The following is a 230,686-nucleotide window of genomic DNA, read 5'->3' as shown; positions in this document are numbered from 1 at the left end:
ATTACGCAGTGGATCTTGCTCTCGAAAAAGGATATTCACTCCATCTTTACCACAATTATACTTCAGCTTCTGCAGTATTTGAAGAGGAAAATGGCCGTAATGAGGCTAATTCTTCAACATTCAAAGCTGATATCCTGATCAAAAATCTGGCAGAATCAATAAAATTAAAGCATCCTTCGGTTGAACTAACAACGCAATGTGAGCGCGGTATGATTACAGAAACGCTGCCGGAACTCGCCACTCCTAATCGGTTTGATTTTGTCATCATGGGTACTAAGGGCATCACCAATGACGATAGCCAGCTAATCGGCAGCACAACCTATGTCATCAGCAAAAAAGCCAAGATACCTGTCTTGGCCATTCCAACTGAAGCTTCCTTTACACCTATTGACAAAGTTGGTTTACTGTCTAATTTTAAAGAAGAAGAGGTACAGACCGTACAGGATTTTGTTAACATTATCGGCAAAGACTTTGAATTAAAATTGATGCATGTTCACTACGATCATTCATCAGAAAACAGAATCGAAGACAAGCTTGAAGTATGGAAATATAAGATCAAAAAATATATCGGTGTGACCAACATTGCTATCGAGGTCGATTCAATACAGGGTGATATTGAAGACCTCGATACAGTTCCGGAAGTCATTAATGAGATGATCCATGAGGAAAAGATCAAAATATTATTGGTGACACGATCGAGAAAATCGTTCTTTGAACGTGTCTTTACGCGTTCAGTTGCAAAAGCACTATTTAGTCATCCCTTAGTTCCAATATTTTTCACTAAAGCATAACCTTATAGCCATGTCTAAACTATTAATACCCGTAGATTATTCCGAAAACGCACGAATTGCCGCGTTTTATGCAGCTCAAATCGCAGCGACAACACATGATGAGATTACACTCTTTCATTCGTTCACTTCACATATCAACAAATTTGCAAATGCGAAGCATTTAGTGGACCCCACCGAGGGAGAAGCCCGCCATCAGATGGAAAAACTTGTAGCCGAACTTCTACAGGAATATCCTTCGCTTAAAATTTCTACCCTATTTGCCAATGGTATTTTGGCCGAAACATTGGAAAAACAAGAGATAAAAGAGAACTATCAAACCGTGGTTATGGGTACAAAAGGAGTTACCGGACTCGAATCTGTTTTGATCGGAAGCAATACTTATGATGTCATTAAAGAGTCGAAGATCCCCGTTTTAGCCATCCCGAAAAATGCGATAAAATTCAAAAATGACAACATTGCTTTATTGACAAATTTCAAACCCGGAGAACTTGAAGTCCTCAAACAAGCGATACCATTGTACGGAAAAAACTTTCATTTGCAGCTTATTCACATCAATAAAAACAAACTGGAAATCAACACATTAGGAGATAAACTTGAAAATTGGATTGAAGAGATCATTGCTGAAACCGGTATCGAGGACATTTCCTATATCATCAAATCGCCAAGTTATTTTGCAGGTTCCCGAGAGAATATTGCAAACGGTATTCATACCATTATCCGGGATGAAGATGTTGATGTTATTTTGATTACAAAAAGTAGGAAAACTTTTTTCCAAAACATTTTTACAGAAAATATTGTTAAGCATCTGGCTTTTGAAATTGAGGTGCCAAACTTTTTTGGACGTGTAGAGTAACCAAATAATTTTTGGCAAATTTATTGCAAGAGTGTTCAGTGAGTTAATTTAACAACAGTATTATAGTAGATAATTTTACAAACACGCATTATGAAAATTAGCCTTAAAAAATCAGGATTACTTGTTGCGGCAGGAATTCTATCCACCGCATCCTTTGCACAAAGCACAAAAGAAGCATCAATCGAAGGCACAACTCCGTTAGGCTCGGCAACACAATATAGAACTTGGTCTATCGGTGTAGGAGCCGGTGTTACCAGCTTGCAGAATATCGCCAAATTTAACAATGGTGGCTATGATAAACTGGATTGGAATTTAGGATATAGTGCTTATATCAAGAAACAAATCTCACCATCTTTCGGACTGAAAGCAACTTATTTCGGAGGAAAGACAGCTGGATATGATAATAGTGACAAGCAAACTGGCTTTGAAACCAAAACACCATGGTCTGTTGCGCTATCGGGTGAGTTCTTGGCAGCTAATACCAACTGGAGATTTTTCAATAGTTTTATCAAACCTTATGCATCGATTGGTGTCGGGGTCATGAATGCTGAAACTGCTGCAATTGCAGGTGGAAACAGAGGCGAATATGGGGATTCCTATTCTAAGATCTTTGTACCCGCAGATTTCGGTTTGAAATTCGCTGTCGCAAAAGGGATCAACTTTGAGTTAGGATACCAATTGAATTGGGCGAATCAACGATTTGACAATCGTTATAATACGAACCCACCCCAACAATACAAAAATGACCTATTCACCTATGCACATGCCGGGCTAGAATTTGCATTGGGCAGCAGCAGCAAGCCTGCATTGAATAATTCAAATCCTGTAGCAACCCTCGTGAATGATTACACGGTTAAATACGATGATTTGAAAGCTCAAAACGATGCATTGAATGCTAAAAATCAAGCTTTGCAAGGTCAACTAGATGGCTTAAACAATGATCTAAAAGATGATGACGGCGACGGTGTTGCCAACAAATATGACAAATGTCCGGGCACGCCTTCAGGTGTTCAGGTTGACGGATCGGGTTGTCCAATTGTTGTGAAAAACGAAACTAAAGTCGTGGAGAAAGTCGTGGTTACTGAGGCAGACAGAAAAGTTGTTGCTGATGCCATTAAAAACCTGGAATTCGATTTGGGCAAAGCAACGATTCGCTCCACTTCGTATGCCACATTGAATAAAGTTGCTGCATTATTAATCGAAAAGAATTTCAGTTTAAAACTCGCAGGTCACACTGATAATACAGGTTCACGTGAATTAAATATGCGCTTATCAAAAGAGCGTGCAGAATCTGTAAAAGCATATTTAGTATCTCAAGGTGCCAATGCGTCGCGTATCGAAGCGACTGGATATGGTCCGGACCAACCAATTGCATCCAATAAAAATGCAGCGGGTCGTCAACAAAACCGCCGCGTTGAGTTCACACTTTATTAATAACTAATAAATTACACTAGCAAAAAGGTGTTTTTAAATTAAAACACCTTTTTGTTTACCAATTGTCATATATCAACTACAAATCGATTGCTAACTTAATTTTTAATCCATTACTTTTGCATCGGTTTTTTACAAATACAAATTCTATGAAACTAAAATTACAATTAGCACTTGCTTTAGCATCTGCAGGCTTATTTGCCAATACTGCAATTGCTCAAAGTACAAAGGTATCATCTATTGAAGGGACAACCCCATTTGGTCCTGCTACGCAATACAGAACATGGTCTATCGGTATCGGCGCGGGGGTGACAAATCAGACTAACATTGCTGGATTCAATCGTGAAGGATACGACGATCTAGCTTGGAACTTGGGTTACAGTGCCTATATCAAGAAACAAATCTCTCCTTCTTTTGGCATTAAAGCGAGCTACTTTGGTGGTAAAACAGGTGGTGCATTTAAAGATGGTACACAATCTTTTGAAGCGAAAACGCCTTGGTCTGCTGCTTTGTCTGGAGAGTTCCAAGCGGCGAATACCAATTGGAGATTCTTCAACAGTTTTATCAAACCTTATGCGTCAATTGGTGTTGGTGTCATGAATAGCAAAACAACGTTGACGACAGGTTCTACTTCTCAAGAAGCCGATGGTATTTCTAAGATATATGTACCATTGGATATGGGACTTAAATTTGCTGTTGCCAAAGGAATCAACTTTGAGCTTGGATACCAATTAAACTGGGTTAATCAAAACTTCGATGGTATTCGAGGCGGCCAATATAAAAACGATCTATTTACTTACATTCACGGTGGCTTAGAGTTTGCATTGGGCAGCAGCAGCAAACCTGCATTGAACAATTCAAACCCCGTCGCTACTTTAGTGAACGACTACACGGTAAAATATGATGATCTTAAGGCGCAAAATGACGCTTTAAATGCTAAAAACCAAGCGCTACAAAATCAATTGGATGGCCTAAACAGTGACTTGAAAGATGATGATGGCGATGGTGTAGCTAATAAGTATGATAAATGTCCAGGCACACCTTCAGGTGTACAGGTAGACGGCGCAGGTTGTCCAATCGTTGTGAAAAACGAAACTAGAGTGGTTGAAAAGGTTGTTGTGACGGAGGCTGACCGAAAAGTCGTTGCAGATGCCATTAAGAACTTAGAATTCGATTTAGGAAAAGCGACAATACGTCCTACGTCATACGCGACATTGAATAAAGTAGCCGAACTGTTAATCGAGAAAAATTTCAGCTTAAAACTAGCTGGTCACACCGATAATACAGGTTCTCGTGAATTGAACATGCGTTTATCAAAAGAACGTGCTGAATCAGTAAAAGCATACCTTGTATCACAGGGTGCTAATGCATCACGTATTGAAGCTACAGGATATGGTCCTGACCAACCTATCGCATCAAATAAAACTGCGGATGGTCGTCAACAAAACCGCCGCGTAGAGTTTACGCTTTACTAATCGATATTCTTCGATTTATAACAAACCAAAGGCATCACTTCACCGTGATGCCTTTTTTTAATCCCCCCTATAGAACTCTCATTTTGACAGGGTAAAAGCTACATTAGCCCACCCTATTTAAAGCAATTAAACATTTGAACAACAAAAAGATAACACAAGTATCACCAACATAATACGTATTTTTATTTCAGCAAAATTTTAAAAAATGCGTAAATCAAAAATTATTGTTTTAGCTTTTTTTTCATCGTTTCTATTCTCATGCGAGAAAGATACTCCACTTAACGAGCCAGGGTCAAATGCAACCATTAACCGATGGGCATTAGACCAGATGAAACAGTACTACTACTGGAACGATAAAATTGAATCAACCGAAGATTACCAACAAAGGCCGGATTTGTTTTTCAAAGGCATCCTATATCCTGAAGATCATTTTTCAACCATCTTACAAACCCTAAACAGTGACACCTATGGAAATACGCTAACAAATACTTTTGGCTTCGATATGGTTCAATTACACAATCAGTCGGGACCTATTCAATTAGTGACCCAAGTAATTCCTTTTAGTGAGGCAGACTTGGCAGGACTTCAAAGGGGAGACAGTCTAACCCATATAAATTCGATATTAATGGATCAGATGAACTTCCAATCACTATTAAACAAATCACTACGTTTACCGGCAATCCAAGTAAAACGGCTTGACGGCAAAATATTCAACCTTCCATCGTCCTATATCTCACAGCCAGTTGTCTATACGTCAAAAGTCATCTCATCTTCGCCCAACGTCGGTTATATTTTTATAAGCCAATTTGATTTCGGCGGAGCCTATTCCTTATTAGAAGTAATAAAAGATTTCAAATCAAAACATATAACGGAATTGATTGTCGATCTCCGATATAATCCAGGCGGTCAAGTCGCCTTCGCCTCATTCTGCGCACTATTAATGGCAGATGTTAAAGAAAATGATATTTTTGCCAGATATCGCGGAAACAAAAATCTTAAATCCATTGAAGACACGTTTGAAGCAACGCTAAAGAGACAACCAGACGGCTATTCCTTTGTCGCTACCGAGATACTAAAACAAGGTTTACAACTAAAGAGAATCTTTATCCTGACCGGCCCGAATACGGCTTCCGCATCCGAAATGATGATTAATGGATTAAGTCCATATATCCAAATTGTTCAGGTTGGCGCCAGGACCTATGGTAAAGATATGGCTTCAACAACCATTTCCACCCCCGAAGAGATCCACGGTACTGAGCGCTCCTGGCATTTGATCCCCATGGTCTATAAAATCTACAATAATATTGGGCAAGGAGATTATGGCAATGGAATTACTCCGCAGAAAGTGACGGATGAGTTTGCCTATTTACCTTTGGTTCCAATAGGTGACAATAAAGATCCACTAATACAGGAAGCCTTGAAAATAATCAATACTAAAAACACACGTGCTAAAAGGGCTGTTCTTACGTCTGAAAAAATGAGTGTCTTAAGTCCCAAATATATAGGCAGCAGCTATCAGACAAGACCTATTGATGTAAGCATACAGGATAAGTCAAAAAAATAGTTTAATCAATGCGCACAGGAGTTTAACGAATTAATCACCATCCGAAGGCTAGATCCTGTTTGTCCATTTTTGGCTAATTTACGAAGAGGGCGAGACAGGATTTCAGAACGAATGCAGCGTTCTTTCGTTTCGTAGTCCCGCACGACTCCCTCCAATTGTTGCAATAGTTGCCTATATTGACTATATAGCTCATTAAGATTCGCAAATTCTCCACGCAGTTTAGCAAGCACTTCTACATCCATAACATCGACTACTTCTCCTTGAATTTTAATAGAAATAGCCAATAGTTTTCGATGTTTTAAATCACTGATGCCTCTCATAATCATTGTTTAGTTTTAACCTAATTATCGACAGCACATTTTTTCTACCAAAGTTATTTATTTCTGCAACCAGATATTATCGAGGCTATAGCCAATACCGCCAATTTCTGAGACTGCGTCCACATCTAAAGGAGCATCAGATTCTTTTTGCGGGAGATACACAACAGCTACGCCTACTGAAAAGTAAAAAAACAAATACACTTTTTGCCCATCGATAAGAATGGGTTTAGAATCCTTATCCAATACTTGCGCCTTTGCAGCAAAAATGGGGTCTACGGGTATCTTGATAAATTTATCGGGGATTTTATCCGATATCAGGTCAGTGGTTAAAATTGGAGTTTCATCATATTTCACCAGATCCATACCCCAACTTTCGTCAAAAACAGGCTTACCTTGATAAACTGCCAATCGAATGGGTTCACCCTTGGGCGAGATCGTCTTATTAAAATTCAATATTTTAACCTGCATCACACCACGAATAGGCTGCACATCATCACCCAAAGGGTTTTCGCCCACCACGAGTGAAGGATCGATAGGACTTTTGCTATGCACGCCAAAGGTATTTAGTCCGGATTTGATGGATAAGCGTTGCTCCAGCGTTTTCTGCCCCTTGCTATCAAAAGCAACGACCAATGAAGAGTCAGCATCTTTATTTCGTATAAAAATAAAATTGGTATTTTCGTTGTTCGCAACTTTCCCATCTACGGTTACTCTCTTTATATCTACTGATGCGGAGCTATAAGATTTAAAAGTAATGCGGGCCAGGTCCTCTTCACCTTGAACTAACTCACCTTTCTGACAGGAGTACAGCCCCCATCCGGTCCAAAGGACAATAAAATAGAAAAATATATTTTTTATCATATACAAAGCATTAAAAAGTGAGCCATTAAAATGGCCCACTCAACAAATGGTAATTAATAATTTTTTGGATCAAATTGAGTCCAAGTTGCCGTCCAAGGAGCAGTTGTTGGATGAAATGCACCACTATACGTTGTCGTTCCATTACCATACGCTGGTGATGTAGAAAGAGGTCTTAGGAATGCAGGATTAAACAAAGACGCCGTTGGATAAAAAATATTGACACCACCCGCTAGCTTTAAGTAAGCAGCAGCATCAGCTGAGACATTAGTTTGGTTCCCAGTCGGCGTAGCACCGCTAAACGCGGCAGTATAAGCATGCACAACATTACCAGAGAATGTACCTGTCGCGCCATCCTGAAATGCTGCACCTGTTGCATAACCAGCAATAATTGAGTTTTGGATATCATATTCCGTAGCTCTTCTCCAACGGTTACCGAATTTCAATTTAGAACTCGCCACTGTCACATCCTTAATACCTAGGAATGTAAAGTTCTTTAATACCGGACGAGTCTTAGGTGTAGCAGCATATGGAGCTGTACCTTCATTATCCGATTCCAAGCCATTTGAATCAGAGCTACCGCCCGAAGTACTGTTGGTCGAATTTGGATCTTTTAGTGATAATGCATATTGAATTGTACCAGTATACCCGTGGTCAAAATCAAAATCATCATCGTCATTTGATAAGGCAACTAAGTATTTTGCATTTACGGTACCACCAAAGAATTCAAATCCATCATCTTTACCCCAAGACACCTGGATGTTTTCCAAAGTAGTACTCGTACCAACACCACCTAAAGTCAATCCATTAATTTCATTATCCGCAGTTAAATTATAACCGGCAAATTCAATACGTACGTATTTCAATGAACCGGAATTATCGGCAGCATTTGTACCGCCATAAGTTACATCTACTCCAACAGGTTGCGGAATACCTTCAATTCTTTTTGTAGACGCTTGGTTTGTTGTTGCATTCCCCAATAACACCACACCTCCAAAATCACCAGGATTACGAGATCCTCCCGCATTTGGAGAAGTAAAAACGATCGGCGCAGCAGCGGTACCGTTAGCGATCAATTTAGCTGTTTTAGGCACGACTAAAACACCTTTGATATTTTGTGTCAACCCAGTGATTTGATCATTATACGCTTTAGTTACTCCAGAAGTAATATATGTACCAGCTTGAATAGTTAATGTAGCACCTGGTTTTACAAAAGCCACACCGTCAATCTTCCATACGGTATCAGCAGAAAGCGTTGTTTTAGTAATAATACCGGCAGCGTCTGTTGGAATTGTTGCTTGAGGTTTGTTTGGCAAACCAGCATTCAAATCTGAATTAGGTCCTACATTGTCTTTGTTACAAGAAGCTAATGCGATTGCGCATACGCTTGCTACTGTTAAGATTTTTTTCATTTTGCGTTAAATAATTACTAGTTTTGCCATCACAAGATCATTTTTTAGACTATGCACCCTATGGGATAGCATTTCATAAGGTTGCATAGTTGTTTTCAATCACCCGTTTTTTTGTTTCTGTTTTTATTTTCCTGTTGTGCTAGTTGGACAATCCCGGAACTCATGTACATTATTAAGGAGTGATGTGAAACTGCCTCGCGCAGTCATTTATTTTAAAAGCTATAAGTCACCGAAAAATTAAATCTCCGCCCATCCTTTTTACGATAGGTTATAATATCGTCATCTGCTCTATTATATCTATTATCCCCTCTAACGAGCTTAAAGATTTTCTCTCCATCGTTGCCGATGGATTCACTGTAAGCAGATTGGTTCTGATAAAACCTTGTCCATTCATCTAAGAGGTTGGCAGCATTGAATTTTACTTCCAGTTGTTGGTTTAAAAAACGTTTATAGACTTGAAGATCGAGCTGTTTTGGCGCAAGCTCATACTCCACTCTATTGGGATTAACAGAAGCTGTGTTGGTGCGGTACCCCCTATGGTTGTAACTTGCTGTTATTCCAAAATCATCCCCCCAATACCCCATCCCCACATTCAACAGCCAAGGAGATTGCCCCATTAGTGGGCGATCTTGATTCGGCGCCCTATTTTTTTGCCTTTCTGCCAATGTTACATTATCAACCAGCTTATGCCTCCATTGGCTCAATGCATTTACTTCGGATTTCAACAATGTTCCATTGGCGTTTATAAAAGCTTTAGACAACCAATCAGCCGCTCCAAGAAAACTTAGGCTTTTACGGATTTCAAATTCTAACCCCATATTCTTAGCAGACTCCATATTATTGAAAACATAAGCACTTCCAGGACTGACATCCTCATTTTCAATTAATTCAATCGGTTTATCCAAATACTTATAAAATCCTGTTAAGGAAATAATCTCTCCTGGACTCGGATACCATTCAAAGCGCATATCAACATTGTCGATAAAAGTTGACTCTACATTATCCCCTGAAACGATCGCATCTAACTCAAAATCATAAAACCCAAAGAAGCCTGTTTCCCTAAAATCTGGGCGAATCGCTGTTTTTGAGTAACTTCCGCGTAGATTAAAGGTATTACTAACACTGTAGGTGGCATTTATGGATGGTAATAGTTTCCAGTTTTTTTCGCGGATCATCAGTTTATATAAGAGGAGTTTATTATTATCCTCATTGGGATCTCCATTCTGTTTCCTAAACATTTCATCCTGCCGATTTTGTAAATTATAATACTCGGCACGAATCCCATACACCACCCTTAACTTATTCCAAAACTTCTGATCGAACATTAAATATCCCGCATGCGAACTCATCGTTCCATCGTAAACATTTCCCCCAATGGGTTCTGGATAATAGTAAGCCTGACCGACACCATTCCCAATATTGGCTGCAGAAAACAAAACATCGTAAGGTATTTCTATTGGTGGAGCTGCTTTGGAGGGGTCGTTAGGCATATAAGACCTGGTAAAAGGCAAAAGCCTAAAAACAGACAGATCACGATTTTTCTGCCAGCCTTGATAACCAATTTTTACCAATGTACTGACTGGTTTTCCTGCTCCGAACATACGCGAAAATGCCATCGCCCAATTAAAATCATGTTCATTAATCTCAGTCCACATGCGAGAATCGAATCCTATTTCCGAATGATTGGACCAATTGGAAAGACTCAATAAATTGGGACTCTGAAAGATATATTTATCATCCAATATTGTTGTCAATCCATACCGCAATTTACGCTCATCCAAAATCTGCTGCTTGATTCTGTTATAGGCCAACATACCCTCAGCCTTTACATTCCAAGGCAATTGATACTCACCGCTTAACTGATGTTGTTGTAAGGACATTGCCTCAGGCAATTGATATTGATTTTTAGTTGGAGGATTACTCAAATTTGTAAAGATCGACCGAATGTTTTCACTATAGTTATTATTGAACGTACGGGCATACATGTTTTTAAATGCAAGTTTGAAATCCTGCCCCTTCAATCCAAAATTCGCTACCAGTCCACTGCTACTACTAAAACGATAGGAAGTCCCAGCCCCATTTTGACCGATGGTGTCACTCTCAATCATATGCTGCTTTTCTCCGTATAAATTGATGATATTAGATCCCCTAACATTATTGAAAGGGATGATATTCTGTTCATTCCGAATATTTGCAGAAGCAGAGAACCCAAATAATAATCCATTTGAAAAACCATATCGTCGCCCCAATGCAATCCGTAAATTTTGATTTGGGCTGGCTCTATAACGATATAATTTCATCCCATCTGTATTAACAAGTTTTGATTGTGCTATGGCGTCAATCTGATTATACTTCACATTCGAACCGGGCATCAGAAACTCCTCATTTAACTTTGAATCATCCAAAATATACCCCGGGGAGGCATCTAAACGCCTCGCTTCACCGTTCCAAAACCAGGGCAGGACGCTTTCAGGTCGTTTGGATGATGCGTGAATAAATCCAAAAAATTCCGATGATCTACGCTCCCCGAAACGATAAAAGTCTTTCCCAGTCGTACGGGAGTTTCCACCAATTCCATATTGTATTGTCGTAAAATTCTTCTCCGGAATGTCTAATGTATTCACCGAAACCTGTCCACCGGAGAATTCGGCCGACACATCCGGTGTTGCAGTTTTATTGACAACAACAGAACTTACCATCTCCGTCGGAATAATATCAAAGGAAAAATCACGTCTATTCTGCGATGTGCTCGGGATCACAACACCATCGAGCATCGCCTGATTATAACGATCGGACATGCCCCTCACAATTACATTTCTGTTGTTTACAGTTGTTAGTCCTGTCACACGTTTTAACACCTGGCCCATATCATTATCAGGTGTGCGGCTGATTTGTTCAGCAGAGATTCCATCGGTCACTGAAGCCGCATTTTTTTGTGCTGCATAGAGCCCTGCAACAGATGCTTTTTTGAATGGAATAGTAACAACTGCAGTTTCCAATGCATTTATCTGCGCTTTCATGGCAATATTTAGTGAAATACGCTGTCCTGATTCCACTTTCACGCCCTCAATACGTTGTGTGCGGTAGGACAAGTAGCTCACTTCCAACACATACATACCTGGTTCTGTGACAATAACATAACTACCATCTACACTCGTCTGTACAGCTTTATTGAGACCAATCAATCTAATACTTGCGTTTGCAAGCGGCTGTCCACGATCATCAAAGACTTTTCCGGAGATACGTCCGTTTTGTTGTACGCTTTTTTCAACCAACGTAATATATACCCCATTGTCATGCGCTATCAAACTTGTCTCCTGGAGAAGATAACGCATGACATCTTTGACATTACTATTTTTAAAAATCTTGGCACTAACTTTTTTACGCGATAGATTATATTTTGAGGCATCAAAAGCAATATGTATATCCTGAGATTCCAGGCGCTCAAAAGCCTTCGGAATAGTAGATTCGTTAAAGGAAATGGAAATTTCTCGATTCAACAGCTGTCCGTGTACGACAGAGGCCAAGAGTATTTCGACAGAAACTATCGATAGAAGTAATCCGACCAGCGATGTCTTTATCATAAACTTAATATCGTTTTGCGTAACGTATTGGTTAAATTTCATAAATTTGTTTACGTATATAATATCTCAACAGGTTTTGTATATGTTTTAATCATCCGCTGTCCAGTGGATGTATCAATCGGAGCTGACGATGGCGGTCGTCGGCTCTTTTTTTGTTTTTATTTAGTAGATCAGCACTTTATTCCCCTCCTTTCTGGACTTATTGTGATGAATAGCCTTTATACTTTCTAAAGTAGCCGGCCATGATAACTGCCTAGATAAAGGCATGCTATAAAGTTGTTGAGAAATAGGGGTATTTGCGGCTTTAAGATCCACATCATAGATATTTCTAACAGCCACAGCCAACTCTGCGAACGTGCTTTGCTTGAGGTATACCCGCCCCTCAATCCAGCTATTACGCGTCATGAGATCAAAATTCTCCTGTCTGCTTGCATTACTATTTTTGAAATAACGAATCTGATCCCCTCTTTCCAAGATTCCTATGCGACCGCCATTTCCTGAGATCTGTACTTTACCCGTAAATACCGACACCGAAATGTCATCGAGTTCTGTGTAATTCTTCACCGTAAAGGAAGTTCCTAAAACAGTAGTTTCTAGTTGTTGAGCTTTGACAATAAAAGCTTTCGTAGAATCTTTCTTAACATCAAAAAAAGCTTCTCCAATGAGGAGCTCCACTACACGATCCTTTCGACCGAAAGAAACCGTATCCACTTTTAACTTCGATCGTGCGTTTAAAATCACCGTTGAACCGTCGGCAAGCTGAACTTTTTTACGTTGCGCAACGCCTGTTTCAAAAATCCGATATTCTGTCTGAAGGAAGGCTTCTTTGCGAGCAACTTCATGACTAGCTGTTTTCCAAAATAACACACTCAAACAGAGTAATAAACATGCCGCCACCGCACCAGCCCAATACAGCATCTTTTGAATGGGCACTCGCCTAGTGGACGTATTTCCAATTTGTCGTTGAATTCTTTCCCATAACTGGTTTTCGTCAACTTTATCATCAGGTACTTTTTCACTGTCCAGTCCAGCATACCAATGATCAATCAGTCTACGTTCACTTATACTCGCCTTATTCTGGCGGTACCTATCTATTAGCAATTCAAAAATTCTTCTTTTCACTTTTTATGCCTGCTGTTTATATACAAGTCCGCAAAAAAGCCCCAAAGTACTTCAAGAAATAGTTAATGTTGCATGAAAGAATTGTTAAATGATCAAAGTTGAGGGAATAGGAATGTGGGACGGTGGGCAAACTACTTAGTTAGCTCGTCTATAATAAAAACCAAGAGAAGGGTAAAACTACCGTTTTGAACATGTTGGTAGCCCAAGATAGCTTTCCGCAAGCGTTTGGACGCTTCCGTAAGATTGTTTTTGACCGTTTGCTCAGATAGGTTCATACGCGTGGCAATCTCCCGAATGGATAAATGTTCCCATCTCAATAAAAGCGCCTGTTTCATATTATGGGGCATAATTTCCAGTTCTTCATCCAACAATTTCTCTAAAGCCACATATGTCTTGAGATCCTCTGGATGTTCCTGTACATAGTCAAAAATATGCTTGCTCCAATGATCCAACAATTTATCTTTGGCTTTATTGGAATTAAAAAAATCGATAATTTTATATTTGAGCATCCCTTTCAAATAGGCCTGGAGGTTCATCTGTATATCGATAGTATGACGTCGTTCCCAAAATTGAACAAACAGCTCCTGAAGAATGTCCTCCACATCCTGTCGGTCTAGGATCCGACGAGCAGCATGCTGATAAAGATCTTTCCAGCAATATCGGTATAGTTCTTCATATGCAACCGTATCGTTATTCTCTTTAATAGCTTGCAGCCAACGCTGATGTACAACTGGTCCTTGATTCATGCTGGTACCAAATTTAAGGTTGAAATATTAAGTTTCCATTAATAAATGAATAAACAAACTTTAGATTATAAAATAGTTTCACATTCGAAATAAATCTTTTCAAAGTGAGCTAAATCTATGTAACACGACTCAATTTATTATCACCTGGCACAAAAGAATCCGATCATCTTAAAAATCAATTATTTAAATTATTTGTTTATTCCAATATTATTCTTACCTTTGCAACGCCTTAGGCAATAGTGCCTATTGTATAAAATATTTCATGAACCCATTTTTAGAACTGGGAATCCGTCATGAGGTTGTTAATGCCATCTCTGAGTTAGGTTTCGAAAAACCTTCTCCTATTCAGGAAAAAGCCATTCCTGTATTACTGACTGGTAACGACGATTTTGTCGGATTAGCCCAAACTGGCACAGGAAAGACCGCGGCATTTGGTCTTCCATTATTAGAACAATTAGACTTTTCTCAAAAACACCCACAAGCGTTGGTACTATGTCCAACTCGTGAGCTGTGTTTACAAATTGCCAAAGATTTACAAAATTTTGCGAAGTATATTGACAACGTGCACGTTGTTGCTGTATACGGTGGTGCAAACATCTCTGACCAATTGCGTCAGATCCGTCGTGGTGTTCAAATTGTTGTTGCGACTCCGGGTCGTATGTTAGACATCATTGGACGTAATGCAATTGATTTCTCAGGCGTTAAATACGTGGTATTGGACGAAGCTGACGAAATGTTGAACATGGGTTTCCAAGAAGATATCAACAATATCTTATCTGAAACTCCTGAGGAGAAAAAAACGTGGTTGTTCTCTGCCACTATGCCAAAAGAGGTCCGTCGTATTGCTCAAAAATACATGACTGATCCTTTTGAGCTTACTGTAGGAACAAAAAATACAGGTAATGCAAATATCGAGCATCATTACTATTTGATCAAAGCAAAAGATAAATATGCTGCGTTCAAACGTATTGTAGATTCAAATCCTGATATTTTCGGCATTGTGTTTTGTCGTACAAAAATTGAAACACAAGATATCGCTGAGGCGTTGATTAAAGACGGTTATAATGCAGATTCATTGCATGGAGACTTATCTCAACAACAACGTGATAAAGTAATGAAACGTTACCGTGACCGCAGCTTGCAGCTCCTGATCGCAACAGACGTAGCTGCACGTGGTATTGACGTGAATGATGTAACTCACGTTATCAACTTCTCTTTACCTGATGAAGTGGAAAACTATACACACCGTTCGGGACGCACAGCCCGCGCTGGTAAAACTGGTATTTCGCTTTCATTAGTAAATGTGAAAGAATTGAGCAAAATTCGTCATATCGAAAAAATAATTGGTAAACCTTTCGAAAAGAAACAAGTACCTCAAGGTGCTGAAGTTTGCGAAAAACAGTTATTTTCTATCGTTAAAAAGATTGAAAATGTTGAAGTAAACGACGAACAGATCAGCCCATTCTTGCCTGCAATTATGGAAAATTTGGAGTCACTTTCAAAAGAAGATATCATCAAAAGATTCGCTTCTCTTGAGTTCAACCGTTTCTTGGATTATTACAAAAATGCACCTGATTTAAATATCGAAGCGCGTGACGGTGGTCGTGAAGACCGCGGTGATAGACGTGATGGTCGTTCACGTGAAGGTTCAAAAGGCTACACGCGTTTATTTATGAACTTAGGTTCTGTAGATGAATTCTCTCGTGGAGACATGCTGGGCTTTATCTGTAACAATGCAAATATTTCAGGAAAATCAATCGGTAAAATTGATTTGAAAGGTGTGTTCACATTCTTCGAAGTTCAAGATGCAGAAGTAGAAAAAGTATTCCAAGGATTCCAAGGTGTAGATTACAACGGTCGTCAAGTACGTATCGAAGTATCTGGTGAAGCAAGAGGTGAAGGTCGTAGCGACCGTGGCGGAAGAAGCCGTGGTGGTGATCGTGGCGGAAGACGCGAAGGTGGATACCGTGGTGGTGATCGCGGCGGAAGACGTGAAGGTGGATTTGGAGGCGGTGAACGTGGCGGAAGACGCGAAGGCGGATTCAGTAGCGAGCGCCGTGATCGTGGTGAGCGTAGCAGCAATGGCGGTGGCTTCCGTGATTTCTCCGGAAAACGTAAAGAATCAAAAAGCAAATACTAATCATTCGTATTTAGCATAAGAGTTAAAGACTCTGGCACAAAAGCGATCAGCTTGCGATGCCAGAGTCTTTTCTTTTATATCCCCCCCGTACGGCTATCGTAATCTCGCCCGTTAATACAATAGTATCTATAAAAAACCGTAAATTAGCGGTATTACACGAACTGGATTTCCAACATGCCAACAGCAACGAGATTATTTGATTTAGCAAGCTTGCAATATGCTATTGCGCCAGATTTCCCTATGTTTTCTTTCAAAAAAGACAACGAGTGGGTAAAAGTAAGTAATACCGAATTTATTGAACGGGTCAATAAAACATCAAAAGGTTTGATCGCCCTAGGTGTTCAACCGGGAGAGAAAGTGGCATTGATAAGTGAGAATCGTATCGAGTGGAATGTTTTGGATTTTGCAATCCAGCAAATCGGTGCTGTCGTCGTCGCCATCTACCCCAATATTTCGACTTCAGATTATACGTATATTTTCAATCATGCGGAAATCAGAAATTGTATTGTTAGTTCAAAGAAACTATACACAAAAATATCAGCGATACAAGGTGATTGCCCGCAACTGCGCGCTATTTACAGTCTCGACAAGGAGAATGACCTCAATCACTGGGAGGACTTTGTTGCGAAGGGCGTAATCATTCCGGATGAAACACTAGACCAACTGCGTGGTGGTATCCAAACAGATACATTAGCATCGATCATTTACACCTCTGGCACCACAGGCAACCCTAAGGGTGTGATGTTGTCCCATCGAAATTTATTGGCAGATACATTGAGTAGTGAATATTCCTTTCCGGTAGAACGTGGTGATCGTGCCCTTTCCTTTCTTCCTGTATGTCATGCATACGAACGCGTGTTCCAATATGTTTATATGTACAAAGGGTTGACCATCTTCTTTGCCCAATCTATGGATACCATAGGTGAAGATTTTAAATCTGTAAAACCTCATATTTTTTCGGCTGTACCCCGTGTATTGGAGAAAGTTTATGAAAAGATATTGGCTAAAGGAGAGCAGTTGACAGGGCTTAAACGCAAACTTTTCTTCTGGTCCTTAAGTCTCGGCGAACAATACAAACTGGCGGGGCGTTCTTGGTGGTATGATTTTCAGCTTAGTATTGCACGCAAATTAGTTTTTTCAAAATGGCGCGACGCATTGGGTGGCGATATCAAGGGGATTGCTTCTGGAAGTGCCGCCCTACAGGAGAAATTAATCCGTCTGTATATGGCAGCAGGAATTCCAATATATGAAGGATATGGTCTCACGGAGGCAGGTCCATGCATAGCCGTAAACTGCTACAAACGGGGTATGAAAATCGGAACAGTAGGTTTACCGTTAATTCATATTGAAGTTAAGCTCGCGGCCGATGGAGAAATATTAACCAAAGGTGAAAATAACATGATTGGGTACTATAAAAATCCGGAGGCAACAGCTGAAGTGATCAAAGATGGTTGGCTTTACACTGGAGACATCGGTCAATGGGTAGACGGTAAATTTCTCAAAATTATAGACCGCAAGAAAGAGATGTTCAAGACTTCTGGAGGAAAATATATTGTTCCTCAGCAGATCGAATCTAAGCTGGTAGAATCCTCATTTATCGAGCAGGCCATGGTAATTGGGGAAGCCCGTAAATTTCCCGCTGCTTTGATTGTTCCCAACTATAATAAGCTACTAGAATGGTCAAAAGGTACTTTTCCCACCCTTACTAATCTTTCTAAACAAGATTTTCTAAATAGCCCAGAGCTGAAGCAGAAAATCGAATCGGAACTCAAACGCATTAATCAAAATTTTGGCGCCTGGGAGCAGATCAAAAAGTTCGCTATTGTCCCCAACGAAATGACTGTGGAAACGGGTGACTTGACACCGACTTTAAAAATGAAAAGAAAAGTTATCTTACAAAAATACGAATTGGAGATTGAAGAAATTTATAAAATCTAGCCTACACAAAAAAGCCTTTGTCAAAAACAAAGGCTTTTCTATAATCAACTATATTATATTCTTTATTTTTTAACAATCCGTTGACGAATCGCTTCATAGATCACTACTGCGGCCGATACAGACACATTTAACGAACCTATTTCACCGTACATTGGTATCTTGGCCAGATGGTCGGCAATGCGGATTAGGTCATTGGAAACACCAACGTCCTCCGCACCCATAATGACACAAGTTGGAGCCGTATAATCTACGTCGTAGATACTCGAGGTTGTTTTTTCTGTACTGGCAACTAACTGCACACCTGAATCAATCAAAAATTTACCAACTTTTGAGAGGCTATCATGGCGACAGACTGGGATTTTATAGAGTGCGCCAGCAGATGTCTTGATCGCATCAGGATTGACCTCAGCCGAGCCTTTTTTAGGGACAATGATCGCATGCACGCCAGAACATTCAGCAGTCCGAGCAATAGCCCCCAAATTACGCACATCAGTCACTCCATCCAGCATCAAAAGCAAAGGAGTTTCACCTTTTTCATAAATCTGAGGGAGAAGTTCCTCAATGTCATGATAAGTAATTGGAGAAATAACAGCAATTACTCCCTGATGGTTTTTACGTGTTATCCGGTTTAATTTTTCAATTGGCACCTGTTGAGAAGCGATATTATGTTCTTTTAACAAGGCTTTCAATTCTAGAATCAAACTACCGCTCAAACCACGTTGTATAAATAATGACTCGATCTCTTTACCACTATCGATTGCTTCGATGACAGCACGAATACCAAATACCATCTGATTCACTTCACGTCTTTCGCCGTGGTCGCGATCACGTCTCTGAAAATTTCCTTGCATAATAAATACTAAATATCTGCCTCTTCATAGAAGAGTTTGCAAATGTACAAAAATAAAAAATAACTATTGTGTTTGAATTAGCTTAGCCCCAAGTTAAACTCCTTCCGCAAAGTATCTAAGAGCGGATTTTTGTTGACCATAGCTTGATATTTCTCCTGTGAAGTATAGGGTTTGCGTGAAATAGTATGTTCCATCATCACCCCCTGCAAATCCAGCGAAAAATTCTGAAGTTTCACACGCAGGTAATTCAGCACATCAACCTTTGCGCTTTGCAATACATCCATCTGAACACCATTTTCGACATCAATTTCAATCAATACTCCATTTAAACGGGGTTGCATAGCAGTCATCATGGTATACAAGTTAATCTTGTTTTCTGCTTTCAGCTGCTCAGCATAACTATTCCAAACAGCAATAAATTGGCCGAATGAAACATCACGCTGTTCGCTTCCACGTATTAATTCAGGTTCATCACCTTCCTTGGCTACCGCATTGTTATCGTATATGGTATTCAAATCCGGCAAAGACGGAATAATCGCTGTAGTAGATGCACCCCAGCCCCCTTTTTTTACTTTAGGAGGCTCATTGGAAATAGTATCTTTTTTCACCTCTTCCTTTGTCTCGGAAGCCTGATAATTTACGGGGTTAGCCTGCTGACGCGGTGTCACCTGGTTTTCAACGACAGGAGCATTCGCTAGAGAAGTCGCTTGCGGACTAAGAGCTACGGAGCTTTGTTGTGGTTGTCCCGCTACTGGCTCAGGAAGTTTTTTTTTTAAACCCTCGGCTGCCGAAGGAATCTGTATGGACCCTAGCTGGCTCAGCTTAATTGCACTTGCAATATGACATGTCTTGAGGAGTGAAAGTTCAACTTGTAAGCGTTGATTTTTACTTGTCTTATAGTTGATTTCACATTGATTGGAAATATTCAATGCAGACAACAAAAATCCTGGAGAGGCTTTTTGGGATTGCTGTAGGTACTTTTGACGAATACTATCACTGACTTCCAATAATTTAAGCGTAGTTGGCTCTTTAGCCACCAGTAAATTTCTGAAATGCGCTGACAGACCAGCTATAAAATGACTGCCATCAAATCCATGATTTAAAATCTCATTGAAAATCAATAAAGTTTGTGCCGCATCTTCCCTTAAAATAGCATCTGTTAGCTTAAAATAATAATCGTAATCCAAGATATTCAAATTATCGATTACCGCTTGATACGTGACATTTTTATTGGAAAAACTGACGATCTGATCGAACATCGACAAGGCATCCCGAAGACCACCATCTGCCTTTTGGGCAATGATATGCAAACCGTCCTGATCATAAGCAATGCCTTCCCTATCAGCGATACGAGCTAAATGACTGGCCATATCTTCCACTTTGATCCGATTAAAATCGAAAATCTGACAACGCGAAAGAATAGTAGGTAAAATCTTATGTTTTTCTGTAGTCGCCAGAATAAAGATGGCATAGGAAGGTGGTTCCTCTAAAGTCTTCAAAAAAGCATTAAAGGCCGCTTGAGAAAGCATATGCACCTCATCTATGATATAGATTTTATATTTTCCAGCCTGCGGCGGTATACGCACTTGATCAATCAAGTTACGGATATCGTCTACGGAATTATTGGATGCAGCATCCAGTTCATGAATACTGAAAGAATTTCCATTTTGGAAAGACTTACAGCTATCACATGCGCCACAAGGTTCGGTGCCTGCTAAAATATTTTCACAATTAATTGTTTTCGCTAAAATACGTGCACAGGTCGTTTTACCAACACCTCGGGGACCACAAAACAAAAATGCCTGCGCCAACTGGTTGTTGTGTATCGCATTCTTTAAGGTACCAGTAATGTGTTGCTGACCTACAACCGAATCAAAGGTAATCGGGCGGTATTTACGTGCAGAAACAATAAAATTATCCATTGCACGAAGATACGGATTTTAAAAATGAAAAAGGAGCATCTAAAACCTAAAAATAGATTGTAATTTTTTAATAATAATTCCTTCAATGCACAAAAAAAGCAAATTTTATCGTTAATTTTATATTACTACAATGTTATCAAATTGTTAAGAATTGAAATTAAGGGAAATACATCGGATGTTTTTGACCATGCTAATTTGGTTAACCTGTGCTTCACAACAGCTTTGGGCGCAACATCATGATTTCGATTTTTATGATGGGAAGGTATCCATTGATGTTCCACCCGCCTTTAATATTCCATTCAAAGACAGCTTAACGATAGCTCATGTGCAAAAATTCTATCAAATCGCTGATCAAACCGATTACATACAACTTGTAAACAGTTTACTCGAATACAAAGATGAACATCATTTGAATGATTGGGTCTATTATCAGCTGATTCGTCGCACCGCACAACAAATTGCCCCGAAAGCTGAAAATTATACACGCTATACTTTATATAAATGGTTTTTAATGTGCAAATCGGGTTATGATGCCCGCTTGGCTGTGGGGAATAATCAGATTATATTTTTCATTCAAAATAAAGAAGACATTTCTGATATTCCTTTTTTTGAAATTGACGGAAAGAAGTATACCTGTTTAAATTTTCATGATTATGGGAAACTCTTTCAACGCGCAGACACCTATATCCCCGTTAAGATTAAAGTACCAGAAGCTATTGAAGATTTTAGTTATAAAATCACAAAATTACCTGATTTTGTACCAGCTAATTATAAAGAGAAGCAAATTGAGTTCAATTATGGACATAAAGCATACCATTTTAACGTCAAGTTGAATGAAGATATCAGTGACCTTTTTAAAAACTATCCTGGTGTAGATTTCGAAACTTATTTCAATATTCCACTCAGCAAAGAGACTTATCAATCGCTGATTCCTGCACTCAAGGAAAATTTAAAAGGAAAAAATCAACAAGAAGGTGTCGATTATTTAATGCGGTTCACCCGCTATGCATTCTTGTATGAAAATGACGAAGAGAATTTCGGAACCGAGAAACGCCTTTCTGCAGAACAAACGCTATTGAATAAATACAGTGACTGTGATGACCGTGTTGCCTTGTTTTTTTATCTGGTAAAGGAAATCTACAATCTACCGATGATCACCCTGCTCTATCCCACCCATGTAACCATGGCCGTTCAATTTGAACATCCCATCGGTGATGCTATTTTGTACAATGGAAAATATTATTCAGTCTGTGAGCCTACTCCTCAAGCACAGAGTTTGGATATTGGACAGCTCTCCGAACAACTTAAAAATCAGTCCTATCAAATTGTCTATCATTATGAGCCCCGATAAACCTTCTTTTGGCGTAAACAAACTATCAGCAAAAAATAGCTTCATTAAATTAGATGCAAGTAAAGATCTACTTGCACCTAAATGTATCTCATTCGCTTATACACCTATTTTCTAGGTAACATAGAAAAAATGCATAAGTCAATGCTAATTTCCAGAGAGCTAGTCTTGGTAATAGTCAAACTTTTTTAAACCATCCTTGAAAATAAGCTGCTATTGTTCATTGTACACCGCGAAAAATAGGTCAAAAAAAATCCTGCCAAGGCAGGATTTTCCATCTATTTTACTAAACTATAATTATCTATTTCTTAGAAAGAAGCACCAGTAGCAGCTACTGATCCTGATTTCAGGATAAAGTTTGGCGCCGTTAAACTATATGGATTAACCAAAAGATTTTTAGCCGCTGCATCATCCAAGAACGTATTATTATTTGTTGTCAAATACGTTTTCAATAAATCAACAGTGGCAAATGATGGCACATTACCATCCGCTACTATTGCTTTATCAGCAGTAAAAGATTGATAAATGTTGTTCTTAATCAAAGAAGTCTTATCTGTCAAAGCATCACCAGTTTCTTTATCACGTATATCGATACCATAACGCATGTTGATAAAGATAGAATTAGCAAGGATCATCTTGCTTCCTCTTCTCCACAAATTTGCATACTCATGTTTTGGATCCACATCTGTATTACCAGGACCAACCAAAGTCATATTTGATATAACAGGACGTGTTCTTGGAGAAGAATCAAATACTTTTTCCGAATTATCAGATTCAATACCATTTGATTGACCAGCTTGATCCGCTAATTTCGGATCTCTAAGACCTACTAAGAATTGAAGTTTTCCGGAGTAACCATTATCGAAATCGAAAATATCATCGATGTTTGCAGTAGAGACAAGGTGCTTAGCATTTACTGTACCACCAAACCACTCAAAAGAATCATCACCAGAATAAGCAACTTGAACGTATTCAACAGTTGTCTTAGAACCAACTGATCCAAATGTGACACCGTTAATTTCGTTATTTGTTGTATAGGCAATACCTGGAAACTCAACACGTACATATTTAAGAACTCCTGAGTTATCATCAGCGATCGTTCCACCATGATTTCCGTATGGAGCTGTTAAACCGCCTTCGATAAGACCCGTTCCACCAGGGATATTATTAGGTGCCTTACCTAAGATAATAATTCCACCCCAATCACCTGGAGCTCTTGTACCGGCAGGTTGGTTTGAAGTAAATACAATCGGTTTAGCAGCAGTACCTTCTGCGTTGATTTTACCACCCATTGTAACAACCAATGTTGCTTTGGTATTTTTATCTCCTCTAATTACTGTTCCAGCTGGAATCGTTAATGTAACACCACTTTTAATATACACAAAACCTTTCAACAAGTATGTTTTGGATGCATCTAATGTTCTATCTGCAGTTATTTCACCTGAAAGCTCCTCGGTAGCAGTAGAATATGCAGTCTTATTTGGCTCGTAATTAACCCATCCCGATGTCCAGTCAGTTGAACCAAATGCACCTTTGTAAGCTACTTTCTCAAAAAAAGAATCAGCAAGCGATTCATTGGAATCACCTGGTTTAACAGGAGGTTCTATCACCGAAGGATCACTCTTACTACAGCTTGCAAATGCAGTTAAACCTGCCGCTAAAACAGCTAAAAGATTTAAGTTTAAATTCGTTTTCATTTTCATGTTTTATTTATACAAAAAGAATAATTTAATTTAACGATACAATTAACGCTATGTTAAGTATTTATGAATTAACACTATACTACCAAAATTTATAGGAGAGCGTAAGAGACACAGTAGACCCATATTTTTCAGCTCTATTGATATTATCTGTATTTTTATTAAATGCTGCATTCGGATCTGAACCTTTTGGTTTTTGATAGAAATAAGCTTTATTATTTAAAATATCACTATAATTCAATTTTACTTCGGCTCTGGAGTTTGCAAATTTTTGCGCTAATTGTAGATCAAGAATGTTTCTAGAATATTCGTAAATATCTGGATCTTCAGCGTTACCAATTGCCCATATTCTCGGTCCAACTCTATTATATAAGAGTGTAATCGCTGTCGTATTTGGATTTTTGGTCGTATACGATAATCCCGCATTTATTAAATAAGGCGATTGTCCTTGCAATTTTCGTTTACCTGTCGAGTTTACAGTAGTTGGAACAATAACTTTCGAATAAATGTATGATCCATTCGCATTGATGACAAAATTATCCAATCGCTCATCAATGAATTTTAGATTTTTTCTTACTTCTGCTTCAACTCCAAACACATCTGCAGACTTTGAATTGGTATAATTAAATGAACGGCCTGAGTTTCCTAACTGTAAAGCTTGTTCGATCGGATTTTCAAAATATTTATAAAATGCTCCCACCGATAAAACTTCACCAGCTGTTGGATAATACGCATATCCCAAATCAAAATTTGATGTTTTTGATTGTTTTAAATTAGGATTTCCGCGAACGTTCATGTTTTTATTGAAGTCATAAAATGGAAAAGGTGCCATTTCCCTGAACTCCTGTCTTCCTACCGTTTGTGAAGCTGCAAAGCGAAAACTCTGCTTGCTATCCAAATTATAGATTAAATTCAACGAAGGTAGTAGAGATATTGTCGTTGTGTCAACACCTACTGGATTACCATTATCTTCACTATTCAATTTTAAATTATATGACTCAAGACGCGCTCCAGCAATTACCCTTAATTTCTCCATCACAAGTCCATCATACATCAAATAGCCTGCGTTTAAAAATGCTTTCGCATCATAATGATCACCACCGTTGGTTATTTCATTGAGTATAAAGCCGTTTGGACGAATATTGGCTTGATCAAAAATTTTGTCTTGCGGTAGTTTCAACAAACTCGCATCAAAGTTTCCATTTCGAATAAATCCTATCACCCTTGCATTAAAATTTCTATCACGTAACTGATTGAAATAACCTGCTTTTAATTTGTCATTTTCCGAGAATAAACGGATCGGTAATGTCAAATTTAAAGCTCCGCCATACGAATTCTCAGTCATTGTTGAGTTGAAATTACCTGCTCTGTCTGCGGTGGATGAACTGGTCGCAGAAATCGATGCAATACCATCTTTTGAATATTCCATCCGCTTATAACCGGGCTCATCTCTATCTGTACGACCATAATTCAAGGACCAATCCAATTTTAATTTACTTTTATCTGAAAGGATATGTTCACCAGACAATTGATTTGTTAAAATAGACCGCTGTAATAGATAGTCTCCAGTGCGATAAAATTCACTACCCGAATCATCTTTTCCTTCACGGAGCGTAAATTGATTCTCTAAAATTCGATTGTATAAGTTTTTAAAAGAGATTTTATTTGACTTCCAAGAATACGCGAAGTTTGCAAGGGCTCCTAAATTTGTATTGAAACTATATTGATCGTCATGGAATACCTCTGGCAATGACTGGCCTACGTATGCCTTTTGGTCTGCCTCTCGCTTCCTTTGGTCGTAACGATAAGTCAAAGAGAAAATGGCTCCAAATTTAGAATCATCTTTAAAATTTTTAGTGGAACCGTAATTCAGCTGAAAATTCGGGGTTAATGTCGACTTTTTCGTATCATAACCCCAATTGTTTTTAAATAATTTAGAATATTCAAAAATTTCATTTGAATTATTTTGTAAAGATTGAAAATCCTTTGTGGAAGGAAAACCTTTAGGAATTTCACGGTCACTTCCTGCAAAACCAAACACTTCACCACCAGCCCTTTTTGCTGAGGTAAAATCTTTAAATGTAGACTGTGTATTATAAGATGTACCTATGGATGCATCAAAGAAATTTTTCTCTGGAAAATCCTTTGTATTTACTTGAACTACACCTCCAGAAAAATCAGCAGGGATATCTGGCGTCGCAGTTTTATTAATTACGATTGATTCAATTAAATTTGAAGGAATGATATCAAAAGAAAATGCACGTTTATCTACTTCTGTATTGGGTAAAATCGCGTTATTCAACATCGCTGAATTGTAACGATCACTTAGTCCCCTTACAATAACATATTTATTATCTTGAATACTAGCACCACTTACTCGCTTAATTGCCTCAGACGTATTTCTATCTGGACTTCTCTTAATCTGTTCGGTCGAAATACCACTAGAAATTCTAGCACTATTTTTTTGCTGGGAGTATAAAGCGCTGATCGACTCCTTTTTGAAAGTTCCCGTAACAACAACCTGATCCAATACAGTTCCCCCAGTATTATCAAGTACTACATCGAGCGTTGTAACATCCTTGTCCTTTATCTCTACATCAGTAATTTGCTTAGTAGCGAAGCCTACATAACTAAACTCCAATGTATACTTCCCCGCAGGTACCGCAGGAATATTATAATTACCAGTCACATCCGAACTCCCCACTCTTGCCGTACCGATCACCTTAATTGTCACACCCGTGATTGTTTCACCTGTTTTGACATTTGTTACTTTACCCGCCACCTTTCCACTGCCTTGTGCATAAACTGTTGTTGACGCAGCTACTGCTAGCGTTACGACTGCAGCGATTCTTCTAAGTTGTAATTGTGGTTCCAATTTATTTGTTTTTTGTTTCTGCAAAGCTATTAGCAGAATATTAGATTAACATTAACAACAAATTACCATTACATCAATCAGCTGTTAATTTAATGTTACCTATAGCCAGTTTTCCTCGACTTTCAGTAAAAAAGAGTATTTATGACCAATTTGCGTAGTATTTGGGCAGTCTCCAGAGAGATTATATTAAAGAAGTGTAATAAAATTATTAAGCACTTAATTTATTAACACAATAGGTTATTTTTCTAATTTATACCTTAATGAATGCCATGTAATGGGTTTACATAGCGACCTGGTACTTCTGGTTAAAAGAGAACGATCATCTTCCATTACAGCTGTTAACTCACCGCAGTAAATTGCTTTTTATATGCAATATAATTGCAATTATATTGCATATAAAAAGCAATTTATCTAAGTTTGAATATATTTTCAATTTCTGATCCGCATGAGCACTCCAATCGTATCGACAACACAGTTATCATTTCAGTATCCCAATTCAAGGCCAATTGAATTTCCAGATATCCATATCGAGAAAGGTCAGCATACGCTGTTATTGGGGGATTCAGGTTCCGGAAAAACAACACTGCTGAATATATTAGGCGGATTGTCACGACCAGAAACTGGTCAGGTCAAGATAAATAGCCAAGATTTAGCATTGTTATCAAACAGCAAATTGGATCAGTTTCGTGCCCAATATATCGGGTTTATATTCCAAGAAGCACACCTGCTGAGAAATCTAACGCTTTTGGAAAACATCAAGTTGGCGCAGTCTTTAGCAGGAAAAACAATAGATCCTAGTGCAATACATTTCATACTAACGCAACTACAATTAGATCAAAAAAGTAATGCCTATCCGAACGAATTGAGCCGCGGCCAGTTACAACGGGCCGCTATCGCACGTAGTATCATCAATAAGCCAGCCCTGTTAATCGCTGACGAACCTACCGCCGCTTTGGACGACAACAATACCTACAGGGTATTAGAACTTCTCCTATCGATAGCTGATACTGCAGGATCAACTTTACTGATAACAACACACGACAAGAGAATAAAAGATCAGTTCTCCAAAATGTACCTTTTAAAATAATTGTTTTACTTTATTTAGGCATCAACCTTAATTTTTAAAATTTGTTATGAACACGATACAATTGGTTTGGAAAAATATAAGTAGACAGTTTGGATCGGTCTTTCTCAGCATACTGTTAACGGCCTTTGGAATTTCCATCCTTGCCGTGCTTTCAATTACCGGAGAAACTTTTGAAAAGCAACTTGACAATAACAGTAAAAATATAGATTTAGTTGTCGGGGCCAAGGGAAGTCCACTTCAGTTAATCTTATCCAGTGTTTATCATATCGACAATCCAACCGGTAATATCCCACTAGACGAACTGGAGCCACTACGCCAAAATCCACTTGTTCGGCTTGCAGTCCCCTTATCTTTAGGCGACAATTTTAAAGGTCACCGCATTGTTGGAACAGACTCATCATTCTTAGCTATTTACGAAACCGCTGTAGCCGAGGGGCGTATTTGGCAAAATAATTTTGAAGTAGTCATTGGTGATCAAGTTGCCAAAAAACAACAGCTAAAAATTGGCGATCAGATCCATAGTTCACATGGCTTGAGCAAAGATGGTCACCATCATGATGAACATCCTTTTACCATTGTCGGTATTTTAAAACACAATAATAACGTTACCGACAATTTAATACTGACGAACTTGGAAAGTGTTTGGGATGTACATGGTATTGCACATCAGCATGAGCATCATGAAACAGCAGCAGAGAAAGAGCAGCGCGAACGTCAGGAAGACCGGGAAGAAACCGTCAACGCGCACCTCCACCACCACGGCGAAGATATAGCAGAAAATCCATCTTCTCCTGTCGAAATGGATGAAAAAGGACAGCACGACCAGGAAGACCATCATGAACAGGAGGAAGAAGGTATGTTTGTGAAGTCTATTGGCGCTGATATGGTCAAGCAAAATGGGTTGGAAATAACCGCCATCCTACTCAAATATCAATCTCCTGCGGCGATCGGAATTTTACCAAAATTGATCGATCAACAAACCGATATGCAGGCCGCATCCCCTGCGATGGAAAGTACACGTCTATTCTCTTTATTAGGTGTAGGGATAGATTCCTTATCCATACTAGCTTATGTAATTATGTTTATTGCAGGTTTAAGTGTCTTTATTAACCTATATAATGCATTAAAGCAACGTAAATACGATCTTGCCATCATGCGTACGCTTGGAGCCTCCAAAGGAAAACTCTTTGCAATTGTGCTCCTTGAAGGACTTACAATTACCATTATTGGTGGGTTAATTGGGCTTATAATGGCGCATTTGGCACTTTACTATATCAGTAACCAGACGAGTCAAAGCGCTGATTTTATTGAGGCCTTTAAACTCCATCCCAAAGAATTGGTATTTTTGTTTGTTGCTTGTATAATCGGTATCTTCGCAGCAATCATTCCAGCAATCAAAGCTTACAGGACAAGTATTTCTGGAACGCTATCAAGTAAATAAGTTTAACTAAGATCAATACACTACAAAAAAGATCGCAACAAGAAGAGCAGTTTGACCTCTAGGCAGGATAACGTAAAATATAGACGAACAGCTTCTTGATACAAAACAATAGCATAACACATGAAAAAAACACTGACAGTATTCTTATTTATAATATTTTGTACCATACAAGCACAGGCTCAAATAGGCAGTAATCCAGATGTTCCGGACCATACGCCCATGATGAACAAAACATGGGAAGCGATTGATAAGATGGCTTATAAAGTAACTTACAATGGAGCAAAGAAAGTATATACTCCATTCTATCCCAAAGAACTTAAAGCCCTGGAAAATAAAATAGTTGAATTACCGGGTTACATGGTTCCTCTTCACAGTGGTCGTAACCATAAAAACTTTATGATGTCTGTGTTACCCGTGATGCAATGCCAATTCTGTGGATCCAACGGAATACCACCCATGGTTGAAGTAACGTTAAAAGGTAGTGCGATAAAATTTTCCGAAGATCCGATTAAACTAAGAGGGAAAATGATCTTTACCAAAGACCCACTTAAGGGAAATGCCGAGATTCAAATTGTAGACGCGGAACCAGTAAAATAAACTAACGCCCATTTGAACGATCAAATGGGTTTTGCAAACTCATTCCTCAAAGCCAATTTGCTAAACCAAATCAGCGGCTTATTTTATCTATTCAACAGCGAAACTTCCATACATGCGGCTAAAGCGGCCGTTTCGGTCCTTAAGCGGGCTTCTCCCAAAGAAATTGGATGAAATCCCATTTGTAGTGCCAAATCAATTTCCTCCTCAGAGAAATCTCCTTCTGGACCAATGAGGATAATATAATGTTGCGAAGGCTCCAAAACCTGGTTTAAATACTTTTTTTCAGCATCAACACAGTGTGCAATTGCTTTTTGAACACCTTCTGTTGGAATATCTCTCAAAAACTGCTTAAACGATACTGCTGGATTAAGTTTGGGAAGATAGGCTTTCAATGATTGTTTCATGGCTGCAACAACCACCTTGTTCAGACGATCTAATTTTACCTCTTTTCGCTCAGAATGCTCACAGATAACTGGAGTTATTTCCTGAATGCCAACCTCAGTTGCCTTCTCTAAAAACCATTCTATACGATCAATATTCTTCGTTGGAGCAACAGCGATATGTAGATGATACCTCGGCTGCTGAAAGTCTTCCTTAACATTTAAAATAGTAAGAACGGTACGTTTGGGATGAGGGTCAATAATTTGAGCTTCGTATAAACCACCACGACCATCGATGAGATGTAAATGATCGCCAGTATTCATACGAAGCACGCGAATAGCATGTTTACTTTCTTCCTCACTAAGGATAAAATTTTCTAACGAAGGATTTAAATCCGGTGTAAAAAATAACTGCATTTATTAGCGCTATTATGTTATTCTTCTGTATCATCATCGGCCGATTCGACCAATTCCAATTTGACAAACTCAATATTCTGTTGGGCTTTCCGGATAATAGTGAATACGTAGCCATATTCTTCCTTCCGCTCGCCTACTTCAGGAATTTTATCAAAAATCTCACTCACCAAACCCGACATCGTATCGTAATCTTGACTCTCCGGCAATTCTATAGGGAGAAACTCATTCACATCATGAATACTAGCTCCCGCATCGACCATATATTCCGTTTCAGAAATTCGTTCAACAACTGGAGTTTCCTCATCATATTCGTCCTGAATCTCACCTACCAGCTCCTCAACAATGTCCTCCAAGGTAACCATACCTGCTGTCCCCCCAAATTCATCCAGTACAATCGCCAACTGTAGACGCTTTTGCTGAAATTCAGCCATTAAATCATTAATCTTCTTCGTTTCAGGAATGAAATAGGGCTTGCGCATGATATTTTTCATGACAACTTCCTTTCCCTTGGCTAAGAGGGGAAGAATATCCTTTGTATGTACAATACCAACGATTTGATCAATGTTATCTTCATAAATTGGAAGACGAGAATACCCCTCTTCAGTCATAGTTTCAATTAGCTCTGAGGCATCAGCGGTAACTTCAACAGCCACAATTTTGGTACGGGGTACCATAATATTCTTAACGATACGTTCGTTAAAATCAAATACATTTTTAATCAACTCGTGCTCGGAGATATCCAAAGCACCAGATTCTTTACCTTTATCCAAAAGGTATTGCAACTCTTCAGAAGAGTGCGCAGATTCACCTTTAGTGACTTCAAATCCCAAAATCTTCAATAGGAAATTAGCGAAACCATTTAGAATCCAAATAAATGGTCTAAAAATAAAGTAGAAAAATTGCAGTGGAACTGCAATTTTCATCGTTGTCGCAACGGGTTTTTGAATCGCAATTGATTTAGGAGCAAGCTCTCCAAATACAATGTGTAACACAGTAATAATTGTAAAAGCCAATACATGCCCTGCATTTGTCGCGATTGTACCTGTCAATTCAACACCGAAAAAACCTAGAACCCCCTGCACAATTTGGGTCATTACAGCCTCTCCTACCCAACCCAAGGCGAGCGAAGAAAGTGTAATACCCAATTGTGTAGCGGCCAAATAACCATCCAAATGCTCCGTTATACTTTTGGCTATTGTAGCAACTTTGCTACCTGTTTTTGCCTGAACTTCAATTTGGGAGACTCGGACCTTGACAATAGCAAACTCTGCCGCGACAAAAAAGCCGTTCGCCAATACTAAAAACAATGTCCAAAATATATCGAGCGCCATGCTTGGGGTTATTTGTTAACAAATTCTTTTTTGTACAATTCGATAGCCTCGATCAAGATTCTTTGTGCTTCTTCACGTCCTTTTACACCCTCAACAATGACATGTTTCTTTTCAAGCGCTTTGTAACTCTCAAAGAATTGTACAATTTCCTTCATCGTATGCGGAGGTAACTGATCAATATCTTTAATGTAATTAAAAACGGGATCATTTTTAGCTACCGCAATAATTTTATCATCTTGTTCTCCACCATCAACCATATTCATCACACCAATAACCTGTGCTTCAACCAATGTCAATGGTAAAATATCCACTGAACAAATGACTAAAATATCCAACGGATCTTTGTCGTCGCAATAAGTCTGTGGGATAAAACCATAGTTAGCAGGATAAACGACAGATGAACTCATTACTCTGTCCAAAAGCAGCAAACCAGTTTCTTTGTCTAATTCATACTTTCCTTTGGATCCGTTTGTAATCTCAATGATAGCATTTACGGCATGTGGAACGTTCTCACCTGGAGAAACCATGTGCCAAGGGTTTTGTTTACTCATTTTTTAATTTACTGTATATTTTGTTTGTTTCTTTTATCTTTTATACGCTTTTTTAACAACGTTATTGCAATTGGCAAAAAGGCAATTACAATCATTCCAACGACAACATATTCTACATAATGTATAATCCAAGGGAACTCAATACCGAGGAAATATCCCGAAAGGGTCAACACTAGTACCCAAATGGCAGCCCCTGCAACATTATATAGAACAAATTTTTTAAAATCTAATTTTACGACACCGGCAAAGATAGGTGCAAAAGTACGAACTATTGGAACAAATCTCCCTATAATTAAAGCTGTTCCACCATATTTATGGTAAAACTCTTCGGCCATAACCACATATTTTCGCTTAAAGATGAAACTATCTTTTCGCTTAAATAACATTGGCCCCGCTCGATAACCAAACCAATACCCTGTAAAATTCCCTAAAACTCCCGCAACAAACAAGCCCAAACAAAGCGTATAAATGTTAACATCAATTTTATTTAGCGCACAAAACAATCCTGCAAGAAATAATAAATAATCACCAGGTAGAAAAAATCCAAAAAATAGACCCGTCTCAGCAAATACAATTAAGATAACCAGATAAAATCCACCAGAGCTCAATAACTCCTCGGGATTTAATAATTGTTGAAATGACAACAAAAGTTCATGCATAACCTTTAGTAAAAATCAATATTGCGTTCCTTTTTTAGAACAAATCCTACGCTTATCCTTGTACAAATTTGAAACAACAAAGTACAAATATAGCATTCTTCTAAAAAACGAACGTAAATCAAGTGTAATATAATCTTTTCTAATTATTGATTTTGAGCAGTTATACCGACGATAGACTCACGAATAGTGGTCGCAATTTCGTGAAGTTCGTCATTAGACAAGCTCAGCTTAGGTCCAGCAAAATTTAAATCGCTAATTTTATTAATTGGTACCAGATGTATATGTGCATGAGCCACCTCCAAGCCAACTACTGCTACACCGACCTTTACACAAGGAATTACCTTTTTAATACCTTGAGCAACAATCTTGGCAAAGACCCAAAGTGCCATATATTCATCATCCGCTATATCAAAAATGTAATCTGTTTCTTTCTTAGGGATCACCAAAACGTGCCCCTTCGCTAATGGGCTGATATCCAAAAAAGCCAGAAAATCATTACTTTCTGCAACTTTGTAAGCTGGAATCTCCCCAGCAACGATTTTTGAAAAAATTGTCGACATATTATTCTAATCTTGGAATAAATCTTTTAAACAATAATTAGCAAACAACAGACTTTAAAATGCAAAGCCTTTGGTATGTTAGCAATTAAAAATTTAACTGCAGATTTATCACACCCTGTTCTTCTACTGCCAACAAATATAAACAAAAAAGGTCGCGATTACTACATCACGACCTTCTTAATATAAAGTTAATTTGTGGATGTACGGTTATGGCATACCGCACATAACCGACATATATTATCTTGAAATCTCTACGATTTCGAATTCAATTTTACCTGCTGGCACTTCAATAACAGCTGTATCACCTTTTGATTTACCCAACAAACCTTGAGCGATAGGAGACTTAACAGAAATCTTACCAGACTTCAAATCCGCTTCTGACTCCGCAACCAATTGATAAGTCATTTCAGCACCATTCTTCTTGTTCTTAATCTTAACAATAGATAAAGCCAAAACTTTGGATGTATCCAATTTGGACTCATCAATTAAACGAGCTGTAGCCAAGGTATTCTCCAAATTGGCAATTTTAGCCTCATGAAGCCCCTGAGCCTCTTTAGCAGCATCATATTCTGCATTTTCTGACAAATCCCCCTTGTCTCTTGCCTCTGCAATAGCATTGGCAATTTTAGATCTTCCTTCCGTCTTCAGATAAGCCAATTCCTCTTTAAGCTTACGCAATCCTTCTTCCGTAAAATAAGTTACTTCTGCCATAATTTTATCTTTTTTCTTATTTTCTACATTTTAAAAAAGAAACAAGACCATATTACCCTCGTCGGGAAACATGGTCTTGCTTCGAATCTATACGAAGATAATAATTGTTTTCAACAAAACAAATTCTTACCTGTTAAATATAATTAAATCTCTTCCTCATCAACAAATTTATATCCCAGCCCCCGTACGGTCTGTAGATAATGTGGCTTATCTGGATTGGTTTCGATCTTTTTTCTTAAACGAACCACATGCATATCCAAGGTACGTGTGTTGACGTTTGAACTATATCCCCAGACAACTTCCATTAACTCTTCACGCGTAATTTCCCGACCTAAGTTTTGCAGAAAATGAAGTAAAATACGGTTCTCCAAGATGGTCAACTCCACTTTCCTTCCGTCACGTATCAAGGAATGGATGTTAGGGTGATGCTCCGTCTGACCAAATTTATATACTTCGGGACTGTTTTTAGGTAAGAAAAATTTCACCTTATTATCAATCATAGCAATAAGCACATCCATATTGAAGGGCTTGCTAATGTAATCAGTCACACCAAAGCTATAGGCTTCAATTTTGTCCACATCCTGAGATTTAGCTGTCATCATGATAATGATATTCTCAAAGCCGGCTTTACGGACATCTTCACAGATCTCGTTGCCCTCTTTTCCTGGAAGCATCCAATCCAACAAAACCACATCTGGTCTCTTCTCCAAAATCAAACTCTCCGCTTCATTCCCATTTCCACTTTGAATGACCTGATAGCCTTCAGATTCCAATCGATGTTTTACCAAGAAACGTAAGTTCTCATCATCTTCAATAACAGCAACTGTGATGTCTTTATTCATATTTAAATTTATTTTTAAACCGGAAATACCAAGGTAAAGGTGGTCCCTTGTCCCAATTGGCTTTTTACTGTAATATCACCGCCTATAAATTCAGTAATCTCCTTACAGAAAGCCAACCCCAAACCGATACTTCCTTGCTGATTATATTGACTTTTTATTCTATAAAACTTTTTGAAGATATTGTTAAACTCAGCCTTCTCAATACCTATTCCTTCATCTTTAAAAGTGATAACAAAATTCTTCTTGTTTTGTTGTATCGCAATATCCAAGATTTTATGCCCCGCTTTCGAATATTTATAGGCATTATCGATCATATTTTGAAACACACTGCTCAATAGCACCGGATCCGCAAGCATCGATGTCCTTACATCAATTTTTGTGCTAATCTTGAAATCCGAATATTTTATTCTTGATGAAGCTACTAGATTTTCGGTAAACTCCTCCAAATCAACTTCTTCTTTATTTAATTTTATGGTTTTATTTTCGATCTGACTAAACGACAATAGCTTATTCATCAGGTTATTTAATCGGTCTGCCTCCTGATCTAATATATTTCCATACATTTTCCGCTCTTCATCAGAGAGCACCTGAGCACTCTTAATATTATTTCCAGCAATCTTAATAACGCTCACAGGCGTCTTAAACTCATGCGTAAGATTATTGATGAAATCGTACTGCAATTTAAAAAGTCTTCCGTTAATTTCTAAATTTCTATAAATTAAATATAAGATTGCAATTAAAATAATATAAATCAGGGATACACCGCCCAATACGGGCCAAAAACTGCGGTTTATCTCTTTTGACAGAAAACTTTTACTCGATCTAAAAAGGAGTTTATAGTCAGCTAAGGCTCCAGGTAAAGGCATCTCCGTTGAAATCTCGTCATTTTCCGGCGTGATCGGAGCGCCAACCAACGGAACTATTTCAACTTTCTCATAAAGATTTGAATAGCTATTTTTTACTTCCAGATACATTGGATCGATCTGAAAATTAAACATGTCCTGTTCATAGCCCACAGTATGATCCAAATTACCTTCCATAATGGACTTATAGACAATTAAGTCATTAACCCTTGGGATATTCAGATAGGTAATCTGTCCGGGTCTTATGGTATAAAAAACCTTCAGAATATCCTTATCAGAAAGCTTGGCATTCGGTTGCAATTTATCAATATAAGTTGCCAACTTGACACCTATATTATTAATTTCCTCAGAATGCAAGCCCATCTGCCCACGGTCTCGAATCGTATTCTTATTCAGCCCGGAGCGGGAAACGGTAAAAAAGGTTATGGTTTTCGGCTGAATTCTAAGATTATTAACAATAAAACCATAGTTCAGATTGTGATCATTATTAAATTGCAAATCAAAAAAACCGATTTCTCGAACAAATGGGTACGAGCTTAATATACTATACGCATATTTCCCAGCCTGAACTGAATCCAAAAAGCCCTGATAGAAAGAAACTTCAGGAATTCTATTCTGAAAAAAATCATTGAAAGGGATTAAAGTCTGATCAAATATTTCTGATTTACGATTCGTGAATTCATTTTTAATATGCGATTCTGTATAATTGCGGGATAGAAAAAGCGCAAATATATACAACCCGCTTATCACGATGAAAAACATCAATAATAGGCCGTAGTTTTTTCGATAGCTATATTTCTCTGCTTTCATAATCTCCCGCCTTTAGTCAACAAGATATTTCGCTAAAAATCGCTCCAGCTCATTATAGTAACCAAAGACATTCTCATCCCGTTTAAAAGTTCGATCTTCATCCTCTTTCAGGATGTATTGCACAGGAACATTGTTATTCTTTAATTTCTGCACAAATTGATTTGCATCCGTAACCGAACTAAAACGATCTTTCCCCCCTTGGACCAATAATACCGGTATCTTTACTTTATCCGAATGAAATACAGGTGAAATATTTTTGAATAGTTCTGCCTCCCGAATCGGATTTCCAACGATTTGATACATCTTCTGCACATAAGATTTAAAGTATGGTGGAATATCTCTAAAGTAAGTGAATAAATTGGTATAACCTGAATAAGACACGGCACATTTATATAGATCAGAGTTAAAACAGGCTGCATGTAGCGCCGAATAGCCACCAAAACCTTTCCCTACAATGGCAACACGCTCCCGATCAGCAATCCCCTCTTTGATCAACCATTTCACGCCATCGGTAATATCATCCTGAATCTTTCCTCCCCATTCTTTAAATCCCGCCGTCCAGAATTTCTTGCCGAAACCTGTTGATCCTCTATAGTTCATCTGAAAGACCAAATACCCCCGATTGGCTAAAAATTGAGCTTCATTGTCAAACCCCCATACTTCCCGCCCATTGGGCCCGTCATGAGGCAATACCACCATGGGTAGATCTTTGCGATTGGAATGTATAGGATAAGTCAAATAACCCGAAATCTGAACTCCATCTCTCGCCGTATAGGTAATATACTCGTTAGGTGAGAGCTCTTTGTCTTTTAGATCGGAATTATTATCTGTTAGCTTCGTTAATTTTTGCGTCGAAAAGTCATAAAAATAAATACCTCCGGGATTTACATCCGTATACGTTTTGATAATTACCTTATCGCCAGAAATGTCGGTATTTAGCACCTGAAATTCAAAACCATCGATCTGTCTGGACAACTGATCATATTTCTTTTTGGTGGCTTCGTCAAAAAAGTGCCTATTTTGTCGGGACGTACTGTAATTTACAAACAGTAGCTTGTTTTGTTCCGTAAAATATCCTCCTGGACTCACGTCAACATCTTTATGGCTATAAAGTTCCCCTAATTCCTTCTGGTTTTCCAAATCATAGCTAACCAATGCCAGTTTATCCCGGTCTATATTGGATAAGGCATAAATGATCGCATTAGAACTATCTTTATAACCCAAAGGTGTAAAACTACTTTCTACATCACAGCGTATAATCTCTTTAAATGGTTCTGTCTCGGAACTTCGATAGAGCACAGACTGCTGTACGGAATCATTGGCTACCGCTAATCTTACCTGCCCATCATTTGACACCACCCAGGAGCTCATATTTCCGGGATTCTGTAAAACCAATTCCCGTGGCCTTCCATCTAAATAGATACGATAAAGGTCAAAAAAAGAAGAGTCTCGATCGTTGATTCCCGCAATAAAACTATCGCTTCCTGTCACTAGGGCATGAACCCAGCGAAATCGTCCCCGAACCGGTTTAATTAATGGCCAGATCTTCTCTGTATTGATATCCACAGCATATAAACGTAAACTGTCCTGTGTGGATTGCTCTGTCAAAAAAGATATTTTTGAATTATTGTTCCAAGCGAAGGATTTTACATTAATATCATTTTGATACGTAAGTTGTTTGGAACTATCCTGATGGATCAAATCTATCAAATAGATATTTTTGCAATGGTTGTCCAGGCCAATGTAAGCTATAAATCGACCATTTGGAGAAATCTTAAAATTTGATTTTTCAGGTGTAGAAAAAAATTGATTTATTGGAATAAGATCAACGCTATGTCGTTGACACCCCAACATGATCATGGCAGAAAAAAACAAACCTATCCAAAATTTCATCCTCATAATCCCAGTTACATCCTTATCATTTATTCCAAATATTGCAATTAAATACGAAATTGCATGAAATGCAACCTTATTTTTACAAGATATAGTAATTAAATGTAATATTCAAACTTATCTCCCTTCTGGCCCTGAGATTCTTTTTTATCGCAGAAAAATAGCGTATTTTTGTGTATGTTTTTATACAATGTCTCCGTTATTGCAGAAGAAACGATCCATCAAGAAATCGTTTCATGGATTCAGGATAATATCGTGCAATCCCAAAAATTTCAAGTGCATTTTCTGGAAATGCTCCAGTCGCCGCATGAAGGTATGACCTATTGCATTCAAGTCATACTTCCTACAGAAGAGCTTGTCGCAGATTTTCAACAAGTGCATCTCATTCCATTACAACAACTCATTTCAGAAGTATATAAAGACAAGGTTTTCCTTTTCGACAGTACCATGAAGTATCTAAAAAAATAAAAGAGCTCTTTAGAGCTCTTTTATTTTTTCACTTCATTAATACCGTTACTATCTTCGGTAAGGTTCCTATTATACTTTTCACCTATCTCTGCTGCCAATTCATAACGCGGATCATAACTGATTTTTGGCGTTAAAAAATGAAGTAAAATCAAACGGGCATACCTAAAATTAAAAGGTGCGAAGACCAAAATGGTTACAGCTAGACCAATCAGATAAGACCAGGGCGATTCACTTCCTGTCAAAATTGCGATAGCAACTGACACAGTAACAATCTCAGCGACTGACAAAGCATAACTCACATACATCGCGGCGTAGAAGTAACCTGGCTCAACCTCGTACTTGACGCCACAATATGGGCAAGTATCATTCATATGCTGCTTGTGTAAACTGTAGACCTTTCCTACAAATACATTACCAATATGACACTTCGGGCATTTGGAGTGTATCATTGCATGGAATTTGGATGTGGGCATTAAGAATCTATTTTATTTCGTTTATAAATTTCTTTGTTACAGGGCTCTTCTTACGGTACTTCTTATACCATAAATAACCAAGGCCTGCCGCGGCAAGATAAGGTATTACCAACAGAAACAAGATACCGTCATTCAGACCTCTTCCTTGCATATTCCCTTCCTTCGTAGAATTCTCCGCGTTCAATGTACACATCGCACACTGTCCGTAAGAAACAGATACAGCCGAGCAGCTTAAGGTAAATATTAGGAGTAAATATTTAAACCATTTCATAACACAAAGGTACTGAAATTTTAACGATTAGCGTGCCAAAGATTCAAATTTATCCCAAAAGCCGTCTTTCGGCAATGAAGCAATCAATTCCATCTTCTCCTTTTTAATTGGATGTGTAAAGGCCAATGAACGCGAATGCAAACAGATACTGCCCAAAGAACTACCTCTTGGGTATCCATACTTATTATCGCCAACAATAGGACAGCCCATCGCTGCAAGTTGCGCACGAATTTGATGTGTACGACCTGTTAAAGGTTCTATTCGCAGCAAATAGAATCCGTTCAACTCACCCACCACCATATAATCCAACTCAGCATAACTTCCACCTTTCACCTCCCGTGGAAAAGCCTTTGTTACGCGCGTTTGTCTATTTCTAACCAACCAGTTGATCAGTTTCCCTTCCGTTTTTCGCGGACGCTGTCTGACTATTGCCAAATAGGTCTTTTTCACATGTCTATCCTGAAAAAATTTATTCATTCGCTCTAGCGCCTTGCTTGTTTTCGCGAACAAAATCATACCACTAACAGGTCTATCTAATCGATGAATAACACCAACAAAAGCATCATTTGGCTTATCATATTTCTTTTTCAAATATACTTTAACCATATCCTCTAAAGATAGGTCTCCTGTTTCATCCACCTGCACAATATCTCCGGCTTTCTTATTTATAGCGATGAGATGATTGTCTTCGTAGATGACGTCTTTATCTGTAATTTCAGTATGATTCATTTTTTTCAAATTAAAAGGGGGTATCCAAATGCTATACAGGGTTAAATGCCCGTTGAATTGGAGCCCATATTGACGCTATTATTTATTAAAAAAGGCTCTACGCAAGCGTACAGCCTTTCATTATGTCCTTTTTAATCCACTTATTTCGTCGTGTCCGCTTTAAGCAACTCAGCTTTTTTAGCATCCTCTTTCATCTTCTTTTTAAAGAAACCACGTAATAAGAAATTATGTTGCAACGCTTCCATATTTTCATCCAATTTCGCGGTACTCGAATTCAGGTTATTGATTGCCGATTTAATCTGATTTGCTGATGCTGGATCATTCAATAAAACGCCCACCGCATTATCTTTATCATTCAACCGGCCAGATGCATTATTCAAATTGTTTATCAATGCATTTGCTGTCTGGGAAACCCCTTGCAACTGCGCTGCAGACTGACGCAGATTAGAGAATATAGCGGTATCGGTCGTTAAATCATGAATCAAGCCCTTATTGCTATTTAAAGAGTTCGTCAAGGTGACCAAATTAGCAGAAGCTTTGTTTGCATTATTCATTGCAGCACTGATCGATAATAACGTCGCACGCAGTGTATTTACCATGGACGTATCGGTCAACATCGCGCCAACCATTCCTTTTCCATCCGCCAATCCACGTGATATTTCTACAAAGTCAGTGGTAATCTTTGCTAAGTTTTCATTATTTACCTGCAATGTTTCCATCATCGCTTCCATGTCTGCAGTCTTCGCCGAACGCAAGAAATCGCCTGTCTCAACTGTTGGCGCATTCTGCGACCCCCCAGAAATCACTACGATCTTATTACCGATCAAACCATCCGAACCCAATTTTGTTACGGCATCTTTACGAATATATTCAGCAGATTTCTCCTCAATGGTCAATACCACCTCAACATCCTGCACGCTTTTAAAATGTATATTCTTAATGATCCCTACCTTAACCCCAGAAAACCACACATTACTCCCTACCTTTAATCCGGCGACATCGGGAAATGAAGTCGTAATTTCGATATTTCTAGTAAATTTCTTTTGCTGGCTGCCCAAAATAAAAATACCCGCTAAAAGAATCAATACGCCTAAAAAAACAAAAATACCGACAATGATTGCTCTTTTATTTTCTGCCTTACTCATGTATATTATAGAATAAAATTATAATTATAAAACGCTCTTACTCGTGCGTCATCTGTATCAAAAATTTCTTCAAAAGACCCCTGTCTTTCAAACTTGCCATCCAACAACATCACAATCCGGTCTCCCACTTCTTTCGCACAAGCCAAATCGTGCGTGATAATAATTGATGCTGTTTTATACCTCTCCTGAACCTCGTTAATCAATCCATTAATCTCCAAACAAGTGATCGGATCGAGCCCTGCTGTTGGCTCATCGTACATCATGATTTCAGGTCTAAGAATCAGGGTACGCGCAATACCAATTCGCTTCCGCTGTCCACCCGACAACTCTGAAGGCATCTGATTAATAGCTTGCGAAAGTCCTACACCATCCAACACCTCTTCCACGGCCTGATTGATCTCCGAACGTGTTAGATTACGTTTATTTCGAACCAATGGAAATTCCAGATTTTCGCGCACAGTCATGCTGTCGTAGAGCGCACTATTCTGAAAAGAAAACCCTATTTTCAAGCGTAACTCACGCAGTTCGCGATCATTTAACTCAAGAACTGACTCTCCCAAAACATTGATGGTCCCTTCATCCGGTCTTAATAAGCCCGAAATTAATTTGATCAACACTGATTTTCCTGTCCCAGAACGCCCAAGCACAACGAGGTTTTCTTCTTTATATAAATCCAGATTTACACCACGTAGAACGTGATTATCACCGAAAGATTTACTAACATCCCTAATTTCAATGACCGGCTTCGAATGGTCGATGGTTGATTTAATCTTTTCCATAGCTCACTATCCAAAGAACGATAAAACTTGAACAATAATTATTTCCTCAATAAAGACAAGGAACATCGAAGCTACAACGGCCGCGTTCGCTGCCTTACCAACACCTTCAGTTCCCTTTGAAGAAAAATAACCGCAATAACAACTTACAGCTCCAATGGTAAAACCAAATATAACTGCCCGCAAAACCATAGCGCCTAAATCCTTAAATGCTATCGTTTCAAATACTTGCGTAAAAAAACTCAAAAAGCTTAAGTCATCTTTACTCATCATACTGAGGTAACCACCTAAAAGGCCTATACCTGCCACATAAAAACACAGTACTGGAATTCCAATAGTTGTAGCTAATATTCTACTTACAATAAGAAACTTATATGGATTAGTCCCCGAAACTTCCATCGCATCAATTTGCTCCGTGACATTCATCGAACTTAGTTCTGCCCCAATTTGCGAGCCCACTTTACCCGAAGCTATTAAAGCCGTCACCAATGGTGCTAATGCACGAACAATAGCGATCGAAATAAGCGAAGGCAACATCGAAGTCGCTCCAAATTCCTCCAAAGAAGGACGTGACTGTTTTGTAAAAACAAATCCAACAATAAATCCCGTTAAACTGATCAAAGGCAACGATTTATAGCCTATTTCATAGCACTGGCGGACAATCTCTTTAAATTCATAGGGTGGAGTTACCAATTCACGCCAAAACCGTAGCAAAAAACGGTGAATGTTTGCAAATTCTAGAAAAAAAGTCTGAAGTTTTTTAGCCATTTAAATGATGTCTATTTCAAATTAATGTGTTTTAAAACACGTCTTATGCTGAACAAACACGTAGCAATTCGAGCGGTAAAGGTAAATAAAAATATGTATCTAAAATTGTCGTTTATGTAAAAAGATCATCAATTTGACTTTTATATATAAAAAATCAGATTTCTAATGTACCGATTAAACCATTTTATACGTTATGCTGTCATAATAACAAAGACAATAGCATAGAGTTTGTCACACTTTTAAATATTACAGAAATGAAAAATTTAGGCAACATAAAATATTGGGTACTTGGTTTTATCGGTATCGCTTCTTTTTCAAGTTGTGCTACTTCAATGGCCCAACGGGGTGGATATAATAATGGTTATAACAATAATGGTTATAACAATTATAACAATGATGGAGTTTCGTTCCAGCTATTCTATGATCAGCTCTCACCTTATGGAGAGTGGGTTAATGACCCCAATTATGGTTTTGTTTGGATTCCGGACGTTGGCCCGAACTTCCAGCCTTATGCAACCAATGGTTATTGGACAATGACTGATTATGGTAATACTTGGGTATCCAACTATGACTGGGGCTGGGCTCCCTTCCACTATGGTCGCTGGAACTACAATGACCGTTATGGCTGGGGATGGGTCCCTGACTATGAATGGGGACCAGCATGGGTAAATTGGCGCCAAAGTAATGACTACTACGGTTGGGCTCCTCTGGGGCCAGGCATGAATATTAATGTATCCGTTAATATTCCAATGAACTTTTGGACATTTGTGGGAGTCAATCACTTTATGCGGCGGGACATGGATAGATATTATGTTAATCGAAGAAATTACAATAATATCTACAACAGAACCACCATCATCAATAATACCACGATAATTAACAACAACTATTATGTTGGCGGTCCGCGAAGATCCGATATTGAACGTTCGACAGGAAGAAGCGTAACAGTCAATAGAATCGCAAACGCCGATAGACCTGGGTCTGCACGCAGTAGCAGCAACCGCAGCAATGAAATCAGTATGTACCGTCCGAATGTAGACCGTAATACAAGATCCTCTGCCCGCCCGACTAATGTCGTGGATGCTTCTACCCGAACACGAAATAACAATAGTGAGATTTCAGATCGAACCAATCGTGTCATAACCAACAGAGATAACATCGACTCGAGATCAGGAAATCGTGAGTTATATATTGACAATAGTGGAAATGCTTCTGTAAGGTCTCGTAATGATGCCAACAGCGGTGGCTCAAGCCGTAGTTCAATTAATAATACTCGAACCGGAGACAATGGTACTATAAATAGAAATACGAATGGTACACAACCTAATTCGAATAACTATGATTTTAGAACGCGATCAAGTCGCCAGTCGGATGCTTCAAACAATAACAACCCTACATCTACCACTAGGGACAGGCAAAATCGCTCCGTTGACAATAATGGTGTAGCCAACGGCAGAAGTACAGACTACAATAGAAACACAGACTATAATTCACGCTCGCGGTCTAGTGCAAACGGTTCCGATCAGGCTGTACCGCCAAGAGTTGCGCAACCTACGACAACGCCGCAACGAAATGGAAATTATGATGGCACCAGGACACGTTCGAGCCAACCCGTGTCGCAACCTGTAGCACAACCAACTCAAAATCGGAGCTACGAAAATACAAGAAGTAGATCAAATACAGACAATTCATCGTCTGTATCTCGATCAAGGTCTTCAGAAAGCTCAGGCGAACGCAGCTCTGGACGTTCTTCACAAGGATCAGAAAGATCTAGAACAAGATAACGACAGGCGAATAAAATAATAATTCACATCTGGCGGGTAAAATGAAAAATTTTACCCGCCTTTTATATGCATGTCTTTTTATATTTATCATGAACAATCCATACATTTTCACGTTAATTAGTAAATTTACCGCTTCAAACAAAAAAACAGATCGATAAAGATGGCTTCATTTACCTCTATATTAGATAATGACTTTTACAAATTCACCATGCAGCATGCCGTGGTCAAGTTGTTTCCAAAGGCCAAAGCACGTTATCATTTTATTAATCGGGGACATCATAAATTTCCCGATGGTTTTGATGTACTCCTGAAGGAGGCCGTCAATGAAATGGCTAATTTGAAGTTAACAAAAGCAGAAAAGGCTTTTTTTGCCAGAACATGTCCTTACATAGACCCAACCTATTTTGACTTTCTTCAAGGTTATCGCTACGATCCCGAGGAAATCAAAATATTTCAGGATGGCCCCGACCTTGAAGTCATTATCGAAGGGTACTGGTACCGTACTATTCTTTGGGAAGTCCCATTGATGTCGCTCATCTGTGAACTTTTTTATGAATCCCATGGCCTACAACGTGCCTCGGATGCAGCTGTGATCGCCACCGCCAAAGATAAAATTGAAAAATATAAAAAACTCAATATCACAATTGCTGATTTTGGCACGCGCAGACGTCATTCTTATGAAGTCCACGATTTGGTCGTTCGCACACTGAAGCAATACGGCGAAAAAACATTTATAGGCACCAGCAATGTACATTTAGCAATGAAATATGAAACGAAACCAATCGGCACACATGCCCATGAATGGTTTATGTTCCACGCTGCCAAATACGGATATAAAATGGCGAATCTCCTTGGCCTTGAACATTGGTCTGATGTCTACCGGGGTGACCTCGGAATAGCACTATCGGACACCTATACGACGGAAGTCTTCTTTCAGCAGTTTGACAAAAAATTAACCAAATTATTTGATGGAGTCCGCCATGACAGCGGAGATCCTCTTGAATTTACAGACAAGGTCATCGCACACTATAAGAAAAATGGAATCGATCCCCTCTCCAAAACAATTATATTCTCAGATGGCCTAGACTATGAGAAAGTCGAAAGAATCGCGAGCTACTGTGAGGGAAAAATTTTACATTCCTTTGGCGTCGGTACCAATTTCACCAATGATGTCGGTCTCAAACCCATGAATATCGTCATTAAGATGACCGACGCTTTGCCAGAAGATGATCAATGGACCCCGGTCATCAAGCTATCTGACGAACCCATGAAACATACGGGAGATGAAGACTCCATATATATAGCAAAAAAAGTACTAATGATTGATGATGACAATGCATAGAGACGTATACGGTGAAGCTTTAGATGATTATTTCGTACATCAAGAAGAAAAATTTCCTTTAGTACTCCACACGAGTTATGGCGACCGAGACGAAATGCCGGTCGAGATTTTCTTTCGTGAACCTGATGATTTCCCTGAACTGGAATTTATTGGTCTATCCTTATGCGATGGACGTGTACTGGATGTTGGAGCTGGAGTTGGCAGCCATAGCCTTTATCTACAAGAAAAAGGTTTTGAAGTAGATGCACTGGAACTCTCGCAGACCGCCTGCCATATTATGCAACAACGCGGGGTACAACATATTATCTGCGAAGATTTCTATAAATTCGAAGGCCAAAAATACGATACACTTTTGCTTTTGATGAACGGAATAGGCCTTGCTGGCGACGTAGATGGCTTTCGAAAACTATTGCAGCATAGTAAAGAATTATTGACTGAAAATGGCCAACTGATTTTTGACTCTTCAGACATCAGTTATCTGTACAAAGATTATAACATCAAAAAGCCAGCGCATTATTTTGGGGAAATTCAATATCAATACGAATACAAAGGCAAAAAAGGGAACCTGTTCAAATGGCTCTACTTAGATCAGGATTTGTTGATTAAAATTTCGCACGAAATGGGCTGGGTTGTCCAAATTTTGTATGAAGATGAGAATGATCAATACCTCGTCCGCATGGAACTAAAAAAATAGCCTGTTATTCTAACAGGCTATTTTTTTTATTTCTGTGTTCTTATGTAAATATCTCCCATGGATGTTTTTAAGATAACATCCTGTCCACCACCATTCATTTTGCCTTTCACCGCATTTCCCATTGGCGTTGACTTCGGCTCTTCAGACTGTTTCTCAAACTGAAACTCGTCTGCTGCATAGATGTTCCCCATGGCTGATTTCACATCCACATTAGCACCAAAATTCTTTGGAAAGGCCACATCTACGGCCCCCATTGCTGCGACCAAAGAAATCGGTCCTTTAACAGGTTGAACAAATTTGGCCGTTACATCTCCCTGTGCAACCTTAACATTGATTGGGCCCGTCACGTTCAATAAATTTACATTCCCCATTGTACTAGCAACTTCGACCTCAGCCCGGATATCTTTCAATTCGATTGCTCCAGCATTAAACATCGCTCCACGACCGCCTTTGATCGTCACAGGCAGATCCATCGGTATCCTGATGCGAATAGAATCTTCTAAGGGCATTCCCACCATGCTTATTTCGGTCACCCCGCCCTCTGTTTTGATATTCATACCAAGCCCTGAATTATCCGATAATCCTGAACCATTGATCACACGTAGGCCTTTTGCACGGTCATTTTCTTCACTTTCCTCCACCTTGGCGGTAATCAGCACATCCTTCCCCTTATACCCCTCGATATAAACATTATCCAATTTTAATAGTAGCTTATTCCCCAAGTTGGGCACTTTAATTTCTTTCCAGCTTTTCGGTCCATTAGAACGGCCAAATCCAGTAGCACTGTATGTGAAATTATTACTATTATTTACAACAACCCCCGAAACCGCTCTCGCCTTTTTAGGAGGATTAGGAGGTTTTGGTGCAGCAACTCCTTCAACAGTTTCATTTACCTGGGCCTGCAATGCGCTTGCAAAGATCAGTGCGACCCCAATCATCATTATCCTTATCTTTTTCATTTCGTTTTAGTTTTTTTTCATTATTTGTCAAATAATGCATTTTAAGCTTTTTCATTGATTAACATACACAATCCGACTTCCACCTTAATATATATCCCATTATTGATTTAATAATACCGCATAGGCCTGCTCCTTCACAAATTTCAGGGTAAAGGGATCTTCGACAATTTCATTTAACTTTTCCTTTGTCGTCGCCTTCATCGTCGGATCCTCCTGTTGAGCCATCATTTGCATCAATTCCATTTGTAAAGTGGGATCATTTTGCTCCACAAAAAAGTCCTGAACCTTTTGTTGACGTTCTTCCGGACTAAGTCCATTTAATATCGTTTCAATTGCAGCCATGCGTACATTACTGCTTTGATCCGATACAGCAGTCTTTTCCAAAGCACCCATACTATTCCGATCTAAACTCCCTACATCTTTCATCGCCAAGACAGCACTTAACCGTGTACTTGCAGAACTCGAATCCTGAAGCATCTGAACATAATCCATCTTCTCTTCCGCTTCGCGATAAGCAGTTTCCGATACACTTACTTTTACTAGTTTTTTTCCTTTGCTTTCGACAACAGCTATTGCGTTAACCCGAGCTGAATTCTTTTGGCTATCAGAAACAATATCCATCAGGCCAGCATGATCCACATTTGTATCTCCAGTACTTTTCTGAACAGTAACCGGATGTACTGCAGCCACAGGTTTTTCTACCGCCAATTCATGCTGTTGGTCAAAAGCAATAAAGGTTGCTGTCCCAACTAACAATGCTGCTGCCGCAATACTTGCCCATTTCCATAAAGGCTTAATCTTTCTTTCCTGAACAGTGGGGACTACTTGTGGCCTAATTTTATTCCATAAGTCAGCCGAAGGTTCTCTCTGATCAAATGCCTCCCGATTAGCGTTCACAAAATCTTTTAAATTATCCCGCATAATTATACCTTTCCTTCAATTGTTCGTAAATTTTCTTTTTAGCACGGTGGTATTGGCTACGTACAGCAACTGCTGTCATCCCCAATGTTTCCGCAACTTCATCATGGCTCATATTTTCAAACAGATAAAGATTGACCACCATCTTAGGTACACCGGTCAGTTGATCGATCACATTTTCCAAATCTGTCAAACGACATTCACGCCACTCTTTTTCCAGCAATTCGTCTTCGCCATCATCCTGAATTTCCAGATCATCCACCGGCGTAAAATATTGCTTATTCTTCCGTAATAATGAGATTGCCTTATTCACCCCCATTCTTCTCAACCAGGCCTCCACACTGAGCACTAAATGCCATTTATCTGATCTTGCAAAAAAATCAACAAAGGTTTCCTGTAAAATATCTTCACTTTCTTCCTGATTCGACAAAACCCGATAAATAGAATTAAAAATCTTTTTTGCATACCGATGATAGAGCTGCGCAAAGCCAGACTCGTTGCCCGTTTGGCACATCGCTAATAATTCCTTATCGCTAAGCTGATTTTGCACGTTCTAAAATTAATACTGTTAATTCTTATGTTTCTACTATGTAGTCGGGCCCCTGCTGAAAATGTTGCAATATAATTTTATTTTTTTTCTAAAATAATGCTATTATCGCATAAAAGCCTTTTAAAGGGCCTCCCAGCAAACAAAAAAAACACTCAAGAATGACCTTGAGTGCCTGCATTAATAAAATAAACTTAAGAGGGATGTTAAAATTCCAGGTATAAGAATATTGATTATTTGACTTTTAAATAGGTTTCCACAATGGTATGTTTAACCCCCAATTCAGGTAAATTTTCCTCACCGGTTTGAATCAAGGTATCTCCTTTTAAAGTAAGTTTAAAATCAAACTTATTGCTTTCCCAATCCCGCATTGAACAATATTGTAGTCTTTCTTGATAGTTGACACCATCAAAAGAATAGGTACCACCACCGGCAACAAATAGCGGTTCTTTCCCTTTACCTTTTTCCTTATCATGGTTAAAGAAAGAAAAATGGTCCTCATTGAACATTTTAAACATCTCTGTTTTACTGGTATCGGTAAAAGCGGTCACCGTATCCTTACCTTTAATTGTCTTGCTTTCAATAAGCTTATAGGTACCGGACAAAGAAGTTGATTTTACCGCATCAACTTCTTTTTTTTCAGCATTATTTTTACATGAAAAAACAAGACAGGAAGTCGCGATCGCAAACAGCAATTGATTTTTTAGGTTTATCATATTTTATAAAAGGTTTAAAGAGGCCAAACTACGAAAGTTCAGCCTCAATCAAAAACAAACCATTGTAATTATTTATCCCACCAAACTCGACCAGACAACTTGTCTCCGCCAGGTACTGCGGCCGAAGCTGCTCTGTAGTTTTCGCCATTGATAGCCGCTTCCGTAGAAGGATAAGGGAATCTTCTTGGAATAGTGCCCGACGTCGCATTGCCTGGGTAATTCACTGGAATTAAAACTGGATAGCCACTTCTACGCCAGTTGCTCCAAGTTTCATAAAAATCCATCATCGTGATGGTATGTGCCCAATATTGAGTATTAATCTGTTTTAAGGCATCAGCAGCATTAAATGGATTTGCTGCCAAATAAGTCTCGGCATCTGCATCACTTATTGCCAAGGAACCATCATATTGATTCAGATAGGTAATACTTGCCTTCACCCCTTTTTTATAATGGTCGCTCGCGCTGCCACCGATGCCCCAACGTTGGGCAGCCTCTGCTAAAAGTAGCTCGGATTCACCGTAGGTCAAAATAAATGTCGCGCCAGTCCGCTTGATCATATTAGGATTGGGCGAAGAATATTCCGCAAAGGTCGTGTAACTTGGATCGCTACTGATGTTATACTGCGCATTTGAGCCCAAATCCTTTCCGTTAGGCATCCCCTTTTGTTTGGTTGGGTCTGTGATAAAACTCCCATTCTGTACTTTATCCTTTTCAGACAGATACAGTTTTGTGACAGCTACCTTTTGTAACCTCGGATCATTATTGCTTTTTAGATAATCAATAAATGTTTTAGACCATTTGACATAATAATTCTCTTGGCCTCCATCACCCAATAAAACTTGGCTATTTCTATTTTGCGTTACCCGAGATCCAGACTCATCATGTAAAATAAATGCATTGTCAGCATTACTGTCCATTGTCTTGCCCACAGCCTTCTGCACATACTCTTTCGCTTTAGCTTCGTCTACTTTAACCAAACGCATCGCTGTGCGAAGCAATAGAGAATTGCCAAATTTACGCCATTTGGCAATATCACCTTTATAAATAACATCACCAGTAACTTTATCACCATCATCCTTTAATGCAGCAGTAGCCGCTTCCAGTTCCTTCAGCAAATCAGCATAGATATCCTGCTGCTTGTCATACTTCGGTTTATAAACTTTGGTATAAAAACCCAGTCCCGCCTCCGAATAGGGAACATCGCCATACAAATCAGTTAAGCGTGCGAAAATTAAAGCTTTCCAAATACGGGCGACATTGTGGAGATTTGCATATTTTGGTTTGTCTTTTGTAAACTCAACCACATCCACAATATTACGAACCTGCTCAATATAGGCCCCAACTGTACCCGTCCCCCAATAAGCCGCGGTATAGCTTTCATTCAGCATATATTTATCCCCTGCCCAATAACTCACTACGGTCGATAAACCTTGCATCATTGTGGAAGAATAAATCAGATTTCCACGCCATGTATCGTATGCAAAATCAAAACTTCCGGTGTAAAACAACTGTGCTGAGCTCAAAGTATAATTTGGATCCCAATTTTCTTTTCCATAAGCAACTGGATCTGTATTTATCTTATCAAAATCTTTGGTACAGCTACTTTCCATAAATAATGTAGCCGCCATTAAACTAACAAATACCGGTTTAATATATCTTTTCATGATTGTTTGCAATTAGAATTTAACACTTAAATTAACACCGTAAGTACGCACTGCTGGAACACCGCCGAGTTCTAAACCCGGGAAAGTTGCATTATAGCTCGATTCTGGATCAATGTTATTTGTTTTCTTCATGATCGTCCAGAGATTGCGCGCTACAGCACTTACCGTAATTGACTTAACTTTGTTATTGAATAAGTTGGAAGGGAAAGTATACCCCATAACGACCTGTCTCAACTTTACAAAATCAGCGCTGTTTACAAATATCTTGGATACATTATTCGCTGTATTGGTATAATAAGTAGAGGCCGTTCTACCCAAGCTTTCACGATCTGCCACAGTTTCCTGATGCAATCCAAAAATGTAACCGTAGTAGTCTGTTCCTGAGAAAAGCTTTCCACCCCATTTTCCATCAATCAAGAAAGAGAAATTGAACCTTTTGTAGTTAAATTCATTGTTCCAACCTGCAAACCATTTATTCATAGCTGAACCATAAGACTTTAACTCACCCCGGTCAGGAGAACCGTCAGCCAATTTTACGATCTCGCCATTGCTATCATACTTATAATCGAAAGCCATGATCTGAAAAGCAGGCATACCAACTTTATTCATTAAGTAACCTACACCCGAACGGGACGTTGCTACCGTCTGTTCGTCCATTCCTTCAGCCAATGAAATCACTTTATTGTCGTTGTAAGAACCATTCAATGAAGACACCCATTTAAAATCTTCGGTTTTAACAACAGTAGCAGAAATCAACGCTTCAAATCCCTTATTTTGCATCTTTCCGGCATTGAGTACGGCACCGGCGTACCCGCTTGCTGAAGGGGTTGTAATAAAAGAAATCTCATCTTTCGACTTCTTGTTATACCAGGTTAGATCCAAGTTTACACGATCATTAAAAAGACGCAACTCCGTTCCAATTTCCAACTCTGTTGCTGTAGAAGCTTTCAAGGAAGAGTTCGGGATATTCACATTGTTAATAACCCCTAACGGTTGACCGTTGAGTACCTCGCTTCTAAAATTATAGGTTAGCAAGGTTTGATAAGGATCTGTTGCCTGCCCTACCTGAGCAAAACCTGCCCTCAACTTTCCAAAACTCAACCACGATGGCTTTAGATATTCTGAAAAGATAAATGATCCCGAAACTGCTGGATAAACCGAGTTCAATTTATTATCCACTCCCGGAGTTGCTAGCGTAGAAAACCAGTCAGAGCGCAAACTACCTGTCAGATAGGCGACATCTTTATAAGCAAATTCTAAGGTACCGTAAGTAGACTGTGTCTCCGATTCGCTTTCGAGATAAGCTACCGATTTATTTTTTGCATTCAAAATATTGTAAACACCGAATATCGCGAAGTCGGTACCCAAATTTGTCGTTTGTCTGATTTTAGTATTTCTGTAACTCGCTCCGAGATTAGGCGTCAGGGTATAATCTCCGAAAGTGAATGACTTACCAACCAAAACATCCGCATTAATATCCGCAAATTTGGTTTCTTGTTCAGCGATTTTACCATTTTCATAATAACCCGTACCAGAAGGCAATACATTTTTATAATGATCAGTATAGCCATCCCGTCCCGCTCTTCCTTGAACAAACAAACCGTTGCCCATCGTATATTTAGCCGTAACAGAGGCTATGGAGCGGTCACGATTGGTGTTATTGATAAACTCATTTGCAGCAAACCAAGGGTTGGTCGCATACACATTGCCTGAATTATAGAGTATCTCTTTTCCATTGCCATCCTTCCATGGCTTCAAATCATTGACATTAATGCTCGTTGGCAAAAACATAACGTTGTAATTGGCATTTCCTGCACCGTCAGAAACCATTGGACGATTTTTGACCTGCTCCAAAATCATGTTGTAACGCGCATCAATCGTCAAACCTTTGAGTGGTTCAAAAAGTCCGACCAAATTAAACGACTGTCTTTTCAGTCCCGAATTTGGAACAACAGATCTGTTATTGACATCTGTTCCCGACAGACGGATAGATCCGCCATCAAATGATTTATTTAATGCCAGCGTATTTGTCCATGTTGAACCCGTACGATAAAACCGATCTAAATTCCCTTTTTGTAATGAATATGGTCGTGATACACCGTCAAATTGGACTACCGGAGAACCGTCCAATTTAGCTCCCCAGCTCGATCCGCCCACTTGGGCCGCTCCTGCTTGGGTTGTTGGCTTCTCACCGTTCGCCCCCTGACCATACACTGTTTGCCAATTGGTGTTGTCAATGATCTGCTCGGCAACAAGGTTACTATTGAAATCGATCGAATTACCTTTACCTGATTTTGTCGTAATAAGGATAACACCGGCTTTCGCTCTTGAGCCATATAATGCTGATGCTGCCGCACCTTTTAGAACCGAAATACTTTCAATATCGTCTGGATTGATATTGCCGATCGCATCACCAAGATCGGGTGCATTATCCCATTGGCTTCCTGAGTTTCCCTTGGAATTAGCATTTCCAATTCCAACTGGTTTACTTTCCATGGGGATACCATTGATTACGTATAATGGCTGATTTGTCTGGTTCAAACTCGATACCCCACGGATGGTCACATTGGACGCCGCTCCAGCACCGCCGGAGGTAGAACTGATATCCAATCCGGCCACCTTTCCGACAAGTGAATTCATCACATTATTTTCACGGGCTGTGGTTAGTGATTCACCGGCAACCTGCGTAACAGAGTACCCCAACGAGCGTTTCTCTTTCTTCATACCCAATGCCGTCACAACAACCTCATTGAGCATCCGATTATCTTCCAATAAAACAATTTTCAGATCCCCCTCTTTGGTGACAGCGACTTCTTGCGAAGTATAACCTGCGAAAGAAATAATCAAGGTGTTTCCAGTTGCCGCATCGATCGTAAAACGTCCATTGATATCCGTTGCCCGCCCCACCGCGGTTCCCTTAACACGTACCGTGGCACCAGCTAAGGGATTGCCCTTATCGTCCGTGACGACACCTGCGACAGCTACCTGCTGTTGTTGACTGACAACCACAAGACCTTCCTTAGAAACGGAGTAAACCAATCCACTTTTATTGAAAAGCTTAGCCAATACATCCAATACCTTCGTATTATTCGCATTGACTGACACCTCTTTATTTAAATTTTCGTTCGTCGAATTATAGACAAAGTAATAATCACTTTGCTCTTCGATCATTTTAAGTACCTTGCTCAGTTTTGTTTTTTGGACATCCAAGGAGACTTTTTGTTGGGAAAATACATTTGCCGAAACATTCATAACAGCACACGTAGTCATAATTAAGGCTAGTTTCATCCGGATAATGAATCTAAAATGCACAATATATCCATTGCGCATTTGCAATAAGCAATTTTTAATCATATTTTAGTGTTGGTTAAAATTAATATTAAGCAGCACGCCCCAATGTTGCTGCTTTTGGTTAATCATTTTTTCAATGAAGGATGGTGTTGGTCCACCATCCTTTTTACTTTTCTGATATAGTTATTTTTTTCCCATATACATTAAATTTAAAAGGTTCAACGCTCTGTAAAGCACTCAGTACCTGAGTAATATTCTCCTTGCTAAAGGTTGCCGTAAAGCGATATTGTTTTAATTGATCATTTTGGATTTGTATATCCACATCATACCAGCGTTCCAGTGTTCTACGAAGTGATTCAAAATCTTGGTCCACGATTTCTAATCTATTTTCACGCCACGCAATGTCTGGTATTTCAGCTGTATTGGATTCTATTGTAGGGATATTCTCTATGGCAATTTCCTTAATCGGTAATTTGCTCGCGTTTGGTTTATTGGTTTTACGAGCGATTGCTACTTCAGTTTGATTCTTAAAGATCGTGATTTTTTGATTCGGTTTGATGACAACAGAATTTTCACGCTGCCCTTTGCTCGTCATCTCAATAGAACCTTCCACTAGCAATGCTTCTGCTGTAGGTTCATCAGAATAACTCTTTACATTGAATGTTGTCCCCAGTACCTTGATATCAAAATCAGCTGCCTGTACCACAAAAGGTTTCTCCTTATTCTTCGCCACCTGAAAATAGCCTTCACCAGCAAGCCGCACCACACGCAATTCCTGATTGAAATCTGCGGACAACTCTAATTTACTTGCAGAATTTAGCGTTACTGTACTTCCATCACTTAATTCGAAGGTCTTTTTCTCCCCATTTTTTGTTTGATACACTTGGCCGATTGCGCTTATTGGCAATGAGGAATCAACTTTACCGGGTTGAGCATAATACCAAACTCCGCCCGATACCAATGCAACAAGTACAGCGGCAATGGCTGCCCATTTGGGCCAGTTAAACCGATAGGATGCCTGATGCTCCACTGGAACATTCTGCAGATCTGTCTTCAATTTTTCCAATTGCTCATTCACAGGTCGACGATTGCCAACCAAGAGTTGATAGAGGCGTTTGGCTTTCAGAATCGTCTCCGCTTGTTCTGGATGGTTCAGGCTATATTGTTGCCAGTACAGAATACAGTTCTTATCTTCTCCCGAACAATACTTTTGAAAAGTATCATCAATCAAAAAATCTTCTAACTGTTTATAATCTTTTTGGCTCATTCTTTTGGGTATTTACTCTATAGTGCCCAAAAGGCGTTCTTTTGCCTAAAGAAAATTTAAAATATTTTACAAAAAGCTGAAATTCAGTTTTTTATTTTCAATAAAGAATACAGGAATAGCATTCTGTAATAGTTTTCAGCGCATGCTAAACGACTATTGTATCTTCAAAGGAACCACAACAGGTTAAACTTAAATATCTTTTAACTCTTCCCGTAGGATTTTCAAAGCATCGTAAAGCGTATTATAGGCTGTCTTTACAGACATTTGTGTAATTTCTGAGATTTTTTCATACGAATATCCCTCAAAGAACTTGAGATTCACCAGCTGTTTTTGACGAAATGATAACTTCTCCAGTGCTTCTTTCAAACGGATCTGTATGATTTCATTCGTCTGTACTTTGATGACAAACTCCTCATAGGGCATCTCCACCCAATCATCTTCAGCTTTTACATGTTGAAGGGCTGTATTTATTTTATGTTGTTTCTCCAGCAAACGCAGAATACGTCTTTTTAAAAAAGTAATGAGATAGGACTGTACATTTTCGACCCGGTCAAGCTGTTCTCGTTTTTCCCAAATTTTCACAAATACCTGATCGGTTGCTTCACTTGCCAAGTCACTGTCGCCACATGTACGTATTCCAAAATTGACAAGCTCTTGATAGAGTGCCGCATATAGGTCAAAGAAAGCCGTTTCGTCTCCAGTACGAATACGTTCCCACAATAAGCGGTACCCCATTTTATTTCTCATAATAAAGCATATAATCCGAAAAAAGGCTAATATAAGTCCTCCGTTCCAAAAGTATAAACTTAATCGGTAAAAGGAGAAAGAAACGAAAAATTACATTGAAGCGAAGAACAAAGTCAATCGTTTGAATTGAATAGTGTAATTTAGTTCCTAAATTAAGAATATAAAAAGTAAAAACTCAGCAGCAGTATACAGCCGTTGATTAGATTTAAACTCACATGAAAACTATTTTTGCCATTGTTGGTAGCGCCAGTGCACATTCATCCAATCATCATATTGTAAATCACCTCCAACAGGAGATCAATGCCGATATCCATTTCACCCTATTTGACCGTCTTAAAGAACTGCCTCATTTTGATCTAGAGGAGAGCCAATCTCATCCACCTATTGAAATTATTGCACTTCGCCAGGTAATCAATGATGCCGATTTAGTATTGATCAGCAGCCCTGAATATATTTTCAGTGTACCCAGTGGATTAAAAAATCTACTTGAATGGTGCGCCGCAACGACGGTTTTCACCGATAAGCCCGTTAGTATCATTACTGCTGCTGCGCAAGGCGAAACAGCGCATGTCGAACTACAGCGTATCCTGCAGGGATTAGGAGCTCAAATTGACGAAAAAAGAAATCTACTCATACAAGGCGTCAAAGGAAAGCTGGATGCTACGGGAGCAATTTGGGACGAACAGCTCAATTTAGACCTAGAAAAGCTGGCCACACAACTTAATGAATATTAATACACACTAAGTTCTTTCCAATTTTCATCCAAACCATAGAAATTAGCATAATCCATAATTTGAAGATTATTATCTTTACGACATGCAAGAACAAATTAATAATCCATTACACGGAAAAAGGCTCGACACCATCATTGAATATTTAGTGGAGTATTATGGCTGGGAAGAGTTGGGACAACGCATATCCATCCGGTGCTTCAATGAAAATCCAAGCGTCAAATCATCCCTAACTTTCTTAAGGAAAACACCTTGGGCAAGAGAGAAGGTCGAGCAACTCTATGTAAAAACCTTGTTGAAGAAATAAGTTTTTTCATATTTCATAGCGAATAATCTGATTATTAAGCATATCTTTGCCGCCATGAAAAAAATTGCCGACTACCGGAAGTTACTTAACGTAGAGAAATCTGTGGACCTTAAAACCCTAAAATCTACTTACCGGACAATCATGAAAGAATGTCATCCCGATAAATTTGTCAATGATGAAGAAGGTCGTTTGGCTGCAGAGCAAAAAAGTGTGGAAATGATTGAAGCCTACCATTTCCTGGTAAGCATCTGTCCAGAAACATTAGAACAACAGTTGCCGATCTACATGGAGACAATTACCAATTCGGGTATTCAGGATATTGACTGGAAAGCACAAATATTGACAGTCACTTTTCACGACGGCAGTCAATATGAATATTTTGGTGTTCAACGCAATGACTATATTAAATTTGTCAACGCAGATTCTTTAGGTCGATTTGCCCGCAGACACATCTTCCATTCTTACCCTTACCGTAATGTATTAAAGACTGCAACAGTCGCTTAAGCACTGTTCTTCCATCAGCTATACAAAGATAAACGCCCGCCATCGGATCGATAGTGGGCGTTTACGTAAAATGTTAAATGTTTAAAAGCTATCTATAAAACAACGTGATTAACAAATAGTTTTCAGTTTTATAATTTTAACATCAGACCTGCCATTCCACCGCCATAAAATGTATTTCGTGTACGGTCTCTTCGCCAAGCTTTCCACACCGTACTGCCACCATAAATTGAATTCTCATCTCTTTCTGCATAGTTAAGGCTGGGAGCGACAAATATAGACATGCGCTCACTTAGTTTAAAGGCCGGAATTACCCGCAGCGAGAATTGATGGTTATCCAGCATTTTAAATTTCTCGGTCAGAAGATTACGTGTCGTTATTTCGGTACGGAGACTAAATTTAGACCCATTGAGCACTGCAGCTCCTAACCCAGCTTCAAAGGCATATTTATCAGGTCGATTACCTTCAAGCGCCACATTGATCGCTAATAGGCTATAAAGTACACGACCACCTGAACGAAATTGTAATCCGAGGTAGCTATCTTCATTAATTGCTACTGAAAGACTTTTCTCGCCATTTTTAATAAAATTGAGCAGACCAATGGGATAATCGCTACTATCCGCGATATTAACGATACCGGCCAACTGAATTCCTTTTACTTTTTTTGCTTTATTGGCGAGGCCTGCAATTTGATTTCCAACAGTCGATTCGCTATGGTTAAGTATACTGGCAAGCTGTGTCGTTCCCGACGCTTCTTTCGCCAAATTTAAAACGCCTGCTATTTGTAGACCACGAACTGTATCTGCTTTGTTGAAAACACCCGCGATTTGTAGACCTTTTACTTGCCCGACAACATGGTTTCCCACACCAGCGATCTGTACCCCACTTACATTTCCACCTACGCCATTAAAAACACCTGCCATTTGCAAACCTTTCATTTCTCCGAAAACACGGTTTCCTACACCGGCGAGCTGCACCCCACGCACATTTCCGCCCACCGCATTGAACACCCCAGCCATCTGCATACCCTGCATATCATATTGATTCATATTAAATACGCCACCGAGCTCCATACCTTTTACGCCCGCCGTAGATCCACCAATGATATTGATGGAAAATTTATTCACAATTTGCGAGCGTATAAAACCATGCGTACTTAATCCCGGTGTCATCGAAATTTGGTAAGGACTATACAAAAACATTCCTCCTAAATTCATACTTTGGATCTTCTGGGCAGGCGAGAGAAACACCCGTCCCCAAAACGATCGATAAAGACCATGATCTTCTTCATAACCCTCAAAATAGCCATAATCACGCGTTTTCTTATCTCCAATTTTCGCTTCTATCGGAAAAATCACCATAACACTGGTATCCCGAAAAGCCTCCTTACTCACATTCACAGCAATGAGATTACTCCTTTTCTTTACATCTAGTTCAAAGTAGCCATTTTGATCCGTCAATGTAGACAGTAAAGCATTTCGATCAAAGATGCTCGCATTGGAAATCGGGCGGTTGGTTCGAATATTCTTGATATAACCTGTTATAACCACTTTATTCTTAGTGGGTGTTTGTACTTCAAAATCTACCGACATCCGTTGTGGTGTATATTGAATGATAATATGTCTGCCCAGTTCTTTAAAAGAATATTCCTTTCCCAAAATCCCATCTAGATAATCGTACAAATTTCCTTTAAAAGGCTTGGTATGAATAACACTGTCTGTCTGTAAAATATTTCCATTGAAAGAGAACAATACATCTTCCTTCTGTTTCAACAGCTGAAAGATTTCACCTACTGTGGTCTCCGCAAAAGCAGGCATCTGAATCTCCACCGCAAGCTTTTGCTGTGCTCGTCCCGAATGGAACGAACACAGCATTAAAATGAAGAGGTAAAGCTCTATCCTTTTTATAAAAAATAGTATCATGTTGTTTTTATATACAATTTTGTTCCGAAAATATATCTATTTGTTGGCTCATCTCGTCAGATGAATCTCCCTATCTTTCACATGGACTTTTAATCCAAATGTGCTAGAAATGACTTTCAAAATTTCAGTTAAACTATTTTGTTCGAATTTTGCTGTCAATAACAATTTCTGATCAGGAGAATGATCTATAATAATCGTATAATCATAAGCTTGATTGAGCACCTCTACAACACGTTTCAATGGGGTATTCTGAAAATCAAACACACGATCCACATAGTATTTATAAAACTGATCTTTGACAGGTTCCTTTCCTACTTTTATCGTATCCCTGTCCCGGATCGTAATCATTTGTTGTGGCCGCAAAAAGACTTCCTTATTTGCATAGCCTACTTTGACCAATCCTGTAGCAACAATAACTTCCGTCGCATCGGGTATCCGTCGCACATTAAAACTTGTGCCCAATACCGTGATTTTGGTTTTACCTGTTTCAATGACAAAGGGGTGCTTTTTATCCTTGTGAACCTGGAAAAACACTTCCCCTCTTTCCAGGGTCACGTTTCTATTTTTATTGGTCCAACGACTTGAATAAGCCAGCGATGTATTTTTATTTAGTGTAACAACCGAGCCATCAGGAAGGGAATCTTGGCGCACTTGATCCCTGCTCGAAAGAAACATTTCTTCACGATGCGACTGATCAAATACATAGAATCCTACTGCACAGAGTATCAAGATACTCGCGGCGAGCCACCAGCTCCATTGCTTCACAGGAGTCATTTTTTGGGGTAACGCCGCAGCTTCTGACGCTCTTTTATCTCGCACCACTTTGAAGTCAGCCCAAGCCTTATCCACATCCACATCAGGAACATCTAGGGGTTTCGGCAAACTATCCCACATTTTTTTCATTTTTATGTATTCCTCCTTATTGTTGGCATCTTCTTCCAACCAATTTTTTATCATGGTATTCTCTACCTCGTTGGTCTCACCAACGATATATTTTTCTAACAGTTCCTTATTCATAGCCTATAGATAAGAAAGCAAATAATCAATGTTAAATAATCCACAAGTTCAATGCGCAAATGTCGCAGCGCCTTACTCATATGTCCCTCAACAGTCTTTATCGACAGATCCAAGGTTACTGCGATATCCTTATACTTCATTTCCTGAAAACGGCTTAACTCAAAAACCGTCCGGCTCTTTTCGGGTAATTCCGCCAAGGCAATCTGCAGCCTTTCGTCCAAATCCCGTGTACTTTCATCAACTGCAGGCGCAAAATCCTGTCTATGCTGCTCATGTGATTGATATTTTAGCTTTCGTTGCTCCTTTTTTAGCACATTCATACTTTCATTATAAATAGCCCGATATAAATAAGCTTTTAATGAAGTATGTATCTGCTCCTCCCAATCGCGTTCCCAAAGCCGCAAAAACACCTGTTGCACAACCTCTTCCGCCACATCACTATCACCTAGATATCGATAGGCATAACGATGTAACTCCTTGTAATGTGTGCGAAAAAGCTGCTCAAAATTCTTTTCTTTATTTTCCGACATTGATCAATTCTATTGTTTAAATAATCCGCTCTATTAGTAAGACATCCTAATAGACTGTTACCCTTACAAATTTTTCATTTTTTTATCAGCTTCAATGACCTGAATCAGGTGATCGCAAATCCCTAAGTCGAACCTATTCTGAAATTTTTTCATATCAATACGACAACAAGGACAGTCCATTTCCCATCTGAAAAATGGGATTCACCCGAGAAGAAGTATAGAAAAGCTATTGTTATCACTAAAGGTAAGTCATCTATTTTATAAAATATTTTTTTTCTAAGGGTATACAGTTTTTCCGTTGTCATAAAGGAAAGAACAATATACAATTGATAACAAAAATAATTTGACAATGAAAACAACATTCAAAGTAGCCCTGCTGGGATTGACATTATTGGGATTAACAGGTACTACACAGGCACAGGACATCACGTATGGGCTGCAAGTCGGAAGCAATTATCATATGAGTTCCTTTGGCAATAAGTCTGTCAAAGATAATAACGGCAAAGTTGGCGTATCAGTTGCAGGATTTGCACGTATTGGAGATCGTGTATTCTTTCAGCCTGGAATCGGTGCCAGTCTTTTACGCAAAGCATATAACTTCGAAAACGGACAGAAAACGCCTAAATTTTATCAGATCAATCTTCCCCTTCAAGTCGGGTATAAATTTTTGGAAAATGGCGACTTCAACCTCCGGGGACTATTGGGCCCTCAGTTAAACTATGATGTTAAAACAGTCAAGTCGAGTGCAAATACCGATTATAAGAAATTTTCATTTGATGGTCGTGTGGGTATTGGTGTAGACATCAGTCACCTCACCTTAGATGCTTATTATAGCCACGGTTTTACGAGTGTAGACAAAACCTTAGATGCAAAAAATAAAACAATCGGCATTATGGTCGGTTATAAGTTCTAAGCAGCATCTCGTAGTACACAAAGCGCCATTCTAAAAATCGAATGGCGCTTTTTCGTAATTATATTTTATTTTTTGTCAATAATTATTATTTTAGCGCTACCAAAAATTATTCTTAATCATGGTCCTATTCATAGCGACCGTTCCATCAGAATAAACGGGATGTAGCGTAGCCCGGTATCGCGCCAGCATGGGGTGCTGGAGGTCGTCGGTTCAAATCCGGCCATCCCGACTTTTTACTTTTATGACAACTCGTCCATCTCATTCCCCTTACAATAATCAGAACAACCGTTGATCTTGTTCAAAATAGATTTTCCGGATCAATATAGGCCAATAGCCTGCAAGGTCGCCCTCCTTAATCTGACTTATAAGGTCATGATCCGACGGACTCATTCCTTTTAAATCATCCCGCTTCACAGCAGCTTCCTCCCCGTTCGACAGCTTTAACTGCTCTTCTGCACGTTGACGAAGCATCAGCTCATACCTGTTTTTTGATGGTTTACTGTGGACAATTTTTTTCAGAAGATCACTATTCCCTTGCTTATCTTTTTGCTGCACCTGCTGCTCCAGCCAGTCAGCCAACAGTTCATTTTTTTCCTCGGCATAAGGTTCACCAACGCCCAAATTTATCGGCCATAACCTCGATTCTGCAATCTTCAACTTTGCCTTTTTATAGTTCTTCTCCAAGATAGATTGGTAAGCCAACATTAATTTGGTCTGCACATAATACCGATGGCCTTCCGTCGCTCCTTCAAAGGGAAGTATGTTCACATCCCTTAATTCTTGCTCAGCGCGCACATAAGCTTTAGCTAACAATAAAGTGCGTACATGTGCCAGTGTTAGTATATAATTTTTTGGAAATTTGCGATGATAGGCCGCACTTACCCGAAGAGCCTCTTCATAAGACTTACTATTATTTAGGAGCTCCACCAAATGTAGTCCATATCGCCATTCTTGTGGATCTACTCGTGTTGCCTGCTGCATCATTTGTACAGCCAGGTCATTACGGCTTGTATCTTGCAAGCTTGATTTCAATGCATAATAGGCTGCGAAATCTGTTGGCTCCTGCTCCACGCTTGACAGGAGTTCTCTTGCTTTTTGGGATTGATTCCTAAAGCGATACAATAATGCGGACAAATAATCGACAGTCCAGCTCTTGCTGTTATCCTTTGCCCATTCGAATACACTCTTACTTTCCTCCCGAAATGGAAAGACAAAACTGGGTTTACTTTGTTCTGCCTGCGTCAACCAGCCCTGACTGATCGACTTGTTCGATCGTGTCAGCCAAGCTAGCCAAAGTAAGGCTTCCGTATTCTTCTGCCCCGAACTGAGCAGATCGGCCGCAGACTCAAACTCGCCAAGGTCCGCATACCATATTGCCAGTTCCATCCGTTTTTCGGAAGCAAACTCCTGCCTGGATGAAACGGCCTTCTTTTCTTCAAATTGGAGAAAGGCATTAAACGGATCATATTGGAGAATGGTCTGACGGGAAAGGGTATCTATGACGTCCCCTTTTTTGTGTTGTACCAACAAGCTCATCTGCAAAGCGTCGATGTTGAGCGGATTGGCAATCAAAGCTTTTGCGCTATAATTCTCCGAACGATCATATTGCTTGATCCGATAATAGTATTTGGCCATTTGTACATACGAAGCACTTCGCCAAGCCGGGGTTAGTGAAGCGACTTCAAAACCATCTAAGGCATCATTCTCTTTTTTTAGTTTGATCGCAGCTAGACCATAGTAATAATTTGCCTGAGCATCATAAGCATCCATAGCCAATGCCTGCCGGGCATAGGTATAGCATTGCTGATAATTCATTTTAAACCAGGCCAGCTTGGCCATTTCAAGATAGGCGTGCGAACTAGGCGCTTGTTGAGCCAATTCTTGTAATTTGACTTCCGCGAGTGTATATTGCCTAAAGCGAATAAGGTCACGTATCTCCAATAACTTGGTCTGACTGGTATCTGAGCTTACTTCCGCTGAAATGACAGTGGGTCTATTCAATTTTGACCAAGATTCATCCGTTCTGAGATTAAAATAATCCTGTCCCAATTTAAGATAACTCGGTTTTGATACAGCAGCTACCTGCAAAGAGAATTTTGTAGGTTCACCCAATTTAGCCACAATAAAACTTCTATTTAATACGACACCTACGCTATCAAGCACATAGATACTATCGTTCAAAGGTCGCTTCGGATCAATATCCAATAGGATCTCATCATTTTCCTGTTTCATCCGGATCGCTGCCGATAGTTGAATATCGTTCGGTTTGCCTATTCCTGCAAATGGCATCCAGTATTCCGTCCAGCTGTCACTTTGGTAGGGAGCAAAACCAAGTTGCTTGAACGGAGTCGAGCTACTCGAAGGAACATTTTGATTGAACAGGCGCCCACTTTGGATTTCCACATATTGCCCACTCTCATCGGTCAATAAATTCTCCCAAATCTTCCCATCTCCAGCCTGAGACCAAAGAAATATCTTCTTCCCTAATTTATCTTCACGGAGCGCATAACGGGCCATGCCATAGTTATGATCGTTATAGTAAACCCCAAAAGCATTACTATGTGCACCCAATACATGGTATGATTTAGAACTGCCGAAAGCATTTTCCTTATAATTAGATAGGTCTCTGCCCTGGTTATCAATAGGCCAGGCATGTGCATCACCGTCATGCCCTATATAGTGGTTTCCAGGATACAAAAACTTCAGATCTTGTCCTGCCGCGACGCCCAGATTCATCCAGGTATAATAAGGTTGTTCGACTGCATTGGCGTTAGACCAGAAAGAACGTGTTGAAAAATAACCTTTGTCCTTTTCCAGTCTAATCTCTAAAGTCCAGTTACTGCGGCTCAACATATCATAAGCGTGGATAAAGCAACTTACGCTTCCATCCACGTTCTCCCGTGTAAGATAATCGACCGGTGTAGAGGTGTTGGGCGTATGTCCTATAATCCCATAATTAGCTTCGATACCACCGCTTGTCCACGGCCCCCGCATCGCAATATCCCGAAATTTTACAACGCCATTGTTGTAAATATAGTCCCGTTTATTGACTTTATCATAGGCCGACCAAATCTTCCCTCCGATCTCGGGCATCACCTGTACCCGAATGTAATCGTTTTCCAAAATCACGGTATTCCAATCCTTTTCAACCGCTGTATTCGTAAAACCGTCGAAACGGAAATAAGGGTACAATTTTTGGGCTGAGGCTATTGGATCCGGATCCGTAAATGGATAGGTTGTATAACGCTTCTTAACTTCTGACACCCTTGCCGGATGCTGCGCAAAAACACCAAGCACGCAATTGCCCATGGCCCAGAGCATAATCCACTTTTTCATTCGTGTTTTAATTAAAAATTTCATAATTTCAAAAGTATCCCTGATACAATATCCGTCTGCCAACGAATGCAATCCGCAATAAGGACATTGCGTCAGGTCCTTTCAAATCAACGTGAATGAGTCTACCATAGGCTATTTGTTTGCATTGACAAAGACCCTATGATAGAATTTTCACTGTCGCGAGTACATTGCTGCTATTCAATAATTAACAAAATACCCTTATTTTTTTCTACCGGAATTGTATCCCCTGGTTTAAACTGTGCTCCATTTTGAAAATTAGGAATGAGTGGTGCAGATAGTTTCGCTTTTCCGGGGTCAATGCCCAATTTTTCCCAATCTATAGCCAATTTTACCGCAACATCACGCTCTGCCCAGCTGGCAATAGCTACCATAGCTTTACCGGCACGGCTATAGACGGTTGTCAGAACCTTATCATTGTCGGTTTTAACCGGAATATTTGGCGACCAATACCCGATCATTTTACTTCCTTTGATGCCAAATTGGTCCCAGGCCTTCCATAAGTCAGCGGGCGTCAATTTCTGATAAGGCATCCTATTGGTCATTCCATAAAGCATACCCCGCCACGGATTTCCTCCATCCTGTAACATTTCGCCCATTAAACCAAACGGAATGCCACTCACTTCGGTAAGGAAAAAATCAGGTTTGTTATTCTCGTAGTCAAAGTATTCACCAAACCACAGCCGATTGATATACGGAAAATGCTCCAGATACAAATTTGCACTATTATTGAACCCATCGCTTTTATTATATTGATTTGCCGAATGCAAATCGATCAGCCCTGGTTTTCCATTTTTTGTCAGCACACGCTTTATTCTTTTCATGGTGACTCGATCGAAGGCAACATCATCCAGATAAATCCCGTCAATACCAATATGGTCTACCAACCAATTCATGCCTTCGACGTAATAGTTGTGCCACCTATTCATTCCACTATTGATAATCGCCGCGTCTTTAAATTGGGGAACATACCATGCTGCGATGTAATTTTTACCCACATGCTCCTGTAACCAGGAATATCCGCCTCCTTTTCCAGGTGAAAACACTTCAGTGCCCAGACTACGCAATGGATAGAGCTCATAAACCCGATTTGATACCTCACGCACTGTATTATAGATCTTCACTTTTAACCCCTTATCATGCGCCTGATCGATATATTGCTTCATTTCTTTTGTCGCAATAAATGGATAATTGATGTAAGGATTTATTTCATTTCCATGGTGAATATTGATCACATTGGAACCACTCGCAACAACAGAATCGACGGGCTTGTAGGCATGATAATACCGTTCATTCCACTGTGCTTCCGTATTGATCGGATGAAAAGGCGTAATCAATAAATTAAAATTGTAATAGAGCACATCGCCTTTTTTCAGTTCACGGGCTCCGCTGTAACTATTGACCAAAACGGATTTTCCTTTCAGACCGATATCGATCCCCCCTTTATTTTCATTACCCCAGGACTGCGGCAGCACAAGAGGCTTTTGAAGATAAAAATTCGTATTGAGCGGCCGCGAATAGTGCTCATCGCGCAGTGAAAACTGTAGCCCAGCATCCACAGCACCTATCCAACCTCCATCTTGATTTTTATGTGCTACATCCCATTTCCAGGAAAGCTGATCAGGTCTCTTTCCTCCTTTTTGCCCTAGTCCCATAAAATAATCCGTCTTATCGGGCATCATAGGAATATGCATCGTGGCATCTTTTAAAGACAGATCCTTCAGCGCCGTCAGCTTGACAACATAATGCATGTAACCATCAAATTCCAATGTACCCTCGACTTCCATCGTTAGATCGGAAGATTCGTTTTTGGCCGTCCAGCGATATTCACCTTCGCTTTTCGTCTGAAATTGGATCCCACTTGCTTTAAGTTGAATTTCCTTGCCATCTGAAGCGTTATAGAAATGAAAATGGAGTGGTTCAAATAAAAGCTTATTCGCCTTGGACGATATTTCGGTCAATTCGGGCGTAAAGAACGTGCTGATCTGTTTTGGAAAACCACTCGCATGCAGTTTCACTTCGCGCCCTAAAATATGTAAGGTGGAATCCGCTTTTAATTCAATCGCTGTATAAGGTGCAACTACCGTATTTTTTTGCGCTAATGTTGAGTTGAGCCAGGGTAGCCGCGTCATTTTCCAAGGTTGATCAACACTGGATACCTCTCCTGAAGCATTTGAAACCTGTATCTCCACGTTAACCTGTTTCGCTGCTGCATTTTTAGGTTTCACCGTGACTACACCATGGTAAGTTCCCGCTGCTATGTTCTCCGGTATCTGAATACCACACCATAATGCCTGAACCTTATCCTTCGGTACGTCAACCTGTAATGTCATTGACTTTCCAGTATAGTCAGTACCTTGGGTATTGATACAATTCAGGTTATTCGCCGAAATCATCGCCCCATCATTTGTTTTAAAATCCGAGAAAGAAATTTGGATGTCATGGAGTTCCTGTTTTGGAGACCATAAGCCAAGTTGAAAGGCATAAAATTCACCTTTCTGGCCCTTTCCTTCCAACTTACTCGTGGATTTACCTTTCATAAGCCAGCGTTGTGGAAGGTTGCTTTCCATTTTAATCGGAAATTCTCTTAATTCTGGAAAAAGATAATAAGCCGTATTTCCATTTCTGCGCACAAAGCTATTGACTTCTGCCACTGTACCGATCATTTCCATCGGATCATTGCTATTGTATTTATCGACGGCATCAAAACGTGCAACAGTAACTCCTTTGGAGTTTCCAGCCACCTGCTGTACAACTTTCGCTGGAGCCGAAACGGCATTTTTAAGATAAATTGCATCCGGATAATTGCGGCTGCGGCCCCCCATCTGATAGGGTAAATAATAGACATAGTAAACGCCCTTTCCTGAAACTGGCTTAAACCGTAATCCACCAGATTCCGTGTTCATCCAAAGATAAGAACTGGGGGCAATCTGCTTATTACTGGCACTGTCGACGATAATAACTTGCTGGTTCGCTTCAACCCAGCGATTTCGCCAGGGAATAGTCACTTGCACCTCTTTCTGATCGGTGTTTACCTGAAGCACCGCACGATGGTTACCCAGCTGGTCTGCATCCCACTTTTGTGTTTCCGGAGGATAGGTCAATTGCGCTCGGGCCGAATTTGCACATAAGGATACGGCAAGGATAATTGCCAGCTTATAAGAGGCTGTTCTTTTTTTCATGTGAATAGTATTTATTCAATATATTTTGTCTTTTACCAGGTTTTCCGATAAGCCTGATACGATTTACAAGCGGCACCGCTTCCCCAAAACGGGTCCGTAGTGCAGCTACTTTTATTGGTCAATAAGAGGTTTAAAATTAAGTTTTATTCCTAACATCTTCACCTAGTTTTGTCTGTATTTGCGCCAGGTTTCCTCCGGTACGTAAATAGCGCGATAAGGAATAAAATAAGCGTTTAATTCCCAAAGCACCTTCCCTGTCTTATCCGTCACCAGTACACTGCCTGTTTTCGAGCTTGTCTGCAGCAAATTACCATTATCCAATTCATAGGCACTCCCCATTCTTGCTGTAAACTGCTTTTTCGGAATTGGAGCCGCATACGCAAGCGTTGCCGTTTTATTCTTTTGATCAAGATTAAAAGCAATTGCCCGTGATTGTTTATTGGCTGTCGTACTATCGCGCGGAGAAAAATCGCCGTTGTCAAAAAGTAACAGCTCACCTGTTTTTGTAATATGCGGCGCATGCTGGAAATAAAACAGTTCCTCATCTTTTAATTTGTAATCGCCACCTTTACCCAATTTCCAAAGAATATCACCGGTTTTGGCATCAATCTTCCAAACCTGATTTTCAATGGGCGAAGAAGTTAGATAATTATTGTCACGATCGAAGGAAATGGTATTCAAATGGAATCGATCATGCTTAAGGCTATCCAATTTTTTATCTTTTTGAATATCCCATTTTTCCCAAGGTGACCATTTCTTTAAGATATTGCCTTTTGTATCCATCGTCAGGATAGCATCCCCCCAAAGCGTATCTTTTGGATGGTTGGGACGGTCGTCAATTCTGAAATCCCGCACAATGCCTACAATATTATTGTTGCCATCCATCTGCACATCATGGTGCATGATAATCCCTTTTTTATCGAGATCTATACGAGCAATTTCCTTTCCTGTTAGATCAATTTCAACAAGTACTGTTCCACCGACAAATCCGATACGGCCGCTTCTCAAATAATAACTTGCATTGGTTGATTTCTTGCTGGGCTGATTGGGCTTGTTGAATTCATCTTTACTAGCCGGAGCCAATAAGGCTAGGATCGTACCCCTTGGAGTCAGTGAAGCAAGGCGTACCCCTAACTTTTCGTCCTGCCAATACCATCGGATGGTTCCTTTACCATCAACCATGGCCATATAACCCGGGAATCCACGATAGCATAATAACACCATGCCATTACCTAGGGCTTTTTCATCGTGTGGATGATCCGCCTTGATCCAGTCGTGCACCATCCATGGTGATTGTGGTCTTGTTTTAAAGGATTGTTCATTCGATTTTATGGGAATAATCCGATCTATAATAACCCGAAACTTATAACTTGTATTTGGTTCAAGCGTCATTAACTGTATGTTATGCTGAGCAGCCGCACTTGAAACTGTCGTCTTATAAGACTGGCGTTCTCCCTCCTTCCAATACTCTACATACAGGGCTTCTGCTTTATTTAGTTTCACCTGAATAGCAGCATTGAGCGGCAGATTATTAGGCGAACTCACTTCAATATTCTCAATATCAACTTGATGCGCATAAAAATAGTAAGCGGCAAACGCCACTATTGCCACCACAATCAGTGCGATAATTACTTTAATTGGTTTCATCTGTAAATAATTTCAATGCCATTGATCTTTAAAATGAAGCGCACTACACGAAATAATGCGCTTCATAGGATTTGCTTTATCACGTTTATTTAGGCAATCGTGCTGGATTGGCCGTTGTCATTTCTTGATGCAAGCGAGCTTCTTCCAATGGATAAGGGAAATAGCGCATTGCTTCGGTCACATTTTCTTTCAGTCCCCGGCCCTTCAAATAAGCATTACTTACTTTTTCATAACGTCCCAAGCGGATCAGGTCCTGACGCCTTTTGTATTCAAATACAAGTTCAAAACCACGTTCATCAACAAGCGCATCGATCATACTTTCCTTACTTGCGGGACTTGGAAAATCTGGATGCTTACCATATTCTGGTGCTCCAGCTCTTTTCCGGACTTCATTGATGAAAGGCAATGCTGCTGCAGGCCCGTTCAATGCATTTTCAATTTCAGCCTTGCACAAGATAACATCCGCCAATCGAAAGACCTGAATCGTCCGGCCATCCAGATAGGAATTATTGACCATATCATACGAATACTTTTTCGTCGCTACATTTTGCAGGAATTTTACCGTATCACTTGGCGGAGTAGTCTGTCCTTTGGCTGGTAACATATAAAAGAACCCATACTTTGTGTTTTTATCCCGTACCGCCTTTCCGGTGTAATTATAATAGAAAAACTTCTTACGCGGATCCAGATCACTATATTTTCGCCAGAAATCAAGGGAAACACCATAGTACTGCCATCTATCCGGTACTTCCGGATTGTCCGTCGGTCCAAAGTGATTGGTGATCTCGCCCCCGTTTAATGTTGGTTCATGCAAGATGCCAAAGATTAGTCCCATATCCATTTTATTATTGTCGGACCATTCTTTCTTAAAATCCGGATTCAACGTATACACACCTTTATCACGTAGGGCGAGAACCTGATCAATGTAAGTTTTTGCCTTTTCATAATTGTGCGAACGCATATACATCTTTCCCATTAGGGTCAGCGCTGCACCTTTCGTGGCCCGGCCAATACCCAGCTCGTCCGACCATTTCTCCGGTAAATTATCGATTGCATACTGACAATCTTCAGCAATTTGGGCATCGATCTTGTCGACAGCAGCCAAGGGCTCGTTGTAGCTTTCCGTTGGATTCTTGACCGTTGTTATCAATGGCACCGGTCCCCAGGCATCGGTAAGATCCATATACGATAGTGACCGTAAGAACCTGGCCTGTGCGATAATTTTCTTCTTGCGATCGTCGGGAATAGTGACACGCTCGATACGGTCAATCAGCATATTGGCATTGCTGATGACCTGATACATATTCTGATAATTGAATTTAAAATATCGATTATTATCATCGTATGTAAAGTTGCTCATTCGTGTAGGATCCCCTGCGGCGGTAGAAAAGCCCATATCCGTGGCATAGTCCGTTATCATTACCAGATATCCCGCGTAATACAAATATGCATCTCCGGGATAAGGCGATAAACTTGTATAGACTCCCGTTAAAGCGGCGTTGATGTCGCTTTCAGTTGAATAAGCATTTTTGGTTGTCAGATCGCTGTATAATTTTGGATCCAGCTTGGTACAGCTATTTAAGCTTAAGCTCAAAACGGCCGATAAACCCGCTATCCCTAAAATATATTTTATGTTATTTTTAAACGTCTTCATGTCATTTCTGATTTAGTATTAGCGATTAGAATGTTGCACTTACACCAAAGGTAAAGGAGCGCATCGAAGGATATGAATTAAAATCGAGACCTACCCCCGCATTAGCGCTCTGATTATTTCCGGCTCTATTTTTTACCAGCGCATCATTTTCATATCCCTTGGTATCCACCTCAGGATCCCATCCAGAATAATTGCTGATCGTAAATAAGTTTTCCGCCATACCGTATACCCTTATCGACTGAACAGCTTTGGTTTTCAGCGGGATGGTATATCCAAGCGTCAAATTACGCAAACGCAAAAAGGAAGCATTTTCAATGAAATGGTCATTGATATAACCACCATAGTTCATGTAATAAAATCCATTTCTCGGAATTTCCGTATTGGTATTGGTCGGTGTCCATCGATTTAAAGCTTCTGTGGTACGTTTCCACTCCAGATTCATACGTGTCATATTGAGTAGATCGTTTCCGACATTGCCATAGATGAATGCAGTCAAATCAAAGTTTTTATAGGCAAATGTATTGGTCATACCAAAGTTAAACTTCGGATAACCACGGCCGATTATCGTACGGTCCGCTGAATTGATTGTACCATCGCCATTTACATCGGCAAATTTAGGATCCCCTGGTTTCGAATTTGGCTGTGGCGCATAGTTTTCTCCTTGTTGAATAACACCCAGGTATCTATAACCGAATAACGAGCCCAGTGACTCCCCAACCCGAATGACCGAATAAGCTTCTTCAGAAACATTCCCCATTGGTTTGGACGAAGTCAACAATTGCTCGGGCTCTCCACCGAGACTTGAGACCTTATTTCGGTTCATCGTTAAATTCAATTTTGTTTCCCAGGTAAACGCTCCGGTCATATTCTTACTTGTTACAGAAAACTCCAGTCCCTTATTATTCATCGTACCTAGGTTTCGTTGTCCGGAGGTATATCCCGTGTAATAAGGCAGTATACTCTTGATCAGAAGATCATTTGTTTTCTTATAATAGGCATCCAAAGTAAAGGCTAACCGGTTTTTAAAAAATGAAAAATCAAGACCGACGTTATATTGCGTTGTGGATTCCCATTTAAGTTTATCGTTCTCGGGATAAGTTGGGTTTTGTTTAACCCCACCCGAATTGGTCACGCCATCGAACGTATAATGTCCATTGTCCATCAATCCATAGGAGGCATAATCTGCTACACGATCATTACCGGTCTGGCCATAACCCAACCTAAATTTTAGGTCCGAAAATAGCTGCTGCTCTTTCATGAAATCTTCATTGTTGACTTTCCATGCAAAAGCTGCTGAAGGAAAAGTTCCCCAACGATGGTTCGGACTAAAACGCGATGATCCATCACGACGTAAAGTCGCCGTCAACAGATATTTATCAGCGTAGGAATAATTTACCCGTCCGAAAAACGAAATAACCAGATTTTCAGCTTTAGCAGAGTTTACTCCTGTAATGCTTGAGGCCATGCCCAGGTTATTATATTCCAGCAGATCTGTTGAAAAACCTTTCACATTGATTCCCTTATTATTGCGCACATATTTCTCATACGAATAGCCCCCCATCACACTCAAATTGTGTTTCTCATTGAACACTTTCGCGTAAGTAGCATAAAAATCAATCAGGTTATGTGTTTCATTGTAATCGGCCTGACTTGCGACACCATCATCTATCCCACCCTGATAAGAATCTCTGGTCAGATAACTGCCCAATTGATCATGTGTAATTTCAGTTCCAGCATCCATGCGCAACGTCAGTTCCTTGATCGGATTGACCTCAAGAAAAATATTTCCATTCAACTTGTCCCTTTGCACATCATTGATCCGCGACATCAGGTTGGCCAAAGGGTTATCCCCCTGCCCTCCCGGAGGTCTTCCAAAACTACCATCTGCATTATAGACAGGTACTGTTGGGTCATAGGTCAATATGCTGTATAATACATTTGAATTGAGGATATTTCCATCATACACCTGCATATTCGATTTTTCCCGTTGTGCAGATAGGCTCGCTCCGGTCCGGATATAATCATTTACCTTTTGATCCACGTTGATCCGTCCCGAAATTCGATTAAAGTCTGTTGTTTTTAAAACACCTTTTTGATCAAAATAACCAATGCTCGTCAACACTTTTGTTTTCTCACCACCACCAGAAAATTGTAAATTATGGTTCTGCAAAATACCGTTCCGCATGGTTTCCTTCACCCAATCCGTATTGACATCAGATTCAAGCTGTGACTTGGTATAAACGGCATACTCCTGATTTTCTTGACCTTGAATTTCTTTATAAAGCGCATTCGCGAGATTCATATACTGTTTACCATCGAGGAAGGTAAATGGTACAATCGGCTTCTGTGTTCCCACATAGCCACTATAGGTAATATTGTTCTTATCCGTAAGCCCACGTTTTGTGGTGATGATAATGACACCATTCGCACCTCTGGAGCCGTAGATCGCAGTTGCCGAAGCATCCTTTAAGATATCCATGGAAGCAATATCATCGGGATTGATGTTAATGCCATTATTTGTTGGAAATCCATCGATCACGTAGAGTGGATCATTACTTCCACTAATGGAATTGGTTCCGCGAATCCGAATCGATGTACTCCCACCCGGCGCCTTTGAATTCTGGGTTACAACGACACCGGAAGCTTTACCTTGTAGGGCCTGACCAACATTGCTCACAGCCCCTCCTTTCGTTAGTTCGTTGCTGGAAAGCGATGCAATGGCGCCTGTCAAATCGCTTTTCTTTTGTTTGCCGTATCCGATCACGACAACATCTTCCAGCTGATTTACCTGGTCCTCCAAAATAATGGAAAGAGTGGTGGCTCCATCAGCTGAAACCTGCACATTTCGTTCTACATAGCTTTGATACCCGATGTATGAAAAAGTCAGTTCATAACCTTTGCCATTCGGTACATCAGCAAAACGAAAGCTACCATCACTCGCACTGGAAGCTGCTGTCGAAAAACTGCTGCCGGGATTTTTCAAAATTATACTTACCCCTGCCAGCCGTTGCCCCGACGAGTTTTTGATTACGCCATTTATTGTTCCCGCTAGACATTGAAAAGATAACAGTGTCAAGGCAATAAAAACAAAAAATGGTTTCTCGGTTAAGTTGAAATTTACCATGATTCTATTTTTTAGGTTTGAGTATATATGTATTATGTTGTTTTTCAAGAATAAACGGATTCACCTCAACAATCAACTGCAAAATAGACGCCGCAAGATCCGTTTTGTCCTTCAGGTCCATGGTCGGATTCTTGCTAAACCGCCCCTTTATCCGATAGTTTTTAACGATTAATGAATCATAGGATATAGGAACATCAAGCTCATGATTGATATATTGAATAATATCGGATACAGCGGTTTCTTCCAATTGGAGCCAATTGGCGCTCTGGTGAATTGTTGCCGGATTGCGATATGGTTTTTCCGTTGACGACAGCATATGCTGGGCCGGTAGATTTTCCCCCGCACTCATTTTTGGTGTACCTTTGAAATTTGAAACAAACATCGTGTTCACCCCGCCAAAATAAATCTGTTGGCCAGGTTTAAGAATCTTTGTCTCGGCTACGGACGGATCTATAGATTCAACGCGAACTTTCCCCTCAAATAATCGGATCAGAACATGTTCAACTGCCGCATTATAATCCACGATGAATTCTGTTCCCAGCGCAGTGGTCATCAACGTACCGCTTTCGACGATGAAAGGTTTTGAAGGATCTTTCGCTACTTTAAAACTGACCCTTCCACTGAATAATTTAACCCGTCTAAAATCAAGATCCGGTTTTATGCCCAGCTGAATCAGTGCCCCGGGTTCCAAGGTTAAAATCGAATGGTCCGCTGCAACAATTTCTTTAGGCTGAGCAGAAGGGTTGTAGTAAATTTCATGAATGAAACTCGCTGTTTGTAAAGGTTCATCAGTTGATGTGCTCAAAAGATTGGTTAAGATGAACAGGAAACCAAACAGGATGAATACAGTAATGATTCTCAACAGGCTATCACCACCACGTTTTGACTTATTTTCCTGATTGATATAGGAAACCCAGTCATCTTCTGAAATGAGATCATCCAATAAGGTCGGATCATCATTCAGCCATTTGAAGACAAGTTTCGCTTCCTCAGCAGAACATTCATTCGCCAGGAATTTATTTAATAAGGATTTGCGATTCATAACAGTTTCTATCCTTTTAGCGGGATAGGTATATAACTGTTATACGAATAGTGATGGGCTTGTCCCCTAAGACAACTTAAAAAATTTTTTAATAAATTTCAGACCAATGCTAACGTGGTTTTCTACCGTCTTCGGGGAGATAGACAATTTGACGGCAATTTCTTTATAACTCAATTCCTCAATTTTATGGAGGTAAAACACCTGTTGCCGCATAAAAGGCATTTGTGTAATCAGCTCTTTTACATATTCTAACTCAGCTTTATAGGCAATTTGTCGTTCAAGGTCTTCATATTGGGTCAGTACAAAAGGTTTCTCAAATTCCACATATTTTCTATTCAAAGCACGCCGCCGCAACTCATCAATTAATTTTGTTCGTGCAATTTGAAAGAGCTGAGTACTGAATTGGATTTGCTGATTCGCATGATTCTTGCGTTCCCAAACAATTAGAAAAGTCTGCTGGACGACATCTTCGGCCAGATTCGAACATTGGGTCTTCTGATACAGAAAATAGTACAATTTCCTGTACCAATAACGATAAGCTAAAAAAAACTCCTTTTCGTTAGTCGGTGCCCGCTGTAGGATTTTATCCATCATAATCTACATTTAGATAGTCTTGTTTCAATGCTGTTATCCTCTTTACAAAGAATATCGAAATTGGTATCTGACAGAATTTCAATTTGATCCATCAAAATGACCCATGCTTTTTGGCTAGTTATCCACCTCTAAAGTGATTATTTTTTATCAAAAAAACAAGATAATATTTTCGATAAGGCCATCGCCTCAATCTCCATTTTAAGCGCTTTCTTTTATAAAAGCCACTTTGCCGATAGGCAACTTATTGGTCCTGTTTTCTTCTCTTGTATTTTTTTAGACGCAGCAAGTTCGTATCAACTCGTGACCAAATTAGCCCTTTTAACAGTGCTTGTTCAGTGCCCGTTCAGTGATTGCTCAGTGATTGCTCAGTGTAAACTGAATAAACAATGACTGATTACTGTCTAAAAATTGATTAAAAATTGTGATGAGGTATAAGTTGGTATTAAGATAGATCAGTTTTAATCACTATATAGAAAAAAGAAGGTATTTAGATGATAAGAAAAATCACTTGTCATCTAAATACCTTCGCACTAAAACAAACACCGTGAAACTGCTTGTTTTATGGATATCAATAAAATCTAGTATCCTGGATTTTGTTTTAAATTTGGATTGACAGCAAGCTGTTGACTCGGAATTGGATAAACCAATGTTTTCGGGCTGGAATCCGCAGCTTTTTCCTGCCAGGCTAATAAAAACTTACCAAAACGGATCAAATCCTGTCTTCTCCAACCTTCCCAATACAACTCACGCGCACGCTCGTCTAATATATTATCAAGCGTCAACGCTGTCAAATTATTCACACCGCGATTGGTCCGAATAGTGTTGACCAAACCGAGTGCCTCTGTTGCAGTTCCAGTTCCGCCTCTTAATATGGCCTCTGCTTGCATCAACAATACATCGGCATAACGGAAGACTACCCAGTCGTTATTTCGTTGACCAGTGACAGCATAATCAAAGGCATACTTCATTGGACGGATACCCGCTGTTTCCAATGTAGCTCCAGAGGTCCGGATGGTCACTTCACGCGTGAAGACCAAAGGTGCATTCGCTGGATTTCGCGCCATCAATGGTTTGTTTGTACTCCAATTGTATTGCTGTCCTGCAAAAAAACCTACATTTTGACGTTTGAATTCTTTTGTTCTGTTAGAAGTCGTATCAGCCGGATAATTATAGTAAATTCCTCTTCTTTCATCGGCATCCGAAAATTTATCGTAATAATCTGATAAAGTACACCAACCGTTCCAGCCGCCAGGTCTCATATTATAGTGCGCAATAGTATTCCAGGTGCGATCCACATTTCCACCCCTATCGCCATTTTTATTATATAAAGTGAAAATATTTTCGGTAGACTTTTCGTCGTTATCGGGCGCAAAATTATCAAAGTACTTGCCCTTTGCAGAAACAGTATAGGATCCCGAAGCCGTAATTTCCTTGGCTAAGGTCACCACCTTATTCATATCTTCGGCAGCAAAAGAAGGAGCTTGTCTGTTTAAAAATGTTCCTTTATTCAAATAAATCTTCATCAGCAATGCTTTTGCCGCATTTTTATTGGCTACATAGGCTGCTTTCGGACCGTTTGCAGGCAAACTCGCTATAATTTCGTTGAGATCCTTCACCATATAATCAATAGCCGCCTGTGGCTGTAACACCTCTGGTGCGATTCTAAAATCTTCAAAAGAGGCTCCTTCCCGGACGGGTACTACGCCATAGAGATCCAACATATCAAACATGACCAACGCACGAATAAACTTCGCCTCAGCACCTTGCTGCGCACTCGGATTATACCGCAACACATTACCCGCATTATAGATGGCTGTACCAAGACTTACAAATGTATTGTTCATATAACCATTATCAGCATTCCAGGTATGTAAATGGATCGCACGATGCATCCCATTATCATCCCAGTCACCTCCCCGTGTAGGAGCCATAGCAGCATCTGTGGATATTTCCTGCATCACCCAGCGCTGTTCCTGCTGATAAGGGGTATTCAATGAATTATAAGCTGTGATCAACAAGCTTCCAGGATCCACATTGGATGTCCCCTCTTCCAATTCTCCTTTAAATTCCTCCTTTAGTTTAGTACAAGAAAATGTACTTGTTACAATGGAGCCAATTATTCCGATATATAATAAAGTTCTTAATTTCATCTTTTTCATCCGTCTAAATTTGATTATTTATTCATCCATTTTGACTGTAAGGCATTCATACTGCCTTTAGTGTTTCATTCGTAATGAGGCGATCAGATTTATTCATTCACGAATATGAATATGCTTAAATCAATCTTGATACTCTCCTCTTTTTATTATCTAATGATCTACAGTATATGCTTAAAGTGAGAAGTTAACCCCCAATAGGATATTTCTTGCCGGTGGATATGGTAAATATTCGATACCCAACGAAGGAATACCATTTGTTGCACCATCTGTATTCACCTCAGGATCAAACCCTGTATACTTCGTTATGATGAAAAGATTCTGTCCAGTAAGGGATACATTTAAATTCTTCAGTGTTCTGCCTACATTTCCAACACGATAGCTTAAGGTAAGATTAGCCATTTTTAGATAATCACCTTTTTCAAGGAATCGCGTCGAAGGCGCAGCCGAATTGGAAGTAGACTCTTTTACAGCTGTATTAAAGAATGCTGAACCGATATTCCGTGATGACAAATTGCTCAATCCCAAAGTCGTCGCTGCCGTATTATTGAATAGATAATGTCCAAAAGCGCCATTCATATTGGCAGCCAAAGAAAACTGTTTGTAATTTACATTGGTGGAAATACCCAATAATGTGGTTGGATTTGGACTGTTCATATAAAACTTATTAATTGCAGGATCGTTGGCCGTACTGATACTACCATCCTGTCCACGGTACATGCTCATTCCGGTTTGCGGGTCGATACCTTGGTAATCGGCCAAATACCATACATTCAATGGCTGGCCATTGACCATTCGTTGTCCCAATACACCAGAAAAACCTTGTCCGCGGAGTGCTCCTGTCTCATAATAACCAACAAGGCCACTTACACTATTCTTAAGAAATGTTGCATTACCTGTCAAATCCCAAGTCCAATTGTCATTTTTAATAATTGTACCTGTTAACGCGACCTCTACCCCTTTATTGACAATCTCACCGTCCAAATTTACCCAAATACGTCCCGCAGGAGCTGGCTGTGCAAGCGTTTGCTCAAATAGCGCATCTGTGGTCTTTTTATTAAAATAATCAATGGATCCATATAAACGGTTGCCCCAGATTCCGAAATCTATACCCGCATTGATCGTCGTCGAAGTTTCCCATTTCAAGTCAGGATTTCCATAGTTAGCCTGGCTTACACTCTGATTACCGAAGACCAATCTATTCAATGAGGCACCAGAAGGGAATTCTTGGTTACCTGTTTTTCCCCAACCCAATCGCACTTTCAATTGGTCAAAGATACCGGAAGACTTTAAAAACTCTTCCTGATTAACATTCCAGGCTACGGCCAACGAAGGGAACATGGCGTATTTGTTGTTTGAACCAAATTTCGTTGAACCATCCCTTCGCACTGTTGCAGTGAATAAATAACGATCTAAGTAATTGAAGCCGCCCCGTAAAAAAAGCGATTGCAATTGGTTGGTTGGACTTCTATACGACGATATTTCACGCGTGGAAACAGGCGTATATTGTAGATAGTCAAAATAATCTAACCCCAGATAGCGAAATCCACCGCCAAAGGAAATGTTATTATTATAATTATAATCCAAATATTCATAGCCTGCTACTGCATTGACACTCCAATCTGAATTGATTTGTTTATTGTAGGAGAGCATATGCGTCATTTGCAAGTTGGTTTCCCCGTTATTGGAGATAAAAGCCTGCTCATTGTTCACAGCAGAAGGATCAATAAGCCCGGCGCGGTACATACCCTCGCGGTTTCCTGTTTGTCGCATCGCACTATAAATAAAGCGATACTCTAAATCATCTGTAATTTTATAATATGGCGCCAAATTGACCACCATTGTATTGGTTGTCGCCAAGTCCTTAAAGGCTTCAATGCTTGTCAATGGATTTCGTGTGGTTGAACTCACAAAGGTCAAATTACCTTGCTCATCGCGTAATGGTCGCGTTGGATTCCACTGCAGTGCTTGGGAAATCACATTTCCTTCAGAACCTACCATCGCATTGATCGGCGCATATTTATTATCCATTTGCGTCAAAAAGACTGCAAAATCCAATCCCAATCGTTTGCTTTCCAGAAAACGGAAATTCCCGTTAAAATTGGCTGTATATTTCTTCAGTTGTGAGCCACGAATAATACCATTTTGGTTTAAATACCCACCCGAAAGACGGTATTTACCATGTTCGGTTCCACCCGCCACGTCAGCATAGTAATTTTGCGTGATGGCTTTTCTTGTGATTGCTTTAAAAGCATCCTCATTACCACCAAAATCAGCATTTGCCACTTCAGATGGTGTATAATATTTCAACGCCTCTCTGAATCGCGCTGCATCCAATACATCAGGATATTCCCGCATGGTCGAAACACCTGCAGAGGCTCCTACAGAAACCTCGGGCTGTCCTACTTTACCTCTTTTCGTGGAAATAATGACTACACCATTTGCCCCACGTGATCCATAAATTGCCGTAGCCGAAGCATCTTTAAGGATGTCCATACTAGCAATGTCACCCGGATTTAAGTAAGTTAAAGGATTTCCTCTGTCGGAAGAAAAACCTCCTCTTCCTTCGGGCAGAGGGGAGTTGCCCGACATCGGCACACCATCGAGCACAAATAACGGGTTGTTACTGGCGCGGATCGATGAATTCCCACGAATACGTACTGTGGTTGATCCCCCAGGTTGCCCCGTATTGTTAATCACCATCACCCCTGGTGTCTTTCCTTGTATGAGTTGGTCGGGACTGGTCATGATCCCCTTATTGAAGTTTTTTGCTCCAATAGTAACCATAGACCCCGTTAGATCTTTTTTACGGGCCGTACCATAACCGATCACAACGACTTCATCTAAGCCCTGACCGGCACTAGGTTCAAGCGCTACCGTGATATCGCTCCCCACAATGGGTACTTCTTTTAAAGTATATCCGATAAAGGATACTTCCAGCGTTTTAGCTTCACTGGGAATAGTCAATGTAAAAGAACCTTCCGTGTCTGTTGTGGTAGCCGCGGTACCCCCTTTTACTTTGATCGTAGCTCCTGCCAATGGACTTTGAGTCTCATCTACAACCTTCCCCTTCAAGACTTTCGTCTGGGCAACTACAATAAAAGATACAAGCAGAAATGTGAGCGTCATTACGCATTGTGCAAGTAGTTTATTTTTCATACGCTTTTTGATTGGTGGTTTAATTGATTTTTTATCGTGTGCAATAGATACACAGCTGATAATAAGTGATTTTTAATGGTTTATTTTTAGTCCTAAAACTCATTTGAAATGAGTATGGTCTTTCCCAATTATTGCAAATACGTAACGATCAGTATCAAAATCGTTAACGCCCAAATGGAATACCAAATCATCGTGAAGATATTGCCGCACCTGTAAAAACAAAAACCTAACAAACTGAAAAACAAGGATACAGGATATACCTGTCATAATTCTAGGGCGAAACATACGTTTATATTTGGTTATTATTGTTTTATAAAAATGCGCAAATCCTTGTATCTCGCCCAATCAGAGCGTCTCAATTTTATATCAAAGCGTATCAGTAAAACTCTTTTTTATCTTTTAATTGACTATTTTTAGTTCAACGTAATCAGTTTTGAAAAGAATAACCACCATACTCCTTTTGTATATCTTGCTGGCAGTTATCAACCTGCAGGCACAATCGATCTATTTTAAAAACTATCAGACCCACGATGGCCTTTCCAATAGTACGGTCAAATGTATTACACAAGATATTCAGGGTTTTCTGTGGCTAGGAACGAGGAATGGCCTTAATCGTTTTGACGGTAATCAATTTAAAATATTTCGACACAATGCTTCAGATTCGACAAGTATCGGAAGTTCATCTATTTTAAGCCTCCTCACAGATAGCAAAGGTGTCCTATGGGTGGGTACCACACGGGGTGCCTATCGTTACGATCCTATAAAAGAAGATTTCAAACCATTCAAGCTCATACCCATCGGTGAAGTAAATGCCATACACGAATACGCAGGCTTTATATGGTTGCTTTCCAATGGAAAACTGTACCGTTACAATTCTTATACAGGAGAAATATTCCCATTTGATCTCAACAAAAATACCCTAGTAGCGATCACCAGCAGTAAGAAAGGTGGGTTGTGGGTAACAGACAATAACAGTACAATACTACGGTATCAGGTTAATACGGGTAAATTTTTCCCTGTTGATCTTAAAAAAATCGATCGACAAACACTAGCGAATACCAAAACCGTGTATGCGATCAACGATTCATTGCTAATGGTCGGGACAATCAATTCGGCTTATTTGTTTGATTTCAAAAATGGCACATTAAAAAATCTATTTGCAAGTCATTACCCCAACAAAGTCATTCAGGCAAACTGTATTATTCAACAAACAGAGTCGACATACTGGATTGGAACTGAAACCGGAATATACACCTATGATATTCACACAGGCCAGAGCCAACACATCAAAAAAGACCTGCTCAATCCATTTGCCATTTCTGACAATGCTGTCCTGAATTTCTATCGGGACCGTGAAGACAATATCTGGTTTGGAACATTTTTCGGTGGCTTTAACCAATACAGCAACCAATTCGACAATTTCAAGAAGTATTTGTCCGGATTTGGAAAATCAGCCCTATCAGGCAATATTGTACACGATATCAAAAAAGATCGCTATGGAAATTTCTGGATCGGAACAGAAGATGGCGGATTGAACAAAATAGATGCCCAAACACAACAAATCCAGCATTTCCTTGCCAACGGGAAAAAAGGCAGTATTGCGCATAACAATGTCCATGGCTTGGCAACAATCGGCGACGATCTTTGGGTAGGCTCCACCACACATGGACTGGACATTCTCGACGTAAAGACCGGAAAATTAAAAAAGCACTATGACCGCATCGGTCAAGGTCCCTTACAAAGTAGCTTCGCCGTATGCATTTATAAGTCCAAAGACAATACGATGTTTGTTGGCACAGACCGCGCTTTATACGCCTACAACAAAAATAAGGACAGTTTTGATCTCCTTCCTATTCAAGCATGGATACAAGGCATTTATGAAGATGAATATGGTATACTCTGGATCAACACCTATGGCAGTGGGATCTTCCAGTATAACCGCAGCTCGGGAGAAATACAGCATTTGCTGTCCGAACAAGGTAAACAAAATACACTCGTCAATAATTACGTCAACGGCCTATTTGAAGACAGCAAAAAAAATTTATGGTTTTGCACCGAAAGCGGCCTTTCGAAATACCGCCGTGATGGACGTTTCACCAACTACCTGACCGAATCTGGTTTACCTTCTAATCAAGTATTCAAGGTCTTGGAAGACGACAACAACAGCATCTGGATATCGACCGGCGGTGGACTGGTCCGGCTGGACGAGGGTGTCCCTCGAAGGGTCATCTATACCTCCAGAGATGGGCTTCCCGCAGATCAGTTTAATTATAATTCGGCTTTTAAAGATAGCGACGGGACTTTATATTTCGGGACTATCAAAGGAATGGTAAGCTTCAACCCCACAAAATCCATTAAGAACAGTTTTATTCCACCCATATTCATCAGCGGCATTCAGATCAACAATGTCAGTGTGCCGGTTCGTGAAAATGGCATACTCAAAGAATCCATCTCCCTATCAAAAGAGATCCACTTAACCTACGACAATTCCAATATCAGCTTCCATATAGCAGCCTTGAGCTTTGTTTCCCCAAAGAGCAATCCCTATCGTTATATCATGGAAGGTTATGATAAAGGCTGGACCGATATTACGGGAAATCAAAAAATCTATTACAATAAACTTCCACCAGGTACGTATACGTTTAAGTTCAGGGGTGCAAATAACAACAGCGTCTGGAATCCAACAGAAAAAAAACTGCTCATCATTGTTTCGCCCCCCTGGTGGCAATCAAGCTGGGCGTACTTACTTTATTTTGTGAGCTTTGGTACGATTATACTGCTCGTATTACGGTATTATTTTCTACTTATAAAGGCCAATAATGCTCAAAAGATGGATAGCTATGAACGAAAAAAAGAACAGGAAATTTATAATCTCAAACTGGAGTTTTTTACCAATCTGGCCCACGAAATTCGTACGCCACTCACCCTGATCAAAATGCCCCTTGAGAAAATAATAAACCAACAGAAATTTACCGATAGCGACACAGCCAAGGATCTCGCACTAATTGAAAAGAATACAGCGCGTTTAATTCGCCTGACCAACCAACTACTGGATTTTAGAAAAGCAGAAACCAACAATATGAGCCTTATTTTTACTAAAACGGACATCAACACACTCCTATCCGAAGTATTCCACGACCTAAGTTATCTTGCAAAAGATAAACAGTTGCATTATGAGCTTAGCCTGCCACGTATCAGTCTCGCTGCTTATGTGGATGAGGAAGCCCTCCGAAAAATCTTTACTAATCTTATTCACAACGCCATCAAATATGCAGATGAAGAAGTCTATGTCAGGCTCCTCCCTTTTAATAGCGATGATATTATGTTCAATATCGAATTTAAGAATGATGGTGAGCTTATTCCTTATGAAAAAAGAGAAAAAATATTTGAACCATTTTATCGATTGAACGAATCCGATAAAGATACGGGGACAGGCATTGGGCTTCCCCTATCCCGCTCCTTGGTCGAATTGCACCAAGGAACCTTGTCACTTGTCTATCTGGAAGAAAACCGCAATATATTCCTGCTGTCCGTACCGATTTTTCAAGAACAATCACTGGACATCAAATCTTTTCAGGAAGATAATGACGATCATGTATTAAATGATAAACCAGACGAGCAGGAGGAAGAAAAACCGGTGATTCTACTCGTCGAAGACAATAAAGAAATCCTTGCCTACCTCAATAAAGAATTAAAAACCAGCTATATAATCCTACGAGCCGGCAATGGTGCCGAAGCGCTCGAAATATTAGACCAAGAAAATGTACAACTGGTACTGACAGACATCATGATGCCTATTATGGATGGCCTGGCTTTATGCAGACGTATCAAAACAGATATTCTCTATAGTCATATTCCGGTGATCTTTCTGACCGCAAAAAATGCATTGGATTCCAAAATTCAGGGATTAAAAAATGGTGCCGATGCTTATATCGAAAAACCTTTTTCGCTTGAATTCCTCATGGTACAAATACGCAATATTCTCAAGAACCGAAAAATTATCAAGAATTACTTTACTAACGCACCCAGCTCCAACTTAATAGATATCAACGTTTCGGGTCCTGACAAAGATTTCATCAGTCAGCTCAATACGGTTATTTATGAGAATATTTCAGCGATAGACCTTAATGTGGATGAACTGGCCAAACTGATGCATATGAGTCGTCCGACCCTTTACCGTAAAATCAAAGGACTCTCCGACCTAACACCCAATGAATTGATCAATATTTCACGATTAAAAAAAGCGGCAGAACTGCTTACCCAGAAAGAATACAACATTACCCAAGTATCAACGATGGTCGGTTACACCGTTCAATCCAATTTTTCCAGGGACTTCCATAAACATTATGGTATGTCGCCGAGCAACTATATTCTTGAAAACAGTAAATAATGCTTACGTGTTCAGCAAATGATGGTGCATTTTTCAGCAAATGATACGCACAAGTTTTAGTAAATCGAACGAAATTATCCCGCTGTGTAAAAGCGAGCCGTGCTAACTAAAGAAAATTAGTATACTTAAGGAGATGATGAAAATCCAATTGCAGGAGCTTGGCCAAGTGAGCAGAAAATCGTAGACGTAAGCTCTATTTACTACGTCTACGATAATGATCTTAGCGTTTACTCTTGGGAACAAAGAATGCAGCCAGCAGCATAAATACACCGGCCAACAACAAGCCATAAATGGATTGGCTATGAAAAAAATATTTGATGATCATTCCTCCAAAAAATCCACATACAATCTGTGGTAAGGTAATGAAGAAATTGAAAAGCCCCATATAAACCCCCATTTTCCCTGCAGGCAGGTGATCGCTCAAAATGGCATAAGGCATCGCTAAAATACTTCCCCAAGCGATACCAATACCGATCATGGGAAGAATCAGCAGATTAGCATCTTTAATCAGAAACAGTGAAATCAACGAGAGTCCTCCAATGGAAAGCCCAAGCGCATGCGTTTTTCCACGTCCGAGCTGTTTGGCTATCCGCGGAATAAACAAAGCATATAGAGCCGATACTCCATTGTAAATACCAAAAAGCACGCCCACCCAATTGGCCGCCTCCATATAAAGATCCTGCCGATTTCCTTCCCGCAGATAAAAAACCGAATCTGCAATCGCAGGAGTTGTATATACCCACATCATAAAAAGGGCAAACCAGGAAAAGAATTGAACCCAACCAAGTTTGCGCATGATCAATGGCATCTTACCAATATCGCTGACGATAGCGCGCAAACCAAATTTTGGCGCTGTCTCCTGTTCAACCACCATGGTATCAGAAAATGACCGTAATTCCTGTGGCGTATATTCCTTCGTTTTAAACACCGACCACAACACCGTTAGAAGCAGTACAAAACCACCAAAGTAAAAAGAATATATCACATTGTTTGGCACCTGACCGGCTTCGGAAGTTCCCTGTACATGAAAATATTTTGTCAGTATAAAGGGAAGTAAGGATCCCAATACGGCTCCAATACCGATCAGAAAGGTTTGTACGGAGAATCCAAGACTACGTTGGTTGCTCGGTAGATTATCGCCAATTAAGGCTCTAAAGGGCTCCATTGTCACATTGATGGAAGCATCCATAAACATTAATAGTCCTGCTCCTATCCAAAGTGGTGCTAGCAATGTGGTAAATACCGCTGCATTCGGCATCAAAAACAGGGTGATGGTGGTCAGCAGTGCACCCACCAAAATATAAGGCCGACGACGCCCCAATTTATTCCAGGTTCGATCGCTATAATGCCCGATAATTGGCTGCACAATCATCCCCGTAATCGGAGCAGCAAGCCAAAACAGCGACAGGTGTTCTACATCAGCACCAAATGTCTGTAGAATACGGGAAGCATTGCCATTTTGTAAGGCAAACCCCATTTGTATGCCCAAAAACCCAAAACTCATATTGATGACCTGGCTAATACTTAATTCAGGTTTATTTCCCATAATAGGCTATCAAAATTTAAGACAAAATACAATTTAATTATCACTTAATCCCTATTTTCAGCAGGATAAGATCGGTTCTTACGCTGCTGAAAACAGGGGCTTACCGAACCTGAAACACCTGCTTTTTGCTTTGTGCAGCCAGAACGAAAGCTTCTGCCTCCGTCTGGATATGGGCCGCAGTGTCACTGTCATTTTCGATCGTAAATCCATCCGACCGTACCGCAATCAACAAGGTCGCACCGCGAAATAAGATACGGAATTTATACCCTTCCCACTCTTTTGGTAACATCGGATTTAAATACAGTTTTCCGTCCTTAATCCGCATTCCTGCAAAGCCCTCTACGATTGTCATCCAGGTACCCGCCATGGAAGTGATATGTAAACCGTCTTCGGTATCGTTATTATAATCATCCAGATCCAAACGCGAGGTCCGCAGATAGAATTCATAGGCTTTTTCTGGTTTATTCAATTTAGCTGCCAATATCGCATGGACGCAAGGAGAAAGCGAGCTTTCATGCACCGTAAACGGCTCATAGAATTCATAATGTCGCCTTAAGGCTTCAAGATCAAACTGGTCTTCGAGAAAGTAAAAGCCCTGCAGCACATCGGCCTGCTTGATGTAACAGGAACGTAGAATCCTGTCCCAGCTCCAACGCTGGTTGATCGGTCGTTGAGCCGGATCAAGTTCGGCCACAGGAATTAACTCTTTGTCGAGGAAACCATCCTGTTGGAGAAACACCCCGCGCTGCGCATCAAAAGGATAATACATGTTATCGATAATATGCTGCCATTTTTCCTGTTCCTCCGCTCCTATGGCTAACTTTTTCAGTGCCTCAGCATTGTCGGAGCTCAGCTGCGCCAGCTTGTTTAAACAGTCCAGTGTATATTCCAGGCACCAGGAAGCAATCCGATTGGTATACCAGTTGTTGTTCACGTTGTTTTCATACTCGTTTGGTCCCGTCACCCCCAACATGACATATTGCTGGCGCTCAGCGCTCCAATTAACGCGCTGTGCCCAGAATCGGCTTATCGCAACCAAGACTTCCAAGCCGTGCGACCAGATGTAATCCTGATCACCGGTGTAACGGACATAGTTATAGATCGCAAATGCAATAGCTCCATTGCGATGAATTTCCTCAAACGTAATTTCCCATTCATTATGGCATTCCTCACCATTAATCGTCACCATGGGATACAGTGCAGCTCCATTGGTAAAGCCAAGTTTAGCGGCATTTTCGATGGCTTTATCCAATTGCTGATGACGATAAATCAACAAGTTACGCGCAATATTTGGAGATTGTGTTGCGAGGTAAAAAGGAATACAATAAGCTTCAGTATCCCAATAGGTGACACCGCCATATTTTTCTCCGGTAAAACCTTTCGGACCAATATTGAGTCGCTCATCTTCGCCGGTATAGGTTTGGTTGAGCTGAAATATATTATAGCGTATAGCCTGCTGCGCAGCAACATCACCCCTGATTTCAATGTCACTTTCTGCCCAGATCGCTTGCCAAGCTGCTGCTTGTTTCTCCTTTAGTTGCTCATAGCTCAGTGCATCTAGCTTATGTAAATTGACCGAAGCAGCCACTTCTAGCTCTGCCGACACATGGTTCTGTGATGTAACAATGGAAACTCGCTTTTCAATACAACAAATTTGAGATTCGGTTAGCTCGGTCTTATAAATTTCTGCTATACAGCCTCGACTTGTCACCGTATCTTGCACTTCGACAACGGCTGTAGGTCCTGTCACGGTAGTTGTAAGCAGGGCGTACACCTCAAAGTCAGTTTTCTTGGTACGCGCCGCCACAAAGGTATTTTCACCATCTCTTCCCTGCGCTGTGCTTTCCCAAAATTGCTCGTCGTAGTTACTGTCTCGATTGACAACTTCAGCATTTAAATGCGAGCGGACCTCCAAAGCAATCGGACCGGAAAGTGCCTGTATGTTGTACTGTAATGAAGCTGTTTCCGAAGCAAACAGATGATACATCCGGCTTGCTTCAACCTTCAACTGTGCCCCATCGGGCATTTCCACGATAAAACTGCGGTATAAAACCCCATTTTGCATATCCAGGCGACGTTCAAAAGATTTGACCGCAACTTTGTTTAGGTCGAGAACCTGCCCATTCACTAGAATATGTAGGCCTATCCAATCGATGGAATTGATGACCTTGGCAAAATATTCGGGATACCCATTTTTCCACCAGCCCACGCGTGTTTTGTCAGGATAATAAATACCCGCTAGGTACGATCCCTGTAACGACTTCCCGCTGAATTCTTCTTCAAAATTAGCCCTCTGCCCCATCCGACCATTACCGATAGCGAAGATACTTTCCGAAAATTCATTATGTTCGGGACGAAAGGTGTCTTCGATAATTTGCCAAGGGTTATGTTTGATATATGTTTTCATCTTTATATTTTTTTCAATGCGCGACGGATACTCTGCCTCAATCATTCTGGTCTTCTTTGCCAATATGATCTACGCCTTGCTTCCATCACTTGAATTGCTCCTAAAATTTAAAATTTATCGACTAAGGCTCCTAAATCGGCTACCACTAAATCTGCTCCGTTAAGATGTTCAGCCTGCCCAATCCCTATGACCTGCATGCCGGCTGCCCTTGCCGCATCGATCCCCGCCTGGGCATCTTCCAGCACGAGACAGCATGCCGGCTCAATTCCCAAAGCCTCAGCTCCCTTCAGGAAAACTGCTGGATTAGGTTTAGACAGTTGCACCACATTTCCATCAATCAATGCGTCGAAATAGCTGATAATCCCCGTTTTTTCAAGGATGCCCATCGCGTTCTTGCTGGCTGACCCCAATGCAATCTTAATCCCCTTTTTCTGGAGTTTTTCTAATAGATCCAAACTACCTGAAAGCAAGTGGTCAGGGCTGAGTTGTTCAATCAGCTCCAAGTACCATTTGTTTTTAAGTGACAGCAAATCCGCTTTTTCAGCATCGGATATTTTCGCCCCCGCCCATTTTAAAATAAGCTCGAGGGATTCAATGCGACTGACCCCTTTCAACTGTTCATTGTCAACAAGAGAAAACGAATAACCCAAGCCTTCTGCCAATCTGTGCCAGGCTTGAAAATGGTAGACCGCAGTATCCACCAACACACCGTCCAAATCAAATATTACGGCTTTTACAGTATTATAATTAATCATCGAAAAATGAATTCTATAGAATTTTAAATTGTGTTAAAACTTAAGCTCAAACACTTTAGTCTCGTAAGCGTCCAACTTCAAGCTATGGTCAACTGGATTGGTCTCTTGCTTTTGAATAATATCGAAATAGGACTTCACCTGGTTATTTCGTTCCCTAAAGCGATCGAGTTTAAGTTCCTTCGCGACATCATTGCAATTCATCACGACCATAACAGTTTGCTTTTCGTTGTAACGGAAATAAACATATACGCCATCTTCGGGCACATATTGCATCGTTTTACCGGTTTGCAGAACGGTATGTTGTTTTCGGTAATTGGCTAAGGTCTGCACATAACTCCACATATCCTGTTCGGCTTTCGTTCTTCCGTCAGCTGTAAATTTATTCGATTTGTCACCTATAAAACCACCCTGAAAGTCTTCCCTTAGCAAGCCGTCGGGATTAGAGAAATTCTTCATCAGAATTTCAGCTCCATAGTACAACTGTGGGATACCCCTTGTTGTCATAAGCCAAGCCATTGCTGATTTATATTTCTGCACGTTTTCGCCTACAACGGAGAAAAAACGATCCTTATCGTGGTTATCCAAAAAAAGCACATTTTGCGCTGGATGTGGATATAGAAAATCTGAGGCCAGGGTCGAATATAATTTATTGGCTCCGGCAGTCCATTCTGTCTTTTGGTTGAGCGCATCACCTATGGCATAATTAAGCTGAAAATCGGTTACGCCCATCAACTTGGAATCCACGTCCTGACCAACTCGTTTTCCGCCCAGAAAATAAGCCTGATTGGCAACCCCGTGTACCCATGTCTCCCCAAAAAAGGTAAACTTTGGATACTCCTGCAGAATGCGATCGGTCCATTTAGCCATAAAATCCAGATCATTGTACGGATAGGTATCTATTCGGAATCCGTCTATTGCTGCGGTCTCTATCCACCAGATATGGCTTTGGGTCAGGTAATTTTGAACGTATGGATTCTGTTCGTTCATATCGGGCATGGTGGGAACAAACCAACCTTTGACCATTTTCTTTTTGTCATCTGCCGAGGCATAAGGATCAAAAACAGCCTGATCTTTGTAGGATGTCTGCGTATAGGAAGGCCATTCATTGAGCCAGTCTGCCATCGGTTTGTCTTTCACCGTCCAATGATAACTTCCAATATGATTGGGCACCACATCAAAAATCAATTTCATCTGACGCCGGTGGAGCTGTTCGCCTAATTGCACATAAGTGTCATTGCTGCCAAAGCGAGGGTCTATATGATATGTTTCGGTATTGGCATAACCATGGTACGAGGCCTGTGGCATGTCATTGGTCAACACGGGAGTCAGCCACAAGGATGTAACACCAAGATCTTGCAGGTAATCCAGTTTCCCGATAATACCTTCCAAATCGCCACCATGACGCAAGTACATTGAATCCCGGTTCAAGCTCATATCCAACATACCTTTCACTTGATCATTTGCCTTATTTCCATTGGCAAAACGATCAGGCATAATCAGATAGATCAAATCGGCACTGTTTACTCCTTGCGCTTTTACTTTTTGATCTCTTTGCTTCAACTCATAACGATAAGTCAGTTTTTTCTTTCCTTGACGAAAGGTAAAAGTTGACCATCCCGGTTGGGCCGAAGCAGCCACCTTGACATCCAAAAACAGGTAATTGGGATTTTCCACCCGATTGATTTTTACCAATTCTATTCCTTTATCCTCCACTTGCACCTCACTTTTCCCGATCTGGGGTCCATAGACAACAAGCTGCAGGGTTGGATTTTCCATTCCTACCCACCAGTTTAAAGGTTCTACACGTTGAATGGATTGCCCCAATAAGGGGCTCCATCCAAGCACTGTTAGCGCCACGATTACTGTGGTAATATTTTTATTTATTTTAAACATCATTTGCTATTTCTTTGTCAGCGTATAGGTATTTGCATTGAAATCCACGACAATAGCGTAGGTACCGGCACTGGCGACCGCGATATTGGCACCACCAGCCGCTAAAGTTCCATTTGCCCCGCCAAAATTGGTTCCCCAATCGTGATTTTTACGGAATTTGATCTCTCCTGCCGTCAAGCTCACTGTGAGCTTCCATACCTGGTTGGCATTGTCAAACTTCATATCTGTATCGGCATCCCAACCTTTCGGTGTCGCGCTGCCAATAATGCCCCAGTTGTGATCTTTAAATGAAATGGTATTGGCAGTTGTGTTGACCTCGATTTCCAGATTACCTGCACGCGGCGCTTTTATATTTCCACCGCCATTAAATGCGATTTTACCATCTGCAGTTTGTCCATAAGAATTCGCCCAATTGCGTTCAGTTGTAATCTTAAATTCTGAATTCACTTCCGGAAATAAGATAATGCCTGTATAGATACCGTTACTTGTTGGGGAAACTAACGACTCAGCTGTGGCTGGATCCCATCCCTGATAAGCGCCTGGAACATACAGATAGCTGGTTGAAGCAAAGGGAACTGCTTTCAGGCTTGCCAAAGCCGAAAACACGACCGTAATTTTAGCATTGATACTTGACTTCAGACGTACATCAAAGTCAGAAGCCGTTCCTGTCGGAACACCAAGAGAAAGTAAGTAGCTATTCAATTCATAACCTGTAAAACCAACTGTTGTCCGACCACTCGGAATAACAACTTCTTTTACTGTTTTAAAATTGTCTCCTTTGAGCCCAAACTGGAGTACGTTGGTTACTGCCGCCTGAAAACCAAAGTCAGGCTGAATCATAGTTAAGTGCAGTACCGTGTCCTTTGCATTATCTTTAGACAGGGTTACATTATTTTTATCAAGGCTTAAAGTCGCTGGCTTTATACCTTCATCACTAGCCAATATGGCCCGCGTTTCGTCTTTTTTACAACTTTGGAATAGCGCTATAAACAGCAGCATGATTCCGATATAGTGTCTAGTTTTCATCTGTTTTATTTTGTTTTCAATAGCTGATGAAAGCTCAGGGCAAATATTTACCGTCCTGTGCGCCGATCAATATGCATTGCTCGGTTTCATCTGTCAACAATTTTCTTAGTACAGGTATGGCCACATCGACCAGAAATTAATTATAGCCGGGATTCTGTACAAGATTGGAGTTCGCGATTATATCTGAAGCCGGAAGCGGGAACAGTGTTCTATAAGCTGGCACAGCTTGACCGGCTAACACACCTCCTTTAAAAGGCCAGAGGTAATTATCGCCCGTAAATTTGCCGTAACGAATTAAATCTGAACGTCTAAACCCTTCCCAATACAGCTCTTTCACACGCTCGTTGAGTACATCGTCCAGCGAGAGGTTTGCCAAATTCCCACTGTTGTTGCCATAGGCACGTACACGCAACTTGTTGACGTAATCCAATGCTTTAGCCACGTTACCACCGGAGCCACCCCGTAAAGTTGCTTCGGCGTAAATCAGGTTCATCTCTGCCAATCGAATTAATGGAAAGTCCACCGATGCTACAAAACCTTCAGCTGCTGGAGGAGCAGTTTTTCCGTCTTTGTTCACATTCCGGAATTTAGTAACTGCCAACCCCTGCTTATAGACAGCGATATCTTCTATTTTTACGCTTGTATTTAAGTGAAACATTGCCCTTTTGTCCGTTGCTCCGGAGTAGTCACCGAAAATGGTTGCGATATTGTCACGCGTCCGATTTCCCGCCCAACCGCCGCCAGGCACACCAAAAGAAGTGGGATTCATGGTCGCGTCTATAGCTGCATTGATCAGATAAGTCGTTCCCCCCTTGCTCTGTGTTTTGGTTCCATCGTAAGGCAGATAAAAAATAAATTCGGGGTTGTTCACATCATTATCTGCATAGAAGAGCTCCCGGTAATTTGTCCCCAAGCTATAGCCCGAGTTCAATACCTTTTCTGAATACGTGATGGCTTCGGTATATTTCTTATTACCGGCCCCCAGGTAGACTTCAGCGTTGAGGTATAAACGAGCCAATAGCCCCCATGCCGCTACTTGGTCCACACGACCATAAACATTCTGTTTGGCACCTTTGAGCTGACCAGCAACCTCCAGCAGTTCTTTCTCCACATACGCAAAAAGCTCAGGTCGTTTGATCTGTGGCGGTGATACTTTGCCTACTGAAGTTTCTTCGGTTACAAAAGGTGGATTTCCGAATAGATCAAGTAGAACCCAATAGTTGTAAGCACGTAAGAATTTTGCTTCGGCACGATAATAAGCGATCTCTTTTTTGTCGGCATCTGAAATACCGCGTTCGGCCAATTTAGCATCCGTGCTCTCTCTTAAAAATTCATTGACAAGGGTAGCACTGTAGACACAACGCGTGTAAAGACCGCGGAGCATGGGATTGCTATCGTCAAAATTGAGGTAATCCAAACCACTAATTCCCGGATCATTAAGCCAGGCGCAAGCAGCTTCATCGGTAGTAAGTTCTTGCGCATTCCAAAAAAGACGTAAAAAATCCGATGTTCCGGCATCTAAACCACCTAAGTCTGTATTATTCGGCCCCGATGTGCTCGTTAAAGTCAATGATCCATACAACCTTGCAAATGATGAGGTATAACCTTTAAAATCTTTATAAGCAATATCTGCGGTGACATCATTAGTCGGCTTTAAATCCAAATCCTTGTGGCAGCTGCTCAATGCGATGGCGAGCAGGCAAGCGCCTATATATTTATTTAATTTTTTCATTGTTATATCATTTAAAAACTCACATTTACACCCAATACATAAGTTCTTGGTCTTGGATAGAAACGGTCGTCTATACCATTGGATATTTCTGGATCAACTCCTTTGTACTTGGTGATGGTAAATACATTTTGTACAGTGGCAGAAATAGACATCGAAGCTTTGCTGTTCCGAATAAATTTTCCGAGGTTATAACTCAGATTGACATTATCCATTTTCACGAATGATGCATTTTTGATGTAATAGTCGCTTCGTAACTGCTTGAGCAGAAAATTGGTATTCAAAAAATCCACCGGGGCATTGTTGATCACCAAAACCGCCTGATCGTTGATATTCGCGCCACTGCCTAGGTTGGATGAAACATTGTCGTACACATAATTATCCAAACTTGCGCGCAATACGGTGCTTGCCGACCATTTTTTGTAACTGTATGCCGCCGTAAAACCCAAAAGGTATTTCGGTAAAGGTGATTTGTATAGGTAACGGTCGTTATCGCTGATCACGCCGTCGCCATTGCGGTCAACATAGACCCCTTCTACAGGATGCCCCTGTTCATCATATACCTGCTGGAACACATTGAAACTATTGGGCATGAAATTCACCTTATGTGCCTGGATATTCCCCCCTGTTCCACCACGAATACTACCGGTCTCCACGATAAAGTTTGGATCATCGCTCTGCGTCAGGTTGGTCACTTTGCTTCTATTATAAGTCACATTGAAACCAAGATCCAACGACGAATTTTCTGTTTTTACCGGAACGTAATGCAGGTTAAACTCCAGACCCTGATTCTCCATATTACCGACATTCGTCAACAAAAAGTTGCTAAAGTTTGATCCTACAGGAACTGGAATGGTACTGAGCAAGTCCTTGGTCTTCTTCGAATAGTAGTCTATGCTACCATAAAATAGATTGTTAGCGAAACCAAAATCAACTCCAGCATTGTAGGTCGTTGTACTCTCCCAGCGGATATCTTGATCGTAGGCGACCGGCGAATTCAGGTAATAATACTCATTACCAAATCGATACATAGATTCATTACCACTGATGGTATAATTAGGCAAATAAGAATAGTTGGCAATACCGTCTTGCTGACCTGTCTTTCCATAACTTAAACGAAGTTTCAACTCCGAAACCGCAGCTATTTCTTTTAAAAAGCCTTCATTTTTCGCGCGCCAGGTAAAACCGACAGAAGGGAAATATCCCCAGCGGTTGTCCGGGCTAAAACGGGAAGAACCATCTGTCCGCAAGGTTCCAGAAAGGACATAACGGTTGTCGTAGGTATAGATCAGACGTCCGTAATAGGAAATCAACAGGTTTTCGGGTTTATCAAAAGGCCGCGTTGGTTCATTTAAGATCTTATCACCTTCGGCATTTGTACGGTTAAAATTGTATACTTTACTACTATTTTTATAGTAACCATACCCAAGTGTCGCGTCTATCGTACTTTTGATTGTAGGTAATTCTTTATCATACTTTAGATAAAACTCGAGTGTTTTATTGTTGATATCGGTTTTATATTGCGTTCTTTCACCACCTTCATTGAAATTACGTGCAGCAATAGCCGGCGTAAATGTATTCCCTTTTGAACGCGCCAGATCGTAGCCGACGTTTAAGTTGGCATGTAACTCGGGAAGGAAATGAAAACTATAATCCACTTTTGCATTTCCAATGCTTCTGAAAACATCGCCATTATCTTTGCGCAGATCCAATAAGGCCAAAGGATTTCGTGGTGCATTGGGATTAGGTTTCCCGCCCTGAATCCACTCATAATATCCGCCAAAACTATCCTTATCATCGACATAAACAGGTTGGGTAGGATCGAACTGAATCGCCGTCCCGATCGCATCTTGCGTAGCAAATTTCGATTTCGACCAGGTACCACGTACATTCACATCCAGCGAAAGGTGATTGTCCAGAAATTTCGGTGTCAAGGCCAATGCCGCAGTGGTCCGTTTTAAGTTATCATTTTTCAGCACACCGTCCTGATTCATATAACCAGCAGAAATACGGTAAGGCATATTGCCAGCTCTGGAAGCAATGTTAACATTATTGTCCGTAGTAAAGGCATTGCCATAAATCACATCCTGCCAATCGGTATTTGCTGTTCCCAACAATTTTTTCATGGCATCACTGCCATTGGTATTGACATAATCGCGGATTTGATCCGCGTTAAGCAGTTTTACTTTATTGGCCACAGTCGCCAAGGAGTTCTGTGTAGAGAAGTTGATTTGTGTTCCTGAGCGGCTGCCTTTTTTGGTGGTGATTAAGATGACACCATTCGATGCACGCGATCCATAAATTGCCGTTGCATTGGCATCTTTCAAGATGGTAAATGTCTCGATATCATTTGGGTTAATCAAACTTAATGGATTCGCTACCCCAGATACCGAGCCACCAGCCAAAGGAATCCCATCCACGACGATCAATGGATCGTTACTGGCATTCAGTGAAGCGCCGGAACGGATCCGGATTGTACTTCCTGCGCCTGGCTGCCCCCCACTTGTTGTAATCTGTACGCCCGGAACTTTCCCCATAATGAGTTGCTCGGGAGAGGAGATCTGTCCTTTTTGAAAATCCTTAGAACTCACCGTGTTGATTGACCCCGTCAGGTCACTTTTCTTTTGTGTACCATAACCGATCACAACAACTTCTTCCAGTGCGCTGGTATTGGATTTAAGGTAGAGGTTTAACGGATTCTGCCCATCGCTGATTTGGATTAAGGTGTCCAGGCTCGCGTATCCGACCATGCTGACTCGCAGGCGTAATTTCCCCGTTTGTAGTCTATCCAAGCTAAAATCCCCATTCGCATTGGTAGACAGTGATTTTTGAATATCCTCGAAGCGCAGTGTAGCACCGACCAAGGAACTCCCCTTCTGGTCCATTACTCGCCCCTTTAGCGTTGCCTGTTGGGCAAATGCCGAAGCACTTACGCCGAGTAGCATGCTCAGAGCCCAAAATGGACGTGATAGCTGTTTGTTCATAAAATAACTGTTTATTTATTTAGTTTTGTTTTGCTTATCAATTGGTATTGTCCAGGCAAAAGGCTCAATTTTGACTGACCGGACCAGTTGAGCTCTTTTCCCGTAAAATTGTCCACCCACTGTCCCTGCAGTGCTTGTGGCAATGTAAATTCCACACTTTCTACCCCAAAATTGCCAAGTACCCCTACTTGTTGTCCATCCTTTTCGAGTACGAAATATTTAACGGCATCTTTCATAGCCGATGTAACAATCGTCCCGTTTTGGAAAATGCTATTTTTGGTTTTGAAACGGGTGAGTTTCGCATAGGTCTCAAAGAGTTTTTTGCGATCATCTTGCTGGAGATAACTCCATAATAATGGTTTTTCACCTGTACGTCCATTTTCATCGATAGACACATCATAGCCATATTCACCAAACTGCCAGATCATCTTAGGTCCAGGTGAAGCCAATAAGAATACTGCAGCCTGTTCCATACGTTTTAATGCAATGCCAAGATTCTTGATGTTATAATTACCGGATGAATTTCCATAATTGAGGCACTTGAACAAGAGTCTCTGTTCGTCGTGGCTTTCCATATAGGACACAAAAGAAGGTTGTGCCATGCCGTGACTCGACGCAAATAATCTTCCTAGATCCGAGCCATTATTGGCATTCCATCCCATCGCTGCTTCGTTGAAGACATGATTCATATTATTCCAGAGCAACATACCCGATTGCGCCAGCTCCATTTCTTCCTGATCACCGCCAAGATGCTCGAGAATGATATAACAAGAAGGATCTATACTCCGAATATGCTGCTGATATTGCTTTAAGATCGCCACACGGGAAGCATCATAAGCATTCCATGCGTTTAAATCACTTTCTGAAGTGCCTGAATTTTTCTGCGTAAAGCCTTTAGACAAGTCAAAGCGGAAGCCATCGATCTTGTATTCCTGCATCCAATAGGTCAAGACATCTTTAACAAAAGCCTGTGTATAACTACTTTCGTGGTTAAAGTCAAATCCAACATTAAACGGATGCTTGGCAACCGTATTGAACCAAGGACTATTGACAGCGACGTTGCCCTGCTCCATATAAAGCTGTACAAGCGGCGACTGACCAAATGCGTGATTAAAAACAACGTCCAAAATCACGGCAATACCATTTTCGTGACAGGCATCGACATAGGCTTTCAGGTCATTTTTCAAGCCGTAATATTTATCCAATGCCCGGTGGAATGAAGGATTATATCCCCAAGTCGAATTCCCTTCCGATTCCTGTACAGGCATTAGCTCAACGGCATTTACACCTAGCCTTTTTAAATAAGACAAAGAATCCTTGAGTGTAGTATATTGATGCTGTCTGACAAAATCGCGGACCAACAGTTCATAGATCACCAAATCACCTTGAGCAGGTCTATTAAAAGCAGTTGTTTTCCAGGTATAAGCCTTTGCGGGAAGATCCAATACGCCGACAATACCATGCGCAGCTGCGGGATAAGCGGGTACAGCCGTTGCTGTAAGCCCAAGCGCAGCATCATTCTGCGGATCAAGAATCAGTTCAGCATAGGGGTCAGCGATAGCCAATTGGCCATCCACCAAAAACTGATAAGTCTGTTTTTTGGAGAAATCCAGATTCGATACCGTTACCCACCAGGTTTTGCCATCTGGAGTCTGGCTCATCGCATAGGCTGGTAATGCTTTATAGTTGTTAAAACCACCTAACAGATATACACTTTTTTTCAGTGGTGCTGTGAGCGCAAAACTGACCTCCCCTTTTTCCCTGTTTATGGTTGTTCCGTTTGGATTGATACCTATCGGGAGGGCAGCAATGGTAGGTTTTGATTCTACAAATAGCTCCACTTTACTGGAATATACCTTGCCATCAGCTTCCAAGCGGGCTTCGAGCTCATGCAGGCCGTTGCTTTGTAGACTAACAGATTTTTCTAAAGACAGTGCGGCAGAAGATTCAGCCAGCAATATACCATTGTCCCAGACACTGATTTTTCCGGACTGCGTTGCCTGTAATTGTAGCTTCAGGTTATCGCCAACGGTGTACATTTGCTCAGTGGTCATTGGATCTGTAGGTTGCAGCATAGGCGACACAAAACGAATCGCTTGCATGTTACTCGCCACGAAGGGCAGAAATAAATCTGAATTATTTTTATTTCGTTGGACCAGCGATCCATCACCATTGCGCACTAAAAGTGCCAACTGACCAAATTCCAAAGCATTTGACAGATTAAAGAATGTGGAAGGCGTAAACGTAAATGTATATAAACCAGCAGAAACAAATTTAAGTTTATAAGCGTTGTCATTCTTTGACCAGTCTGTCGCTACATGCTGCCAGCTCCCCCCATGGACAGGAATCAACCCCGCGTGTAGATACAGGTCGGCGGTGCTACCTTTTAACGCTGCATTTCCTTTTGAAAGATCAAATTGCAAGGTGATTTCCTTATCCCAAAAGATAAATGGAGCAGAAAGATTCACCAAACCAGTCCCCTGCTGTTCAATAACAGGTGGTTGCTCGACATCCACGATATCTTTCTTATTTGCACATGATGATAATAGGACAATCACCCAGAGATACCCTATTAAACGAGAGATATGCTTCCCCATCGATAATTAGCTTTACTTGGAATCTGACATTGGGAACGTTCCCGAAATCAAGGTAAAAAGAAATCGCCTGTTGCGATTTGCTGGATTTCCCTATCCAATATTTTATACAAATTGATTATTTAAACACTTTCGGGAATGTTCCCGAAAGTAATCAAAGCTAAATAATGGGATTACAAAAAACAAATATTTTTTTTCTTATTTGAGGCTAGATTTTTGAAAAATAAGCTGGGAATCAAGATAAACCGAATTAGCAAACTTATCATTTGTTGGATCATCCATCTTATCTAACAGGTATTTTGTTACCAATTGGCCCATTTCGTAGGCAGGTTGTTTCACTACGCTCAGTGCTGGGTCGATCAGATCGGCGATATCCAAACAAGAAAAACAAATGATCTTGAGGTCTTCAGGAATACGAATTGCGAGCTGCTTGGCGACCCGTATACTCGAAATGGCGAGACGTTCTACTGAGGCAAAAATGGCATCGGGTTTTTCCTTCTCGATCAAGCTGGTGATATCTTTCATATTCTGATCGGCATCATTGACGGTATCCAAAATAAGCTCGGGCCTAATCGGTATTCCCGCCTCCTGCAAAGCTTTTTCATACCCGTCTTTACGCACCTTACCAATCGAAACATGAGGATTGATGGCGAGGTAAGCAATCCGTTGACAGGCATTATCAATCAAGTGCTTCGTTGCCAGATAAGCCGAATCAAAGTCATTCCCCGTAATATATCCCCCCTTCCAATCGTCGTATGCACGGTCGAAGAACATGACCGGTATTCCCCTTTCTGCCAACAGCTGCAAATGCGAATGGTCTTTTCCCTCACCCGAAGCCGAAATGATCACACCATCCACTCGTCCATTAGCCAGCGAGCGCACGATGGAAGCTTCATTTTGTACCTGATGATCCGTCACGTAAATCAAGGTATGATAGCCCTTAGAGCGTGCCACTGCCTCGATTCCTTTGATGGCCTGCGAGAAAAATTTATTACCAAATTCGGGAATAATAATCGCAATGGTCAGACTTTTATTCGCTTTCAGACTACTCGCATAGACATTCGGCGAAAAACCGATTTCTTCGGCCATGGCCAAAATACGGGCTTTTGTCGCCGGATTAATATCCTCGTTATCCCGAAATGCACGGGAAACGGTCGATTTTGACAAGCCGAGTTTTTTGGCCAGATCTACTATTGTTAATTGCGACATATCAAGATTCCCTTTGCTGTTCGAATGTAATAATTGTTGGATACAAATAAAGCAATTATCTATCCAGAATAGCAAATTTTCTTTTTGTTCCCTTTGTTTTAAATCAGCGGGCCATGTTTTTTTATCTCCAGATAAGAAAAGCGATCTAGTGATCAAATCGTGTAAACGACCTCTCCAATATGCTCGCTTCCGTCAGCTTTCCGTTAGCAGAAAAACGTGTTTTACATGGCGTTTTGTGTCTATAGCACTAAATACTGTATTCGGGTTGTGTTCGTATCACCTTCGGCTGTGGAGAATCTTGCTACGGCTATTGATCGAAAGTTGACCAAGTAATTCCTGTTCAGGGTCTGGTCAATATCTGTTCAGCACCTGTACAATATCTGTATCCCATCCGAATAAGGTACGAAGCAGGTACGAATCTTTCCTCCCTATTTATTAAAAAATTGTGAAAAGGTGCTTAGCAGATGTTACCGCCAAAGACAGGGTAATACAAGCCTACATTGTTGTAGAAATATTGATCTATAAACAAAACAGGCTTAGCAAATATGCTAAGCCTGTTTTTATCATTAGTCGACCATTTTCTTGATTAGAACTTTCTAAAATCCCATTCCCCGCGATAAGGGCGGCTACGCATGAGGTTAGCATAATCATTGTCGAACTGTTCCTTTTGTGGATTCCATTTTAAATCCTTTTGAAGTTCATACGCTATGTTGATGGCATTGCAAACAGAGCTCGTCCGATGGCCTATTTCAACATCACAGATCGGCTTACTTCTTTTTTTGATCGCGTCTACCCAATCCTGATAGTGGTTATCACTGTAATACAGGCGACGATCTGTAGAGCTCAATTTAAGATTGGCCAAATTCTCGGGATTCGAACGGATAAATTCGCGGCTTACTTCAATCTTACCTTTTTCACCAATAAATTGAATCGCGTTATGTACGCCCCATTGCACATGGTTTACCCGAACTCCATTGGCATAGTTAAAGGAAAGCCCGCTATTGCTATTTGCTGCTTTAGGTGGATTGAATTGCACCGGGCCAGATTCGTCCATGCCCAATGCCCATTGCACAATATCAAACATATGTGCTCCCCAATCGGTAATATAACCACCGCCGAAATCACGGTAACCACGCCACCAAGCCCATTTATCATCCTCAAGCGGTGGGCTTAAAATCGGGTTATAACCGCGGTAAGGTGAAGGTCCTACCCACATATCCCAATCCAAATAATCCGGTGCTGGCATAGCTGGTAGGTCGCATTGTTTGACCGGTTCGCCCACAGACACATTAATTTCTTTTATTTTGCCGATATAGCCATTGAGAACCAGTTCTGCTGCCTGTCTAAAATTATAGGAAGAACGCTGCATGCTACCTGTCTGAAAGACACGTTTATATTTGCGGGTTGCATCAACCATTGCTCTCCCCTCGGCAATGGTAAGCGCCAGGGGTTTCTCACAATAAATATCTTTGCCGGCTTTAGCTGCATCAACAGCAACCTGCGCATGCCAGTGATCTGGTGTTGCAATAACAACAGCATCAATATCTTTCCGATCCAATAGTTCGCGATAATGGTGGTAGGCCTTGATCTCAGTCTGTGCTTTTGACAATTCCGTTTGCTTTTTCGCTGTCGCAGCAATAAATGCGGCCAACTTGTTACGGTCCACATCGCAGGCCGCCAGACTTGCGATTTCCTTGCAGCGATTGAGACCGTTCATCAAAGTATAGGATTGTTTTCCGACACCGATAAATCCAAGATTGATACGATCACTTGGTGCAAGAAATCCATTTCCGCCTAACACAACGCGCGGGACAATTGTGAAAGCCAAAGAGGATACAATCCCCTTGGCTATAAATTCTCTTCTTTTCATTTTTTACTGATAGTTTATTTTTCTGCTCGTCTTTATAGACACTTATTCGGTCCTTGGCGGCAAAATGGTTTATGTATGGATGATTTGTCTAGGCTTTCTCAAAAATAGTTTATTCTTGAACCGGAACCAGTGTAATTGACGCAATCTCAGGTAATGCATCGCCATCAATCGCCGTAGCCTGCAGCAGCACTTTTGTGCTTGGCTCTCCGATCACTTGCTGTGATACTTCTATTGTTCCCATGACCGCTTCCTTAAATGCAGTTCCATTTTCATTTATAAAGGCGAAAGGAATCTTTTGTCCAAGAGCGGTTAGCAAAATTTTGCCCTGATGTTTAGGATTAGGTAGATAATTGATGAGTACTCGGTATTTACCCGGTTTTTGAATTTTAATATCCCAAATTACTTGATCGGCAAGATCCTTCCATTGACCTATGGCATTCGGGCGATTTGGATCATGGGTATGTGCGCCAATAATTTTCAGTCCCTTTCCTTCCTGCAGTTTTGCATTATTTGCGTTCATCACGATACGACCATCCGCCTGTGTTTGTGTCAGGCTTTCCTCAACAATTGGTTTTCCCTGAATCTCCACTACGATAACCTTAGGTCCTTTATTGCTGTCAAAGACATCAACAGGAATTGCTGGTCTACCATTTTCCAGCGTATATTTTAACTTCATTTTCGGTGAAGCCAGGGCATAGACAGCCGTCACTTTATTTTTGATTGGTAGATTTATTTTCCCATCGGCTGGACGGTCAAAAACATGCAGATAGAGCTTCCCATTTTTTTGCGTACAATAACCCCAATCCAACGCTTGGAAAGGGCTCGCCGTAGTCCCGTAAATAGATTCGCTATTGATCTTCATCCAGTCCCCGATCTGCTCCATAATACGCACCGCAGGTTCAGGAATGCCGCCATCACCATCGGGTCCAACATTTAACAGGAAATTGCCGCCCTTACTTACTGTTTCCACAAATAATTGCATGATCTTGGGGAAGCTTTTCCAATTTTGATCATGGGCGCTATAACCGTAACTTTCATTCATGGTATGGCTTACCTCCCAATACATACCAGGCAAGCCTGTTGGTGGAATATATTTTTCAGGCGTTCCAATATCACCGTTTTTATTTTCGAGTCCATTCCAAAATCGATTATTGATAATAATGTTGGGTTGCCATTTGATCAAATCTGTTAAAATATGTTTGGTTCCCCAGGCTTCACCTTCGTGCTGTTTGCTACTGAAATCGGGCCACAGCATATCCAATCGCCCGTAATTTTGGGCAAGCTCCTTAATTTGGCCATAGAGATAGGCTTTATACCATTCATGATCAGGTTGATGATTATCTACATTCGGGTTTAACTGAAAAGCCTCATAGGAATCGGGATGCTGCCAATCCAGCAGCGAATAATAGGCGCCTACTTTCATTCCCTCCTGGCGGAAAGCTTCCATAATTTCGCGGTAAAGATCTCTCCCTTTTGGCGATAAATTTGCCGTACCTGTTACATCGTTTTTAACCGCGTAAGGCTGTTGGCTATTGAATAAGCTAAAGCCTTCGTGGTGTCGGGAGGTCAGCACCATATACTTCATTCCCGTTTTTTTTGCAAGGTGAGCCCAGGATTTTGGATCGAAAGAACGCAATGTAAATTTTGGTTTCAGCACTTCAGCATACTGCTTACTGGGAATTTTCCCCCAAGTTTGTATCCATTCAGCATAATGCTGTGGGTATTTTTTTCCTTCAAAAGAACCTCCCGCTGCACTATACAATCCCCAATGGATAAATAACCCAAAACGAGCTTCTTTAAACCATTCCATGCGTTTATCTTGTGTCTCCTGCCAGCCGGCTACGCCTTCATAGGGTAATGATTTGGTCTGTGAATTAGCAACATCGGTCATGCATAGCAACATTCCCACTGCTGCTGCACACTTCCACTTTAAAAAATTGATTTTCATCGTAATATAGTTTTATACATAAAAGTTCATGGATTATAATCATTAAACAGGGGTCATCAGAAACCCAAGTGGTTTATTTCCTCCTGCATGGTATCATAAGTCTTTCGCGCATCCTCCAATGGAATTCCTTTTGATAGTCCGGGTCGTTTATGGCCTGTAAAAGTCAACCATGTGTCTTTCATGATCGTCTGTCTTTTCAAAACAAGGGTATATAACTGGCGAAGTTTTGGTTTATCGCGCAAATTATCATCCCATGTGCTTTCGATCGGGAAATTAGGCATCAGGTGTTTAACAATTTCCCTTGCCATGAGCCAATGGCCCAACTCGCCAGGATGAACACCATCTGCCGCTAGCCTAAACTGAGGATCTTTCTTGATGCCAGTCTCCAAATATCGCCGCATGGGGAAATGGAGGTCAATGATTTCCCATGATTGTTTTCGGCCATAATCGATCAACCATTCGGCATAACGATCCAATACTTTATTGTACCCCTTGAGCCGAAGCTGCGGATCATCATGCACCGGTGGAGTCATCCATATGATACGTTTGACACCTTGATCTGCAAGTCGTTTTTGCAGGTGTATAATTCCGTTTTTATAGGCTTCAAAACGAGCCGAATCAAATGGTAGGTAAATACCGTCATTCATGCCATAACAGACGAAGACAACCTCAGGATTGATTTTATCGAGTACATTATCCAAACGGTCAAATAGACAAGGTCGCGGAAACTTTCCATCGGCATGATTCGGCTCACTCAGTCCAGATACGGTCTCACTTGGTAGCCCTGAGTTAATAAACTGGGGTTTCTTTTTCGGATGACTGCTCAGGAACAAACTTTCGGTCATGGCGACATATTGCCCGGCATAGGTAATGCTATTTCCTAAAAAGAGCACTTTTTGTGCTTCGTTCCAGTTAAAGTCCCGGACATGACCTTGCCCCTTTACTTGCATAGACAAAAGGCCTAAGCACAATAGCAATACAAAAAAACGAAGTTCTTCTCTACGAAATGATAAATTTAACATTGTAATATTGGATCAGTTGGACAAGTACCAAACCTTACATATCTCCTTGGTTTAAGGTTGATATCAATAGGTGCAAAAGACTTATTAGATAACTATTTAGCGCTGTCCATAATTGATTATTTTGGTCATTAAATTAATCAATAAGCACATGAATTCAAATTAAATTACTGAAAGACAGAAGATTGTTACATTTACATCTTCTATCATTTAGTTAAGAACACCTGTTGATAATAAAAGGGCTATCCAAAAGACAAAAAAAAGCCTGTCCAACCAAGTCGGACAGGCTTATATACTTCTGAAATCAGGTGTTATTTCCTTTTGAATTTAGAGATACTAAGTTCCTGAAATGCTAGTTTTTGGTCGGCAATGATCCGCAGCTTGGTCAGGGGTTTATTCGGAAAAAATAAACTGGTCATTACCGTTAGTCCCCCATCTGCAAAAAGCTCCACAGAGCTCACATCAACATACAAGCTGAAAGAGAGTGTTCCGTTATTCAGCAGGCGTTGTGCTGAAGCTATCTTTGGGAATTCCTCGTTAAACGAAACTTCCCCGGACTTAGAGCGGTCGATGTAATATGCATTTTGATCTTCACGGTAACCAATAACCAATTCGTCACCAGATTCATTTGATAAGATCACTTTGAAAGACTGTTGCTTCAAATCTTTGAGGTCCAAACGGTACGCTTGCGGGAGATGTTGCTCGAACGAAACTTCCTTCGTTCCGCCGCCATGGTACTTTTTAAGCGGTCGAAATGCAGTTTCAATTTCTTTGGGCGCAGTACTTGCAACGTAGAAAGACTGTCCAATTTTATCCAACGATAAAATACGTGGTATGGTTGAGGAGGAGCGCCATTTTGTGGTAGGAACCACATTGGCATATTGCCAGTTGCTCATCCAGCCAATCATCAGGTGCCTATCCCCCAGGTTGCTCCAAGTTACACCGGCATAATTATCGGGTCCCCAATCCAGCCACTTTATTTGGTTATCTTCTGTGCGGAACTGATGTCCATCAAAGTCACCCACAAAATATTGTGTTACGGAACCACCGTTGGGCCCACCTGGATTGATACTGACCAACAAGACCCACTTTGTAACTCCTTTGTAGTCCATGGGAATAAGATCGGGACATTCCCAGACACCTCCATGAGCTCCCACCTCTTTACCAAACTCACTTTCCTTCTGCCATGTTTTCAAATCTTTGGAAGAATAGAAAGTAATACAATCTTTTGTAGCCAAGGTCATAATCCAACGTTGGCTATGCGCGTGCCACATCACCTTTGGATCCCTGAAATCCCATATGCCAGGGTTTGGTAATACTGGATTGCCTTTATATTTTGTCCAGGTAAGACCCTTATCTAAACTATAAGCCAAACTTTGATTTTGATGCAATCCCGTTTTCCGATCCTCTTCCTGATGATTGTGATGGGTAAAAATGGCGACCATAGCATCTTTTCCAAAACCTGCAGTGTTGTCTTTATCGATCACAGCACTACCTGAGAAAATAGTTCCCAAACTGTCGGGGTACAATGCGATCTTCTGCTCGTCCCAATGAATCAAATCTTTACTGATCGCATGGCCCCAATGCATTGGTCCCCAAACGGGTTTTTCGGGATTATGCTGAAAAAAAAGATGATAATTACCGTTCAAATAGACCAGCCCATTGGGGTCGTTCATCCAGCCCTGCTGTGGGGTAAAATGGTAAAGTGGGCGATATTTTTCTTCAGCATCCCGTTGTTTTTGCTGTCCCATCTGGGCCAGACTTGTACCGACAATACTTAGCAAGAACATCGTAAGTCCGTATTTTTTTAATCTTATCATTTTTCTTTTGTTTACGTTTATAATCCGATTATTGTTCGCTTCAATAAGCAAATATCTTATAAATTATCAGGAAGATTTTTCAACTTTCAACCCATTGACTGTAACGGTTCCCTGATCCACAAAAATAGTCCATGGATTTTGATCCATTTTATAGATCCGGTTGGTAAAAGCAACACGATCATTCACATACACGACACAGATAGACTTTTCAATACTAATTTTCAGATTAAAAATCCGATTGGTCGGTACGGTGAGTGGTGTAAAATTGAGTGCTGTTTTACTTCCGCTACCATTTCGAGCCTCCTTATTCATAAATAGGGCCGGCATGCTCCAACGATTGGATGAAGTCAGGTCAAAAGCAATGCTATACACTTCGGTCGGATCATCACATGCTCCAAATGAAAAACCAAATTGATTGGATTGCGAAGCATCAATAGTCATTGTCATTTTTACGGTCGACGTATTTCGGTTAAACAGCGCATAACTTCTTCCCCCTGATTGAGCTGACAAACGATAGGTTTTATTCGACTCAGAAACTTCACCAACACTGCTCAGTTTTTCAAAGGCGACTTCTTTATTAAATTTGCTGTTTAGGGCCTCCGGAATTTTAGGATACAACTGTCCTGACGTTCCCTGAACCAACTGATGGGAAATTAGATTTCCAGCCCAGGGCAGTTCGTTGTTATTATTGACGGTTTGTCCCGTTGAACACCAACCCGAAAGATAACGTGTTGTACCATCGCTAGCGGTCTTGCCAGCATAGAGATAAAGTCCATCAAAGGTTTCATGATGTCCTTCGGCATCCCGACAGATCATCCAGGGACCGTCCGGAGAATCCGCAATACGATAAAATGTCTTGCGATGTTCATCCCGGTTGATCCGCGAAAACAACAGATACCACTTATTGCCCATTTTAAATAGATCCGGGCATTCCAATAGTTCAGCATCTGTTTCGATGCCATATTTTTCCACTGTCCCTGTCGTCGCAACGAGCGGTTCAATCATCGACCAACTGCTTAAATCGGTTGACTGATAACGTGCAAGGATTCCTTTTCCGTCTTTTCGCGTCGTGACTAGCATCACGTAGGCATTACGGCCTTCATCCCAATAAACGTGCGGATCCCGAAAATTATTTCGATCATAGCCCACGGCAGCCTGCAGTGCCATAGCTGGTTGCTTGGTCCAATTCATTAAATCAGTGGACGTGGCCAACATGATCTTTTCTGCTGGAGTAAAAACACTGTTATGACCTGTATAGAAACAGTAATACACTGTTCCTTTTTTGATAAAACTTCCTGTTCCGATCCATTCATCCTGACTCCCCACAGCGCCCGACGACAACACTTCGGTATAGCCCTCAAATGTTCCAAAGTCACCTGTTCGCGTGCTATAAATCGGGTGTCTGTTGGCATTCTCATAGAGATAAAACAAGTAGAACTTTTTATCGTCGGCATTGTAGTAAGGCATGGGATCGCCCACAAACCCCTGCTGGGGCCTGTAGAATCGTTGATATGGGCCAGCCTCCTGCCCCGAAATACAGGCCGTAGAACTGTCCACCGGTTGTATTGCTATGGGCTTATCTACCACGGTCGAACGCTCGTCGCTATTCTTGCAACTTGTCAACAAGCTGAGCAAGAATACTGTCGGAAGCAAATACAATTTTGGTCTCATGATTTAAATCTTTCTATTAATCCCTTATTATCTATCATCGCTTGTATTATTTGTATTCGATCATTCTTTAGGTAATGCTTTCAATTCGTCCCAGTACATCCGTTGGGTAGGAAATGCCACGGGCTGTCCATTAGGATGCTCATGCGGCATCACAAGTATATTGTTGATGATAGCCTTTCTTCCAGCAGGAATCTGAAAAACCAACTCTTGCCACTCCCCAACATGTTCCTTTGCATAATTAGCCCGCAACCAATCTTTTTGCTGTTCACCATCCGATTGAATCTCCAATTGTACATCTCCCGCTACACCCTTCAATATCATAATGGAAAAACGGCCATATTCTGCCGGATTGATCGTCACTTTATTTGCATTCCACAATGCACCACCATGCCAGCCTTCGCCCGTTTTATTATCCCGGACAAAAGACGCACAGAACGGTGTTGCATTAATTCCCGTAGTTTTCGGGTTGGGATAAGGTGAATCTACGGCGCTCACCCCTAACCCGTCGAAATGTGGAACGCTTGTTTCGCCATTATAAATCATCAGGATCTGTTTGGGTTCCGTGCCTAATATCGCTGTTACCGTGTACTGGAACGTCTGCCCCATATACGCAAGGCTGTATTTTATCGGAGAACTTAAATCCACGGGGCCACTCTGATTGGGCGTTATGCTCGCGCCAGCTGTAAATTCTATCGCAGGTGATAAGTTCTTCAGGTCTGTCCCCAGGGGTAGGTAAATTTTAATGCTTTTATTTTTCTGATCGATGATTCCAGCTTTTTCTCCGATATGGAATGCCGTTATTTCCGCTTTGATTTCTTTGACGGTTACTTGATAGGTGTTGAATAGATTTCCATTAAACACGCGATAAGTAATTGGTGTTGTACCAGAAAATGAAAAGTTCTGGGCGATACCTGAAGCTGGAGAAACCTTGGCATTATTAGGCAATTCAATCGTCGGAGCCACCGCTGAAAGATCTGTGCCTTCAGGAACCATGACAAGAATGGTACCTTTTGCCGGATCTATTTTTCCAACGGTATTACCGACCTTGAATGAAAGTACATCTACATCTGCGTTCAAATTGAGTGTGCCACCGGCATCACGTTTGCAGGCAGCAATAAGCCAGATAAGCAGGATAGTAATCCCCACTTTTATATAATTGTTTAATGTGTTCATTGGAATAATTGGTTATGCTGATCGTTCAACAATAAATGCTTATTTAATAGCCTGGATTTTGTTTGTACAGATATTTACTTAATCTGATCTGTGCTTCAGGAATCGGCAGATATTCGTTCCTATCTGCAGTAAAATGTGCCGAAGAATAATAAGATCGACGTGACTTTTCCGCATCATAATAGGCATTCATGGCCTGGTCTGCAATTCCCCAGCGTACCAGATCAAAGAATCTTCCGTTTTCCATCGCAAGCTCCAATCGTCTTTCCCAACGTAACGCCTTCCGGGCATTTTCTTCGTTCCATACAATATTATCTCCATTTTTGTACGTTTCGATCAGGGTTTTATCATTTGCATAGCCCGTAAGTGCAGTGCTATTTTTTGCCCGCGTACGTACTTGGTTTATCAATGGCAGTGCTTCAGCCGAACGATGCAGCTCGATAAGCGCCTCTGCCCGCATCAACAGCACATCAGCAAAGCGCAATACAATTCGATTTTTTGTATTGGCATAGAACGGTACCATCGGGACAAAACAATCGCAATCGGGATCTACATTCTCTTTCAATGAGGCGTAAACCGAATATTCTGCCGGGTTACGGTTCCAGCTTTCTTCATACGTTCTTTTGCTACTATACTTGTAAGGTAAGCCCGGAATTGCAACTGTATGGAATAACCGTGGATCGTACTTTTCTGAGGTATTAAAGCTATTCAACGCATTGTAGTTATCCAGTGGTAGACCTTTACCCGTTGTGCGAAACGCGTTGACAAGGCTTTGACTCGGTTTATTGAAATCACAACAACCTACGCCCATAGGTACTGATAGCACATCAGAAAAATTAACACGCCCAAATTTTGTCCCGTCATCTTTTGAAAACTGAACTGAAAACAGGGCTTCAGTCCCATTTTCATATTTGCCCGGCAAGAAGTTAAAAGCAAAGTCGGTTTCCAGCGTATGATTGGATGAAAGTACAACATCCGTATTTTGTACAACTTTTTCCAAATCTCCGGCATCGATGCCCGTCACCACATTACGTTCGGCATTGTCCTGACGGTATCCCTTATAGAGATAGGTTTTGGCAAGATATGCCGCAGCAGCAACACGGTTGGCACGCCCGACCTCCGTTTGTACAGCCGGGAGATGATCTACAGCATACTGAAAATCATCCACAATCTTTTGCCATAGCGCATCGTTGCTCAAGGCCCTATTCGATACGGTTTCATAGCTGTCTACTGCGACATTTTCATCAATATAAGGCACATATTTGAAAAGGATCTTGAGCATAAAGTAAAAATGACCGCGTAGAAAGCGTGCTTCACCCAGTTTTTCTTCCTTCCCATCGAAATTATCCATCTCCTGTATGGTCTTGATAGTGGTATTGGCACGCGAAATCGCAACGTACAACTGAAACCACAATTTATCCAACTCTGCAAAATTGGTTGTAATGTTATTGGAGACCTCCAGGAAATGAAAGGTCTGGATATCCTGTGGTCCCGATCCGCCTTTATAAGCATCGTCCGAGCGAACCGTACCATAGGGCCATAAGCTAAAAGGGACGTCATAATGATCGTTACCCAATGCCGCATAGGTAGCTGTCAATAATCGTTCGGGCTCCTTAACCTGATCGGAGCTCAGTACACCATTGGGTGTTTGATCTAAAAATTTGGTGCATCCTGGAAGTAGTCCAGCAAGAACCATGAATATCGCTATTTTAGTGGTTATTTTTTTCATCCGTATAAATTATTTAGAAGTGTATCGCCTTATTTCGCTCCCATTTTAAAATCCAATATTTACCCCAGCTGTCCACGTGGTTGGAATTGGATAACCCCAACCTACATTTTCAGGATCCACACCGGTGAAATTTTTTGATTTAACGGTAAATAGATTCTGACCAGTTACATAAACCCTTAATCGGCTCATACGCAGGTGTGCGGCGGTTGCTGTTGGCAAAGTGTAGCCCAGGGACAAATTCCGGAGCTTCATGTAAGATCCATTCTCGATAAAGTAATTTGACAGACGGCCCTCGTCGTTGTTATTTGTTGTTTGTAAGGCCGGGATCGTTGACGTTGGATTTTGTGGTGTCCAGGCATTGAGCAGACGTACACCTTTATTGGAATTGACGTCGTCCACACTCCAGAAGTCCGTTTGCTTTTTCAGCCAGTTTTCAACATCTATTCCCTGTACCCCCTGAAAGTACGCAGATAGGTCAAAGCTTTTATATTTTAGCACAATGTTCAAACTATAAGAAAAATCAGGATGAGGACTACCAATCCAAGTACGGTCCATATCGGTGATCTGATTGTCCGCATCGTACACATTCACATAACGTAAACGTCCAATCCCCTTACCGGTCTGATTGACGTGCGCATCCACCTCGTCCTGATTCTGAAAAATGCCGTCGGTGACATAGCCATAAAATGACCCTAGCGGCCGGCCGATAATATTGTCCCCTTGACGACCACCATAAGAGTTTTCTACTGCTTCAGGTAAATGTGTCACCTTGTTTTTATAGGTCGAGAACACAGCCATCACATCATAGTCCAATCCAAAGGTTGTTTTATTACGATATCCCGCCGATACGTCCAAACCTTTATTTTCCATGGAGGCACCATTCGCCCAACGGTAACCGCCCTCTCCGACCACACCGATATAGGCTGGATTGATCAACATATCTTTGGTTGCTTTAACATACCAGTCAATCGAACCATAGAGACTTTGATTAAACAATGAAAAGTCCAAGCCTATATTCGTCTGCGTGGTAGTTTCCCATTTCAGATCATTATTTTCCGTTTGGATTTTGCGGTATCCCGATGGTAACTTTCCCGTTCCTGCACCCGATAGATCGTATGCTGTACCGTCCACGATATTCCATGTTGGATCAGCAACACCATATTCGGGGACAAACAGGGCATAGGTAGCCAGATTACCAATACCCTGGTTGCCTGTCTGCCCCCATCCCACACGTAACTTGAGGTCAGAAATATAATTTTTTGTACTTGCCATAAAGCGTTCAGAAGAGATCCGCCAGCCTGCCGTTACCGCTGGAAAAGTGGCAAAGCGGTTATTCTTACCGAAGCGGGAAGAGCCATCGTGGCGTACGGTGAAAGAAGCCAGATAACGGTCATCATAGGAATAATTGGCCTTTCCAAAATAGGATAGCAGCGAGAAGCCTGTAGAGCCACCTCCTACTGCCGCTGTACCCGTACTCACACCTGGCCACATATACTCTGGTGTTTCTATGGCAAATGCACCATCACCAGCGGTATAGGCGTTAAAATTAACATCATTCTGACGGTTCATTTCGATACCAGCCAGCACATCTATTGTATGTTTGTCGATTGCCTTCCGATAAGTCGCTGTATTGGACCAAGTCCACTTCATCCCATGAGACTGCTCCATATTAACGCCACTGCGGCTGCTGTTCATAAATCCCGAACGATAGGATACTTCCAGGTTACGTTTGTAAAAATTACTGTAATCCAGGCCATAACTGGTTCGAACATGCAGATCTTTTATCAGCTGTAGATCGGCATAGGCATTCCCAAACAAACGCCAATAATTGTATTTATTATTTCTATTGTCGTAAAGTACACGCATGGGATTATGACGGTCGTTCATTCCCAATGCTGGTCCCCCCCAGCCCATTCCATCTACCGTATGCACGGGGATAATCGGTAAAGCTTTCAACGAAAGGTCAAGTACATCGCCGGGGACCTGCACTTCACCCGTGTTGTTTACCGTAAAATTCTCTCCAACAACCAGTTTTCCATCAAACAGTTTATAGTCAGCATTCATCCGGGCGGATATTCGCTGGAAATCCGTGTAACGGAGTGTGCCATTGTTGTGCAAATAACCTAAGGAGAAAAAGGAGCTGGATTTTTCTGTTCCGGAGCTCAATGTCGCATTGTATGACTGCTGCAGTCCTGGTTTCGAAACTTCCTTAAACCAATCGGTATCTGAAGCATACATGGTGTGTTCACGATCAATATACTTGGAAACAAAAACAGTATTGAGCTGAGGCACGCCATTCGCATCGTTATTCCATTCAAACTGATAACCAATATTGTTTCCATTTGGATTGCCACCGTTGTTGATCGTTGCCTGCCATAGGGCACGACCATATTGTTGTGCGTCGAGCACTTTCATGCGATTATTAAAATGCGTACTGGTGGCGTAGGCGTCTACTGTAAGTTTAGGGGCACCTAGCTTTCCTTTTTTCGTTGTGATGACAATAACACCATTGGCTGCACGCGAGCCATAGATACTCGCCGAAGAAGCGTCCTTTAAAACCTGAATGCTTTCGATATCATTCGAATTGAGTTCGTGCATTCCTCCCTGTGTGGGGGTTCCATCAATGACATATAAGGGATCCTGACTACTGTTGATCGAACTGATTCCGCGCATACGCACTGTTGCCGCTCCACTTGGACTACCATCCGAAGTTACAGTCATACCGGCTACCCTTCCTTGCAGGGCTTTCATCGGGTTATTTTCTGGAGCCTTCATCATCTCAGCAACATTAACAACACTCACTGCACCAGTCAAATCCTTCTTCCGTTCGGTTTGATATCCCGTAACGACCACTTCATCCAGCCCTTTTTCGGTGCTCGAAAGCTGAATATCGAGGAACTTTCTTCCGGCTACAGCAATTGTCTGCGTGGCATAGCCGACATAACTTATTTCTAATGTGCCCTGATTGCCCGATGTCTGGAGGACAAATTCTCCCTTTTCATTTGTCTTGGTAGCTATTGTGGTTCCCTTCACCACTAAAGATGCCCCCACTATAGGTGCTGCTGTTCCACTATCCGTAATTCTTCCCCGGATTTCAGTCTGCTGCGCAAATGCGACAACAGAAAAAAGTGCCAAAGACGGGAGCAGCATTGCTTTCTGTCTTGTAAACATAATTGGTTATGCGTAAATGGTTAATTATTTAGATTGATTATTTTATGATGATAGCGTGTATACTGCTTCTTTAAGAAGCAGTATACTTACTGTTGCTTCTGGCCTCCATTGAAGATCGGATGCAACCATTGGAATCGATTGATGACCTCATCGTTATATTCAGGACAAGCCCCCCGGCTCTGTGTCACAAACCCACTTAAGGTCGCCGCAAATTCCAGTACTTCCTCCAGCTGAACACCCTCCTGCATCTGAAACCTTTTGGTGAGGAAAGCCGCCAAAAACGAATCACCACTTCCGATTGTGTCTTCTACCTGAACTTTCAAGGCCGGGAAATGATAACTGATATTATCTTTTTTATAATGATACACGGCTCCATCTGCACCATAGGTTACAATTGCCTCCTGAATTGCAAAACGGGCCATGATCAAGTCTACGCGTTGTTGATCGGTATAGGCTTCCGTAGCGCCATTCCAGTCGGAAATAACATGCAGTTCCTCGGCATTCATTTTCACAAAATCAGCGTATGCCAACAACTTATGTATTTTTTCAGGACCAAAATAAGGTGTACGCAGGTTGACATCCATCACCCGAAAGCGGGCCTTTTCAAGCAATAACAGCAAACTTTGAAAGCTTACTTCATCCCGACAGGCCAGACTTCCATATACCAAAAAATCCACTGTTGCAACTGCATCCAGAACCACACTATCCACTGCTATTCTATCCCAGGCGACGGGATAAACGATATCGTAATGCACATCGCGTTTGGCATCGATCGAAACCTCTACGGTTGAGGTCGGCAACAACGCATCATACTGGAAGAAATCGGTCGGAATGCCTAGATCCTCACATACCTTACGTAGTTCATAACCATTTTCATCACGCCCTATGCGTGTTAGCATACGCGTCGTAACGCCCAATTTATTGAGGTGATAAGCCACATTCAACGGTGCACCGCCCAATTTTTTACCGGTAGGAAGATTGTCCCAAAGTACCTCTCCAAAACAAATACCCTGTATTGATTTTTCTCCGTTTTTCATATTTGTTCTTTTTTCACAAAGCTTCGGCCGAGCGCCAAAAGCCATGTAACGAATTGATTATTATATTTCCCTTTAAGTTCAATGTTGACAATGGATATACACAACTTGCTATCATTATGTCATTGATTAAATAGCTTTCGATAGGCGCCAGTCGCTTTCATTGCTACTCCGACGCCTATTCGTATAGTCCAACTAAAGACTAATGTAGATTGATGGTATGCCCAAGGTCTTCCAGCGACTTCCCCTTTGTCTCCGGCATAAACTTAAGCACATAGATAAGCTGTAAAACCATAAATAGGGCGAATATCAAGAAGGTACCGCCCCCGCCGAGCATTTCCGTCAATGCAGGAAAACAAAAGGTAATAATTGCCGCCATCACCCAATGTGTCAAGCTGCCGAATGTCTGTCCTTTAGCACGGACATCATTCGGAAAAATTTCCGAAATAAACACCCAAATCACAGCGCCTTGCGAGAATGCGAAAAAGGCAATAAAACTCATCAGATAGATGGTGATCGCGAAACCCGTCGTTTGATTGGTATAAAAAGCATGGGAAACGAGTGCCAAAGATACAATCAGTCCAATGGAGCCCACCAACATTAATTTTTTTCGACCGACCTTATCGATGAAATTGATCGCTAGCAACGTAAAAATAAAATTGACAACCCCGATCCCAACTGTTGAAAGCAATGAACTCTGTGAGCCCAAGCCGGCCATTTCAAATACACGGGGGGCATAGTAGATAATTGCGTTAATGCCTGAAACCTGATTGAACAGCGCAAAACAAAAGGCCAATAAAATAGGTTTGACATTTTCGCGAACGAAGAGTTTGCCTTCTCCTGCTGTATTGTTTTTGGACTCCTGAATTTTTGAAATCTCCAGCTCGTAACCATCAGAGTTGATTTTTTTCATAATTCGTTTTGCTTCAGCTAAATTACCCCTGTGCAGCAGTAACCATCTTGGACTTTCCGGAATAAGGAAGATCAGACCGAAGAATAATAACGACGGAAAACACTGTACGCCTAACATCCAACGCCAGGACTCCTCCCCTACCTGACCGATAAAGTAATTGGACAGATAGGCAATCAGAATCCCCAATACGACGTTGAACTGGAAAAGTCCGACCAATTTTCCACGCGATGCCGCCGGAGATATTTCCGATATATAGATCGGTGCAGTTACCGAAGAGACCCCAACGCCTATACCACCCAAAAAGCGGAATAAAATAAATATCGTCCAGTCATTCGCCAATGCGCTGCCTATTGCTGAGATAAAGTAAAGAGCTGCAACTGCAAATAAGGTATTCTTACGCCCCAACTTATCTGAAGGCAGTGCACCCAGCGCTGCTCCAACAACTGTTCCGATCAATGCAATGGCCATGGTCAATCCATGCTGAAACTCACTTAAATGCCAGTGTTCCTGCACGGCCTTTTCTGCTCCTGAAATAACCGCTGTATCAAATCCAAATAAAAATCCGCCTAAAGCCACTACAAAGGACCAAGCTAGTACCGTGTTTTTGTTCATGTTATGATCTATAATTGATTAATCCAAATTTAACCCTAGTTTCATCTTAACTTAAATTTGAGCTTCGCAAAAACATTTATTTATGTAACATTTTTTAAAAAACGTTAAAACACTAAAAATCTGAAACTTATACTAGCATTACTTTTTAAAACTTTCACTTTTTAAACAGAAAATTTAGAAAATGATACATTTTTGAAAGTTTCCATATCAGTGTAAAGAATACACTAACAAAGACGAGGTTACCCTAAAAAAACTAAATAATGTATATTCGGATATTGAAGGGAAAAAAATCATGGGAAAATATTTCATTTATGGTGGCATATTGATCCTGCTTCTTTTTTGTGGATGTCAACCAATGGTCCAGAAGAAAAAGCGGATTATTGCTTTTTCACAGTGTATCGGAAATGATGCCTGGCGACAAACCATGCTCGAAGAAATGAAAAGGGAACTTTCCTTCAATCCGGATATTGACTTTCTTTATCGAGATGCCCATGGCGACAATAATGTCCAGATTAATCAAATTCGGGAATTAGTCAAACAGGATATCGATCTTCTGATTGTATCGCCAAATGAGGCCGAGCCCCTTACCCCTATAGTAGATTCGGTATTTCAACGCAATATACCCGTCATCGTAACTGATCGTAAGACATCCTCAGGCCAATATAATGCCTATGTGGGGGCAGACAATCTTGCTATCGGAAAACTGGCGGGCCAGTATAGCCGCACCATTTTACAAAACAATGGTTCGATCGGCCTGGTTACTGGATTATCGGGTACATCCGCCTCCATAGAACGTGAAAAAGGCTTTATGCAGCAAATTGGAGATGCTAAAGGAATTCGAACGAGCGCAATCATTCACGGCGGATGGGAAAAAAACAAAGCTTATTTGGAAACGCGTAGGCATATAGACCAAATGATCCAGAGTGATATCATCTTCACCTTCAATGATCAGATGGCCATGGGGGTAAAAAAAGCATTGGACGAAGCCCAGATCAAAAAGGACATTAAGATAATCGGTGTTGATGCTCTTCCTGGTCCCGGAAATGGCCTTGAACAGATCATACAGGGCAAAATGTTCGCTTCCATACTCTACCCCACTGGCGGAGCCGAAGCCATTCGAACGGCCTTGGCTATCATCAACCACCAAAACTACCGCCGCGAGAATATACTCGCAACCTCTGTCATCGATAAAACCAACGCGGAGTTGCTTGCCCTGCAGTCGGATAAAATAAAGCAACAGCAGCTCGATATAGACAAAAGACAGGAATTCATTACGGAACAGAATAAGATTTACCAAAGCCAAAAGTCGGTTCTTAATGTATTGGTCGTTAGCTTGGTGCTTGCTGTTGTCTTTGGTGGCATTTCTATTATCGTGATCAGGAGCAACTGGGAAAAGAACAAACATCTGGAAATCCAAAATAGTGAGATCCTTGCGCAACAAAAACAGATCGTTGAGATGAACAGTCAGATCCAGCAAGCGGCAGAAATCAAGAATAATTTCTTCACCAACATCTCACATGAATTTAAAACACCACTGACCCTTATTATAGCGCCTATCGAGGACCTTGAATTACGAAAAGACCTGCCAGAAGAAGTCAAAGAACAGTTGTCGCGCGTCAAGCGGAATGCAAAAAAACTACAGCGTTTGGTTACCGACCTCATTGATATCCACCGAATCAGTAAATCAAAAATTAGGCTACATGCGTCTATCGTTTATATCGATCCATTCATCCAGCAGGTAATAGGTAGTTTCAAACCGCTATTTAAGAAAAACAGAATCTCGGTCAGTTATGTCAACAAAACAAGTTTGAAAGAGGTTTGGATGGACGAATACCTCATGGAACAGGTCCTATCCAACTTATTATCCAATGCGATCAAACATACTTCAGCAAGCGGCAGAATTGAAATTATACTAGAAGAAAACAATTTCAAGGACTATTTTTATCTACGCGTATTGGATAATGGTCTGGGAATTGCACCGGTTGATATTGAGCATATTTTTGATCCTTTTTACCAAGGAGCCGGCAGCCGTAACGGATCCGGAATCGGACTCGCATACAGCAAACAGATCGTCGAACTGCATCATGGCCAGATCACCGTGAGCAGCAAGCCCGGCCATGGATCGATCTTCACCCTACGCATGCCAATTGGGAATGGTCATTATGAACCTGCTGAACTGACCGGTTTCGACAGTGGAGAAAAACCATTGTTTCAGGAACAAGATCTACTGGACACGACAGCAAAGGTGGTAGACAACAATCTTTCTTTTCGATCCAACAAATCGAAGAGCATTATGATCGTCGAAGATAATGATGAAATCAGAGACTATCTCCGCTCGTTATTGGAACAGGATTACAACCTGTTTCTGGCGAAGGATGCCCAGCAAGCTACTAGTATGATGAAGACACATTTTCCAGACCTAGTGATCACCGATATTATGCTTCCTGATGGAAGCGGACTGGATATTTTGAAAGATATCAAAGCCTTTTATCAGACTGCACATATTCCCGTCATCTTACTGAGTGCACTCGCCAATGAAGAAACCATGCTTGAGGGGAGCAAATTAATGGCCGATGACTATATTACTAAGCCATTCAATGCCGAACTGCTGCGGATACGTATTTCAAATATCCTTCAATCGCGTCATCAGCTTAAAGAAAAATACAGCAGCAACGTCGAACAGTTTGAGCGTACTCAAGCCGAACAGGTCAACGATAGCGACAGAAGATTCCTAAACAATCTCTCCGCCATCGTCGAATCCAAGTTATCGGATCAGCGGTTAAGCGTCGACGGGATTGCCAACGACCTCCATCTCTCACGCGTTCAGCTCTATCGTAAGGTGAAACAGCTGCTCGACTGCAGTGTCAATGAGTATATTGTGGAACGAAGATTAAAGAAAGCCAAAAGCCTGATGGCTGAGGGTCTAACCATCAACGAAATATTTAGTAGTGTCGGCTTTTCATCAGCATCTTACTTCGCGTCGGCCTTTAAAAGGAAATATGGACAGTCACCAAGCGCCTATAAAAAAGAACTTGACAAAAAATAGCCGATCAGTGGGGCATGCACAAACGAAACGTTAAAACTGCCCCTTTCGTTTAAATAGATAAAAGCTGATCAATAGAAATACAACAACCATCACCATGTTGCAGTAATCGAGCCGTGCAAATGAGTCATTTTCGGATAGGATGTTCATGACCGCATTATAAGCACCCGTATAAGGTATAAAATCCGAAAATCTTTTTTGCGCCACCAGCACTGAAAACACCAACATAAACATCCCCACCCCAATCGGGTAAATAAAGCTTCGGAACAATAGACTTAAAGCCAGCTGGATCATCCCAATAGCTGATAAGGTAATGAAAAGCTTCAGAAATGTATAAAAAATCACCTGTCTATAGTCGTAATTCTGGAAACCAAGGACGGGATAAATCAGACTGAGCAGATAGCCGCTGATCAAAAATGCAGCGTACGCAAAAAGAATTGAAAAAAGTAATGTTAGTAGAATAAAGGTCGCTTTGGAAAAGAAAATATTCGATTTACTGATGGGCACAGTAAAGAGTATTTTATAATTGTTATTCTTATACTCCACATCACAGCAAGCATATACGAACAAAGCGACAAGAATGGGATAGAGTAAATAAAAAAATTGAAATACATATCGACCCAATAAGACTTTCCAGGGATTTGGAATGGCGCTGGCACCACCCGAATTGACAATATCATAGATTATATAAGCGCTAATCGCAAAAATGAGCAGCATAGGTGCGATCAAGACACCAAAAATTTCCCTGTTACGAAGAAGTTTGTACTTTTCAGACAAAAAAGCAGTATAAAATGTATTAGTCATTTGCACGAGCGATTAGGTTTATAAAAATTTGTTCAAGGTCAGCACCACGGGATTCCAGCCCATAAATAGCAATCTGCTGTTCAACCAATGATTTGATCACAAAATCAAATTGCTGATCACCCCCTATATTGACGATAACATTTTGACCATCGATCTTAACGGTAGAAAAACCTCCATTCTGCAAAATAGAAACTGTTGCAGCAGGATTGGATGTCCGTAAGAACACTTCCCGGTCAACCTGTCCCAGCAGCTCATGCTTAGTTCCTTGGAAAATCATTTTCCCACCTTCTATGATACCAATGTGTGTTGCTATTTTTTCAAGCTCACTTAAAATATGGCTTGAAAGAAAGATCGTTTTACCCTGTTCATTGAGGTGACAAAACAAGTTGCGCATCTCCACAATACCCTGTGGGTCGAGACCATTTAATGGTTCATCCAGAATGAGTAATTGGGGATCATGAAATATCGCCATTGCAATCCCTAACCGCTGTTTCATACCCATAGACAAAGCACTCGTTTTTTTCTTTTTCTCCCGATGAAGATCAACCATTTCCAATACTTCATCAATGCGTTTATTCCCTTTTTTATGAATGATATCCAAATACTTTAAATTTTCAAAAACGGTTAGCTTAGTATAATAACAAGGCGATTCGATCAGGTTTCCAACATTCGTATAGATACGTGTTCGATTTGTTTTAAGACTATTTCCCTGAATAAAAATCGCATCTGTCCGGTCCTCCAAAAGTCCTAAAAGTAGCTTGATTGTTGTCGACTTTCCAGCCCCATTTCGCCCGAGATAGCCATAAATACCCTTTTCTGGTACCTGCAGACTGATGTTATCCAAGATTGTTTTCGTGCCTATTTTAAAGCTAAGTTGTTTTGTGAGGATACTTTCCATTGATGTTAGCGGTAAATTGGATCTTTATTGATATCGATATAGAAAATGCCGTCGATAAATTCGTGCCACTTTCTATCTTCATCAATCCCTTGATTGATGACTGAACTGAAATTCTGTTTTAAAATACTATTGTTGGACAACTCCCGAAGATCCAAAAAGAAATAGGGCGATTTGGTAGCATGAAATACATTTTCTACCGCAAGTTTGCCTACGCGATCAACAATGCGTCCAGTTTGATTATATCTTCCATAGGAAGTAAAATCCAAGCTATACACCTGATTACCGTACCTCCTTTTTATATAAGCACCGAGTGGAAGATATTCCTTATTATACGGAGCAGCAAAGCTATGGATATTGGCACACCAGACGATTACTTTTTTGCCAGCATACAGGGAATCGATCTGATAGCATAGATTTTCTGCCATCAGGGAATCCCTAAAATGCATGCTCTGCATTGATCCCGATTTATAGCGCCAAGATTTGTCAAAGTTATTTCTCATATCGGACAGGTATCGGCTATAGATCAGGTGTTCATTGTCTTTTACACCCTTGTTGATCACACGGCTCAATGCATCCAATTCTGCTAAAAACTGTTTCTTTTGGTCCGCATCGAGCTGCTTGCTGGCAAAACGTTCATATGTCAGGTATTCCAGTTTGTTTCTATTTTTTTTCAATAAAGGATACTTGGTTGAATCAATCCCATTTTTGACTAAGAAATCTTCTAATAATTTCGCCCGCTTATCAGACAATTCCCTACCCGAAAACTGAATATCAAACCCACCGAGAGAAATAGGATGCTGGGATGTCTTCATATTTTTATAATAAGTTAAGAGCAGTTGATTTTCCTCATTTTGCCACCAAAAGTCAAAAAGACCGATTCCGCCCACCGATTTTACTTGAGACCGACTCGTGAGGGTATCCATCTGTGCATTCATCATCCACATATCATATTGCCCCGCCTCATATAAAACTACGTCATAATCGAGATGCTCATGCAGATAACGGATGAGCCTGGCTTTCGCTTTGAAAGTTTCGCCATCATTGTGCAACATTTCACCTAACATCAAAATTCTATTATTTTTTAGCGTAGCATCAAAAAAGCTTAGATCCGAAAAATTACTATCGGTCATCAAGATACTTTTGATTTCTTTTTTATGGCGATTCACTTCGGTTAATAATGTTGCATGATTAGCCATGGGCCTATCATTATAGACAAGCTTATTAAACGATAAAATTAGAACTGTAGTTATCGCAAGTGCACATAAAACACCTCTCATGCATTTCAGCTTATATGATTCATAATTGATCTATCTACTGTGTGTCACACTAAAGTAGAATACATTTTAACATAAGATGATCATTTTTTCTTTTTCCACAAAAAAAATTATACAAAAAAAAATTGAATTGCCCTATAACTACAAAAAGGCGGTTAAGTGAGTGTATCACATAACCGCCTTGCTTGCTTGCTTGCTTGCTTGCTTGCTTGCTTGCTTGCTTGCTTGCTTGCTTGCTTGCTTGCTTGCTTGCTTGCTTGCTTGCTTGCTTGCTTGCTTCGTAAAAAATATAGCAGGAGAAAATTAATACCCTACATTTTGTTTCAACGTTCCTTTACTGTTATCGATTACAGCTTGCGGAATTGGCCACAATTCATTTTTTCCAGCTTTGAACGTTCTATTTTCAGAGAAAAAACGGTCCGTTAACGACGTGTAAGTAACCTTGCCTGTTTTAGGATCGACCGTACCTTTTGACAGCGCGCCATTGACAGGACCGTTCATCACATCTTTGGCTATTCCCCAACGAATAATATCAAAGCGACGACGTCCTTCTCCTGCGAATTCTACACGCAGCTCACGACGAACCAACTCACGCAGTTTGCTCTGACCACTGTAAACGGCTTTATCTACTTTTGGCATCTTTGCACGTAGACGAACCAGATCGATATTGTCATACACGCTATTGTCAATGATACCCAATTCGATCTTTGCTTCTGCATTTAACAAAAGCATTTCAGCATAACGCATCACAATAATGTTAGTGCCCACGTTCCAAATGTTCGCATAGCTGCTCGGATTTTGGATATATTTTTTATAGTTGTAAGCTGTGCTAGAAGCATTATCTGGACCAGATGGATAATCTTCCGATTTCGGATCCAGCGGATCGAAATATTTACCATTATACAGCGCTCCCGGGTAAACAATTGTTGCGCCCAGGCGTGGATCTCTTTTTTCATATGGATTGGCAGGATCGTACGATTTTGACTCGTCAATCGTTTGTCCATCGGCAGTTTCGTAAGCATCTACCAGACTCTGTGTTGGTACAATAGACCCCCAGCCTCCCATGGAATTGGGCAACATAATACCAAGTGAAGTATATCCTTGAATATTTACCAAATATTCGATATTCATCATAACTTCACTGTTGTTTTCATTTGCCTCTTCAAATAGGGTCCCATAATCATCGAATAATTTATAATTAGCCGAAGAAATGATCTCCTGTGTCGTATTGATGACATCCTGGTGTTTCTTTTCAAAAGCATAACAGCGCGCCAATAGACCAAGGGCAGCACCTTTTGACATCCGCCCGCCCCCTTTAGCGAACGACAAATCTGCTGCAGCTTCTTTCAATTCTTTTTCCACAAATTCCAATACTTCTTTTTGCGTATTTGCAGGCACGAACGAATTTTCTGTGGTCAAAGTTTTCGTAATGATAGGTACTCCCCCAAATAAGGTCGCCATATCAAAATACTTGTATGCGCGTATGACGCGTACCTCAGCGGTCAGCCGTTTCTTTTTTTCAGCATTAACCGGCGATTTTTCAATATTTTCAAGGATATAATTAGCACGACGGATATGCTCATACGTATAGCGCGCCTCTGCATTTCCAGAGTTTGTCGGTGTTGCCGTGCCATTTCCCAAAGCCTGGAATCCTTCCCAAGGGAAATCACTATTGGAGTTATCCGAAGTACAGTCCATGTAAAAGATCTGTGTACCGTCTTCCCAAGCAGATCCTTCGGCCAGCTTACCGTCGCTTCCCCTTGTACCGCTGTACAAACCTGTTACAGCAAAATCGGTTTCTGCTTCCGTTTTCCAAAAATTATCAGCATTATATGCATCCAACGGTTCCTGATCGAGTTTTTGACAAGAGAACAGTAAGGTGGCTACGCTCAATGCGATCGTTATATTTCTAAGTTTCATGATTTTCAATTAAAAGTTTACGTTAAGACCAAACACATTTGTTTTCACCTGTGGGTAGTAATTACCTCGAGAATCCGCTGGAGCCTCCGGATCAAATCCTTTAGCAAAACCAGTAAAAGTCAAGAGGTTTTGTCCACTATAGTATACCTTGGCCCCTTTAATACCGATTCTATCCGTAAACGTTTTTGGTAAGGTATAACCGAAGGTAATGTTCTTCAAGCGGACATAACTTGCGTTCTGTATCCAAAAATCGGAAGGAGTGCCTGAAGGACTATTTTGTGACCAACTGGTCAATGCCCTCGGCATAGATCCATTTGGATTGGTCTCTGCATTGAAACGATCTGCAAAAATGGTTGTCGGTTTATCCGATCCCGAGATCCCGCCAATGGCTTCACCCCAAAGATACCCTTGTACTTTAGCAGCCCCTTGGAAGAATAGGCTCAGATCAAAATTTTTATAACTCATATTGGAGGTCAGACCAAAGATGAATTTCGGATCAGGCGAACCTAGATATACACGGTCATTTCCATCGATTTTTTTATCGCCGTTTTGATCTTTATAGATAATATCGCCAGCACCTACAGTTCCGTTCACGCCTTGAATACCACTGTTTTTATATTCTTCGTCCGAACGATAGATTCCAGCAGTTTCGTAGCCATAAAACGAACGGATTGGTCGGCCCTGCTCATAGATATAGAACGTTCCATTGACCTGAGGTTCGTCACTAGCCCATTTTTTGATCTGGTTGTTAATATAAGAACCATTTGCGGCAATGCTATATTTGAAATCTCCGATACTATTTTGATAGTTGACTTGGAGCTCTACCCCATTATTTTGCACTTTTCCTGCATTTTGGTAAGGTGCTGGAAGACCATATAAATTCGATACAGGCAGTTTTAACAACACCCCATCAGTTTTACGGTCAAAGTATTCAAATACAAAGCCCAGATTATTTTTGAAGTTCAGGTCCAAACCAATGTTAGTACTTGTCGTTGACTCCCATTTCAGTATTGGGTTTGCCGATTCAACGATAGCTCCGCCAGAACTAATCTCACCGCCAAAGGAGTAATTATAACCAGGAGAGATGGTAAATAAGCCTGGATAATAAGCGTCTGAAGAAGGATATGAATTGTCTGATGTTGCAGCTAATTGTTGGTTTCCGAGTTTACCCCAACCACCTCTTAATTTCAATTCCGAGATTACATCAGACAAAGAAGATTCTTTAAAGAAATCTTCCTGAGAAATACGCCATCCTGCTGAGAACGATGGGAATGTACTCCAACGATTGCTTCCCAAGAATCGCGAAGTCCCGTCACGTCTCACATTAGCTTCCAATAGGTACTTATCTGCAAATGCATAATTGATACGGCCAAAGAAAGAGCGTAAAATTAGCTTTTTGGCTCCCCCATCGACTTTCATTCCGTCCTTGCTGCCCAAATTTAGTTCAGAAAAATCATTATTCAAGAACCCTTGCGCATAAGCACTGGAGTAATCTGCACGGAATGTTTCATCCATAAAACCGCCTAAAACATTGATCTGATGATTACCAATCTTTTTATCATAGGTCAACAAGGTTTGAAAAGTCAATCGTTCGGATTGGAAGTTATAAACCGTCAGATTATTCACCCCTTGCTTAGGTCCCAAATCACCGTTCGGTGCATAGTATTGGATGTCCTTGACAAATTTGGAAGACATATTGTCGATAGGTTGAAAACCAACAACCTGCTTGATCTTCAATCCATCCATAATCTTAAATTCACCGGAGAAATTGACCTGTGTATGTTTATAGATCATATTGTCCTTTGCCTCCAGATCCATCCAAGCAATTGGGTTACCATCGCTACCACGACCATATACACCATTACTGTATTTATAAGGAATAAAACTAGGAATACGGTTTACCTGTCTAAAGATCTGTGCCATGTCACCTGTATAAGGGTTTACGGGTTCGGTAATACGTTGATAGTTATACGCCAGTCCTAAGTCAAATCGAAGCCTTGAAGACACTTTTGCACCGACATTTGTCCGTAAATTATACCGGTCCGAACTCGCTACTTTAATAACTCCTTTCTGCCCTAGATAGCCTCCGGAAGCCATATATTGTACATCTTCTGTTCCACCTGTAACCTGCAAATTATGCGATTGTTGGAAACCCGACCCATTATACAACAACCCTAACCAATCCGTATTGGGATGACCATCCGGATCAGATCCATTTTTAAAAAGTTCCAAATCCTGTTGGGAGAAACGCTGTGTCTTCCCTTCATTTTTAAGGGCCTCGTTTAAGATGACGGCGTGGTCATAAGAGTTCATATATTCCGGTAGACGTGTTGGATCCTGAATCCCGGCATAGCCCGTATAATTCAATTGCGGTTTGCCACTTCCCCCTTTTTTGGTCGTAATCAAGATAACCCCGTTTGCAGCCTTAGATCCATAGATCGCTGCACTAGGTCCATCCTTCAGTACTGAAACACTTTCAATATCGTTGGGGTTGATGTTATTCATCGAGCTTTCTATTCCATCGACAATAACAAGCGGATTTGCATTATTGATAGTACCTAGACCACGGATTCGGATCGTACCGTTATCTTTACCGGGTTGTCCCGAATTTTGAGTAATTGTTACACCCGAAAATTTACCCTGGATCGCCGAAGATACATTGGTAACGGGACGGTCCTGTAAATCCTTTGACGTGATCGCCTGTACCGCACCAGTTAGATTTACTTTCTTTTGTTTGGCGAATCCCACAACGACCACTTCTTCCAAAGCTTCATTGTTACTTTCCAGCTGAATTGACAGGGTCGCCCCTGTAACAGTTACTTCTTTAGTTTTATAACCAACGCTACTAACAAGCAAAATATCACCCGCTTTTGCTCGAATTGTAAATGTCCCTTTTGCATCTGTCGATGTCGATACCGAGGTGCCTTTGACCGAAACAGTCGCAGCCGAAAGAGGACCATCTTCTGCGGTTACTTTCCCGGTAACTTGGTTCTGAATGGCCTCGTTTGCTGTATGTTTAAATGCAATCGGCATTTCTGAGGCCCACAAACTTTGCGAAGACGCAGCAAGAAGAGCAATAGCAAGCAGGCTTACCTTTTGGTTACTTGTAAATTTTGAAATCATAATTAAATAGTTAGTAAAGTTGAATCTGTCAGTTTAGTATTAGATTGACATGGTTCAGCCAATTAAATTAGAGGGATATTTTATGGGAACAAAATAGCGGTAGCACGAAATCGATTGCGTTATTTGCGCAATCGATTGACTTTTATTTATTGAAATTCACATTGTAACTTTTTTAGTATAAAGAAGCATGCAACCGACTGCATCCAAACTGGAACGCTATTGTTATTTTAAAAACAAATACTTATATGTTCCATTAATACTTTATTAATAGACTATTAATTGGGCTAATCGATATTTACCGGGATAACTTAATTATAAATCAATATGATCGCCCAAAGGCTCAAATTCCATCTTCTTTGCATCTGCCTACTTTTTTCGGTAGGCCCGCTATTCCCACAAAAACAATACGACTCCTATAACGGCCTCATTATGGCTGGCTACCAAGGCTGGTTCAATAGTCCTACCGATGGTGCAGACCGCGGATGGTATCATTATCGTGGAAAAAAGGATTCCAACCTGGTTCTACGAATATCGATTTTTGGCCCGACGTCAGCGCATATCAAAAGACCTATGACAGCCGCCGAAATCCTACCCAGCAGTACTGGTCCGGTCTGTATCAGCTATGCCGATAACAGATCGAACGGCATTCATCCATCTTGAGGCTGCTTACAGCGTCTTTTTCATTCGATTTGGGGCAAAGGTAAAATTCCCAGAGCGAATAGACCATATAAAACAGCTGTATATAAACAAAAGCGCTGTTGATCGGTGATCAACAGCGCTTTTTAATTTTTCACGTGCTGCTACGCGCATGCTCGTTAGCAAACTTGGTTAGTTCCCCCAATTTCGATTTGCGCTATCCCCCATCACAAATTCCAATGTGCCACCTTTCAGCACATCGGCATGGGTCAACTGTGGAAGGTTCAGTGCCTGTCCATTTAACTTCGCAGACTGAATATATTTATTTTTTGCAGATGCATTCTTGCCGATGATAACAAAAGATTTACCATTAGGAAGCTGTATACTCACCTTCTGGAAAAATGGAGATCCAATGCTATAGGAAGTCAAACCCGGTGTTACAGGGTAGAAACCCATTTGGGAAAATACCACAAAAGCCGACATACCTCCACCGTCTTCATCACCCGGCACACCCATTAGGTCGTTTCTAAACCACTCACCGATCAATTTATGTATCCGTTTCTGTGTCATCCAGGGTTGTCCAGCATAATTATAGAGATAAGGAATATGCAAAGCCGGCTCATTCGCCATGGAAAATTGCCCAACATTACCTGTATGATCTGGAAGCTGCGCATAAAAATCAAATTTTGACCGACCCAAAGGCTGCTGGAACATCTCATCGAGATACTTGACAAACAATTCATTCCCACCCATCAATTTGATCAGATCCGGAATATTATGTTGTACATCCCAACGATAGATCCAAGCATTGTTTTCACCGTAATACTCTCGCGCTCCCTGTCCGCCAGAAAACACATAATCAAAAGGCATGATAAAATTTCCCTTGTCATCTTTGGGATGAAAAAATTTGGTCTGTTCATTGAAAAGATTTCTATAATTGAAAGATTGCTTCATAAAGAGATCATAGTCAGTCTGGATGCCCAATTCTTGAGCAAGCTGTGCCAAGCACCATAAGTCGTAAGAAGTGCCCAAGGTTACAGCGACAGGTTGTCTCCGTTCAAAACCATTTACTTCTGGTATCGTTTCTTTTTCACCTGGGTACAATGCTGGAATATAGCCTTTCTCCTTAAAAAATTCGTCTAATTTTCCTGCGGCTTTACCCGACCACGGAGCCAGCGTCTTTTCTGTAATTGCACCTTTTGCCGCCAGATAAGCTTTCTTAATATCAAAATTGCGCACTCCTTTGCGGTAAGCATCCAACAAAGTTGCTACACCATGATTGGAATTCATCCGTCTACTATCGCCGGTAATCTCAGGGAAAGTAGGCAACCATGGCTGCTCCATTTGCTCGGACATCCGGACAAAAGAATTGAGGATCATGGACTCTATGTTGGGATCCAAGAGTACCCGCAATGGATGATGTGCACGGTAGGAGTCCCAGATCCAGTCATCTGTAAAAAAAGGTTTACCTTCGTCCTGATGTACCTTTCCGTCGAACGCACTGTAATAACGACCATCTTCAGAAATGTTGACAGGCCTTTCGTAAGTGCGGTATAAAGACGTATAAAACACATGCTTATTGGACTCATTGTCGCCTTCCACAGCAATTTTACCTAAAGCATCGTTCCATATTTTACGTCCTTTATCCGCCAGCTTCTTTTGGTCAAAGTCGCTGATTTCACGCTTCAAATTGGCTTTTGCTTGTGCCGCATCAATAAATGAAACGCCATATTTCATGCGCAAGCTAGTTCCTGCTTGATTAAACTCCAGTACCAGACAAGAATTCTTACCAGCAGCTTCGGTGGCATTTTCCAGTTGTTGGCCTTGCAGTCGCTTCACAGCAACAGGTTTGGATTCGGGAAGGGCATAAATATACACATGCGTGCCATTACCAATATCCTGCATACCCGAAAGTCCCTGACCGTCCCATTGAAGTTTCCCCTCCTGTGAGTTGAACTGCAGGTATTTTGTCGAAGTTCCCGGAAAAGTAAAGGTATACATCCCCGACTGATGCGACAACGCATAGTCTACCTGAATATTCTCTTGATCCAATAACACGGAATACGCATACGGATGAATTTCCTCCTGATCGTAACTGTACAATTGTACCGGTTTCAAACCGCTTGGCAATTTTACCATTGGGCTAAGGTTGAAAGCCGATCTTCCACGATGGCTGGTAACGATAAGCGGCAGACCAAACAGACGATCTGAAGTATAGTCTCCCCGCTCAGGATAAACGCGCAAAAGGCTGTTTGGCAAGTGAACCGTTGGGTAGGTCGGTACCAATAAATGACTGATGTTTCCCATGTATGGATTAACATAATCAACATAATCTTTCGTCATTCTAGCTTGGGAAAAACCTTTTAGCATACTGACCGAAAGAAGAGAACAGCAACATATTGTGCCTAACAATGTATTGGTTTTACGTTTGATATTCTTCGTTAGCATTTTAAACAATTAAGTGTTCGATGGTTTAAGGGCGAAACAGTTGTTCCGCCCTTAAAGTTAATTTTTTTTGGCAACATATCGTCTTCGTGTCCATCGATTATTTGGGGCCTGTCAGTACACCAGTCTGCTTTACCTTCTTGATACTGCCGTCCTTATTGAACTCCAAGCGGTCTACGCAGATGGAACGAAGCCAATCGTTGAATTCGCCATTTTTTTGTGACAATTCACTGTTATGGTAGAAAGCGTACCATTTACCTGTAAACTTTAGGATAAATGTCGATTGATAAAACACGTAAAAATATCGCTACGCTCAGCACCATAATTGCTATGTTGAGGGATATTACCTATCTTCGACAAGCCTAATCCGACAAGGAAAAGCACAACATACACCAATTTATTCTAATGTGATTATCATGAATATCCTAAAATCCTACCTGCTAATCATTATCTCTATTTTTTTTCACATGCACAGCCAGGCACAGCTTAATCCAAAGATCATCGATCTGTCAAACTATGGCGTGCTTCCAAATACAGGCAACAACAGCACTGCATTGGTCAATAAGGCCATTCAGTCTATTCTCAGCAAGATTGGCAAGAAAGAACCTATTATTTTAAAATTCAAAAAGGGGCGCTATGACTTTCATCCAGAAGGAGCGCTAGTCCGCGAATACTACATTTCCAATCACGATCAGGACAACCCCAAGACGGTAGGCATGGCATTTGAAAATTGCGATAACATCACAATCGATGGACAGGGTTCAGATTTTATTTATCATGGCAGGATGCTGCCTATTGCATTGATTGAAAACAAGAACTTAACGCTGAAAAATATCCACATCGATTTTGAGCGTCCTCAGATCTGCCAGGTTAAGATCCTACAAAATGATAGCATCAACGGTACAATCACGTATCAGACTGCTCCCTGGGTAACTTACAAAATTAAGGACAGTATATTTTACAATACCGGTGAAGGTTGGGAATTAAAACCAACATCCGGTATTGCCTTTGAAGAAAAGACCAAGCGTATTGTTTATAATACCAGCGACATTCGTGTTGGCACCAGCAAAGTAAAGGAACTTTCTCCGGGCGTAATACAAGCTCAGCAATGGAAGAACAACAAACTTATACCGGGCACTGTCGTTGCCATGCGCGCTGGATTTCGTCCCAGCCCGGGCGTGTTTGTCCATAAAGGAAAAAATATACGACTAGAAAATATCTCCGTCCATTATGCCGAAGGCATGGGCTTGTTAGCTCAATTAACGGACAATATCACCTTAGAAGATTTCCGAATTGCTCTTCGCAACGATCAGGATCCACGTTATTTTACAGCGCAGGCTGATGCTACACATTTTTCGGGCTGCAAGGGAGTCATTGTCTCGAAGAATGGGCTCTACGAAAATATGATGGATGATGCCATCAACATCCACGGCACTTACCTCAAGATCACCAAACGACTGGATGACAAAACTTTGATTGGCCGTTACATGCACGATCAATCCTACGGATTTGACTGGGGTTACAAAGGGGATACTGTCCAATTTATACGATCCAGTACCATGGAGCTCTGGGACCAAAAAAATAAGATCCAATCCATTAGCGTTTTACGCGAGAAAACCTCAGATCCAATCCGCGAATTCAAAATCACCTTAAGTACTGCTTTGGATCCAGCTATTGACCCAACAAAAATGGATATTGGCATCGAAAACCTCACATGGACTCCCAGTGTACTATTTAGCGGCAATACCATTCGTCACAATAGAGCCCGGGGCGCTTTATTCAGTACGCCAAAAAAGACCCTGGTAGAAAACAACCTGTTTGATCATACTTCAGGTACCGCTATTCTCCTGTGTGGCGATGCCAATGGTTGGTATGAAACTGGCAGCTGCCACGATATTCGCATCCGAAAAAATACGTTTATCAATGCCTTGACCAATATGTTCCAATTTACCAATGCGATTATATCGATCTATCCAGAAATTCCGGATTTAAAAAATCAGCAGAAATACTTCCATAGCCACATCATCATCGAGGACAACCACTTTGAAACCTTCGATAAGCCTATTCTTTATGCCAAATCGGTCGATGGATTGGTCTTCCGCAACAACCAAATCAAGACCAATAAGGAATATCCTGCATTTCATTGGAATAAAAAGCCCTTATTTTTTGAACGTGTCGCAAATAGTAGCGTTTCCAACAATACTGTAAATGGTAAACAAAGTGATTTCCAAAGGTTGGATCAATAATAAGTCCCGATATTTAAACTATAAGCTGTCCTTATGTTATTTCACAAAAACAATTTATCATTCACCCTTGCGGTAGTATTTATGGGCATGTATGTAGGAGGCCATGCGCAAACAGTCAACCGAACTAAAATTAAGCAAAAGCATCAATCGGTATCCACAACAGAACGCCCCAATATTGTCGTGTTTTTTGTAGATGATCTTGGTTGGCAGGACATGTCCGAACCATTTTACAAGGTCAAAACACCAATCAACGAAAAGTTTCATACCCCCTATCTGGAAACATTGGCCAAAGAAGCCATTAAATTTACCAATGCCTATGCAACCCCGGTGTGCACACCTTCCCGAGTGAGTTTTCTGACCGGTTTAAATGCAGCTCATCATCGTGTCACCAATTGGACCCATCCCAAGGCTGACACACCAACAGATAGCAAAGATGAATTGTTGAATCCACCAGATTGGAATATTAACGGACTAAGCCCTGTGCCCAATATACCACATACGATATATGCCACTCCATTTCCAAGCATCCTCAAGGCCAATGGTTACTATACCATTCATGTGGGCAAAGCACATTGGGGATCTGCCGGAACACCTGGTGCCAGTCCGTTGAATTTGGGCTTTATGGTCAATATTGCAGGCCACTCCGCTGGGCACCCCCAAAACTATTATGGCGAGCAGAATTACGGTAATATGCCTGGTAAAGCCAGTTATCAAGCTGTGCCTGATTTGATGGAATATCATGGTACTTCGACATTCCTAACCGAAGCGCTGACTCGGGAAGCCCTCAAGGCACTCGAAGAACCTATACGCCGTAAAGAACCTTTTTTTCTTCATTTTTCCAACTATGCGGTGCATGTCCCGATCCAACCAGATCCACGTTTTGTACAAAAATACCTCGACCGTGGCTTAGATTCTACTGAAGCTGCTTATGCGTCTCTGGTCGAAGGTTATGATAAAAGTATGGGTGATATCGTACAATTTCTCAAAGACAAAAACCTGTACGATAATACCGTCATTATTTTCCTGAGCGACAATGGCGGACTTAGCCTCAGCCCGATGCGCACCGGACCAAGCCATACACAGAACCTCCCTTTAAAAGCCGGTAAAGGGTCGGTTTACGAAGGAGGAATCCGGGTTCCGCTGTTAATCAAACAGGCCAAGAAACATCCTGCAAGTACAGAAGCTAGCCCTGTTATGGTCGAAGATCTCTTTCCAACAATTCTCAGCTTAGCCAAAATAGAGCACTATCAGCTCGTACAGGAAAAACCAGATGGAAAAAATCTTTTGCCATTAATGGAAGGCAATAGGTCCGACAATTGGAACAGCCGTCCATTGGTATGGAATATCCCCAACAAGTGGACCGTGCCAGACGGCCCTGGAATTAACTTTTTCTCGGCAATAAGACAAGGTGATTATAAGTTGCTTTACGACATGAAAAATGGAAAGCTTGAACTTTACAACCTGCAGCAAGATATCGGTGAGCTCAACAACCTTGCCCCAAAAATGACGGGTAAAACCAGCGAACTCAGCAAATTACTTTCGGATCAGCTCCGGACCTGGAGGGCACAGTTGCCGACCTACAAAGCTACGGGACAGCAGATCCCCTATCCCGATCAAATTAAGCTGATGGATTAAGGAGGGCTGCTTGGTGATTTATCACAACGAAGCCCCGACAATACATATCGGGGCTTTGTTTGTTTATCCTTTTTTCTCTTTTTTTGCGGATTCGATCAGCTCACGCATTTCTAACTTAATGTAATCAACATTAGGGGTCGATCCTGTTAGCATATAGCGAATATTACCGTCCTTATCCAAAATAAATTTGGAAGGAATACCGTTTATACCCAATTTACCCGCCAACACTTTTCCTGTTTCCGGATCTTTCTGATCATCAAAAATCACCTCAAAAGGATATTGATTTTTGTCGATAAACTTCGCAACATTCTCTTTGTAATTTTTATCGCGTTCCCAGGTATTCACAAAAATAAATTGTACATCTTTATCATTCGCATAGAGCTCCTGCGCTGCTTTCATTCCTGGAAACGAACGTACACAGGGCTGACACCAGGTTGCCCAAAAGTCGAGTACGACAACTTTTCCTTTGAGGCTAGCCAAGCTGACTTTATCACCTTTCAAGTTTAACAATTCAAAATCAGGTGCCTTCTTGAAAACCTCATTTCCTTTGATGTGTTCACGAATATTTTTAACAAGCTCTTCCTTAAGAGTGGCATTATATTGCTCATAACCTGCTAAAGTACCATTGAGTTCGCCGTACAATTTCTTCAACTCGGCCTCTGTCTCAAATTGACCTTTGGCGTAGAGCCTAGATAAGATATTATAGGCTTCAAGCTTGCGGTTGACGCCTAATAGCGCTTTTGCATGCACTTTCGCCAACCCATCGGCTTGTTCAGGTGCTGCTACCAAAGCCTTATCAATATAGTCAAGTGCCTCCCGATATTTTCCTTGTCCAACTAAAATATTGACGTAAGCCGACATCGCGCTGGCATAGCCCATGGAGGCAAATCTGGCTTTATTATCTTTCTGTTCTTCCGGCAAACTGATATAGTAATAAGCATCATCCATTGCGGTCTTAAAAATTGGCGCGGCAGCGGCTGTATCTCCAGCAGCTAATAACGCTTGTCCCGTTGGCAAATAACCATTTCCTCGCCAGAAACGCTCTTTCATTTCACCTAAATAATACGTTGCTTTTTTAGCGTTACCGTCTTTTGCAAAAGAAGTCGCCAAAGATCCCAATACATAATCATAGGTTAGTTCATCACCAGGAAAATTAGCCACTGGCCATTTTTTTATCAACTCTAGGTAAGCCTTTTCTTTAGCCGCAGTTTCTTCTGCTTTGTAGAACACATTTGTCACAAATGCTTCCCGTGTAATCTTCCCTTTCGGATATTTTTTAGTCGCAATTTTCTCCAAAGCAAGCTGTTTGTCTTCCTTTTCCAGTGTTCGTAGGACATTGATTGCCGTACGGTATTCATCTTCTGAATTATATTTTTTTGATTCAGCAAATAAGGCATTTGCCAAGGAGTCTTTCCTTTCGGCATTTCCACCATTGGCAATCTGGTAATAACGTTCCATTTTAGTACGGTCCACTTGTTGGGCAAGCACTGTTCCCGAGGCCAACAAAAGGCCTATCATCAATTTAAATTTCATGTTAGTCTGTTGTGTAATTAGTATTTATATGCTAAGTCAATGATTTTCCCAAACCCCGTGAAGGTCTTATCCAGTGACTGGATGGCGCCTGTCGCGCTCACTTTAAAATAGTAGACTTTTCCTTCTGTCCCATTCCAAGTCGCCACAATCAACCGCGGCAAGCCCTGACCATAGCCATGCCGTTCAAATTTTATTTTGCTGACAGTTTCATTCGTCGGCAGTTGATATTCCACGGTATAACTATTAGAGGTCACCTCATACCGATAGAGCTTTGCATCGGCTACATAAAAGATATGTGGAGATAAAGTAGAACAGCTGAGATCGGCTGCTTTGGTCAAACCTGGAGCGTCCAAGTGTTGTTTGGCCACATTTATAGTTGGCTCAGCAGCGGTTCGCGTGGTTCGAAATTGCAGCAAATAGGCTTCAGAACCATCTGTCGTGCGCATAATTGCATTGCGGACAGTACTTACATTGGAGGAATCCAGTTTAATCAGATCCATGCCTACGTTATTCATGTCAAAGAGTGCCGTATTCTGTGAAGCTGCATCAAAAGCATTGAGGTTGCTGGAAGTAACTGCATAAAAACACCTATTCAACCGATCAAATACAAAGACATTGTAGGTATCCGAATAATTGGCACCCGATATATGTTGCGCGGCTAGATTATACGTGTATTCATGCGTTGAAGACTTCATTTCAGCTCCAAATTTTTTGGCTCCGGGAAATCCACCGACCATATTGGGATACAGTTTACCGTCGTTAATCAAAAGTCCAAGATTGTTACCCCCAGCTCCACCCCAAGCAATATACTCAGGTTTGATCGTTGCTGGAGCTTGGAAAAATAGATACGCATAGTCAAAACGTTTCTTCATGGTATTGCCATCCAATTCAATGGCATCATTGGCCCCAACGATATAGAATTTCTTACCATCCTGTGCCACTCCATCTGAGATGGATTGGGGCGATATGCTAAAGCTTTTGGGATTAGCAATAGGGTAATTTGCATTCCTTCCACTATAGATATCATGGTATAATGTACCGTTTCGCAAAATCATGGAAAGATCAGCTTTTCCATTGCGGTCTTCCAAAAAGATCCAGCCTTGCGTAAATAAATCCTGAACCGCAAGCTGATAGAAACGAAATACAGCGATTCCGGTTTTGTTATTCGTCACTTTATAAGTCAATTTGTAATTTTCACCCAGTACAAAAGTATCTGGAGAAACCGTATAATTCAGCGCTTTTGTTTTAGCAATCAAAGTACTGTCCTGTACATAACTTGCACTTGCCGAATTAAGGTAGACAAACCATTCATAGGAAAGGTCATTCGCATCCCCATCGTATGTAACCTGTGGTGAAAGCGTCAAAGCCTTCCCCTGTTGGATAAAGATTGTCGTGTCACTCTTTTCTTCAGGAAAACTAACCTTATCCAGCACAGTATAACTGTAGTTACCCTCATCTTTTGCACAGGAGAAATTTAACAGTGCTATCAGAGTCAGGTATAATAGCTGATATAATTTTATTTTTTTCATAATATTTCAGTTAGGGAATAATCACCCTGTTACCATTTTCATCGAACATCGGGCCGTTGGCCTTTTCATATTCGTAAATACCTAATCGTGCCTGAGCCAGCATCCGATTGCTATCCTGTGGAAACAATCCTCCCTGGTTCCAATTAGTATAATCGAGCAACTGTGTCAAAAACAGGATCTTCGTATTGGAATAGTCTCCAAACAGATTTTTCCAATAGGAATCCCAAATGCTTGGTTTTTCCAGTTTATCGGTTAAGGTGAAACGCCAGGTCAATCGGTCGAGCACTGCAGATACGGCCTTATCGTTATATCCAGGTTTAAAATCAGCATTTGCTATAATTTTTAATTCAGCCGTAACAACGCTATCCTTGAGCCCTGCACGTCTAAAAAATATGACGTCCACAAGACCATCGGATGCATTGGCCGGAATTACAGCATGCTCAAGCTTAAAGTGATAACCTTCTTTTGCTGTAGAACCTGCTGTCAGTGCAATGGCTACGGGACGATCAATATTGCGGGGCAAGCCAATAATCCGAAGTGGAATTTGAACGGTATCTGTAAGGATATCTTTCGATTGAAAGGCAAAGCTATAGTTTACGCTATCTACCCGTGTCCCTGCATAACGCTTATCGATGTAAACTTTGGGATCACTGTCATCGAACATCAATTTATTGTCCTCCTTACATCCGAGTAAAGTGAACAGCAGAGCAGCACATGCTCCAATAAAGGTGAGTAATCTTTTCATCATGCTGTCTAGTTCAGGCCAAATTCAATTTCATTGTCCGGTAAGGGGAAAACATATTTGCTATTATCCATAGTACCCCCAACGGTATTTTGTAGTGTGCTGTAGTTTTTGCGCTTATAGTAGTACCACAATTGCCCTTCAGCATAAAAGTCTTTGCGATATTCTTTAAATAATTCACCTTCTAGCAATGTAGGCGTACTGATGGTACTCGCAGATAAAGTCGGTATCAAACGTGCTGTACGCACTTTATTGAGGTAGCTCAGTGCTTGCTCCAACGTTTCACTCGCCTCTGCAGCAATATAATACATCTCCGAAAGCTTAATCACAGGAACCAGCTTTTGATTAACATTTGTCACATTGTTGCCGACATAATACTTCGTATTATAAACTGTTGTGGCATTAAATTGATTCCAACGGCTGTTTGAAGCTTGTGGCCCACGGATATCAATGGCATGTCCGGCAACAGCGATCTCATACCAGCTATTGAGGTTGGTCAATGTGGTAAATAAATCCTCATTTTCAGGAGCGCCCGCTTCTGTTTTGAAATAACGGTCCGATAGCTCTTTTAGGTTGGATTTGTAAATCGAAAAGATATGCTCCGTGCTAAAAATCGCATTGGAAGTGGTACTTGCTGCATTCACGGTGTTGGTATTGCCGTTCACAAATTCAAACTTTTGGCTATCGATTACTTCTTTGGCATATTTAAGCGCATTGACCTTATCGCCCCGATACAGATAGATCCTTGCCAGCAGGGCTTTAACAGCCCAAACATTCAGTCGGTTTTGACGAAACATGGTAAAGACCTCCAAAGAGGTATTCGCAGCATTATCTTTAATCTGGTCTATTGTCGGATATACGGCCAATAATGCTTCTGCCTCTTTCAGATCTTTCTCCAATAAGGCAAGTACTTCGGTTCGCGGGAGAACCTTGCCCGGGTTGACCGTAAATGCGGTCATATACGGGATGCTTGGACTATCCTCCGTAGGACTTCCTACTGGTGACGCAGCAAAAAGACGCAGCAGATCAAAATGAAGTAGCGCCCGGGTCGCCAAAGCCTCACCTTTAACTAGCTGATAATTTACTCCGGTAAAAAGTCCTTTATCGGCATCAATATCTTTGAGGATGTAATTGGCCTGAGCGATGGTACTGTATTGTGTCGTCCATAAGCTACTCAATGTAGATTTAACTGTAGCATCAGTATAATTATATCTTGCCATTTGCCCGTAGGTATCGGTATTGGCATTGGATTTACTCTGATAGAGCTGTGCCAGCACATCCAGACATCCATAGCTAAGCTCTTTACCATAACTGTTTGCCTGCGCCATTTTCTGATAGATTCCGATCAGAGCATCCTTATATCCCTGTTCGGACGAAAACTGCTTTTCTTCGGTTGTTTGTGTACTGGGCTGTACATCTAGCCATTTGTTGCAGGATTGAGTTAAAATACCCAGTCCTATCATAAGCAATACACTATAAGCCTTGTTGTTGTAAATGATTTTCATCTGTGTTGCTTTTAAAAACTGGTGGATAATTGAAGTGTAAATGAGCGTGCAAAAGGATAGTCAAGGCCACGTTCCCGACGTATCGAAGACATGCGAAAAACATCATTGGAATAAAGCGATATTTTAGTATTGCTCATCCGCCAGCGTTTGGTCAATTGATCTTTGAAACGATAGAAGACCGAAACACTTTCCAGGGAAAGTAAATTGTCATTTTGCACAAATCGGGAAGTTGCGTAGGTAGGCGTACTGATCGCATAGCCATCGGCATCGATCAATCCCTTATAGAATACATGATCTCCTTGTTTCATCCATCGCTCCTCGGCAACTCTTCTATCCACATTGTAAAGACGTGCATTGACATTTTCTACCCGATCTGCGAGTGTTTGGTTATAAGCCTGTCCACCCAGCCTAAATCGGAAAAATGCATTAAAACCAATTCCATTGTATTCGAAATTGGTTCCGAAAGTACCCTCTACATCACTGCGCGAGTCTCCAACGATTACCTGATCCAGTGGATTGTATGTATTGGTCAATTTGCCATCCCTTGTTCTAAAAATCTCATAACCCGATGCGGGATCTATCCCTAGCGACGGTACCGCCCAGATCGCCGTTTGCGATTGTCCTTCTGCATAACGGGTAATCGGAAGAGAAGATAGCTTCTCATTGGCCGATTTATTTAGTGCAGCAATGGTATTGGAGACTTTGGTAATCTTGGTCTTGACCGAAAAGAGGTTAACAAAAACAGACCAGTTATTCCGGTTGGCACTGTTTGCCAAAATATTGTAACGGGTGTAAAGTTCCCAGCCTTTCGCCTCGAGATCGCCCATATTTTCTTTATATTGGTCAAACCCAGTCGATGGCGCTGTGGATATGCTCGCGATAGAACCTTCCGTTTTTTCGATATAATAGTTCGCTGTGAGATCAAAACGCTTGAAAAGTGTCAAATCCAATCCTATATTATTCTTCTGTGTCTTTTGCCAAGCCAAAGCGTTATTTCCAAATCCGAGTAAATTAGTCCCGATCATCCCACGGTAGTCTGTGGAATTGAAATACTGGGAGGTTGTTTTACCATAGAAAGAATCAAAATTTTGTGATCCCGTGTAACCGAAAGAATAGCGCAGTTTAAGCCGGTCTATTCCTTTGGCTTGTACTAGAAAATGTTCTTTATGCAAGTTCCACCCAGCCCCTGCGGACCAGAATGGTGCAAATCTATTGTCACTACCAAATTGGGAAGATCCATCTAGGCGAAACGAAAAATCTAATAAGTAGCGGTTATCGTGCGCAAAAGAAAGGTTAGAAAACAGACCTGCCAAACGTTTGATATTCTCCGTTCCTTCTGGTTTTGTACCGGTTGCAAACTGAAGTCCCTGACTCATGTTGTCCATGCTCGCATTTGGAAAACCAACCACTTTGAACGTTTCAGTATGATTGTTTTCCTGACTAATATTCGCACCCAACGTTGCGAAAATCAAATTCTTGTCAAAGGTTTTATTGAAATTGGCAGAGAATATACCCTCATAACGTTGATTTTTACCATAACCTTTTGTGTAAGAACCCTTTTCAAAGGTTGCTACATTGGTAAAGGATGAATGTTGTGCAGGCAAGAAGCGATCTGATTCGTCGGCTTGATAGAGGTAAGCAAAAGTTCCCTTTAATTTTAACCAGCTGTACGCCTGCCATTCCAAGGCAAAATTATTGATTATACTATGGTAATTTGTCTGATCAACTAAGTTCAATGCCGCGTCATATAGCGGATTTACCGGTCTGCCCACATAACCAGTGAGATTGTCATAGCTATCAAAGTTCGTCAGGCGTTTTCCAGTTTCCTCATTAAGGATATCTTCGAGATATACCTTATAAGATCCATCAGCATTATATGGGGTCCAGTAGGGATTTAGCTGTGTATATTGTCGAAATGAACCATAAGGTGAATTGGTACCTTTATTAGACACTAAAGTCAGATCATTCTTGAAGATGAGGTTCTTGTATCTGTAGGCCAAAAATGTGTTTCCAGTCATCGTTTGGCGACTAGATCCTTTCATTACACCGGCATTGTTATAATAGTTGAGGTTGATTCCATACTGAATTTCCTCCCTTCCTCCTTCGAGATAAAGATTATGCTTTTGCCCAACACCGGTGCGTACCGGTTGTGCCAGCCAATCGGTATTGACACCGGAACGTACAGCAGCCAATCGGTTGTTATAAATAGTTTTTAACTGTTGATCGGTACTATTCCAACTGTAGTCGTATACGCCTATCTGTCGCTCAAGCTCGAGTTTTTCGGCCGCGTTGAGTACATCATACCCCTTTAGATCGGGTATTTCCAAGGTCATATTACCTGTATAGGTGACCTGGAGCTTGCCTGATTTTGGGCGAATCGTTTCGATCACCACGACACCATTTGCCGCGCGGGACCCATAAATAGATGTTGCTGTAGCATCCTTAAGCAGATCGATGTTTTTGATACGCGTCAGATCGAGATCATTGATCCGGGATAACGATACTTCAAAACCGTCCAGAATAAACAAGGGGGTATTTGGATTATTCGAATAATTGAAAGGATTGCTTCCGCTGCTATTTGGATCGATAAGACTATTTCCTCCGCGCAACGTGACCTCGGGTAATGCATTGGGGTTAGAACCCAAGTTGAGGTTCTCGGGCATTTGAAAAGATGGATCAAGTGATTTGATTGCCGATAGCACATTGTCGCTGCTCACATTTTGCAACTGCTCTTTGGTAAATGATCGCGCAGCACCCGTATACATTTCCTTTGGTCGCTCAAAAAGCCCGGTGACAACTACATCTTCAATCCTATTTTCAAGCGTTTTTAACACGATCTTAAATTCGGATCTACCGGAGAGTGCAAGCTCTTGTGTTTCATAGCCGATCATTGAAAAGACTAGGGTAGACACCGGTCCAGTAACAGGCAATCCCCAATGTCCATTTTGATCCGTTGCAGTACTATTGCCCGATGGTGCCCCCTGCTCCTTTCCATTTTTGGTGAGAACAGTCACACCGGCAATGGGCTTACCTTGGTCATCTAAGACTATCCCGCCGATACGGCGAGGCTGTTCACGCTCATGTTTGACCTTACGCTGTTTGTCGTGATCCTCAAAAAGAACGACCCCCAAAGAAGTTTCCTTAAAACTCAGATTGGTTTGCCGAAGCATAAGCTGTAAAGTCTGGGCGACAGACCGCGATTGCCTATCCAATGTAGGAGCCATATATTGCTCCACCAGATCACTGGGGTAGAAAATAGTAATCCCCGATTTATTTTCAAGTTCCTGAAGAGCCTTTTTTAATGACATAGACGAAGATTCCATGTGAATCTTCACTGTGTTCATCCGTTGACCCAACGTTTCGGGCAGTGCCATCAATTGTAGCGAACTGGATAGCAACAAGCCCCCGATCAAATTTACTTTCATGGTAGATAGAAAGATTTTTCGATGTTTAGGGTTAAAGTGGGCAAAATAATCCCCACTTGCAAAAAACAAGAATTTTTGCATTATTTGTATTGGGTTTAATTGTTTGTCAATAATCGAATAAGCTCAGCTCCCTGTTTTGCTTCCTACGGCCAGGGAGTTTTTACTATATCACTTGCTGTTAAGTTTGTTTTTTCGTTTTCATTAGGCGTTGATTTTTAAGTTAATGTATGTTAGTTTTTTTCACTCCATTTTTTATTGACAGCCCTCTCCCTGTATTTCATATTGACCATCAGCTGTCTTACGATAGGTCGCATTGCGCGTAGCACAGATATTCAACAAGACCTCTTCGATCGTTTCGTTTCCGGTAAATTTCCCGCTGACGGGACAATTTTCTAGAGCTGGATTGATAAAATGTAGTTCCACTCCATAACGTTTTTCCAAATTTTTAGCGATATCACCAAAAGCCAGAGCGTCAAAAGACATATCCTGTCTTTTCCAGCTTAATGCCGATGCGGAATTTACTTTCTCAACCTTACCCTTCAACTGTGATTCTTTGAGATCGATTTTCTGATCCGCCACAAGCTCGGCAAATACTTGCTTTTCATTTTCTACCCTTACTTTTCCTCGTTCGACAAGGACTTCGATCTGCTTACTGTCAGCCGGGTATTTTATTGTAAATGCCGTACCCAGGACAGTTGTTTTAATCTCCCCTGTATGAATAATAAAAGGTTGATTATTCCGATGTTTAATATCAAAATATGCTTCACCTTCCAAGCTAACCTCACGTGTTGCATCATCGAAGGTATTGGGATAGGAAAGTTTACTCCCTGCCCGCAAAACAACCCGTGAACTATCTGGCAATAGGATAAATCGATTCGCCGATCCTTCCGATTTGGAAAAGGCCACCTGCTGTTCATTCGAAGTAAATTTATTCCACATCAAAATGGAAAAAGAAAACAATAATAGCGTCGCCGCTACAGCCGCATAGAGCCAGTAAACACGCTTACGCACAGGTGTATTATCCATTTGCGCCCAAATATTGGCTTTCATTCGTTCACCGACCTGCTGCTCTGTTTCTCCTGGCGCTAGTTCCCAAATGTTTTCCTCTTCCTGCTGCTGACGATACCACAGTAGTAAACGCTCTTTTTCTTCTACAGAAATTGTTCCCTGAAGGTATTTGTCGATTAGTTGCTGTAAATTACTATTGTCCATGAAATCGTCCGTTATATGATAGTACCACATGACTATGGGTACCCCTATATTCAAATTGCTTTTTTTTAAATAAAAAATAAAAAGATAAAGCCAACCTTGCGCAATTGCATACGCAACACTTTCAGGGCACGCGTAATATTTGCTTCCACAGCCTTTTCCGAAATTTGGAGTTCGGCGGCTATTTCACGGTTGGAAAAATGTTCTTCGCGACTCAGCTGAAAGACCAGCTTACAACGATCAGGTAGTGTTTCAACAACTTCATGAAGATATTCTTGTAAAAAGCGTGCATCAATTGTATTCTGATCCTGCTGGAACATAGGTTGAACGACAGCAGTGTTCAGGATTTGCTCATGTCGCCTGGCACGTTGCAGTGCTTTAAAAGAAGCAAATTTTACAGCTGTCGCTAAATATTGGGACAGCAAGTTTATTTGCACATCCTCACGTCTATTCCATAGTGAAACAAATACCTCTTGTACAATTTCCTCTGCTGTTTGTTTGTCTTTCGTTAGGTTATAGGCAATGCCTAACAATCTTTTCCAGTAAAAATCATAAATATCCGCAAAAACATGTCTATCACCTTGTTGCAAAGAGACTAGCCAATGCTTTTCTAAATCTGCTACCTCCATATCCGCAGTATTTTTAAAGTTAGGTCATTGTGAAACTGGTCAAATATACAAATTGCCTTATTATAATCTACCAAATCAATAGATTTTATTTTCAGCGATTTTGTATCACTTCATCTATTCTTACCTAAACATACGATAACTTTCAAGAAAAAAGAATTAAGGACTAAATTTCAAGAAATATTTCAGATAAAAAAGTCTTTTGCCATAAAAATTACAATTAAAAGCACAAATTAATAAAATTATCATCACTACAGGTTTTTCACAATGCTTATTCCGCTCCTATTAAAAACCATTAGATGAGCCATACAGCACATAAATTTGAGCTGTCAACAAAAACAAATCTGCCTCAGCAGTCATACCTTTGTTGCCATACAACAAGCAGATGACAACAAGAAACAGCAGGAAGAAATGGCTTATATTTTTGAAAATAACAATCCTAGGACTGACAGTTCTCATCACTTTTATCGGACTATATATGATGCATCCACAATTCGGCAAAAGACCCTCGGGTGAAAGACTTCAACGCATACAGTTATCCAAGCAATATCGGGACGGTAAATTTCAGAATAGCAGCCCTACACCCCAGCTTACACAACCCTGGACCGTGGCCCTATACGATTACTTTTTTAAGCGATCGAACGAAACAAGTCCCAAACATACTATACGAACAGTGGATATCGACTGGGAAAAGTTGTTAGGTCAACCTCATGGGCTTGTTTGGTTTGGTCACTCCTCTTATTTCCTTCGTATCGATGGTAAGAACATACTCGTCGACCCTGTCCTTAGTGGCAGTGCTTCCCCTATTCCGGGAAGTGTAAAAGCGTTTAAAGGAGCCGATGTCTCTACCGTATCTGCCCTACCGCCGATTGACTATCTATTTATATCACATGACCATTATGATCACATGGATTACAGGACGCTTAAGGCACTACAACCTCGGGTTGGAAAAGTCATTGTTGGTCTTGGTGTTGGCTCCCATCTTGAATATTGGGGATATCGTCCTGAACAGATCATCGAAAAAGATTGGTGGGATGAATTTAACTTGGGTGATGGTTTCAGTGTAACAGTTGCGCCCGCCAGACATTTTTCAGGCCGCAGCATATTTTCTGCCAATACCCTATGGGCCTCCTACGTCCTCCAGACCCCTTCAATGAAACTCTATTTAGGCGGGGATAGCGGTTATGACAGCCACTTCAAAGAAATAGGTAATCGATTGGGTCCTTTTGACCTGGCTATATTGGAAAATGGCCAATATGATCTCAGTTGGAAACATATACACATGATGCCGGAGGAGGTTGTCCAAGCGGCACATGATCTCAAAGCGTCCTTACTTTTCCCTGTCCATTCGTCCAAGTTTGTATTGGCCAATCATGCCTGGAATGAACCTCTAGAACGTATTTCCAAGGAAGCAATACGACAACAACAGCCTTTGCTTACCCCCATGATCGGTCAGGTCATCGACCTCGATCAGCCCCCTTTAACACCTAGTTATTGGTGGCGGAAATAATTTTAAGCAACGGAATTGATGGTCGCTGGTGTTATCCCAAACTTCTCCTTGAAAGAGGCATAAAAATGAGAAAGGTTTTCAAAGCCCAGATCAAGATAAAAATCAGAGGGCTTTTGACGCTTATTTTCAATTAGATAATAGGCCTCAGAAAGACGTCTTTCTTGCAGCCATTTTCGGGGAGACGTCTGGAATATTTTCTCAAAATCACGTTTAAAGCTTGCTAAACTCCGCCCTGTTAGCTTCGCAAAATTTTCCAAAGGCACATTGTACCGATAGTTTTTAACCATAAATTGCTCGAGATCAATTTTATGCGGCTCTGAAAAATCAAAAAGCAGGTCTTTTAATTGTGGATAGCTTTCCAACAACAAGGTGATCAACTCGTAGATCTTGATATTTTCCATCTGTGGGCTCACACGGTCGATGGCTTCCGCATAGGGTGTCAATGACTCAAAATAACTTCTTATAAACAGGTTACTTTCCAGTACAACATTAGACTCACCCTGATACTTTTTGTCCGAACTGAGGTGATGGTCCATTGCGTATTGCTTCAGCCGATCAGCCCCCAGTAATACTGAAACAGATTTGTAAACATTATTTTCTGCGGGGTATTTAAAAGCTTTGGCCAATTGGTTTCTACGGGCAACTACAATCTGCCCTTCTGTCGCCACCAATTTTCCTTTCTGATGATCCAGGTGTGTTTCACCAGATAGCTGAAAAAAAACGACATGTTCGGAAATAAACTGTTCATGCCCAAATGCTTTCTCGACATAACAGGAATACAAAAAGGCATTCCCAAAATCTCTCTCTTCCATGCTCAATACGATTTATTTTAAACGGCTGTGCGACTATGGGTACCAATAGCTAAGATCAGTCCCAGTCTAAAGGTAGCAAATATCTCATACCTTTTACAAAGTCTAGTTGTCCAAAAGCTCAAAATATATTTGCCGCACAGCTCAAATCAAATCGCAAAGAATGCTATACAGAAATCCACCAATTATAATAAAGCCTGCTGTTCAATCAAGACACTTTTCGTCCATTAAAAATTTGTATTTCATTACGGAGCCATTCGGACTGATTACTATTTCTTTGCAGCAAGCCGCTTACGTATAATACTGACAAATTCGGGTGAAACCCCTAGGTAGGATGCAATATAGTATTGCGGTACCCTTTGGGAAATGGTCGGATATAGTTCAATAAATTCAAGATAGCGATCGGCAGCAGGTTTAGCCATTGTATGGATCAGCCTATTTTGCAGAACAGCAAGCCGGCGTTGCACTAACATACGAAAAACTCGCTCAAACTTTGGAACAGTCTCTAATAATCTCTCCTTCGTATCTGGTGTTAACATCAAGAACTCACTGTCTTCTAATGTTTCCATGTATAAACTAGATGGTGTATGGTAATGAAATGAAGCAATATCGCTAATCCACCAATCTTCGATAGCAAACGCCAGCGTTACTTCAAAACCATTTTCATCCAGGTAATAAATCCTGACACAACCTTTTTGAAGATATCCTTCAAACTGGCATACTTCCCCTTCCTCCAATAGCATCGTTTTTTTAGGAATCTTCTTTGTTGTCAATAAACCAGTAAACTGTTTGGTTTCTTCAATTGTCAAAGTAATGCACTTGGACACATTTTTAAGAATATTTTCGTATAACATTGTATTTCTTTAATAGATCAGGTCGTTAATTACCTTCATTTTCGTGTAAAATATAACCCGCTCCATAGATACTTTCGATATGAAGTTTGCGATCCATCTGCAGCAATTTACGAAGTCGGGAGATAAAAACCTCTAGGCTTTTACCATTAAAAAAATCCGTATTACCCCAAAACTTCAGCAATAGATCTTTCTTATTGACCAATAGATTTTTATGGAGAATCAGATGTCGTAGCAATTCAGCTTCACGGACCGTGAGCTTTTGTATACCGCCCACTCCATCGCGCAGGCTATAGCGTTCCATGTTGAGTGCCAGACAACCGATAGCGAGCTCGATTTCCGAATTGGGGTGCACCTCGGGTGCATTTGCCACAGTCAATAAATTGCGGATCTTAAGCAATATTTCGTCCATGTCAAAAGGTTTAGCAATGTAATCAACAGCACCTAGACTAAGCCCTCTAAGCCGCGATGCACGTTCATGAAGTGCTGTCAAAAAGAAAATAGGTTGTCCAGGATTCAATTGTATCATTTGTTGCGCCAGGTCAAAACCGTTGCCATCGGGCAACTGCACATCAATAATAAGTAATTGGACAGCATAGGACTGAAAAGCAGACCAACCTCCTTGTGCTGTACTTTCCCAAAGTACAGTATAGCCCTTATACTGCAAATAACGCGAAAAAACTTCCCCCAAATCGGGTTCGTCTTCGATCAAAAGAATGTCAAACTTGTCTTTTACCATTGCGTGCCGCATTGCCCATGTAAATATAAAAAATCGTACCGGAACCAGACTTATCTTCCGCTATATGGATTGTCCAACCCAGCCTGTCCAAATAAGATTTGACATAATAAAGTCCCAGTCCCAGTCCAGGCTTGTTGCCGGACAGTTTCCCTCTATAAAATGCTGTAAAGATCGCTCCCTGATCCGCAGCGGCGATACCAACCCCATTATCCACTATTTTGAGGTTACAATGAGGACCTCGCTGCTCCCAGCTTAACTGAATTGTCTTCTTACTATTATCGTTAAATTTTATCGCATTAGATACCAGATTATCCAAAATTGAATAATAATAGTCTTCATCAAGGTTTATCTCTGCATCTTCGGCTAAAGGTTCATATTGAATTTCAATTTCTCCTCGGTAGCGCAAATGAAGCTCACTCAGTATTTGCTGTGTCAACCGATCAATAGAAACGGATACAATTTTAGCCTGTTGTTCTTGTAACGCAACTGCTCCCATGACCTGTTCAAAATAAGCTTTGAGTCGTTTGGCTTGCCTTTCCACAATGCGGCCGAGTTGTACCACCTCTACGTCTTCCTTACCCGCTTCACTGTCGACCAGACTATGTGCACTGATCAAAATCGTCGTCAGTGGTGTATTAAATTCATGCCGCATATGATTTAGAAAACTTGTTTTCAGGTCTACCAATTTACGTTGGTTGATCCAATTGCTGTAGGTTCGATAACTTAAGAGCACAATCACGACGATACATGCTAAAGAGAGTAAAAACACAGGTGCCATATCTTGGACGATACGCCAGTTCCTATTTTCATAATCCACATACAGGCTATAGGTAAAACGATAAGGAATCGGGTTCTTATCACTGACAGATAGTTCAAAAACCCTATTATTATGAGTTACGCTCTTGAGTGTACCACTGATTAAACCTACACGATCATCAGCGGCTAACGCAAAGAAAGTCGTCCAGGTACCGTCTCTTTCATTATATATTTCCAATTTATCAAAATGGAACAGGTAAACAAGTGTCGTATCGAGCCCTTGTTGATGTACAATCCGACGAAAGATACTGTCCAATGACTGCCGACTCCGCATCTCATCAAGAAAGCGACTCATACAATGCTTACCGTACTGGTCTGCATCTGCGGACTTCATGATTTTTTTTTCATACCATATCGGCAAACAGGGCACTAACGTTGTCTGAAAGATGGCATCCCCACCGGGGAATATCTTATCATCCATAATAACAGCGCCATAAGCATTCTGAATCTGATTGAGCTGTCCGATCTGATAATTCTTATCTTCAAGCTTATAGGTGTTGAAAATTAGAAAACCGATCAAAACGGTCAAGATCAAGAAGCTCGTTCCAAATGCCCAAGGATATAAATTTTTACCGGTACGCTGCATGGTTTAAAAATAGCATCAATTTTTCGAACCAAGACTTCTATTAGGCTTTTATTAGGCTTTCGTTAGGTTTCCATTAGGCTTAAATAACACAACGATGGCCTACCTTTGCAGGATAACAACTTCGTAAATTATGTCCAAAATTTCACAGTCCCTACTTTACTGCCTATCTTTTCTTTTACTGGGCAACACGCTATTTGCACAATCTGGTTTATCAAAGAAGGTACTCGAGCAGAGCCAGCTCGACTTTGTCAACCTTGGATTCGGTATGTTTATCCATTATGGCATGCCGACGTTTATGGAACAAGATTGGTCAGATCCCAATGCCGCACTTGAACTGTTCAAATCGCCAAAGCTCAATGCAGATCAATGGGCTAAAGCGGCCAAATCGGCCAACATGACCTATGGTTGCCTAACCACCAAACATCACAGTGGCTTTCCGATCTGGAATACCAAAACAACAGATTATAATGTGATGAATACGCCTTTACATCGTGATGTTGTTAAAGAATTTACGGATGCTTTCCGCAAAAATGGTTTGCGTGTTATGCTGTATTATTCCATTTTGGATATGCATCAAGGCATACGTCCACATACCATTACCAAAGCCCACATCCAATTAATCAAAGATCAGTTGACAGAATTGCTAACGCAATATGGTGAAATCGACGCCTTGGTTATTGACGGATGGGATGCCCCTTGGTCGCGTATTTCGTACGATGATGTTCCTTTCGACGACATCTATTATCTTGTCAAATCACTTCAACCGAAATGTTTGTTGATGGATCTCAATTCAGCAAAATACCCAGGTGATGCGTTGTTTTACACCGATATTAAATCCTATGAACAAGGTGCGGGTCAATTTATTTCTAAGGAGCATAACAAATTGCCGGCAATGGCCTGTCTTCCCTTACAGCAAAATTGGTTCTGGAAAACATCGTTTCCGAACACCCCAGTTAAAAACGTCAATGAATTGGTCGAGAAATTTGTCATTCCGTACAACAACGCGTATTGCAACTTTATGCTCAATGTAGCCCCAAATAGTGATGGTCTGATGGATCAAAATGCGCTTGATGCATTGAAGACAATTGGTACATTATACAAAAATAAACCCAACTACAGTTCATTACCAAGTTATCAGGCACCTATAGTCGACCACAATATGGCCAAACAAGTACCTTCATACAGTAGCTGGAGCGATGACATGAATATTATGGATTTCGCCAATGACGATAACTTTGGTAGTGCCTGGGTCTCCAATCCAGCAGTCAAAGGTGAAGTATGGTATGAATTGGATTTTGAACGTAGTAAACCTTTCAATAGTGTTGTTATTACCGAAGGAAAAGACAATCCTTCACAGTATAACTTATCCTATCTGAAAGATGGAAAATGGCATCCTATCGCGGTTACAGCGGTACAACAGGGCCGTATCAAGATTTTCCGATTTAATGAAGTGTTGGGACAAAAATTACGTTTTAGCATCAAACCCGAAAAAGGTCATGCTGTCGTGAACGAGATTGGCGTTTACCAAGAAAGGCGCTAACACAACACAAAGAATCAAAAATATATTTGCTATTCATCTCCTATAAAAGTCTATATCCGTCGACTTTTATAGGGGAAAACTGGTATTCATGATCGCTATAGTTTTTTTTAAATCATCGGAACAGCGTTCATTTCAAGGGAATTCGAATCCAGGTTCCCATGACGCCTGTAGCCCCAAGTGATCAGTATAATCCGGTAAGCTAATTTCTAATATCTCAACTAAGTTATTAGTGCATAAACTTACTTAAGATGATTTTATTCCAAATAGATATATGATTTGGGATTAAACAAAAGACCCCATGCAATATGAGGGGATTCCACAATATCCATTGTTTAGTGCACTTTTTCTTTCCCTGTTTTTCTTAAACTAGTTCAATGAACAGCAAAATTAACATCCCTAAATTTGGATATACAACAAATGCGTTGGGCATCTCTAAGGGACAACAGCATTGTCAAAGCGATGAATTGCTCATTGATTTATCGGATTACTTTAGCAAGAAAAACCAATTAACGATATATCGTCAATTTTAAAAACCAACAAAATACCGTAGAAAACTAAATATCAAAACAATAAGAAAAAAGGTAAAAGATTTGAATATCAACGATTATCAAACAACATTAAAATACATATTTATGAAACCATCACTAGAACTATTGTCGCCAAGCAACCATGCACTGGTATTGATCGACTTCGAAGGCCAAATGGCATTTGCCACAAAAAGTATTACTATGGAAGAACTCCGCAATAATGTCGCCGTAATCTGCGGTGCTTCCAAGATTTTCAATGTGCCGACCATCGTAACTACTGTCGCGGAAGAAAGCTTTTCAGGACCTGTTTTTCCAGAAATTGAGACATATTATCCGCAATCCAGTACAGATTATATCGACCGGACCAGTATGAACACCTGGGAAGATCAGGCTGCTTACCAAGCAATTACAGGCACAGGCAAGAAAAAATTGGTACTAGCCGGCCTATGGACAGGTGTATGTATCGTTGGACCAGCCTTATCTGCACTCGCGGAAGGGTATGAAGTTTATGTTATTGCCGATGCTTGTGGTGATGTAAGTCAAGAGGCGCATGAGCGTGCTATGCAACGAATGATTCATACAGGTGCAAAACCCATCACTGCTGTACAATACCTTTTGGAATTACAACGCGACTGGGCCCGTCAGGAAACCTATGTAGCTGTCACAGATCTCATGAAAAAACATGGTGGCAGCTATGGCTTAGGGATTCATTATGCCCACAATATGCTAAAACACGGTTAATTTAATTGTAAAAAATATTCATTCAAAATCGTACCTCGTGCAACAGCAACAGTCCATATTCAACTATCTCCGTCAAGCGGCTGTCGTATTGTCGATACTCAGCCTATTCCCGCATTTTTCTAAGGGTCAAACCTACAAATTAATGCGTTTTGAGGAAGACTATAGCGCCCTCGCAGACAGTACACGTCATGGTTATCAAAAGCTCAAATATAGCCCTTTATCCGGTGACGGCAAATTATGGCTTTCGATAGGTGGCGAGGCACGGTTGGAATATGTCGATTTTAACAATGAGGACTGGGGACGCGTAAAGCTTGGGCATAACAGCTTTCTATTGCAACGATATAGCCTTCATGCCGATTTACATCTCGGGACGCGCCTCCGTCTTTTCACCCAGCTCCGCTCAGCCCTGCAGCATGGCCGCAAAAATGGCTCACGCCAGATCGATGAAGACCAATTGAATGTACAGAACCTATTTATAGATGGAACGCTGTTCAAACAAAATAATAAATCAGTATTGATTCGCCTTGGCAGGCAGGAGCTTGACTATGGCTCCGGCCGCTTAATCTCCGTAGGTGAAGGCCCAAATGCCAGAAGATATTTCACTGGAGCAAAGCTAGCTTACAACAGCAGCAAAGTGAATATTGAAGCATTTGCCATGATGGCGGATACCGTTAGACCGGGCATATTTGACAACAAACCTTCCAAACAAGTAAACCTGTGGGGAGCTTACGGTAAATTTATTATTCCTCAACAGGCCAATCTCGACCTATATTACATCGGTATCTATCGCGACCATTCGGTTTTCGAGGAGGGGATATCACAGGAAACCCGCCATACCCTAGGAGCCCGGATCTGGAAATATGGCGGTGGATTTATTTATAATCTTGAAGGGGCTTATCAATTTGGATCTTTTGGCCAGGGTAAGATATCAGCATGGACTGCTTCCGTCGATATCGGCTACCTCTTTGAAAATACGGTACTCAAGCCATCCATCAATCTACGTAACGACTATATTTCAGGGGACAAAAAGGCTGGAGATGGCAATCTGCAGACCTTCAATCCCATTTACCCCAAAGGTGGGTATTTCGGTTTTAGTCCACAGATCGGTCCCGTCAACTTGATTGACATTCACCCTTATGCCACGCTAGACCTTCTTTCCAATCTCAAGATGCAGGTTGACGTGGTTTTCAACTGGCGACATACTTTACAAGACGGTTTATACAGGCCAAGCGGATCTTTCAACCTACCTGGATCTGCTTCGCGTAAACGCTATATCGGCACGGCCTATCTAGCCAATTTCGCCTACACAGCCAGTAAGCAACTGTCGCTGGTAACAGGTATCCAATATTTCAAGACCGGCGCCTTCATTGAAGACATCATTAGCATACCAAAGAATGGAATTTTCTTCAATAGCAGAATCGCCTTTAAATTCTAAAAACATGAAAACAACAAAGAGACTCTTTCTAAAGAAAACATGTCAATGGACACTAGTCGCCTTGCTTGGCACACTTGCAGCTACTCCGATACAATCCTATGCGCAAGTAACGGCGTCAGCTCCTATTAAAACTACAGCAATAGGCACAAGTACCATCTGGGGCAATGTCGATGGACTAGCTATTGAAGGCCTCGTTCAAGGTCCTTCGGCAGCTGCAAGTGATCTGCAGGTGGCCTGTGTATTTGAATATACCGAGGGCGATATCTTTATCTCCCCTCCGGCATTGCCTGCCGCATTGAACGGTCTTGTACATTTAGATGAAGCTTTACATGGTACGTTAACTGAAATACGTAAGACAGGAAAATTTAAGGGCCATGCACTCGAAACCATCCTCTTAACCCCAAGCCAAAAGAGCACACTCGCAAGTAAAAAACTATTGTTGATTGGGCTTGGCAAACGGGAGGACTTCCATGCTGAACTGATGAAGGATGTAGCCCATGTTGCCATGCGCGAAGCGCTTCGATTAGGTGTCAAGGATTTTAGTTTTGCGAGTGATCTCAAAGATGCAGGTGTGGATTCGCCGACTGCCTTAGTTGCCGAAAATGTTGTTCTCGGATGTATAGATGCCTTCAGAACCCAAAAATGGTTGGGCGAAAAAAATATGGATCAACAACCGGTATTAAACAAGATCACGTTATTAGCCGGACCGGCATTCTTTGAAACGGCTGGTGAAGGTATCAAAAAAGCCATTTTCTCCTTACAAAACTAAAAAATAGCCCCATGAAAGCAGACCTTATTCTATATAATGGGAAGATAACCCATTTCGGCTACAACCAGGAAGCTGTTACAGCTGTAGCGATCCAAGATGGTAAATTTGTTGCCATCGGTTCAGACAGCGATGTCCTTAAGCTTGCCGGCACACAGACAAAATTGATTGACCTAGGCGGTAGACGTGTTGTACCGGGCATTAACGATTCGCATATCCACCTGATCCGTGGCGGACTCAACTATAATCTTGAATTGCGCTGGGATGGTGTTCCATCATTGGCTGATGCACTGCGTATGCTTAAAGAGCAAGTCGACCGTACACCACATCCGCAGTGGGTTCGTGTCGTTGGTGGCTGGTCCGAATTTCAATTTGCAGAACGTCGCATGCCAACTTTAGCTGAGATCAATGCCCTAGCACCTGATACACCCGTTTTTATCCTTCATCTCTACGACCGCGCACTGCTAAATGCTGCTGCATTGCGTGCCGTAGGTTATACCAAAGACACACCTGCCCCTCCAGGAGGAACCATTGAACACGATAGCCATGGTAATCCCACAGGATTGCTGATTGCATCGCCCAATGCCATGATCTTATATTCAACCTTAGCAAAAGGCCCAACTTTACCTTACGAAGAACAGATCAATTCGACTCGCCATTTCATGAAGGAGTTGAATCGCTTTGGGATTACCAGCGTCATCGATGCCGGTGGAGGCTTTCAGAACTACCCCGACGACTACAAAGTCATCAGTGACTTACATCGTGAAGACCAGCTTACAGTACGTATCGCCTACAACCTCTTTACACAAAAGCCCAAGCACGAATACGAAGATTTCCAGCAATGGATAGACAGCGTTCCTCTCCACCAAGGCGACGACATGTACCGCCACAACGGCGCTGGTGAAATGCTTGTTTTTTCGGCAGCAGATTTTGAGGATTTTCTCCAACCAAGGCCCGATCTCGGTGAAAATATGGAAGCCGAACTCGAAAAAGTTGTTCGTTTACTCGTGAGTAATCGATGGCCATTCAGATTACATGCCACATACAACGAAAGTATCAGCCGCTTTTTGGACGTATTCGAGAAAGTCAATCGCGACATTCCGTTTGATGGACTGGCCTGGATTTTCGACCATGCCGAAACGATAGACGAACGTAATATCGAACGCACCAAAGCGCTTGGTGGTGGTATTGCCATCCAAAGCCGTATGGCCTATCAAGGTGAATATTTTGCAGATCGATATGGCTCTACTGCGGCAGAACAAACACCTCCTGTCAAAAAAATGCTGGCCATGGAAGTTCCTGTAGGAGGTGGATCCGATGCAACCCGCGTGAGCAGCTACAATCCCTGGGTGTCCATGTACTGGCTTACCGCAGGAAAAACTGTGGGTGGACTCCAAATATACCAAGATAGCAAGCTTGACCGCATGACTGCGCTACAGCTCTATACCAAAGGCAGTGCCTGGTTTTCACAAGAACAACAAAAAAAGGGAGATATTGCTGTGGGAATGCTAGCTGATTTAACGGTACTTAACAATGACTATTTTACGGTAGAAGATGAAGCGATTAAGGAGATCGAATCCGAACTTACTGTCGTAGCGGGCAAAATTGTCTATGCGGAAGGTGATTTCAGTTCCTTCTCTCCCCCACCGATCCCCATTCTACCCGATTGGTCACCTACAAAAAGCTATAGTGGTTATTATAGTGTTTCGAAAACAGCTCAAAAAAGCAGTGCAACTGCATCAACAGCTCAAAGCAGCATTGTAAATTCCATCCATCTTTGTAGCGGCAGCTGTCAGGTACATGCACACGATCACAATCAAGCCCGAATGAGTAACATCGCGATAAACAATTACACCGCATTCTGGGGAGCCCTAGGCTGTTCATGTTTTGCATTTTAAGACACTGAAAAGATGGAAATACTTCAAAAACTTTTTTACACAGATCTGGGAAATACAGTCAACAATGGAGCTATATTGATCTTTCGTATCTTGTTAGCATGGGAGTTGCTCACTGTTCACGGCCTCAAAAAAATACAAAAAGGCCCACAGGCTAAACCTGAACATATCCCGAATCCTTTGCAGCTGCCAGAAAAACTCAACGCCGCTGTGGCCCAGTTTGCTGACACCATTGTACCTTTTTTTATTGCGCTTGGCTTATTTGGAAGGTTAGCGCTATTACCGACAATAGGAGTTACCGCAGTTGGCTATTTCGTCGTCCATCGCTACGATTCACGCGAAGTACGCGATGTTCCATTTATGTACACGCTGTGCCTTTTGCTCCTCTTGCTCACTGGCCCAGGAGCTTATTCAATGGATCATTACATTTATCAACTACTCACAAAATAAACATATGAAACCTCATATCGGAATACACGACAATCACCTAGCTGAATCGGCACAGATTCTTTCTAAACTGTTAGCCGATGAATACCTGCTTTATACGAAAACAAGAAATGCACATTGGAACATTGAGGGAGCCGATTTTTATAACAAACATCTCTTTTTTGAAGCGCAGTATAACGAACTCGATGAGCTGATTGACAGTCTTGCTGAACGCATCCGCAACCTAGGGCATTATGCACCTGCCAGCCTAAATCAGTTTCTAGCGCTGACACAGTTAACCGAACATAAAAGGTCAGGCAATGATAGTGCTGGTTATATCAAAGAATTATTAATGGACCACGAAAGCATTATTGTTTCATTGCGCGAAAACATCGACCACTTTGCCATAACACTGAAGGACATTGGAACAAGCGACTATGCAACTGGACTTCTGGAAACTCACGAAAAAATGGCTTGGATGTTACGTGCGCATTTATCATAAAACCATGGAAAATCAAAACAAAGCACATCTAACAACACTTGTTCTCACACTTGTTGGAGGGTATTGTGACACTGTTACCTTTGTCGCAGCTGACAAAATATTCTCGGCCCATGTGACAGGCAACTTTATCGTCTTCGCCTATCAGCTTATCAATGGTGGAGATAGCACGGCCTGGATCAAATTGGCAACCTTTCCTGTATTTGTCACCGCTGTGATGGCCGGCGGATGGCTTACCTCACGTTCCCATAAGAAAAATACCGTCCTCTTTGCCGAAGCCCTATTACTTGTGATTGCAGGTTTGCTGGCTATTATTCTTCCGGTAGAGGCCTCCAAAACCGTGATGTATAGCCTGGTTATGCTCGTCGTATTCGCTTTGGGCATGCAAAATGCATTCGGAAAACTATTTGCCAAAGCAACTTACGGACCAACAACCATGATGACCGGAAATGTGACCCAAGCATCACTAGACCTTTGTGTACTTATCGCTAATAAATTTAAAAATCCAGACACCAACGTCAGCTTCGGGAAGCAGCTGATCACCTTATCCGGTTTTTTCATCGGATGTTTGGCGGGAGCCTATTTTGGTAAACAACTTGGATTAACTTCTATTATATTTGCAGGTATAGCGATGCTCGTCTGTTATTTCCTTTCGAACGACAAGGATCAATAATTAGGATAAAAGCATAAAGCAAATAGAGCAAGCTACCGATATAAAGATAGCTTGCTTTATCTTATAACGTAAGTCACCTCAATGAGAATCTATCTAATACTTAGCTTTTTTATCCTTTCGATCTTTAATACATTCGGTCAGGACAACACGACTATTCATCGTCTGCTAGACAGCATATCGCAGGAAAAGGATACCGGACAGAAAGCTCGTATGCTTTATGGAGCCGCTAAATGTTATCTGGAAAAACCAGGTGAATCAAAAAAAGACCTAGACAGTGCCTTATGGCTTAATAGGACATCCCAAAAACTCCACCTCTCAGTCAACCTTAAAACCGAAGCCGCGCTAAATATGCTTCTGGATGCCCGTATACAGGAGGAAATGGGGAAACCTGACCTTGCAAAAAGCCAGAAAAAGGCTAGTTTACTTTTTGCGAACACCCATCAGCTTGCTAAAGCCTCGGCCATGATTTACCTGTCTATGGCTAACGACATTAAAGATGTTGACTATCATCAAAAAACCAGCTTATTCCAGCAAGCGTTAGAACAAGCCAAAAAGACAAGTGATAAATCACTTGAGCCCAAAATCCTGATGGAACAATCCAGCTTCCTTTCCAATTATGGGGACTATAAAGGTGCCATAGAAACTGCTCATCGAGCTGCTGTATTAAAAAAACAGACCGGCGAAAAAAATATCAGCCAGGAGCTTGTGTCCGTTGCCGGTAATCTTCGGATGCTCCTGCGCCTCAAAGAAGCTTTAAAATATGCGCTCGAAGCCCGTCGGGTAGTGGAAAACGAAAACACGACGACAACCAAAGATAATTTAGCTGCCGTGTACAATATTGTGGGATTGATCTATTATGACCTCAAATCCAATAAAGAGGCCCTAGAAAATTACCAAAAGTCATTTGAAATCGCTAAAAGTCAAGGTGACAGATATGGCATCCATACGATAACACTCAATTTAGCGACGATTCTATCCCGTCTCAATCGCGTTTCAGATGCACTGAATCTGCTTGATAATGTCACCAAAGATTACGCGTCTGATATCTATTCCATACGCTATGCCTATCTGTATACCATGCTGTACACAAGAAATAAAAATACAAAAAAAGCTTATCCCTATTATCAGGAACTCTTAACCTATTACAAAACCGGGAATATCACCGGACAGGAAAGGCATATTATGATGATTGGAATCGCTAGCTATCTTTTTGCAGATGGACAGATCAAGCAGATGTATCCTTACCTCGAAGAAATAGAGCGATCAATGACCAAAGAAAGCAGTCTGCTCCGTGCCTCCGAATTGCGGAAACTTTATTATCTGGCCGACTCCGCCCGCGGTGATTTTAAATCCGCATTCAAAAACTTGACAGCTTTCAAAACGATCAGCGATTCCATTAATAGTGTAGAGCGAGCCAAGGAGCTTACGGCCTTACAATTAGATTATGATACCGAAAAAAAAGACCATGATATCGTCCTCCTCAAGCAAAAAGGTCAACTGCAAAAATCACTGCTTGAACGGGAGGCCATTATACGAAACGTGTTCATAGGCAGCTTTGTCGTTCTGTTGACCTTCGCGGGCTTTTTGTATATCCAAAATGCCATAAAAAAAAGAAGTAATGAAAAACTAACGCTTAAACAGGAAGAAATCAATACCCAGAATGAAAAGCTAAAACAGCTGATCGCTGAAAAAGAATGGCTACTAAAAGAAATTCACCATCGCGTCAAAAACAACATGCAGATTATTATCAGTCTGCTCAATACACAATCGGCTTATCTTGAAAACGAAGATGCCATCAACGCAATTCAAAACAGTCAAAATCGCATGCATGCGATGTCTCTGATCCATCAAAAATTATATCAGACAGACAACCTCTCTCGCATTGACATGAAATGGTATATCCAGGAACTGACCGAATATCTCAAAGATAGCTTTCAATCCGAAAAATCAGTTAAATTTGAGATTCAGGTAGATCCGATTACTCTTGATGTTGCACAGGCTGTCCCAGTTGGGCTTATTCTCAATGAAGCAATCAATAATGCAATCAAACATGCTTTTACTCAAAGGGAGGGAACTGTTTTTATCAGCTTCAGGCGAATCAAAGCTACACCTTACGATCTCTTGCTTAGCATTGCCGACAATGGTATCGGAATACAGAAAGATCTTAGCAGTAATGATAGTGACTCTTTCGGCATGAATCTCATGCAAGGGCTAACTTCTCAGCTTGACGGGGAATTTAAACTGACATCTGACCAAGGTGTTTTCATTACTATTCAATTTTCACAGAAAGAAGCCGAAATTTAAGACGAATTTTATGCAAAAAGGAAACAAGATCTTAATCGTAGAAGACGAATTTATCGTCGCTAATGATCTCAGGATGATCCTCAAAAAAAACGGTTATGAAGTCATTGGTATAGCGTCTTCTGTGTCGCAGGCCAAGACAATTATCGCGACAACAAAACCGAATTGGATACTACTCGATATCCTATTAAAGGGAAGTGAAACAGGTATCGACCTCGCTATTGAACTGAACAAGCTGGAGCTACCATTCTTATTTATATCGGCCAATACCAACCAAGGCATTTTAGAAGCGGTTAAAGAGACAAGACCCTATGGTTTTTTGACAAAACCATTTCGCGAAAAGGATCTTTTCATTATGCTCGATATTGCCAATGAAAGGCTCAGTTCGGAAAACAAAGCCGAGGATCCAAAAATTAAGTCCATTGAAAACAGAAGCTTAAAAAATCAGCTCATCGGTACAAGCCCAGCTCTTAATGAGGTACTTTCACAGGTTGAGTTGGTTGCTCCTACAGACACCTCCGTTTTGCTGCTCGGCGAAAGCGGCACAGGTAAAGAAAAGATTGCGCAGTCATTACATCAGCTATCGTTGCGCAAGCAGCAGCCTTTGGTTGTCGTCAATTGTGCTGCCATACCATTATCTCTTATGGAGTCTGAATTATTTGGTCATGAAAAAGGAGCCTTTACAGGGGCGCAAAATAGAAGAATTGGTAAATTTGAACTTGCCGACGGGGGAACCATCTTTTTGGACGAAATTGGTGAACTACCGTTAGAAGCGCAGACCAAATTACTGCGTGTGCTTCAGGAACAAGAAATCGACCGTGTAGGCGGAGAGCTGCCGGTCAAGATCAATGTACGTATTATCGCTGCGACTAACCGCAACCTGGAACAGGAGGTCGCCCTAGGCCACTTTAGACTGGACCTATATTATCGGCTCAACATCTTCCCAATTGCCATTCCCCCACTTCGAGAGCGGACTGGAGATATTGAGGTGCTAGCCAATTATTTTCTGGCCTTTTACGCCACTAAACTCAAGAAAAACGTCACAGCCTTTTCTGCCCATGCACTTGCCAATATGCAAGCTTATCCATGGCCGGGCAATATTCGGGAGATGCAGCACCTTATTGAAAGAACTGTACTGCTTGCAAAAGAGCCCATCATCAACGACATGGTATTTACTGAACACCTGGAAAGTAAAATCAAAATTTCAGATTTCTCATCTCAAAAATTAGCCTCCCTTGAAGAAATGGAACGAGAGCATATTTTGCGTGTACTTGAATCATGTAAGGGCAAAATTTCCGGCCCAGGTGGCGCAACAGAAATCTTACAGATCAGTTCATCCAGTCTATATAACAAAATGAAAAAATTCGGAATTAAATCCGACTTTTATTGATAACAAGATAGCAAATGACCATCATGCAGCATACAGGCGTAGGATCAGATCCGCAAGCGATTTATAATCGCATTCAGCAACGCGAAATAGAGCAGCTTGCTCAAATGGCTATTCAGCAGAAAATAGCTCCTATTCATACCCTAGCCGCATTGGATTTGCTCCAAAACGAAATCCAAATCTTTTTGGGACAGAATTGGCTTTCGCTATTTATTGCGGATAATCGCGAAGTTAACTATAGCCTCCTTTTTCAATCCAAAAATAAGGCAAAAACAAGCGAGAACGAATCACGTAGCTGTAAAGACAAATTCTTTAAAGAATGTATCCTTTCCGCTGAACCCATCCTGTTCCGAGCCAGCGAAATTTTAAAAGCGGATAAATCTTTTCCGACAAACTTTGTCCACGCCATTCAAGAGGGAAATAAAGCAATTGTATCCAAAGCTTTTCGAGTACATGACCACTATTGGGCGATCTTAAGTCTAGGCTACAAAAAACTGGAACAGATCGATCCTCAGCTTGAGTATCGCATAAAAAATTTTATCCCACAGCTTGGTATTACTGTCGGCAATATTCTGATGCACGAACGGTCGGCACATGCAGCCTTTACAAAACTGGCCAGTAGCCAAGCGCAGCTCACTGTACAGCCTCAGGGTCTCCAGCAGAACGAGGGTTATGGTCAGAAATCAGAGGCATCGGAGCCGCAGATGATTGGCGAGAGTGAACTGATACAAGCCATAAAATCGCAGCTCAAAACAGTAGCGCGCTCAGAAATGAACCTGCTTATTCAAGGTGAAAGCGGAACTGGCAAAGAAGTTGCCACCCAAATTGTACATCATTTTTCAATCAGATCGGACCGTCCCCTAATAAAAGTCAACTGTGCGGCTATTGCGCCCACATTGATCGAAAGTGAGCTTTTTGGACATGAAAAAGGTAGTTTCAGTGGTGCTGTAAAACGTAAAATCGGCAAGTTCGAACAGGCTCAGGGCGGAACACTTTTTTTGGACGAGATTGGAGATCTTCCGTTAACACTCCAGGCCAAACTTCTCCGTGTGTTACAAGAAAAAGAAATTGAGCGCGTGGGAGGAAATAAAAATATTCCTATCGATGTCCGTATAATCTGTGCCACACACAAGGACTTACAAACCGAAGTTAAGGCCGGCAACTTTCGAGCCGACCTATATTACCGGATCAGCGCATTTCCAATTACTCTCCCATCCCTTCGTGAACGACGAGAAGATATTCCTCATTTAATCCAGCATTTCCTCCTAAAACATGCCGGAGAAAAACCACCTAAGCAAATCAGTAAAAAGGTTTTGCAACGCCTCCATTTACATTCCTGGCCTGGCAATATTCGCGAACTTGAACATGTTATTGCACGTTCGATTCTATTGACGGAAGATTCAACTATAAAAAAAATCGCACTATTGTCTGACGGTGATTTTGTAGGAGAAAGCAAGGTTCCGGATTTCCGTTTACAAACCTTGGCAAACTTTGAAAAAGAGTATATTCTTTGGGTATTGCACAACTGTAAAGCCCGTATTTCTGGCCCCAATGGGGCGGCGACCATACTCGGTATTCCAGCCACAACGCTTCAATCCAAGATGAAAAAGCTGGGCATTGGCAAGAAGTTTTCTTACTCCAAGGAATAAAACAAAAAAAGCCATTCCCGTTCATGGAAATGGCTTATACAACTATTTAAAAACTATTTTTAGATCAACAGAATCTTATTTTTGGATAAAATCCAAAATATCCTTATTAATGGTCTCCGCTTCTGTAGTAGGCATTCCATGTGGAAAACCGGGATAGGTAATTAAAGTACCATTTTGGACTAACTTAGCGGCTCTTCTTCCCGTGATATCAATCGGTACGATCTGATCATCTTCACCATGCAATACTAAGACAGGGATCTCGACTTTTTTAAGTTCTTCGGTAAAATCAGTTTCAGAGAACGCTTTTATACAATCATAGTGTGCCTTAATACCGCCCATCATCCCTTGCCGCCACCAGTTGTCCATCACACCTTGTTGTACATTTGCTCCATCGCGATTATAGCCATAAAAAGCGAGGGTAAAATCTTGAAAATATTGTTGTCTGCGTGTTGCCGTATTCAATCTTATTTCGTCAAAAACCTCCATTGGTACACCATCGGGATTTGTAGCACTCTTAGCCATTGTGGGGGTAACCGCACTGATCAATACAGCTTTTGAAACCCGAGAAGTACCATGATTGGTTATGTAGCGAACGACCTCGCCACCACCTGTTGAGTGACCAATATGGATGGCATCTTTTAAATCCAATGCTTCTACCAATTGTGCAATATCCGACGCATAGGTATCCATCTCATTTCCCGTTGCCGTCTGTGTCGAGCGACCATGACCCCGGCGATCGTGTGCGATCACACGGTATCCTTTTTCTAGGAAGTACATCAACTGCGCGTCCCAATCGTCGCTGGATAAAGGCCAACCATGATGAAATACGATCGGTTGTCCTGTTCCCCAGTCTTTGTAATAAATTTCTGTTCCGTCTTGAACTTTGAATGTTGCCATAATGATTAGTTTAAGAATTTTATTATTTACATGATATGTTAATCGGATTGCAATTCATAGCCCAACAAACACATACAACTGTATTTAAGTACATTAGAAAAATAAACGTTAATTTAAAAACAACGATATTTCGTTATTTATACAACAGATTCATTCGTTTTTTACGATACGATCTATTATCCTGCAAGAGACTTCTCGTGGTGTGCTCACCTGTGTTTAAATAGTATTCATATATTCAGTTTTCACCTAATATTTGAACCAGATCTTCCGCTCCACCGTCAAATTTCTGTCCATTAACAAAAAATGTCGGTGTCCCATTAACGCCGCTCAGCATACCGCTTTCAAAATCGCCATCTACACGATCCTGTAACGCCTCGTCCTGCAAATCAGATTTAAACTTTGGCATGTCCAAATCCAGTTGCTCGGCGATATCCAGCAGCAATCTTTCACTCAGCAAGTTTTGGTTTTCAAAAATGGCATCATGCATCTCCCAAAATTTCCCTTGCAGTGCTGCAGCCTCCGCCGCCAATGCTGCGGGTTTTGCATAGGGGTGCATCTCCGATAGCGGAAAATTGCGGAATACAAACCTGATCTGGCTTCCCAGTTCGGCCATCATTTCTTTTATAATTGGATGAGCTGCACCACAATGCGGACATTGGTAATCCCCATATTCAACAATGGTCAGATCGGCCTGGCCATTTCCCAATATATGGTCAGCATTGCTGACCTTCGGTTTCAATGACATAATTATTTTGATTTAAGATTCTCCAATGCTTCGATAATACCGTCTGCACCCGGATTGACCGCAGTCGGAGACAGATAACTCCAAGCAACAACCCCTTCCTTATCAATCACAAAAAGCGCGCGCTTGCACTCCCCTTCCTCTTCATCGTAAACACCATACTTCTTGGCGACCTCGCCTTTAGCTTCAAAATCGGCCAGAAGTGGAAAATGCAGCTTTCGGGATTGCGCAAAGGCCATATGGCACCATTTGCTGTCAACGGAAATACCCATTATCTCTGCATCATATTTCTTGAAATATTTGAGCATTTCATTATATAAGGCCATCTGATCGCTACATACCGGACTCCAATCTGCCGGATAAAATGCCAATATCACATTGTGCCCCTTAAATTCTGATAATCTAATTTTTTGATCGGGTGTCGCGTACAAGGTAAAATCAGGGGCAACATCATTTTCTTTTAACATATCAACGTCTTTAAAGTTTATCGACCATCTCAAGGTGCACAACCTTAAAATAGATGTGCATCATCTTTAAATAAAGCACTTAAAAGCTAAAATTGTTTTAAGGAAAAAATAGCTATCCACGATTTGACTACAAGATCCGTTGATCTGCCTACATCCAAACTCGATCGATTAGCCACCTTTGTAACATCAATTTATTTAAAAAAAGAAATACATGAAATCACAAAAAGTATGGTTTGTCACTGGTGCTTCCAAAGGGTTAGGCCTCAGTCTTGTTAAAGAATTGCTCGCCCAAGGTTATCTTGTGGTTGCCACATCAAGAACAAAACAAGCCCTCGAAGATGAAATTGGCGATCAGGAAAATTTTCTGCCGCTTGAAGTGGACATTACCGATAACAAAGACGTTGCCCGGGCAGTACTCTCGGCCATTGATTATTTCGGAAAGATTGATGTATTGGTCAACAATGCCGGATATGGTCAGACGGGCACCCTGGAGGAACTCAGCGACTGGGAAGCACGCCGCAACTTCGAAGTGAACGTCTTTGGATCGCTTAATGCCATCCGGCATATTGCTCCCCATATGCGCCTTCAGCAATCGGGTCATATTTTCAATATAGCATCTATCGGCGGGCTCGCTGGAAATTACCCAGCCTTTGGTGTTTATTGCTCCACCAAATTTGCTGTCGCAGGCTTTACAGAAGCCCTCGCTGTCGAAATGGAGCCTTTTGGCGTACACACGACCTTGGTCTATCCCGGTTACTTCAGAACTGATTTTTTATCGGAGGGATCCTTACATACCGCAGCCAATCCGATCGCTGCGTACGTCACTGCCCGAGAAAACGAAGCTACCCATCTGCATCAGATCCATGGAAATCAGGCAAACGATCCCCAGAAAGCAGCAACCTTATTAATTGAGTTAAGTACGCTCGCACAGCCCCCAGTTCATTTTTTAATGGGCGAAGATGCGTATGAGCTGGCCAAAAATAAGATCAATATGCTTATGACCGAGATCGAAAAATGGAAAAGCTATACAGTATCAACGGGTTTTGAATAATCCCAATAATTGCTTAACTCAGCATAAAAAGCTTCCAAGGAAATCTCACAATAATCAAATTAGAAATTCATTAAATTTACAAGATGGAGAATACATTTCGCTTTCATTCGCTTTCGGAATTCCACAGCTTTTGCGGACTACCTAAGCCCGAACATCCATTGATCAGCTTGGTTGATTATAGTCAAGTACATTACCCCATAAATGACAGCAAATTGAATTGGATACAACATTTTTATTCGATCGGTTTAAAGCGAAATGTAAATGCCCGGTTCAATTATGGACAGCAGCACTATGACTTCGACTCGGGCGTACTCACTTTTATCTCGCCCCTACAATTTCTACAAGTGGAGATCAATCAGCAAGTACAGGCACAACCCAGCGGCTGGATCCTGTTGATCCATCCCGATTTTCTCTGGAACAGCGAATTGGCAAAACATATTCACTCGTACGATTTTTTCCAATATCAGGTCAATGAAGCGCTTTTTCTTTCGGACAAAGAAGAAGCCATCATTGTCGATATTCTGCAGAATATCGAAAAAGAGTATCAGTCCAATATCGATAAATTTAGCCGCGAACTCATTATCAAACAGATCGAGCGCTTGCTGATTTACGCCGAACGATTTTACGAACGTCAATTTATCACCCGCAAGCGATCGACTCAAGAACTGGTCACCAAGTTTGAGCAGTTACTGTCAGTACAGTTTCAGCAACACATACTTGTGGAGCATGGTGTACCGACAGTCAGCTTCCTGGCGCAGCAGCTCAATTTATCACCAAACTACCTGGGCAGTTTGCTGCGTATCTATACACAACAAAACACCCAACAGCATATTCAGCATAAAATGATCGAGTATGCCAAATTACGGCTAAGCACGAGTTCCCTCTCCATCAGTGAAATCGCTTATGAACTGGGTTTCGAACATCCACAGTCATTCAGTAAAGTGTTCAAAAAGAATACCCAACAAAGTCCCGTGGAATTTAGGCAGCAGTTTCAATAGGTTATTTATCTTTACTCCGCGTAATATCCCGCTACCCCAATACCGATCGTCCAAAAGAACTTTGACTTTTTAAGGTCCTCCAGCAGCATATCCGCATTGTCTTCGTATTCGCCATCGGCTTTGATTTCCTCAATCTCCTCCTGAACATCCTCTTCAGTAATCTGTCTCCAGACGCCCACAGAGCTATTTAAAAATGTATAGCAATATCCCGCTTCGGCATCATCAACCTCACCCTGATTTTTATCCGTTAAGAGATTGACCAGTTCAGCTGCTTCGACCTGAAATGGATTAACACCATAGATATTGATTTCAGTTTTTTCTGGATAGGGTCCATTGATGCTTTCTATAAATTCCAATGTTCCCTGATCATTAAAATCAAGTCTCAATTCGAGTTCATCATAATAATATTGGTCGTCCAGCGCATCTGAAGGAGCACCAAGCACACCTTGAACTTCAGCACGGCCCGCACCAAGATTAACCTGACCAATACCTTCAATTTGAATCCCAACAAGTGGGACTAGTTCGATCTTTTTCATGCGTATTCAGTAAATTATAAAAAGGATACCTGCATAAATAACACTTGAACATCTGCTATCGTTTTATCCAATGATGAACATAGCTACAGCGTTATGCTGACATAAATTTACACTAATTCCCATTAAATAATTATTAACATTTTTACCTTTTCTTACGATCCATAGCGCACATGATAATTCGCATACTCAAGCAATTATGCTAACTTTATGAATGCATCAAAAATCCACCATTATGCAACAGACGCTAGCGACATTAGACAGTTATATCCAAAATCTAAGACCTGAGCTGTATACCGATCTACAATCCCCGTTATCGGCAGAAGAGTTTAGGGACCTTGAACAGCAATATGATATGGAGATACCTCAAGATCTTAAAGCGCTCTATCGCTGGAAAAATGGGCAATGCAATACAAGTTATGAAGTCTTTGTGAACAATTCGACTTTCATCCCACTAGGAGAAGCGCTGGATACAGCGCAGGAACTGACCAATATGATTGGTATGGACTTTGAAATCGAAAACTGGTGGAATGAACGTTGGATCCCTATATTCCACAACGGCGGTGGAAGTTACATCTGCTATGATCTAGGGGCATCTTTACGGGACAGGCAGGTCAATTGATTGAATACTGGAATAAAGACAATGACCGCAATGTCATTGCACCAAACCTCGCAGGTTTTTTAGGGCTACTTAATGACTATTATGCTCATACGCCCAAAGAAAAATTCGATGATTTTTTTAGCCTAGATACCACCGGCGAATATCCCAAACGGTTTAAGGTGGACTAACAGAAACTCATCGCCCTCATTTTTTTTATAATTCAATTGGTCTTTTTACACTACTCCGAAGAAACAATCAATGCTGTTTTCAATCGATCGACTATATAATCTGCAGATCCATATTTCTAAAGGGATTCAGTTCGGAATCATTGGAGTCCAGGTCGGTGATCAATGCCGTGAGCGAATCTATTGGACACACCCTAAACAGTTCCCCTTGATAAAGCTTATTCTGGCTGGCTAAGGCTATTGTTTTCTTTGCACATTGCACCATCATCTTTTTGGTTTCGCCATCTGCAGCTGACGTTGCCGACACACCGAGCTCAGGATCTACAGCACAAGTTCCCATGATAAAGATATCGGCGTTATATTTAGCGACTTCCATACAGGTTGCGATACCCGAAGTTACCGCCAGATCAGGTTCAAAATTACCGCCTAAAAAAATAAGTTCCACATTTTTGAACTTCTCGAGCAGCGGCACGATGGAAAAATTATTCGTAATCATCCGAATCCGGATATCCAATGGCATAGCATTCACTACGGCCCATGTCGTGGTGCCACCATCCACAAAAATGGTCATGCCATCTTTCAGAAACGGCTGTACCTTTAATGCAATAATATCTTTTTCTTTGGTCAGAAACGATTGCCTATCCTGAAAAGTCAACGGATCTTTTTCGCGAAGCATAGCCCCACCTCTGGTCTTGGAAAGCAAGCCGTTCCGATAGAGAAGATCAATGTCGCGGCGGATGGTATCTTCCGATACCGCCAACAATACCGCCAGTTCTTCAAATTTCACCTTCCTCCGACTCGCTAATTCGCGGAGGATTACCTCAAAACGCTCTTCTTTTAACATGCTATTACTTCCTGATTTTATAAATAAGGGCTACTACTAGAAAAAGTAAAGCTATTGTTTCGAAAGCAATGATCAAAGAAAAATGCTGTGCAATAGCACCCAAAAGCGCCGGTCCTGCCAGCTGACCTGCATAACCCATTGTCGAAATAACCGGAATGGCTACTGTCGGTGAAAGTCCTTCAATCCGGCCACCCTCGCTAAAAAATACAGGGACAATATTGGCGGCTCCCAGTCCCAACAGGACAAATCCAACAAGTGTAACAGAAAGCCAGGGACTAAATACCAGGATCAAAATACCTAATGACGCCAATAGGCTCCCACCGATCACCACCACTTTACTATTCAGCTTACTTACTAATCGATCTCCCTGCAATCTCATCACCGCCATCGCTACGGAGAATGCCGCATATCCAATTCCCGTAAATTCCGGAGATACGCCTTTGTGATCCCGCAAAAATATGGCGCTCCAATCCAACATCGCTCCCTCCGACAGAAAGGCGATGAAACACATCAGCCCAAGTACTAGCACACTCCACCTGAGCCATTGAAATCTTTTTTTGGAAACCCGAGTCTCATCAATGTGGGAAAACTCGACAATGATTTCTTTTTCCTTATGGTAACCCAGCAGCTTTCGATATTGTAAGATCAATAGCAGTATTAAAAAGATAGCGATAGTAACTGCCGCATAAATCGGAATTAGCCCCATCTTTATCAGAAAACCCAAGCCGATCGACCCAAATAGACCACCTACGCTGAACAGCCCATGTAAAGATGACATGATCGGTTTACCCATGGCATTCTGAACCTGCACACCATGTGCGTTCATAGCCACATCTATACTACCTATACTGCAGCCAAATATAAAAAGAACACAGGCCATCAAATAGCTATTTGTTACCATCAACAGAACAGGGAGCACAACGGCAGCAATTATACCTGAGATCAAAATCACTTGTCTACTCCCCAGTTTCCCGATAAAAAAACCAGAGAGAGGCATCGTTAATAGTGCACCACCACCCAAACACAGCAGTAAAAGCCCCAGTTCTCCATCGTTAAGACCAAGACGGTCCTTGGCGAAAGGTACCATCGGTGCCCAGCTTGATAGCGCGAGACCACATATCAAAAACATAACCTGTGTCGCTGTTTTTGCCTTAATTATCGATTCGTTAATGATCGGTTTGTTCAACATCCTGATAAATTTTACATTGCAATATTATGCAAATTTGCATAATATTGCAATGTAATTAGATAAAAAGATTTGCCATGCGAATAGAACACCTCGCCCTGTGGGTCGATGACCTCGAGAAAATACGTGCTTTTTACGCCAAATACTTTGGTACTGTTAGCGGAGAAAAATACCATAACCCGAAGAAAGGGTTTTCATCCTACTTTCTTAAATTTCGCGAGTCAGACGCACGTTTAGAGATTATGAACCGTATTGATATCACTGCAGCAGCAGCTGACAGAAGCCTGAGCAAAGGTTATACCCATCTAGCCCTAAGCGTCGGTGGAAAAGATACTGTCGATAAGTTGACCGAGCAATTACGGTCGGATGGATATATTATCGAAAGCGAACCCCGTACGACGGGCGATGGGTATTATGAAAGTGTCATACTTGATCCAGAGGGAAATCCAATAGAAATTGTAGCTTAAAACCAAACAAACAAAAGTCCATAATCAGCCAAACTTGAACATTGGCAGATTATGGACTTTCTGGGATATTATCCTTCCTATTTTTGACCGCCAAATCGCAGTTCTAACTTGGAGGATACCTTAACCTTTCTTGGCTAATTCGATCTTGTTTGAAATTTCGTTAACGATCTTTTCGACATCCGAACCACTACCCGATGACTGAAAGCGAATAAAACCATCTTTATCGATCACCACTTTAGTAGGGATGCCACTGACACCGTAGGCCGAAACGACAGACTTATCCTTCTCCTTCATCTCATCATATAGGACATGGAAACTATATTTATTGTCGTTGATAAAGTTGTTGACAAGTTCCTTATAGTTTTCCTCCTTCTGCCAGGTATTGATAAACAAGAATGCGACCTCCTGATCATTTGCATATTTGTTGACCGCAGCCTGCATGCCCGGGAATGACATTTTACATGGTCCACACCAGGTTGCCCAGAAGTCAAGTACAACCACCTTTCCTTTCAGACCGGCTAAGGATACTTCCTTGCCCGAACGATCCACCAACGAAAACTGAGGTGCTTCTTTTTTGATCATTTCAGCTTTCAGTTTTGTCACCAGCATTTCGTCAATACGTCCATTTAGCGCTTTGAGATAAGCCGTCGTGTCCGAAAGCCCACTATTCAGCTTACTGTACAAAGGCAGGAGTACTTCCATCATTTTGGGATCTTTCCCTTCTTTGACAACTTCCTTTTCCATAAGCTGAAAAGCATCCAGATCGCGTCCTTTTGCCTGAAGCGCCTTGGCATACGCGATCGTTGCCGATTCGGACGGTAATTCTGTGCGCATTTTGTCCAATACTTCAAGCGCCTTATCCACATCCTTGTTGCCCATTAAAGCATCCGCATACTGCAGGCCGATAGCCCCCAGATATTGACCACCCACAGTTTTCTTACCTTCAGATTTCAACTGATTTAGATTGACATAGACCGGTTCAAGCATCTTTTGTGAAAAAGTATATTCTTTTTGCCGGTTTAACTCGCGTCCGATCGCAAAAACAGCGTTTGCATAATTGTCTTTGGGTTTCAATAGCTCCAAATAATAACTGACCTTATCCAAGTTTTTTTCTTTTGCATACTGTTGTGCAATAGTCCCCATGCCGTAACCATAGATTCCTCTATTTTTTTCAGCATAGCTATTTTCCGGAAACTTTTTAATTAAGCTAGTATACTGTTCTTCTAATTGTGCCCCAGTCTGATTTTCCGCTTTAAACAGTTTACCGAAAGCTTCATTTCGTGCGGTAATTCCCTTTGGAAACTTTTTGGCGATACCCGCCTTTATCGCATCGGCCTTATCTGCATTTTGCAAGCCATTGTAGATCTGTCCTGCCAGCAGTTGGTCTTCCTCTCTTTTCGATTTCGCCAGAAATTCAGCTTCTTTTAGTATTTCTGCCTTCGATTCATCTGTCCCTTTCTGAAACAAGCCATTGAGGTGCTTATATAGCTCCTCCTGAGTAATTCCTTTTTTTGCAGCTAATTGTCCAAAAGCAGCCTGGCTTCCCAATAGTAGTAGCGGAATGGCTAATTTTATTGATTTCAAATTCATATTTTAAGATTTATACATGTTTAAATGAATGATATTATGCTTTAAGAGCTAACAGTTTTTATTGCGTCAATATCCCTAAATGGAGGTCGACGATCTCGTCAACCACATGTGGAAAAGACTGTTCCAAGACCATGGTGTTTGCGTTATAAATATAGATGGACCCAGGCTTACTGGCGGTCAGATCATTGGTGGCTATCATCAGCTTGCCATCCAGGATCTTAAATTTGACAATATCTCCAATGGCATTTTCAGGCAGCTGCACATATTTCTGAAATTCGACACCGAGGTAAGAGGCCATATAAATGGTCTTGCCAATAGCCATAAACCAACGGCTTGTAGGACCATCAAAATAGACATAACCAATTGAACCAGTTGTCGGCATTGGACCGGAGCCCAGTAGACTGAATGATTTCGGTTTATAATCTGCAGCGTAATCCAAACGATAAGAATACAATTGATTGTCCTGTTTAAAGAGGTAGATATGGTTGATCGAAGGGATATTGGCATAACTACAGGCCAAAAATACCTTTCCATTCATGAGCTCCTGCCCCAGGATATCTTTATAATCATTGATATAAACATACTCATTGGCCGTAATACCATTATCCCACACCCGCACCTTTTTATTCTTTTCGTCGTAGACACTCATAAAGTATCTACCATTGCCCAGCGGGGCGGCCACACCATTCGGTGCAATCTGGTAATCCGTCGGATCGTTGATAAAAGCAGGCAGCGCTATAGCGCCCTTCCGCAATACATGAAACTTACCTTTATTAACCACATAGATCACGTCGTTGTATCGGTCGTTCATCACCTGGCTTGGACGAAGCTCAAAATTGCCACCACCGACATAGCTGGAAGAATTGTACAGCAGCGTAGGCACAAACTCCCTGGAATCAATGACCACGACAGGATTTACAGCATCCTGAATTCCGATGGTCAACACGTTATAAAAGTCTGTTGACGAAGCGCCATACTTTTTGGTGCCACTGATCGACAGCGGATTCTGGCCCAGCTTACCTAACTTGGGCAATAAAACCTGATCAAAGGAAGCTTTTTTGGTAATGCTCGATAGGCAGTACAATGATGCCGCTTTCAATTTATCCTGTGTCAGTACATAGTACCCCCATTTATACGGGTTCACAATATTCAAAAAACAATTGTAGCTGCTTGTTATTCCCGTAGACCTGTCCGTTACAGTAAACTCGGCCGAGATCTTACCATAACGTTTATTGGCCACATAAAATAGATTTTTCGATTTACTGACTGCAACAGAGTCCACCTTCCATTCAAAGGTGAGTTGTGTCGTGTCACTAGCCGAAAGCGTCCCCATCACTGTTGGATTCAACCGAATCGTATCGTTAAACGGGATTTCATAAATTCGTCCCGTCGGATGATTAGCTTCCAGCAGGCCCGTGATTGTTATCGTATTCACGTCCTTGTAATTATAGTTACCTAGATCCTTAGAACAGCCTCCTACAATCAGAAGAGCCAGGAACAGGATAAAAGATCGGTTTATAAATTTCATCTGCTTCATCGTTAAGGTAATAGAATACGTTCTTTTGTACTGTCGCCATCAGGATAGACCTGGTGATCGATAAAATACTGTTTGAGCACCTGAATATAATTGAAGGTGACAGGATACCAGCTTGCAATAGCCGAAGTAGGCATATTATTCCAATAATATATTGGCCCCGGCGCCCCTGTCGTCAGATCTGGTGAAGGGTCGGCGCCAAGGTGATAGACCTGCATCCATTGCTGGAACACCTCTTTTTGAAAAGGGCCAAAATAATTTTTCCAGGTATTCCACCAAGCCGGTTCATTCAGTATATCGTCAACCACAATCCGTATTTTTTGATTGTATAGGTTTCCGGGAGCGAAAGCCTCATTTTGCTCCATGCGCAGATACAAGACCGTGGGCTCAGCTTTCATTTTTGCTGTACGTTGAAATGTGACAAAGAGGGTATCCACATAGCGGCTGGCTCCGATCATCGGTGCTGAAAATTTCACGGCAGCCTGATCATATTTGGACGAATCTTCCAATACATACGTATAGTTACGGTCTTTCGCACTTGCCCTTCCCCCGATACCGATCGGAATCGCAATCGTCTTTTCCTTGCGTTGCAGATCGGCATCCAACGCAAATCCATAATAGACACTATCTGCAAATTTTTCTACAGATCTGGTATTGGCATTTGGATAGGCAAAATAGATGTAACTCTGGGTATCGTCAAATTGGAGCATATTGTCGTTTTTATTGCAGGCACCCAGTATAACGGCAGCACAAAAAAGCAAAATATATCTTTTCATTTCGGTTAGTTTTGAGGGTTATACAACAATTCATCATCTGGAATTGGCAGCCTGAATATTTCGTTTTTAGGCTGTACCAGTGTAGGCCGATCAATGGCCTTATACAGACGTTTATATTCTGTAAACAGGTAACCTTCGCCAATATTCTCTTTGCGCATCTCGTCAAAGATCAGATCCTTGAGCTTCTGGGGTGTCATATCTGCGTTGAGGACAAGATCAGTGCTGATGTTTCTGCTTTTGCGCACCAGGTTGAGATATTCCATTGCTTTGGTTGGATTAGCAGCAGCATTACTTTCGGCCGCAATCATATAGATGGTATGCAGTCCAATGATCTTGTTTTCATAAGCCGGGCGATAATTGACCTCCGAAGGCAATTGCTTGAGATCAAATAGGTACTTCGAAAGCTTCCAGGGATACGCGGTATTGGGCTGTGTAAACCAATTGGCCAGACGGGCATCATTCAGCGAGCCATGCACCGTGCTGTTATAAAGGTTCGTTCGCAACCACGAATAATTAGGGAATAAAAAGGGTGAGGTCGAGCTAGAAATAGTCGCATCTGGCTGCGCAAAAACCAAACTTACCATCACGCCCAGTTTACTGGAAAACAGTGCAAATATATTTTCCATGGGCATACGCGCAAAAGCACCCGGCGCGATTTCTCCATCGAGGGTCAACCTAACGCTCTGCGTGGTCTTGAGCTCCGTAATCAGCTCTTCGGCATACTTGCCCGCGCCAACCAGATCACTCTTCCATTGCGCGACCATCGCTTGCAGCGCCACGATTGCGTAATAGTTCATTCGGATACCACGGTAATCAATTAAGCTGTTGTAATGTTCGTAAGCATATTGGTTTAAATTAGCATCACGTGCATTAGAACGGATCGGATCCTTTTCTAGCAAAGCACGAGCTTCCCCGAGGTCCTTTTCCAATAAGGTGATCACCTCGGCTGCAGTAGAAAACTTCGTCGCCGAATAGGTCACCCCGTCTCGGTATGGGATCGCCTTTGCCGAAGCCCCTTCGTTCGAAATAGCGGGACCAAATAATTTCAACAGCTGGAAATGGCAAAATGCCCGCAGACCGATGGCCTCCCCCTTGATCAGATCGTAGTTTTCATCCGTCTTGATACGGTCTACATTCGCCAGAATAATATTGGTCTGATTGATGCATTGGTAAAATTTACCCCAAATGTTGGCAATCGTTTTCTTAGGTATATCAAAATTGTATTCATACCGAAAGGACCTGTAGTAGTTGTGCCCCGAATTGGTCACATTATACGATCCGACCAGGCTTTCCATAAAACCATATTTCATTTCACGGCCATAGAGTGTATCCGTATTCATGGTTTCGTATACACCAGCCAATGCTGCACTAAAGCCCGATCGATCTGTAAGCAGATCCTCCTCATACGCTTTATCAGTGGGATTGACATTTAAGAATTTTTCGCAGCCCGACAGTATGCAGAGCACAGCGATGGCGATTATTAACTTTTTCATGCTTTAAAATTGAACCATTACACCAAAATTAAATTCACGGGCATATGGATAATCTATCCCCCGTTCCATGCGCACCGTACTCCAACGGAACATATCGTTCATGGAGAAGTTGAGCCGAAGGCGTTCCAGCTTATACCGCTTGAGGATAGCATTGCTAAATGAGTAGTTGACGTTGATTGTGGAAAGACGCAAAAAAGACTCCGTCTGCACAAAACGGCTGGAAGGTTGCGTTACTGACTGATCGCCGATGGCCTTAAATCGGCTGAGGTCTCCAGGTTGTTTCCAACGTTCTTCCAACACCCTTCGGTCGGCATTGAGATAAGCAGAATTATTTTCGATCTTGTCCATTAAGGTCTGATTATAGATATCTCCTCCCAGAGAATAATTGCCGATAACTTGTACCGACAAGCCCTTGTAATTGACCGTTGTCCCTAAGTTCCCATACAATGTTGGCTCCGCATTACCCACCACCTCTTGATTATTGGCATCCCATTGATAGGTCACATTCCCGTTTCTATCGCGGTACAGCTCACGACCATTGGCCGGATCAATCCCCAGTGATGGTACCGCCCGGATAACACTCAGCGACTGGCCCTCCTGATAGAATTGCGATGGACGGATCACATTGCCCTTGCTGTCTTTCTTCACAAGCGACTCATTGAGGGTACGCAGCTCATTGGATATCTCTTTCAATTTACTCCTGTTTTGTACTGCCCCGACAGAGAGGTACCAGCTAAAATCCTTTACTGTGTTGTTCAACACGCGGAGATTGGCCATAGCCTCAAACCCTTTATTCTGTACTTTTCCCAGATTTTGAAAGAACTTGTCTTTGTAAAAACCAAACGAAGGAGCGACATTCACCGTAGAAATCATACGATTGGTGATCCGGTCATAATAGGAAACATCCAATCTTAGTAGATCGCCTTTAATCCCAAACTCTCCACCGATACTTCGCTGCTGCTGTTCAGGCCAACGTACCGCCGGATTTCCTTGCCCTGTATAAATGGCCGCATACTGATTATAGTAGTTCTGTCCCGTAAAAAAGTTATACGCAGTACTCACCATACCCACATTAAATTCGCTTACGGTACTTGATGTACCTGCATTCAGGTACCAGCGCAGTTTGGTCAGGAAGCTATTTTTGAACCATTCCTCATTGTGCATGTTGTACGAAAATCCGGTACTCCAGAATGTTCCAAAACGATTTTGACTTCCATAGATCGAAGCGCCGTCCGAACGCAGCGTACCGCTCACATTGTATTTGTTGTCGTAGGTGTAGAAAAGCGAACCAAGGAAGCCCACCGAACGAACCGGTAATGAAGTTGACTTCGGCAGCGATCCCACGGCGTATTGCAAGGCCATTTGAGGAGTCATAAAACGATCGTCCACGTATCCCGTTACTGTATTGAGATTACCCACAGTATTCTGCTTTCTGATTTCGGCAATCGCATTGGCCACGAGCTGATGCTTACCAAATTTATTGGAATACTGCATATCCACTTTACCTTCATACTTGGTAAAGTTTTGGTTGCCAAAAGTGTAGGATCCACGCAAATTAGCGTCGGTGACGGTAGCAAAATCGGTGTGGAATGGCGATTTGTACCGGTCTAGATCTGTAATGGTACGAACGATTGTTCCCGATGCACGCACAATCAGCTTGGGCAGTGCATACCACTCTATCGACATATTGTTCTGTAGCGTTTGGCTCACCTGTTCATCACGAAAACCAAGTCCTGCATTATACAATGGATTGTACATTGTCGGCCCCCAGCTATACCATTGCCCGAGTTCACCGAAGCGGATATTATAATTCCCCTGATCATCGTAGATCCGTTCATAAGGATTCAGTGCGGTATAAGTTTTAAAGTCGCCGTACGGACTATTGTAGGCCTTGCTGTAGAGGTAAGTACCCACATTGCGAAAGGTGATCACATTGGGAATACGATAGATCAATGTAAAGCCGGCATTACCACGCGTCCTTCCAGACTCCTTCATGACACCTTTATTGTCAAAATAACCACCTTCGAGGCTATACCTGACTCCATTGCCACCACCTTCCATCCGCAGACTATGGTTGATGGAAAGCGTATTTCGCACGGGCTGCTTCAACCAATACGTATTCACTCCCGCGGCTACATTCTCTTCCCGCTTGGCGAGCAGGTTGTTGTAGCTTTCCTGCTGGATCAGATCCCAGGAAGGGTCTCCGCTTCGGGAAGTATAAAGATCGGCCAATTTTTCATACTGCAGCTTCTCGGCAGCATTCATTAGGTTATAATCGGAGAGGTCGACCATCGCCACCGAAGGTTTCATATCGTAGGTTACGGTAAACTTACCATCTTTGGGTAGGCGGGTTTCAATGACCACCACCCCATTCCCCCCACGCGAACCATACAAACTTGTGGAACTGGCATCCTTTAAAATCGAAATCGATTCAATCCGATTGACATCAATATCATACAGTGTGGTTAGGGGCACCTCAAAACCGTCCATAATAATCAGGGGTGCATTTACAGCATATTCACCGACACTCGATACCCCACGAATATTGATCTGTGGCATCACATTGGGATTGGAGCCTGCAGTGACACGTTCATCCACTTTAAAGGACGGATCCAGCGCTTGCAATACCGTAAAAATATTGGTTGAATTGAACTTCTCCAGGTCCTGCCGAGTCACCATCGTAGCTGCCCCAGTGAAGTTGTCCCGGCGTACTTTAGTATAACCCGTCACTACGGTTTCCTCGATTTTATTGGTTACCTGCTCGAGCGTTACCGTTAATGGATCCTGCGAAGAAACCTCAACGCGCCTGCTCTCATAGCCCACCATGGAGAAAAGTAATTCGGTTTTCTTTGAAATGACAACGAAGAAAACGCCGTTTTCTCCCGACAGAACACCACTATTGGCGCTACCCACCACTTTGATAGACACACCGACAAGGGGTTTCCCCGTATTGTCCTGAACACGGCCCCTTACCCTGATATGTTGCTCTACCAAACTTTCAGCTCCCTGCCGAGAACGCTGATTGCTGACCGGTCCTGTTGAGGGAGGTTGCTTTCTGCGTACCAAAATGGTGTTGTTCTGAAATAACAGGTCGACAGGTTGATTCTCGGAAATCTCTTTCAGTACCTGAATAATATTTTTGCTATCCACCTGAATACTAATAGGCTTGCTATTCTTGAGGAGAGCCAAATCGCCTATCAAATCAGCATTTGCCTGTTTACGAATCTTCTCCAGCACCTGATACATCGAACTTTTATGCTCCTTTAGTGTAATGTTCTGCGCATGTGATACCCCCATGGTCACCGATAAAAGTAGTCCACTAAGCACTAATTTAGACAGGTACTTACCGACATCTTTGGGCAAATCGGTAGCCGCCACTTTTTTTTCAAAATGGTAAACGTTCAATTTCATAAGGTTAGTTTTTGTTAGTCTGTCGTTTTTCTATTTGATGTATATGTAATTATTTTCCATGGTATATTTCATCGGATGCACCTTTGCGATGAGATCGAGCACTTCTTTGAGATTTTTGTCGCGTCGCACACGACCGAATAGTTGTACTTGGGCCACACTGGCATCTACGCGGATCTCTATGCCATACCAGGCACTCAACTTCCGCGACAACTGCTCTACATTGACCTCATTCAAATCAAAATACCCCTCCTTCCAGTCGATGTAACGTTCAATATCTTTTACTTCAGTAATCTTTTTGCCATTGTAAACCTGATTTGGCCGGATGCGCACAGTGAATTTCTCTTCGCGCGCTTGCGCCAGACTTGATCCCCGATCAGAAAAAGCCACCGCCCCCTCAAGCAAAGCTGTTTCATTGTTGGTCGTAAAATTGGCATTGAATTTCGTTCCCAGCACCTGAATGGTCTGTTGGTCACCACGTACAAAAAATGGTACCCGTTTATGATTCCGCTCCTGCTTGGCCACCTCAAAGTAACCTTCGCCCCGGAGGGCCACTTCGCGGATATTGCCTTCAAAATAGATCGGATAACGTAGTTCACTATTGGTATTCAGCCAAACTTTCGTCCCATCGGCCAACTGTACATGGGCTGTACCACCAGTCTTTGTACGAATGGTATTGTAGATCACTTTTGAAGTATTGTCCGCATCAGTAAGGTAGGTAATCTGATCGTCTGCAGTCCGCACAATACGGTAACCCATGGCCTGCAAAGTGTCGTTACGCTTGAGTTTATCCAAGTCAAACTCTTCGTTGTTTTCCAATACGACGATGGCATTTGATTTCAACGGGGCTTTGATTTCCTGAATGCTGGCAAATAAAATCCGATCGGACTGTTTCTGCCAAAATAAATACAGCATCGTTGTCAATAAGACCAGTATACTCGCTGCAGCGATCCACGGCCATGTCGCTTGTTTTTTAGGCTTTTTCATGAAAGGCATCTTTTCATCCAGCCTTTCCAATAAGCTTAGCATCCGAGCATCTTCGGGTTCCGGAAACTTATCAAGTTGGTCCAACCAACGTTCAACCACAGCCATCTCCTCTGGGGAGCATTGCCCAGCCTGATACCTTGCAAATAGTGAATCGTCAATCTTCATAGTCATAATTGTTAGTCCAGCCCTAATGGTGCTATACTAAGGTAAACGGCGCTACTGGACGATTGTCCCTTAGAAAAATAAAAAAAGTAAAAACGATGAAAAGTTGGACCTGATGATTTTTAAAGTAGATGAATATTGATTGCGCACGGTCTTCTCCGAAAGGCCCAATAAGGTCGCTATTTCGGGGTTGGAATAGCCCTGTAGCCGTAATTTTAAAATGGCCTGATATTGTGGCCCGTAGCGATGGAGCACCGCAAATATAGAATCGCTAAAAGACTGCGTACGGATAGATTCATCGGCCTCTTCAAAAGCAAATTCATTCCCATAAGACTTTAAATCCTCGAGATAGCCCTGGGCATTCGTTTCCTTGGCGAAATAATCGATGATACGCCGCCGTAGGGCTGTAAAAAGATAAGCTTTGAAATCGTCCTGATAATCGATGGTATACCTGTTGTTCCAGGTACGGATAAAAACATCCTGAACAAGATCCTCACCCACATCTTCGCCGACTCTCTTGATCGCATAAATGAGTAGAGCAGCCTTATACCGTTCATACAACATATGAAACGCCCCATCCTGGTTCTTAGCAACCAAAAGAAGCAGTTCCTCGTCACTCAAACTTTCCAACTTAGGCATGATGTATTGATTTGGACAAATATAGTTATTACTATAAATATCTTACGTAATTATTATTTTTCTAAAAACTCCACATTTTCATCACATCTAAATCCTAAAATGTGATTAATACTGTGCAAAAATAATAAAATTTCAATAAAGACTACTAAACAAGTATACTTTTAACAGCATTACGTGCTACTCAAACCATTCAAAAAAAATAAAGCATCTCGATTGTGTTCGAGATGCTTTACCTTAATCCGTATGAAAAGAAAGTCCAAAAGACCTATTTAAGGAATTCAATTACGATTTTTTATGACAGGATCGATCCAGTAGTAGTCGTGGTCGGTATGGGAAAAGAACTCCATGGGGGTGACATGACAATCAATCGTATCATTGAGCCCTTCGTCGGTATAACTGACTACCTCTTCGGAGGGAAGTACCATGCCACTCATGATGGAGCCATAGTCCAGGCAATGGAGATCCGACATCAGCACATTGACACGATTTGATACGACCCATTGTTCCATTTCTTCCTTACTGACACGTTTTACACGATCGGCCAAAAAACGGGCTTCCTCCAGCTCTTTTTCAACGCTATCCGGAAAAAATAGCAGCAAAAATGCCTCATACTTTTCAACGTCTTTATTTCGAATTGCTTCATTCCGTAGAAACAGCTTCTCGCCCATCTGTCCATACTGGTCGGCATATTTTTTCAGTTCCATCTGCGCAAGCTCCTGATCCGACCATTTTTGCAGCTCGGATAAGGCATACACCTCCGTACCTTGTCCGTCACAGCGATTGAGGTATTCCCAGATATCGCCCTGCACGACTTTAGGTTTCTTCTGCTCCAGTACATTGTAGCCTTGGGCTATCCATGCGTTTATTTGTTCCCTTCTCATGTTCTGCTATTCTTTTAAAAAGAAACAACAGCGCAACTGCAATGGTTTGCTTTTTTCTATTTGAGATTCCGGGCTTTCAACTCCGCATCGACAGCCTTTTCATTTTTACCAAAATATTTATAGGCCAGGACCGCCAATATCAGGGGAAAAATTGTTGGCCAGGTTATGCCTGCGACGAATACACTGTAGGCGGCTATCCCTAAACAAAAGCCAATGATCGATGCATTGATGATTTTCGTGGGTTTGGCTTTCTTCTTGAGAACCAACAACTCTTCATTACTGAGTTCATTTAATTTCTTTTCTTCCATCAGGTCTGTACTATTTATAGGTTAGTTATTTTGTATGTTGATGCGAATATAATTATTTAAACGGATAGGAAGAAAATGAAAAATAATAGCCGTTAAATTTAATATTTAGGTGTTAAAAATCAGGATCGAAGAGTGACCAAATTACTATCTCTTTGAGCATTTGCTCAGTGCTTGTTCAGTGATTGTTCAGTGCTTGTTCAGTGCTTACTCAGTGCAAACTGAATAAGCAGTGACTTATCACTGTCTAAAAATTGGTTGAATATTGTGATTAGGTATAATTTGGTATAAAGAACAAACATGCTCTTTCCTCCGCCATCCATCTGATCGATCGTTTAGGTTTGGTGTCTCAAAAAAGATATTAATGGCAAAAAATGTTGGGAACCAACAAAAAGGCCGGATGAAAATGGAACAGCCGACCTTTTAACTAAGTTACTCCTTACATGGATATCTATAGGACAACAGCCGCAGGCAGATGGTTTGTTTTCTTTTTAAATCCATCCAATTTTCATGTAAACTTTGTCAGTCCAAATGCAAAAATTTCAGCTTACCTGAAAAAATTTCAGATTTTTCACAACGGTATTTTTTTTGCGGTACCTATAATACAGTCGACCGACTGACAAATTTTAATAAATTGTGTTCACTTCATTAAAAGGAGGTTATCATGAAATTAGCAAAAAGAAACTGGAACAATTTTTCAATGTTTTCGCCCATGTTTGATGATTTTAACCGTGAACTTTTAAACTGGGGCAACAAAAATTACTCGCCAACAAGCACCACGGTCCCGGCAGTTAATATCAAGGAGAATGCCGATGCATTTGAAGTTGAAGTTGCAGCGCCCGGGATGTCCAAAGCGGATTTCAAAATTACCCTTGATGGCAATCTGCTCTCCATCTCTTCAGCAAAAGAAGAACAGCATGAAGAAACCAAAGACAATTATACGCGTCGGGAATTCAGCTATCAATCTTTTCGGCGGAGCTTCGAACTGCAGAGAGATGTCGTAGATCAGGATAATATCGTGGCCCATTATGACAATGGGATACTTAAATTGACTATTCCCAAAAAAGAGGAAGCCAAACAAAAGGAAGCTCGAACGATCTTCATATCCTAAGTCCTATAATACTACACTCGTATGCAGTTGGTCTCCGTTCGGGAGACCAACTCATTTGTTTTATAAACTTATCCCGTCATGAAAAGATCGAATTATTATACGATAGAGGTGCATATCCCCTATAAGGATAGTTACATCGTACTTGCAACCTTTGACCTTGGAACCTGTCCAAAGATTGTCAACGAGTTATTCAGCGAACTGCTCGGTTCGACTGATCATTCAGCAAACAGATTGCTGCGCATCGACTTGCTGCTTCATGCGGAGGCCGAGATTAAAATCCCGCTCCGGACCATTAACTGTACCCTGGATGAACTCGCAGACAACACCAGGTCAATTATCAAAAAGGCCTTTCGGACGTTGAATCTGGAATAAGGCCATAGACTTGGCACCAGACTGCCTAACACTGGGCTGTTTTTTCGGCAACACAGATTCAAACATCTTTTTTACAATAAATTTTCAGGTAGATCTTGATTTTTTTCAAACCGATTTTTAATTTGGAAGCGATTTTTTTTAAAAGGGTTCCTAGGAGCCCGAACAAGCATTTTTTGAAAGCTAATATTCTATTTAAACATAAATTTTAGTTATTGGATCATGTTAACAGATTTACTAATTACAAGCCCGCGCCTACAAGTATCTATCAGGCCTTTTATCGCCGCACTCATCGTGCTCGCCAACAGCTTTTATCTCTCAGCACAAACAGCAGCTCCCGGCAGATCGAGCTTCGAAGCCAGGTTGCTCAATATCGAAGCACCCAGCAATGAACCTTTTCGCTACAGCACAACCCTCACCAACGCAAGTAGTCAGACCCTTATTTACAACCTCAATGCCCAGCTACCACAAGGCTGGCAGATCAGCTACCGCGTGGATGGATCGCTGGTCACCTCCATTCAGATGCAGCCGGGTAAAGTACAGGAAATCGCCATCGAAATCAGCTGCCCCATTACTGCAAAGCCCGATAAATATAAAATACCTGTCAAAGCCACCTCGCCAACAGACAATTTCCAATTGGAACTGGAAGCTGTTGTAAAAGGGTCCTACGCCCTTGAAATGACCACGCCCACAGGCAGACTCAGTGATGAAGTTGTATCGGGCAGCAGCAAGGAAATCGTGCTGCAGCTAAAAAATACAGGTACTTTGCCGCTCAATACATTGGAGCTTGGATCGCAACTACCTACCCGCTGGGAAGCCACATTCACACCATCGACCATCAAGCAGCTCGAGGCGGGAAAATCGGCTGATGTCAAGGTAAGTCTCAAAGTTCCGGATAAAACCATCGCTGGGGACTATGCCGCTAAGTTCGAGGTGAAGTCCGCCAACAGCAATACAGATCTTTCGTTTCGCATCATTGTTAAGACCTCCCTGCTTTCCGGCTGGATTGGCCTATTGGTGATCCTCCTGGCAATCGGATTGGTTTATTACCTCATCCGCAAATATGGAAGAAGATAAATCCTGATCTGAAAATCCAAAAGACTCTCAACATGAAGGATCCTATTATTCAGCTATCTAGCTTGACAAAGAGCTATGGCGAGACGAAAGCAGTGGACACGTTGAATCTGAGCATTTACCCTGGCGAAATATTCGGTCTTTTGGGGCCAAACGGAGCTGGTAAAACAACCAGCATCCTCATGATGCTCGGGCTGACCGAGCCGAGCTCGGGTACAGCATACGTCTGTGGACATGATGCCACACGGAATCCGATCGCCGTCAAAAGAAAGGTAGGCTATCTGCCCGACAATGTCGGTTTCTACCCCGAAATGACCGCATTGGAGAATCTGGGTCTCATAGCCGAACTCAATGGACAGCCCAAGCCCCAGGCCCGCAGGAAAGCACAGGAGATGCTCCAAACCGTCGGATTGGAGAAAGAAATGCACAAAAAAACAGCGGCCTTCTCGCGGGGGATGAAACAAAGGCTCGGCCTCGCTGAAGTGCTCATCAAAACACCTGAAGTTGCCATTCTGGATGAGCCTACACTCGGCATCGACCCCAAGGGCGTGGACGAATTCCTGGAACTGATCAAACGCCTCAGCAAGGAACAGAACCTCACCGTATTGCTATCCTCGCACCACCTCCATCAGGTGCAGCGTGTCTGCGATAGGGTAGGCATTTTTGTAGGCGGCAAACTGCTCGTCGAAGGTTCTATCGATAATCTTGCCCACGAGCTCCAGCAAAAGGAAGGCGTAACCACAGTCATTGTCCTTGAAAATAATAGCGGCAACAGCAAACGCTTTGAGGGGCCACTCAAAGAACTTCCGGGACTGCGGGCACTTTTCCAATATGGACACAGCATCGAATTAAAGACTGAGCAAGACGCAACAGCCGAGGCTGTCCGCATCCTGGTGCAGCATGGCGCGGACATTGTTTCCGTGCAGCGCAGTGACTATGCCCTTGACCACATTTATAATATGTATTTCGAAAACAGTAAACGATAAAAATGATGAATGTATTGATCAATAAGGAGGTTGCCACGCATATTCGTAGCTGGCGCTTTATCGTGCTGATCCTGCTGATTGTACTGACTTTTGGCGCATCTCTGTATGTTTCATCGTCAGGGCTGAAAGAAGCGGTCGGCAATATGAAAGATCCTGACCAGTCCTTTCTGTACCTTAAGCTACTGACCACGACAGATAACTCTATCCCTCCATTCCATGTGTTTCTGAATTTTTTGGCTCCCCTTTTAGGTATAGCTCTTGGCTTTGATGCCGTAAATGCAGAATATAATGCGGGCACTTTAACACGACTGATGGCCCAACCCATCTATCGGGACAGTCTATTGATTGCAAAGTTTCTCGCGCCGCTGATGGTGGTCGGCACTCTTTTTGTCGCATTGGTACTGCTCATGATCGGAGGCGGATTGCTTGGTACGGGCGTACGGATAGAACCTCAGGAACTTTTACGCATCCTGGGGTTCACCTTCATCAGCGTGCTATACGTTGCCTTTTGGTTAAGCCTTTCAATATTGCTTTCCATTCGGTTTAGGCAACCCGCGACTTCGGCTTTGACCGCGATCGGCATCTGGTTATTTTTTACGGTGTTTTTCCCGATTCTCGTCAATCTGGCCATCCGGCCATTTTTACCCAATCCCAATTACATTTCAGAACAGGAATATTTGCATTACAATGAGCTTATTCTCAATCTACTTCGCCTATCACCCAGTCAGCTTTATACCGACGCTACCACAACCTTGTTGATGCCTTCAGTGCGCAGCCTTGGTCCTATTGCTATGGAACAGATGGTCGGCGCCATACCGGCACCACTTTCTTTTCGGGAGAGTTTTCTGATGGTATGGCCGCAGATCAGTGGCCTTACCGCAGCCATGATGGTATGCTTTGCCTGGTCTTATTTCATCTTTATGCGCAGGGAAATTCGCAGTTAGGTGCATACATCATCAAAAAAACAGGTTTAAAAGCTGTAACCCGCACTGATCAAGCATTTATCTCCACGGGATTACAAACAACGAAGGTTGCTCCGAATAGATTCGAGCAACCTTTATGTGTTATAGGGATAAAAATAGGAACTTTTATCACTGATTATCCTTTTTCGGTGCTTTTCAATGCCCATGCTACCAGCAACGGCTGGAAGAACAAGCGCGCAAGCCGTTTTCCGTCGCTATCCAATCCAAAGCCATCGCGGCGGTCTTTGTATTGTGCAATATTTCCTGGAAACACAGCCGTAAAAAATGCTGCAGCGATTTTTCCAACCTTGGAACGCTGCTTGGCCGGCGCCAAAATCAGTGCAGCACCCAAGGCGATTTCAGCAAAGCCCGAATACACAACGGTATCATCTTTAGAGATGGGAACCCAATCTGGCACCTGTGCCTGAAATTCCCTTCGGGCAAAAGTCAAATGGCCAATACCCGCGACGACCAAAAAGGCTCCTAAGCCCACTCGTGCAATATGTTGCATAGGCGATTTATCCATAGTCTTTTATGAAGAGTACATTCATGTCGAGGAAATTGTTTGTTCGGGCAGCAAAAAGAATCCAAAAAAAGCGGCCCACCGCGTAAGTGCGAGGCCGCTTTTTCAGATAGACATAGGGTACGCCCCTTATTTCGGGCGCCGCCTATAGACCGAATCGATGTCAACAGCTGAACAGCCGCCGGCACTCAATCGTTTTCGAAGAAATAAATAAGTGAAGACCTTCTGTCCTTCCAAAAGCTAAGCATATTTCCCTATATTTATACCGCGCTCCTGGAGCTTGTTATGTCGATTTCTTAATGTGATTAAACCGGTTGAAAAACTTGCAGATAGCTTTACCTTACAATATCGAATCTCTTTTTCAGCAATATTACCGACAGCTTTGTCTTTTTGCAAACCATATTCTTCGCGATGAAGCCAAAGCCGAGGATGTTGTGCAGAGTTTTTTTGCCGGGCTTTGCGAAGGGCGCAATACCTTGCCCGAAGAGGAGAATGCTCGTAAAAGCTATCTCTTCATTGCCGTCCGTAACAATTGTCTCAAGCAGATCCGCAGCGAAAAAACAAAGAATAAATATGCCGACCAGCTCGACAAGAACATGATCGAAGAGCAGACCATCATGGATGCCATGATACAGGCCGAAGTCATCAACCAACTGATGGCGGCCATCAATAAGCTCCCCCAAGGATGCAGGCAGGTATTGCAGCTCGCTGTTTTCGAAAAACTTACCAACGATGAAATTGCCAACAATCTGTCCATTTCCATCAATACCGTAAAAAGCCAAAAAAAAAGAGCCATCCAGCTTCTCCGAACACGCTTGGATGCACGTCTGTTGATGCTTCTGTTAATTTTACTTACTGAATAACAAAATCTTACATTTTTTTCATTTTTCCTTCCATCCTTTTCCATTTCTTGTGGCTCTTCTCTTTATACAGCCAATTGAATATGATGAAGGACGACCAATATGTACTTGTCGATTTCTTAGTAAAACAGTTCAGCGGGACGCTGAGCGAGATCGATAAGCAAGCCCTACAACAGATCTTTGATGAGGATCCAAGTTTGCGTCATCAGTGGGAGCGATATACCAGTCAGGGTATCAGTTCTAGCGATGTACAGCTCTGGAATAAACTGGATTTGGATCAGGCGCGGGCCAATATCCTGGCCAGACAATCCAGTAGCCCTACCCCAAGATACGCTGTCCGGAATATGCCGAAAATCGGTATTTATATAGGTTTAGCCGCCAGCCTTCTTATTTTTATTGGCATAACCTTCTTTCTTCGAATGGCAAGCCAAGACAGGCAACTTGTGCCCGATCAAGTATACCATTATAAAAATGACGTTTTACCCGGTGGACAAAAGGCCACACTCACCCTGTCCGACGGTAGAATTGTCGCTCTCTCGGAAAAACAATCAACCGTTAAGGAAAAGAACGGCGAGGAGCTTCACATCAGCGATGGACAGCTGCGCTATCGTCCAAGTAGTGACCAGCCCGAACTTGCCGATCTAAAAAACACATTGAAAGTACCTGAATCGGGATTCTATCGTATGGTATTACCCGATGGAACTAAAGTATGGATCAATTCGGCTTCTGAGCTGAGCTATCCCTTAGCTTTTGGTAAATCGACGCGCCGGGTAGAATTGCATGGCGAGGCCTATTTTGAAGTGGCTCACGAAAAAGATAGACCTTTCATCGTCAGCACCATACATGGCGATATTAAAGTACTGGGAACCGCCTTTAATTTGACAGCCTACAGCAATACAGCATCCAATGTCACATTGGTTAATGGCAGCATCCAACTGACCGATAAAAATCAGCACAGCAGACAGGTTGTACCAGGACAGAAAGTTGAATTCGATGGCAGCAACATGCGCGTCACCAAGGCAAATATTGAAAAGGAAACCGCCTGGCAACATGGCTATTTTTATTTCGAACATGACCGGATTCAGGATATCATGGAACAGCTGTCACGCTGGTATGATCTTAAAGTCATCTATCAAGGAGAAATCACCAAGAAAAGATTTGGCGGTAGCATGAGCCGTAGTGTAAGTCTGGCCGAAGCACTGGAATTGATAAAACGCGGGGCCGGCCTTGAATTTGAAATCGACAGAAAAACCGTCCTAGTAAAAAGTAGGAACTAAGACGATAACCCAATTTTTAAAAACCAAAGGAGAACTCACTATGATGTAAAGATTTACCTGACCAACTACGAATCCCGCTGTTCTTTTCAGAGGGCTTTAATAACATCTGTACCAGAAAAATCAAAACTAAAAAAACCAACCCTATTACTGAAAATATGAATTACTTTATCAAATGTAAAGATTACCTATTCGGGAACCGAATGGACGAGCCCAGCTTTGCCCCACTCCTTTCAAAAAAGGTGAAAGCAACCTTGTTTCTAGGTTTACTATTTACCTATGGTGTCTATGGTAAAACCGAAGCCCAGCAGGTCACCTTACATATCAATAAGGGCAACTTAAAATCGGTCTTTACTGAAATTAAAAAACAGACCGGCTATCATTTCTTTTATGATGAGAGCCTCTTTAATGATCTCAAGCAGGTGAATGTCAACGTTGACAACCAAAAGTTGGAAAGCGTACTCAAAGAACTTTCAAACGAACTGCCCCTGCAGTTTGAACTGCATAAAAATCATATCATCGTCTTGCCGGGCACTCCGAAAGCCCCCCTGCAGCCCAAGCTACAACAGTATACGGTAAAAGGGCAATTGGTCTCCAAAAAAGACGGTAAACCCATCGAAAACGCAACGGTTAGCATCAACGGCAGCAACAGTCGAACCTCTTCCGATAGCAAAGGAAACTTTTCACTACAAACAGTCCAAGCCGAGGGTACGCTGAGCATTTCGCACCTTTCTTTTAAACCACAGACCTTGAGGTTTAACAGTGGGACAGCTGGTGCTTTGACAATAACCTTAGAAGAGAACGACAGTGCATTGGAGGAAGTTGTTGTTGTCGGATTCGGTACACAAAAGAAAGTCAATTTAACAGGAGCCATTTCACATGTTGGCAAAGAGGCCTTTGAGAATCGGCCGGTTGCCAATATCGGACAGGCCTTGCAAGGCCTGGTGCCCAATCTGAATATCACCTTCGGAAATGGTTCGCCAAACAGTACTCCGGGTTTTAACCTACGGGGTGGTACATCCATGAGTTACAATAGCAATACAGGTGTATTCGAATCCGTCAATGGTGATCCTTTGGTGATCATAGATGGAGTAGAAAGCTCTACCGGTGCCCTGAACCAGCTCAACCCGAATGACATCATGGATATGTCTTTTGTCAAAGATGCCTCCGCGGCAGCCATCTATGGTACAAAAGCAGCTTATGGTGTCATCTTGGTCCGTACTAAACGTGGTGAATTCAATCAAAAAGGCAAGATCGCCTATAACTTCGATTCCAACTTTGATACGCCATCTGGCCTGCCTGACATTTTAAACGCCTATGAGATTCAAAAATCGGGCATGGACCGGACTTTGTGGACAAATGGTAAACCTGGCACCGCAGATGAAAAAAAACTGGAGATGATCCAAAAATATATGGACAATCCCACACCCGAAAATGCCTGGTATCAGGAAGGAAACAGCATTATTTGGGTGGCTAACGTTAACCCATTTGAGGAAGCCGTCAAAAAATGGACGCCGATGCAAAAACATACGCTGAACTTGAGCGGTGGTGCCGAGTCTATTAATTACTATATCTCCGGTGGATTACAAAACCAATCGGGCATGTACAAGATCAACACCGATAAGTTGAAACGCTACAATGCGTTGATGAACATTAATGCCAAAGTAAATAGCTGGTTCAGCGTTTTTGGCAAAATAGGTTTTGACCAGACAAATTTCAATAGTCCATATATCGTCGGCGGTAAGGGAAGCATCTGGTCCGCCATGATGGGTGAGACAAACAAAAACATCAATATGCCTATCCAAACGGGGCCAAATGACCCATTGCCCAATACCTATACCGACAACATCCTTGCTTGGTTAAGTTATGGTGCAAACAACCAGTCGATGGATAGAAGAGTATCCTTGTTGATCTCCCCCGAATTCACCTTGATTCCGAATGCACTGAAATTAAAGGCCGACCTAAGTTATCAGCCCCAGTCTTATAGCTTGAGCCGATACAGCCCCAAATTCAACCAGGTCGTGGATTCTTGGCAATATACATCGCAGCAAGCCGAGGCGGCAGAAAACCGGGCCTATTTTGACAATAATAACACCAATAAATACCTGGTCAACATCTATGCAGATTATAAGAAGACCTGGGCCGAGACACACAATTTCTCCACCGTAGTGGGTTACAATCAGGAACAGACAAAATTTAATCAGATTACCAATACATTCCGCAAACTGATCTCGCCCGATATACAGAACCCGGATGCAGCTGAGGATCCTTCTTTACATACGGTATCCAGAAATGCATACACCCTGGCTGGACGTGCCGTATTTGGCCGTGTGAACTACAACTTTGCTGAGAAGTATTTCTTTGAGAGTAACCTACGTTATGATGGAAGTGCCAAATTTACGGAGAAAGACCGATTTGTCACCTTCCCATCCTTCTCTGCCGGCTGGCGCATATCGCAGGAGGATTTTATGGCCGGAACGAAGAACTGGCTCAACGAACTTAAACTGCGCGGAAGCTGGGGGAAATTAGGAAATCAGCCCTCATCCATCTATCCCTATCAGGCAACAATGAATACCGGCAAGGCTCCTTACTTAATCAACGGGCAGCAAATAGTCTATATTGACCCTCCAGGACTCGTTTCCCCATACCTCACATTTGAGAAAGCCAGAACCTGGAACGTCGGATTTGATGGAACATTTCTCAAAAACAGGCTCGATGTAACATTTGAATATTACAACAGAAAGACCACCGACATCCTTACCGATGGCAGTGCCTCATTTCCGACGACATTGGGAACAGCCGCACCGCTGGAAAACTCGGGCATTCTGGAAACAAAAGGATTCGAACTTTCTTTCCTCTGGAAACAGAGCATCAATCCCGATCTACGGTACCGTGTAGGCCTAAATCTATCCGACTATCTCACCAAAGTACAGCATTATGCCGCGAATACCAGCATGATGATTACCAATTCTTCGGGCCGGGAAGTCATGTATGATGGCAAAACAATTGGCGAAATATGGGGCTACCGCACGGGGGGCATCCTCCAAGAAAGTGATTTTGCCGGACGAAACCAAAGCAATGGCAACTGGATCTACAACGGAGCCTACCAGGGCACACTATATCCAGGTTATATCTGGTACCAGGACCTTGGCGGGCCGGAGGGAATTCCTGATGGAAAGATAGATGCCGGACTGAACACCTTGGCAAATCCAGGCGACCGTGTCGTTATTGGAAATTCTACACCACGTTATCGATTTGGTATCACTGGAAATGTCCAATATAAACATTTCGATCTCGACTTTTTGTTCCAAGGTGTACTGAAACGTGATATCTGGGCCGGATTATCTTCTTACTGGGGCGGTGGCGCAGGTTCAAAATGGATGTACGAAAGATCCTGGACACCAGATCGTACAGATGCCGAGTTTCCGATGTATGGTTCTTCGGTCAATGTACAGGACAGATACCTGATCAATGGGGCCTACCTAAGACTCAAACAGGCCGTATTGGGCTATACCCTACCGCAAGAGATGACCAAACGAATTGGTATCGAGCGGTTACGTTTCACTTTGGCCGGTTATAACCTCTTTGAAATCACAAAAATACCAACAATTTTTGATGTCGATCAGATATCTGCCGACTATCCACAAAAAAGATCCATTGCTTTTGGAGCTCAAATTGTCTTTTAACCCATACTACTATGAAAAAAAATATATTCAAATTAATCGTCCTTGCTGCAGCATCGTCCCTGGTGCTGCTACAGTCCTGTAACGATAAATTTTTACAGCTAAGTCCCGAAACTGAACTATCGAACGACAACTCCTTACATACCGAAACAGAGCTGACATTATACCTCAATAATCTCTATAACCGCTATATTCTAGGGCATGGTTCTGGCTGGGCTGATGCTAAAGTCAACCCCAATGTGGTTGGCGGTAGCCATTTGTTGGCTTCCGACTTTATGACTGACAATATGGTCCGTTACGGCAACATCAGCAGTATAATGGACAACACCTTTATTCCGCCCAATGCAGGTGGTTCAGTGGACTGGACATGGGAAAACCTGCGCTCCGTCAATTATTTCATCAAAAACTACCGCAATGCATTGCCGGCGGTGAATAATGATGCCATGCGATTGAACAAATATATCGGTGAAGCCTATTTCTTTAAGTCGATGGATTATTACCGCAAATTAATGCTGTTTGGCGATGTGCCCTGGCTTTCGAGCGACCTCAACATCAACAGCGAGGAATTATACAAACCACGCGATAAACGAACGGTGGTTGCCGACTCGTTAATGAAGACCATCGATCTGGCTGTTGCTGGTCTAGAAGGCATTACTGGCCGTCCAGACGGCCGTATCAATCAGGATATGGCGCTATTTTTAAAAGCACGAATAGGCCTGTTCGAAGGTTCCTTCCGCACCTATCACAACGAGTTATCCTTACAAGGCACTGCGAAGCCCTTTTTAGAAGCAGCTGTGGATGCCTGTGAAAAAATCATTGCCTCCGGAAGATACCAGTTGTATGCTACGGGTGAAACACCATACTGGAAACTATTTACCTTTAAAAAAGATCCAAATTCCGATGGCAATAAAGAGGCTATCCTGGCACGCGTTTATGATGGTACGGTCGTAGGTCATGCCACTCAGCGCTATTGGGATCAAAACAACAGTATTTCTGGCGGACGACCAGCTGGCGGTGCAACACGAGGCCTAATCGATGAATATCTGTGTATTGACGGTAAACCGATCTATACAGCAGGATCCGCAGGAAACTATTCGGCCAATCCACTTTTCAAGGGCTACGATGGACTATGGTCCGAGCTGGAAAACCGCGACCCACGGTTGAAACAGACCATTAATTATCCCGGTGAAAATCGCTCCTTGTTTAATCGAACAGATGGGACGACCAGCCTCGAAAAAAATGGCATCACCTATCCTCGGCTATCTTACAATGTCAGTGGTGGTACCACCGTAACTGGTTACTTACCTATTAAGCACTGGATGGGTGACCGTACCGAGAATGAAGCCACGACAAACGGACAACAAACGGCTATTGAATTCCGATATGGAGAGGTATTGCTGATGTTAGCAGAAGCAAAAGCCATTTTAGGCACGCTGACACAGAATGACCTGGATCGGACGATCAATCTGTTACGCCAACGTGCAGGATTTGACTTTGCGAAATACCCGAGCAGCAAGCTCGAGCTTGGCAACCTCCCTGCCGATCCTAGGCTTGATGAGATCTATGCTGCAAAACTTGATTATGCCGTTAGCCCCATCATCCGTGAAATCAGACGCGAACGCCGTATTGAAATGGTGTTGGAAGACCGTCGTTACGAAGATTTGATGCGCTGGAAAGCGGGCAACCTGATGACAGTGCCCTTACGCGGCATGAAATTTACAGCTGAAAAAGGAAAATTGTACGATGGGACACATACCGCCAAACCTATTATCGCCCTAAAAGAAGAAGTCAATAAAGACATCTTTTTGGATAATAGCGGATTTATCATCGCTTATCCGCGGAGTGCCAACATTACCAATGGTGTCGCCTTATGGGCAGACTACCGCTACTATTGGCCATTACCCTTATATGATCTCACGTTGGACGGTAATCAGCTGGTTCAGAATCCAGGATGGCTGGGCGCAAAATAATATGAATAAAAAAAATAACATCATGAAAATTAAAGTATATATCTACCTGTCGATTAGCCTGCTATGTGTAACTATGGGGTTGAACGCATGCAAAAAGGATCTGGGGCCCATTAAAGATAATTTGACTGTTCGCGAAGCTGTACTTTCTGGAGGGTTCATGCAGATTCCTGTTAAAATCGGAACGCCGCTTCAGATTAATCTGGCGGTCAATCCGGGAAACCGCAGCGTCACACAGGCGACCTATACCAACAAACATCCAGAAATTGCAACGTATAGCAGTACAGGCTTGGTTACCGGCTTAACCGTCGGCAAAGATACCGTCACCATACGATCCGGCGAACTCAATGTCTGGTATATAGTCAATGTAACTAAGTAATAGTCGGCATTCACCATGCTCGAAAAAATAATGGTAAGAGATGACCATTTGTTTATTTAGTGTTTAGTTTAGACTATCAGACAAACCCGTCTGGTAGTCTTCTTTTGACAAAATAACATCTATTCATTTTACCGTTTTTCAAATTATAAAAACGATTGACTTAATTGTAAACAAACCCAATTTCTTACTATAGGCTTGTATTTTGAATAATTATAAGCCACCAATATACATGAACAATTATAAATTATTTACTTCAAAAATTATGACACAACAAACAAAAAAATGGATGCAAATCATGAAAGGACTTGCATTGTCCACCACAGTCCTATTCCTTTTTTTCGCGTGTTCCAAGCCCTTGGTAGAGCAAAATGCACCAGAAACACTACGATTAAAGGCGTCATCAAATGGCGTTATTGACACATCCCTGGCCAATCTCACATTTGTGACTAATCCCGTAAATCTCAATATCGTCATGTTTGTCCCCACAGACAATCCAGCCTTACCCGGCTACAAAACACGGTTATCTCAGCTATTTGTCCATTTCCAGGATTGGATGCATAATGAGATGGCACGTTATGGTTACAGCAGTTATCTGGGTCTGGCAAAAGATTCTGCAGGCCTAGTTAACATCATTGAAATCCCTGCCGCAGGAGCTCAAGCGGACTACCCTTATAGCTCAGCCGTATCCGCTGGTAAAATTATAAATGAGATCAATACGTACAGAGCTGCCCATCCAAGCCAATTTTCATCCAACAATCACTATCTAGTGCTGTTGCCCGCAAGAACAGATGGCGATAACAGCCAACCGTTCTATGGCTATGGAAAATACTGCTTTGCAGTAGATAATTCCTCCATGTCTGTCAATGGAATTCCAAACCCTAGCTCAAACTATATCGGCGGCATGCTGCATGAATTGGGTCATGGATTAAATTTGCCGCATAACCGCGCTAAATATGTCAGTGAAGAACCTACATTGGGCACATCATTGATGGGAAGCGGCAATGTGAGTTTTAGCAAGGGGCAGCCTACTTTTCTAACAGGCTCCGATGCTGCGATTCTCAACAGAAATGAAGTTTTTCAACCTGCAGTAGCGACAGCTACCCCTTACCAGGCACCTACATATTCTGTTCAACCTCAATTTGCCATTGACAACAGTCAACAAAAAATCTTTATTACTGGAAATTATACGTCCAATTTGCCTGTGAGTGAGATATTGGTTTATATGGATCCCAATGTGAACAATGAAGGTACAGGAGCCAACAAAGATTACAATGCAGTCACCTGGAAATTTGCCCCCGTTTCCTCTGGTGTCATCCAAGGGACTATAGATCTCAATGAACTTTACTACAAAGGCAATACACCTTACGAACTCAAGGTCAAATTATTATTGCAAAATGGCTACACAACATCCAATGTTTACGAATTCAACTATGTCAACGGGCTCATGACGACCAATCAGGATTCGGTGTATACCTATTCCAATGCGTCCTATGCCGGTGTGAAAGGAAGCTTTGGTAAAGGGCAATATACCACCGCAGACTTATTGGCCAAAGGTGTGACAGACAATAGCGTCTCTTCCATTAAAGTTGGTGCCAATGTTAAAGTAACGTTATACAATAACGATAATTTTACAGGCGACAGTCTTGTCGTCACATCATCCTCTTCTTATCTTTCGACTTTCAACGATAAGGTTTCATCCATGAAAGTACAAAACCGTTAAAAGATTTGGGAAATACAATGCATAAATTAATTTTAAGGAACGCAGTGCCATTGCTTGTTGTGCTATTAGCGTTGGTCGGGTTGAACCTGCAGGCGCAGCCCGCTCCCTGGTTTACCGACGGGAAATTCGGTCTGTTTCTACACTGGGGGCTCTATTCCCAGACTGCGGGCGACTGGGACGGCCATCCCACCAAAGGTGGTGAGCATTTTATGCTCTACGAACGCATACCCGTCAAGACCTATGCAAAGATTGCCGATCAGTTTAACCCAACAGGCTTTGATGCCGACCGCTGGGCTCAGATGGCCCACGATGCCGGCATGAAATACCTGGTGATCACGGCCAAGCACCACGATGGGTTTGCGATGTACAATTCGGCCGCAAGCGACTATAACATCGTCAAGCGCACCCCTTGGGCAAAAGATCCAATGAAGGAGCTTGCGGTGGCCTGCAAGAAATATGGTCTCAAGCTCTGTTTCTATTATTCCCTTGGCCGCGACTGGGAAAACCCCGATGTGCCTACCAACTGGCCTGTCAAAGCCGGGCGCAGCAATACCTGGGACTATCCCGATGAAGATGCCAAAGACCTCAACAAATACGTTGAAAATAAGGTCAAACCGCAGCTGCGCGAATTGCTGACACAGTATGGTCCTATCGGTATTATTTGGTTTGATACACCTGAGCTGATCACCAAAAAACAAAGTCAGGAAATCAAAGATCTGATCCATTCCATTCAGCCAGACTGTATTATCAACAGCCGGATAGGTAATGGACTTGGCGATTATGCCGTTGTTGAGCAGTCGCTGGTTTCTACTGCCCGGAAGAACTGGGAAGCCTGCATCACGATGAGTGAAAACTGGGGTTACAATAGGCATGACACCAAATGGAAAAGTCCGGAGCTGCTGGTCCGCAACCTAATTGAGGTGGTAAGCAAGGACGGCAATCTGTTGCTCAATGTGGGCCCCAAAGGCGATGGTACCTGGCCAGTTGAAAGTCAGGAAAACCTACATGCTATCGGAAGCTGGATGAAGACCAACGGCGAAGCGATTTACGGCACCACGGTCTGGGATGGCGCCAAACAAACCGCGCAAACCCTACAGGCCGACAACAAGGTAGCCGAAAAGGAGAAAGCGAGCATGAAAGATGCCGTGAATGATGCAACGTCAAAAGAAATCGTATCAGACTATCGCTTTACGCAGAAAGGGAAAAGTGTTTATCTTTTTGTGCGTAGTCCGTCGACGGCTACAATAGACATCCCTGAGCTTTCAAAAAGTGTTCTCGACATCAAAAGTTTAACGCTTCTCGGCAGTTCCTCGAAGGTGAAATGGATCCAAAATATAGATACCCTGCGGCTGTATTTACCTACTGCCAAGGATCAAGGAATCCCGATTTACGTATACAAGATCGAAGCGAAATAACCCAGCGCCTATTTCGCAAACCGTCTTACTCCCTTTAACAAGAAAGCTCCCTGATCATTGATTGGTCGGGGAGCTCTTACAATCCAACCGCTCTTTTTACGTTGACACTTCCGTCGGACTGTATTTTAAAACACTATTGCTTCAGATACAGCGAATCGTAAGCCAAAATGATCGGATATAAATCCATATAACAGACTCGTCTTAAAATGTGCATCTTTGCTTTAACGACAAAAGACAAAGTACACACATGAAAAAATATATTATTGTATTCAGTTTATCCATACTTACGTTAACCGTTTCGGCGCAGAAGAAAAAGAAGAAACAGGGTCCACCACCAGTGGTGAAGCCTATCCCCGAGCCACCAAAAGTGATCGAACAGGCAGGTACTTCGGAAAGCATGCCTGTTATGATATCCATGCCCATGCGGGCGGTCGATCAGGTGCGCATCAAAAAGACAGATGGGCAAGAACTCAATCTGGAGAAAATCGAAAAGCTGGTCAATACAGATCTGTCCCAGGTACAAACCATGTCCCTAAACTCTTCCATACCTGGAAAGAAGCTCAGCAGCGAGATACTGCAAAAGATTATGGACGAGGGCAGTCAACTGGAGTCACTGGAAATCAGCAGCCTGGACATCGACACATTTCCTGAGATAAAGACCACTCATCCGAAGCTAAAAAAGATCACTTTAAGTAAAAATGAGCTCAGTGTACTTCCCGCAAGTATTTCCAATCTGACAGCGCTGGAAGAGTTCGACTGCAATAATCCCTTGACAAGCTTGCCAGCATCCTTTGCACAACTCAAAAACTTAAAACAGCTTGGGCTTAACGGGAATGTGTTCAGCACTTTTCCTGAGGAAATTTTTAGTTTGGACAAACTATCCTTCCTTTACCTTTCGGGCAAATATAAGGGCGAAACCAAACTGACGGATCTGCCTGATCAATTTGATCGTTTACCGGAGCTGAAGGAACTCGGGGTAGAGCATGCCGGGCTATCGACGCTGCCGAAATCTATTGCTGCATTAAAAAAACTGGAAAAGGCCAATTTTTCGTTCAATCAATTTACAAACTTCCCAGCGGCATTGTACAATAATCCCAAACTGGTTTTTGTACCGTTTACGAATAATCCCCTGCAATGGGAACCATTTTTGGCTTCCGTCAAAAAAATAAAATGGAGCGGTCTCTTCTTTTTGAACGATACAGGGCTTAGCAAAAAACAGTACGAGCAGGTACAGCAGATCCTCAGCAAGACAGACGTCTATTATGATGAGATGAATGATTAAATCCTTTTACAGTAAGCCCAAAAGATAATTTTTGGGCTTACATTCGAAATTATTCGTTCTAAATAACACGCGATACAATTATTGCGCATGAAATTTATCTTTAATTGCTTTTGCTAAATTGGGTATATCCTCAATAGCTTGATCAATCATTTGTCGATATAAATTTTCGCCATATTTTGCTATTAAATGCTCATTTAAATCACCGCTCGTTGGCCTTCCGTCACTATATACATAAATAGGCAAAATTAAATAATTTGGCACGTCATTAAAAGTAATCATTTCCCATGTCAATAACCCTTTAAAACTATTTACAGTTTCACGAATTTGACCATATATCTGGTCGTCTTTGCCTTTGTCTTTAAATCGGAATCTTAAAAAGGGAAATGACACATATGGATTATTTGAGGCTAGCATACCCGCCCTACCTGTCGCGATAGGATAAATGTCATCTAATGTAAAAAACAAAATCATATTTACTTCTTCGAAATCCATATTACAGTCGTTTAATTTAATAGCAATATTAGTCTGACAGTATATTCGCCTTGAACTTTAAAAATCAAATTTCAATTCTTTACTCTTTCCAATCCAAACTACATCATCCTCAGCACCTTTAAAAAAAACATAACTAGATACTTTTGCGGTAACATCAAACCAAGGAAGCGTTTTAATATTAAATTTTAAAACACGATTATGAGAAAAGGTAAAACTAACATGCTGATAATGAAACCAAATAGTCGGCAATAAATTTACTATTTCCTGATTTAAGATCTTTCCTTCGAATGTAATTTCAAAGTTATTATAACTAAAATTACCTTTATTGTCTAAAACCAATTTTAGCTTTTCGAGTAAACTAGGGTCATCATAATCAGGCCTACTTGCATTTATATAAAAATAACCCGTTTCGAAACTTAGCTTTAAAATCAAGTTGATAAAATATTCTCTATCAGAATAGATATCAACTACAGGCTTGATAGACAGTAAATTGCCTCCCTCATTATTATGAATTTTTAAATCTTTCATCATTTCACTTTCGGTATTTCCTAAAAAAATGGTGCTTTAAGTGTCGATTTACCAGCCACGCGTCCCATTTTACGATAGGATTACATAATATCTAATTTATAGTTACTAATCATCAATCCCTTATCTCCAAAGATACCATGTACACGATTTAAACCAAATGGGTTTATTTTTTTAATACTGCTGAACAATTGGCCCACCCTTATAAAAATGCGTCATTTTTAGAGGTGTTATTGGTTTTAATCTATTTTAGCTTGGAAGCTTTCGACAGAAACCTATGGCTTAGCATCTACGCAAAAACATAGTTCACAAATAAGAAAATAGTTAATTGCTAAAGTCTAACTGCGTTTGGATGGGTATCTACAAGAAAATAATTGGTACATAGCGCATTTCACAACTTGGTAGCCTTAAAAACTTTTGTCTTCAGATCTAATCGGGAGAATTTTTCAAATTTTTATACTAATGTTTTTTTCATACTCGTCTTATTGGTAAACGAGTCTTTCCGGTGAGTATATCGCTGCAATCATGGGGCTCCAGCCTATGATCCTAAAAGGTTGGAACACTTTTGAACACGCATAAGAATGGAATCCATAATTATAACATGGGAGTTCTTACTTCTCATCTTATGTTCTATACGAAAGTTCAATTTTCGGGATAAGACCCGAAGCAGAAGTTTTCTTTCGATTTAAACTAAATTATATCCTGGGATTAATAAGGTTTACAATGTTTAAAATCATAACTTCCTGAAATTCATACTACGGCTCGATCGTTTTCCGTTTTCGAGACAACTGTCCCAAGATAATTCTATATAAAATCTCCTAGCATCGAACACCTCTTTATTTATGATTTTCATAATATCTTTTTTTATTCCATGGTTGACGACCTCTTTTTAGTTCCGAAATTTTATTTTACAAAAAATAGCCTATCTCATGCAGACGGGCTATTTTCCCCACAATTGAATCAATACATTGATGGTGATTTTCATTTCATTAATCGGTTACAATTGCATCTTTGTAAAACGTAATTTAAATCAGTTTTCTTTTTTGTAATATTGATCGCAAAGCTCATCTAGCATAATAATTGGTTCTCCATTTTTGCGCGTAACGAATAATTCGGTTTCTGCTGTACCTCCTGCATTTATTAAAATCAGCTTAGTATTGAACATACCTTTTTCAAGCCTATACTCACCACTTCCCCAAAAGGCACTTCTAAACTTATTATTTTCGTATAAAGTCAACTCGTCATCACTAGTTGGTAATTCTACTAATTTTTGACCACATTCATGGTATTTAAGAGTATAATGTCCTTCAAGCCCAGAATTAAGTGGTCTCAAATAAAAAAAACAGAGTAATCCTAAAAAAGCAAGTATAATAATTTCTCTTTTATATTTTATAATCATTTCGAAAGAAATAAATAAGTTTGATATGTATTAGTTTCCCTATCATCATAGCTCCAATATTTGATGTTATCAGAATCTAAAAACCGCGTACCTCGTTGATAATTTTTGACAGGAAGATGAAGATAAAAAGAGGTCCTAGATTTTGAGTCCTGAATTAATGTAAGTGTTTTATTTCCTAACCTATAAAAGCTGGCATTAAAACTCCCCATCATTTGAATCTGCATATTAGGACCAGCAGACAAATTATCGACAATGGGCCAAAAATTTATCGATACTGCATCTCTATCCAGACCTTTACTTTTAAAACTCTTAAAAGCATTAAAATAAAGCTGGCTCTGTCTTATTGCTATGTTAGAAGGGTGCTTGCCTACAAAAACACTTCTTTCTGGTCCATATCCATCTTTCCATTCATTGTAAATATCTATCCAGCCGATTTTATCTCCCCTTTGAGATCCTGTGAGGGCCTCTCTTCCATTCCTAATTACATTCCAATTCCCTACTTTGTCAGTTACATAAGTAATCTGATTAAGGCCTATAGTTGTATGAAAAAAATCAACCCCTATATCGTCGCCCTTCGTCGACGTTTTAATCCACTTTCCATTTTTATCCAATTCAAATTCACCATCTAATCCACCATCTTTATCAATTCTGTTCACAGGGTTATTTCCCATCCCAACATAGGGTGAATGATATTGTGCCTTTGGATCAGTTGTCAACCACCGACCTATAGCAGCATCATAATTACGAAGCTCAAAATTACTCCAACCCGTCTCTTTATCTTTCTCCGCATACAATCCCTGGTAACCGTATCTGTTTTCAACGCCACCTGAACGTACCTCCATTCCAAATGGATAGTAATCTGCATAATATACGATATCGGCAGTACCGTTTGTAGTCTTATTGCGATTAATCACAACACGCGTATTGCCTACATGATCTGTGATCGTATACTGATAATTACTGCCAAGCCTGTAAAAAGTACCTAGTCTGTCAGACCCGTAAACAGGTTGTTCCTTTAATTGGATCGCACCAGTTCCCTGCTGTTCAAAGACCGCAGCTAATGAGCCGTTTCCACCTAAACTATACCATGTAACGGCTCCCGTCCGGTGATCCTTTTTCATTACACGATTGCCGTCATCATCATAAACAAAGCTAAGAATTATTGTTTGTTTGGCTGCATCACTGTAGATTTTTGTGACCTTGCCACTAACATCATAATCCAAATACATTCCAGCGCTCCCCTTGATTTGGGATGTCAATTGACCGATTGCATCGTAGGTATAAGTAGCATATCCAGTTACTGAAGTTAATTTATTGCTGTTTGCCTGATAGTTATATGCATAATTACCTAGTTCTCCGCCGGCACCATTGGTACGTATAAGGCTTTTAATATTACCATGACCATCATAGCTAAGACCACGCTCCCTGTTGATCTCACCTCCAGCGACAAAAGATGACCCCGTAAAGTTTGGAGCACCCCAACGGTTTTCAGTCAACTGTCCTGTCACATCATAGCTATAAGTGTTCATTATTGGTGCAACATCCGTAGAGTTTGGCTTCTTAGAAAACCAACTTATGCCATTGATTAGCCCACTATAGTTTGCAGTGCTGACACCATTCTGGATCGTTGGTATTCCGGCCTGACGGTTGTTATAATCTCCTGCATAATATTCCATGTTCATCCCGAAAACATCCGCAGCAAAACCATTTCCACCATCACCCCCAGGATCTTTAGCAGCATTCGCATTGTTGATGCTCTTGAGCTTACCATCAATACCATACACATAATCTATCCCCTGTAACTTATCCCCTAACTCTACTCGTTTAAGCGGACCATGTAGGTAATAACTATATTTCGCATGAAGGACTTTAGTGCTTTCGTTATCCGTTGTATTGGTATATGCGGCAACTAATCGTTTATCCTTGTCGTATTCGAAATAATGGACCATCGTCTCAGCTCCTGTACCCTTTTGGTAAATGCTCTTGGTAACATTGCCCAGATCATCATACACATAATCCATCGTCTTGTATCCAAGCCCCGCAACATACTTGACCGTCCACACAACATTGCCATCCCCGTCATAATTGTACCAGGTTTTGCTCACCAGGTTGGAAGCTGTTGCCGGATCCCCGCTGTATTTTGCTTTACTCGAAACTGCACTTCCTAAAAGAAAATAACTATCCTGTACATAGCCTACTGGACTTGGAATGCTCTCCGGATTATCATACTTGATCACCGTAACATCTGTACGGGTACCCGTTAGGTAACTCGAAGCCGCAGTACCGACAGCATCAAGACCAGCTGTGCTGACGGTGCCAAAGCTAAGTGTACCTGATGGTGTAATTTCTCCACTTTCAATACTACGTCCGTAACTGTCATAGTTCGTATAACTAAACTTATTTGTCAGTTTCTGCAGCGCGTTCTGTGAAAAACGAAGTTTGCCATCACTGCTGTATTTCATCTCGGCCTTACCTGCATCGGGATCTGTACTCTCGATCAGATTGCCTCTACCATCGTACTTGAATGTTTTCACAAATGGGATGCTCGCCAAGGTTGCATAACTACCAATGCCGCTAGTCCATAATTTCTTTACCCCTTCTGGCGGGATTGTCGCCTTTACTCGTCCAAGTTGATCATAGAATGTAAAGCTCACATCGGAAAGACCTATTTGGTAGTTCACAGAATTCCCTGCATTGTTTGTAAACTGGTATAAACCTGGCTGTAGTGCTTTTGTACCAGACACTCCAGTTTCTGATTCAGAACGAAAATAGTCCTTTAGCATTCCGGAGGTAAAACTCACATTTTGTGGCGTGACTATCCCGAAATAGCCCGTTTGGGTATTTACAAATAATAAGAATTAGTAAAAGAAACACAACTCAACATATTAATAATAAGAGAATTAATTTTACAATAAAAAACAGCACATATCATAAAAAGACAATCTATTTTCACCAGACCACAAAGAACAACCCGATACTGTTATTTTTACAATAAACAAATCTATTCACATTATGAAATCGATCATCATTATCTTTTTTCCAACAACTGTATCTTCTCCGCTTGTCCTTCAATTTTCTCGGCCTGTTTTTTCATTTCATTATTCATCTGAATAAGCTGTAAAGTCATTTCCTCCACCTTTTTGAGCAAGAGTAAATTCATCTCAGCCAAATCGAGCCCATCAGCTTGGATCTGTTTAGCCGAAGGTATCTCAGGTAAATGTTTATTTGCTTTGACATAGCTTTCAATCTCCTCCAAGCTCTTTAAATCGTAATCAGGTTCAAAAACATAGTCGGGCACATTGATATCTGTCTTAATCTTGATCTCTTTTGCCAGAATATTGCCTTCAACAGCCAGTTTAGCCTGCGGGTTACTGGTTCCGATACCTATATTTCCACCAGGCATCACGGTCAATCTAGCAGCCCCGAAACCATTTCCATGAAAACCATCTCCTCCATCTTCCATAATATTAAACGTAGTCGAATTCTGAGTTCCGCCAATGGACCATTGTTTTGTGCGGTTACGATAACTGAATAGCAACTTTGGATCATCACCAGCCGCTTTGTCGGTTACCAAAGCTAAGGCATGTCCCCAAGACTGCTCACCGTTTGAACGGAAAACTCCAGTTGAAATGTTTCCTATTGGTGGCTGAACATCCAATCGAGTTCGGGGAACTGAACTGCCGATGCCAAGATTACCTTCACCCGTGAATAAAAAAGTAGCATTGATCAAAGGGCTGCTTGAAAAGCAAATCGATGCTAAACCGGTCGCGGCATCATACAAGCTTCTGATACGCGTAAGCTCATCGCCATTGGCTTTTTGAAAAACAACATCTCCGGCATCAGTAGGATCATTTACCCCATTACTGAAACCCTTGAAGACCAAATTTTGTCCATTGTTGATATTGATACCATCAAATGTGGTTTGTGCCTGAGCTTGATATAGCTGTAGACCGGCAACGGCTAATAGCGTTGCGAGCAACGATTTTCTTTTCATAATTGATAACTTCTTATTGTTTTTTTGATTAATACACGTGTAGTTTTGGCTTACTTTGTCGATTCCAACTTTTCAAGTCTTTCCATAATCCGATTGATTATTTTATCTTTTTCAATTAGGTGTAAAGTCATTTCCTCCACCTTTTTGAGCAAGAGTAAATTCATTGCAGCCACATCCATTCCATCCGCTTGAATCTCTTTGGCCGAAGGCACATCTGGCAAATGTTTATTTGCTTTAATATAACTTTCAATTTCCGCTAAACTTTTTAACTGATAATCAGGTTCAAAAACGTAATCAGGAACACTAACATCTGTCTTAATTTTTATTTCTTTTGCCAAAATATTGCCGTCCACGGACAACTTCGCCTGCGGATTTAAGGCACCTATGCCCATATTTCCATTGGGAAGGATTGTAACTTTAGCTGTCTGATTGGTAATAATGGAAAAGGGATGATTGCTACGTGTCCCAACGATACCACCAGATGGAGCTCCATAAAACCCTTGTTCATGTACCCAAAGTCCACTCTGAATATTATTTGTAGCTACTATAGCTTTTGCGTGTCCAATCCCCTGCACTTGCAAAACCCTATCCCAACCGTCGCTATTTTCAATTGTCGTGGTACCTATACCGGCATCGCTCATCGTATTCAGCCTTCCATTATTCGCAACCCAGAATGAATTCCCTATTTTAACACCGTTCGTAAAATCTCCCTCATAATTGATCGTCAACACATTACCAGCATCATGCACAAATGCCCTGCCCCCTGATCCTCGCGGTGGATAGGAAAAGATAACATCTGCAGCACCGTTATAACGGAATTCATACGCCTGTCCATAGGCAGAAACTGCCATACACGCGGCAGCCAATAAGGTTAATACTCTTTTCATATGTTGGCATTTATATAGCTAATTTTCTTTTATTCCACTGATAGCTACTATTAAAAGGTATTTAAGGAAATACAAGCCTTAATTACGCAAAAATCCTAATGAATTAATCGGAATCAACAGGTTGAATTGAAATTATTCAGATTTAATACGTTAAACACGTACATAGCTAACATTATCAAAAAAAGATAATATCACAAGTTAATAGTTAAGCTAACGTCCGATTAAAATATTTCTCACAGTATTTTAAACGAATGACCGAAATTACATATTTCCCAACAAACAATCCTTAATAATTAAAAAGTTTTTATTTAAAAACCATAAAGAGATTATAAAAGAAATTAAAGACACTCAAATAGAAAAGGCATAAAATACACAAAACAGTGTAACAAAGCGTATTAAACAACAAAAAAAACAAAAAACATTCTCCACAAGATAATTACAACTAAACTAAAACAATAGAGAGAAAAACAATTATATATCTTTGTAAAAATTAACAATTTATGAAAAGTATTAACATTTTAACACTATTATCGGCACTATTCATTTGCCTTAATACCTTAAGCGGTCAAGAATCTGGTATTAAAACAAAGAACCTCGGTGACTTTTCGTCTTCTGATAACCAGGCACGCGAATTCAAATTGTTTGACCTATCTTACAATACCCATCACTGGCAAAATGGCGCAAGTGTGATCGTGGAAGTTTTCCAAGATTTTTATGCACCTGCTTACGCCAAATATGTCATCAACTTTGGCTACGGAAAAGGAGCTAATTACGGGACGGGGCAGCTCTATCAGGTAGAAAACTTCGGCAGCCACGAATTTGCAGTAGCATTTGGTACAGGATCCAATCTAGCTACCCAATATTCAGGATATCCGAACGCAAAAATTCCAGTTATGTTGAAAATAAAAGCCTATATTTCCTGTCGGGTGAAAGTGACTTATACCTATAATGAAGTAGCTTCGGTAGCGAATTACGCCGAAATAGCTTTTGGTAACACGTCCGGGACTGTTATACCTGATTTCACAGCACAAACCATGGCCAATACGCCAATGTGGACAACAGGGAGCCTACGGGTTGAAGGAATGGACAATCATTATATCTCTCAAGGTAATTTGGGAATCGGAACCAAAAACCCACAGGACAAACTTTCCGTAAACGGTAAAATACGTGCACATGAAATCAGGGTAACAACCGCAACCGCGGATTGGCCAGATTATGTCTTTAAAGCAGATTATGATTTAAAACCTTTATCCGAAATCGAACAGTATATTAAAACCAAGGGACATTTACCAGGAGTTCCAACTGCCAGCGAAGCGGAATCCAACGGCGTCGAATTGGGTGAACTCAACAAAGTGTTATTGAAGAAGATAGAGGAACTGACTCTTCATGCTATTGAAACAAAAAAGCATATAGAGCAACAAGACAAAGAAATCAGTGCTTTAAAAGAATTAATCAATAATAATCTCACCGCGAAATCAGCTAATTAACCTGCTGGTTTCCAATGATCATTGACTAATCCAAGGGTTCCAAACCTGTTTGAAGCCCTTGGATTATCTATCGAGCCATAGAACCATTCTCCTTCAATTGCCTGATTTCCTCAGACTGCTTCACTAATGTCTTATTCATCTGAATAATTTGCAAAGTCATTTCTTCCATCTTTTTCAGTAGCAATAGGTTCATTTCGGCCACATTCAATCCTTCCTTCTCAATTTCCTTGGCAGACGGAATTTCTGGAAGATGTTTATGTGTTTTAACAAACTCTTCGATCTGCTCCAACGTATTCATTTTATACCCCGGCTCGAATACGTAGTCAGGCACCGAAATATCCGTCTTAACTTTTATTTGCTTTGCTAAAATATCACCATTTACTGCGAGATCAGCCTGTGGATCATCGGTTCCTATCCCCACCTTTCCCAGTACATTAAATCGAGACACATGATTGCTGATCTTTCTATTGGGAACAAAATCTGTTATCTCTTTCAAAATACTGGTATTTTGTGCTATTCCATTCTTTTCATAGGTAACAAACTCCAAACTGAGCGCCGACGATTTAACCCAGCCTACAAACTGAAACCCATTCTGATGATAAGCAGCCAAATAAGGAACTTCCAAAGCAAGGTATTTCTTACCGTTGTATCGGCATGTTTTAAGCTTCCACAGATAATCAGCCTCATCATTCGAGATGAGGTTAGCATAGGTCGAGCTATAGGCTGACGAACTATTGATATTAGCCACATTTAATCTATTTCCTGCGCTGGTACTGCCTCGTCGGGCTGCAATTGTACCGACCAAATAATTATCGGAAAGCAGCGTGCCATCATAAATTTCATGCAATAGAATCAACGATTTGGTATAGTCCGCGTTTTCGGTAGCATTGATCACCTTATGAACGTAATCTCCAGAAAGCGTCGTAACTTGCGCGTTTAGAACGCTCCAAAATAATGTAAAGACTATCGTGGGGATAAAAAATCTAAACTTCAAATATGTCATATTGCTATTTAACTTTCTTTTGTAGTGTTTCAATAAGATCCTGCTGTTTTCTATTCGATTTGTCCAATTCGATCACATGCAGGGTTAACTCTTCGATCTTCTTCAACAATATTTTATTCATCTCGCCAAGCGATAGGCCGTTTGATTCTACGTCCTCCGCTTTGGGAACATCTGAAAGATGTCCATTTGTCAGAATAAATTGCTCAGTTTCATGTAATGAGATTAAGTTATAGCTCGGTTTAAAAACATAATCAGGCCAGTTGCTAGTCTCCACTTTAATCTCTCGCGCACGGATATTCCCATTGACCGAAAGTTTTTCACCTGGTGTTTCTATACCGATGCCCAAGTTACCATTGGGATCCATGGTGATTTTATTGAAATAAGATCCATTGGAGGTTGCAAATACCAAGTTACCCATTGCATTCGTTGTTGCATCTGTAGCCTGCAGCCCACCAATATAGGCCACCCCTTTAAACCCCGCTGAATTTCGAGACACCCAGGAGATTGTACCAATTGAACTTTCCCGCATTAAGGCCCCAGAGCTTAGTACAATATGGGACTGACTATGCAAAGTAGTATTATTGTTAAAAATTTCCATAACTCTGTTGTTCCCACCATGAAAATAGGAAGAGGGATTAAGCACCCCTATCCCCGCATCTCCAGAACTAGGAAATGTATTCGATTGGGAATAAACCTGTACGCTACAAAAAGTTAAAACCGAAAGGGTCAATAAAATAGATTTGATGTTCATTTAAACTAATCTTTTAAGCCTACAAATTTCTTTATCTCATTTATCTGCTGCTGTTGTGAACTCAGCTGTTTATCTTTTTCAATAATAATCAGCGTCAACTCTTCGATCTTTTTTAAAAGAACTTTGTTCATTTCGCCCAATAAAATACCATTTTTTTGAACCTCTGCAGCATTCGGAACTTCGGGTAAATGGCCGTATGTCTTTATAAACTGTTCAGTCTCCGATAAAAGAGGCATTTTATAACCCGACTTGAAAACATAATCTGGCCAATCCGCTACTGCAGTCGTTACCCGAATCTCATGTGCACGTATTTTGCCGTTTACAGAAAGTTTGTCCTGGGGATTAATTGTTCCGATACCGACATTTCCCTCAACTGCTAACCCCACACCATAAGGAACGTCGGCATATGCCTCATAGCCCATTGCAACTCCCCGATAAAGTCCCATATTGTCAATCTTTGGTTGCAAATGTAGTGTAGAATAATATTGTCCAAATTCAGGTACAGAGAGATGACGTGCCAGGAGCCATGCCTTTCGGGTATTAAGACCGTTGGAAACACCTATTTCAAGCCCATTGTTATCTGCTTGAAAAAGCTGCATGATATTACCACGGCTAGCCATCGAAGGATAGGCAGCTGAGCCATTGGTTTTAAGATGTAAAGAAGCCCCAGGTGTTGCAATACCAATTCCGACATTTCCATTTGTAGGAAATGTATTTTGAGCCTGCGCTGTAAAAACGACTATGGGAGCCAATAGTGCAAACAAAATTTTAATTCTCTTCATATTACTTTTTTATGATTGGTTTAGCTGATATTTTGGTTTTTAGCTCTTTAATTTCCTTTTGTTGTTGGATCACATACATAGTGAGCTCCTCAATCTTCTTTAAAAGAACCTTATTCATTTCACCTAGTTCAATACCTTTTTCTTGAACATCCTGAGCTGAAGGCACATCGGGAAGGTGTTTTTTTGACCTGACAAACGATTCTAACTCCGCTAAGTTTGGCAGCGTATACCCCTCCTCAAAAACGTAATCCGGCCAATCAGTAACTGCTGTGGTTACTCTGATCTCTTCTGCCTGAATCTTACCTTTGACAGAGAGTTTCTCTGGCGGATTAGGAGTACCGATCCCCACATTACCATTATATTTGATACGCAATTGTTCTGCAAGTGGGCTATAATCAACCGGACCACCCGTTGAAAAAACAAGATCCATCGATTGAATTAAGGCATTATTTGCGATCCATGTATTAATCCTCTCTGCACGAATTCGAGCACCAACGTAATCTGGATTATAGTCCCGCCATGTCGTAAAATCTAGATTATACCCACCGGTGGTGCTCCCCAGAGGCACATTGATATTTCCCGAATCGCCTGACTTGCCAATCTTAATAGCACTTGTTGTACTATTTGCTTGAGTTGCGATTGTCAAGGGGTTCAGTGGTGCAGTAGTTCCAATCCCCACATTTCCGCTGGCAGGAAAAGTATTGGTCTGACCGAATGCTGAAAAGCTAAGCAGAAAAGAGAATAGGCTGAGATATTTATTCATTATTATTTAATTATTTTTTTGATTCTAATTGACTGATACGTTGCTCCAAAAGTTTTCCGATTCGCTTCATGTCTGCAATTTCCTTACGCTGCTCTTCTAACAAGTTTTTCTGTTCTACTGATTGCAAACTCTGGCTCTTTATTTCTTTATCTTGTTGAATAGCATAAAGCGTTAGTTCTTCCACCTTTTTCAACAAGAGCAAATTCATTCCAGCCAAATCAAGACCATCTTTGTTTATTTCCTTTGCTGAAGGAATTTCTGGCAGATGTTTATTAGTTTTTACATAATCGGCAATATAATCTAGACTATTGAGTTCATAATCCGGATCAAATACATAATCCGGAACGGTGATATCTGTTTTGACTTTTATTTCTTTGGCCAATATATTCCCATCAACTGCTAATTTGGCTTGTGGAACCATTGTACCAATCCCAATATTTCCGTTGGCATGAACGATCATCCTTGGACTATAAAATGGTTTCTCTACCGTAGTAGGCCCGGGTTCGCTGGTATGAAAAATAATGGATCCTTGAAAATACTGCCCATTCCCAGGCAGTAAAATTCCAGCACCCGCCATTGTTGGGTGAGTATTTGCGATGCGCAAATTTGTGCTTAACTGAACAGAATTATCGATGTATATGTTTGACCCAACAATCAGGGATCCATGATTATCCCCTCCAAAATTTACAAAGCCTTTCGGCGATTGAAAATTAAAGTTTCCAAATGAGGAGTTACCCGATCTCACAAATCCGCCTGCGACCTCCAATTTATCGGCAGGACTGGTTGTGCCGATCCCAACACTTCCTGTGGTCGGAAAAACGTTCGTCTGGGCATTGAGCAAACCAGCCCCACCTAATAGTATAATTAAACAAAAAAAGCTCTTCATATTTTATTTAGTTAAAAGTTGCTCCAGTTTAGACACCTTTGCCTCTAGTTCATTCCGTTTCTTTTCATTCTCGATAGCATGGAGAGTCAGTTCTTCCACTTTTTTCAATAAAAGCAAATTCATCTCGGCTAAATCCAAACCATCCTTTTTAATTTCTTTTGCTGAAGGAATTTCGGGAAGATGCTTATTAGTTCTTACATAATCGGCGATATAATCTAGACTATTAAGTTTATAATCCGGTTCAAATACATAATCTGGAACGGCGATATCTGTTTTGACTTTAATTTCTTTGGCCAATATATTCCCATCAACTGCTAATTTAGCCATAGGCGAATTCGTTCCAATCCCAACGTTGCCTTGGCTGTTATATCGAACCATAAGCCCGTCATAAGCTTGTGCACCCTCAGGCTGAATATAAAACAGCTCAGAAATTCCAAGCCGATTTTGTGTGTCGTTTGTATTATAAATCGTAAAACGAATTTTTGAAGGGCAGACAGAGCCCGGAGAAATCCTGGCCATATAATGCCATGCAGCATTATTACTCACATCGGCGATGGTTCGCCATTGATTAACTCCATCGTTAACGTCAAAAACCTCTATTTTAAATTTTGTAGCCATATAATAGCGCGTAGTCAGTCCGATCCAAGCTCCCTCCTGCGCATGATAGAGAGGAATATCTTCAATAAGGATAACATAAGGATTTTGTGGATTTATACTCGTACTTGAGTAAGTTGGAAAAAACTGACCATTAAACAATGTAGGTAAATCAAGAGCGATACTGCCCGACTGTGACACTGTAAACCTTTTGTCCGCATAGAAAAGTACATTTTTTTCCAATGATGAGGCAGATCGATTAGATGGCGGGACAATTGCTTCTGTTTGTCCAAATACAGACGATTTCATGCACGTTATGAGCATGAAAAATAATAAAATCTTTATTTTCATATAAATCAATTAAATAGAGAAATACCTAATTTAAAATAAACTTTGAGTTGAAGTATTAGAGAGAAGATGAGGTGCCGTACTCACTTTAACTTTATTCTTTCCTCCTGACGGTCAACTTTCTTATTCAATTCAATCACTTGCAAAGTCAATTCCTCAATTTTCTTCAGCAAGATCTTATTCATCTCACCAAGTGAAACTCCATCGGCTTCTACTTCCGAAGCTTTAGGCACCTCGGGCAGATGACCATGTTGTTTGATAAAATGCTCCGTTTCCGTTAGACTCGGCAACTTATAATTAGTTTTAAAAACATAATCGGGCCAATTGCTTGTCTCAACTTTAATTTCGTGCGCACGAATACCGCCGTTTATGGAAAGCTTTTCCCCTCTGGCTATTGTTGTTCCCAACAGTAAATTGCCATCCTTATCGAGCCTTAGTCGCTCGATATTATCGGATGTGTTGAATGTTATAAATCCACCCTTGGTATCAGGTCCCCTAAAAAAATTAATAGAACTATTTATAAAACCATAAAAAGAATGTTCAATGGCAAAACTTTTAAGTCCTGACACCGCATTGAAATAGGTATCGTATCCCCTTACACCTAAAAAGGTACCTTCAGCCTGATGATTTCCTTCAGGAAGCCTTCCCATCACCGTCCCCAGTTTCCCATTGGTAAGATCTGCCGAAACATCAAGAATAGCAATTGGCTGTAGCGTATGAATTCCAACTTTCGTCCCATTATTGACAAATGTGTTCTGTTGGGCATGTAATTGTACACTTACAAGTGTACATACCATCCATGAGAATATTTTATACATTATTTTTATTTTTTAGTTTTTAAATCTTCCACCTCTTTCTGCAAGGTTATCACATGCAATGTCAATTCCTCAATCTTCTTCAACAGGATCTTGTTCATCTCACCAAGTGAGACACCATCAGCTTCAACTTCCGAAGCTTTAGGCACCTCGGGCAGATGACCATGCTGTTTGATAAACTGCTCTGTTTCCCATAGACTCGGTAGCTTGTAATCCGTTTTAAAAACATAATCGGGCCAATCAGCAGTGGCAGTTGTCACCCTGATCTCGTGAGCTCGAATCTTTCCGTTTACAGAAAGTTTGTCCTGAGGATTAATTGTTCCAATACCAATGTCCCCATTCGGTCTGAACACCATATACGCATTGTTATATTCACGACCAATATATGAATATGTTAGATTTGAAATGCCGCCGAAATAATTTCCAAATGTTCCGAGCTGAATATAGGTTTCCGAATTATCCTGATTAGCGATGCTATAGCCCCGCGCAAAACCACCTGTACCGGTGGGAAATTTGGAAAGGATTTTCACCCCATAAGCAGGACCATCCAATCCAATAAGAATACGTGCATCCTGACTATAAACATTGTCAGCAGTTAAACACAAACCAACAATCGCCATAATTCCCTTTATTATTTTTTTCATATACTATTTAAATTCGTTTTCACCGGTTTTCTACTATGATCCAATAGAATCTATTTCTTCATGTTTTCCATTTTTTCAAGCCGCTTGGCTAACGATTCATAACCTTCTTTGATCCCGTTAATCTCCTTCTCCTTCTCAATGAGATGCAAGGTCAGCTCCTCCACTTTTTTTAATAGGATGAGATTCATTGCAGCCAAGTCCAAGCCAGTTTTCTCAATCTCCTTAGCGGATGGCACATCAGGCAAGTGTTTATTTAACTTTACATACTGTTCTACATCTGGCAGGCTGGCTAGCTTATAATCGGGTTCAAAAACATAATCTGGAACGTTAATATCTGTTTTAATCTTGATTTCTTTAGCCAATATATTTCCGTCTACGCTTAATTTGGCCAGTGGGTTTTTACTGCCTATTCCAACATTTCCGTTGGGCATCACCCTCAACTTTTCAGTTAATCCGGTTGCATACGTCTCTTGAGTGAGTATTTGTAAACCGTAGGCGTTATAATCAGCATTTTCCGTAAACGTATTGATTGAAGTACCATACGTCGTGTAATCGCCAAAACTCAAAGACTGACTGATCATGGGTACAGATTCACCAACCTTATTTGATAGATTCTTAATTAAAAAATTGCCTCCTCTTACTTCGAGTTTGGACAGCGGTGTAGTCGTGCCTATCCCCACTGAACCTGTAGTTGGAAAACTATTGTTTTGTGCTCTACCGTACTGGAAGCTTATCAAGCTTAGGACGAGCAATACCATCTTATTCATTATCTTATTATTAAATTGGTTATAGATTTTTATAAATCTCAAATATTTGTAGAAATATTTACAGTCGATTTTCCAATTCCTTGATCCGTTTTTCTTGTTCCGCAATTCTTTTTTCCTGATGTTCGGCCCGCTCTGTTGCCCGAATAAGGTGCAAAGTCAACTCTTCTATTTTTTGAAGTAGATCAATCTGTAGATTACCCAAATTGATACCTTCTTTTTCCATCTGTTGAGCACTTGGAATTCCGGGCAAATGTCTATTTTGCTGAATAAACGTTTTTACAGAATCTAAGGCAGGAAGTTGATAGTCGGGCTCAAATACAAAATCAGCTGTTTTTTGGGTATTCACACGAATTTCATGTGCTCTTGCTGTTCCGACGACATCTAATCTATACTCGGGGCTGGAAGTACCTATTCCGATCCGCTGATCATTGAAATGACGATATTGGCGTCCAACTCCTCCAGTGCCAACTACAGGATTAGACAATGTGAGACCTGATTGCAAAATGGGAATCGAAAGCTCATGCAACAACTGCATCTTTATTTTGACATTAATATTGTTGTGTACATCATTGAGGTGATATATCGGTATCCGCGAGTTTACCGGATCAAAATCTCCGATAGCCCAATAGGATGAAAATGGTTCGGAAGATTCTGTAACTTCACTAGACTGGCTTAAGTAGCTTTGAGAAGTACCATTGTATACAATATCGATACGCTTCACTAAAACTCCCCTATTTAACTGGTTATTATATCCGCCCGTAATCTTTATTTCTATTGTTCCATAAAGATTAACATTTGGAGGAATCTGTAAATAACAAACTTCATTGGCGACGCCCTGATTAAACGAAGTCTGAAATGATTTTTCAAAAAAATGCTGAGCTTCCACCTGTAGGGAAGCCAGTAGACTCAAAAGAGCAATTAAATACCTGGTAATCACGTTTAGAAAATAAAACAAGTTAATTTTAAGCTGAGAAATACATCCTCACAAGGTTATCAAGAGAATTTATTCAAATCAAAATTAAACTATTTAGCAAAATATGCAAAATTATTTTCTTGTTAAATTATAGGTATAATGGTATAAAAATTTTAGTCACCCACATTTTTAATGATGATTCTTCATACTTCACAAATTTTTAATTTTTATTCTTTTTAAGCTCACTTTTTATTTCCGCTATTTCTTTATCTTTTTCCAATAAATATAAGGTCAGCTCTTCAATTTTCTTCAACAATATCTTATTCATTTCGCCTAAAGATATCCCTTCACTTTCCACGCTGTCCGAGTTAGGCACTTCCGGTAGGTGACCATTTTCTTGTATAAACAATCGCAATGAATCCAAACTCCTTAATCCATAATCTTTCTTGAACACATAATCGGGCCAATTGGCTGTCTCAACTTTAATTTCCTGCGCCCGTATTTTACCCTTGACTGACAGTTTTTCTGCGGGAGCTCCAGTTCCAATACCAACATTACCATCCAAATAAAATAAACTAGCGGCATTACGCTGCCATTGAAAAGATGAACCAAAAAATTGCGGCACAACGGTACCATTGCCTGTATCGTAAAATTCAACAAATGCCTTAACAGCATACCCGTTAGCATGATTGGTATACACTTTAACAACATTATCCTCCACGATAAGCAAAGGATGATTGGAAGTTGAGCCTGCGAGTGCAACTGCCCTGATTTGCCAAGTTGTTGTCGGGGAGTCGTACCACACCAGATATTCAGCACCGGTGCGCGTGCCTGTCGGACTAACAGCTAGTTTTACACGGTACAGGCCACCAACCTTCAATGGTTGCCCACCGGCATCTGTAAGTTCAACCTTAGCCGTAGCGCTTACACTCACAGTCTTGATAAAGGTTGATGTCTGTGCCATTGAATTGGAAATACCAACTAGGAAAAGCAACAGGAAAATGATCTGATAAACTAGAATTTTATTCATACGTTTTTTTATTTCGGTTAGCTTAAGTCATGCGGAATGGATCACCAGCCGATTCCGGCAACTGCCCACTGTCATCTCTTCTCAGCCTAATGCAATAGACCTTAACTTTCCCTCAAACAAACACAACTCGCTACAGGTTAATAAATTATTGATATATTTATAAATACAAATTTATAAATTCACAAACATACTTTATTATTATTTTTAAATTAATTATATGAAGCTTATTGCCAATTATGCTTAAAAATTATCACCTGTATTTAAAAGGCAGAACGATCTATTTATCCCCATCATCACACCTTTAAGTAAAAATTTGTGTAGATTTACAACACTTAACGCATTAATATTACATGAAAAGATTTTTAGCTATATTTCTACTATTTTCCTGCTGCTTTGCTGCCTGTTCCGAATTTATAGAATATCCTTTGGAGAAAGAAAGTGTCGAACTATTGGCGCCGATGGACAGCCTTTCCACACAAGACAGTGTCGTGAGCTTTTATTGGAAGAATCATCAAGATGCAGACAAATATCGGCTTCAAATTGCACGTCCAAACTTTGATTCTATTCAAAAAATTGTAGTTGACACAGTAACCACATTGGACCATCTTAATCTTACGGTGAGCCCGGGTAAATATACCTGGCGCGTGCGCCCAGAAAATTCGGGCAGTGTAGGTCTTTTCAAACAACGCCAGATTACCATTTTGCCGAGCTTAAAATAAAAATGAAAAACAAAGCGATGACATATATATTGCTCTCCTTGGTCGTTGGACTCTGGGGCTATATTATATATAAGATTTTTGCAGCAGTTTCTGATGATGATCAGGGCCCTCGACAAGCACAAAAGAACTTTGTCCAAAATGTGAGCGATCTCAGTTTTTATAATCAAAAGAAAACAACCGCTTTGCTATTAAACTACCCCGATCCCATGTTAAAAAATGTCGTTGCCGATACCGTCCCTTCAGCACCGGTAACGCCCGCCGTAAACAACTATGTCGCGCCACCGGTTCAGTCTTATCAGCCCGAACCGCAAATCAATGTGCGCTATATCGGGTTTATCGAAAATCTAAACGACAAGAAACCTACGGCCATCGTCGCCATCATGGACAAACAATATATGATGAATGTCGGCGATGAACAGCATGGGGTTAAATTGACAGCTATTAACCAAGAGCAGATTACCATCAAAGCTTACGGTAAAAACAAGACAATATTTAAAAATGACAACTAAAAAAATTCTGTATACGATCTTCTTTTTCATGATTTCCATCATCTGTGAGGCACAGGTTAAAGAGCTCGCCATCTTTCGGAGATTTACCATTTCGTCCAATGACGGAAGCAAGACCATATGCTATGCCGACAACATTAAGATCAGTCCTAATAGCGATAAAACCTATGCCTGGTACGAAAGCAATCAGCTGCACAAAACTATGGGTGGCTATTCGGGAAAACTTCTTAATGGGCAGTTTACACACTACTTCCCCAATAAAAATCTATCCGAACAGGGATTATATGTAAAAGGACTCAAACAAGGCGTTTGGCGCCATTGGTACGAAAACGGAAATCTCAAAAGTGAATCTAATTGGATGGCGAACATTGAAGAAGGCCCCTTTGTACGTTACGATGAGCAGGGAAATTGGATCCAACGCGGCTATCTAAAAGAAGGTAAATTGCACGGTAGCATAGAGAACAAAACAAGCGATATCATTAGTTACCAATATTTTGACCTGGGAAAGGAAATTTCCAAAGAAGCTTTTCAAAACAACAATATCTTCCGCAAGACTGGAAAGCTGATCGGTGACCAGATCAATAAATGGTTTAAAAAGAAAGAGAATCAGCCCGAACCGGTAACCCCTAATTCCTAAAACTATGCTCAAGGCGGCAGCATTATATCTGGTGTTGGTCATTTCCCTTATCGTATCGGTACTTTTGGGAAGTTTGATCTATCTTGCTTTCTTTTTTCGGGACCAGGATGCCCGTTTTAACCGGAAAGAACAGCTGAGACAGCAGGTTGATGCCGGATATAGTCTGGTTACCTCCACCAATTTTCCTTACGCGCTGGATACCGCACTGTCCAATATCACCCAGCAGGGAGATTCGGTCTATTTTTCGAAATACGAATGGGGACTTTATGATATTGCCGTTGTCCGCACGCATATGCTACAGGATTCCCTGATGAAAACGGCTCTATTAGGTGCAATCCCCATCGACTCAACGGTACTGTATATCACAGATGAAGACCGGCCAGTTTCAGTAAGTGGTGAAACAGTCATTAAAGGAACTGCGTTCATCCCGAAATCTGGAGTCAGACCATCCTATGTTGACGGCGAATACTTTAAAGGCAATGAGAAGATCGTCGAAGGGAAGAGCAAAGACAGCGACCGACAGATGCAGGCACTGAATACCAAACGTCTAACAGCATTGCAGGCTTTACTCAAACAAGACAGTCTGAAGGGCGAGACGCTGCCCCTGGGTACTACAAACAAAAATCCCTTTCATCAGCGCACTTTGCGCTATCATCTCCTTGCAGGTCAGGGACAGATCAGTGATAGTCTGATGGGTAATATTCAATTGCTATCGGACACAACAATCATCATTCCTGCGACAGCATTTTTACAAGATATTTTAGTGATCGCCCCCTGTATTCGTATTGAAAAAGGATTTAAAGGCGCTGCGCAGTTCTTTGCCACCGACTCATTGATATTGGAAGATAATGTTTCCCTTCAGTATCCATCGACCGCAGCAGTTATCAGTGCCGAAGGTAAACGAACTAGCCTGAGAATAGGCAACAATTGCAACGTTGCCGGAACAGTACTCTTATACGAGCCCAAACGCTCCGATATGCCATCAGCTGCGAGCCTTGGAAAAGACTGCACTATTCAGGGAGACCTTATTGTATATGGTCTTCTGGACTATAGCAAAGGTCTACAGGTCATAGGGCGAACAGCTTGTTACCGGTTTCTCTACAAAAGTCCTTCATCCATGTACGAGAATTTTTTAGTCAATATCAAATTTGACCGCAGCAAGCTATCCCCCCACTTCCTGAGTTCCTATTTACAGATAGCGGATCAAAAAAAACAGGTCAATAAACCTTTGAAGTGGTATAGCTATGGGGGTTAACATTCTTCGGCTCAAAGCCTCCTCCCTGGTGGAAACACTTGTATCCATGGTCATTATCCTGATCGTCTTTGGAATCGGCATGCTTATTTTCGTCAACCTGACCAAAGCTTCCAAAAGTGAAACACGAAAGAGCACAGCAGAGCAGATGATGCTTTGGAGCCGCCAGCTAGAAGCCAATGGGTTTGATGGCGACACCGAGGGTGAAAGCTTGCAGGATAGTATAAAATTGAGCTACCAGCTCACGGAAGCTGAAGGGTATCCCGACCGTTCGCGGCTGGCTGTTTATGCGATCTCTGAGGAAGGAAAGGTAATCGATAGCCTGATACGCTATATTGAAAATAAAACAGCCGAAGGAGGTCAGCAATGAGAAAACAAAAGTTAAAGGCTTTTACCCTCATGGAACTCACCATTGCCATGCTGATTTCAGCCATCAGTATCGGTATGGCTTTCTATATGTTTCAATATTTTCAACAGCTCTTCCTACGGCAGCAAAAGCAAAGACAGGAGCGTTTCTCCTACAGCCTCTTTAAACATCTGTTGGAACAGGACATCAATAGATCGCTTTGGTTAAAAACAAGCGAAAATGGTCTGACCTGCGAAAATGAATTCGGAAATATCAGTTATGAGTTTTCACCTAAATTCATTGTGAGAAATCATAACATCGTGCATAAAGATACTTTTCTAATCCAAACTGTCAATCTGGATATGACGCCAAGGATACAGCATCTTCCATCGGAAGAACTGACAGACCATATTAACCTGAATATCCGGTTTGAAAATAAAGAACGTCAATTTGATTACCATAAGATCTATTCAGCTCAGCAACTTTTACAGCTTGAATCGGGGATCACTAACTAATGTATTTCGTCTATGCCTTCAATTGATATTTCAAAATATAAGAAGAAGCCCGAACAGCCAACTTCCCCTAAGAAAAAAGAAGGGGCTGGCGATATTTTGGCCTTTCTGAACAAAGACATCAGCTTTGGAAACGGCCAGCTTCCTGACAAGAAAAAAGAAGAGTTCTATGTCGAATTCAGTACCCTGCTCTTATCGGGTGTTGACCTTAAAACAGCTTTTGATCTCGTCCTTTTGGATCAGAAAAACAGTAAGGACAACAAATTGTTTCAAGAAATCAAGAGCAATGTCCTCGTAGGCGATAGCCTTTCGGATGCCATCCGTAAAAGTGGAAAATTCAGCAATTACGAATTTTTCAGTTTACGGATTGGAGAAGAGACCGGGAAACTTGGCGAAGTTATGAAAGAATTGGCTTCTTTCTACAAAAGTAAGATTGGGCAGCGCCGTAAAATTATTTCGGCACTCACCTATCCCGTCATTGTGTTAACCACCTCGATGGGGGCGGTACTGTTTATGCTCAAGTTTGTGGTACCCATGTTTTCGGATATTTTCAAACGTTTCGGCGGCGAGCTACCGGCCATTACAGCGTTTATTTTAAAAGTCTCCCAATTTATGGACCGCACTTTTTGGTGGGGGGTGTTAGTCCTTATTGGTCTTATTGTATTTATCCGTTTTAACCAGAAGCAGCTGTGGTGGCGCAAGTGGTCTTCCAGGATTATGTTGCGACTTCCACTATTTGGCGATATTATCCGCAAGGTCCATTTGGCACGTTTCGCCAATACCATGCGTCTTTTGGTCAGTACCAATACGCCGCTGTTGCAGTCTATCCAATTGGTGCAGCAGATGACCGACTTTTACCCGATAGCACATTCTTTGGAAGGAGCCGAAAAGGAAATCCTACAGGGCGAATCTCTGCATGCAGCACTTTCCAAATATCCTTTTTATCCGGCCAAGACCGTCCAGCTTATCCGTGTTGGTGAGGAGGTGAACCGGTTGGATTTTTTCTTTGAAAAGATAGCAACCCAGCTGACGGAAGAAGTGGAATACAAGACCTCCACCCTTTCCAGCCTGCTGGAACCCTTTATTATTATCTTTTTAGGGCTGGTCGTTGGCTTGATCCTTATCGCCATGTACCTACCGATGTTCCAAATGAGCAATAGTTTTTAACCACAATAAAGTATATTTTATGAACAAGTTTATTTTTTCAATTGTCCTACTCCTTTTAGGATATGGCTACTGTGCCAAAGCACAAAATGCAAATGACTATTTTCAGACTACGGTTACTTTTCCAGTTGACTATAAAATTGGGGACTATATTGAATTTGCATCCGCTAATCCAAGTGCGGCCGGTGCATCGGGTTATTATGAAGTTTCCATTTCCTACGACAGAGGATATATGGCAGCTGCAGCAACCTACATCGTTTCATCGTCACATGCCAATCCTTCGAGATGGCTAGAAGCCGGTCGTGTCAATAATAATATCTATGCTACTGCAGGTTTTAATTTTACATTAGACCACAATCCAGGAACACACGGCTTTCGCATCAGAGCAGTCAACACTTTGGGGTATAACACAGCATTAGCTATAAACATCAAAATCCGATCAATTAATTTCAATACAAATTATACAAGTACGCTTAAAACGGGGAATGAGCCCAATACAATTGGTCTACTCCCCATGACTTACGATTGGAGCTTAATCGTCGGTAATACTTATACGGCTGACAATGGAATCATAGCAATCAAAGCACTATCTAACGGAAACGTCGGCATTGGCACTCCTAATCCTACAGAAAAACTAGCCGTAAATGGAACAATTCGGGCAAAAGAAATCAAGGTTGAAGCCACCCCATGGCCAGATTATGTCTTCAATGAAGATCATCAACTGATACCCTTGGATTCACTTGCAAGTTTTGTAAAAGAAAATAAGCATTTACCAAATATAGCTCCTGCAAAAGCTGTCGAAGAAAATGGTGTCGCCTTAGGGGAGATGAATCGCAAGCTACTACAGAAAATTGAGGAAATGACTTTGTACCTGATTCAACAAAATAAGGGCATGAAAACGCTCAACCAAGAAATTGAAAGTTTAAGAAAAGAAATTGATGTATTAAAAATGAACCGATAAAACACCTCTTTTAAGTCCAGTTTTTTAATCACAATTAAAGTATATTTTATGAACAAATTTATTTTATTCATTATTCTGATTTTATCAGGATTTGGCTATGCTGTAAAGGCACAAAATGTAAATGATTATTTGGAAACCAATGTCACTTTCCCAGCGGATTATAAGATTGGGGATTTTATTGAATTTGCAGCTGCAAAACCCATCTCGGCCGGTGCATCGGCTTATTATGAAGTATCAATAACCTATACGAGAGGTAATATGGCTGCAGCAGCGACACATATAGTTTCTTCCTCCCATGCCAATAGTCCAAGCTGGCAGGAGGCCGGTCGGGTCAACAATAACGTATATACAACAGGTGCGGTAAATTTCACTATAGACCATAATCCTAACACAAAAGCTTTTCGTGTTAGAGCGATCGAAACTTTTGGTGTTACGGCGCCTTTAGTTGTATATATCAAAAT

General features: G+C 41.3%; 179 protein-coding genes and 1 tRNA gene (2 of these 180 only partly in view). 65 read left to right on the top strand and 115 right to left on the bottom strand.

Features of this window, described 5'->3' with window-relative positions; all coding sequences use genetic code 11:
* From AAH582_RS07565 to AAH582_RS07545, 5 genes are all read left to right on the top strand, one after another.
* Positions 1-791: the 3' portion of a universal stress protein gene (locus AAH582_RS07565; protein WP_286769264.1), read on the top strand. 58 nt of this gene lie to the left of the window's left edge; 791 of the gene's 849 nt are visible here — the last part of the coding sequence; its start codon lies off the left edge, out of view; its stop codon occupies positions 789-791.
* Positions 792-801: 10 nt separating this feature from the next.
* On the top strand, positions 802-1,644 hold the full coding sequence (locus tag AAH582_RS07560; protein ID WP_343321727.1) for a universal stress protein: 843 nt from the start codon (positions 802-804) through the stop codon (positions 1,642-1,644).
* Positions 1,645-1,734: 90 nt separating this feature from the next.
* Complete coding sequence (locus AAH582_RS07555; protein ID WP_046672191.1) at positions 1,735-3,078, top strand: OmpA family protein; 1,344 nt, start codon at positions 1,735-1,737, stop codon at positions 3,076-3,078.
* Positions 3,079-3,224: 146 nt separating this feature from the next.
* Complete coding sequence (locus tag AAH582_RS07550) at positions 3,225-4,550, top strand: OmpA family protein (RefSeq protein ID WP_343321726.1); 1,326 nt, start codon at positions 3,225-3,227, stop codon at positions 4,548-4,550.
* 205 nt (positions 4,551-4,755) lie between these two features.
* The gene (locus AAH582_RS07545; RefSeq protein ID WP_343321725.1) at positions 4,756-6,114 is read left to right on the top strand and encodes a S41 family peptidase; all 1,359 of its coding nucleotides are present in this window, start codon (positions 4,756-4,758) and stop codon (positions 6,112-6,114) included.
* Between the two features lie 5 nt (positions 6,115-6,119).
* Here AAH582_RS07545 and AAH582_RS07540 read toward each other — a convergent pair whose 3' ends face one another.
* The 6 genes from AAH582_RS07540 to AAH582_RS07515 form a co-directional block, all read right to left on the bottom strand.
* Entirely contained in the window at positions 6,120-6,434 is a 315-nt protein-coding gene (locus tag AAH582_RS07540; protein ID WP_046672189.1) for a hypothetical protein, read from the bottom strand.
* A gap of 57 nt (positions 6,435-6,491) precedes the next feature.
* Positions 6,492-7,295 (bottom strand): hypothetical protein, encoded by an 804-nt coding sequence (locus AAH582_RS07535; protein ID WP_343321724.1) that lies wholly within the window; start codon positions 7,293-7,295, stop codon positions 6,492-6,494.
* A gap of 53 nt (positions 7,296-7,348) precedes the next feature.
* Entirely contained in the window at positions 7,349-8,704 is a 1,356-nt protein-coding gene (locus AAH582_RS07530; protein WP_343321723.1) for a hypothetical protein, read from the bottom strand.
* A gap of 212 nt (positions 8,705-8,916) precedes the next feature.
* On the bottom strand, positions 8,917-12,288 hold the full coding sequence (locus AAH582_RS07525; protein WP_343321722.1) for a TonB-dependent receptor: 3,372 nt from the start codon (positions 12,286-12,288) through the stop codon (positions 8,917-8,919).
* Between the two features lie 162 nt (positions 12,289-12,450).
* Positions 12,451-13,410 carry a FecR family protein gene (locus AAH582_RS07520; RefSeq protein ID WP_343321721.1) on the bottom strand — a complete coding sequence of 320 codons (960 nt, stop codon included), beginning with the start codon at positions 13,408-13,410 and terminating at the stop codon, positions 12,451-12,453.
* 131 nt (positions 13,411-13,541) lie between these two features.
* Positions 13,542-14,156 (bottom strand): RNA polymerase sigma factor, encoded by a 615-nt coding sequence (locus AAH582_RS07515; RefSeq protein ID WP_343321720.1) that lies wholly within the window; start codon positions 14,154-14,156, stop codon positions 13,542-13,544.
* A 262-nt stretch (positions 14,157-14,418) separates the two neighbouring features.
* Between AAH582_RS07515 and AAH582_RS07510 the strand changes: the two genes are divergently transcribed.
* Positions 14,419-16,296 carry a DEAD/DEAH box helicase gene (locus tag AAH582_RS07510; RefSeq protein WP_046672184.1) on the top strand — a complete coding sequence of 626 codons (1,878 nt, stop codon included), beginning with the start codon at positions 14,419-14,421 and terminating at the stop codon, positions 16,294-16,296.
* Positions 16,297-16,470: 174 nt separating this feature from the next.
* Positions 16,471-18,234 (top strand): AMP-dependent synthetase/ligase, encoded by a 1,764-nt coding sequence (locus AAH582_RS07505; protein WP_046672183.1) that lies wholly within the window; start codon positions 16,471-16,473, stop codon positions 18,232-18,234.
* A gap of 62 nt (positions 18,235-18,296) precedes the next feature.
* Here the strand turns inward: AAH582_RS07505 and rlmB are convergent, their stop codons facing one another.
* The gene (gene rlmB, locus AAH582_RS07500; RefSeq protein WP_046672182.1) at positions 18,297-19,085 is read right to left on the bottom strand and encodes a 23S rRNA (guanosine(2251)-2'-O)-methyltransferase RlmB; all 789 of its coding nucleotides are present in this window, start codon (positions 19,083-19,085) and stop codon (positions 18,297-18,299) included.
* A gap of 77 nt (positions 19,086-19,162) precedes the next feature.
* Positions 19,163-21,007, bottom strand: coding sequence for a DNA polymerase III subunit gamma/tau (locus tag AAH582_RS07495; protein ID WP_343321719.1), 1,845 nt, complete (start codon positions 21,005-21,007; stop codon positions 19,163-19,165).
* 187 nt (positions 21,008-21,194) lie between these two features.
* Here AAH582_RS07495 and AAH582_RS07490 point away from each other — a divergent pair, with 187 nt between their 5' ends.
* The gene (locus tag AAH582_RS07490) at positions 21,195-22,358 is read left to right on the top strand and encodes a hypothetical protein (protein WP_046672230.1); all 1,164 of its coding nucleotides are present in this window, start codon (positions 21,195-21,197) and stop codon (positions 22,356-22,358) included.
* A 305-nt stretch (positions 22,359-22,663) separates the two neighbouring features.
* On the opposite strand, the gene AAH582_RS07485 is transcribed toward AAH582_RS07490, so the two are convergent.
* Together AAH582_RS07485 and AAH582_RS07480 are read right to left on the bottom strand one after the other, a co-directional pair.
* Positions 22,664-24,052 carry a hypothetical protein gene (locus AAH582_RS07485; RefSeq protein WP_313156234.1) on the bottom strand — a complete coding sequence of 463 codons (1,389 nt, stop codon included), beginning with the start codon at positions 24,050-24,052 and terminating at the stop codon, positions 22,664-22,666.
* 85 nt (positions 24,053-24,137) lie between these two features.
* Positions 24,138-26,930 (bottom strand): TonB-dependent receptor, encoded by a 2,793-nt coding sequence (locus AAH582_RS07480; protein WP_343321718.1) that lies wholly within the window; start codon positions 26,928-26,930, stop codon positions 24,138-24,140.
* Between the two features lie 445 nt (positions 26,931-27,375).
* Here AAH582_RS07480 and AAH582_RS07475 point away from each other — a divergent pair, with 445 nt between their 5' ends.
* The 3 genes from AAH582_RS07475 to AAH582_RS07465 all read left to right on the top strand — a co-directional run bounded on the left by AAH582_RS07475 (position 27,376) and on the right by AAH582_RS07465 (position 30,055).
* Positions 27,376-28,017, top strand: a complete 642-nt coding sequence (locus AAH582_RS07475) for an ABC transporter ATP-binding protein (protein WP_343321717.1) — start codon at positions 27,376-27,378, stop codon at positions 28,015-28,017.
* 46 nt (positions 28,018-28,063) lie between these two features.
* The gene (locus AAH582_RS07470; RefSeq protein WP_343321716.1) at positions 28,064-29,458 is read left to right on the top strand and encodes an ABC transporter permease; all 1,395 of its coding nucleotides are present in this window, start codon (positions 28,064-28,066) and stop codon (positions 29,456-29,458) included.
* A 120-nt stretch (positions 29,459-29,578) separates the two neighbouring features.
* The gene (locus tag AAH582_RS07465) at positions 29,579-30,055 is read left to right on the top strand and encodes a hypothetical protein (protein WP_046674207.1); all 477 of its coding nucleotides are present in this window, start codon (positions 29,579-29,581) and stop codon (positions 30,053-30,055) included.
* A gap of 83 nt (positions 30,056-30,138) precedes the next feature.
* Here AAH582_RS07465 and AAH582_RS07460 read toward each other — a convergent pair whose 3' ends face one another.
* From AAH582_RS07460 to AAH582_RS07420, 9 genes are all read right to left on the bottom strand, one after another.
* Positions 30,139-30,852, bottom strand: coding sequence for a 16S rRNA (uracil(1498)-N(3))-methyltransferase (locus tag AAH582_RS07460; RefSeq protein ID WP_046674208.1), 714 nt, complete (start codon positions 30,850-30,852; stop codon positions 30,139-30,141).
* A gap of 17 nt (positions 30,853-30,869) precedes the next feature.
* Entirely contained in the window at positions 30,870-32,183 is a 1,314-nt protein-coding gene (locus AAH582_RS07455) for a hemolysin family protein (protein WP_046674209.1), read from the bottom strand.
* Between the two features lie 8 nt (positions 32,184-32,191).
* Positions 32,192-32,734, bottom strand: coding sequence for an inorganic diphosphatase (locus AAH582_RS07450; protein WP_046674210.1), 543 nt, complete (start codon positions 32,732-32,734; stop codon positions 32,192-32,194).
* Positions 32,735-32,742: 8 nt separating this feature from the next.
* A complete protein-coding gene (locus AAH582_RS07445) occupies positions 32,743-33,393 on the bottom strand; it encodes a DedA family protein (RefSeq protein WP_046674211.1) in 651 nt (216 codons plus the stop codon).
* Positions 33,394-33,536: 143 nt separating this feature from the next.
* Entirely contained in the window at positions 33,537-33,953 is a 417-nt protein-coding gene (locus AAH582_RS07440; protein ID WP_046674212.1) for an HIT family protein, read from the bottom strand.
* 237 nt (positions 33,954-34,190) lie between these two features.
* Positions 34,191-34,664, bottom strand: coding sequence for a transcription elongation factor GreA (gene greA, locus AAH582_RS07435; RefSeq protein WP_046674213.1), 474 nt, complete (start codon positions 34,662-34,664; stop codon positions 34,191-34,193).
* A gap of 143 nt (positions 34,665-34,807) precedes the next feature.
* Positions 34,808-35,506, bottom strand: coding sequence for a response regulator transcription factor (locus AAH582_RS07430; RefSeq protein WP_046674214.1), 699 nt, complete (start codon positions 35,504-35,506; stop codon positions 34,808-34,810).
* A gap of 14 nt (positions 35,507-35,520) precedes the next feature.
* Complete coding sequence (locus tag AAH582_RS07425) at positions 35,521-37,179, bottom strand: sensor histidine kinase (RefSeq protein ID WP_343321715.1); 1,659 nt, start codon at positions 37,177-37,179, stop codon at positions 35,521-35,523.
* Between the two features lie 12 nt (positions 37,180-37,191).
* Positions 37,192-39,072: an alpha/beta hydrolase family protein gene (locus tag AAH582_RS07420; RefSeq protein ID WP_343321714.1), complete on the bottom strand. Its 1,881-nt coding sequence runs from the start codon at positions 39,070-39,072 to the stop codon at positions 37,192-37,194.
* 177 nt (positions 39,073-39,249) lie between these two features.
* Here AAH582_RS07420 and AAH582_RS07415 point away from each other — a divergent pair, with 177 nt between their 5' ends.
* A complete protein-coding gene (locus tag AAH582_RS07415) occupies positions 39,250-39,540 on the top strand; it encodes a DUF4286 family protein (RefSeq protein WP_046674217.1) in 291 nt (96 codons plus the stop codon).
* Between the two features lie 20 nt (positions 39,541-39,560).
* Here the strand turns inward: AAH582_RS07415 and AAH582_RS07410 are convergent, their stop codons facing one another.
* From AAH582_RS07410 to AAH582_RS07385, 6 genes are all read right to left on the bottom strand, one after another.
* Positions 39,561-39,911, bottom strand: coding sequence for a DUF983 domain-containing protein (locus AAH582_RS07410; protein ID WP_231585269.1), 351 nt, complete (start codon positions 39,909-39,911; stop codon positions 39,561-39,563).
* Positions 39,912-40,020: 109 nt separating this feature from the next.
* Positions 40,021-40,284, bottom strand: a complete 264-nt coding sequence (locus AAH582_RS07405) for a hypothetical protein (protein WP_046674218.1) — start codon at positions 40,282-40,284, stop codon at positions 40,021-40,023.
* Between the two features lie 27 nt (positions 40,285-40,311).
* Complete coding sequence (locus tag AAH582_RS07400) at positions 40,312-41,013, bottom strand: RluA family pseudouridine synthase (protein WP_046674219.1); 702 nt, start codon at positions 41,011-41,013, stop codon at positions 40,312-40,314.
* Between the two features lie 140 nt (positions 41,014-41,153).
* On the bottom strand, positions 41,154-42,158 hold the full coding sequence (locus AAH582_RS07395) for an MlaD family protein (protein ID WP_046674220.1): 1,005 nt from the start codon (positions 42,156-42,158) through the stop codon (positions 41,154-41,156).
* A gap of 5 nt (positions 42,159-42,163) precedes the next feature.
* A complete protein-coding gene (locus tag AAH582_RS07390; protein WP_046674221.1) occupies positions 42,164-42,937 on the bottom strand; it encodes an ABC transporter ATP-binding protein in 774 nt (257 codons plus the stop codon).
* Between the two features lie 6 nt (positions 42,938-42,943).
* Positions 42,944-43,702 (bottom strand): MlaE family ABC transporter permease, encoded by a 759-nt coding sequence (locus tag AAH582_RS07385; protein WP_046674222.1) that lies wholly within the window; start codon positions 43,700-43,702, stop codon positions 42,944-42,946.
* A 254-nt stretch (positions 43,703-43,956) separates the two neighbouring features.
* On the opposite strand from AAH582_RS07385, the gene AAH582_RS07380 reads away from it, so the two are divergent.
* From AAH582_RS07380 to AAH582_RS07370, 3 genes are all read left to right on the top strand, one after another.
* Positions 43,957-45,486, top strand: a complete 1,530-nt coding sequence (locus AAH582_RS07380; RefSeq protein ID WP_343321713.1) for a DUF6600 domain-containing protein — start codon at positions 43,957-43,959, stop codon at positions 45,484-45,486.
* 160 nt (positions 45,487-45,646) lie between these two features.
* Complete coding sequence (gene pncB, locus AAH582_RS07375; RefSeq protein ID WP_046674223.1) at positions 45,647-46,828, top strand: nicotinate phosphoribosyltransferase; 1,182 nt, start codon at positions 45,647-45,649, stop codon at positions 46,826-46,828.
* Positions 46,821-47,522 carry a class I SAM-dependent methyltransferase gene (locus AAH582_RS07370; RefSeq protein WP_046674368.1) on the top strand — a complete coding sequence of 234 codons (702 nt, stop codon included), beginning with the start codon at positions 46,821-46,823 and terminating at the stop codon, positions 47,520-47,522. Before pncB ends, AAH582_RS07370 begins: the two co-directional genes overlap by 8 nt.
* A 26-nt stretch (positions 47,523-47,548) precedes the next feature.
* Here the strand turns inward: AAH582_RS07370 and AAH582_RS07365 are convergent, their stop codons facing one another.
* From AAH582_RS07365 to AAH582_RS07330, 8 genes are all read right to left on the bottom strand, one after another.
* Positions 47,549-48,481 (bottom strand): DUF4097 family beta strand repeat-containing protein, encoded by a 933-nt coding sequence (locus tag AAH582_RS07365; protein WP_046674224.1) that lies wholly within the window; start codon positions 48,479-48,481, stop codon positions 47,549-47,551.
* Between the two features lie 99 nt (positions 48,482-48,580).
* The gene (locus AAH582_RS07360) at positions 48,581-49,402 is read right to left on the bottom strand and encodes a hypothetical protein (RefSeq protein ID WP_343321712.1); all 822 of its coding nucleotides are present in this window, start codon (positions 49,400-49,402) and stop codon (positions 48,581-48,583) included.
* The gene (locus AAH582_RS07355) at positions 49,392-49,949 is read right to left on the bottom strand and encodes an RNA polymerase sigma factor (protein ID WP_046674226.1); all 558 of its coding nucleotides are present in this window, start codon (positions 49,947-49,949) and stop codon (positions 49,392-49,394) included. The genes AAH582_RS07360 and AAH582_RS07355 overlap by 11 nt, the downstream gene beginning before the upstream one ends.
* 230 nt (positions 49,950-50,179) lie before the next feature.
* Entirely contained in the window at positions 50,180-50,662 is a 483-nt protein-coding gene (locus tag AAH582_RS07350; RefSeq protein ID WP_046674227.1) for a hypothetical protein, read from the bottom strand.
* A gap of 68 nt (positions 50,663-50,730) precedes the next feature.
* A complete protein-coding gene (locus AAH582_RS07345) occupies positions 50,731-52,326 on the bottom strand; it encodes a SusD/RagB family nutrient-binding outer membrane lipoprotein (protein ID WP_343321711.1) in 1,596 nt (531 codons plus the stop codon).
* Positions 52,327-52,338: 12 nt separating this feature from the next.
* Positions 52,339-55,596: a SusC/RagA family TonB-linked outer membrane protein gene (locus AAH582_RS07340; RefSeq protein WP_231585270.1), complete on the bottom strand. Its 3,258-nt coding sequence runs from the start codon at positions 55,594-55,596 to the stop codon at positions 52,339-52,341.
* 187 nt (positions 55,597-55,783) lie between these two features.
* On the bottom strand, positions 55,784-56,884 hold the full coding sequence (locus AAH582_RS07335) for a FecR family protein (RefSeq protein ID WP_046674229.1): 1,101 nt from the start codon (positions 56,882-56,884) through the stop codon (positions 55,784-55,786).
* 189 nt (positions 56,885-57,073) lie between these two features.
* Positions 57,074-57,631, bottom strand: a complete 558-nt coding sequence (locus tag AAH582_RS07330) for an RNA polymerase sigma factor (protein WP_046674230.1) — start codon at positions 57,629-57,631, stop codon at positions 57,074-57,076.
* Positions 57,632-57,846: 215 nt separating this feature from the next.
* On the opposite strand from AAH582_RS07330, the gene AAH582_RS07325 reads away from it, so the two are divergent.
* The 3 genes from AAH582_RS07325 (at position 57,847) to AAH582_RS07315 (ending at position 59,173) form a co-directional block, all read left to right on the top strand.
* The gene (locus tag AAH582_RS07325) at positions 57,847-58,365 is read left to right on the top strand and encodes an NADPH-dependent FMN reductase (RefSeq protein ID WP_343321710.1); all 519 of its coding nucleotides are present in this window, start codon (positions 57,847-57,849) and stop codon (positions 58,363-58,365) included.
* A gap of 82 nt (positions 58,366-58,447) precedes the next feature.
* Entirely contained in the window at positions 58,448-58,669 is a 222-nt protein-coding gene (locus AAH582_RS07320; protein ID WP_046674232.1) for a VF530 family DNA-binding protein, read from the top strand.
* Between the two features lie 54 nt (positions 58,670-58,723).
* Positions 58,724-59,173: a KTSC domain-containing protein gene (locus AAH582_RS07315; RefSeq protein WP_343321709.1), complete on the top strand. Its 450-nt coding sequence runs from the start codon at positions 58,724-58,726 to the stop codon at positions 59,171-59,173.
* 128 nt (positions 59,174-59,301) lie between these two features.
* Here AAH582_RS07315 and AAH582_RS07310 read toward each other — a convergent pair whose 3' ends face one another.
* The 3 genes from AAH582_RS07310 to AAH582_RS07300 are packed head-to-tail and all read right to left on the bottom strand — an operon-like array spanning position 59,302 to position 62,639.
* Entirely contained in the window at positions 59,302-61,092 is a 1,791-nt protein-coding gene (locus tag AAH582_RS07310; RefSeq protein ID WP_343321708.1) for a hypothetical protein, read from the bottom strand.
* Positions 61,093-61,140: 48 nt separating this feature from the next.
* Positions 61,141-62,109, bottom strand: coding sequence for a FecR family protein (locus AAH582_RS07305; protein WP_046674236.1), 969 nt, complete (start codon positions 62,107-62,109; stop codon positions 61,141-61,143).
* The gene (locus tag AAH582_RS07300) at positions 62,106-62,639 is read right to left on the bottom strand and encodes an RNA polymerase sigma-70 factor (RefSeq protein WP_115047582.1); all 534 of its coding nucleotides are present in this window, start codon (positions 62,637-62,639) and stop codon (positions 62,106-62,108) included. The genes AAH582_RS07305 and AAH582_RS07300 overlap by 4 nt, the downstream gene beginning before the upstream one ends.
* A gap of 349 nt (positions 62,640-62,988) precedes the next feature.
* Between AAH582_RS07300 and AAH582_RS07295 the strand changes: the two genes are divergently transcribed.
* Positions 62,989-63,552, top strand: a complete 564-nt coding sequence (locus AAH582_RS07295) for a porin family protein (RefSeq protein ID WP_046674238.1) — start codon at positions 62,989-62,991, stop codon at positions 63,550-63,552.
* A gap of 155 nt (positions 63,553-63,707) precedes the next feature.
* Positions 63,708-63,781 (top strand) — tRNA-Pro (locus AAH582_RS07290).
* Positions 63,782-63,828: 47 nt separating this feature from the next.
* Here the strand turns inward: AAH582_RS07290 and AAH582_RS07285 are convergent.
* The 9 genes from AAH582_RS07285 to AAH582_RS07245 form a co-directional block, all read right to left on the bottom strand.
* A complete protein-coding gene (locus tag AAH582_RS07285; RefSeq protein ID WP_343321707.1) occupies positions 63,829-66,888 on the bottom strand; it encodes a DUF5107 domain-containing protein in 3,060 nt (1,019 codons plus the stop codon).
* Positions 66,889-67,082: 194 nt separating this feature from the next.
* Positions 67,083-70,088 carry a glycoside hydrolase domain-containing protein gene (locus AAH582_RS07280; protein WP_343321706.1) on the bottom strand — a complete coding sequence of 1,002 codons (3,006 nt, stop codon included), beginning with the start codon at positions 70,086-70,088 and terminating at the stop codon, positions 67,083-67,085.
* A gap of 162 nt (positions 70,089-70,250) precedes the next feature.
* Positions 70,251-71,735, bottom strand: a complete 1,485-nt coding sequence (locus AAH582_RS07275) for an aryl-sulfate sulfotransferase (RefSeq protein WP_343321705.1) — start codon at positions 71,733-71,735, stop codon at positions 70,251-70,253.
* Between the two features lie 85 nt (positions 71,736-71,820).
* Positions 71,821-73,389, bottom strand: coding sequence for a RagB/SusD family nutrient uptake outer membrane protein (locus AAH582_RS07270; protein ID WP_084823177.1), 1,569 nt, complete (start codon positions 73,387-73,389; stop codon positions 71,821-71,823).
* Between the two features lie 25 nt (positions 73,390-73,414).
* A complete protein-coding gene (locus tag AAH582_RS07265; RefSeq protein WP_343321704.1) occupies positions 73,415-76,513 on the bottom strand; it encodes a SusC/RagA family TonB-linked outer membrane protein in 3,099 nt (1,032 codons plus the stop codon).
* Between the two features lie 4 nt (positions 76,514-76,517).
* Complete coding sequence (locus AAH582_RS07260; RefSeq protein WP_286841309.1) at positions 76,518-77,555, bottom strand: FecR family protein; 1,038 nt, start codon at positions 77,553-77,555, stop codon at positions 76,518-76,520.
* Between the two features lie 66 nt (positions 77,556-77,621).
* Entirely contained in the window at positions 77,622-78,149 is a 528-nt protein-coding gene (locus tag AAH582_RS07255; protein ID WP_046674241.1) for an RNA polymerase sigma factor, read from the bottom strand.
* Between the two features lie 578 nt (positions 78,150-78,727).
* A complete protein-coding gene (locus AAH582_RS07250) occupies positions 78,728-80,299 on the bottom strand; it encodes a RagB/SusD family nutrient uptake outer membrane protein (protein WP_046674374.1) in 1,572 nt (523 codons plus the stop codon).
* Between the two features lie 180 nt (positions 80,300-80,479).
* The gene (locus tag AAH582_RS07245; protein WP_343321703.1) at positions 80,480-83,464 is read right to left on the bottom strand and encodes a SusC/RagA family TonB-linked outer membrane protein; all 2,985 of its coding nucleotides are present in this window, start codon (positions 83,462-83,464) and stop codon (positions 80,480-80,482) included.
* A gap of 433 nt (positions 83,465-83,897) precedes the next feature.
* Between AAH582_RS07245 and AAH582_RS07240 the strand changes: the two genes are divergently transcribed.
* Positions 83,898-87,854, top strand: a complete 3,957-nt coding sequence (locus tag AAH582_RS07240) for a hybrid sensor histidine kinase/response regulator transcription factor (protein ID WP_343321702.1) — start codon at positions 83,898-83,900, stop codon at positions 87,852-87,854.
* A 220-nt stretch (positions 87,855-88,074) separates the two neighbouring features.
* Here AAH582_RS07240 and AAH582_RS07235 read toward each other — a convergent pair whose 3' ends face one another.
* The 19 genes from AAH582_RS07235 to AAH582_RS07145 all read right to left on the bottom strand — a co-directional run bounded on the left by AAH582_RS07235 (position 88,075) and on the right by AAH582_RS07145 (position 120,954).
* Positions 88,075-89,400, bottom strand: a complete 1,326-nt coding sequence (locus tag AAH582_RS07235; RefSeq protein ID WP_343321701.1) for an MFS transporter — start codon at positions 89,398-89,400, stop codon at positions 88,075-88,077.
* A gap of 100 nt (positions 89,401-89,500) precedes the next feature.
* The gene (locus tag AAH582_RS07230; protein WP_343321700.1) at positions 89,501-91,807 is read right to left on the bottom strand and encodes a family 65 glycosyl hydrolase domain-containing protein; all 2,307 of its coding nucleotides are present in this window, start codon (positions 91,805-91,807) and stop codon (positions 89,501-89,503) included.
* 107 nt (positions 91,808-91,914) lie between these two features.
* On the bottom strand, positions 91,915-92,562 hold the full coding sequence (pgmB, locus tag AAH582_RS07225) for a beta-phosphoglucomutase (protein ID WP_293953481.1): 648 nt from the start codon (positions 92,560-92,562) through the stop codon (positions 91,915-91,917).
* Between the two features lie 33 nt (positions 92,563-92,595).
* Positions 92,596-94,458: a glycoside hydrolase family 13 protein gene (locus tag AAH582_RS07220; RefSeq protein WP_156167650.1), complete on the bottom strand. Its 1,863-nt coding sequence runs from the start codon at positions 94,456-94,458 to the stop codon at positions 92,596-92,598.
* A gap of 3 nt (positions 94,459-94,461) precedes the next feature.
* The gene (locus AAH582_RS07215) at positions 94,462-95,481 is read right to left on the bottom strand and encodes a SusE domain-containing protein (RefSeq protein ID WP_046674245.1); all 1,020 of its coding nucleotides are present in this window, start codon (positions 95,479-95,481) and stop codon (positions 94,462-94,464) included.
* A 136-nt stretch (positions 95,482-95,617) separates the two neighbouring features.
* Complete coding sequence (locus AAH582_RS07210; protein WP_343321699.1) at positions 95,618-97,213, bottom strand: RagB/SusD family nutrient uptake outer membrane protein; 1,596 nt, start codon at positions 97,211-97,213, stop codon at positions 95,618-95,620.
* 11 nt (positions 97,214-97,224) lie between these two features.
* On the bottom strand, positions 97,225-100,194 hold the full coding sequence (locus AAH582_RS07205) for a SusC/RagA family TonB-linked outer membrane protein (protein WP_343321698.1): 2,970 nt from the start codon (positions 100,192-100,194) through the stop codon (positions 97,225-97,227).
* 11 nt (positions 100,195-100,205) lie between these two features.
* A complete protein-coding gene (locus AAH582_RS07200) occupies positions 100,206-102,791 on the bottom strand; it encodes an alpha-amylase family glycosyl hydrolase (protein ID WP_343321697.1) in 2,586 nt (861 codons plus the stop codon).
* 195 nt (positions 102,792-102,986) lie between these two features.
* The gene (locus tag AAH582_RS07195; RefSeq protein ID WP_343321696.1) at positions 102,987-103,997 is read right to left on the bottom strand and encodes a LacI family DNA-binding transcriptional regulator; all 1,011 of its coding nucleotides are present in this window, start codon (positions 103,995-103,997) and stop codon (positions 102,987-102,989) included.
* A gap of 586 nt (positions 103,998-104,583) precedes the next feature.
* Positions 104,584-105,867 carry a Gfo/Idh/MocA family protein gene (locus tag AAH582_RS07190; protein ID WP_343321695.1) on the bottom strand — a complete coding sequence of 428 codons (1,284 nt, stop codon included), beginning with the start codon at positions 105,865-105,867 and terminating at the stop codon, positions 104,584-104,586.
* A 109-nt stretch (positions 105,868-105,976) separates the two neighbouring features.
* Positions 105,977-107,815, bottom strand: coding sequence for an alpha-L-fucosidase (locus tag AAH582_RS07185; RefSeq protein ID WP_343321694.1), 1,839 nt, complete (start codon positions 107,813-107,815; stop codon positions 105,977-105,979).
* Between the two features lie 56 nt (positions 107,816-107,871).
* Complete coding sequence (locus AAH582_RS07180; RefSeq protein ID WP_343321693.1) at positions 107,872-108,837, bottom strand: SGNH/GDSL hydrolase family protein; 966 nt, start codon at positions 108,835-108,837, stop codon at positions 107,872-107,874.
* 308 nt (positions 108,838-109,145) lie between these two features.
* Positions 109,146-110,654 (bottom strand): glycoside hydrolase family 32 protein, encoded by a 1,509-nt coding sequence (locus AAH582_RS07175; protein WP_343321692.1) that lies wholly within the window; start codon positions 110,652-110,654, stop codon positions 109,146-109,148.
* Between the two features lie 66 nt (positions 110,655-110,720).
* Positions 110,721-112,325, bottom strand: a complete 1,605-nt coding sequence (locus AAH582_RS07170) for a glycoside hydrolase family 32 protein (protein WP_343321691.1) — start codon at positions 112,323-112,325, stop codon at positions 110,721-110,723.
* 60 nt (positions 112,326-112,385) lie between these two features.
* Positions 112,386-113,498 carry a hypothetical protein gene (locus AAH582_RS07165; protein ID WP_343321690.1) on the bottom strand — a complete coding sequence of 371 codons (1,113 nt, stop codon included), beginning with the start codon at positions 113,496-113,498 and terminating at the stop codon, positions 112,386-112,388.
* 43 nt (positions 113,499-113,541) lie between these two features.
* Positions 113,542-115,224, bottom strand: coding sequence for a RagB/SusD family nutrient uptake outer membrane protein (locus AAH582_RS07160; protein WP_286752939.1), 1,683 nt, complete (start codon positions 115,222-115,224; stop codon positions 113,542-113,544).
* A 45-nt stretch (positions 115,225-115,269) separates the two neighbouring features.
* Positions 115,270-118,395, bottom strand: coding sequence for a SusC/RagA family TonB-linked outer membrane protein (locus AAH582_RS07155; RefSeq protein WP_343321689.1), 3,126 nt, complete (start codon positions 118,393-118,395; stop codon positions 115,270-115,272).
* Positions 118,396-118,481: 86 nt separating this feature from the next.
* Complete coding sequence (locus tag AAH582_RS07150; protein ID WP_046674385.1) at positions 118,482-119,432, bottom strand: carbohydrate kinase family protein; 951 nt, start codon at positions 119,430-119,432, stop codon at positions 118,482-118,484.
* A gap of 199 nt (positions 119,433-119,631) precedes the next feature.
* Complete coding sequence (locus AAH582_RS07145; protein WP_046674257.1) at positions 119,632-120,954, bottom strand: sugar porter family MFS transporter; 1,323 nt, start codon at positions 120,952-120,954, stop codon at positions 119,632-119,634.
* A gap of 292 nt (positions 120,955-121,246) precedes the next feature.
* Here AAH582_RS07145 and AAH582_RS07140 point away from each other — a divergent pair, with 292 nt between their 5' ends.
* Positions 121,247-124,000 (top strand): substrate-binding domain-containing protein, encoded by a 2,754-nt coding sequence (locus AAH582_RS07140; RefSeq protein WP_343321688.1) that lies wholly within the window; start codon positions 121,247-121,249, stop codon positions 123,998-124,000.
* Between the two features lie 30 nt (positions 124,001-124,030).
* On the opposite strand, the gene AAH582_RS07135 is transcribed toward AAH582_RS07140, so the two are convergent.
* The 5 genes from AAH582_RS07135 to AAH582_RS07115 form a co-directional block, all read right to left on the bottom strand.
* Positions 124,031-124,801 (bottom strand): ABC transporter permease, encoded by a 771-nt coding sequence (locus tag AAH582_RS07135; RefSeq protein WP_046674258.1) that lies wholly within the window; start codon positions 124,799-124,801, stop codon positions 124,031-124,033.
* Positions 124,794-125,699, bottom strand: a complete 906-nt coding sequence (locus AAH582_RS07130) for an ABC transporter ATP-binding protein (RefSeq protein ID WP_343321687.1) — start codon at positions 125,697-125,699, stop codon at positions 124,794-124,796. Before AAH582_RS07130 ends, AAH582_RS07135 begins: the two co-directional genes overlap by 8 nt.
* A gap of 5 nt (positions 125,700-125,704) precedes the next feature.
* On the bottom strand, positions 125,705-126,895 hold the full coding sequence (locus tag AAH582_RS07125) for an erythromycin esterase family protein (RefSeq protein ID WP_343321686.1): 1,191 nt from the start codon (positions 126,893-126,895) through the stop codon (positions 125,705-125,707).
* Positions 126,896-127,276: 381 nt separating this feature from the next.
* Positions 127,277-128,893, bottom strand: a complete 1,617-nt coding sequence (locus AAH582_RS07120) for a RagB/SusD family nutrient uptake outer membrane protein (RefSeq protein ID WP_046674261.1) — start codon at positions 128,891-128,893, stop codon at positions 127,277-127,279.
* Between the two features lie 9 nt (positions 128,894-128,902).
* A complete protein-coding gene (locus AAH582_RS07115; protein WP_343321685.1) occupies positions 128,903-132,016 on the bottom strand; it encodes a SusC/RagA family TonB-linked outer membrane protein in 3,114 nt (1,037 codons plus the stop codon).
* Positions 132,017-132,445: 429 nt separating this feature from the next.
* On the opposite strand from AAH582_RS07115, the gene AAH582_RS07110 reads away from it, so the two are divergent.
* A complete protein-coding gene (locus AAH582_RS07110; protein ID WP_343321684.1) occupies positions 132,446-132,676 on the top strand; it encodes a hypothetical protein in 231 nt (76 codons plus the stop codon).
* Positions 132,677-132,844: 168 nt separating this feature from the next.
* Here the strand turns inward: AAH582_RS07110 and AAH582_RS07105 are convergent, their stop codons facing one another.
* Positions 132,845-135,100, bottom strand: coding sequence for a GH92 family glycosyl hydrolase (locus tag AAH582_RS07105; protein WP_343321683.1), 2,256 nt, complete (start codon positions 135,098-135,100; stop codon positions 132,845-132,847).
* 97 nt (positions 135,101-135,197) lie between these two features.
* A complete protein-coding gene (locus AAH582_RS07100; protein WP_343321682.1) occupies positions 135,198-135,392 on the bottom strand; it encodes a hypothetical protein in 195 nt (64 codons plus the stop codon).
* A gap of 121 nt (positions 135,393-135,513) precedes the next feature.
* Here AAH582_RS07100 and AAH582_RS07095 point away from each other — a divergent pair, with 121 nt between their 5' ends.
* Both AAH582_RS07095 and AAH582_RS07090 read left to right on the top strand, forming a co-directional pair.
* On the top strand, positions 135,514-137,343 hold the full coding sequence (locus AAH582_RS07095) for a right-handed parallel beta-helix repeat-containing protein (RefSeq protein WP_343321681.1): 1,830 nt from the start codon (positions 135,514-135,516) through the stop codon (positions 137,341-137,343).
* Between the two features lie 33 nt (positions 137,344-137,376).
* Positions 137,377-138,978 carry a sulfatase gene (locus AAH582_RS07090; RefSeq protein ID WP_343321680.1) on the top strand — a complete coding sequence of 534 codons (1,602 nt, stop codon included), beginning with the start codon at positions 137,377-137,379 and terminating at the stop codon, positions 138,976-138,978.
* Positions 138,979-139,041: 63 nt separating this feature from the next.
* Here AAH582_RS07090 and AAH582_RS07085 read toward each other — a convergent pair whose 3' ends face one another.
* The 7 genes from AAH582_RS07085 to AAH582_RS07055 form a co-directional block, all read right to left on the bottom strand.
* Positions 139,042-140,511 carry a TlpA family protein disulfide reductase gene (locus tag AAH582_RS07085; protein ID WP_343321679.1) on the bottom strand — a complete coding sequence of 490 codons (1,470 nt, stop codon included), beginning with the start codon at positions 140,509-140,511 and terminating at the stop codon, positions 139,042-139,044.
* 17 nt (positions 140,512-140,528) lie between these two features.
* The gene (locus AAH582_RS07080; protein ID WP_343321678.1) at positions 140,529-142,040 is read right to left on the bottom strand and encodes a PKD-like family lipoprotein; all 1,512 of its coding nucleotides are present in this window, start codon (positions 142,038-142,040) and stop codon (positions 140,529-140,531) included.
* A 10-nt stretch (positions 142,041-142,050) separates the two neighbouring features.
* Positions 142,051-142,788, bottom strand: a complete 738-nt coding sequence (locus tag AAH582_RS07075) for a DUF4843 domain-containing protein (RefSeq protein WP_343321677.1) — start codon at positions 142,786-142,788, stop codon at positions 142,051-142,053.
* 5 nt (positions 142,789-142,793) lie between these two features.
* Positions 142,794-144,287, bottom strand: a complete 1,494-nt coding sequence (locus AAH582_RS07070) for a RagB/SusD family nutrient uptake outer membrane protein (protein WP_343321676.1) — start codon at positions 144,285-144,287, stop codon at positions 142,794-142,796.
* A gap of 11 nt (positions 144,288-144,298) precedes the next feature.
* The gene (locus tag AAH582_RS07065; protein ID WP_343321675.1) at positions 144,299-147,712 is read right to left on the bottom strand and encodes a SusC/RagA family TonB-linked outer membrane protein; all 3,414 of its coding nucleotides are present in this window, start codon (positions 147,710-147,712) and stop codon (positions 144,299-144,301) included.
* Between the two features lie 252 nt (positions 147,713-147,964).
* The gene (locus AAH582_RS07060; protein ID WP_343321674.1) at positions 147,965-148,924 is read right to left on the bottom strand and encodes a FecR family protein; all 960 of its coding nucleotides are present in this window, start codon (positions 148,922-148,924) and stop codon (positions 147,965-147,967) included.
* 65 nt (positions 148,925-148,989) lie between these two features.
* Positions 148,990-149,550 carry an RNA polymerase sigma-70 factor gene (locus AAH582_RS07055; protein ID WP_046674272.1) on the bottom strand — a complete coding sequence of 187 codons (561 nt, stop codon included), beginning with the start codon at positions 149,548-149,550 and terminating at the stop codon, positions 148,990-148,992.
* Between the two features lie 475 nt (positions 149,551-150,025).
* On the opposite strand from AAH582_RS07055, the gene AAH582_RS07050 reads away from it, so the two are divergent.
* Positions 150,026-151,057 (top strand): MBL fold metallo-hydrolase, encoded by a 1,032-nt coding sequence (locus AAH582_RS07050; RefSeq protein ID WP_343321673.1) that lies wholly within the window; start codon positions 150,026-150,028, stop codon positions 151,055-151,057.
* Positions 151,058-151,059: 2 nt separating this feature from the next.
* On the opposite strand, the gene AAH582_RS07045 is transcribed toward AAH582_RS07050, so the two are convergent.
* From AAH582_RS07045 to AAH582_RS07030, 4 genes are all read right to left on the bottom strand, one after another.
* Entirely contained in the window at positions 151,060-151,869 is an 810-nt protein-coding gene (locus tag AAH582_RS07045; RefSeq protein ID WP_046674274.1) for a helix-turn-helix domain-containing protein, read from the bottom strand.
* 266 nt (positions 151,870-152,135) lie between these two features.
* Positions 152,136-152,720, bottom strand: coding sequence for a Crp/Fnr family transcriptional regulator (locus tag AAH582_RS07040; protein WP_046674275.1), 585 nt, complete (start codon positions 152,718-152,720; stop codon positions 152,136-152,138).
* 25 nt (positions 152,721-152,745) lie between these two features.
* Positions 152,746-153,468, bottom strand: coding sequence for a response regulator (locus AAH582_RS07035; RefSeq protein ID WP_084823184.1), 723 nt, complete (start codon positions 153,466-153,468; stop codon positions 152,746-152,748).
* On the bottom strand, positions 153,437-154,858 hold the full coding sequence (locus tag AAH582_RS07030; RefSeq protein ID WP_343321672.1) for a sensor histidine kinase: 1,422 nt from the start codon (positions 154,856-154,858) through the stop codon (positions 153,437-153,439). Before AAH582_RS07030 ends, AAH582_RS07035 begins: the two co-directional genes overlap by 32 nt.
* A gap of 130 nt (positions 154,859-154,988) precedes the next feature.
* On the opposite strand from AAH582_RS07030, the gene AAH582_RS07025 reads away from it, so the two are divergent.
* The 12 genes from AAH582_RS07025 to AAH582_RS06970 all read left to right on the top strand — a co-directional run bounded on the left by AAH582_RS07025 (position 154,989) and on the right by AAH582_RS06970 (position 168,697).
* On the top strand, positions 154,989-156,398 hold the full coding sequence (locus AAH582_RS07025) for an alpha-L-fucosidase (protein ID WP_343321671.1): 1,410 nt from the start codon (positions 154,989-154,991) through the stop codon (positions 156,396-156,398).
* Between the two features lie 374 nt (positions 156,399-156,772).
* Positions 156,773-156,928: a hypothetical protein gene (locus AAH582_RS07020; protein ID WP_156167652.1), complete on the top strand. Its 156-nt coding sequence runs from the start codon at positions 156,773-156,775 to the stop codon at positions 156,926-156,928.
* A gap of 102 nt (positions 156,929-157,030) precedes the next feature.
* A complete protein-coding gene (locus AAH582_RS07015) occupies positions 157,031-157,666 on the top strand; it encodes a hydrolase (RefSeq protein ID WP_046674278.1) in 636 nt (211 codons plus the stop codon).
* 37 nt (positions 157,667-157,703) lie between these two features.
* On the top strand, positions 157,704-159,101 hold the full coding sequence (locus AAH582_RS07010; protein WP_343321670.1) for an alginate export family protein: 1,398 nt from the start codon (positions 157,704-157,706) through the stop codon (positions 159,099-159,101).
* Positions 159,102-159,105: 4 nt separating this feature from the next.
* A complete protein-coding gene (locus AAH582_RS07005) occupies positions 159,106-159,870 on the top strand; it encodes a M17 family peptidase N-terminal domain-containing protein (protein ID WP_053003729.1) in 765 nt (254 codons plus the stop codon).
* Positions 159,871-159,881: 11 nt separating this feature from the next.
* The gene (locus AAH582_RS07000; RefSeq protein WP_343321669.1) at positions 159,882-161,765 is read left to right on the top strand and encodes an amidohydrolase; all 1,884 of its coding nucleotides are present in this window, start codon (positions 159,882-159,884) and stop codon (positions 161,763-161,765) included.
* Between the two features lie 12 nt (positions 161,766-161,777).
* Complete coding sequence (locus tag AAH582_RS06995; RefSeq protein WP_046674280.1) at positions 161,778-162,212, top strand: DoxX family protein; 435 nt, start codon at positions 161,778-161,780, stop codon at positions 162,210-162,212.
* Positions 162,213-162,216: 4 nt separating this feature from the next.
* Positions 162,217-162,690 carry a Dps family protein gene (locus AAH582_RS06990; protein ID WP_046674281.1) on the top strand — a complete coding sequence of 158 codons (474 nt, stop codon included), beginning with the start codon at positions 162,217-162,219 and terminating at the stop codon, positions 162,688-162,690.
* A 4-nt stretch (positions 162,691-162,694) separates the two neighbouring features.
* Positions 162,695-163,360 (top strand): YoaK family protein, encoded by a 666-nt coding sequence (locus AAH582_RS06985; RefSeq protein ID WP_343321668.1) that lies wholly within the window; start codon positions 162,695-162,697, stop codon positions 163,358-163,360.
* Positions 163,361-163,441: 81 nt separating this feature from the next.
* On the top strand, positions 163,442-165,664 hold the full coding sequence (locus AAH582_RS06980) for a tetratricopeptide repeat-containing sensor histidine kinase (RefSeq protein ID WP_343321667.1): 2,223 nt from the start codon (positions 163,442-163,444) through the stop codon (positions 165,662-165,664).
* 10 nt (positions 165,665-165,674) lie between these two features.
* Positions 165,675-167,051, top strand: a complete 1,377-nt coding sequence (locus tag AAH582_RS06975; protein WP_046674283.1) for a sigma-54-dependent transcriptional regulator — start codon at positions 165,675-165,677, stop codon at positions 167,049-167,051.
* A gap of 14 nt (positions 167,052-167,065) precedes the next feature.
* Positions 167,066-168,697, top strand: a complete 1,632-nt coding sequence (locus tag AAH582_RS06970) for a sigma-54 interaction domain-containing protein (RefSeq protein WP_343321666.1) — start codon at positions 167,066-167,068, stop codon at positions 168,695-168,697.
* A 75-nt stretch (positions 168,698-168,772) separates the two neighbouring features.
* Here AAH582_RS06970 and AAH582_RS06965 read toward each other — a convergent pair whose 3' ends face one another.
* From AAH582_RS06965 to AAH582_RS06955, 3 genes are all read right to left on the bottom strand, one after another.
* Positions 168,773-169,594: an alpha/beta fold hydrolase gene (locus AAH582_RS06965; RefSeq protein ID WP_046674284.1), complete on the bottom strand. Its 822-nt coding sequence runs from the start codon at positions 169,592-169,594 to the stop codon at positions 168,773-168,775.
* 235 nt (positions 169,595-169,829) lie between these two features.
* Positions 169,830-170,339, bottom strand: coding sequence for a DsbA family protein (locus tag AAH582_RS06960; protein ID WP_343321665.1), 510 nt, complete (start codon positions 170,337-170,339; stop codon positions 169,830-169,832).
* A 2-nt stretch (positions 170,340-170,341) separates the two neighbouring features.
* A complete protein-coding gene (locus tag AAH582_RS06955) occupies positions 170,342-170,803 on the bottom strand; it encodes a redoxin domain-containing protein (protein ID WP_046674286.1) in 462 nt (153 codons plus the stop codon).
* Positions 170,804-171,014: 211 nt separating this feature from the next.
* Between AAH582_RS06955 and AAH582_RS06950 the strand changes: the two genes are divergently transcribed.
* Positions 171,015-171,854, top strand: a complete 840-nt coding sequence (locus AAH582_RS06950; protein WP_343321664.1) for an SDR family NAD(P)-dependent oxidoreductase — start codon at positions 171,015-171,017, stop codon at positions 171,852-171,854.
* Between the two features lie 83 nt (positions 171,855-171,937).
* Complete coding sequence (locus AAH582_RS06945) at positions 171,938-172,852, top strand: helix-turn-helix domain-containing protein (RefSeq protein WP_046674288.1); 915 nt, start codon at positions 171,938-171,940, stop codon at positions 172,850-172,852.
* 11 nt (positions 172,853-172,863) lie between these two features.
* Here the strand turns inward: AAH582_RS06945 and AAH582_RS06940 are convergent, their stop codons facing one another.
* Positions 172,864-173,388 carry a hypothetical protein gene (locus AAH582_RS06940; protein WP_336828042.1) on the bottom strand — a complete coding sequence of 175 codons (525 nt, stop codon included), beginning with the start codon at positions 173,386-173,388 and terminating at the stop codon, positions 172,864-172,866.
* A gap of 232 nt (positions 173,389-173,620) precedes the next feature.
* On the opposite strand from AAH582_RS06940, the gene AAH582_RS06935 reads away from it, so the two are divergent.
* Positions 173,621-174,007, top strand: a complete 387-nt coding sequence (locus tag AAH582_RS06935; protein ID WP_343321663.1) for an SMI1/KNR4 family protein — start codon at positions 173,621-173,623, stop codon at positions 174,005-174,007.
* 258 nt (positions 174,008-174,265) lie between these two features.
* Here the strand turns inward: AAH582_RS06935 and AAH582_RS06930 are convergent, their stop codons facing one another.
* Together AAH582_RS06930 and AAH582_RS06925 are read right to left on the bottom strand one after the other, a co-directional pair.
* Complete coding sequence (locus AAH582_RS06930) at positions 174,266-175,015, bottom strand: DeoR/GlpR family DNA-binding transcription regulator (RefSeq protein WP_343321662.1); 750 nt, start codon at positions 175,013-175,015, stop codon at positions 174,266-174,268.
* A gap of 4 nt (positions 175,016-175,019) precedes the next feature.
* The gene (locus tag AAH582_RS06925; protein ID WP_046674291.1) at positions 175,020-176,204 is read right to left on the bottom strand and encodes an MFS transporter; all 1,185 of its coding nucleotides are present in this window, start codon (positions 176,202-176,204) and stop codon (positions 175,020-175,022) included.
* A 74-nt stretch (positions 176,205-176,278) separates the two neighbouring features.
* On the opposite strand from AAH582_RS06925, the gene AAH582_RS06920 reads away from it, so the two are divergent.
* Entirely contained in the window at positions 176,279-176,668 is a 390-nt protein-coding gene (locus AAH582_RS06920) for a VOC family protein (protein ID WP_343321661.1), read from the top strand.
* A 120-nt stretch (positions 176,669-176,788) separates the two neighbouring features.
* Here the strand turns inward: AAH582_RS06920 and AAH582_RS06915 are convergent, their stop codons facing one another.
* From AAH582_RS06915 to AAH582_RS06875, 9 genes are all read right to left on the bottom strand, one after another.
* Positions 176,789-178,258: a TlpA disulfide reductase family protein gene (locus tag AAH582_RS06915; RefSeq protein ID WP_343321660.1), complete on the bottom strand. Its 1,470-nt coding sequence runs from the start codon at positions 178,256-178,258 to the stop codon at positions 176,789-176,791.
* A 58-nt stretch (positions 178,259-178,316) separates the two neighbouring features.
* Entirely contained in the window at positions 178,317-179,786 is a 1,470-nt protein-coding gene (locus AAH582_RS06910; RefSeq protein WP_343321659.1) for a PKD-like family lipoprotein, read from the bottom strand.
* Between the two features lie 11 nt (positions 179,787-179,797).
* Positions 179,798-180,568, bottom strand: a complete 771-nt coding sequence (locus tag AAH582_RS06905) for a DUF4843 domain-containing protein (RefSeq protein ID WP_046674294.1) — start codon at positions 180,566-180,568, stop codon at positions 179,798-179,800.
* A gap of 5 nt (positions 180,569-180,573) precedes the next feature.
* Positions 180,574-182,061 (bottom strand): RagB/SusD family nutrient uptake outer membrane protein, encoded by a 1,488-nt coding sequence (locus AAH582_RS06900; protein WP_343321658.1) that lies wholly within the window; start codon positions 182,059-182,061, stop codon positions 180,574-180,576.
* A gap of 3 nt (positions 182,062-182,064) precedes the next feature.
* Positions 182,065-185,472 (bottom strand): SusC/RagA family TonB-linked outer membrane protein, encoded by a 3,408-nt coding sequence (locus AAH582_RS06895; protein ID WP_343321657.1) that lies wholly within the window; start codon positions 185,470-185,472, stop codon positions 182,065-182,067.
* 30 nt (positions 185,473-185,502) lie between these two features.
* Positions 185,503-186,621, bottom strand: a complete 1,119-nt coding sequence (locus AAH582_RS06890) for a FecR family protein (protein ID WP_343321656.1) — start codon at positions 186,619-186,621, stop codon at positions 185,503-185,505.
* A 69-nt stretch (positions 186,622-186,690) separates the two neighbouring features.
* A complete protein-coding gene (locus tag AAH582_RS06885) occupies positions 186,691-187,257 on the bottom strand; it encodes a sigma-70 family RNA polymerase sigma factor (RefSeq protein ID WP_046674297.1) in 567 nt (188 codons plus the stop codon).
* A 278-nt stretch (positions 187,258-187,535) separates the two neighbouring features.
* Positions 187,536-188,138: a hypothetical protein gene (locus AAH582_RS06880; protein WP_343321655.1), complete on the bottom strand. Its 603-nt coding sequence runs from the start codon at positions 188,136-188,138 to the stop codon at positions 187,536-187,538.
* A 56-nt stretch (positions 188,139-188,194) separates the two neighbouring features.
* On the bottom strand, positions 188,195-188,446 hold the full coding sequence (locus tag AAH582_RS06875) for a hypothetical protein (protein ID WP_046674299.1): 252 nt from the start codon (positions 188,444-188,446) through the stop codon (positions 188,195-188,197).
* A 661-nt stretch (positions 188,447-189,107) separates the two neighbouring features.
* Here AAH582_RS06875 and AAH582_RS06870 point away from each other — a divergent pair.
* The 5 genes from AAH582_RS06870 to AAH582_RS06850 all read left to right on the top strand — a co-directional run bounded on the left by AAH582_RS06870 (position 189,108) and on the right by AAH582_RS06850 (position 192,927).
* Positions 189,108-189,554, top strand: a complete 447-nt coding sequence (locus AAH582_RS06870; RefSeq protein ID WP_046674300.1) for an Hsp20/alpha crystallin family protein — start codon at positions 189,108-189,110, stop codon at positions 189,552-189,554.
* A 78-nt stretch (positions 189,555-189,632) separates the two neighbouring features.
* Complete coding sequence (locus AAH582_RS06865; RefSeq protein ID WP_046674301.1) at positions 189,633-189,926, top strand: hypothetical protein; 294 nt, start codon at positions 189,633-189,635, stop codon at positions 189,924-189,926.
* Between the two features lie 291 nt (positions 189,927-190,217).
* Positions 190,218-191,000, top strand: coding sequence for an NEW3 domain-containing protein (locus tag AAH582_RS06860; RefSeq protein WP_343321654.1), 783 nt, complete (start codon positions 190,218-190,220; stop codon positions 190,998-191,000).
* Positions 191,001-191,032: 32 nt separating this feature from the next.
* Positions 191,033-191,983, top strand: coding sequence for an ABC transporter ATP-binding protein (locus AAH582_RS06855; RefSeq protein ID WP_343321653.1), 951 nt, complete (start codon positions 191,033-191,035; stop codon positions 191,981-191,983).
* Between the two features lie 2 nt (positions 191,984-191,985).
* The gene (locus AAH582_RS06850) at positions 191,986-192,927 is read left to right on the top strand and encodes an ABC transporter permease subunit (protein ID WP_084823188.1); all 942 of its coding nucleotides are present in this window, start codon (positions 191,986-191,988) and stop codon (positions 192,925-192,927) included.
* 154 nt (positions 192,928-193,081) lie between these two features.
* Here the strand turns inward: AAH582_RS06850 and AAH582_RS06845 are convergent, their stop codons facing one another.
* Positions 193,082-193,471 carry a DoxX family protein gene (locus AAH582_RS06845; protein WP_343321652.1) on the bottom strand — a complete coding sequence of 130 codons (390 nt, stop codon included), beginning with the start codon at positions 193,469-193,471 and terminating at the stop codon, positions 193,082-193,084.
* Positions 193,472-193,791: 320 nt separating this feature from the next.
* Here AAH582_RS06845 and AAH582_RS06840 point away from each other — a divergent pair, with 320 nt between their 5' ends.
* The 8 genes from AAH582_RS06840 to AAH582_RS06805 all read left to right on the top strand — a co-directional run bounded on the left by AAH582_RS06840 (position 193,792) and on the right by AAH582_RS06805 (position 206,048).
* Positions 193,792-194,331 carry an RNA polymerase sigma-70 factor gene (locus AAH582_RS06840; RefSeq protein ID WP_343321651.1) on the top strand — a complete coding sequence of 180 codons (540 nt, stop codon included), beginning with the start codon at positions 193,792-193,794 and terminating at the stop codon, positions 194,329-194,331.
* An 80-nt stretch (positions 194,332-194,411) separates the two neighbouring features.
* A complete protein-coding gene (locus tag AAH582_RS06835) occupies positions 194,412-195,605 on the top strand; it encodes a FecR family protein (RefSeq protein WP_343321650.1) in 1,194 nt (397 codons plus the stop codon).
* Between the two features lie 155 nt (positions 195,606-195,760).
* Entirely contained in the window at positions 195,761-199,288 is a 3,528-nt protein-coding gene (locus AAH582_RS06830; RefSeq protein ID WP_343321649.1) for a TonB-dependent receptor, read from the top strand.
* 11 nt (positions 199,289-199,299) lie between these two features.
* On the top strand, positions 199,300-201,255 hold the full coding sequence (locus tag AAH582_RS06825; protein WP_343321648.1) for a RagB/SusD family nutrient uptake outer membrane protein: 1,956 nt from the start codon (positions 199,300-199,302) through the stop codon (positions 201,253-201,255).
* 73 nt (positions 201,256-201,328) lie between these two features.
* Entirely contained in the window at positions 201,329-201,631 is a 303-nt protein-coding gene (locus AAH582_RS06820) for an Ig-like domain-containing protein (protein ID WP_046674307.1), read from the top strand.
* A 262-nt stretch (positions 201,632-201,893) separates the two neighbouring features.
* Positions 201,894-203,351, top strand: a complete 1,458-nt coding sequence (locus AAH582_RS06815) for a hypothetical protein (RefSeq protein WP_343321647.1) — start codon at positions 201,894-201,896, stop codon at positions 203,349-203,351.
* A gap of 17 nt (positions 203,352-203,368) precedes the next feature.
* Complete coding sequence (locus AAH582_RS06810) at positions 203,369-204,766, top strand: alpha-L-fucosidase (protein WP_343321646.1); 1,398 nt, start codon at positions 203,369-203,371, stop codon at positions 204,764-204,766.
* Between the two features lie 247 nt (positions 204,767-205,013).
* Positions 205,014-206,048, top strand: a complete 1,035-nt coding sequence (locus tag AAH582_RS06805) for a leucine-rich repeat domain-containing protein (protein ID WP_343321645.1) — start codon at positions 205,014-205,016, stop codon at positions 206,046-206,048.
* A gap of 78 nt (positions 206,049-206,126) precedes the next feature.
* Here AAH582_RS06805 and AAH582_RS06800 read toward each other — a convergent pair whose 3' ends face one another.
* From AAH582_RS06800 to AAH582_RS06775, 6 genes are all read right to left on the bottom strand, one after another.
* Positions 206,127-206,540: a hypothetical protein gene (locus tag AAH582_RS06800; protein ID WP_343321644.1), complete on the bottom strand. Its 414-nt coding sequence runs from the start codon at positions 206,538-206,540 to the stop codon at positions 206,127-206,129.
* A 57-nt stretch (positions 206,541-206,597) separates the two neighbouring features.
* Positions 206,598-207,071 (bottom strand): hypothetical protein, encoded by a 474-nt coding sequence (locus AAH582_RS06795; RefSeq protein ID WP_343321643.1) that lies wholly within the window; start codon positions 207,069-207,071, stop codon positions 206,598-206,600.
* A gap of 1,024 nt (positions 207,072-208,095) precedes the next feature.
* A complete protein-coding gene (locus AAH582_RS06790; protein WP_343321642.1) occupies positions 208,096-208,464 on the bottom strand; it encodes a hypothetical protein in 369 nt (122 codons plus the stop codon).
* The gene (locus AAH582_RS06785; RefSeq protein ID WP_343321641.1) at positions 208,461-211,247 is read right to left on the bottom strand and encodes an RHS repeat domain-containing protein; all 2,787 of its coding nucleotides are present in this window, start codon (positions 211,245-211,247) and stop codon (positions 208,461-208,463) included. The genes AAH582_RS06790 and AAH582_RS06785 overlap by 4 nt, the downstream gene beginning before the upstream one ends.
* Before the next feature lie 245 nt (positions 211,248-211,492).
* Positions 211,493-212,458: a hypothetical protein gene (locus tag AAH582_RS06780; RefSeq protein ID WP_343321640.1), complete on the bottom strand. Its 966-nt coding sequence runs from the start codon at positions 212,456-212,458 to the stop codon at positions 211,493-211,495.
* Positions 212,459-212,508: 50 nt separating this feature from the next.
* Positions 212,509-213,345 (bottom strand): hypothetical protein, encoded by an 837-nt coding sequence (locus AAH582_RS06775; protein WP_343321639.1) that lies wholly within the window; start codon positions 213,343-213,345, stop codon positions 212,509-212,511.
* Positions 213,346-213,845: 500 nt separating this feature from the next.
* Between AAH582_RS06775 and AAH582_RS06770 the strand changes: the two genes are divergently transcribed.
* Positions 213,846-214,832, top strand: coding sequence for a hypothetical protein (locus AAH582_RS06770; protein WP_343321638.1), 987 nt, complete (start codon positions 213,846-213,848; stop codon positions 214,830-214,832).
* 67 nt (positions 214,833-214,899) lie between these two features.
* Here the strand turns inward: AAH582_RS06770 and AAH582_RS06765 are convergent, their stop codons facing one another.
* From AAH582_RS06765 to AAH582_RS06715, 11 genes are all read right to left on the bottom strand, one after another.
* Positions 214,900-215,835 (bottom strand): hypothetical protein, encoded by a 936-nt coding sequence (locus AAH582_RS06765; protein ID WP_343321637.1) that lies wholly within the window; start codon positions 215,833-215,835, stop codon positions 214,900-214,902.
* Between the two features lie 4 nt (positions 215,836-215,839).
* Positions 215,840-216,586: a hypothetical protein gene (locus AAH582_RS06760; RefSeq protein WP_343321636.1), complete on the bottom strand. Its 747-nt coding sequence runs from the start codon at positions 216,584-216,586 to the stop codon at positions 215,840-215,842.
* A 5-nt stretch (positions 216,587-216,591) separates the two neighbouring features.
* Positions 216,592-217,368, bottom strand: a complete 777-nt coding sequence (locus AAH582_RS06755; protein WP_343321635.1) for a hypothetical protein — start codon at positions 217,366-217,368, stop codon at positions 216,592-216,594.
* Between the two features lies 1 nt (position 217,369).
* Positions 217,370-218,131, bottom strand: a complete 762-nt coding sequence (locus tag AAH582_RS06750) for a hypothetical protein (protein ID WP_343321634.1) — start codon at positions 218,129-218,131, stop codon at positions 217,370-217,372.
* 10 nt (positions 218,132-218,141) lie between these two features.
* A complete protein-coding gene (locus AAH582_RS06745; protein WP_343321633.1) occupies positions 218,142-219,017 on the bottom strand; it encodes a hypothetical protein in 876 nt (291 codons plus the stop codon).
* Between the two features lie 3 nt (positions 219,018-219,020).
* On the bottom strand, positions 219,021-219,962 hold the full coding sequence (locus AAH582_RS06740; RefSeq protein ID WP_343321632.1) for a hypothetical protein: 942 nt from the start codon (positions 219,960-219,962) through the stop codon (positions 219,021-219,023).
* Positions 219,963-220,042: 80 nt separating this feature from the next.
* The gene (locus tag AAH582_RS06735) at positions 220,043-220,777 is read right to left on the bottom strand and encodes a hypothetical protein (RefSeq protein WP_343321631.1); all 735 of its coding nucleotides are present in this window, start codon (positions 220,775-220,777) and stop codon (positions 220,043-220,045) included.
* Between the two features lie 5 nt (positions 220,778-220,782).
* Positions 220,783-221,418 (bottom strand): hypothetical protein, encoded by a 636-nt coding sequence (locus AAH582_RS06730; protein WP_343321630.1) that lies wholly within the window; start codon positions 221,416-221,418, stop codon positions 220,783-220,785.
* Positions 221,419-221,468: 50 nt separating this feature from the next.
* Positions 221,469-222,185, bottom strand: coding sequence for a hypothetical protein (locus tag AAH582_RS06725; protein ID WP_343321629.1), 717 nt, complete (start codon positions 222,183-222,185; stop codon positions 221,469-221,471).
* A 58-nt stretch (positions 222,186-222,243) separates the two neighbouring features.
* On the bottom strand, positions 222,244-223,122 hold the full coding sequence (locus AAH582_RS06720) for a hypothetical protein (protein WP_343321628.1): 879 nt from the start codon (positions 223,120-223,122) through the stop codon (positions 222,244-222,246).
* A gap of 196 nt (positions 223,123-223,318) precedes the next feature.
* Entirely contained in the window at positions 223,319-224,128 is an 810-nt protein-coding gene (locus tag AAH582_RS06715; protein WP_343321627.1) for a hypothetical protein, read from the bottom strand.
* Positions 224,129-224,478: 350 nt separating this feature from the next.
* Between AAH582_RS06715 and AAH582_RS06710 the strand changes: the two genes are divergently transcribed.
* The 9 genes in view from AAH582_RS06710 to AAH582_RS06670 are tightly spaced (at most 48 nt apart) and all read left to right on the top strand, a layout consistent with a single transcriptional unit that may run on beyond the window.
* The gene (locus tag AAH582_RS06710; RefSeq protein WP_343321626.1) at positions 224,479-224,847 is read left to right on the top strand and encodes a hypothetical protein; all 369 of its coding nucleotides are present in this window, start codon (positions 224,479-224,481) and stop codon (positions 224,845-224,847) included.
* 2 nt (positions 224,848-224,849) lie between these two features.
* The gene (locus tag AAH582_RS06705) at positions 224,850-225,356 is read left to right on the top strand and encodes a hypothetical protein (RefSeq protein ID WP_046674317.1); all 507 of its coding nucleotides are present in this window, start codon (positions 224,850-224,852) and stop codon (positions 225,354-225,356) included.
* Positions 225,346-225,990, top strand: a complete 645-nt coding sequence (locus AAH582_RS06700) for a toxin-antitoxin system YwqK family antitoxin (protein WP_343321625.1) — start codon at positions 225,346-225,348, stop codon at positions 225,988-225,990. The genes AAH582_RS06705 and AAH582_RS06700 overlap by 11 nt, the downstream gene beginning before the upstream one ends.
* A gap of 4 nt (positions 225,991-225,994) precedes the next feature.
* Complete coding sequence (locus tag AAH582_RS06695) at positions 225,995-227,245, top strand: hypothetical protein (protein WP_343321624.1); 1,251 nt, start codon at positions 225,995-225,997, stop codon at positions 227,243-227,245.
* Positions 227,235-227,612 carry a hypothetical protein gene (locus AAH582_RS06690; RefSeq protein ID WP_343321623.1) on the top strand — a complete coding sequence of 126 codons (378 nt, stop codon included), beginning with the start codon at positions 227,235-227,237 and terminating at the stop codon, positions 227,610-227,612. The genes AAH582_RS06695 and AAH582_RS06690 overlap by 11 nt, the downstream gene beginning before the upstream one ends.
* Complete coding sequence (locus AAH582_RS06685) at positions 227,609-228,103, top strand: PulJ/GspJ family protein (RefSeq protein ID WP_343321622.1); 495 nt, start codon at positions 227,609-227,611, stop codon at positions 228,101-228,103. The genes AAH582_RS06690 and AAH582_RS06685 overlap by 4 nt, the downstream gene beginning before the upstream one ends.
* A 12-nt stretch (positions 228,104-228,115) precedes the next feature.
* Positions 228,116-229,267: a type II secretion system F family protein gene (locus AAH582_RS06680; RefSeq protein WP_343321621.1), complete on the top strand. Its 1,152-nt coding sequence runs from the start codon at positions 228,116-228,118 to the stop codon at positions 229,265-229,267.
* 19 nt (positions 229,268-229,286) lie between these two features.
* Complete coding sequence (locus AAH582_RS06675) at positions 229,287-230,225, top strand: hypothetical protein (RefSeq protein WP_343321620.1); 939 nt, start codon at positions 229,287-229,289, stop codon at positions 230,223-230,225.
* Positions 230,226-230,273: 48 nt separating this feature from the next.
* Positions 230,274-230,686 carry the beginning of a hypothetical protein gene (locus AAH582_RS06670; RefSeq protein WP_343321619.1) on the top strand. 508 nt of this gene lie beyond the right edge of the window, so the window shows 413 of its 921 coding nt (coding positions 1-413); it begins with the start codon at positions 230,274-230,276; the stop codon falls past the right edge of the window.

Source organism: Sphingobacterium multivorum (genome assembly GCF_039511225.1).
Taxonomy (GTDB): domain Bacteria; phylum Bacteroidota; class Bacteroidia; order Sphingobacteriales; family Sphingobacteriaceae; genus Sphingobacterium.
Note: the sequence above shows the minus strand (reverse complement) of the source record. Positions and strands in the feature narration are given on the sequence as shown.

Excerpts from the sequence above, each read along its gene's own strand:
- AAH582_RS07560 (WP_343321727.1), top strand. The coding sequence starts at position 802 with ATGTCTAAACTATTAATACCCGTAGATTATTCCGAAAACGCACGAATT.
- AAH582_RS07555 (WP_046672191.1), top strand. The coding sequence starts at position 1,735 with ATGAAAATTAGCCTTAAAAAATCAGGATTACTTGTTGCGGCAGGAATT.
- AAH582_RS07550 (WP_343321726.1), top strand. The coding sequence starts at position 3,225 with ATGAAACTAAAATTACAATTAGCACTTGCTTTAGCATCTGCAGGCTTA.
- AAH582_RS07545 (WP_343321725.1), top strand. The coding sequence starts at position 4,756 with ATGCGTAAATCAAAAATTATTGTTTTAGCTTTTTTTTCATCGTTTCTA.
- AAH582_RS07540 (WP_046672189.1), bottom strand. The coding sequence starts at position 6,434 with ATGAGAGGCATCAGTGATTTAAAACATCGAAAACTATTGGCTATTTCT.
- AAH582_RS07535 (WP_343321724.1), bottom strand. The coding sequence starts at position 7,295 with ATGATAAAAAATATATTTTTCTATTTTATTGTCCTTTGGACCGGATGG.
- AAH582_RS07530 (WP_343321723.1), bottom strand. The coding sequence starts at position 8,704 with ATGAAAAAAATCTTAACAGTAGCAAGCGTATGCGCAATCGCATTAGCT.
- AAH582_RS07525 (WP_343321722.1), bottom strand. The coding sequence starts at position 12,288 with ATGATAAAGACATCGCTGGTCGGATTACTTCTATCGATAGTTTCTGTC.
- AAH582_RS07515 (WP_343321720.1), bottom strand. The coding sequence starts at position 14,156 with ATGAATCAAGGACCAGTTGTACATCAGCGTTGGCTGCAAGCTATTAAA.
- AAH582_RS07510 (WP_046672184.1), top strand. The coding sequence starts at position 14,419 with ATGAACCCATTTTTAGAACTGGGAATCCGTCATGAGGTTGTTAATGCC.
- AAH582_RS07505 (WP_046672183.1), top strand. The coding sequence starts at position 16,471 with ATGCCAACAGCAACGAGATTATTTGATTTAGCAAGCTTGCAATATGCT.
- rlmB (WP_046672182.1), bottom strand. The coding sequence starts at position 19,085 with ATGCAAGGAAATTTTCAGAGACGTGATCGCGACCACGGCGAAAGACGT.
- AAH582_RS07495 (WP_343321719.1), bottom strand. The coding sequence starts at position 21,007 with ATGGATAATTTTATTGTTTCTGCACGTAAATACCGCCCGATTACCTTT.
- AAH582_RS07490 (WP_046672230.1), top strand. The coding sequence starts at position 21,195 with ATGCTAATTTGGTTAACCTGTGCTTCACAACAGCTTTGGGCGCAACAT.
- AAH582_RS07485 (WP_313156234.1), bottom strand. The coding sequence starts at position 24,052 with ATGAAAACGAATTTAAACTTAAATCTTTTAGCTGTTTTAGCGGCAGGT.
- AAH582_RS07475 (WP_343321717.1), top strand. The coding sequence starts at position 27,376 with ATGAGCACTCCAATCGTATCGACAACACAGTTATCATTTCAGTATCCC.
- AAH582_RS07470 (WP_343321716.1), top strand. The coding sequence starts at position 28,064 with ATGAACACGATACAATTGGTTTGGAAAAATATAAGTAGACAGTTTGGA.
- AAH582_RS07465 (WP_046674207.1), top strand. The coding sequence starts at position 29,579 with ATGAAAAAAACACTGACAGTATTCTTATTTATAATATTTTGTACCATA.
- AAH582_RS07460 (WP_046674208.1), bottom strand. The coding sequence starts at position 30,852 with ATGCAGTTATTTTTTACACCGGATTTAAATCCTTCGTTAGAAAATTTT.
- AAH582_RS07455 (WP_046674209.1), bottom strand. The coding sequence starts at position 32,183 with ATGGCGCTCGATATATTTTGGACATTGTTTTTAGTATTGGCGAACGGC.
- AAH582_RS07450 (WP_046674210.1), bottom strand. The coding sequence starts at position 32,734 with ATGAGTAAACAAAACCCTTGGCACATGGTTTCTCCAGGTGAGAACGTT.
- AAH582_RS07445 (WP_046674211.1), bottom strand. The coding sequence starts at position 33,393 with ATGCATGAACTTTTGTTGTCATTTCAACAATTATTAAATCCCGAGGAG.
- AAH582_RS07440 (WP_046674212.1), bottom strand. The coding sequence starts at position 33,953 with ATGTCGACAATTTTTTCAAAAATCGTTGCTGGGGAGATTCCAGCTTAC.
- greA (WP_046674213.1), bottom strand. The coding sequence starts at position 34,664 with ATGGCAGAAGTAACTTATTTTACGGAAGAAGGATTGCGTAAGCTTAAA.
- AAH582_RS07430 (WP_046674214.1), bottom strand. The coding sequence starts at position 35,506 with ATGAATAAAGACATCACAGTTGCTGTTATTGAAGATGATGAGAACTTA.
- AAH582_RS07425 (WP_343321715.1), bottom strand. The coding sequence starts at position 37,179 with ATGAAAGCAGAGAAATATAGCTATCGAAAAAACTACGGCCTATTATTG.
- AAH582_RS07420 (WP_343321714.1), bottom strand. The coding sequence starts at position 39,072 with ATGAAATTTTGGATAGGTTTGTTTTTTTCTGCCATGATCATGTTGGGG.
- AAH582_RS07415 (WP_046674217.1), top strand. The coding sequence starts at position 39,250 with ATGTTTTTATACAATGTCTCCGTTATTGCAGAAGAAACGATCCATCAA.
- AAH582_RS07410 (WP_231585269.1), bottom strand. The coding sequence starts at position 39,911 with ATGAATGATACTTGCCCATATTGTGGCGTCAAGTACGAGGTTGAGCCA.
- AAH582_RS07405 (WP_046674218.1), bottom strand. The coding sequence starts at position 40,284 with ATGAAATGGTTTAAATATTTACTCCTAATATTTACCTTAAGCTGCTCG.
- AAH582_RS07400 (WP_046674219.1), bottom strand. The coding sequence starts at position 41,013 with ATGAATCATACTGAAATTACAGATAAAGACGTCATCTACGAAGACAAT.
- AAH582_RS07395 (WP_046674220.1), bottom strand. The coding sequence starts at position 42,158 with ATGAGTAAGGCAGAAAATAAAAGAGCAATCATTGTCGGTATTTTTGTT.
- AAH582_RS07390 (WP_046674221.1), bottom strand. The coding sequence starts at position 42,937 with ATGGAAAAGATTAAATCAACCATCGACCATTCGAAGCCGGTCATTGAA.
- AAH582_RS07385 (WP_046674222.1), bottom strand. The coding sequence starts at position 43,702 with ATGGCTAAAAAACTTCAGACTTTTTTTCTAGAATTTGCAAACATTCAC.
- AAH582_RS07380 (WP_343321713.1), top strand. The coding sequence starts at position 43,957 with ATGAAAAATTTAGGCAACATAAAATATTGGGTACTTGGTTTTATCGGT.
- pncB (WP_046674223.1), top strand. The coding sequence starts at position 45,647 with ATGGCTTCATTTACCTCTATATTAGATAATGACTTTTACAAATTCACC.
- AAH582_RS07370 (WP_046674368.1), top strand. The coding sequence starts at position 46,821 with ATGCATAGAGACGTATACGGTGAAGCTTTAGATGATTATTTCGTACAT.
- AAH582_RS07365 (WP_046674224.1), bottom strand. The coding sequence starts at position 48,481 with ATGAAAAAGATAAGGATAATGATGATTGGGGTCGCACTGATCTTTGCA.
- AAH582_RS07360 (WP_343321712.1), bottom strand. The coding sequence starts at position 49,402 with ATGCGGGATAATTTAAAAGATTTTGTGAACGCTAATCGGGAGGCATTT.
- AAH582_RS07350 (WP_046674227.1), bottom strand. The coding sequence starts at position 50,662 with ATGATAAACCTAAAAAATCAATTGCTGTTTGCGATCGCGACTTCCTGT.
- AAH582_RS07345 (WP_343321711.1), bottom strand. The coding sequence starts at position 52,326 with ATGAAAAGATATATTAAACCGGTATTTGTTAGTTTAATGGCGGCTACA.
- AAH582_RS07340 (WP_231585270.1), bottom strand. The coding sequence starts at position 55,596 with ATGACTACGTGTGCTGTTATGAATGTTTCGGCAAATGTATTTTCCCAA.
- AAH582_RS07335 (WP_046674229.1), bottom strand. The coding sequence starts at position 56,884 with ATGAGCCAAAAAGATTATAAACAGTTAGAAGATTTTTTGATTGATGAT.
- AAH582_RS07330 (WP_046674230.1), bottom strand. The coding sequence starts at position 57,631 with ATGAGAAATAAAATGGGGTACCGCTTATTGTGGGAACGTATTCGTACT.
- AAH582_RS07325 (WP_343321710.1), top strand. The coding sequence starts at position 57,847 with ATGAAAACTATTTTTGCCATTGTTGGTAGCGCCAGTGCACATTCATCC.
- AAH582_RS07320 (WP_046674232.1), top strand. The coding sequence starts at position 58,448 with ATGCAAGAACAAATTAATAATCCATTACACGGAAAAAGGCTCGACACC.
- AAH582_RS07315 (WP_343321709.1), top strand. The coding sequence starts at position 58,724 with ATGAAAAAAATTGCCGACTACCGGAAGTTACTTAACGTAGAGAAATCT.
- AAH582_RS07310 (WP_343321708.1), bottom strand. The coding sequence starts at position 61,092 with ATGATACTATTTTTTATAAAAAGGATAGAGCTTTACCTCTTCATTTTA.
- AAH582_RS07305 (WP_046674236.1), bottom strand. The coding sequence starts at position 62,109 with ATGAATAAGGAACTGTTAGAAAAATATATCGTTGGTGAGACCAACGAG.
- AAH582_RS07300 (WP_115047582.1), bottom strand. The coding sequence starts at position 62,639 with ATGTCGGAAAATAAAGAAAAGAATTTTGAGCAGCTTTTTCGCACACAT.
- AAH582_RS07295 (WP_046674238.1), top strand. The coding sequence starts at position 62,989 with ATGAAAACAACATTCAAAGTAGCCCTGCTGGGATTGACATTATTGGGA.
- AAH582_RS07285 (WP_343321707.1), bottom strand. The coding sequence starts at position 66,888 with ATGAAAAAGTGGATTATGCTCTGGGCCATGGGCAATTGCGTGCTTGGT.
- AAH582_RS07280 (WP_343321706.1), bottom strand. The coding sequence starts at position 70,088 with ATGAAAAAAAGAACAGCCTCTTATAAGCTGGCAATTATCCTTGCCGTA.
- AAH582_RS07275 (WP_343321705.1), bottom strand. The coding sequence starts at position 71,735 with ATGAAACCAATTAAAGTAATTATCGCACTGATTGTGGTGGCAATAGTG.
- AAH582_RS07270 (WP_084823177.1), bottom strand. The coding sequence starts at position 73,389 with ATGAAGACGTTTAAAAATAACATAAAATATATTTTAGGGATAGCGGGT.
- AAH582_RS07265 (WP_343321704.1), bottom strand. The coding sequence starts at position 76,513 with ATGGTAAATTTCAACTTAACCGAGAAACCATTTTTTGTTTTTATTGCC.
- AAH582_RS07260 (WP_286841309.1), bottom strand. The coding sequence starts at position 77,555 with ATGAATCGCAAATCCTTATTAAATAAATTCCTGGCGAATGAATGTTCT.
- AAH582_RS07255 (WP_046674241.1), bottom strand. The coding sequence starts at position 78,149 with ATGATGGATAAAATCCTACAGCGGGCACCGACTAACGAAAAGGAGTTT.
- AAH582_RS07250 (WP_046674374.1), bottom strand. The coding sequence starts at position 80,299 with ATGAAATTAAGAACTTTATTATATATCGGAATAATTGGCTCCATTGTA.
- AAH582_RS07245 (WP_343321703.1), bottom strand. The coding sequence starts at position 83,464 with ATGAAAAATAAACTACTTGCACAATGCGTAATGACGCTCACATTTCTG.
- AAH582_RS07235 (WP_343321701.1), bottom strand. The coding sequence starts at position 89,400 with ATGGGAAATAAACCTGAATTAAGTATTAGCCAGGTCATCAATATGAGT.
- AAH582_RS07230 (WP_343321700.1), bottom strand. The coding sequence starts at position 91,807 with ATGAAAACATATATCAAACATAACCCTTGGCAAATTATCGAAGACACC.
- pgmB (WP_293953481.1), bottom strand. The coding sequence starts at position 92,562 with ATGATTAATTATAATACTGTAAAAGCCGTAATATTTGATTTGGACGGT.
- AAH582_RS07220 (WP_156167650.1), bottom strand. The coding sequence starts at position 94,458 with ATGATGTTTAAAATAAATAAAAATATTACCACAGTAATCGTGGCGCTA.
- AAH582_RS07215 (WP_046674245.1), bottom strand. The coding sequence starts at position 95,481 with ATGAAAACTAGACACTATATCGGAATCATGCTGCTGTTTATAGCGCTA.
- AAH582_RS07210 (WP_343321699.1), bottom strand. The coding sequence starts at position 97,213 with ATGAAAAAATTAAATAAATATATAGGCGCTTGCCTGCTCGCCATCGCA.
- AAH582_RS07205 (WP_343321698.1), bottom strand. The coding sequence starts at position 100,194 with ATGAACAAACAGCTATCACGTCCATTTTGGGCTCTGAGCATGCTACTC.
- AAH582_RS07200 (WP_343321697.1), bottom strand. The coding sequence starts at position 102,791 with ATGGGGAAGCATATCTCTCGTTTAATAGGGTATCTCTGGGTGATTGTC.
- AAH582_RS07195 (WP_343321696.1), bottom strand. The coding sequence starts at position 103,997 with ATGTCGCAATTAACAATAGTAGATCTGGCCAAAAAACTCGGCTTGTCA.
- AAH582_RS07190 (WP_343321695.1), bottom strand. The coding sequence starts at position 105,867 with ATGAAAAGAAGAGAATTTATAGCCAAGGGGATTGTATCCTCTTTGGCT.
- AAH582_RS07185 (WP_343321694.1), bottom strand. The coding sequence starts at position 107,815 with ATGAAAATCAATTTTTTAAAGTGGAAGTGTGCAGCAGCAGTGGGAATG.
- AAH582_RS07180 (WP_343321693.1), bottom strand. The coding sequence starts at position 108,837 with ATGTTAAATTTATCATTTCGTAGAGAAGAACTTCGTTTTTTTGTATTG.
- AAH582_RS07175 (WP_343321692.1), bottom strand. The coding sequence starts at position 110,654 with ATGATAAGATTAAAAAAATACGGACTTACGATGTTCTTGCTAAGTATT.
- AAH582_RS07170 (WP_343321691.1), bottom strand. The coding sequence starts at position 112,325 with ATGAGACCAAAATTGTATTTGCTTCCGACAGTATTCTTGCTCAGCTTG.
- AAH582_RS07165 (WP_343321690.1), bottom strand. The coding sequence starts at position 113,498 with ATGAACACATTAAACAATTATATAAAAGTGGGGATTACTATCCTGCTT.
- AAH582_RS07160 (WP_286752939.1), bottom strand. The coding sequence starts at position 115,224 with ATGAAAAAAATAACCACTAAAATAGCGATATTCATGGTTCTTGCTGGA.
- AAH582_RS07155 (WP_343321689.1), bottom strand. The coding sequence starts at position 118,395 with ATGTTTACAAGACAGAAAGCAATGCTGCTCCCGTCTTTGGCACTTTTT.
- AAH582_RS07150 (WP_046674385.1), bottom strand. The coding sequence starts at position 119,432 with ATGAAAAACGGAGAAAAATCAATACAGGGTATTTGTTTTGGAGAGGTA.
- AAH582_RS07145 (WP_046674257.1), bottom strand. The coding sequence starts at position 120,954 with ATGAACAAAAACACGGTACTAGCTTGGTCCTTTGTAGTGGCTTTAGGC.
- AAH582_RS07140 (WP_343321688.1), top strand. The coding sequence starts at position 121,247 with ATGGGAAAATATTTCATTTATGGTGGCATATTGATCCTGCTTCTTTTT.
- AAH582_RS07135 (WP_046674258.1), bottom strand. The coding sequence starts at position 124,801 with ATGACTAATACATTTTATACTGCTTTTTTGTCTGAAAAGTACAAACTT.
- AAH582_RS07130 (WP_343321687.1), bottom strand. The coding sequence starts at position 125,699 with ATGGAAAGTATCCTCACAAAACAACTTAGCTTTAAAATAGGCACGAAA.
- AAH582_RS07125 (WP_343321686.1), bottom strand. The coding sequence starts at position 126,895 with ATGGCTAATCATGCAACATTATTAACCGAAGTGAATCGCCATAAAAAA.
- AAH582_RS07120 (WP_046674261.1), bottom strand. The coding sequence starts at position 128,893 with ATGAAACTTAGAAATATAACGATCGCATTGAGCGTAGCCACCTTACTG.
- AAH582_RS07115 (WP_343321685.1), bottom strand. The coding sequence starts at position 132,016 with ATGATTTCAAAATTTACAAGTAACCAAAAGGTAAGCCTGCTTGCTATT.
- AAH582_RS07110 (WP_343321684.1), top strand. The coding sequence starts at position 132,446 with ATGGCTGGCTACCAAGGCTGGTTCAATAGTCCTACCGATGGTGCAGAC.
- AAH582_RS07105 (WP_343321683.1), bottom strand. The coding sequence starts at position 135,100 with ATGCTAACGAAGAATATCAAACGTAAAACCAATACATTGTTAGGCACA.
- AAH582_RS07095 (WP_343321681.1), top strand. The coding sequence starts at position 135,514 with ATGAATATCCTAAAATCCTACCTGCTAATCATTATCTCTATTTTTTTT.
- AAH582_RS07090 (WP_343321680.1), top strand. The coding sequence starts at position 137,377 with ATGTTATTTCACAAAAACAATTTATCATTCACCCTTGCGGTAGTATTT.
- AAH582_RS07085 (WP_343321679.1), bottom strand. The coding sequence starts at position 140,511 with ATGAAATTTAAATTGATGATAGGCCTTTTGTTGGCCTCGGGAACAGTG.
- AAH582_RS07080 (WP_343321678.1), bottom strand. The coding sequence starts at position 142,040 with ATGAAAAAAATAAAATTATATCAGCTATTATACCTGACTCTGATAGCA.
- AAH582_RS07075 (WP_343321677.1), bottom strand. The coding sequence starts at position 142,788 with ATGATGAAAAGATTACTCACCTTTATTGGAGCATGTGCTGCTCTGCTG.
- AAH582_RS07070 (WP_343321676.1), bottom strand. The coding sequence starts at position 144,287 with ATGAAAATCATTTACAACAACAAGGCTTATAGTGTATTGCTTATGATA.
- AAH582_RS07065 (WP_343321675.1), bottom strand. The coding sequence starts at position 147,712 with ATGAAAGTAAATTTGATCGGGGGCTTGTTGCTATCCAGTTCGCTACAA.
- AAH582_RS07060 (WP_343321674.1), bottom strand. The coding sequence starts at position 148,924 with ATGGACAATAGTAATTTACAGCAACTAATCGACAAATACCTTCAGGGA.
- AAH582_RS07055 (WP_046674272.1), bottom strand. The coding sequence starts at position 149,550 with ATGGAGGTAGCAGATTTAGAAAAGCATTGGCTAGTCTCTTTGCAACAA.
- AAH582_RS07050 (WP_343321673.1), top strand. The coding sequence starts at position 150,026 with ATGATGCATCCACAATTCGGCAAAAGACCCTCGGGTGAAAGACTTCAA.
- AAH582_RS07045 (WP_046674274.1), bottom strand. The coding sequence starts at position 151,869 with ATGGAAGAGAGAGATTTTGGGAATGCCTTTTTGTATTCCTGTTATGTC.
- AAH582_RS07040 (WP_046674275.1), bottom strand. The coding sequence starts at position 152,720 with ATGTTATACGAAAATATTCTTAAAAATGTGTCCAAGTGCATTACTTTG.
- AAH582_RS07035 (WP_084823184.1), bottom strand. The coding sequence starts at position 153,468 with ATGCGGCACGCAATGGTAAAAGACAAGTTTGACATTCTTTTGATCGAA.
- AAH582_RS07030 (WP_343321672.1), bottom strand. The coding sequence starts at position 154,858 with ATGCAGCGTACCGGTAAAAATTTATATCCTTGGGCATTTGGAACGAGC.
- AAH582_RS07025 (WP_343321671.1), top strand. The coding sequence starts at position 154,989 with ATGTCCAAAATTTCACAGTCCCTACTTTACTGCCTATCTTTTCTTTTA.
- AAH582_RS07020 (WP_156167652.1), top strand. The coding sequence starts at position 156,773 with ATGAACAGCAAAATTAACATCCCTAAATTTGGATATACAACAAATGCG.
- AAH582_RS07015 (WP_046674278.1), top strand. The coding sequence starts at position 157,031 with ATGAAACCATCACTAGAACTATTGTCGCCAAGCAACCATGCACTGGTA.
- AAH582_RS07005 (WP_053003729.1), top strand. The coding sequence starts at position 159,106 with ATGAAAACAACAAAGAGACTCTTTCTAAAGAAAACATGTCAATGGACA.
- AAH582_RS07000 (WP_343321669.1), top strand. The coding sequence starts at position 159,882 with ATGAAAGCAGACCTTATTCTATATAATGGGAAGATAACCCATTTCGGC.
- AAH582_RS06995 (WP_046674280.1), top strand. The coding sequence starts at position 161,778 with ATGGAAATACTTCAAAAACTTTTTTACACAGATCTGGGAAATACAGTC.
- AAH582_RS06990 (WP_046674281.1), top strand. The coding sequence starts at position 162,217 with ATGAAACCTCATATCGGAATACACGACAATCACCTAGCTGAATCGGCA.
- AAH582_RS06985 (WP_343321668.1), top strand. The coding sequence starts at position 162,695 with ATGGAAAATCAAAACAAAGCACATCTAACAACACTTGTTCTCACACTT.
- AAH582_RS06980 (WP_343321667.1), top strand. The coding sequence starts at position 163,442 with ATGAGAATCTATCTAATACTTAGCTTTTTTATCCTTTCGATCTTTAAT.
- AAH582_RS06975 (WP_046674283.1), top strand. The coding sequence starts at position 165,675 with ATGCAAAAAGGAAACAAGATCTTAATCGTAGAAGACGAATTTATCGTC.
- AAH582_RS06970 (WP_343321666.1), top strand. The coding sequence starts at position 167,066 with ATGACCATCATGCAGCATACAGGCGTAGGATCAGATCCGCAAGCGATT.
- AAH582_RS06965 (WP_046674284.1), bottom strand. The coding sequence starts at position 169,594 with ATGGCAACATTCAAAGTTCAAGACGGAACAGAAATTTATTACAAAGAC.
- AAH582_RS06960 (WP_343321665.1), bottom strand. The coding sequence starts at position 170,339 with ATGTCATTGAAACCGAAGGTCAGCAATGCTGACCATATATTGGGAAAT.
- AAH582_RS06955 (WP_046674286.1), bottom strand. The coding sequence starts at position 170,803 with ATGTTAAAAGAAAATGATGTTGCCCCTGATTTTACCTTGTACGCGACA.
- AAH582_RS06950 (WP_343321664.1), top strand. The coding sequence starts at position 171,015 with ATGAAATCACAAAAAGTATGGTTTGTCACTGGTGCTTCCAAAGGGTTA.
- AAH582_RS06945 (WP_046674288.1), top strand. The coding sequence starts at position 171,938 with ATGGAGAATACATTTCGCTTTCATTCGCTTTCGGAATTCCACAGCTTT.
- AAH582_RS06940 (WP_336828042.1), bottom strand. The coding sequence starts at position 173,388 with ATGAAAAAGATCGAACTAGTCCCACTTGTTGGGATTCAAATTGAAGGT.
- AAH582_RS06935 (WP_343321663.1), top strand. The coding sequence starts at position 173,621 with ATGCAACAGACGCTAGCGACATTAGACAGTTATATCCAAAATCTAAGA.
- AAH582_RS06930 (WP_343321662.1), bottom strand. The coding sequence starts at position 175,015 with ATGTTAAAAGAAGAGCGTTTTGAGGTAATCCTCCGCGAATTAGCGAGT.
- AAH582_RS06925 (WP_046674291.1), bottom strand. The coding sequence starts at position 176,204 with ATGTTGAACAAACCGATCATTAACGAATCGATAATTAAGGCAAAAACA.
- AAH582_RS06920 (WP_343321661.1), top strand. The coding sequence starts at position 176,279 with ATGCGAATAGAACACCTCGCCCTGTGGGTCGATGACCTCGAGAAAATA.
- AAH582_RS06915 (WP_343321660.1), bottom strand. The coding sequence starts at position 178,258 with ATGAATTTGAAATCAATAAAATTAGCCATTCCGCTACTACTATTGGGA.
- AAH582_RS06910 (WP_343321659.1), bottom strand. The coding sequence starts at position 179,786 with ATGAAATTTATAAACCGATCTTTTATCCTGTTCCTGGCTCTTCTGATT.
- AAH582_RS06905 (WP_046674294.1), bottom strand. The coding sequence starts at position 180,568 with ATGAAAAGATATATTTTGCTTTTTTGTGCTGCCGTTATACTGGGTGCC.
- AAH582_RS06900 (WP_343321658.1), bottom strand. The coding sequence starts at position 182,061 with ATGAAAAAGTTAATAATCGCCATCGCTGTGCTCTGCATACTGTCGGGC.
- AAH582_RS06895 (WP_343321657.1), bottom strand. The coding sequence starts at position 185,472 with ATGAAATTGAACGTTTACCATTTTGAAAAAAAAGTGGCGGCTACCGAT.
- AAH582_RS06890 (WP_343321656.1), bottom strand. The coding sequence starts at position 186,621 with ATGAAGATTGACGATTCACTATTTGCAAGGTATCAGGCTGGGCAATGC.
- AAH582_RS06885 (WP_046674297.1), bottom strand. The coding sequence starts at position 187,257 with ATGCCTAAGTTGGAAAGTTTGAGTGACGAGGAACTGCTTCTTTTGGTT.
- AAH582_RS06880 (WP_343321655.1), bottom strand. The coding sequence starts at position 188,138 with ATGAGAAGGGAACAAATAAACGCATGGATAGCCCAAGGCTACAATGTA.
- AAH582_RS06875 (WP_046674299.1), bottom strand. The coding sequence starts at position 188,446 with ATGGAAGAAAAGAAATTAAATGAACTCAGTAATGAAGAGTTGTTGGTT.
- AAH582_RS06870 (WP_046674300.1), top strand. The coding sequence starts at position 189,108 with ATGAAATTAGCAAAAAGAAACTGGAACAATTTTTCAATGTTTTCGCCC.
- AAH582_RS06865 (WP_046674301.1), top strand. The coding sequence starts at position 189,633 with ATGAAAAGATCGAATTATTATACGATAGAGGTGCATATCCCCTATAAG.
- AAH582_RS06855 (WP_343321653.1), top strand. The coding sequence starts at position 191,033 with ATGAAGGATCCTATTATTCAGCTATCTAGCTTGACAAAGAGCTATGGC.
- AAH582_RS06850 (WP_084823188.1), top strand. The coding sequence starts at position 191,986 with ATGATGAATGTATTGATCAATAAGGAGGTTGCCACGCATATTCGTAGC.
- AAH582_RS06845 (WP_343321652.1), bottom strand. The coding sequence starts at position 193,471 with ATGGATAAATCGCCTATGCAACATATTGCACGAGTGGGCTTAGGAGCC.
- AAH582_RS06835 (WP_343321650.1), top strand. The coding sequence starts at position 194,412 with ATGATGAAGGACGACCAATATGTACTTGTCGATTTCTTAGTAAAACAG.
- AAH582_RS06830 (WP_343321649.1), top strand. The coding sequence starts at position 195,761 with ATGAATTACTTTATCAAATGTAAAGATTACCTATTCGGGAACCGAATG.
- AAH582_RS06825 (WP_343321648.1), top strand. The coding sequence starts at position 199,300 with ATGAAAAAAAATATATTCAAATTAATCGTCCTTGCTGCAGCATCGTCC.
- AAH582_RS06820 (WP_046674307.1), top strand. The coding sequence starts at position 201,329 with ATGGGGTTGAACGCATGCAAAAAGGATCTGGGGCCCATTAAAGATAAT.
- AAH582_RS06815 (WP_343321647.1), top strand. The coding sequence starts at position 201,894 with ATGACACAACAAACAAAAAAATGGATGCAAATCATGAAAGGACTTGCA.
- AAH582_RS06810 (WP_343321646.1), top strand. The coding sequence starts at position 203,369 with ATGCATAAATTAATTTTAAGGAACGCAGTGCCATTGCTTGTTGTGCTA.
- AAH582_RS06805 (WP_343321645.1), top strand. The coding sequence starts at position 205,014 with ATGAAAAAATATATTATTGTATTCAGTTTATCCATACTTACGTTAACC.
- AAH582_RS06800 (WP_343321644.1), bottom strand. The coding sequence starts at position 206,540 with ATGGATTTCGAAGAAGTAAATATGATTTTGTTTTTTACATTAGATGAC.
- AAH582_RS06795 (WP_343321643.1), bottom strand. The coding sequence starts at position 207,071 with ATGATGAAAGATTTAAAAATTCATAATAATGAGGGAGGCAATTTACTG.
- AAH582_RS06790 (WP_343321642.1), bottom strand. The coding sequence starts at position 208,464 with ATGATTATAAAATATAAAAGAGAAATTATTATACTTGCTTTTTTAGGA.
- AAH582_RS06785 (WP_343321641.1), bottom strand. The coding sequence starts at position 211,247 with ATGCTAAAGGACTATTTTCGTTCTGAATCAGAAACTGGAGTGTCTGGT.
- AAH582_RS06780 (WP_343321640.1), bottom strand. The coding sequence starts at position 212,458 with ATGAAAAGAAAATCGTTGCTCGCAACGCTATTAGCCGTTGCCGGTCTA.
- AAH582_RS06775 (WP_343321639.1), bottom strand. The coding sequence starts at position 213,345 with ATGAAAAGAGTATTAACCTTATTGGCTGCCGCGTGTATGGCAGTTTCT.
- AAH582_RS06770 (WP_343321638.1), top strand. The coding sequence starts at position 213,846 with ATGAAAAGTATTAACATTTTAACACTATTATCGGCACTATTCATTTGC.
- AAH582_RS06765 (WP_343321637.1), bottom strand. The coding sequence starts at position 215,835 with ATGACATATTTGAAGTTTAGATTTTTTATCCCCACGATAGTCTTTACA.
- AAH582_RS06760 (WP_343321636.1), bottom strand. The coding sequence starts at position 216,586 with ATGAACATCAAATCTATTTTATTGACCCTTTCGGTTTTAACTTTTTGT.
- AAH582_RS06755 (WP_343321635.1), bottom strand. The coding sequence starts at position 217,368 with ATGAAGAGAATTAAAATTTTGTTTGCACTATTGGCTCCCATAGTCGTT.
- AAH582_RS06750 (WP_343321634.1), bottom strand. The coding sequence starts at position 218,131 with ATGAATAAATATCTCAGCCTATTCTCTTTTCTGCTTAGCTTTTCAGCA.
- AAH582_RS06745 (WP_343321633.1), bottom strand. The coding sequence starts at position 219,017 with ATGAAGAGCTTTTTTTGTTTAATTATACTATTAGGTGGGGCTGGTTTG.
- AAH582_RS06740 (WP_343321632.1), bottom strand. The coding sequence starts at position 219,962 with ATGAAAATAAAGATTTTATTATTTTTCATGCTCATAACGTGCATGAAA.
- AAH582_RS06735 (WP_343321631.1), bottom strand. The coding sequence starts at position 220,777 with ATGTATAAAATATTCTCATGGATGGTATGTACACTTGTAAGTGTACAA.
- AAH582_RS06730 (WP_343321630.1), bottom strand. The coding sequence starts at position 221,418 with ATGAAAAAAATAATAAAGGGAATTATGGCGATTGTTGGTTTGTGTTTA.
- AAH582_RS06725 (WP_343321629.1), bottom strand. The coding sequence starts at position 222,185 with ATGAATAAGATGGTATTGCTCGTCCTAAGCTTGATAAGCTTCCAGTAC.
- AAH582_RS06715 (WP_343321627.1), bottom strand. The coding sequence starts at position 224,128 with ATGAATAAAATTCTAGTTTATCAGATCATTTTCCTGTTGCTTTTCCTA.
- AAH582_RS06710 (WP_343321626.1), top strand. The coding sequence starts at position 224,479 with ATGAAAAGATTTTTAGCTATATTTCTACTATTTTCCTGCTGCTTTGCT.
- AAH582_RS06705 (WP_046674317.1), top strand. The coding sequence starts at position 224,850 with ATGAAAAACAAAGCGATGACATATATATTGCTCTCCTTGGTCGTTGGA.
- AAH582_RS06700 (WP_343321625.1), top strand. The coding sequence starts at position 225,346 with ATGACAACTAAAAAAATTCTGTATACGATCTTCTTTTTCATGATTTCC.
- AAH582_RS06695 (WP_343321624.1), top strand. The coding sequence starts at position 225,995 with ATGCTCAAGGCGGCAGCATTATATCTGGTGTTGGTCATTTCCCTTATC.
- AAH582_RS06690 (WP_343321623.1), top strand. The coding sequence starts at position 227,235 with ATGGGGGTTAACATTCTTCGGCTCAAAGCCTCCTCCCTGGTGGAAACA.
- AAH582_RS06685 (WP_343321622.1), top strand. The coding sequence starts at position 227,609 with ATGAGAAAACAAAAGTTAAAGGCTTTTACCCTCATGGAACTCACCATT.
- AAH582_RS06680 (WP_343321621.1), top strand. The coding sequence starts at position 228,116 with ATGCCTTCAATTGATATTTCAAAATATAAGAAGAAGCCCGAACAGCCA.
- AAH582_RS06675 (WP_343321620.1), top strand. The coding sequence starts at position 229,287 with ATGAACAAGTTTATTTTTTCAATTGTCCTACTCCTTTTAGGATATGGC.